The organism is Staphylococcus hsinchuensis, from assembly GCF_038789205.1.
Taxonomy (GTDB): Bacteria; Bacillota; Bacilli; order Staphylococcales; family Staphylococcaceae; genus Staphylococcus; species Staphylococcus hsinchuensis.
The window spans coordinates 632,977-863,662 of record NZ_CP128355.1 but is presented as its reverse complement, the minus strand read 5'-3'; the positions used below and the strand labels follow the sequence as shown (position 1 = coordinate 863,662).

Below are 230,686 nucleotides of genomic sequence, written 5' to 3'. Positions count from 1 at the left end.
GTCTCTCCACATTTCTCTTGAAGAAATGCGATAGGCACCTGAGCCAAATATCGCATGTTGTTCGCTCATGTCACTCGTAACGACGGTAATATGTCGCGTATGTTTCTCGTACAAGTCATATACATAACGTTCGATATAACTATCAGCTGTTTCTTTTTCTTTCGTGAATATAACCTTCACACCATGATACGTATATTCTGAATGGGCCCCAGCTTGTTCATAAGCATCAAAGACACATACAACTTCATCTGCTATGACTGCACTGTAGTTAGCAATCGCTGTGAGGAGTTGTTCTCTCGCTTCTTCAAGATTCTCTTTAGACAGTTGACTCAACTCTGAAGATTGACCAATCATGTTATAGCCATCAATGATTAAGTGGCGTTCTTTCATGAGTCTGCTCCAATCTCATTGCGCTTACGATAGACCTCATACATCATAAGACTTGCTGCCACAGAGGCATTTAAACTATTAACATGTCCAATCATTGGAATCTTAATGTGGAAATCACATTTATCTTTAACGAGACGACTCATTCCTTGGCCCTCACTGCCAATGACAATCGCAAGTGGCATACCTGCATCAAGCTCTCTATAATCAGTAGCATTATCCGCTTCTGTACCAGCGACCCAGTACCCGTGGTCTTTTAAAGTGTCTATCGTTTGAGCCAAATTCGTTACACGTACTACCGGTACATGTTCTATCGCACCTGTCGAAGCTTTAACAACCGTTTGAGTTAATGCGACCGAACGTCTCTTAGGGATAATCACGCCATCCACACCTGATGCGTCAGCCGTTCTTAAAATAGATCCTAAATTATGTGGATCCTCTAACCCATCTAATATTAATACTGTAGATAATTTATCCTTATTTTTCTGGGTTTCGATAAACTCATCAAAATCAGCGTAATCATAAGGTGCAATATAAGCTGCAATACCTTGATGGGGTGCATCTGATAAGTTATCTAACTTTGATTTTGGTACGTTTTGGACAATGATATTTTCATTTTTCGCTTTTTTCAAAATGTCATTAATCTGGCCTTTTTTAATGCTGTCTTGAATTAAAATTTTATTGATTGTATGCCCCGTGACAATTGCTTCCTTAACGGCATGACGACCGACAATTATAATATCTTCCACAGTATCACTTCCTTTCATTTACATATTGAACGATTGTTTCTAATAAAGCATTTAGGCGCTCTTGTTGCCCTTCTAAATATAAAAATCCGATAACCGCTTCAAGCCCTGAACTCTTTCTATAAGTTTGAATGTCGGTGTTCTTAGCTTTCGTATAACTTTTTGCGTTTCTGCCACGTCTAACAATATCAAGTTCATGTTCTTTAAACCATTCCGCCTCTAACAGTTGTTCTAATGTCTGAGCTTGACTCTTCGCTGAAACATAACGTTTCGCTTCTTGATGTAATCGGTTAGGTTTCGCTTGTAATTTAGTAACAATATAGGCTCTCACATGTTGATCTAAAACGGCATCTCCCATATAGGCTAAAGTCAATGGGTTAAGAAGTTTAATGTCCATATTAGCCACGTTTAAACCTCACGCCTTGAGGTGTATCTTCTAGAATAATATTTTGCTCTTTTAACTCATCACGAATAACATCTGCACGTTCAAAGTCTTTACGCTTTCTCGCATCTTCGCGTTCTTCGATAAGTGCTTCAATCTGCTCATCTAATAACACATCATTTTCTTTGCCTTTAAGAGGGACGCCTAATACGTCGCTGAAGATTTGATACACTTCTTTAAAACGATTAATGACACGCGTAGATGTTGTATTTTCTAATACGTATTTATTCGCTAATTTCGCTAAGTCGAACCATGCAGTGATTGCATTTGCAGTGTTAAAGTCGTCATCCATCACAGTTTCAAATTGCTGAAGTATTTGATCGATGGACTCAATATATTCCTCTTGATTTTCAATATCTGTCGCAATTTCTTCACGTTCTTCAATCGCTTTATAACTATTTCTAACACGTTCTAAACCACTCTTAGCCGCATCTACCAATTCCATATTATAATTAATAGGACTGCGATAATGAACACTAATCATAAAGAATCGTAATACATCTGGGTCTATTTCTTTAATAATGTCATGAACTAAAACAAAGTTGCCTAATGATTTACTCATTTTCTCATTATCGATGTTGATGAAACCATTGTGCATCCAATAGTTAGCAAATGGGGCATGGTTATGTGCTTCTGATTGAGCTATTTCATTTTCATGGTGAGGGAATTGTAAGTCCGTTCCACCTGCATGGATATCGATCGTAGCACCCAGTTCATGGTACGCCATTACCGAACATTCAATATGCCAACCGGGTCTACCTTGACCGAATGGGCTGTCCCAACTAATTTCGCCTTCTTTCGCTTTCTTCCATAGCGTAAAGTCTAAGGCGTCTTCTTTTTGTTCACCTTGCTCGATGCGAGCGCCTACCTTTAAATCATTTAATGACTGATGACTTAACTTACCATAATCATCAAATTTACGCGTTCTAAAGTAAACATCACCACCGCTTTCATACGCATAACCTTCATCGACTAATTCCTTGATAAATTTAATGATTTCATCCATATGATCCATTACACGAGGGTTGGATGTTGCTTTTTTCACATTAAGCGCACCGACATCTTCGTAAAATGCTTTAATATAACGGTCAGCAATCGTATTTACTGATTCGTTCAATTCCTTTGAACGCTTAATCAATTTATCGTCAACGTCTGTAAAGTTTGATACGTAATTCACTTCATAACCTTTATATTCAAAATATCTGCGGACAACATCATAATTAATAGCTGGCCTAGCATTACCAATATGAATATAGTTGTAAACTGTTGGACCACAGACGTACATATTCACTTTACCTTGTTCCATTGGTTTAAATGGTTCTTTTTGTCGTGTTAACGTATTATATAATGTAATCATCTTGTATCTCTCCGTTTCTTGTTTTCTCCAATTGTCTTTCCAGGTGTTTGAGTTGTTCGTAAATTGGATCTGGTAAGTTTCGATGATCAAATGTTTTACCTATACGTTTGCCATCTTGTTTCACAATGTGGCCTGGAATTCCGACAACAGTTGAATAATTGGGAACTGATTTTAATACTACTGAATTAGCTCCGATATTAACATTTGAATCAATTTTAATATTACCTAATATTTTCGCCCCTGCTGCAATGAGTACATTATCCCCAATATCAGGATGACGTTTACCCTTTTCTTTACCTGTACCACCTAATGTAACACCTTGATAAATCGTCACATTGTCTCCGATATTACAAGTTTCACCGATGACGACCCCCATGCCGTGATCGATAAATAATCGTTTACCTATTTTTGCGCCAGGATGTATCTCAATCCCTGTAAAGAAACGAGATATCTGTGAAATGAGTCTTGCCATCACAAATTTCTTCTTTTTATATAACTCATGTGCGATTAAATGACTCCAAACTGCATGTAATCCTGCATATGAAGTAATAACTTCAAATGTTGTACGTGCCGCCGGGTCTTGCTCAAACACCATGTTCACATCGTCTTTGATTCTTTTTAAAAATTTAAACACGGACAATCCCCCTTTTTATAAAAAAAGCACCTCTAACTCACTTGTTAGAGGCGCTTTCGCACGGTTCCACTCTTATTTCAAAATAAGTCTTCACCACATGCTACGTATACATGTAGTTCAAACTTAAATTACACTCATCAACATTATTTAACTTTATAAACAAAGGTGCATTCAGCAATGTTAGTGATGTGCTCGCAGCAACCGCACACTCTCTTTACACTAGGCATTACATACTATTCCTCTGTATTTCAATTTAATCATAAGTGGTATAGTGTTATTTTTCAAGTTCTAAATATGCACTTATTTCACATATTGTTGTAAACGTGACAACACTTTTTCTTTACCTAATACTTCGATTGTATTTGGTAATTCTGGACCATGCTTTTGACCAGTTACTGCAACACGGATTGGCATGAATAATTGCTTACCTTTAATGCCTGTTTCCTTTTGTACTGCTTTGATTTCTTTTTTAATTTCTGCAGCTTCAAATGGTTCTAAAGCTTCTAATTTACTATATAGATGTGTCATTAATTCTGGCACTTGTTCACCGTTTAATACTTCTTGTTCATCGTCTCCTAATGTTTGATCGTCGCGGAAGAATAATTCAGATAAAGGTACGATTTCTCCAGCATAACTCATTTCTTTTTGATAAAGTGCAACAAGTTTACGACCCCAGTCTAGGTCTTCTTCTGAAGGTTCAGCTGGTAACAACTCAGCTTTAATTAAATGAGGTAATGCTAATTCAAATACTGTTTCAGTATCTTTTTGTTTCATATATTGGTTGTTAACCCATGCTAATTTTTGTTTATCGAAAAATGCTGGCGATTTAGAAAGACGTTTTTCGTCGAATATTTTAATAAATTCTTCTTTAGAATAGATTTCATCTTCGCCTTCTGGTGACCAACCAAGGAGTGTAATAAAGTTAAATAATGCTTCTGGTAAGTAACCTAAATCGCGATATTGTTCAATGAATTGAAGGATTTGACCATCACGTTTACTTAACTTTTTACGTTCTTCGTTAACAATTAATGACATGTGAGCAAATCTCGGTACTTCCCAACCAAATGTTTCGTAAATCATCATTTGTTTTGGTGTATTTGAAATATGGTCATCACCACGAATAACATCGGTAATTTCCATATAGTGATCATCGATTGCTACGGCAAAGTTATACGTAGGGACGCCGTCTTTTTTAACAATGACCCAGTCACCAATATTATCTGAATCGAATGAAATTTCACCTTTAACCATATCTTCAAATTTATAAGTTTTATCTTGAGGCACACGGAAACGGATTGATGGTTTACGACCTTCCGCTTCAAATTGTTGACGTTCTTCTTCAGTTAAATGTGCGTGCTTTCCACCATAACGAGGCATTTCGCCACGTGCGATTTGTTCTTGACGTTCCTCTTCTAATTCATCTTCTGTCATATAGCATTTATATGCTTTATCTTCGTCTAATAATTGTTGAATTAATGGATTATAAATTTCTGCACGTTCTGACTGACGATAAGGGCCATATCCTTTATCTTTATCTACAGATTCATCCCATTCGATACCTAACCATTTTAAATTTTCAAATTGTGAAGATTCACCATCTTCTAAATTACGTTTACTGTCTGTATCTTCAATTCTGATTACGAAATCTCCATCATAGTGTTTTGCGAATAAATAGTTAAATAATGCAGTTCTAGCATTACCAATATGCAAGTATCCAGTTGGACTTGGGGCATATCTAACTCTTACACGATCGCTCATTCTGTTCACTCCTGTTTAAAAATTTATTAATTAATATATAGATGTCATCTTTATCATATCATTTAAAAAATAGACATCACCAAAAATATACTTAGTCAATCTCATAAAGTAGCAATTAAGCCTTTTTTACATTGACTTTAGTAGTTATTTCCTCGCCTAATAATCATACCACAGCCTGCCATTTTTTAAAGTGCCATAAAGCACTCCTCTTTAATTCATTGGGTATATTAATCGGTTATGTTTCAAAATACACCTTTAAAATTTATTTATCTATTGTAGCATTTTCAACAAGGAGATGATAATACCGCAGTTGTTATCGATTTTGAAACGGTGACACATATTTAACTATTGCGTCATTTTAGCAAAGATAATTCGACCTGAAGAAGACTGTAATAAACTAATAACTTCAACTTCTACTTGTTCTCCGACGTATTTTTTAGCATGATCTACGACAACCATCGTGCCATCATCTAAATAACCAACTGCCTGACCGGCCTCTTTACCTATTTTAGTTAATAATAAAGTAAAGCAATCACCTTGGTGTACATTCGGTTTAATCGCTTCTGATAAATCGTTAACGTTCAAAGCTCTTATCCCTTGCACGTGGCATACTTTATTAAGATTAAAGTCTGTAGTAATAATATGTGCTTTGTATTGTTTCGCAAGTTTGATAAGCATTGCATCAATATCGCTATGCGTAGAAGTTGGATGTATCACTTGTGTTGGATAATCAATGTCATATAACTCATTCAGCAAATCTAAACCACGCTGACCCTTTTCTCGCTTCACACTATCTTTAGAATCCGCTATTACTTGTAGCTCATTAATCACTCCTTGAGGAATGAAAAGCACCCCATCGATGAAACCACATTCGATGATATCTAAGATACGCCCATCAATAATTGCACTCGTATCTAGAATCTTAGGAACTGCATGGCTCGCATTTGTAGACATAGAACGCGCCATTTTTTCAGGTAAAAATAACAACATTTCATCTCGTTTACGTAACCCAAATTCAAAACCAAAATAACCTAATATAATCGTTACAATAATGGGTACAAAATGATTTAATACATGATTGCCTATTATTTGGAAGATGAATGAAATCATTACTGAAATGAGTAAGCCAATCATTAAACCAATCGTTGCAAATAAAATTTCTACTGCACTTTGACGCATTATCTTACGTTCTAAATCTTTTAAAGTAAATGTCACTTTTCTTATAAACCATCCGAAAATTAAAAAGAATAATGCAATCCCTATCAGTGCATTACAATAACTGTTTTTTAAAAAAGTGTAGTGACGTAAACCAAAGTCAGATGCAATTTCAGGGATTAAATAAACTCCTAAACTTGCCCCTAATATGAAATAACAAAGTATAACGATGATTTTTAATGTTTTCATTGTCACCCTCCCTTCTCATCTTTTATTAATAAATAATGTCTGAATGCTTTAATTTTACTTTTTGAATAACTTAACGCCTATGTATTATGACATATCGTTCCGTTTTACGTGTTACGTGCAATTATTTTGAAATTGCATATTTTAAAGCATCATGAACATTTTCCACTCCTATAACTTTAATATCTTCTGGGAACTGCCAGCCACCGATATTCGTCTTTGGAATAATGACTCTCTTGAAACCTAATTTAGCCGCTTCTTGCACACGTTGTTCAATACGTGACACACGGCGAACTTCTCCTGTTAAACCTACTTCACCGATGTAACAATCTAGCCCATCGACTGCTTTATCTTTGAAGCTTGAGGCTGTAGCTACAATAATACTTAAATCTACTGCAGGTTCGGTCAGTCTAACCCCACCAGCAACTTTAATATATGCATCTTGTTGTTGTAATAAATAATTTTCTTTCTTCTCCAAGACGGCCATCAATAAACTCAATCGATTATGATCAATGCCTGTAGCCATACGTCTCGGGTTGTTAAATGTCGTAGGAGTAACTAACGCTTGAACTTCTATGAGTAGCGGTCTCGTACCTTCCATCGTAGAGACGATTGTAGATCCAGGTACATTCGTTGACCGTTCTTCTAAGAACATTTCAGAAGGATTTTTGACTCCTTTCAAACCGCTTTGTTTCATCTCGAAAATACCCATCTCATTTGTTGAACCAAAACGGTTCTTAACTGCTCTTAATATACGATAAGCATGGTGCTCATCACCTTCAAAGTAGAGTACGGTATCAACCATATGTTCTAACAACCTTGGGCCAGCAATTTGTCCTTCCTTCGTCACGTGTCCAACGATAAATGTTGCAATATTCATTTGTTTTGCAATGTTCATTAGGCTTTGGGTACTTTCTCTCACTTGAGAAACTGAACCTGGTGCTGAACTGATTTCCGGATGAAAGATTGTTTGGATTGAATCGACCACGAGTAAATCCGGTTTCGTTTGTTTCACAGTTTCATGAATAATTTCCAAATCCGTCTCTGCAAAAACATTTAGATTGCTTGAGTTTTCTTCTAATCTCTGTGCTCTCAATTTTGTCTGGCTTAATGATTCCTCACCCGTAATGTATAACACATTATGAGATTGAGAAAGTGCTGCACAGACTTGTAAAAGTAAAGTAGACTTCCCTATACCAGGATCTCCACCTATTAACACAAGAGAGCCATTTACAATACCGCCACCAAGTACTCGGTTGAATTCTTCCGATTTACTCAATATACGTGGCGTCGTTTCTTGCTGTATATCATTTAACTTTTGTACTTTAGCTGTGTTTTCACGACTACGCACGCCATGTTTTGGACTAGATCTCGCCTTTTGTTCTACTATTTCTTCCATTTGGTTCCATGCGCCACAGTTAGGACATTTACCCATCCATTTCGGTGACTGGTAACCACATGCCATACATTCAAAAATTACTTTTTTCTTGGCCAAAACTGCACCTCCATCTTTAATAAGAACAAATCTATTTTAAACCTCATACAGAGTTAAAACAAATTAAAATACATTATTCTTTTTTATTGGTGTTTATAAATCACTTATTTTATTATAACCACAATTAAATCGGTCATCCTTTCCATGAAATTTTCACAAAATAAAAAGAATCTGAGACAAAAATAGATGTCTCAGATTCTTTGTTAACGAGTGGGAATACGAAATCTCTATTATAAAATTCGCTTTCTGTCCCACTCCTTATCGTTTATTTGTGTGTGAAGCTATTTAGATTCAGAAGTTGCTTTATCTTGATCTTCAGTTTCTGTACGTTCTTGAATGTCATATTTAAATTCTTCTCCATCGTAATCAATTTGAACGTCTTTACCTTCAATTTGATTACCGTCTAAGATGAGTTCACTTAAATTATCTTCTACTGTTTTTTGGATTGCACGAATTAATGGGCGCGCACCGTATTCTGGGTCATAACCTTCTTCTGCAATTTTTTCTTTCGCAGCGTCGGTTACTTTAATGTTGATGTCTTGTTCGTGAAGACGACTTGTTAATCTGTTTACCATCATCGTAACAATTTCTTTCAATTCATCTTTTGATAGTTTGTGGAATACGATAATGTCATCTACACGGTTTAAGAATTCTGGACGGAACGCATTTTTCAATTCTTTCAACATTGTCTTACGGATTGTTTCATAGTCTTCACCTTCAGCTGCGCCACCAAATCCTGCAAATCGTTGGTCTTGTAATTCTTGTGCACCAACGTTAGAAGTCATAATAATCACTGTGTTACGGAAGTCAACTTGACGACCTTTCGTATCTGTTAAATGACCATCATCTAATACTTGTAATAGGATGTTGAATACATCTGGGTGTGCTTTTTCTATTTCATCAAATAAGATTACAGAATATGGTTTACGTCTAACTTTTTCAGTTAATTGGCCACCATCATCATGACCTACATAGCCTGGAGGGGCTCCGACTAAACGACTGACAGCGTGTTTTTCCATGAATTCACTCATATCAACACGAATCATGGCATCATCTTCACCAAACATAGATTCAGCTAATGCACGTGCGAGTTCAGTCTTACCTACACCAGTTGGGCCAAGGAAGATGAAACTACCGATTGGTTTTTTAGGATCTTTCAATCCAGCTCTTGCACGTCTAACGGCTTTACTGATTGAAGTTACCGCATCTTTTTGTCCGATAACTCTGTTGTGTAGTGTATTTTCTAAGTTTAATAAACGATCTGATTCAGTTTCATTGATTTTTGTTAATGGAATACCTGTCCATCCAGCGATAACTTCACCGATGTCTTCTTCAGATAATGCTGTGTTATCACCGTTTTGAGTATTTTTCCAATTGTTTTTAGATTCTTCGTATTGTTTTTCTAATTTTGTTTGTTTATCTCTTAAGTTAGCTGCATTTTCGAATTCTTGAGCATGTACAGCAGCATCTTTTTCATTTTTAACTTGCTCAATTTCTTGTTCAATTTCTTTTAAGTTTGGTGGTGTTGTATGATTTTTCAATCTTACTTTAGAGCTTGCTTCGTCAATTAAGTCGATTGCTTTGTCTGGTAAGAATCTATCTGATACATAACGGTCGCTGAGTTTAGCAGCTGAAATAAGTGCTTGATCTGAGATGTTAATACGGTGGTGTGCTTCATAGCGATCACGTAACCCTTTTAAGATTTCAATTGTATCTTCAACTGTAGGTTCATCAACTTGAACAGATTGGAAACGACGTTCAAGTGCTGCATCTTTTTCAATATTTTTACGATATTCATCTAAAGTTGTCGCACCGATACATTGTAGTTCACCACGTGCTAATGCTGGTTTCAAGATGTTTGAAGCATCGATTGCACCTTCAGCACCGCCAGCACCTACTAATGTGTGTAATTCGTCAATGAATAATATGACGTTACCTGCTTGATGGATTTCTTCCATAACTTTTTTCAAGCGTTCTTCAAATTCACCACGATATTTCGTACCTGCAACAACCGTACCCATATCAAGAGACATCACGCGTTTATCTTTTAATGTTTCTGGCACTTCGTTGTTAACAATTGCTTGAGCTAAACCTTCTGCAATTGCTGTTTTACCAACACCAGGTTCACCAATTAATACTGGGTTATTTTTAGTACGACGACTTAATACTTCGATTACACGAGTGATTTCTTTATCACGACCGATGACTGGATCTAATGTGCCATCTTTAGCGATAACAGTTAAGTCACGTGCAAGTCCATCTAATGTTGGTGTGTTGTTTGATTTGTTTGCTTGCGCATTTTTTGTATTCATTTCAGGACTGCCTAGTGCTTTTACAACTTGTGCACGGGCTTTCGTAATGTTTAAGTCTAAGTTTGCAAATACACGTGCAGCGACACCTTCATTTTCACGAATAAGACCAAGTAAAATATGCTCAGTTCCTACGAAATTGTGATGCAATTTACGTGCTTCATCCATTGATAATTCAATAACCTTTTTCGCACGAGGTGTGTAATGTAGCGCACCCATTTGCTCTTGGCCATGACCGATAAGTTTTTCAACTTCTTCGATGACCTTTGCTTCCGTAATATCAAATGACTCTAGCACTTTAGCTGCAATACCTTCTGGCTCTTTCATAAGTCCTAAGAGTAAATGTTCTGTTCCTATATTTGAATGATTTAATCTAATTGCCTCTTCTTGGGCGTGTGCTAATACACGTTGTGCACGCTCTGTTAATCTACCAAATAACATAATAGCATGACCTCCTAATTTATATGTTCTCTCAATATTTGCGCTCTAATTTCATTTACTGATCTATCATCTTCATCATCTAATAAGAATGGTGTTTGCATCGCGATCATCATTTCATTAAATTTAAAGTGCTCTAATTCTAAATAACCTAAATCAATACCAAGCTTTACATCGCTCAGTCTTAATGAGGCCTCTTCCATATTCATCAGTCTACTATACTTTAAAATACCTAACGAACGATATACTCGATCTAGCGTTTCACTATGATTGTGCTCATTAAGCTGATCCCTTATTTGAAGTTCTTCGTTGATAATCTGTTGCACAACTTCGTTTAAACTCTCGATAATATGATCTTCGGTGTTACCTAAAGTAAGCTGGTTAGATATTTGATATATATGACCGTAGACTTGCGAACCTTCTCCGTAAATACCTCTAATTGTAAAACCAAATCGGCTGATTGTTTGAGCAATGCGATTCATCCGGTTCATAATCGATAATCCAGGTAAGTGCACCATGACACTCGCCCTCATACCTGTCCCAATATTTGTAGGACAAGTCGTTAAATAACCGAGATTTTCATCAAAGCTAATATCTAATGCTTTATCTAATTTGTCGTCAATTTCTGATGCTTTCTCATACAAACTATGCAGTGATAAATCATTTCCCATTGCTTGTATGCGAATATGATCTTCTTCATTTACCATGACACTTAACGATTCATCCTCATTCGCTAACAATGCAGAAGCCGGTTGTTTAATTAACTCTGGGCTTATTAAATGTTTCGCCACAAGTTTATATTTACTCTGTTGGTCCATCATATCTAATCGTTGAATAGACATTTCTGGAAGTGCATCCTGTACTTCGTTTATCACTCGAAATCCTGCCTCTTCTGATGGAAACATCAACGGATGAACATGATTATTTAAATTTCTAGCTAGTCTAATTCTTGATGACATAACGACTGGCACTTCAGCTACATTACGCATCCATTCACTCATATATGCATTAATTTCACTGTTGTTCATCACGATTCACCTCGCTGTCCGCCTTCAAAGCTTTGATTTCATCACGAACAATTGCAGCTTCTTCGAAATTTTGTTCTTCTATGAGTTTGTCTAAATATGACGATTTTTCTTCTATTTTCTTTTTAAGTGCTAACTTTTTATATGAAGACTGAGGTGTTTTGCCGACGTGTTCAACTTGTCCGCCTTGCACGCGTCTAACAATATCGATAATGTCGTCTTTGAAAGTTCCAAAGCAATCCGCACAACCGAATTTACCGACGTGTGCAATATCTTTGAGGGTCATACCGCACGTAGGACAACGTTTCTCTTCTTTAAATGCAATGTTATCAAACTCTAAGCCGTGTTTTGCTGCTAAGTGCTGTAAGATTTGTTTAATGACGAAAGTATCTTCAATATCATCGTTACCTTGCATTTGCTGATCGTTCGACCAAACATTATCACTTTGTGCACATGTCGGACAAAGCCATTTTTCTTCTAATCCATCTACGCCTTTAAAAGCAACTTTATATTCAGCTTCGTTTGAATGACAATTTTCACAGAGCACGTCACATCACCTCACTTTAATAATAACTAATCACGTGTAGCAAACGTTTAAGAATATTAGCTCGAATAATATCTCGAGCCATCACATCCATGTTTAATGTTTCTCTGTCTATTACAGCTCTGATCATCTTAGCTTCTCTTTCATTGATGTAATGGTTGTCTAATAAACCATCAATAATATAGTATCCTTGTTGTTGAGAAATAGATGGTCCGATCAATTGTAATAAGTGATTAATATAACCTTTTACGTCTCTATTTTCTATCTTCGTGATGCGGATATAACCGCCTCCACCACGTTTACTTTCTATTTCATAACCGTGTTCGTTCGTAAAACGAGTCTTGATCACATAGTTTAGCTGCGAGGGTACACAATCAAAGCGTTGCGCAATATGTGCACGTTGAATTTCAACTACATCTTCATTTGCGTCCTCAAATAATTTCTTAATGTATTGTTCTATGATGTCGGACATGTTATGCATGTTCATCACCTCTTTTGACCATCTTTGACTATATTATATGACCAACTTTGACCTTTTTCAACCAATTTGATTTAAAAATTTTAAAATACTCATGTTAGTAAACTCTGTTTTATTGTATGATATAAGATAAGAAAATTTAAAAGGGACTGAAATTATTATGCATATTATCATAGGATTAATTGGGATTGCAGTATTTTTAGGCTTGGCCTATTTATTTAGTTCTGACAGAAAGAACATTCGATGGAAGTATGTCGGAATATTACTCTTAATACAACTTGTATTTGCTTTCATATTATTAAAAACAAAGTTCGGTATTACAGTTATCGGAGCGATATCAAATGGCTTTAACTATTTACTATTAAAGGCAGCTGAAGGTGTAAAATTCGTGTTCGGTGGTTTCGAATATGTCGATCCGAAGAACCCACCATTCTTCTTTAATGTATTACTACCTATCGTATTTATTTCAGCGTTAATTGGTATCTTACAATACACAAAAATTTTACCTTTAATCATTAACTTCTTAGGTTTAATCATTTCAAAAATTAATGGTATGGGTCGTCTAGAATCATACAATGCGGTTGCTGCAGCTATATTGGGACAATCAGAAGTATTCATTTCATTAAAGAATGAGTTAGCTCACATTTCTAAACAAAGACTCTATACGTTAACTGCGTCTGCGATGTCTACAGTTTCAGCTTCGATCATCGGTGCATACTTTACGTTGATTGAACCACGATACGTAGTTACAGCTGTAGTATTAAATTTATTTGGCGGTTTTATCATCGCATCTATCATCAATCCATACACAGTTGATGAAAAAGAAGATAAATTGATTTTAGAGAAAAGTGAAACAAAGAAACAATCTTTCTTCGAAGTATTAGGGGAATACATCTTAGACGGATTTAAAGTTGCAGTCATTGTCGGGGCAATGTTAATTGGTTATATTGCAATCATTGCATTGCTCAATGGTGTCGTGAGCGCCATCTTCACTGGCGTATCTGGTGGACATATTACATGGGACTTCCAAACATTAATTGGTTTTGTCTTTGCGCCGTTTGCATTCTTAGTCGGCGTACCATGGGATGATGCCGTTCAAGCAGGTTCAATCATGGCAACTAAATTACTTTCAAACGAATTCGTAGCAATGGAAAGCTTGAGAAAGGCGAAAGATATGAGCGACCATGCGGTTGGTGTTATTTCAGTATTCGTTGTATCATTCGCAAACTTTAGTTCAATTGGAATTATTTCTGGTGCGATTAAATCTCTAAATAGTGAAAAAGGAGATATGGTTGCACGTTTTGGATTAAAATTATTATTCGGTGCGACACTCGTATCATTTATCTCAGCAGCTATAGCAGGATTCTTCATTTAATAAAAAAGTGGTTCATCGCATATTTGCGACGAACCACTTTTTATTATTTTAATGGGATTTATATTATTTTTCTTGTTTAGCTACAATTTCATCTATGAAATATTGAGTAATTCTAAAATCATCTGTTAATTCAGGATGGAAAGAAACACCCAAATATTTACCTTCTTGTACTGCTACAATTTTATTTGAGATTTCACTAAGAATTTGAGCCTCGCCATGAACTTCTGTGATATGGGGTGCACGAATAAACACGCCTTCGATATCTTGAGCCACACCTTTAACATCTAATTCACTTTCAAAGCTATCTACTTGTCTACCGAAAGAATTTCTCTCAACAGTAATATCTAATTTATTGAGATAACCTTCTTCGCCAACTATATCTTTAGATAGTACAATTAAACCTGCACATGTCCCAAACATTGGAAGCTCAGATTGTTGTAAGGCTTCTTTAAAGCCATATAAATTCATTAAGCGACGTAAAGTAGTAGATTCACCACCAGGTATGATTAAGCCATCTATATCGTTTAACTGCTCTGTTCTTTTAACAGAGATACCTTCATGTCCACTTAATTCAATATGGCGTATATGTTCTCGAACAGCACCTTGAAGTGCTAATACACCTATCTTCATCTTACCAACCACGCTCTTGCATACGTTCTTCTAATGACAATTCATTAATGTCTAACCCTTTCATAGCAGTACCTAAATCTTTTGCTAAACGGCCTATTAATTCATAGTCTTGATAATGTGTTGTAGCTTGAACAATCGCTTTGGCGAATTTTTCAGGATCATCTGATTTAAAGATACCTGAACCAACGAACACACCATCAGCGCCTAATTCCATCATTAATGCAGCATCTTGAGGTGTTGCTACACCGCCCGCAGCAAAGTTAACTACTGGTAAGCGACCATGATCTTTAATATCTTTTAATACTTCATAAGGTGCACCAATATTTTTAGCCTCAGTCATAATTTCATCATCATTCATTACTGTTAAACGACTTACTTCAGCATTAACTTGTCTCATATGTCTTACTGCTTCAACGATATTACCTGTACCTGGCTCACCTTTCGTACGTAACATCGCTGCACCTTCACCAATACGTCGTGCAGCTTCCCCTAAGTTACGGCAACCACATACAAATGGTACAGTAAAGTTATCTTTACGTAAGTGGTATTCTTCATCTGCAGGTGTAAGTACTTCAGATTCATCGATATAGTCAACACCCATAGATTCTAATACTCTCGCTTCAGTAATATGACCAATACGACCTTTAGCCATGACTGGTATAGAAACTGCATTCATAACCTCTTCAATAATATTTGGGTTAGCCATACGTGCTACACCACCAGCTGCTCTAATATCAGATGGTACACGCTCTAAAGCCATCACTGCAACTGCGCCAGCTTCTTCAGCGATTTTAGCTTGTTCTGCATTTACGACGTCCATAATTACGCCGCCTTTTTGCATTTCAGCCATACCTCTTTTAACTCTTTCTGATCCAGTCATTTTACTCATAAATTATTACCCCTTTACTAAGTTGATTAAATTCATTTTAAAAGATAAACTGGTATTTAAAAAGGGACAATTCCGAATTAATTTAAGGGGTCAGTTATATGGTAAAATCACATCTCTATATCAAATTGTATGAAGATTTAAAACAACAAATTATTGAAGGTCAATATCAATCTGGAGATAAATTCCCGTCAAAACGTGCATTAAGTCAGCACCTTTCAGTGAGTAACACTACGATTGAGCACGCTTACCAATATCTATTAGATGAAGGTTATATTTACTCGAAACCACGTTCAGGTTACTTCGTCTCAGATATCGAGAATTTACCACTTATACACAGAACAGGATCACCTGTAGAATATGATGAAGATTCAAAAACGATTCAAAATGATGTTACAACTCATTATGATTACGCATTTAATTTAAGAGAAATAGATACGGAATATTTTCCAAACCAACAATTTAGAAAGTACGCACGTGACACTTTTGAAGATAATGCAGTGAATCTATTACAATATACGCACCCTAAAGGGGAGTGGAAGTTACGCCAAGAAATCGCACATTATCTGTTTTATAGTAGAGGGGTTACATGTCGACCAGAACAAATTATTGTTGGATCATCTACTGAACAGCTCATTTATTTACTAACCGATATATTAGCAGAAACAGACTACATTATTGAGAATCCAAGTTACCCACCTATCAAAAATGTACTGGATAAAAAAGAAATCTTCTATGCGCAATTCCCAGTAAACAAGACAGGTATGGATTTAAAAAACTTAAAAACCTCAAACTATCATGTTGCATATGTGACACCATCCCACCAATTTCCAACTGGATATGTCATGAATCTCAAAAAAAGAACCCAATTAATTCATTGGGCTCAACAACGAACTGATCGCTACATCATTGAAGATGATTACGATTCAGAATTTAGATATTTTGGGAAACCTATTCCTGCTTTACAAAGTTTAGACACGAAAGACAAAGTGATTTATATCAGTTCATTTTCAAAATCACTGTTCCCTAGTTGCAGAATCGCATATTTAGTCCTACCCGATAAATTAGTGGATAAATTCGATCATATGCATAATAAACCATCAAATACAGTGCCTACACACATGCAACATATCGTAGCAAAATTCATGGCTTCTGGAAGTTTTGAACGGCATTTAAATAAAATGCGTAAAGTATATAAAGCCAAACTTCAATATATTATTGATGCGCTAGAACCCTATCATAAACAGTTGAAGATTGATGACGCACTTGCGGGCATGCATTTCACTTTAACTGTAAAAAATAAATTAACAACAGAACAATGTTTAGCACGTGCAAAAGATAACCACTTAAAAATCATTCCTTATAGTATGTATGATGATACAATCACTGAAACCAAATTTATTTTAGGATTTGGAGGCATTCCATTTTCAAAAATTAAAGATCACACCGACGCTTTAATCAAATCCTTAACCGTTTAGACTCACTTGTCCAAGGCAACTTGGGCTTAGTGAGTCTTATGCAAGTGTGGAAGCACTTGCGTACCTATCATTCATCAGCTTCAAACGCTTTTAAAGCACTACTTGTTTTTTCAATACTTAGTAGTGCTTACGTAAGTGGTTAACCCACTTACGAATCCTTTTTAACCAGGGACAATGCAAGTTAGAAGTTAAGCTCCTTTTGTGCCTGCGGCACTGATTAGCGCCGTTTGGATATAAAAAAAGAGACCTTTCGGTCTCTTGGGTTATTGCCTGGCAACGTCCTACTCTTGCGGAACGTAAGTCGGCTACCATCGACGCTAAGGAGAATCTTCCTGATTACGAAGGCAAGCGCTCGCATCTTTCCTCATTTTCGTTCTTTCCTTATTCACTTACCTCTTGTAAGCTCTTTGCGTCTTTCTCTCAATTCGTCAGCTTCAAACGCTTTCTTCTATCAGGGACAATGCAAGGTTAGAAGTTAAGCTCTTTTTGTGCCTGCGGCACTGATTAGCGCCTTTTTTCATATAAAAAAAGAGACCTTTCGGTCTCTTTCTTGGGTTATTGCCTGGCAACGTCCTACTCTTGCGGAACGTAAGTCCGACTACCATCGGCGCTAAGGAGCTTAACTTCTGTGTTCGGCATGGGAACAGGTGTGACCTCCTTGCCATTGTCACCAGACAATGCAATGTATGAAATTATACATTCAAAACTAGATAATAAGTAAAATGAATGAAACCAAACAAAACGTTTAAAAATTGATTAAGTCTTCGATCGATTAGTATTCGTCAGCTCCACGTATCGCTACGCTTCCACCTCGAACCTATTAACCTCATCATCTTTGAGGGATCTTATAACCGAAGTTGGGAAATCTCATCTTGAGGGGGGCTTCATGCTTAGATGCTTTCAGCACTTATCCCGTCCATACATAGCTACCCAGCGATGCCGTTGGCACGACAACTGGTACACCAGAGGTATGTCCATCCCGGTCCTCTCGTACTAAGGACAGCTCCTCTCAAATTTCCTACGCCCACGACGGATAGGGACCGAACTGTCTCACGACGTTCTGAACCCAGCTCGCGTACCGCTTTAATGGGCGAACAGCCCAACCCTTGGGACCGACTACAGCCCCAGGATGCGATGAGCCGACATCGAGGTGCCAAACCTCCCCGTCGATGTGAACTCTTGGGGGAGATAAGCCTGTTATCCCCGGGGTAGCTTTTATCCGTTGAGCGATGGCCCTTCCATGCGGAACCACCGGATCACTAAGTCCGTCTTTCGACCCTGCTCGACTTGTAGGTCTCGCAGTCAAGCTTCCTTATGCCTTTACACTCTATGAATGATTTCCAACCATTCTGAGGAAACCTTTGAGCGCCTCCGTTACTCTTTAGGAGGCGACCGCCCCAGTCAAACTGCCCATCTGACACTGTCTCCCACCATGATTAATGGTGCGGGTTAGAAATCCAACACAGCAAGGGTAGTATCCCACCAACGCCTCCACGTAAGCTAGCGCTCACGTTTCTAAGGCTCCTACCTATCCTGTACAAGCTGTGCCGAATTTCAATATCAGACTACAGTAAAGCTCCACGGGGTCTTTCCGTCCTGTCGCGGGTAACCTGCATCTTCACAGGTACTATGATTTCACCGAGTCTCTCGTTGAGACAGTGCCCAAATCGTTACGCCTTTCGTGCGGGTCGGAACTTACCCGACAAGGAATTTCGCTACCTTAGGACCGTTATAGTTACGGCCGCCGTTTACTGGGGCTTCGATTCGTGGCTTCGCAGAAGCTAACCACTCCTCTTAACCTTCCAGCACCGGGCAGGCGTCAGCCCCTATACATCACCTTACGGTTTAGCAGAGACCTGTGTTTTTGATAAACAGTCGCTTGGGCCTATTCACTGCGGCTCTCCTGGGCTTGCACCCTAAAGAGCACCCCTTCTCCCGAAGTTACGGGGTCATTTTGCCGAGTTCCTTAACGAGAGTTCGCTCGCTCACCTTAGAATTCTCATCTTGACTACCTGTGTCGGTTTGCGGTACGGGCACCAGTATTCTAGCTAGAGACTTTTCTTGGCAGTGTGAAATCAGCGACTCGAGGAAACAATTTCCTCTCCCCATCACAACTTGACCTTATGAGTGTCGGATTTGCCTAACACTCAGTCTTATTGTTTGGACGTGCACTCCAACAGCACGCTTCGCCTATCCTACTGCGTCCTCCCATCGCTTAAAACGAATCATGGTGGTACAGGAATATCAACCTGTTATCCATCGCCTACGCCTGTCGGCCTCAGCTTAGGACCCGACTAACCCAGAGCGGACGAGCCTTCCTCTGGAAACCTTAGTCAATCGGTGGACGGGATTCTCACCCGTCTTTCGCTACTCACACCGGCATTCTCACTTCTAAGCGCTCCACATGTCCTTGCGATCATGCTTCAACGCCCTTAGAACGCTCTCCTACCATTGTCCTACGGACAATCCACAGCTTCGGTAATATGTTTAGCCCCGGTACATTTTCGGCGCAGTGTCACTCGACTAGTGAGCTATTACGCACTCTTTAAATGATGGCTGCTTCTAAGCCAACATCCTAGTTGTCTGGGCAACGCCACATCCTTTTCCACTTAACATATATTTTGGGACCTTAGCTGGTGGTCTGGGCTGTTTCCCTTTCGAACACGGATCTTATCACTCGCGTTCTGACTCCCAAGTTAAATTGATTGGCATTCGGAGTTTGTCTGAATTCGGTAACCCGAGAAGAGCCCCTCGTCCAAACAGTGCTCTACCTCCAATAATCATCACTTGAGGCTAGCCCTAAAGCTATTTCGGAGAGAACCAGCTATCTCCAGGTTCGATTGGAATTTCTCCGCTACCCACAACTCATCCGCTCACTTTTCAACGTAAGTCGGTTCGGCCCTCCATTCAGTGTTACCTGAACTTCAGCCTGGTCATGGGTAGATCACCTGGTTTCGGGTCTACGACCAAATACTCAACGCCCTATTCAGACTCGCTTTCGCTACGGCTCCACATTTGCTGCTTAACCTTGCATCAGATCGTAACTCGCCGGTTCATTCTACAAAAGGCACGCCATCACCCATAAACGGGCTCTGACTACTTGTAAGCACACGGTTTCAAGTTCTATTTCACTCCCCTTCCGGGGTACTTTTCACCTTTCCCTCACGGTACTGGTTCACTATCGGTCACTAGAGAGTATTTAGCCTTAGGAGATGGTCCTCCCAGATTCCGACGGAATTACACGTGCTCCGTCGTACTCAGGATCCACTCAAGAGTGAATAGATTTTCGACTACAGGATTATTACCTTCTCTGATGTAACTTTCCAGTTACTTCGTCTAATCTATTCTTTTCTAACTCCGTAGAGAGTGTCCTACAACCCCAATAAGCAAGCTCATTGGTTTGGGCTCTTCCCGTTTCGCTCGCCGCTACTCAGGGAATCGATTTTTCTTTCTCTTCCTGCGGGTACTAAGATGTTTCAGTTCTCCGCGTCTACCTTCGGATATGCTATGTATTCACATATCGATAACACGACATAACTCGTGTTGGGTTTCCCCATTCGGAAATCTCTGGATCACAGCTTACTTACAGCTCCCCAAAGCATATCGTCGTTAGTAACGTCCTTCATCGGCTTCTAGTGCCAAGGCATTCACCGTGCGCCCTTAATAACTTAATCTATGTTTTTAGTCAAAAGACTAAAAAGCAAACGTTATTAATCTGTGAGTGTTCTTTCGAACACTAGCGATTATTTTTGAATTCAAGCGTATACACGCTATTCACTCGGTTTTGCTTGGTAAAATCATTATTTTACTTATTTATCTAGTTTTCAATGTACAAAATGGTGGGCCTAAGTGGACTCGAACCACCGACCTCACGCTTATCAGGCGTGCGCTCTAACCAGCTGAGCTATAGGCCCATTTCTATAATATTTTAAATACTCTGATGAGCATTCAAAACTGAATACAATATGTCAATGTTATTCCGTTTCATCTTCGTAGAAGATGTTCCGAATATATCCTTAGAAAGGAGGTGATCCAGCCGCACCTTCCGATACGGCTACCTTGTTACGACTTCACCCCAATCATTTGTCCCACCTTCGACGGCTAGCTCCAAAGGTTACTCCACCGGCTTCGGGTGTTACAAACTCTCGTGGTGTGACGGGCGGTGTGTACAAGACCCGGGAACGTATTCACCGTAGCATGCTGATCTACGATTACTAGCGATTCCAGCTTCATGTAGTCGAGTTGCAGACTACAATCCGAACTGAGAACAACTTTATGGGATTTGCTTGACCTCGCGGTTTAGCTGCCCTTTGTATTGTCCATTGTAGCACGTGTGTAGCCCAAATCATAAGGGGCATGATGATTTGACGTCATCCCCACCTTCCTCCGGTTTGTCACCGGCAGTCAGCCTAGAGTGCCCAACTTAATGATGGCAACTAAGCTTAAGGGTTGCGCTCGTTGCGGGACTTAACCCAACATCTCACGACACGAGCTGACGACAACCATGCACCACCTGTCACTTTGTCCCCCGAAGGGGAAAACTCTATCTCTAGAGCGATCAAAGGATGTCAAGATTTGGTAAGGTTCTTCGCGTTGCTTCGAATTAAACCACATGCTCCACCGCTTGTGCGGGTCCCCGTCAATTCCTTTGAGTTTCAACCTTGCGGTCGTACTCCCCAGGCGGAGTGCTTAATGCGTTAGCTGCAGCACTAAGGGGCGGAAACCCCCTAACACTTAGCACTCATCGTTTACAGCGTGGACTACCAGGGTATCTAATCCTGTTTGATCCCCACGCTTTCGCACATCAGCGTCAGTTGCAGACCAGAAAGTCGCCTTCGCCACTGGTGTTCCTCCATATCTCTGCGCATTTCACCGCTACACATGGAATTCCACTTTCCTCTTCTGCACTCAAGTTTTCCAGTTTCCAATGACCATCCACGGTTGAGCCGTGGGCTTTCACATCAGACTTAAAAAACCGCCTACGCGCGCTTTACGCCCAATAATTCCGGATAACGCTTGCCACCTACGTATTACCGCGGCTGCTGGCACGTAGTTAGCCGTGGCTTTCTGATTAGGTACCGTCAAGACGCGCACAGTTACTTACGCATTTGTTCTTCCCTAATAACAGAGCTTTACGATCCGAAGACCTTCATCACTCACGCGGCGTTGCTCCGTCAGGCTTTCGCCCATTGCGGAAGATTCCCTACTGCTGCCTCCCGTAGGAGTCTGGACCGTGTCTCAGTTCCAGTGTGACCGATCACCCTCTCAGGTCGGCTACGTATCGTTGCCTTGGTAAGCCGTTACCTTACCAACTAGCTAATACGGCGCGGGTCCATCCATAAGTGATAGCAAGGCCATCTTTCACTTTAGAACCATGCGGTTCTAAATATTATCCGGCATTAGCCCCGGTTTCCCGGAGTTATTCCAGTCTTATGGGTAGGTTACCCACGTGATACTCACCCGTCCGCCGCTAACGTCAAAGGAGCAAGCTCCTTATCTGTTCGCTCGACTTGCATGTATTAGGCACGCCGCCAGCGTTCATCCTGAGCCAGGATCAAACTCTCCATAAAAATTTATGATGTTTGATTAGCTCATAATACTAAATGTGTTTTTTCAACACTTGTTAACAACTTTAAGTTGTTGTGTTTTCGGAATTAACGTTGACATATTGTCATTCAGTTTTCAATGTTCATTTCTTTCAATCACAAAAATTAATTCTACAGGTTTTTAATGAAAAAGTCAACCATTATATCGAATTAATTTAAAATCTCCATAAAAAAACGACCTAAAGGTCTATATGGATTTGCCTGGCAACGTCCTACTCTTGCGGAACGTAAGTCCGACTACCATCGGCGCTAAGGAGCTTAACTTCTGTGTTCGGCATGGGAACAGGTGTGACCTCCTTGCCATTGTCACCAGACAATGCAATGTATGAAATTATACATTCAAAACTAGATAATAAGTAAAATGAATGAAACCAAACAAAACGTTTAAAAATTGATTAAGTCTTCGATCGATTAGTATTCGTCAGCTCCACGTATCGCTACGCTTCCACCTCGAACCTATTAACCTCATCATCTTTGAGGGATCTTATAACCGAAGTTGGGAAATCTCATCTTGAGGGGGGCTTCATGCTTAGATGCTTTCAGCACTTATCCCGTCCATACATAGCTACCCAGCGATGCCGTTGGCACGACAACTGGTACACCAGAGGTATGTCCATCCCGGTCCTCTCGTACTAAGGACAGCTCCTCTCAAATTTCCTACGCCCACGACGGATAGGGACCGAACTGTCTCACGACGTTCTGAACCCAGCTCGCGTACCGCTTTAATGGGCGAACAGCCCAACCCTTGGGACCGACTACAGCCCCAGGATGCGATGAGCCGACATCGAGGTGCCAAACCTCCCCGTCGATGTGAACTCTTGGGGGAGATAAGCCTGTTATCCCCGGGGTAGCTTTTATCCGTTGAGCGATGGCCCTTCCATGCGGAACCACCGGATCACTAAGTCCGTCTTTCGACCCTGCTCGACTTGTAGGTCTCGCAGTCAAGCTTCCTTATGCCTTTACACTCTATGAATGATTTCCAACCATTCTGAGGAAACCTTTGAGCGCCTCCGTTACTCTTTAGGAGGCGACCGCCCCAGTCAAACTGCCCATCTGACACTGTCTCCCACCATGATTAATGGTGCGGGTTAGAAATCCAACACAGCAAGGGTAGTATCCCACCAACGCCTCCACGTAAGCTAGCGCTCACGTTTCTAAGGCTCCTACCTATCCTGTACAAGCTGTGCCGAATTTCAATATCAGACTACAGTAAAGCTCCACGGGGTCTTTCCGTCCTGTCGCGGGTAACCTGCATCTTCACAGGTACTATGATTTCACCGAGTCTCTCGTTGAGACAGTGCCCAAATCGTTACGCCTTTCGTGCGGGTCGGAACTTACCCGACAAGGAATTTCGCTACCTTAGGACCGTTATAGTTACGGCCGCCGTTTACTGGGGCTTCGATTCGTGGCTTCGCAGAAGCTAACCACTCCTCTTAACCTTCCAGCACCGGGCAGGCGTCAGCCCCTATACATCACCTTACGGTTTAGCAGAGACCTGTGTTTTTGATAAACAGTCGCTTGGGCCTATTCACTGCGGCTCTCCTGGGCTTGCACCCTAAAGAGCACCCCTTCTCCCGAAGTTACGGGGTCATTTTGCCGAGTTCCTTAACGAGAGTTCGCTCGCTCACCTTAGAATTCTCATCTTGACTACCTGTGTCGGTTTGCGGTACGGGCACCAGTATTCTAGCTAGAGACTTTTCTTGGCAGTGTGAAATCAGCGACTCGAGGAAACAATTTCCTCTCCCCATCACAACTTGACCTTATGAGTGTCGGATTTGCCTAACACTCAGTCTTATTGTTTGGACGTGCACTCCAACAGCACGCTTCGCCTATCCTACTGCGTCCTCCCATCGCTTAAAACGAATCATGGTGGTACAGGAATATCAACCTGTTATCCATCGCCTACGCCTGTCGGCCTCAGCTTAGGACCCGACTAACCCAGAGCGGACGAGCCTTCCTCTGGAAACCTTAGTCAATCGGTGGACGGGATTCTCACCCGTCTTTCGCTACTCACACCGGCATTCTCACTTCTAAGCGCTCCACATGTCCTTGCGATCATGCTTCAACGCCCTTAGAACGCTCTCCTACCATTGTCCTACGGACAATCCACAGCTTCGGTAATATGTTTAGCCCCGGTACATTTTCGGCGCAGTGTCACTCGACTAGTGAGCTATTACGCACTCTTTAAATGATGGCTGCTTCTAAGCCAACATCCTAGTTGTCTGGGCAACGCCACATCCTTTTCCACTTAACATATATTTTGGGACCTTAGCTGGTGGTCTGGGCTGTTTCCCTTTCGAACACGGATCTTATCACTCGCGTTCTGACTCCCAAGTTAAATTGATTGGCATTCGGAGTTTGTCTGAATTCGGTAACCCGAGAAGAGCCCCTCGTCCAAACAGTGCTCTACCTCCAATAATCATCACTTGAGGCTAGCCCTAAAGCTATTTCGGAGAGAACCAGCTATCTCCAGGTTCGATTGGAATTTCTCCGCTACCCACAACTCATCCGCTCACTTTTCAACGTAAGTCGGTTCGGCCCTCCATTCAGTGTTACCTGAACTTCAGCCTGGTCATGGGTAGATCACCTGGTTTCGGGTCTACGACCAAATACTCAACGCCCTATTCAGACTCGCTTTCGCTACGGCTCCACATTTGCTGCTTAACCTTGCATCAGATCGTAACTCGCCGGTTCATTCTACAAAAGGCACGCCATCACCCATAAACGGGCTCTGACTACTTGTAAGCACACGGTTTCAAGTTCTATTTCACTCCCCTTCCGGGGTACTTTTCACCTTTCCCTCACGGTACTGGTTCACTATCGGTCACTAGAGAGTATTTAGCCTTAGGAGATGGTCCTCCCAGATTCCGACGGAATTACACGTGCTCCGTCGTACTCAGGATCCACTCAAGAGTGAATAGATTTTCGACTACAGGATTATTACCTTCTCTGATGTAACTTTCCAGTTACTTCGTCTAATCTATTCTTTTCTAACTCCGTAGAGAGTGTCCTACAACCCCAATAAGCAAGCTCATTGGTTTGGGCTCTTCCCGTTTCGCTCGCCGCTACTCAGGGAATCGATTTTTCTTTCTCTTCCTGCGGGTACTAAGATGTTTCAGTTCTCCGCGTCTACCTTCGGATATGCTATGTATTCACATATCGATAACACGACATAACTCGTGTTGGGTTTCCCCATTCGGAAATCTCTGGATCACAGCTTACTTACAGCTCCCCAAAGCATATCGTCGTTAGTAACGTCCTTCATCGGCTTCTAGTGCCAAGGCATTCACCGTGCGCCCTTAATAACTTAATCTATGTTTTTAGTCAAAAGACTAAAAAGCAAACGTTATTAATCTGTGAGTGTTCTTTCGAACACTAGCGATTATTTTTGAATTCAAGCGTATACACGCTATTCACTCGGTTTTGCTTGGTAAAATCATTATTTTACTTATTTATCTAGTTTTCAATGTACAATCATTTGTTGAATACTCTGATGAGCATTCAAAACTGAATACAATATGTCAATGTTATTCCGTTTCATCTTCGTAGAAGATGTTCCGAATATATCCTTAGAAAGGAGGTGATCCAGCCGCACCTTCCGATACGGCTACCTTGTTACGACTTCACCCCAATCATTTGTCCCACCTTCGACGGCTAGCTCCAAAGGTTACTCCACCGGCTTCGGGTGTTACAAACTCTCGTGGTGTGACGGGCGGTGTGTACAAGACCCGGGAACGTATTCACCGTAGCATGCTGATCTACGATTACTAGCGATTCCAGCTTCATGTAGTCGAGTTGCAGACTACAATCCGAACTGAGAACAACTTTATGGGATTTGCTTGACCTCGCGGTTTAGCTGCCCTTTGTATTGTCCATTGTAGCACGTGTGTAGCCCAAATCATAAGGGGCATGATGATTTGACGTCATCCCCACCTTCCTCCGGTTTGTCACCGGCAGTCAGCCTAGAGTGCCCAACTTAATGATGGCAACTAGGCTTAAGGGTTGCGCTCGTTGCGGGACTTAACCCAACATCTCACGACACGAGCTGACGACAACCATGCACCACCTGTCACTTTGTCCCCCGAAGGGGAAAACTCTATCTCTAGAGCGATCAAAGGATGTCAAGATTTGGTAAGGTTCTTCGCGTTGCTTCGAATTAAACCACATGCTCCACCGCTTGTGCGGGTCCCCGTCAATTCCTTTGAGTTTCAACCTTGCGGTCGTACTCCCCAGGCGGAGTGCTTAATGCGTTAGCTGCAGCACTAAGGGGCGGAAACCCCCTAACACTTAGCACTCATCGTTTACAGCGTGGACTACCAGGGTATCTAATCCTGTTTGATCCCCACGCTTTCGCACATCAGCGTCAGTTGCAGACCAGAAAGTCGCCTTCGCCACTGGTGTTCCTCCATATCTCTGCGCATTTCACCGCTACACATGGAATTCCACTTTCCTCTTCTGCACTCAAGTTTTCCAGTTTCCAATGACCATCCACGGTTGAGCCGTGGGCTTTCACATCAGACTTAAAAAACCGCCTACGCGCGCTTTACGCCCAATAATTCCGGATAACGCTTGCCACCTACGTATTACCGCGGCTGCTGGCACGTAGTTAGCCGTGGCTTTCTGATTAGGTACCGTCAAGACGCGCACAGTTACTTACGCATTTGTTCTTCCCTAATAACAGAGCTTTACGATCCGAAGACCTTCATCACTCACGCGGCGTTGCTCCGTCAGGCTTTCGCCCATTGCGGAAGATTCCCTACTGCTGCCTCCCGTAGGAGTCTGGACCGTGTCTCAGTTCCAGTGTGGCCGATCACCCTCTCAGGTCGGCTACGTATCGTTGCCTTGGTAAGCCGTTACCTTACCAACTAGCTAATACGGCGCGGGTCCATCCATAAGTGATAGCAAGGCCATCTTTCACTTTAGAACCATGCGGTTCTAAATATTATCCGGCATTAGCCCCGGTTTCCCGGAGTTATTCCAGTCTTATGGGTAGGTTACCCACGTGATACTCACCCGTCCGCCGCTAACGTCAAAGGAGCAAGCTCCTTATCTGTTCGCTCGACTTGCATGTATTAGGCACGCCGCCAGCGTTCATCCTGAGCCAGGATCAAACTCTCCATAAAAATTTATGATGTTTGATTAGCTCATAATACTAAATGTGTTTTTTCAACACTTGTTAACAACTTTAAGTTGTTGTGTTTTCGGAATTAACGTTGACATATTGTCATTCAGTTTTCAATGTTCATTTGATATTTCAAAAATGGTGGAGACTAGCGGGATCGAACCGCTGACCTCCTGCGTGCAAAGCAGGCGCTCTCCCAGCTGAGCTAAGCCCCCATTATTTAAAGAGTCGGGAAGACAGGATTCGAACCTGCGACCCCTTGGTCCCAAACCAAGTGCTCTACCAAGCTGAGCTACTTCCCGTATATAATTAAAGGGTTCTATTTAAATGGCGCGCCCGATAGGAGTCGAACCCATAACCTCTTGATCCGTAGTCAAGCACTCTATCCAGTTGAGCTACGGGCGCAATATTAAAAGATGGTGCCGAGGACCGGAATCGAACCGGTACGGTGATCTCTCACCGCAGGATTTTAAGTCCTGTGCGTCTGCCAGTTCCGCCACCCCGGCAAAATAATGGAGCAGAAGACGGGATTCGAACCCGCGACCCCAACCTTGGCAAGGTTGTATTCTACCGCTGAACTACTTCTGCTTAATGAAACTGTATGAGCCATAGAGGATTCGAACCTCTGACCCTCTGATTAAAAGTCAGATGCTCTACCAACTGAGCTAATGGCTCAAAACATGGTGCCGGCCAGAGGACTTGAACCCCCAACCTACTGATTACAAGTCAGTTGCTCTACCAGTTGAGCTAGGCCGGCTAAAATATTTAAATGGTGGAGGATGACGGGTTCGAACCGCCGACCCCCTGCTTGTAAGGCAGATGCTCTCCCAGCTGAGCTAATCCTCCAATTTAAGTTAATGCCTGGCAACGTCCTACTCTTGCGGAACGTAAGTCCGACTACCATCGGCGCTAAGGAGCTTAACTTCTGTGTTCGGTATGGGAACAGGTGTGACCTCCTTGCCATTGTCACCAGACAATTAACTTACTTTATACATACTACACTGTTTAATTAACGTTTGCAACAGTTAATTTTACACTTTTTTAAAATTTCTTTTACAGTATATTTACAGTGTTATTATTTTTTCACGTCCTGTTTTTGACGACTTTTTTATATTACTTCATTTTTCTCTATGCGTCAACACTTTTTTAAATATTTTCTAAGATAATCAAAAGACAATTGCTACTTTACAATAATAGTTTGTAAAATTTCTATCTCTTTACATTCAATTCAAAAAGTATTTGACATCTAATTAAAAAGATTTCGTAATCACTTAATTATCTTTAGATAATTAATCGTCTGTTTTTAAGGCTTTAAAAAATATCATAACAAAACATGGACAACTTCACAATAGTAAAAGTTGCCCATGTTCAAATTCTTTAAATTTAATTGTTTATACTTAATTATTTTTGTCTCATGTATGGGAATAATAGTACATCTCTGATTGATGCTGAATCAGTTAATAACATAACAAGACGATCGATACCGATACCTAAACCACCAGTTGGAGGCATACCGTACTCTAATGCTTCAATGTAATCTTCATCCATATCATGCGCTTCGTCATTACCTTGTTCTTTTTCTTCTAATTGGCTTTCAAATCTTTCTCTTTGATCAATTGGGTCATTAAGTTCTGTAAATGCGTTACCATGTTCTCTACCAACAATGAATAATTCAAAACGGTCTGTAAATCGTGGGTCTTCTTCATTTTTCTTCGCTAATGGAGAAATTTCGATTGGGTGACCATATACAAATGTCGGTTGAATTAACGTTTCTTCTACTTTTTGTTCGAAGAATTCATTTAAGATATGACCATATTTCATGTTGTCAGTAATTTCGATGCCATGTTCTTTGGCAAGAGCTTTAGCTTCTTCATCGCTCTTAACTTCATAGAAATCTACACCAGTTGCTTCTTTCACTGCATCTACCATATGCACGCGTTTCCAACTAGATTCTAAGTCTACTTCTACTTCACCGTATGTTAATTTAGCTGTACCACGTACTTGGTTAGAAATATGTCTAATAAGGTTTTCTGTTAAATCCATGATATCTTCGTAATCGGCGTATGCTTCATATAATTCAATCATTGTAAATTCAGGATTGTGGCGTGTAGATACACCTTCGTTACGGAATACACGTCCAATTTCATATACTTTTTCCAATCCACCAACAATTAAACGTTTTAAATGTAATTCGATTGCGATTCTCATGTATAAAGTAGCGTCTAATGCATTATGATGCGTTACGAACGGTCTTGCTGCTGCACCACCTGCGATTTGGTGCATCATAGGCGTTTCTACTTCTAAGAATCCGTTTTGATTTAGATAGTTACGCATTTCTTGTAGGATTTTACTTCTATTAATAAACGTTTGTGTACTATCTTGATTTGTAATTAAATCTAGGTAACGTTGACGATAGCGTTGTTCTACGTCTTGTAGACCATGGAATTTATCTGGTAATGGGCGTAGTGATTTAGTTAGTAACGTGAATGATTTAGCTTTTACAGAAAGCTCACCCGTGTTTGTTTTAAACATTACACCTTCAATGCCGACGATATCTCCTAAATCAGCAGCTTTCCATAACTCAAATTGTTCTTCTCCAACTTGGTCTTTTCTTACATAAATTTGAATTTGTCCTGACAAATCTTGTACGTGAGCAAATCCAGCTTTCCCTTTACCACGTTTTGTCATTAAACGACCAGCGATACTTACTTGGCTCTCATCTTCTTTTTCTTTCAATTCTTCTTTTGAAAATTGATCCCAATCTTCGTGTAATGGAGCCGCCATTGATGATCTATCGAACTTTTTACCGAACGGGTCAATCCCTAAATCGTAAAGTTCTTGTAATTTTTGACGACGGACTTGCATTTGGTCATTCATTTCTTCTGACATATTTGCCTCTCCTTTATGCTTTTTGGTCTATTTTTTGAGATTTCCATTTGGAAATTTTTTAAAATCTCTAGCATGTGTTGCTTCGCACTTCATGGTTAATGCTATTCTCACTTTAAAATTATCTCTTACACTTTCAAAGTATCCTGAAGCATATTTCCACACTTCAGTTGCGACAACTCTCTCACTTATTAATTCTACTAGACGGCGAGAATGTAATAAAGCAATTTATACTTTTTGTGCTGAAAACACCTCAATAATTACATTTGTGAGTTATTCGATTTCTTTCGCACTCTCCAATCACAATTGCCACCACGCCTTATGTCATCTACTATTATTCCGAACAGGAATCCTTAAACGTCACTCTGATACTGCTTAACAGTATCGTCAGTTTTCACTAGTTGACTAATCTTTTTGTGTGATTGTGGCTCAATCACGTCAGATGCTATATCATTTAAAGGTATAAGAACAAACGCGCGTTCCAACATACGTGGATGTGGAATGATTAAATCATCTTGTTCTACAGTGAGATTACCATAAATTAATATATCAACATCTAGTGTTCTAGGTCCCCATCGTATATCTCTCACACGATGCAGTTGTTGTTCTGTATCGAGACAAGCCTTCAATAAGTCTGAAGGCGGCAACACTGTTTGAACCTCTATGCATTGATTTAAAAATTGTGGTTGGTCGGTATAGCCAACCGGATCTGTTTCATAGATTGGCGATGTTTGTGCAACTTGTATCCCTTCTTTATTATCTAAAATACGAATGGCTTCTTCAAGTTGTGTTTCACGATCACCAATATTACTTCCTAAACCTAAATATGCATTAACCATTAGTGATTCACCCTCACTATTTCAACACCTACGCCTTTGTAATGTCCAGGTATCGGTGGATTTGTTTTAGTGATGCTTACTTTTGTTTCCATTACACGATTATAGTGTGAATTTATACGTTTTGCAATACGTTCAGCAAGATGCTCTAGCAATTGCACAGGTTTGCCTTCCATAATTTCTTTAACGTGTTCATATACTTCACCGTAATTCACTGTATCATTAACATCGTCTGTCTCCCCTGCTGTAGATAAGTCCAGTTTCATAGCCACATCTACGCTGAAGATTTGCCCTATTTCATTTTCAGCAGGAAGAACCCCATGATAACCATAAAAATCCATACCATTAAGAAAGATTGTGTCGTTCATTTTCATTCTCCTTTAATATATCCATACTTTCAGCTATACGTGCATTCAATTGTACATTATGAACGCGAACACCTTGCACACCTTTCATAATCCCGTATGCCGTTGTTGCTGCTGTAGCTTCATCTCGCTCCTTAGCAGGTAAATCTTCATGCATGATGGTTTTTATAAAGCGTTTACGACTGGTCGCTAAGAGGACAGGATATTCTGTAGCAACTAGTTCATCAAGTCGCTTCATTACTTCATTCTCTTCCTCTCTAGACTTAGCAAAACCAATCCCCGGATCTATCCAAACATGTTCTTTTGGAATACCTTTCATTTCAGCTCTATGCGCTTGTTTTAATAAATAAACTAACATTTCTTCAACAACTGGTTCATCCCGTGTTCCATCTCCATTATGCATCAGTACAATCTCGCCTTTATATTTGGCAACTACATCAAATATACGTTCATCAAATAGGCCTGCCCATTGGTCATTTATCATCGTAACGCCTTGTTCCATCGCCGCTTCAGCAACTTCGCTACGAAATGTATCAACAGATAACTGGACGTCAAATTTCGACAGAGCTTTAACAATAGGCATTACACGGTCTAACTCTTCTTCTAAACTCACTTCAGAGTGTCCGGGACGTGTAGATACACCTCCGATATCGATGATGTCTACGCCTTCTTTAATCATCTCTTCAGCACGTTTAACTGCATGTTCAATTGTTTGATACTGTCCACCATCAGAAAACGAATCTGGTGTTACGTTTAGAATACCCATTATTTTTGTATGTGTCATAGTCGGTCGTCTTCCTTTCACTTTCAGGACTTATTATTTATACACTTACATTCTATAATAACGTTAAATAATATTTTTTTCAGTATGTATGAACCATTTTCCTAAGTCACCAGTAGTTATTTAAAATAATAAAAACCGATCACACAACTATTTGTGTGACCGGCTTCAATATATAATGATTAATCATCAAAAGAATATAGCGGTGTTGATAGGTAACGTTCACCATTACTTGGTAATACAGTAACAACTGTTTTACCTTTACCTAATTGTTTAGCTTTTTCAAGCGCTGCGTAAATTGCTGCACCAGATGAAATACCACCAAGGATACCTTCTGCTTTAGCTACTTTACGCGCCATTTCCATCGCTGTTTCATTTCCAACTTTGATAATTTCGTTATAAATGTTTGTGTTTAATGTGTCAGGAACGAAACCTGCACCAAGACCTTGTAATTTATGAGGACCTGCTTCTCCACTACTTAATACTGGAGAATCTTCAGGCTCAATTGCGATAATGTCGATATCTGGATATTTTTCTTTTAACACTTTACCTGCACCAGTTAAAGTACCACCAGTACCAACACCTGCTAAGAATGCATCAATTGTTTTACCTTCAAATTGTTCAACGAGTTCAGGGCCAGTTGTTAATTCGTGCACGCGAGGGTTTGCTTGGTTTTCGAATTGTTGAGGTTCGAAATAACCGTGCTCTTCTTTTAATTCTTTGGCTTTTTTAATCGCACCTTTCATCGCTTCTGAACCTGGTGTTAACACGACTTGAGCACCATAAGCTTTCAATAAGTTTCTTCTTTCTTGACTCATTGTTTCTGGCATTGTGAATACAGCATTATATCCTTTCGCTGCACATACAAATGCAAGTCCAATACCTGTGTTACCACTTGTTGGTTCTACAATCGTATCACCTGGTTTAATCTTTCCTGATTTTTCAGCGTCTTCAATCATAGCTAATGCAATACGATCTTTAACTGAACCGCCTGGATTTTGATATTCAAGTTTTACGTATACGTCTGCTGCATCTTCATCTACAACATTATTTAACTTAACGACTGGTGTTTCTCCAATGATTTCTACAATATTATTTACTGGTTTTTTAGTCATGTATATTACCCCTTTTCAAAAAAGTGTTAAAACCTAGTTCTCTAATCGGATATACTTTGTATTTTATCAGATTTTTCTGTAAATACAACTATGACCACTTATATTTTAAATATCTCGTTTAAAAATAAGCTCAATTAAATTATTTCATGCTTTGCAGTAATTCTTCAAGTTCTTCTTCTGAGTAGTGATATTTACTGCGACAGAAATGACATTCAGCTTCTGCGCCATGGTCTACTTCAATCATATTTTGGATTTCTGCTTCACCTAATCCTTTAATCGCTGTTAAGAATTTCTCATGGCCACAATTACATTCAAATTGTGCTGGCATCTCTTCAAGAATTTGAACATTGTCTTTTCCTAATACTTCATACAAAATTTCCTCAGGCGTTAACCCTTGATCAATTAATTTAGAGACTGGCGTCATATTAGTGATAGATTCTTCTAATTGACGGATTGTTTCATCTTCTGCACCAGGCATAACTTGTATAATAAAGCCGCCTGCAGCTTTTATCGTATTATCAGGATTTACTAGGACCCCGAGACCAACTGATGATGGAACTTGTTCACTTTTTGCAAAATAGTAAGTGAAATCATCGCCTAATTCACCTGAAACTAATTCACTTGAACCCGAAAAGTAATCTTTCATTCCAACATCTTTAATGACAGTAAGCGCCCCTTGTGTCCCTACAGCGCGACTAACGTCTAATTTACCAACACTATTTAATGGAAAGTGTGTTTGAGGGTTAGTCACATAACCACGTACGTTACCTTGTGCATCGGCATCTGCAGTGATCTTACCAATCGGGCCGCCACCTTCTACGGTTACTGTTAATTTTTGATCACCACTTAACATCGCTCCCATCATGACAGTAGCAGTCATTGTTCTACCTATTGCGGCAGATGCTGTTGGCCAAGTGTAATGCTTTGTTTGTGCTTCTTGCACAGTATTTGTTGTTAACGCACTATATGCTCTGATTTGTCCACCATAAGCAAGTGCTTTAATCATATAATCATTTGCCATCACTTATAACTCCTTTATCCTTTCATTCATTTAACGCATTTTTTGCTAACAATGTTTATGCTTTATTTTACTTTTTAACTGTTAAAATTGCTAAGCATTTGTTTTAGCATAGCAAAAATAAACAACCCCTTACTACTGATATTCAGTAATAAGGGGTTGATTGAAAGCATTAGTCTCTATTGCTTGGATCGTTTGGATCACTTGGGTTGCTCGGTTTATCAATGTTTGGAGCTTGTTCGTGACCAGTGTCCTCACTTGGTTCTGAACTTGAATCATCGTCTTGAGAACGATCTTGATCATCATTACGGTAACCTGGTTGTTTTTTACCTAATTCAGATTGTTCTCTGCGAACATCTTCATATGACTTACCATATTTACCATCTTCAAATTCAGTGTCGTCTTTACTTACAACTTCTGCTGAATCGTAATCTACATCTGGTAACACGCCATCGTTGAATAATGATTTAATTTGTTCAGCAACCAATGTTTCTTCTTTAAGTAATGCTTCAGCAATTAATAGTAATTGTTGTTTATGTTCTAACAAGATATTCTTACAACGTTCATATTGTTCTTTAACGATACGTTGTACTTCTTTGTCAATTTCATATGCAATTTGACCTGAGTAATCAGGGTCGTCTTGCATGTCTTTACCTAAGAATACTTGACCACTGCCACCGCTTGAGAATTGAAGAGGTCCAAGTTTCTTACTCATACCATATTCAGTAACCATTTGACGTGCAATTTTAGTCGCACGTTCGAAGTCATTTGAAGCACCTGTTGATACTTCGTTAAAGTTAATGTCTTCTGAAACTCGACCACCTAATAGACCACAGATTTTATCGAGTAACTCTGGTTCTGTCATTAAGAAACGGTCTTGTTTAGGTAACATCATCGCATAGCCACCAGCTTGGCCACGAGGTACAATCGTTACTTTGTGTACGACTTCTGCTTCATCAAGTACCATACCAATAATTGTATGTCCTGCTTCGTGGTGTGCCACGATGTTACGTTCTTTATCAGAAATAACACGTGATTTTTTAGCTGGACCTGCGATAACTCTGTCTGTCGCTTCTTCTATATCACGCATGTCGATTTTCTTTTTACCTTCACGTACTGCAACTAATGATGCTTCGTTAAGTAGGTTTTCTAAATCTGCACCTGAGAAACCAGGCGTTCTTTGTGAAATTGCTTTAAGGTCAACTGTTTCATCAAGTGGTTTATTTCTTGAATGAACATGAAGAATAGCTTCACGACCTTTAACATCAGGTCTGCCGACTTGAATTTGTCTATCAAAACGACCTGGACGTAATAAAGCTGGGTCGAGAATATCTGGTCTGTTTGTAGCAGCAATCATAATGATGCCTTCATTTTCACCAAAGCCATCCATTTCAACAAGAAGTTGGTTAAGCGTTTGTTCACGTTCATCGTGACCGCCACCAACACCTGCGCCACGTTGACGACCAACTGCATCAATCTCATCAATAAAGATGATACATGGTGCGTTTTTCTTGGCATTTTCGAATAAGTCACGTACACGGCTCGCACCGACACCCACAAACATCTCAACAAAGTCTGAACCACTGATTGAGAAGAATGGTGTACCAGCTTCACCTGCAACTGCACGTGCTAATAACGTCTTACCTGTACCTGGTGGGCCGACTAATAGCACACCTTTAGGTATTCTAGAGCCCATCTGTTTAAATTGCTTATTATCTTTTAAGAAATCGACTATTTCTACGAGTTCTTGTTTTTCTTCATCTGCACCAGCAACATCTGAGAAGCGAACGCGTTTTTTCTGGCTATCGTACATCTTCGCTTTGGATTTACCAAAGTTCATCATACGGCCACCACCGCCGCCACCGCCTTGAGCTTGGCTTAAGAAGAAAATAAATAATAAAGCGATAACTAAGACTGGGATAAGTGATGTTAGAATACTAACAAATACACTTTGTTTTTCTTCCTCTTTAACTGTAAAATCTAATCCATTTTGACTACGTGCTTTATCAGTTATTTTTTCAAGTTCTTTATCATTATTATATAAAATGGTTGAAGAGTAATCTTCACCTTTTTTCGTTTCACCACTTACCATATATACGTTTTGTTCTGGTTGGATTTTAAGTGATTTTAATTCACCTTTATCTAACTGCTTAACAAATTGCTTATATGTAAGTTGTTTCGGCATATTTCCATTACCGTTTAACCATGAAAATAAGCCAAATATAATAACACCAATGATTGCGATAACTAGCACATTACGAAAGGCCTTCTGCATGCATTGTTTCCTCCTACTTCAATAATAAAACTAACAAAAATTGTAACACAAATCGCCTTGAATAGGCTAGTATTTCAACTTTTGTATTTAAGTTACAATTCTCTATAAATTTTAAAATAGAGTTATTTAAATTTCCTACTACATAAGTTTCATGTCTTAAAACTATTGTCTACAATTTCCCAAAAACATCAACTATATCCCAATTCGCTTAATTACGACTAATGGTATACTATTCTATCATCAATTTATATATAATTAAACATAAGCGATTTACTAAATATCACAAAGTAATGACACTTTGTAAAATAAGTTATTTAGAATATATTTCTGGTTTCAATGTACCAATATAAGGTAGGTTTCGATAATTTTCCTTGTAGTCTAAACCATATCCTACTACGAATTCGTCTGGGATTTTCTTACCTACATATTTCGCTTCAATATCTGCTTTACGACGATTTGGTTTATCTAATAGTGTTACAATTTCAATTGAATTGACACGTCTTGATTGTAATAATTCAGTAATAGACTTCAATGTCGTACCTGTTTCTAAGATATCTTCAATAATTAATACATCTTTGTTTTCAATAGAAGAACCTAAGTCTTTAAGGATTTGTACTTCACCTGTAGACTCAGTACCTCCGTGATAACTAGACACATCCATGAAATCTATTGATAAATGTGTGTTGATGCGCTTAATTAAATCAGCCATGAACATTACAGAACCTTTTAAAATACCTACACAAACAAGTGGCTTACCGTCATAATCTGTTGTTAGTTGCTCTCCTAATTCTTTACAAATCTGTTCAATTTCTTCTTCTGACAACAAAATCTCTTTTAAATCGTCTTGCATTTTATTCCTCTCCCATTTTTAATATTTTTATATGTTGATTAAATTGCTGTGATAAAAATAAGATGCCTACTGCTAATATTTCATCGTTCGAACCTACGACTATCGGCATTTCATCACGCTCTTGTTGCACAATCTTCTCATCAATCAATAACCTGCTTACTTTCTTATGACCATGCGCACCGTTCAGTTGAAATTTATCACCATTGTTTCTCGTACGGATTGTAATGGGAAATTGTTGTTTCGAAATTGTATGATTAACTACAATTTGGTACGCACCAAAAATGTATGTACCTGGCTGATTGACGCTTATAGGATTAAGTTTCGTTACATCATTTGCCATTATGGCCAATTTATCATAAGCAACTTGAATAATCCATTTATCTGTAGTGTGTAATGTGCATTGAGCGATATTGGACGAAATTTGTTCGAACCATGCTTTATATGTTTTTTCGGGAATTGCATCACCCAATTGAAACTCCCGTAAAATTTCATCTAACACTGTCATTTTAACGGAATGTGATAATTCTACAAAATCTTTTCTTGAAATTTTAATATTTTTACCGTTGAAGTCAACTTCATTTTTAATAAACTGGTGTGCTTCGTTTTTTAACTTTTCACGTTGTTCATCATGCCAGTCTTTCAGTTTTAACAAATGATGTCTCGACAAATGGTCATTAGACTCAATCTCAGGTAAGATGCGATTACGAATATCATTTCTTACGTATTGATTATCTAAATTAGATTGATCTTCGAAATATGTAATTTTATGTGCGGATTGATATTGTCGAATTTCAGATTTTGTAGTGTTTAATAAAGGTCGGCACAATTGATAACCTGACCGAGAACTTATATACGACATACCTAAACTACTGCGTGTAGAACGGCCTGTGAACAATCTATAAAATATCGTCTCAATTTGATCATCTAAGTGATGTGCAGTAATTAAAACGTCGGCTTCAAGTTTCTGCATCATCTTATCAAACCATTGGTAACGTGATGTTCTTGCTTGATTCTCGATGCTAATTCCTTGTTGCACCACTTCAGATAAATCTAAATCATGTGTATAAAGGGGGATGTGATGCTGGTCACAGTATTGTTCAATAAATAAAGCTTCTTTCTCAGATTGTGGTCGAAGATGATGATTGACGTGTAAACAAGTGAGCGATGCATACGTGTCTTTTAATTCAGTTTGTAGACAATGGAGTAATGTCATACTATCTATTCCTGTAGAAACCGCGAGCACAAGATGCTGGTGATGATTCCAACCTGTACTATTTACTTGCAATCATGACACCTCCTAAAGATTGTATGAAAAACGCTATCGAACTAGCAATAACCACAAAAAAAGAGACTGTTTCAACAAAAGCAAACAGTCTGCGGTTGCGACATATAGCCTCGTCTTAAAATCTATCTTGAGTTATACCTCAACAATACAGTTATTTCCTTTGAAACAGCCTATTATTTAACTAAGTTATAATTAACGTCTCGCACCTTTACCGCCGCGTCTTGATTCAGTTTGGCGTTTGATAGAAGTAAGTTTATCTTCACTATCTTTCAAGAAATTTGTTAGTTTCTTTTCAAAATCTTCACCTTTTGGTTGAGCTTGTTTTTGGTGTGATTTGTTTTGTGGTCTACGTGGTCGATCTTTTGCCTTTTTAATTGATAAGCTGATTTTCCCATCTTCTGCAATTGAAAGTACTTTTACTTCAACTTCATCACCAACAGACAAGTGATCTTCTACGTTTTCTACGTAATTATCGGCAACCTCACTTATGTGAACTAAGCCACTTTTCCCTTCAGGAAGTTCGACGAATGCGCCAAACTTTTTAATTCCAGTGACCTTACCTTTAAGTTTGTTTCCTACTTCGATTGACATATTGTAAATAAATCCTCCCGATTCGTTTCGATTTTAACCTTATTATATGCCTGTTTTGACAATTTAACAATGGTATATTGCTTCAAAAAATTAAATTTTCTTATTTATCGTCTTTGGACGCTTTCTTTTCAGATTGTGATTTTTCGCCTGGTAATTTAAATACGACTTCGCCATCTTTACTTAAATAATACTCATCACGCGCCACTTTTTCTACGTAACTTTTGTCGTTCAAATTATTTAATTTTTCTTTTAAGGCAAGTTCTTCATTTTGTTGTTTCTCGTATTTATGCTCTTTTTGTTGACGTTCTACCGAGGCTTGTTCGTTACTTTGTTTCTGTGTGACAAGCATACAGCATAATATTATGATTATTGCGAGTAAGATACCACCAAACACAGTGATACGCCGGCGTACAACCCGTTTTCTCGTCTGCATTTTTTGCTTTTTCTTATTTTCATCTGACGTATACGTATTGCCGATATTTTCTATTTTTTTACTCACTTGCTTGTCACCTCCTTTAATTAATTTTCTGATACCTTTTCTTCTTTGATTAGTTCGTACATACCTTTTGCATTTTCTTTTGTAGCATGTTCACTTAAACCAGTGACTTTAATCGTAATAACCTTTTGTCCAAAGCGGATCACTAACTCGTCCGATTCTTGAACGTCGGTTCCTGCTTTGGCTACGTTACCATTCACTGTAATGCGACCTTGATCGCTGATTTCTTTTGCCAATGTACGACGTTTTACTAATCTAGATACTTTAAGATATTTATCTAGTCGCATGTTTCATGACCTCCTCGTTCTAATTTGCGCTTCAATTCTGTTTCGTTTAAGGGCATATTTTTTGTTTCATCATACAACTTCAAGAAATGCTCTGCAAATACTTTCTCAAACTTCACACGCTCTACCTTTCCTTCTTTAGCTTTAGCTGTCGACCAAATATTTTCCAAGTCTTCCATGTTCTGCGCATCAGCTTCTCCGAAAATGTGAGGATGACGTCGTATCATTTTATCTGAAAAGCTATGGATGATTTCGTTGATATCAAAATAGCCTTCTTTTTTACCGATACTTGCATGTAATAAAACTTGTAGTAGCACATCACCTAGTTCTTCAATCATATGCCAATCATCTTCGTTATCAATAGCTTCAAATAGTTCAAATGTCTCTTCTAACAAATAACGTTTCAATGATTCATGTGTCTGTACTTTATCCCACGGACATCCGGTCTCGTCATCAACTAAGCGATCCATAATAGAGGCAGCATAATAAAAATCACTGTAGTAATCTTTTTCTGATTGCGCTTTAGGGACAAAGACACTTGTAAGATTGTTAAATACACTATCATCACGATCTAACTCATATAAAGGGAGTTGTATCAATTGACTACCACTGTGGTGTGCACCACTTACAATGTAGACCTCATGTTCGTCATTAAATCTTTCCATGAGTGTAACCTTTAAATCTCCAGCAACTAAATGACTATATACTTGGGTGATTAATGTATGATTTCGAATGTTGATTTGGTCTTCATGAATATTGGTCGCATCTAACAGTGCAAACCCATCATTCGGATCTACCTTTACCGCTTCAAACACATCATCTATGAAACTTTTCCCACCTAGTACTTTAACTTCAACATCACTATGTTGCTTAGCATATAATTCTAATTTAGTCGTGGTAGTTTCAGCAACACGCGGATGTCCAGGTACTGTGTAGATAACGTCTTCTTTATGGGCAGCTTCAATTAATTGCGTCACAATATTTTCATATACTGCTTCAAAATCCTCATGTGCTTCATATACTTCATCAAAACTTTGAAACTTCAGGCCTTCTGACTGCAATGATTCAACAACCGGATGATCTAAAGTTCTTGTATACAGATGCGTATGTTGTGTTAAAAATTTATAAATACCTAGAGGTAAATCATCCAGGCTATGATTTCCTAATCCTACAATTGTAATTTGGTGTGGCATTATTGTCTCCCTTTCTTCAACTCATAAAGCTTGTCACCGAGTGGTAAGTGTTTTAATTCGTCATTTTTTAATAGAGATAATTTTACGATAGCAAACACGACTACGAGTACGCCAACAATGGCAGCGATTAGCAATTCAATTAAACCACCTAAACGCCCCGTAGCTGGAATAATAAATAACATAACTTGAACAGCTATTGTTAACAAGGCCATGATACCTATCAGTTTAGCGACAAATAGAGCAATATCTTGGAATTGATAGATTTTCACTACTGAAACATGTAATATCGTTACGAAAATCACTAAAGATAAGACGGTACTCATACTGCCACCTAGCATCTCGATATATGGAATGAGAGCGACGTTTAAGATTGTTTTAGCTATGATACTGATGGCCAAGGCGATAAAAATAGGACGAATACGTTCGCGCACTTGGAGTAATGCAATATCTAACATAATTAATGATACACAAATTACCGTCAACATATAAACTGATAACGTAACTGTTAAACTATCATGCTTGAAGAACACAGCGTTCATCACCGGTAGTAGGTTGATTAAACCGATGCCTGCAGCGACACTAAATGTCACTGTAATCTTTAAAGAAGTATTCGCATAGTGATTGGCTAGATGCGATTCGCCTGATTTAATTGCTTCCGTTAATAAAGGAATCAATACAAAACAAAATGTGGTAGTTACTATAAGCCCCATTTGAATAAAGGAAGCACCTCTATCATATACGCCTTTCTGTGCCATAGCTTGATGTAAATCTAACCCTGAAAACTTTAGCGCATGTATTACTGTAAAACTATCCACAACTTGCCATAAAATGACTATCAACTGACTGACTGCAAAAATCACGACGGCTAATAAAAATTTACGCCCTTCAATTGATGTTTGTTTAGAATACATAGTTATCTTGAAAGGCTTTCGCAACATAAGAAATAATGTTGAAGCCAGAAAGCCAATCGCAGAACCTGTAATGGCCACCGTGCCTGCCGTATAAACAGTCCAATGTTGCGACATGAAGCCTATTATTGCGCCCATAATGATAGCTACGCGAACGAATTGTTCTATAACCTGGGAAATAGCTGGGGTATTCATGGCATGCTGAGACTGATAATACCCTCGATACACACCGAGCAACCCGACGAGTAAGAAACTGAAACTCGCTGCACGTAACATCGGAGTCAACTGAATATCTCCCATTAACATCGCAATCCACTTAGCAGCCAAGAGTACAATGATAAAGAAACAAACTCCGACTAGCTGTAATCTCACAACAAGTTTCGAATAACGGTCATGTTGTGTGTCCGATGCAAATGTCTGGGTTACCGCACTTGGTATGGCATTCATCGATAGAATCACTCCAAGTGCCACAATTGGGTAGATTTGTTGGTAGGCATATAGCCCCGCATCACCTAATATGTTTTGATAAGGAACCCGGTATAATGCACTCAAAACTTTGACTATAACGAGTGCTATGGTTAAAACAATAACCCCATTGAATGCGGGCGTTTCTTGTGATTTAGACTTCATCAGCTATAACCATGCTTTCTTCTAAACTTTTCGCAAGGAATTTCAAGTTATCTAACCATTTGCCTGACTTATTTAACGTCACTTTCATTTTACCATCTTGGACCCCAACTTTCATTGATCGAACAAGGGGTTGTGTTTGTTTAAATAACGCTTCACCGTTAACTTCTTGAGTACCTTTTTCTGATAGGTAAATTTCGATTTGTTTACCTTTGTCTTTTATCAATGTCACTCCTGCATGTAATGCGTGAACTTTCACTTCCATCATATCGAGTAAACGTTCAACTTCAGGAGGATATTCATTAAAGCGATCAATAAGTTCGTCTTTGATATCCATCAACTGGTCAAGCGATTCAATCTTACGCAGTTTCTTGTAAATTTCTATCTTCGCTTGTTCATTTTGAATATATTGAGCTGGTAGATAAGCATCGATATTCAGCTCTATTTCCACTTCAAGTGCATCGTCTTGTTCTGGTGTAATACCTCGTTTTTCGTTTACTGCTTCTTCAAGCATTTGAGAGTATAAATCGAAGCCGACTGAATCAATAAATCCGTGTTGTTGTTTACCTAATAGATTACCTGCACCTCGAATATTTAAATCTCGCATCGCAATCTTAAAGCCTGAACCAAGTTCTGTGAATTCTTTGATTGCTTGTAAACGTTCTTCTGCAGTTTCTGTTAGCACTTTATTCATTGGATGTAAGAAATATGCATAACCGATACGACTCGAACGTCCTACACGACCTCTTAGTTGATATAGCTGACTTAGTCCAAAGCGGTCGGCATTTTCAATAATAAGTGTATTTGCATTTGGTACATCCACGCCTGTTTCGATAATCGTAGTCGTCACTAAAATATCAAATTCATGGTTGATAAACCCAAGCATTGTTTCCTCTAAATCTCGTTCAGTCATTTGACCGTGAGCTACTGCGATGCTAGCATCAGGCATCAACATTTGTAACTGTTCACGTTTCTCATATATTGATTGAACTTGATTGTATAGATAGAACACTTGACCATCTCGTGATAATTCTCTTTCTAATGATTCTTTGATAAAGTTGCTATTTTGTTCTAGTACGTAAGTTTGCACCGGGAATCTATTTTCTGGAGGTGTTTCAATTACTGATAAATCTCGTACACCTAGCATACTCATATGCAACGTACGTGGTATCGGTGTGGCTGTAAGTGTTAAGACATCTACGTTAGTCTTTAATGCTTTAATACGTTCTTTGTGACGGACGCCAAAGCGTTGTTCTTCGTCTACAATTAACAAGCCTAGATCTTTATATTTAATGTCTTTACCTAATAATTTATGTGTACCTACGATGATATCTACTTCGCCAGATTTTAATCGTTCTTTCGTTTCTTTGACCTCTTTCGGTGTCTTAAATCGACTGATTAATTGCACATCAATAGGAAAGTCTTGCATACGTTCTATTAAAGTTTCGTAATGTTGTTGCGCTAAAATCGTCGTCGGTACTAGAAACGCTACTTGTTTTCCTTCCATTACTGCTTTAAATGCAGCTCTTACCGCAACTTCAGTCTTACCGTAACCCACGTCACCACATAATAAGCGGTCCATCGGTTTTTGTTGTTCCATGTCACCTTTAATTTCTAAGATTGATTTATCTTGGTCTGGAGTGAGTTCATATGGGAAATCCAGCTCAAAGTCATTTTGCTCAGCTGTGTCTGGTCCGTATTTATAACCAACTGACATTTCACGTTCTTTATATAATGCAATAAGTTCGTCAGCGATATCTTCAACACTTTGTTGTACTTTCGCTTTTGTCTTCTTCCATTCACTACCGCCTAGCTTATTCAGCCTAGGTGATTTATCTTCTGAGGCTACATATTTTTGAACTTGATCCATTTGATCTACAGGTACAAATAATTGGTCTGTACCTTTATACTGCAACTTAATGTAATCTTTATGTACGCCACCAACTTCTAACGTTTCTACACCTAAATAGCGTCCGACACCATGATGTACGTGAACGACATAATCTCCAACCTTAAGGTCTTGATAAGACTTGATTTTTTCTGCGTTCGTTAACGTTTTTTGACGTTTTGGTTTTTTCTTCTGCTTAGATTTAAAAAGTTCTCGTTCAGTCACGACTACTAGTTGCATATAAGGGAGTTCAAAACCTTCAGATAAACTACCTTCCACGATAATAGCACTACCTTCAGGGTTTTGATCCCCAACTGTATCAACGAATGTCGGTATGTGCATTTCATTCAACATTGATTGGATTCGTTCTTTCTTGAGTTCTGTCTCCGCTAGTACAACAACTGTATAATCATTTTGTACGAAGCGCTGGAATTCTGAGCGCATAATATCATATTGGCCATAAAATTGTTGAACCGGCTTACATGAAAATTTAATTATTTCATCTAATTGGACGGACATCGTAGCTGTAAAGAGTGTGAAATACGTTACAGGACGGTCTTTTATTAATGTTTCGAAACCATCATATTGTAAAAAACTTTGCCCAATAAAGCCTTTACCACTTTCAATTAGGTTTTGGATAAATTCATCTACTTCTGTAGTTAAAGTTGATTCTGTTTCTTTAACTCTGTTATATTCATCCACCGCAATAATCGCATCATCGTTAAAATAATCCATGATTGTAGCAGGTTGATCATACATAAAAACAATTAAACGACGTAACACTTGGTGGTCAAACATATCTGATTCAAACAGTTGGAAGCTTTCATACGTTTCTTTTAAATCATTACGTACTGATTTATCAATTTTCGGACGTGTCGTCTCATACGCTTCTTTTAAATACTTTTTAGTGCGTGCTATCACTTCATCCGTAATAATATAATCGATTGCAGTTGTTATATTAACTTGTTCAATATTTTGTTCTGAACGTTGTGTCTCAACATCGAATTGACGAATAGAATCCACTTCTGTATCAAATAGTTCAATTCTAACTGGATCTCCGATGAGAGGGTATATATCTATAATCCCCCCGCGTAATGAGAATTCTCCGATATGAGAGACTACGCTTTCTCTTCGATAGCCCATACTTACTAACTTATTTAATAATTCGTCAACGTCAATATCATCTCCAAGTGATAAAGTGAGTTGATGTGATTTCCAAATATCTACAGGGGTTAACCATTTCTTGAACCCGTTTAACGGTACGATAAACAACCCTCTCATTCCTTGAGCCAGTGCAGTTAAAGTACGTACACGTTCGCTCATAAATTGAGGGCTTTGTGTGGAAAATTCTTCCGTCATTATGTCTTGCATTGGATATTTATAAATTTGATCGTTGTCTACGTATTGTTGAATGTCGCTTTCTAATTTGTCGGCTTGATACATATTATTTGTAACAACTAATAATTGCTCTGAACTGTTTAAATACTTTTCAGAAAGTATTGTTGCTTTCGCCGAAGAAGATAAGCCACTTACCAATACGTTCTTATGGCCGAATACTTGATCTAGTTCTTGATAACGATTATCTTCGTTTATTAATTCTGTAATTATTGATTTCAATTGACTTCACCATTATATTCATTCATCACACGATCAAATCTAGAACTTTCGATATAAGCCTCGACCGCGCGGACTGAATGTTCTTTTACTTTATCCATTGTTTTCATTTCTTCTTTCGAAAATTTCTGCAATACATAATCGGCTATAGACATACCATTAGATGGACGATCAACGCCTATTCTTATACGTTTAAAGCGATCAGTGCCTAATACTTGGATGATGGATTTCATGCCATTGTGACCGCCTGCACTACCTTTCTGTCTTAAACGAATTTCACCTTGTGGTAAATCAAGATCATCATATAACACAATTAAATCTTCCACATCTATATCATAATATTTCATAAGTGGGCCTACAGCCTCACCTGATAAATTCATCATTGTAAGTGGTTCAATAAACATAACTTTTTCATTACCGATACGTTCTATTGTATACGCACCTTTGAATTTTTGTTTATCTAATGTAAAACGGTGTTGGTCTAACATATAATCGATAACTTCAAATCCGATATTATGTCTCGTTTGTTCGAAACGTTTACCTACGTTACCTAGGCCTACGATACATTTCATTATGTAACCTCCAATTGTTGTTATCTATATTAAAAATTGTACTGAAATTAATCTGTACAAACGATTTATATCAATCACTATAATAACATAAAAAAGCACCTGCTTAACGTATTAAGCAGAGTGCTTTTATTAAATAGTATATCCTTATCAATACGACTACTATTTTAATCATATTAGGCCAAAATGCTCATATGTTTCTTTGGCGTAGATGAGCATTTTAACAGTTATCAAAACTTCCTAATATCTCTAAATTATTCTTCGTTTTCTTTATCTTCGTTGTCGTCTTCTTTGTCTTCACCAACAACTTCAGGTTCTTCAGTTTCTGATTCGCCTTCCATTGCTTCTACTTCTTCTTCTGAAGGTTCGTCAGTTGGTGGTACAACCGTTACTACTGAGTCAGTAGGTTCGTTTTCGATAGTGTAGTCACCATCTGCTTTAAGATCTTCAACAGAAATACTATCGTTGATTTCTAATTCGCTGATATCAACTTCGATTGATTCAGGGATGTGATCTGGTGTAGCTGTGATTTCTAAGTCGAATAATGGTTGTTCAACAACGCCGCCTTCTTTAGCACCTACAGCTTCACCTACTAAGTGTACTGGTACTTCTACAGTACGTTCTTCAGTCATATTGATTGCTAAGAAGTCAATATGAGTGATTTGGTTTTTAAGTGGGTCGAATTGGTAATCAGATACCATTACTTTGATGTTTTTTGAACCTACGCCTAGTTCGATAACACCATTACGACCTACTTCACGGATTACTTTGATAAATTCTACTTCGTCAACTTTAACTGAAGTATTTTTAGTACCGTAACCATAAACTACAGCAGGTACTTTACCAATGTTTCTTAACGCTTTTAATTCTGAGCGTGTTTGTTTACCTTGACGAATAATTGACTTTAATGAAGCCATATTCATTTCCACCTTTCATATTTGCTCTCAAATAAGAGCCCCTCACTTGCCCATCAACATATTGTTGCTTGCAAGTGTTTATTTGTCCGTAAAATCACGAACGAAACCATTATACACAGGTGTAACGGATTAGTCAAATAACACACTAACTGATTCACGTTCATATACACGGATAATAGCTTGTGAGATTAAGCCTGCTACTGATAATTCTTTAGTGTTTTCCGGCTTGCGATCTTCGTCTAATTGAATTGAATTTGTTACTACTAATTCTTTGATAGCTGAATTTTCGATACGTTCTTTAGCTGGACCTGAAAGTACTGGGTGAGTACAACAAGCATATACATCTTTTGCGCCTTTGTCTTTCAATGCTTGAGCCGCTAAAGTAATCGTACCCGCAGTATCGATAATATCATCAATGATAATTGCCGTTCTGCCTTGAATTTCACCAATGATGTTCATTACTTCTGCAACATTTGGTTTAGGTCTACGTTTATCGATTATAGCGATTGGTGTTTTAAGAATGTCGGCTAATTTACGTGCTCTAGTAACCCCACCATGGTCTGGTGATACAACCACACATTCCTCAGGGTCGATATCTGTACCATTTTGGAAATATTCAGCTAAGATAGGTACTCCCATTAAATGGTCGATTGGAATATCGAAGAAACCTTGGATTTGTGGTGCGTGTAAATCTAATGCAATCATGCGATCCGCGCCAGCTTTTTCAAAAAGGTTAGCTACTAATTTAGCTGTGATAGGTTCACGGCTGCGTGCTTTTCTATCTTGACGCGCATAACCATAATAAGGCACTACAATGTTAATGTTTGCAGCTGATGCACGTTTACAAGCATCAATCATGATTAATAATTCCATTAAATGGACATTTACAGGATTAGATGTTGGTTGGATGATAAACACATCACAACCACGGATACTTTCTTCTATATTTATTTGAATTTCACCATCACTAAAGCGCTTAACTGAACATTTACCTAATTCAATTCCTACATGGTCTGCTACTTCTTGGGCTAACGGTTCATTACCTTTCAAAGAAAATATTTTCAAAGCAGAATTCTTATACTCATTGTTTAACATTTATAGTCCTCCAATTAATTCATTCAATTCATTCTATTAATATTTACAAGCTATTTATCAAAATATCCTTTTTTCGTCGTCTGTCTATTACGTGCGATTGCAAAGCTATTGTGTGGTACGTCATCGGTGATGGTTGATCCTGCAGCTGTAAATGATCCATCGCCTAAATTTACAGGGGCAACAAGGTTTGAATTACAACCTATAAATGAGTCACTACCGATTACAGTCTTGAATTTGTTCTTACCATCATAGTTTACTGTTATTGAACCACAGCCGATGTTTGTTCGCTCGCCAATTTCAGCATCGCCGATATAACTTAAATGAGGAACCTTAGCACCTGCTTTAATTTCTGATTTTTTAATTTCTACAAAGTTACCAACTTTAACTTTATGTCCTAAGTTCGCACCTGGGCGTAATTGAGCAAATGGTCCAATCTTCACATCATCATCAACAACTGCTTCATTAATCATAGATTGTTTAATAATGACATTATTGCCAATGCGACTATTCGTAATTTCTGTATATTGACCAACTTCGACTTCACTACCAATTTGTGTGTCACCTGCAAGTTTCACACCTGGTTCTATCGTTGTATCTTCACCTATCGTAACGTCAACATCGATGTAAGTCGATGCAGGATCAACGATTGTAACACCATTTCTCATATGTGATTCATTGATTCTCTGTCTAAACACGCGTGCTGCTTCACTTAGCATTACACGGTCATTTACACCCATAATTTCTTCAAAATCATTTGTATGGTGTATTTCTACAATTCCCTGTTCCTCTAAAATTAATGATAGCACTTCTGGTAAATAGTACTCATTTTGCGCATTATCGTTGCTCACATGTTGAAGTTTTTCAAATAATACTTGGTTATCAAATGCAAAAATACCTGAGCTTATTTCACTAATTTGTTGTTCTTCTACAGTAGCATCTTTCTGTTCTACTATTTTTACTAATCGATCATTCGCATCACGCACGATGCGTCCGTAACCCTTTGGATCTGGAGCAGTAGCAGAAAGTACTGTTGCTTGTGCTTCTTTCTCTTCATGGTGATCAACTAATGATTTCAACGTTTCTGGCGTAATAAGCGGCGTATCACCACAAACCACTAATGTCGTCCCTTGTTGATCCTCTAAATGTTCGCTTGCCATATTAACAGCATGCGCTGTACCTAGTTGTTGTTCTTGAAAGCTATAAAGTGACATGTCTCCTAAAGTTTCTTTGACACTTTCTGCGCCATGCCCAACGATTGTTACAAGTTGTCCAACACCTGATTCACTTACGCTTTTAACCACGTGTTCAATCATGGACTTACCTGCAACTTCATGTAGTACTTTGTATTTCTTTGATTTCATACGCGTACCCTTACCCGCTGCGAGTACTATTGCATGTCTTTGCATGTATGCTAACCCTCCATTAAAATATACACTTCTATATTATTATAATTTAACGCAACTGCCACTTTCAAGGCTGAAAGGCTTATTATTAATTAATGTAAACATATTGTTATGATTTATTTAATTTCAAAATCACAGAATTGTCATCATTCATTCAAAAATATTTATTAGGTAACAATAGAAGTAATCTAGATAAAATGTTGTATTTTAGCCATTAGTAATACTCATATTTTAAAAATTAAATCTATATAGCGTAACTTTGTCTTAATGTAAATTTTGTAAATCATTCAAATTGTCACCTTTACAAAAAATTAAACATTTCAATTATTACAATGTTTTACTAGAATAATGAATTGCTATTTTATAATTTCTTGCATACTCTATTAAACCGTAAAAAAGAGTCTGAGACAAAAATAGGTGTCTCAGACTCGTTATCAATTTGGCAGTAGATGTCTGAATTGAAAATGCGCTTAGAACAAGCTTTTTTCAATCCTAGTCATCCTCGCCAGGGTGGGACTACGAAATCTCTATTAGAAAATTCGATTTCTGTCCCTCTCCCAAATATATATCAGTTGTGTTTACACACAGTATTTTATTTTAACTATTAATTAAGCTTCTTCTTCTGAATCTTGTTCAGTTGTTTCTGATTCTTCAGATGATTGCGCGTTTTTATCTGGACTCACTTCATCCGTTTCGTCATAAACTTTCATGACTGCATCTTGAATTTCTTGTCTCATTTCTGAGTTGATTGGATGTGCGATATCGCGGAATTCACCATCTGGTGTGCGTTTACTTGGCATAGCCACAAATAAACCTGTGTTGCCTTCAATCACGCGTAAATCATGTACAACGAATGATTCGTCTAAAGTTATTGACACAAGAGCTTTCATTCTGCCATCTGTTTGTATTTTTCTAAGTCTTACATCTGTCACTTTCATGTAGTGAGCCCCCCTAGTATCTATCTCTTTGTTAGAAGCTTAACAAGTTTATTAAAAATTATAAATCCTTACTTGACTTGTGCTATGAGTTCTATCTTCACCTTAACATCTTTAGGTAATCTAGCGACCTCAACGCAACTTCTCGCTGGTTGATTGTCAGTGAAATATTCACCATAAACTTCATTGATATCTTTAAATTCATTCATATCATTTATGAAAATCGTTGATTTAACAACTGAATTTAAATCTGCACCAGCTTCATCAAGTACAACTTTTAAATTTTCAAGCACTTGTTTAGTCTGTTCTCTTACATCATCACTGACAATCTCACCATCTGTATTTAATGGAATTTGTCCTGATGTAAATACTAGACCATTAACTTCAGTTGCATGTGAATAAGGCCCTAATGCTTCAGGCGCCTTTGTTGTATTTATAACGTTCATGCTGTCGTATCGCTCCTTTTATGAAAATTTAGTTAAACTGTTGCCTTTTTCCACTTTAAATTCCTGATTGTATTCATCTACATCAGATAATCTAACTAAGGAAGTATAATCTTCAATTAATCTTTGCTTTACTTCTTTTGATTCTACTAATACAGATACCCCTTTTACCTGCGCTTTAAACTCATTCATTAAATTCATCACACCGTTGATTGAGCCTCCCGCACGCATGAAATCGTCGACTACAAGCACATTAGAGTGTTCAGGTAACGTACGTTTTGAAAGTACCATTGTCTCAATTTTACGGGAAGAACCAGAGACATAATTGATGGAAACTGTTGAACCTTCAGTAACTTTATTATCTTTACGAATTACTACAACAGGTAAGTTCAATACATTCGCTACTGCGTTTGCTAAAGAAATCCCTTTCGTCGCAATGGTTACAATTGCGTCTAACTCTTCATCCATATATAAAGTAGCAATCAACTTACCGACACGGTTCAATAGCGTTGGATTTCCCATTATATCTGATAAAAACAAATAGCCACCAGGAAGTAAACGATCTCTCTCTTGCAGATGTTCAATAATATCGTCAATTACTTCACTGGCTTCAGCTTTACTCATTTGCGGTTTGTAAGTGACACCACCACTTGCGCCGGCAGTCGTTATCACTGTACCGAGTTGTTCTTTCTGGAATGTAGTCTTAATTATTTGTACATCCTCACTTATGGACGATTTCGCTTGTTTAAACTTTTGCACAAAGAATGTAAGTGGTATCAATTTATTCGGATTATTCATTAAATGCTGTGTCATGAAAACAATTCGTTCACTTCTTTTATAACGCATCTTATCCTTCCCTTCTCCTATCCTAGTAATCTTACGATATATACTTCTTTACAACAGCCGTTAACTGCATTATAAACGTGTTTTGCTTGTCGTTCTTTTTGTGTGAGTCCATAAACAGTTGGTCCACTTCCACTCATCACTGCGCCGTCAGCACCATTTTCTAACATATTACTTTTGATTTTTAAAATTTCAGGGCACACTTTACTTGAAATGGGTTCTAATCGATTTGAAAGACTTTCGCATAACAATTCATAATCTCCTGCTTCTATAGCTGATTTACATTTATTTGTATACACATTATGTGAGACAGACAAATCTAACTTTTTAAAAATGTCAGGGGAAGAAATCCCGATATCAGGTTTCGCTACTACGACCCAAGCACTCGGTGGTTTGTTGAGAAATTCAATTTTTTCACCTTTTCCACCACATAGCGCCGTTTTTCCTAATATACAAAACGGGATATCTGTACCTATTGTCAAACCTAATTCACATAATTCTTCGAGTGGTCTATTCAACTTAAATAGTCGATTCATACCTCTCATCGTCGCCGCAGCATCTGTTGAACCACCTGCAAGACCTGCTGATACAGGAATATTCTTATCAATCGAAATTGTAACGCCTTGCTTTAACTGATAGTGTTCTTTCATCAACTGTGCAGCTTTGTATGCTAAGTTATCGCTATTCGAGGGTACGTAATTTTGTTCTACTTCTACAACAATCTTATCATCTCGTCGTTGTTCAAGTGTCAGACGATCATTTAAGTCGATTGTTGTCATAATCATTTCAACTTCATGAAAACCATCATCTCGTTTAAAGAGTGCGTCTAATGTAAGATTTATTTTCGCTGGTGCAGTTTCATAGATCATTTCGCCACCCTCTTTCCGTTTCGATATGGTAATACAAAGATTTTAACATATAGTTAACTTATGTTTCGCTATGAAAAAGTACAATATTTATATTCTTTAGTGATTAAAGACTGATTGTTATCCTAGAAAATGTCATACTCATTTCATTATTTTATAATATTCATTGAGTTTAATAAAATTATAGCACCTGGACATATTCCTTTAAATTCCCGCATACGTTATCTGGTTAATATTGTAATTTTATTGGTTAAAAAAATGTGATAAAGACTATAAATAAACATAAAAATAGCCCTTCACAAAATTCTATTAGAAGAACCTTTATGAAGGGCAATTAAAGTAAAATGAATGATACTTTAAATTTATCGATAAAATATAACTTGAGTATTGATAAGAGTCTGCTTATAATCAAGCATCTTTCTTATATAAGTTTACTGTGCAATGACCTCTTGGTGTTTATCTTCTTCGAATGAGACTTGTACGTTCTCAGTTAATACATCAGTATATGTATAAGATACGCGTTCGAAGTTATACTTTTCCTGATCTAGTTCAACAATGAAAACAGAAGGATATGTTTCTCTTAACACTCCAGTACGTTCGATTGTTTTCTTACGTCCACCATTCGCTTTCAGTACAATACGGTTTCCTAATTGACAATCAAGACTATTTTTGATGTCCCCAATTGATTTTGGCATATTGCTCCACCTCGCTACAAATTGTATAATAACACAAATTGAGCGATTTTGTCAAATAAAATTTCAATTTTAGCAAGGTGTAGCGCTGTTGTCAATGATTTAAAGTTCCAATTCTGGGAATTTTTTCAATTCATTATAAAGATGTGCAAATTCTTGTATTGAAAGCGTTTCTCCGCGTCGTCTTGGATCGATGCCACTTGTATCTAACCAGTTTTTAATAATATCTTTTTTAGCTTTTCCATCCATAAATAAACTTTGATAATTGTTACTTATCGTTTTTCTACGTTGACTAAATGCTGCTTTCGTCATTTTGAAAAAGGCCTTCTCATCATCAACTTCAACTTGTGGTTGCTCTCTTTCCATTAATTTAACGACAATAGAGTCCACATTAGGTGGTGGGAGAAATACAGACTTTGGCACATTTAATACTTTACTCGTATCAGTATAGTATTGAGCCACAATAGAAAGTGAACCATATGCCTTTGTTCCAACTTGTGCGTTGAGTCTTTCGCCGACTTCTTTTTGCATCATTACAACATAACCATCAATAGGGAGGGGCTGTTGCATTAAATTTAATAAAATAGGTGTTGTGATATAGTATGGCAAATTTGCTACAACCATAATCTTATCGCAATCACTAAGATTTTCAGTCACATGATGTGCAATATCAGCCTTTAATATATCTTCATTGATTACCGTAACATTATTAAATTCTGATAATGTGTCGCCTAATACCGGTATTAAACGTTGATCTATTTCGAAGGCAATGACTTTTTTAGCCTTTTTCGCCATCTGTTGCGTCAGTGAACCCATGCCTGGACCTACTTCAATAATACCTGTAGTTTCATCGATATCACTAGCATCAATTATCTTATTTATTATATTTACATCTACTAAAAAGTTTTGACCTAAACTCTTTTTAAAGTTAAAACCGTGTTTTTGTAATAGTGCTTTTGTACGTGTAGGTGTAGCAATATCACCATTGACCATTATTCGTCACTCCCTTTATTATCACTTAACGCTGCTCTGACATCCGCTTCTGTATAGCCAAAAGCATTTAATTTATTTATCAATTGTTTACCGTTTGAATGTCCAATATGTAATTTCCGTCCTAAGATTTCTCTTTTTCTGCGTGCATCTTTTCCTATGATTAAACCTAAATCAATTAGCACGTCTTTGCTAATAGATTCATGCCCTTCTTCAAATGGTGTACTGACATTTATTAATGCCTCTCTAATGTCTTCTAAACGTGCATGTTCTACACCGATTTTACCACGTTTATTTTTTGCCTTTTCTCGATCTAAATAGGCATGTTTCACGCCTGGAATGTGCTTTTGGATTGTATTTCTAATCTTATCACCCGGGAAATCTGGGTCAGTTAAGACGATGATTCCTCGTGTTTCATAGCCGTTTTCAATCACTTGTAACGTTTCTTGATTTATTGCACTTCCATTTGTTTCAATCGTATCACATTCGACAGCTCTTTTAACACGTTGCGTATCGTCTCGTCCTTCCACTACAATAAATTCGTTAATTTTCATGTATAAATAGGTTCACCTTTCGTCACATTAATTTATGTATATCTTTCGCTAATAAAATCTTTATTTAAAACGACATAGAAAAAGATGTCGGTAGCTAATATGGTTATTACATAGTATACACTAAAAGTTATCTAACCATAATAAGACCGACATCCTATTTTATGCAAATTTATAATTTGAATAAGCGTTCTGCATTTTCAGTTGTTTGGCGACAAACTTCTGCATAATCCATTTCTCGTAATTCCGCTATTTTTTCTGCAACGAGTGTAACACGTTCAGGTTCATTACGTTTTCCTCTATAAGGATGAGGTGATAGAAATGGTGCATCCGTTTCTACAAGTAAACGGTCCATTGGCACGTGTTGTGCTACTTCTTTCGGTTGCTTAGCATTTTTGAAAGTTACTGGACCGCCTAAAGAGATGTAGAAGTTTAACTTATTAATCACTTCATCTGCAATTTCAGGTGAAGCACTAAAGCTATGCATAATTCCGCTAATTTCTTCAGCATGTTCTTCTTTTAAAATATCTACGCAATCTTGTGTTGCCTCTCTGTTATGAATAATAATCGGTAAATTCACACGTTTAGCTAAAGCGATTTGCTTTCTAAATACGTCCTGTTGAACATCTTTCGGTGATTTATCCCAGTGATAATCCAAACCTGTTTCTCCGATACCGATAATCTTAGGATGTTGCGCCAATTTTTCGATCCATTCTAGACGTTCTTCGGTACAATCAATCGCATCTACCGGATGCCATCCGATAATACCATAGATAAATTCATATTGATCGATGAGTTCCATTGTACGTTCAACTGTCGGTGTATCAAAACCAACCACAAACATACGGTCTACACCATTGTCTCTTGCACGTTCAATAACTTCCTCTAAATCTTCATCATATTGATCTGCGTTTAAATGAACATGTGTATCGATTAGCATATATTATCGCTCCTTTAGCTATTATTACTTAATCACTGCGCCGTTCGGAATCGCATTTGGTAAGCTTACTAACGTGAGTACACCGTCTTTTTCAGCTGATAAAATCATACCTTCTGAAAGACGACCCATCAATTTAGCTGGTTTAAGATTTGTGACAACTGCTACCTTTTTCCCGATAATATCTTCTGGTTGATAGAATTTCGCAATACCTGAAATGATTTGACGTTGTTCACTGTCTAAGTCAACTTGGATTTTTAATAATTTATCCGATTTCTTCACTTTCTCAGCATCTGTGATTGTTGCCGCTTTAATTTCTACTTTTTCAAAATCTTTAAAGTCAATTTGGTCTTTGCTAGGAACTTCTTCTTGTTGTTCAGTTGACTCTTCAGATTTAGGCGGTTGCATAGATTCTTTAATATATGCAACTTCCGCTTCAGTATCCAATCTTGGGAAAATTGGTTGTGGTTTGCTAATTACCGTAATCGGCTCTGTTAATGCACCATATTGTTCTAAACTGCTAAGTTCATATAATTTAGGTGAATTAATATTCAATTGTTCAAAGATTTGCTTAGGTGCGTGAGTTAAGAACGGTTGTAATAACACAGCTGCAAATCTTATATTTTCAACTAAGTGTGCCATCACATTACCGAGCATTTCTTTCTGACTTTCATCTTTAGCTAATACCCAAGGTGTCGTTTCATCAATATATTTATTTGTACGACTAATTAATTTCCAAACTGTAGATAAAGCGACTGAGAATTGTAATTCTTCCATGTTTTCATGGAATGTTTTAGCCGTATCTAATGCTAATTGTTCCATATCTTCATCTAATTCATGCTTCGGTCCTTGATATGCAGGTAATTCACCATCGAAGTATTTATTAATCATTGAAATTGTACGGTTAACTAGGTTACCTAAATCGTTCGCTAAATCATAGTTTGTACGCTCAACGAATCCTTCTGGTGTAAATACGCCATCAGAACCGAATGGTAACTCTCTCATTAAGTAGTAACGTGTAGCATCTAAACCATAACGGTCGATTAAAACGTTTGGATCCACCACGTTTCCTTTAGATTTACTCATCTTACCATCTTTCATTAAAATCCAACCATGGGCGAAGACCTTTTTAGGTAATGGTAAGTCTAAAGCCATTAATAAGATCGGCCAAATTATAGAATGGAAACGCACAATTTCTTTCGCCATAATATGCATGTCCGCTGGCCAATATTTCTTGAATAGTTGGTCGTCATCAGATAAATAACCTAGTGATGAAATGTAGTTTACTAAAGCATCAATCCAAACATAAACGACATGTTTAGGATTAGACTTAACGTGAATACCCCAGTTGAATGAAGTACGTGATACTGCTAAGTCTTCTAAACCTGGTTTAATGAAGTTATTAATCATTTCATTTTTACGAGATGGCGGTTGAATGAAATCTGGATGTTCATCGTAGAACTCTAATAAACGATCTGTATATTTAGACAGATTAAAGAAGTAACTTTCTTCTTTAACTAATTCTACTTCATGACCTGAGTCAGGACTTTTACCTCCAACGATTTCACCATTTTCATATTCTGGATCAACGAGTTGTGTTTCTGTGTAATACGTCTCATCAGGTACTGAATACCAACCTTCATATTCACCTAGGTAGATATCTCCTTGCGCAAGTAGACGTTCAAATATTTGTTGTACAACCTCTTTATGACGTGATTCTGTTGTACGAATAAAATCATCATGTGAGATTTCAAGCTTTTCCCATAACTGTTTAATGCCTGCAATCATTTCATCTAAATATTCTATTTCTGATTTACCGTTTTTAATCGCTTTTTCTTGAATTTTTTGTCCGTGTTCATCCGTACCTGTTAAATAGCGGACATCATAGCCTTGCATTCTTTTGTAACGTGCAATTACATCACCAGCAGTAGTTGTGTATGCATGACCTATATGCAAGTTACCACTTGGGTAATAAATTGGTGTAGTGATATAAAATGTTTCTTTCGCCATCAACGTTCCTCCTAAAATCTTATACTTTAAATTTATCTAACTTTATTTTTATTTTCAACGAAACTGAGCAATCAGGCATTTTACACTTACACATATCATTATGTAGTGACCTGGATCCGTTTCTAATTTAATATTTATAAGTGTTCAACTTATAATTTCCATCTTTTTTACATTACCATAAATCAACCTTATTATGGGCTACTCACTCTTATTTTTCATCATTCTTATGATTTTTTTATTTTACTTCATGGTATATATCATAAACTTCACTTGTTTTCATTTGTCGTTGTTCCGCAACTTGTTTAATGGCTGCTTTCGGTTTCATGTCTTGTTCAATAAAATAATTTACATGTTGTTGTATAGTCATATCTTCAAACCAGCTCGTATCTGCTTCTGCAATAGCACCATTAATTAATATAACGAACTCGCCTTTAGTTGGAATAGTACCATCATCTAATAACGAAAGTATATCGCGGATCGGGCCAGTTTCTATTTGTTCAAACTTTTTAGTTAATTCTCGCCCAATGGCAATTTTTCTTGTTGCATCAACTTTTTGAATCGCTTTTAATGTATCTTTTACACGGAAGGGTGATTCATAAATAATAATTGTACTATCTTGATACATGCGTTGTTCAAGAACTTCTAGTTTTTGTTTTTCTTTTCGTGGCAGAAACCCTATAAATGTATATACAAATGAAGTTAGACCACTCGCCATTAAAGCAGTTAACCCCGCATTTGGACCTGGCACTGTCTCAACTCTAATGTCATGCGCACGAGCAGCGACGACGAGTTCGTATCCTGGATCACTGATTAACGGCAATCCGGCATCGGACACGAGTGCAACATCATTTGAAGATTGTAACAGGTCGATTAAATATTCGGTTTGATTCTCTTTATTGTGTTCATGATACGACTTTAACGGTGTATCGATATCGTAATGAGCGCAAAGTTTTTTTGTGACTCTCGTGTCTTCACAGGCGATATAATCAACCGTCTTCAAAGTATCGACAGCTCTATAAGTTATGTCAGCTAAATTACCGATAGGTGTACCAACTAAATACAATGTTGCCATCGTTATCCCTCACTTATAAGTTTTAATTTTTCTTTACGTGAATATCTTTTAATTTCAATTTCACGTTTGAGTGCTTCAGATTTTGTACCATACATTTCCTGATAAACTAACTCTACCGGGCGTCTTGTTTTTGTATATTTGGCCCCTTTGCCCTCGTTATGTTTCATTATACGTTGTGACACATCTTTAGCATACCCAGTATACAAACTATTATCGTTACATCTAACGATATAGATATAATGTTCATCCATAATAAATTTCACTCATTTCTTTTGAATACGCGCCATCTTCGTTATAAATATAAAATGGAGGTTGTATTTCTAAACCTTGGCTACCACCTTTTCGACCTTCAACTACAATGGTTTGTGCTGCTCTATTATGTTTACTATATATAAAGTACAATTTTTTCGGTTCGATTTGATAATACCTCATGCTCGATAAGACATCCATCAGACGTTCCGCACGATGCACCATGACTAAACGACCACCTTGTTTAAGTAAATGTCTCGCTGCAAAACAACAATCTTCTAAAGTACATGCTATTTCATGACGCGCAATTTTATGTGCATGTTTCTGATGTTGGTGCTGTTGGTTCACTTTAAAGTACGGTGGATTACAAGTCACCAAGCTAAATTCTGACGGGTTGAAATGTTTATGTGCTTCTTTTAAATCGAGTTGAAGCATCTCAATCTGTGTCGATAATTGATTGTATGTAATAGACCGCTTAGCCATATCAACGAGAGGTGGTTGAATTTCAACACCAACAATTTTATTTTGTCCTTTATCAGACAATAATAATGGAATGACACCGTTCCCTGAACATAAATCTAGTATTTTATCCTGTTTTCTAACGTGTGTGAAATGTGCTAATAACAACGCATCTGTTGAAAATGAAAACACGTCATCATTTTGTACAATTCGTAAGTTTTCTTTAATTAAATAATCTAACCTTTCACCTTCATGCAACATTTCATTTTTAACCCCCAAAAAAGGATGAGATATTGGCGATACTTCACCTTTAAGCCTATCGCTTCTTCTCATCCTTTCACTTTAACTATCATTTCTTTGTGCAGTGCTTGCTATTCACTTAATACTTCTAAGCAGAATAAACAATCATCGCCTTTTCTATGTTTACCGAATAATTCACCATTACAAATATGAAATCCTTCTTTATATAGCATCGCTAAGTTTTCTTTGCTTCGAAGTGGTTTTTTACGTTGTGTTTTAGTATTATTTTCAACTTTTTTAGGCTTTTCTTCTTTATCGATTAATGTTTTTAAATTTTCATTTTCCACTTGCAAGGCGACGTTTTCTTCGACCATTTGAACTGTGAGATGCTTTAATTCTGATAAATCATTATTAAGTTGACTCATATTCTCTTCAAGTCTCGCAAGCTTTTCAAATATTTCACTTCGATTCAATCTCGTCATGGCCTCCTAATTTAATGTCTCTAATTCTTCCATTTTATATTCGAATGGTTGTTCAAATCCATCCACTTTAATTTGCATGGAAATGTCTAATATATTGAGTCCGATGACTTTACCGTTTCCTTCTGGGGTTGCAACTACCTCTCCTACATCAGGTAATTGTGCACGTGCTTCTTCATAATAGTCATTTTCATATTTTAAACAACACATTAAACGACCACATGCACCTGAGATTTTCGTAGGATTCAGTGATAGGTTTTGGTCCTTAGCCATTTTGATAGACACTGGTTCAAAATCACCCAAGAAAGTTGAACAACATAATGAACGACCACAAGGACCGATGCCACCTAATAATTTCGCTTCATCTCGAACGCCAATTTGCCTTAATTCTATACGTGTTTTTAACTTTTGAGCTAAAGTTTTAACAAGTTTACGGAAATCAACACGATCGTCTGAGGTAAAGTTAAAAATCACTTTGGATTTATCTAATGTATACTCACAATTCACAAGGCGCATATCTAGTCCTTGCGCTTTAACTGTTTGTTTACATAATTTCAAAGCGTCCTCAGCGTCTTGATCATTCTGTTCATGTTGATGTTGATCTTCTTCTGTCGCCTTTCTGACGATTTCTTTCAACGGTAATGTGACATCTTCATCTGCTACATTTAAAGGTTCGTATTTTACACGGCCCATTTCTAATCCTCGTTTCGATTCGACGACAACCCATGTACCTTTAGTCAAATCAAAGCCTGTAGGTGAATAATATTCCATTTTTCCCGTTTTTGGAAAGGTAATACCAACAACATTTTGCATTTTAACTCACCCCTTTTATTACAATTTGTTCAAACACAAGTGTTGGATTAACATTTTGACTTAGCTTTTTATGCGCTTCAGTAATCTGGTCAAATAAAGCTACAATTTGATTGTAAGTTAACTTATCCTTATATGAAACAATATCTTGACTTAATTCTTGATATAATAAATCTTCTGTCATGCCTACCTTAGCATGTAACACATCTTCAAAGAAACCATTCACAGCTGCTAATGTTAATAATTGCAGACGTCTATTTTTCGCTTGCTTCAACAATTCTACAATTGTAATTAGCGCCATAGACCTATTCGTCAACAATAAATGGCACCATTTTAAAGTGACCTTTCGCAATGCAGTGATATCAGCCTCTTCATTCAAGGCTTGTGCTGTTTCAATTTGTGTTGTATATGTACTTAAAAATTCGGCCACAGGTTTCGACATATCATGTTCTTCTAAACGTTCTATGAAATATGATTTATCTTTCGGTTTAAAATAAACATGCTGACATCTCGAATGTATCGTATTTAAGATTTGTTCCGGTTTCGTAGATAATAAAATCGCGATTGTGTTTTCAGGTGGTTCTTCTAAAAACTTTAATATACTGTTTTCCCCTTGTATCGTTAACTTCTCAAAAGATTCGATAATATAAACTTTATATTGACCTTCAATGGGAAGTTGATTCATATGATGCACGAGTTGTTCAACTTGGTCTTTTTTGATTGTCGTCTCTTCTGTCGCTACATATCTAAAGTCCGGATGATTTAATGTATCCACTTTTAACTGACATTGTGCATCTTGATCACATAAAATGAGTTTCGCAAAGTTCATCGCGACTTGTTGCATCGTTTGACCGTCGTCTCCTTCAAATAAATAAGCATGAGACAATTTATCAGATCGATAAGCATTTGTCAGACTTTCTAGTTCATCCCTCATTAAGTTACTCCTTTATATAAAAAGGTTGCTTCTACATAGTACACTCCAGTATATATTTTAAAAAGAACATTTACATCCCAATCCGAAAAATATACTTTGGAGTTCACTATATATAGCAACCATGACTAAAATTAAAATTGATGGAAAGCTTCAACTGGCATTACGAATACCGTTGCCCCTCCAACTTCTACTTCAACAGGATAAGGTATATAAGAATCTGCGCTGCCGCCCATAGGTGTTATAGGCGAAACAAGTTGTTCTCTATTTCCACATGTATCATCAATGACTTTCAACATTTCATCTACTCGATCATCTTCAACACCTGATAAGAAAGTTGTGTTCCCAGCTCTTAAAAATCCACCCGTTGTTGCTAACTTAGTGGCTCTGAAATTATTTTTCACTAATTTATCTGAAAGTTCTTGGCTGTCCTGATCTTGGACAATTGCAATTATCATTTTCATAATTAACACCTCTTAATAATAATTATATCATAATTCATCTAAGTACTTTTTTAATTTATGATATGTATCTTCTACCACTTCTTCGATAGATCTATCCGCATTTATAATGATAAAGCGTTCAGGTTCATTATGAATAATTTTTTTATAACCTTCAACAACTTTTTCATGGAATTGAATGTCTTCTTGATCTAATCGATTTTGATTACGTTGATTTTTCAATATACGTTGGCGTCCAACCTCTGCACTGATATCAAGGTAAACAGTGATATTTGGATACAATCCATTTATCGCAAATTCATTGACGGCTTTCACTTCTTCTAAACCTATACCCCTTGCATAACCTTGATAAGCTAATGAACTATCAATATAACGATCACAGAGTACAACTTTCCCATCATTTAACGCTGGAATGACTTTGCTGACGAGATGTTCACGTCTTGAGCCTGCAAATAACAAAGCTTCTGTACGTTCGTCCATTTCGTCGCCCTCCAACAAAATTTCACGAATCTTTTCACCCGTCACGACACCACCAGGTTCTCTTGTTGTTACAATTTCATAGGTAGCTTCTAATTTTTCAGCAATTTGTCTTAACACTGTCGTTTTTCCTGAACCTTCTGGACCTTCAAACGTAATAAATGCAGTCATTTAGAGTCATCCTTAATTTTTATTTTATGGCCATATAATCCTTCTATTTTTAAGTTCTGATTATGCCAATTGTGCAACAATTTTACCATAGAATTAGAGATTTTTTCACCCTTAAACATTAAAGGGATTCCAGGTGGATAAGGTACGATATGCGTAGCTAATATTTCATTCTCAGCTTGATCTATATCAATTTCTTTCACATCATTAATATCACCCGGGTAATACTTGCTGCTTTCCGTATTGTAGATGATTCTTTGTTCATCTAATGGTGCCCTTTCTTGAATTTTTAATTGTTTAATTCGCTCTAATAATAACTCAAATGGATAATTATCGTTATCATGCCACAGTGGCAAAACGAATAACACTTGATATTCGTCTGCTAGCTCAGTATAAATTTGTAATGATTCAAATTGTTCCTGTAACTCAAACCCTTGATACCCATCGCATTGAATAATTAATTTTAATGGGTCATCCACTTCAACAACCTTGAATTGCTTAGACGATAATGCATTAATGAGTTGTTGCCTTTTATTAAAAAATTCAGCACTCTTATAATTATTATAAAATTGATGCGCTAATTCTAAACTACTCATAACGAGATATGAAGGACTCGATGTTTGGAAATACGATAAATATTTAATGACACGTTCTCTCACTGGCGCCTCTTTATGTATAAAAATAACTGACCCCATCGTCAAAGCAGGTAAAGTTTTATGATAGGACTGTACCACATAATCAGCTCCTGCCTGCATGGCTGAATGTGGAAAACCTTCTAAATCGAAATGAGCGCCATGTGCCTCATCTACTAAAACGGGTACATCATGTGCATGCAATGTTTGAACTGCATTAGCAATATTAACGCACTCGCCGTAATAATTTGGATATGTTAATATAGCTAACTTCGTTTCATTGAGTTGATGATGTAACGTTTCAAGTCGGGGTCCAATATATTGTTTCGTTTCATTACTCATAGTCATTTCAAACAGGTGGCATGGTTGTTGTGTTAAATCCACTGCATGAAACACAGATTTATGCGCATTGCGTACGACGCCATAACGTCCGGTTTCATCTTTATAACTTTGAATCACTGATAAAATACCCGAAGTCGTGCCATTCACTAAATAAAATGCATCATAGTTCGGGTGTTTATGAATCGTTTCCATACTTTCTAGCAACACATCTTCCGGATGATGCAAATCATCTAACCCAGTAATTTCAGTCATATCCATTGTGAAATCCAACTGATTTAAATTACCGATTGTCATATTTTTATGTCCTGGCACATGTAGTGAGATTGGTTTTGTATGATGTAGCGCTTTTAATTGATTTACTAATGGTAATCCCATCATCATTCTCCACTTCTTTTTATAAAATTAACGTAAATGTAGTTGTAATGTGTTTCATTTTAACATACATGGAATTTTCCTTGTTAAAACAGTGACATTATAGGAGTTATATTATTTTGTTCCTTCGGTACTGAAATTTTTTGTGCAAATAAAAAAGAGACCTTTCGGTCTCTTGAGTTATTGCCTGGCAACGTCCTACTCTTGCGGAACGTAAGTCGGCTACCATCGACGCTAAGGAGAACCTTCCTGATTACGAAGGCAAGCGCTCGCATCTTTCCTCATTTTTGTTCTTTCCTTATTCGCTTACCTCTTGTAAGCTCTTTGCGTCTTTCACTCAATTCGTCAGCTTCAAACGCTTTTAAATCAGGGACAATGCAAGCTTAGAAATTAAGCTCCTTTTGTGCCTGCGGCACTGATTAGCGCCTTTTTTCATATAAAAAAAGAGACCTTTCGGTCTCTTTGGGTTATTGCCTGGCAACGTCCTACTCTTGCGGAACGTAAGTCCGACTACCATCGGCGCTAAGGAGCTTAACTTCTGTGTTCGGCATGGGAACAGGTGTGACCTCCTTGCCATTGTCACCAGACAATGCAATGTATGAAATTATACATTCAAAACTAGATAATAAGTAAAATGAATGAAACCAAACAAAACGTTTAAAAATTGATTAAGTCTTCGATCGATTAGTATTCGTCAGCTCCACGTATCGCTATGCTTCCACCTCGAACCTATTAACCTCATCATCTTTGAGGGATCTTATAACCGAAGTTGGGAAATCTCATCTTGAGGGGGGCTTCATGCTTAGATGCTTTCAGCACTTATCCCGTCCATACATAGCTACCCAGCGATGCCGTTGGCACGACAACTGGTACACCAGAGGTATGTCCATCCCGGTCCTCTCGTACTAAGGACAGCTCCTCTCAAATTTCCTACGCCCACGACGGATAGGGACCGAACTGTCTCACGACGTTCTGAACCCAGCTCGCGTACCGCTTTAATGGGCGAACAGCCCAACCCTTGGGACCGACTACAGCCCCAGGATGCGATGAGCCGACATCGAGGTGCCAAACCTCCCCGTCGATGTGAACTCTTGGGGGAGATAAGCCTGTTATCCCCGGGGTAGCTTTTATCCGTTGAGCGATGGCCCTTCCATGGGGAACCACCGGATCACTAAGTCCGTCTTTCGACCCTGCTCGACTTGTAGGTCTCGCAGTCAAGCTTCCTTATGCCTTTACACTCTATGAATGATTTCCAACCATTCTGAGGAAACCTTTGAGCGCCTCCGTTACTCTTTAGGAGGCGACCGCCCCAGTCAAACTGCCCATCTGACACTGTCTCCCACCATGATTAATGGTGCGGGTTAGAAATCCAACACAGCAAGGGTAGTATCCCACCAACGCCTCCACGTAAGCTAGCGCTCACGTTTCTAAGGCTCCTACCTATCCTGTACAAGCTGTGCCGAATTTCAATATCAGACTACAGTAAAGCTCCACGGGGTCTTTCCGTCCTGTCGCGGGTAACCTGCATCTTCACAGGTACTATGATTTCACCGAGTCTCTCGTTGAGACAGTGCCCAAATCGTTACGCCTTTCGTGCGGGTCGGAACTTACCCGACAAGGAATTTCGCTACCTTAGGACCGTTATAGTTACGGCCGCCGTTTACTGGGGCTTCGATTCGTGGCTTCGCAGAAGCTAACCACTCCTCTTAACCTTCCAGCACCGGGCAGGCGTCAGCCCCTATACATCACCTTACGGTTTAGCAGAGACCTGTGTTTTTGATAAACAGTCGCTTGGGCCTATTCACTGCGGCTCTCCTGGGCTTGCACCCTAAAGAGCACCCCTTCTCCCGAAGTTACGGGGTCATTTTGCCGAGTTCCTTAACGAGAGTTCGCTCGCTCACCTTAGAATTCTCATCTTGACTACCTGTGTCGGTTTGCGGTACGGGCACCAGTATTCTAGCTAGAGACTTTTCTTGGCAGTGTGAAATCAGCGACTCGAGGAAACAATTTCCTCTCCCCATCACAACTTGACCTTATGAGTTTCGGATTTGCCTAACACTCAGTCTTATTGTTTGGACGTGCACTCCAACAGCACGCTTCGCCTATCCTACTGCGTCCTCCCATCGCTTAAAACGAATCATGGTGGTACAGGAATATCAACCTGTTATCCATCGCCTACGCCTGTCGGCCTCAGCTTAGGACCCGACTAACCCAGAGCGGACGAGCCTTCCTCTGGAAACCTTAGTCAATCGGTGGACGGGATTCTCACCCGTCTTTCGCTACTCACACCGGCATTCTCACTTCTAAGCGCTCCACATGTCCTTGCGATCATGCTTCAACGCCCTTAGAACGCTCTCCTACCATTGTCCTACGGACAATCCACAGCTTCGGTAATATGTTTAGCCCCGGTACATTTTCGGCGCAGTGTCACTCGACTAGTGAGCTATTACGCACTCTTTAAATGATGGCTGCTTCTAAGCCAACATCCTAGTTGTCTGGGCAACGCCACATCCTTTTCCACTTAACATATATTTTGGGACCTTAGCTGGTGGTCTGGGCTGTTTCCCTTTCGAACACGGATCTTATCACTCGCGTTCTGACTCCCAAGTTAAATTGATTGGCATTCGGAGTTTGTCTGAATTCGGTAACCCGAGAAGGGCCCCTCGTCCAAACAGTGCTCTACCTCCAATAATCATCACTTGAGGCTAGCCCTAAAGCTATTTCGGAGAGAACCAGCTATCTCCAGGTTCGATTGGAATTTCTCCGCTACCCACAACTCATCCGCTCACTTTTCAACGTAAGTCGGTTCGGCCCTCCATTCAGTGTTACCTGAACTTCAGCCTGGTCATGGGTAGATCACCTGGTTTCGGGTCTACGACCAAATACTCAACGCCCTATTCAGACTCGCTTTCGCTACGGCTCCACATTTGCTACTTAACCTTGCATCAGATCGTAACTCGCCGGTTCATTCTACAAAAGGCACGCCATCACCCATTAACGGGCTCTGACTACTTGTAAGCACACGGTTTCAAGTTCTATTTCACTCCCCTTCCGGGGTACTTTTCACCTTTCCCTCACGGTACTGGTTCACTATCGGTCACTAGAGAGTATTTAGCCTTAGGAGATGGTCCTCCCAGATTCCGACGGAATTACACGTGCTCCGTCGTACTCAGGATCCACTCAAGAGTGAACAGATTTTCGACTACAGGATTATTACCTTCTCTGATGTAACTTTCCAGTTACTTCGTCTAATCTATTCTTTTCTAACTCCGTAGAGAGTGTCCTACAACCCCAATAAGCAAGCTCATTGGTTTGGGCTCTTCCCGTTTCGCTCGCCGCTACTCAGGGAATCGATTTTTCTTTCTCTTCCTGCGGGTACTAAGATGTTTCAGTTCTCCGCGTCTACCTTCGGATATGCTATGTATTCACATATCGATAACACGACATAACTCGTGTTGGGTTTCCCCATTCGGAAACCTCTGGATCACAGCTTACTTACAGCTCCCCAAAGCATATCGTCGTTAGTAACGTCCTTCATCGGCTTCTAGTGCCAAGGCATTCACCGTGCGCCCTTAATAACTTAATCTATGTTTTTAGTCAAAAGACTAAAAAGCAAACGTTATTAATCTGTGAGTGTTCTTTCGAACACTAGCGATTATTTTTGAATTCAAGCGTATACACGCTATTCACTCGGTTTTGCTTGGTAAAATCATTATTTTACTTATTTATCTAGTTTTCAATGTACAATCATTTGTTGAATACTCTGATGAGCATTCAAAACTGAATACAATATGTCAATGTTATTCCGTTATCATCTTCGTAGAAGATGTTCCGAATATATCCTTAGAAAGGAGGTGATCCAGCCGCACCTTCCGATACGGCTACCTTGTTACGACTTCACCCCAATCATTTGTCCCACCTTCGACGGCTAGCTCCAAAGGTTACTCCACCGGCTTCGGGTGTTACAAACTCTCGTGGTGTGACGGGCGGTGTGTACAAGACCCGGGAACGTATTCACCGTAGCATGCTGATCTACGATTACTAGCGATTCCAGCTTCATGTAGTCGAGTTGCAGACTACAATCCGAACTGAGAACAACTTTATGGGATTTGCTTGACCTCGCGGTTTAGCTGCCCTTTGTATTGTCCATTGTAGCACGTGTGTAGCCCAAATCATAAGGGGCATGATGATTTGACGTCATCCCCACCTTCCTCCGGTTTGTCACCGGCAGTCAGCCTAGAGTGCCCAACTTAATGATGGCAACTAAGCTTAAGGGTTGCGCTCGTTGCGGGACTTAACCCAACATCTCACGACACGAGCTGACGACAACCATGCACCACCTGTCACTTTGTCCCCCGAAGGGGAAAACTCTATCTCTAGAGCGATCAAAGGATGTCAAGATTTGGTAAGGTTCTTCGCGTTGCTTCGAATTAAACCACATGCTCCACCGCTTGTGCGGGTCCCCGTCAATTCCTTTGAGTTTCAACCTTGCGGTCGTACTCCCCAGGCGGAGTGCTTAATGCGTTAGCTGCAGCACTAAGGGGCGGAAACCCCCTAACACTTAGCACTCATCGTTTACAGCGTGGACTACCAGGGTATCTAATCCTGTTTGATCCCCACGCTTTCGCACATCAGCGTCAGTTGCAGACCAGAAAGTCGCCTTCGCCACTGGTGTTCCTCCATATCTCTGCGCATTTCACCGCTACACATGGAATTCCACTTTCCTCTTCTGCACTCAAGTTTTCCAGTTTCCAATGACCATCCACGGTTGAGCCGTGGGCTTTCACATCAGACTTAAAAAACCGCCTACGCGCGCTTTACGCCCAATAATTCCGGATAACGCTTGCCACCTACGTATTACCGCGGCTGCTGGCACGTAGTTAGCCGTGGCTTTCTGATTAGGTACCGTCAAGACGCGCACAGTTACTTACGCATTTGTTCTTCCCTAATAACAGAGCTTTACGATCCGAAGACCTTCATCACTCACGCGGCGTTGCTCCGTCAGGCTTTCGCCCATTGCGGAAGATTCCCTACTGCTGCCTCCCGTAGGAGTCTGGACCGTGTCTCAGTTCCAGTGTGGCCGATCACCCTCTCAGGTCGGCTACGTATCGTTGCCTTGGTAAGCCGTTACCTTACCAACTAGCTAATACGGCGCGGGTCCATCCATAAGTGATAGCAAGGCCATCTTTCACTTTAGAACCATGCGGTTCTAAATATTATCCGGCATTAGCCCCGGTTTCCCGGAGTTATTCCAGTCTTATGGGTAGGTTACCCACGTGATACTCACCCGTCCGCCGCTAACGTCAAAGGAGCAAGCTCCTTATCTGTTCGCTCGACTTGCATGTATTAGGCACGCCGCCAGCGTTCATCCTGAGCCAGGATCAAACTCTCCATAAAAATTTATGATGTTTGATTAGCTCATAATACTAAATGTGTTTCTTCAACACTTGTTAAATCAACAATAAATTGTTGTTTTTCGGAATTAACGTTGACATATTGTCATTCAGTTTTCAATGTTCATTTGTTTCAATCACAATAATTAATTCTACACGTTTTGACTTTCGAAGTCAAGAACTTTTTAAAATTAATTATTTTAATGTTTCAAGTAATCTTTGTTGTTTGTGTCGTTTGTTTCGTCCGACAAGTAAATACTATACACGCTTATCAAACCTTTAACAACACTAAAAATTACACTTTTTTAACAATGGTTTTGCTGTGAATTCTCAATACACAAACTATAAAAAGTTCCCTTTAAAAATAGTTCGTTTTAAGTGTCAAAAACACCCAATTTCATTAAACAAACCCTCAATATAACTCCAGAAACGAAACATTAATATTTTTTACATTTTCTTAAATTTTTTCAAAAAAATTGAGCTACTGTCTTAAAAGTAGCTCAAATTGTAGATATTCTCTTAATATACCTTGTTAATTACATTTCTGTTCTACCCATAATTGCTTTAGATAAAGTGACTTCATCTGCATATTCTAAATCTCCGCCGACTGATAATCCTTGCGCTAATCGCGTCACAGTTATACCTATTGGTTTCACTAACCTAGATATATACATCGCAGTAGACTCACCTTCTAAGTTTGGATTCATTGCGAGGATAAGTTCTTTAACTTCTTCATCTTTCAAACGATTTACGAGCGATGGAATGTTAATATCTTCAGGGCCAATACCATCCATTGGAGAGATTGAGCCATGTAACACGTGATATAGTCCTTTATATTCTTTCATTTTTTCCATAGCAATGACATCTTTATCATCCTCGACTACACAGATGACTGAACGATCTCTTCCTTTATCTTGGCAAATGTAACATGGGTCTTGTTCTGTAATATGACCACATTCACTACAATAGGTAAGTTCTCTTTTTACATCCACTAAGGCTTTGGCAAATTGTACAACATCGTCTTCTTTCATATCTAATACATGAAACGCCAGACGTTGAGCTGTCTTTGGCCCAATGCCTGGCAATTTCATGAAACTGTCAATCAGTTTGGATATTGGTTCTGGATAATGCATTGGATCACATTCCAGGGATGTTTAAGCCTTGAGTGTGTTTACCTAAACGTTCTTGTGTTAATTCGTCTGCTTTGTTTAATGCTTCGTTTGTAGCAGCAATAACTAGATCTTGTAGCATTTCGATGTCGTCAGGATCAACCGCTTCTTCTTTGATCTCTACATCTAAGATTTCTTTATGACCAGAAACTGTTACAGTGACCATACCGCCACCAGCAGTCCCTTGAACTTTTTCATCTTTTAATTTTTCTTGTTCTTCTCCCATTTTCTTTTGCATTTTCTGCATTTGTTTCATCATTTGTTGCATATTTCCGCCACCGCGCATAAAAAATCCTCCTATTTCATTAACTTTATTTTATAAATGAACTTTTGTTTTATTATACATGGCTTTTTTACCATTGTCATGTATCATTCTTTATCAATCACGTTCACAGTACTTTCCCCGAACAAGTCTTTCGCTTTCTGAACCACATCGACTTCACTTTGTGCATCAGTATTTGAGTCATCTGTCTGGACTTGACTGTCATTACTTGATGCCGCAGGGTTTTCTGAGTTTGTACTGTTTTTTCTATTTTGCAGATATTCTGATCTCACTCTCATCCATTGATCTGCTGGAACTCCGACTACTTTCACTTTGTTATCAATGATGCTACAGACGACATCTTCTATATTTTTTCTCTTTTCATCATCTTTATTAACGATCTCACAATGAATCTCTTCATCAAATTTAATTAATACGTGAGTTTCGCTCGCAGCTACCGGCTCTGAATTTTGTAAAAGGCTAACCAAGGATTTCTTATCACTATTTTTAGCATGATCTATCACTTCGCCCCAATGATCTTTCAAGATTTTAATATCATCTTTATTGGCTTTGTCTAATACTTTGGCAATTTGTTGCATTGAAAATGCATTTTTAGACTGGCCGCTTCTGTTTGAAGGACGCTTTGGTGGTTGTGAAGTGTTATTTGTTGTAACACCTTGTGCTTTCAATGTCTTTAATTCATTTTCCAGTTGTTCCATACGATGTAATAAAGCATCGTTACTCGGCTCTGCTGCTACACTCGTTGTTGCTACAGTTTCCACCTCTTGTGGTTTGTGCTTAATCATTTCTGCTAGTTTAACTAATAATACTTCAAAGTGTACACCTTGATTTACACTGAAACGGATAGATACCAAAGTATCGTTAATAATATCAATCATTTTATATAGCGTATCAAGGTCAAAGTGCATAAGCGCATCTAAACTGGTTTCTGAGTTTGAAGTTTTATTCATTATCGTATCGCGTACGAAGTAAATCATATCATTAATTAAACGATTCACTTCTTTACCTTCTGCCACAAATTGATGATATGTTGCAAATGCTGATTTAACATCGCCCTCAACGATTTCTTTAAACAAATCATTCAAAGCACTTTCATCAACGCTGCCTGTTACATTGAGCGCATCTTGTAGCGTGAGGTGTTCATCGCCAAATGCTATAGCCTGATCCATAATACTTAGCGCATCACGCATCCCGCCTTCAGAAGCTTTGGCAATAAATCTCAGTGCTTCCTCATCATAATCAATCTCTTGTTCGTCGGCCACATACTTCAATCGTCCAACGATTTCTTCATAACCAATTGCCTTGAAATCAAAGCGTTGCGCTCTCGATATGATTGTAGGAGGTATTTTGTGTGGTTCCGTCGTTGCTAAAATGAAAATCGCATGTGCAGGTGGTTCTTCTAACGTCTTAAGCAATGCGTTGAACGCACCTGTCGTTAACATATGGACCTCGTCGATAATATATACTTTGAACTTAGATTCACTAGGTGCATATTTTACTTTATCTCGTATATTTCTTATTTCATCTACACCATTATTACTCGCAGCATCAATTTCGATGACGTCTGAATTTGTCCCCTGAGTAATTCCTTTACAAATCGCGCATTCATTACAAGGCTCACCGTCTGTATGTTCCAGACAGTTAATCGCTTTTGCAAAGATTTTTGCAATACTCGTCTTACCAGTTCCACGTGGACCACTGACAATATATGCGTGAGATTGTTTACCTTTCGAAATTGCATTTCGCAATGTCTTCGTTACATGCTCCTGCCCTACTACATCCTCAAAGCTTTGTGGTCGGAACATTCGATATAAAGCTTGATATTTCACTTTGGCACCTCCAATTGCATTCGACGTCTATTATAGCATTGTCGATAACCCTTTGAATATTATTTAAAAGAATCTGGGTAAATGATTTTACCGTGTGGACGATCGTCTAATTGTTCATATAAAAATTTCACCATTACGTATTTCGATGGCACGTCAAAGGTGCTATATATATCGTATTTTGCAGCTTCTTTATAGCCAAGTGGTTCATAATAGTCTGGGTCGCCTTGCACTACAATTGTTGTATATTCTAGAGATTTAACACGATCTTCAACTGCATTGACTAATGCTTTCCCTAAACCTTTACCTCTATAATCAGGGAGCACAGATAAAGGCGCAAGCGCAAGGGCAATATATTCTTTAGCATCATTAACAATTGTTATTTCTGACAACATGACATGTCCAATCACATCGCCGTCTTCGTTTTTGGCAACGACTTCTAACTCATAATTGTATTCGGGAGCTTCTCTTAACTTTACTACTAAATCATGTTCGTCATGGTTTGACATTTCCACATCTTCGAACGCTTTTTTAATGGCATCCAAACTTAAATCGTAATCATTTTCAGTGATAGAACTTAAATAAACTTGCATGTATACCGCCACCTTATACTTTATTTGTTAAAGCTAACATGAGGGTGAGAGTCCGTGACCACGTTTAAGATATTTTATTATGGTGCCCCTTATTCATAATCTTTTCAGAAAATGTCCCTATAAGCTAAGGTAACTATATATCAATACGTTGCATATCAATTAAACGACGTACGAATATTTAGTTATGTCGTCTCGAGCTCTTACCACTTTGTTATAGTTTATTATAAAAAAAGAGTGACCGCTAATCAAAGCTTAGTCACTCCATATATATTAAAATTATTATTTGTAGACATAAAAAATGCGTGCACCTTTGCTTCGAGTGCGTCTCATAAACGTAACCGAAGTCGTTAGCTAAATTCCGGCTACCCTACGGCACATATGAGGATCCACTTAATGCTGCTTCCGTCAGGACCTGACATGGTTCATGGGTTCATATTGCATAGGACCGAAATCTTCAAACACTACGTGCTTCGGGCAGCTTCACAAAAACGCAGCCTCAGCAAAGGAATTAAGTCTCGCATAAGCGGATTTCGAGTTCAGGGAACCGCTACCTCCCCACCTAGCACGTCAAACTATATCATACTATATGAGTTTGACCTTTGGCAAGGATAAGATTTGATAAAGTGTGTCAAAAATATCACAAAAGGAATATGACAGTGTTGAGCCCCGTTATTTCTTTTTATAACGTCTTGAAAAATCATTAAATTTGAATTCAGTTGCGATATGTTTAGAAATATTATATTGGAAACGCGTCGTATCTTCAAGATGCACAATACCTCTTACAGTTGCTACGTAGGGTACATCATAATCTTCGAATATGTCATATTCTAATTGATCAAACGGTTCGAACGTTATAGACTTCTTCGAATAACTAATTTCTAAATGCAATACTTGTTCGATATAATGATACAAAGAATCTTGAGCAATAGTCTCATTTAAATCAGGAACGATGGATGCATCTAGATAATCTTCATCGATAATTTTAACTTTGCCATTAATCTTCCGAACACGTATGACGTGCCATAGCCAAGTTGATTGTTTAAGGTTCAGCGCCTTTTTAACGACAGGTATTTCACTCGCTTGAATCTTTTCCAATAGTTTTACTTCAGTTTCATGTTGCAACCCTAACGTCTGTTGCACTTCTTTAAAACTAATCAGATCCGCAAATGGAAATTCGGTGATATTCTGGTAAATCACAATTGACCCTTTACCTCGAATCTTTTGAATCATGCCTTCACTTACGAGCAAGTTTAAAGCTTTACGTACGGTTTCACGCGAAGACTGATAAGTTTGGACTAATTCATTTTCCGATGGTAGTTGTTCACCGTATTTCAATTTTGTATTTAAAATATCTGATCGTAAGGCTTCATAGATTGTCATAAATTTTCTTTGCGTCATGTAAACTCACTCTCTATTATCGAAATCTTTAAACTCGCTTAATTACAATCGAACCAAAGCCACTAATCTTGCCATCTATCAATTCACCATTGGACACCATTATTTCACCTTCAACAGTTAAATCTTCAGGAAGACACACTCGTTTTTGGGAGAAATTCGCAATTACTGTCCATGTTTCTTCATTATAATGGCGGTTATAAATGAATAACTGTTCGTGTCCAATATAAAGCGGTTCAATACTACCGTAAGTAATAATATCATATTCGTGTCGTAGTTGGATTAATCGGCGATAAGTGTATAAAACGGATTGTTTATCATTTATTGCGGCCTCTACATTGATAGAAGCTACATTGTCAGGCACATCAATCCATGGCGTCCCTGAAGTAAAGTCTCCGTTTGTTTCATTTGACCACTGCATAGGTGTTCTTGAATTGTCTCGGGATTTTTGATCCAATATTTCGAGTATCGTTGCTGCGTCATAGCCTTTTCGTTTCATTTCGGCAAAAGCATTCGTTGATTCAACATCTCGGTATTGATCAATCGAATTGAAATGCGGATTTGTCATCCCTATTTCTTCACCTTGGTAAATATAAGGTGTGCCTTGTAACATGTGCAATACAGTCGCTAACATTTTAGCACTTTGTTCACGTAAAGCTTCTGTTGCATCGCTTCCGAAACGTGATACCACACGTGGTTGATCATGGTTACACCAGAATATTGCATTCCATCCGCCACCTTGGTGTATACCCAACTGCCATTCCATCAAGATATGTTTTAATTTTTGAAAGTCTAACTGACCCTTTGTCCATTTTTCCCCATTAACGTAATCCACTTTTAGATGATGGAAGTTAAAGACACTACTTAGTTCTTGGCGTTCAGGATTAGAATATTTAATACAATCCTCAATCGTCGTTGATGACATTTCTCCTACAGTCATCATCTCTTTATCACCAAAGGTATGACGATTCATCTCATGTAAATATTCATGAACGCGTGGTCCATCTGTGTAAAACTCTTTTCCAATCTTATTCGAATCTTTAAATTCATCTTTCGAAACTAAGTTAATGACATCAAAACGGAATCCGTCGACACCGAAGTCAATCCAGTAATTGATGATATCGTATAAGGCACGACGAACTTCTGTATTGTCCCAGTTTAAATCTGCTTGAGTTACATCAAATAAATGTAGATAATATTCGTCAGTTACAGGATCATATTGCCAAGCATTACCTCCAAACTTAGACTCCCAGTTCGTTGGAGGTTGGCCATCTTTAGACTTTCTGAAGAAGTAATAATCGCGATAAGGACTCTCCTTATTCTCATATGCACTTTTAAACCATTCGTGTTCTGTCGAAGTATGATTAATCACGATATCTAACATTACTTTCAAGTTACGTTTGTGCGACTCATCAATCAGGGTTTCAAGATCTTCTTTCGTGCCAAATTGTTCATTTATTTTAAAGTAATTACTAATATCATAACCGTTATCATTCATAGGAGATTCGTATACGGGTGTTAACCAAATATAATCCACCCCTAAAAATGCTAAATAATCCAACTTCTCAATAATTCCTTGCAAATCGCCTTGTCCATTACCTGTCGTATCGTTAAATGACTTAGGATAGATTTGATAGACTACTGATTTTCTCCAGTCATGTTGAGACATAACGCTACCACCTTTAGAATTGAATATTTTTATACATAATAGAAAGCGTGTATACCTATTATTTATCTTCTACTAACTCTTTCGTCTCTTCTTTACTAAATCGTGATAAGAATATTGTTAATAAGAACGGTACAACAATCGCAATAATGATACTAATACCGTAAACTAGCCAGTATTCTTTTTTAATAGAGATAATCGCTGGAACCCCACCGACACCTACATTACCAAGTACACCATTTGCACCGATTAAAGCACCTAATACACATGATGTAATGATTGATGCGATAAATGGATATTTTAATGGTAAGTTCACACCGAACATCGCAGGTTCCGTAACACCTAAGAAACCTGAAATACCAGAAGTGACTGCTAAACCTTGTTCTTTAACCATTTTGCGTTTTTTATAAATATACCATGCACCAAATGCTGCTGAACCTTGACAAATATTAGAAATTGCAAGTATTGGCCATAAGTAAGTACCTTTAAGTTCACTACCCATCAATTGGAAATCTACTGCTAAGAACATATGGTGTAGACCTGTAATAACTAATGGTGCATATAATAATCCATATAAGGCACCGCCTAACCATCCGGCATGTTCAAAAATATAAGTTACACAGTTGGTAATACCTGTTCCAATAGCTAGTGCAATCGGGCCAATCACAATAAATGCTAAAAATCCTGTAATCAACAGTGCGATTGGGCCAACGACGAGCATTTTAATCGAATCATGCACGATTTTGTTTAAACCTTTTTCGATTTTCGCTAAGACATATGTCGCTAGTAATATCGGTAACACTTGGCCTTGGTAATTTAATTGTTTAACTTCTAAACCAAATAGGTTCCACGTTGGAATATGCCCTTTCCCTAAATCATACTGCGAAACAAGTTGAGGGTTCATCAATACTAACCCAAGTACTAAACCTAATATAGGGTTACCACCAAATACACGCATACTACTCCAACCCACTAGAGCCGGTAAGAATATGAAGGCCGTATTCGCAATCACGTTAATAATATCAGATATATCTGCTAATTGCGGTACTTGTTTAATGAGAGGTTGGTCCCCAAACAACCCTTTCATCGTAAGTAAATTGTTGATCCCCATCAACAAACCAGCTGTTACAATCGCCGGCAAGATCGGTATGAAGATATCCCCTAATAATTTAATCAAACGTTGAATTGGATTCCCTTTCTTTGCAGCTGCAGATTTCGCATCATCTTTAGATGACTCACTGACACCCGCCTCTTTAATAAATTGGTCGTAAACTTCATCGACCGTCCCTGGACCAATTACAATTTGATATTGGTTATCCGCTTTAAATTGTCCTTTGACTAAATCGTTGTCGTTAAGTCTATCTTTATCTACTTTACTATCATCGTTCAACACTAATCGCAAACGTGTCACACAGTGTGTTGCGGTATCTAGATTTTCTTTACCGCCGATTGCGTCCAACATGTCCTGTACGTCTTTCTTTTTTACAGCCATGATCTTCCACTCCCTTTTCTTTGACATCACAGAAATTATAACTTGTCTAGACAAGTTATGTAAAGGCTTTCATAAATATATTTATTTTTCTAAAAAATCATTCTTCCTAGATATCATTTCTAGAGGCATAAAAAATAAGCATTCAGTCGTAACTGAATGCTTGCAAATCTATTTATTAGTCTTGGTATTAAATATAATGGCGGAGGAAGAGGGATTCGAACCCCCGCGGGCCGTTAAGCCCCTGTCGGTTTTCAAGACCGATCCCTTCAGCCGGACTTGGGTATTCCTCCAAAAAGAACACAATAAATATATTATTATAGCTTTTTGGAAAAGTCAATAAATTATTTATGAGACAGGGGTTTTTTCTTGTAAATAAGTGTTTACAGCGTCTGCAACAGCTCTCCCCTCTTGTATCGCCCATACAACTAAACTTTGTCCACGTCGCGCATCTCCAGCTGCAAAGACGTGAGGTTGATTCGTTCTAAAGTCTTTATTATCCGCTACAATTTTATTGCGTTCAGTTTGAATATCAAATGCATGTGGCACTGTCGTTTCTGTTCCTACAAAACCAATCGATAATAATACTAAGTCTGCCGGCCAATGTCTTTCTGTACCATCCACGACAACCATGCCATCTTCAGTTTCCTCAAGGATTTGTGTATAAACACCTTTCACGCGACCAATTTCATCCACATCATAACGCATCGTTTGTACACCATATGCACGCGGTTCAAATCCAAATCTCGCTTCATATTCTTTATGGGCATAATCCATTTTAAATACAGGCATGGATAAAGGCCAATAAGTATTTTCTTCGAATTCAATCGCTTCGGGTTGTTTCGTATATTTATTAAATTGCACGATTGATTTACAATTTTCACGTAAAGCAGTTGCCACACAGTCAGCTCCTGTGTCTCCTGCTCCAATGACGATGACATTCTTATCTTTAGCGGTAATCTCAGCCTCACTAATTTCACCATTTAACAACTGTGTTTGTTCAGTCAGATAATTCATCGCAAAGTGAATGCCAAAGCCCATACGTCCTTCTAATGGTAAATCTCTCGCATTTTGAGAACCCGTACATAAAATAATCGCATCATGGCGTTGTTCTAATTCTTCACGGCTCATGTCTACTCCTATTTCTGTATCAGTTATAAAGTCGATCCCAGACTGCTCCATGATATTAATACGTCGACGAACAACGTCTTTATCCAACTTCATATTAGGAATACCGTACATGAGTAAACCACCCGCTTCATGTGCGCGTTCATACACTGTTACGTGATATCCTAATTTATTGAGTTCATCGGCAGCCGTTAAACCTGCTGGGCCACTTCCAACAATCGCCACAGATTCATTTTTACGTTTATCCGGTATTGTAGGTTGTACCCAGTCATTGTCATAGGCCTCATCAATAATTGTACGCTCAATCCCTTTAATCGCCACCGACTCTCTATTTATCTTCATTACGCAAGACTGTTCGCATGGCGCAGGGCATACACGACCTGTGAATTCTGGAAAGTTATTCGTCTCACTTAGGCGTTCATAGGCATTCTTAAAGTCATGTCGATAAACTAAATCATTCCATTCTGGGATGTAGTTACCAATCGGACAACCGATTGTTTCTTTACCAGCTGGTTGTCCTGTTTGGCAAAATGGCGTGCCACAATCCATACAACGCGCCCCTTGTTGTGCCGCGTCTTCTTTCGTAAACCTCTGTTGAAAAGGTTCGTGATTTGCAATGCGATCTACAAGTGAAAGTTCATCAAGTTGTTGTTTCTCATAATTCATAAATCCTTTGAATTCTCCCATAACAATGACGCCCCTTTCTCATTTTAATAAACTGCACTCAATTGCTTCGTACTTTCTAACTGCTTGCGATCATCGTTGAATGCATTCAACAATGCTTCATCTAAATTTTTTGATTGTTGCTTTTGTAGCTCTATTTTTTGCATCATTAATTTGTAATCTTTCGGTATGACTTTGACTACATATTTAGAAACATTTTCAAAGTCTGATAAAATACGTTTAGCTTTCGTGCTACCTGTATAGTGAACGTGTTGTTCTAACATCGATTTCAATACGTTAAATTCTTCTTCCACTTCCACTCGTTCAAAATCTAACGTCGATAGCTGATTGACTTCAATAAATTGTTGAATATCTGTAGGGAAAATATAAGCCACACCGCCACTCATACCTTGACCAAAGTTTTTGCCAACATCACCAAGCACGACAACTCGTCCGCCAGTCATATATTCGAGTCCGTGGTCACCAATACCTTCAACCACTGCTTCAACACCACTATTTCGTATGCAGAATCGTTCTCCAGCTCTACCATTAATATAAGCTGCACCTTGTGAAGCACCATAGAAACATACGTTACCTACGATAATTTCTTCTTCACGTGAAACATTCGGTGCTTTGACGATAACTTTGCCTCCGGAGAGACCTTTACCGACATAGTCGTTTGCATCTCCTGTATGATGTAGCGTTAACCCGCTTGGAATATAAGCTGCTAAACTTTGACCTGCATGGCCAGTCGTCGTCACACTTATCGTATCTTCCGGTAAGCCTTGTGCGCCGTGCGCTCGTGTAATTGCACTACCAGTAATGACACCAACATCTCGTTGCTCATTTCTGATTTGATATTCGCCCTGATAAGACTGACCTTGTTCAATCGCTTGTTGTGCATCTTCATAGAGTTGCGTTAGATCAAAGCCACGTTGCAAGTGATGATTTTGTTGAATAGAGTTAAATCGTTCTCCTTCGTAACTAAATAATAGTGCTTCAACATTTAACGTCTCTGATTTTGCTTGTGGTGTGGATGATTTATATTTACGTTGCAATAAATCTGTACGCCCAACGAGTTCGTCGACTGATTTTAAACCGAGTTCTGCCAATATTTCTCTGAGTTCTTCTGCTACAAAATGCATAAAATTCACAATATGATCCGCTTTACCTCTAAACAATGCTCGGAGGTCTTGGTTTTGTGTTGCAATACCAACTGGACATGTGTCTTTATGGCAAACACGCATCATCACGCAACCTAAAACAACTAACGGTGCAGTAGCGAAACCAAATTCTTCAGCACCTAAAGCACATGCATATGCTACGTCTTTACCAGTAAGTAATTTACCGTCAGTTTCAACTTTAACTCTTGAGCGTAAACCGTTGAGCATCAACGTTTGCTGCGTTTCAGCCAAACCGATTTCCCAAGGTACACCTGCGTGTTGAATACTTGTCTTAGGTGACGCACCTGTTCCTCCGTCGTAGCCACTGATGACAATTTTATCAGCGTAAGCTTTTGCGACACCTGCAGCAATTGTACCAACACCTGTTTTAGACACTAATTTCACCGTGATGTTTGCATCTTGGTTCGCATTTTTTAAATCATGGATGAGTTGGGCAAGGTCTTCAATTGAGTAAATATCGTGATGTGGCAGTGGTGAAATCAAACCTATACCGGGAGTGGAACCTCTAACTTCTGCAATCCATGGGTAGACCTTTGTACCCGGGAGTTGTCCACCTTCTCCTGGTTTAGCCCCTTGCGCAACTTTAATTTGAATTTCTTTTGCATGTTGTAAATAATCACTCGTAACGCCAAAACGTCCAGATGCCACCTGTTTAATTGCACTTGAATGGTTACGACCTTGTTCATCTATCTTATATCGTTCAGGGTTCTCTCCACCTTCTCCGCTATTACTCTTACCACCCATGCGATTCATTGCCTCAGCTAACGTTTGATGTGCCTCTTCGGAAATTGAACCATAACTCATCGCACCCGTATTGAAACGTTGCACGATTGCACTCGCTGGTTCAACTTCACTAATATCTATAGATTGTTGGCGTTTAAATTCCATTAAATGACGGATGTGATCCGTACGCTTATCATTTACTTCTTGTGAAAATTGTTTAAATTTATCGTAATCATTTGTACGGCACGCCTGTTGCAATAACTGAATTGTCATAGGATTAAATGCATGATATTGACCTTGCTTACGCCATTGGAATGTACTACCTGATTCAATATAGTCACTCTTAGGTGTTTGGCGTGATTTATTTTCCTGATCAATCATCTCAAGTGAAATACCAGAGATCTTCGACTGTGTACCAGTGAAATAGCGTTCTACTACTTCTTCGGATAAACCTACCGCTTCGAAAATTTGCGCCCCTTGATAACTTTGTACGGTAGAGATCCCCATCTTCGCCATCACTTTAATAACCCCTTCAGATAGCGTTTCAGTATATGTTTGAACATTTTCAGCAATGTCACCTGTTAAACGCTCATTTAATACAAGTTGTTCAACCGTACGTTGTGCTAAATAAGGTACGACCGCATTCGCACCATAACCAAGTAAGCAAGCGATGTGATGTACTTCTCTAGCCTCTCCAGATAGTGCCACGATACTTGTATGCATACGTAAATCTTCTCTAATTAATAATTGATGTATATGACTTATTGCTAATAACATCGGCATAGCATAACTAGATTCAGATGTTAATAAGCGATCATCGAGCACAATGATTTCGCAACCTTTATTTACTGCGTCTATCGCTGAATCCCCTAATTTGTCTAGCGCCGTTTCTAAGTCATCTTTGTACAATGTAGATAAATGTTGGACCGAGAATGGACTACTTTCAATAACGTCCAATTGGCTTTCTGTTAATACTGGACGCTCGAGTTGAATTCTGTTTAAAACATTTTGTTCTGGTGTTAATAAATTTCCTTCCCCACCTAAATATGACAACTCACTCGTGACGATTTTTTCACGGTACGCATCTATCGGCGGATTCGTAACTTGCGCAAACAATTGTTTAAAGTAATTGAATAACGTTTCGTCTTGTTCATTTAAGACTGCAATTGGCACATCATACCCCATCGCACCAATTGGATCCTTTTTCTTTTCAACTAATTCTACTAAGTATTTCTCCATTTCTTCTTTTGTATAGACGAATTGCTTTTGCAAACGTGTCAAAGTAGCTTCATCCCATTGATTACTTTGATACGAAACTTGATTTAACTTTAAGTCAATTGTATATTCGTCCAACCAATTTGCGTAAGGACGCTCCTCCGCAATACGAGATTTAAGTGTATTGTTATCTACCACTTTCTGTTCATTAAAATCGACTAATAGTAATTTACCAGGGTTGAGTTGCCCTTTATATGCGACTTCCTCTTCCGGAACGTCAATCACACCTACTTCCGATGAAAATACAATAAAGTTATCTTTAGTAATGGTATAACGACCTGGTCTTAAGCCGTTTCTATCAGTAAGGGCGCCAATTTTATCACCATTACAAAATGAAATCATCGTTGGTCCATCCCAAGGCTCCATTAAATAACTATAAAACTCATAAAAAGCGCGCACATTTTTATCATTTGCCTTGTTATAAACCCAAGGTTCAGGAATCATTAACATCGCTGCTCTTTCAGGTTCCATTGCTAATGATAGAAACTCCAAGGCATTATCAACAATAGCTGAATCACTACCGTCTTCATCTATCACTTCTGTTATTTTATCTTTATCCTCACCAAAGATTGTATCTATTAAGCGGGCTTGACGGGCACGCATCCAATTCACATTACCTTTAATCGTGTTAATTTCACCGTTATGCATCAACAAACGATTAGGGTGTGCACGTTTCCAACTCGGAAAGGTATTCGTACTAAAACGTGAATGTACGAGTCCGAGTTTCGAAACATAATCTGAGTGGTTTAAATCTAAATAAAATGATTTAATTTGATCAGAACGGAGCCAACCTTTATAGACAATCGTACGGTGAGACAAGCTTGTGAAATATAATTCTAAATCGTGCTGTTTCGCATAATATTCAATTTGCTTACGCGCTAAATATAACTTTCTTTCCACTTGGTTAACATCGTTTAAAGCGACGAACACTTGTTGAATGAATGGCATAGTTTCTGCAACGTGCGGAGCGATCGCGCTAGTATCTAAAGGTACTTCACGATAACCTAATACGCGTAATTCTTCTTTTTCGAAATATGCATTAAACTGTGTTTCATGTTGAGAGCCTGCGATTTGATCTTTCGAGAAAAACATACCGACCGCATATTTGCCCTCTTGTGGTAAATCGATGTCTGTATGCTTTTCAAAAAATGTATAAGGCACCTCAGTCATAATTCCGGCACCATCTCCAGTAACGCCATCTGCACCGATACCGCCTCGATGATCTAGTCTACGTAACATTTCTAATGATTTTTCAATTATGTTATGTGATCGTTTATTGTCCATATTTGCGTAAAAACCTATTCCACACGCATCATGTTCTTCACGACTGTCATATAAGCCTATCTTTCTATTAGCTTCGCACATGATGTTCACCTCTTTTACGAATTTTCAGAATTTTTAATAATTAAACTATATCGGAGTTGATTCATCTGTTCAATATATAAAATAGATGATATTATTCTAATTATTAGAACGATCAGAAATTTAAGGTGTGAGTTTAGATGGAAATTAAACAATTAAAGTATTTTATCGAAGTGGCTAAAAAGGAGCATTTATCCGATGCAGCACTAGAATTAGACGTTGCCCAGTCAGCAGTGAGTCGCCAAATCTCTCAATTAGAGCGAGAATTACAAGTGACATTATTTAAACGGTCAGGTCGTAATATTTACCTTATTGATGAAGGAAAGCAATTACTCACACATGCCACACAAATGTTAGACCAATTTGATACAACTGTGCGTTTATTTCGTGAACAATCTCAAGCGAATCATTACAAAATTCGCATCGGTTATATCGACAGTTATATTTCGCAAGTACTTACACTATTGATTCAAACTTTCGAACACGTGAGCACTTCCATCGTTGAACCTATGCATATGAATGAGGATGAAATTATCGATGCACTGATGACAGATAAAATAGATATCGCCTTCACCCATTTAGACAACGAAATTAAAAATCTACCTGGCTTGGACATTCGCCCATTATTTGAAGCGTACTATCATATTTACGTCCCTAAATCCGACCCTTTAACAATGGCGACCAATCCGCCATTAATACAATTGGCTGATCAATCAATCTATGCACTTTATCCATTACCTCATTCGATTAAGCAGAAGTTGGCACGCATAGTAAAGTCGCCTATTCATACTATTACATCACCACAGTTAGCAACTTATTTATTGAATCAACAACGCGGATACATCATTACTGCTTCTTATCATTCACTCAATAAAAATGAAGGAGATTGGACAGAAATTTCACTAGCGCATACTGAACTAAAACAAACAGTTTGTAGCGTCGTACGAAAAGATAACAATAAGCAAGATATTCAATTAATGCTATCTACAATTAAACAATTAATGAACCAGGAAAAATCGTTTCATTAACTAAATATTGTATAAATTTTTGATATTTATTGAAAAAAGGGCGTATAATCATACTGTTAATTAAAGGAGGACTGAAAATAATGATGTCTATCAAACAGTGGGTAAAACGTCCTTTCAATATCTTTATCATTTTATTTTGTTTGATATTCCTAGGTTTATTTATTTTTACCCTTATGAACGACCAATTCTATCGAACGCCAATTGGTCAAATCACACACGTTGAACCTCATAAAAGTGAAACGACAACAGATGAACATCATAATAAAGATATAAAACACCAAGATACGTTAACTGTAAAAATATTGAATGGTCAATTTAAAGGAAAATCTACCAATGTTGACAATAAATACGTCGCCTCACAAGCAGATAGCGAAGCATTCTCTAAAGGTAATAAAGTATTATTACATGTCGATCATAAACTTAAAGACGCATACATCACTGAGAAGAAACGTGACAGCCTCGTCGTTGTGGTTACAGGCATATTCTTACTTACACTCTTATGTGTAGGACGCAAAATTGGATTACAATCTATACTTTCATTAATTATCAATACAGCTATCGTTATTTTGGCGATATATATTCACGAAATATCACCACAAATTAACTTATTCGCATTGATGACAGCAGGTGTAGTGTTATCGACAATCATCACCTTATTACTCGTGACAGGTGTACAGTGGCGAACCTTTATAACGATATTAAGTACCTTACTTGGTACATTTGTTTCAATTGGGATTACCCACCTGGTCATCCAGTTAACTGGTGGAAGCGGCTTGAAGTTTGAAACGATGAGCTTTCTAACTTTACCGCCAAAAGAAATCTTCCTTTCATCCGTACTGATCGGTTCACTCGGAGCCGTTATGGATGTTGCCATTACCATTTCAAGTGGTATGTACGAAATATTACGACGTACCCCTGACATCTCGATGACACGATGGGCGCTTGCTGGACGTAATATTGGCCAAGATATCATGGGCACTATGACGAACATCTTGCTCTTTTCTTACTTATCCGGAGCACTACCAATGATTTTAGTCTATTTAAAAAATGCTAATACTGTGACGTATACTATTTCAATGAATTGGTCATTAGAAATTGCTCGAGCGCTCTCTGGAGGTATCGGCATTGTCCTTACTATTCCGATTACCATTGTGTTAATGCAACTTTGGTTTAAAATGCGAGGTGTGAAACAATGAGTGTAATTACAATATTAGGACTTATCCTATTTATATTAATGATTATTTTTGGTGGAAAAAAAGGTCTCATTTCGTATTTAACGTTATTTTTAAATTTCGTGATATTGTTAATCACGATTATCATCATCATGTTTGGTGCACCAATATATGTGGTAACCTTTTTATTCTGTATTGTGATCGCTGCCTGTAATTTATTTGTGCTGAACAGTTATAACACAAAGACGAAAGCAGCATTCTATGCAACGTTACTGACGACTTTAGTACTTATATTCGGTATTTATTTATCTGTTGCTATCGGTCACTTACAAGGCTTTACAACGGAACAACAAGACGAAACATATATTTTCTCAATGAATATTGGTATCGATATGGTTAAATTCATGGTCTTTACTGTAGTGCTAGCAGTGATAGCAGCCGTCATTGATTTAGCCATCACGATTAGCTCTCCTATGTACGAGTTAAGCGAGACGAACCCTAATTTAAGTAGTAAAGCATTATTCCAATCAGGTCTACGTGTAGGTAGAGAAATATTGGCAACCTCAGCAAATACGATATATTTGGCCTATTTCGGAGGCCAGTTAACCTTATTTTTCTGGTTCTTTAAATTGAATTATTCATTTGGACATATTATTAATTCAAAGATTTTTGCACAAGAATTCATTTCAATTCTTCTCGGAGGTATCGCGGTAGCTATCAGTATTCCTATCACTGCTTGGTTGACTGCTTATTTAATTAAGAAACAACAATCTACACATTCTCAAAAACAATAAATACAATTTTCATATAGATACGGTTTGCCACGTTTAATTTGACGACAAACCGTATTTTTTTATTTCTCACTATTTAACTTTTGACTTAAGGGCGACTCCAATGGATTATGATATGCATTTTCACCATGAACGAGCACATCAAATCCTTGTTGTTCTTCCATTTCATCCGCTTCTAAATTACAGAATATTGCGATAATTTTAGCTATCATCAATGTCATTGCTGCACTAAACAAGATTGTCATAATGACTGCGACCAATTGTACTGTTACGGGTAGTATACCACCGCCATGTATCAGCCCGTCCGTAATACCTTCATTTATTTTGTGCGATTGAAAGACTCCCGTTAAGATAGCACCAACTACCCCACCAATCCCATGTATACCAAAGGCGTCTAACGCATCATTATAACGTAACTTTACCTTTATATAATTAATAGCAAAGAAACAACTCACACCACCGATTAGAGCAATAACGATTGCGCTCATATAATCAACATATCCTGCAGCTGGTGTAATCGCAACAAGTCCGGATAACATACCTGATAGCATACCGATAAGGCTCATCTTTTTAGTCATGCAATATTCAATGAATCCCCAACCAAAAGCACCTGCACTTGCTGCGAGCACCGTATTTACAAATGTCACCATTGCAATGTGATTAAAGGTTAATGCACTTCCTACATTAAAACCATACCATCCAAACCAAACAAATATACCACCTAACAACGTAATAATTAGATTATGTGGCGGTCTTTTATCAAAGTTTTTTCCTGCACCAATTAAAATTGCAAGAACAAGACCAGATACCCCCGATGTAATATGGACTACCGTTCCACCAGCAAAATCAATGGCACCAAGTCGATGTATCCAACCACCACCCCAAACCCAGTGAGCTACTGGACTATAAACTACGATAACCCATAAAAATACAAAAATAATGTACGGTATAAATCTCATTTTTTCAGCAACTGAACCTGATAAAATTGATACTGCTATCGTACAAAACATAAGTTGAAACAGCATATATAATGCAAAGGGAATATGAGGTGATAAACCTTCATGTGTACTGAAACCAACGTGCTGCAAACCGATATAATCGAAATCACCTATCAATATATTGCCCGTACTAAAACTCATACTAAATCCAACTAGTAGCCATGCAAATGTGACTATAACGATTGCAACCATACTTTGCATCACTGTATTCAACACATTTTTCGATTGCACCAACCCTCCATAGAATAAACTCAATCCTGGCGTCATTAACCAAACAAGCAACGTACATAGAAACAAAAATAATGTATCATTCATATTCATTTGACTCACTCCTTTGAAAAACATCATACTGGCACTGTTTTTCAAAAGCAAAAATGCGTCACAAAACATAACAAAATATGTTATGTTTCATGACGCAAGTCTTAATTATTTGATTGGTTGTTTCATCACATAAACAGGTCGGCCTTCTAATTCATCCTCACCGACATATTGATAATAACATCGCTCATAAAGCTTTTGAGCACCAATATTATTATCATTAACCGTTAAGTAAATTTCATCTATTTTAGGCATTTGGTCAGATATAAATTGAGATAGACATTGCATCGCGATATTGCCATAGCCTTTGCCACGGTATCGATTATCTATAGAAAAAGATCTAAAGAATACGGCATTCGGATTCTCAGTATATGGTGCGACACCACCATCTGTATGCAATGTAAAGAATCCGATACATTGGTCCTCGCTATTAAATACAAGTGTTGGATAACGTGAAGGATCTTCTTGTGCAAGTTTAATGTTATCTATCGGTGTCTTCGTAAAATTACGATCTTCGTCCGTAATGGCAATATTCTTAACCGTTTCCCAATCATCCTGTTCATAAAATTTAAAAGATACACTTTGATCTTCTTGTTCTTTCTCATTTAATTTACGATGCGCTATCCACTCTAAAACTGCAGGTGCAATTAACTGTTCATCTGCTTTATTAACCCATTTCAAATCTGTAATCTCTTCGGCAGGTTCAACCTTTGACCAATCAATCGTCTCTGTGGTCTTAAAGCAATTCAACTCTGTCAATGTATCTTTTTGAGGATACGCAGGACCTACGACTGTTCCAATGTAGTGGAATGAAGTTTTCGGAAGATCAAGTTGCAGTTCTTCTTTGACTTCACGTTGTAGCGCTTGAATATAGCTTTCACCTTTATCAATCTTTCCACCCGGGAAATAATATTTCTGTCTATTTCTCGCTTGTACAAGCAATAGCTGATCATTTTGTTCTACAATTAAACAAACACATTTAATCATGTTTCTCCCACCAACCTTTGTCACGTATATTGGGAGTGGCACAGAAATCGAATTTTTAATAAAGATTTCGTAGTCCCACCCCGGCGAGGATGACTAGGATTGAAAAAAGCTTGTTATAAGCGCATTTTCAATTCAGACATCTACTGCCAAGTTGATAAAGAATCTGAGAAACCTATTTTTGTCTCAGACTCCATATTCGTTATTATATTATATATTAACGACAACCGACCACATATATTTAGTCATGTAAAACAAATTGTAGTATGATACATTTGAAACCATTTAAATATACAAATTAATGGAGGTATACAACATGGCTACAAAAACAAAACTTTCAGGTATTACTTCAATTACAAATAGTGCAAGTACAGTATTAGATATCTATAATTCAAATACAAATTACAAAGATAAAAATTTAGTGAAATTAAGCATTGTTTTATCAACAATCGGTGTCATTGATGATTTACTCGTTGCTTTCCAATCTCCGAAAAAGATTAAAAAAGTGTTCTCACTACTATTACTGAGTGTGACACTCGTGCGCAACGTGATGCAACTGAAACTATTAAAATTAAAAGAAACTGAACAAAGTGAATAAATCTATTTCACCCAAAAATAAAAACGCTTAGGTTATGATGGATGTGACCACATAACCTAAGCGTTTAATTTTTATATTAATTCACTTATTAGTGAATATATTGATAATAGCTAACTTGTGATGCAGGAATTGTTCTGTAAGTAACAATCCCCGGTGCAGCACTGTAATTCATTTCTGAAACAGTGATACTACCGTCAGAATGAACAGATTCTACAAAAGCTACGTGTCCGTAATAACCTGAATCACTTTGTAAGATAGAACCTACAGTCGCTTTATAATTTACAGTATAACCATCTGCTGCTGCAGCTGTATCCCAGTTATTAGCATTCCACCAGTAAGTACTGATACCTTTCCCAATTTGAGCTCTTCTATTAAAGGCATGATATGTACATTGTCCCCATGTATATAAATTCGAGTGATGGAAAATAGGTGTATTGTAACTACTACTTGAACTTGTTGAAGTTGAACCACTTCCACTTGTAGACGTAGTACCAGAAACCTTTAATTTCTGTCCAGGATAAATATTGAAGCTTGTTAAGTTATTTAAGCTCATAATTTTTTGATATGTAGTGCCATATTTTGCAGCAATTCCTGATAAAGTATCCCCTGACTGAACTGTATATGTCGTACCAGTTGATGTGCTGCTCGTACTTGTTGAAGTACTTGTACTCGTTGTTCCAGAAACTTTCAATGTTTGATTTGGAAAAATCACATTTGAAGATAGGTTATTTAATGACTTAAGTTTCGAAACTGAAATGTTAAACTTATTCGCTATTGACCAAAGTGAATCGCCGCTCTTTACTGTATAAGTCGTTGATGCCTCTGCATGAGTTGATGCAACTGCTGCTACCGCACTTGTCCCAATAACAGTTGCAATGATTTTTTTACGCACAATGTAAACCTCCCAATATTTTTTTGCATCTTGCGCTCGTTAACACTTAAACATTATACACTTCCAATTGCTAATTTAATATATAATTTTTATGACATTCTGATTACATTAACAAATATATAGAATAATTACATAATAGGGAGGCAAGTAAGCGTTTACTTTTCGAAAGGTTTTATTTTAATATTGGATATACCGAAATCATTTTGTAATATTTTCTTATATTCACTTTGGTTTATAGATTTCTTCATTTTTTGACCGTAGATGTTATACATCAACTGTTGGTTGAACAGCGTAATTCGACCAAATGTTTTCGCTTTACTGACGAGTAACTGTTGTACAAAAAGTGACTCTGAATCATATTGATTGAAATAAATACCTTCAGAGAAATGTGCTATCTCTTTAGTTTCATCAATTACTTTATATTGTGTTTGCCACTCATCTGATTGAAACTTCTGTAATTCATATTGATGTGCTTCAGTTTGTTGTATCCGAAACTGACCCGTAACATCATTAACAACTGTACCTTCAATAGGTAACGCGACGGTCGGAACATCAGCGTATCCAACGTCGACAATATACTTCCCACTATCCAACTTTACAATCAATGCCATATGACTGCCTTCTTTTGCCCAGGCATCCCCATTAGCAACTGTACCAGCAACGATGTATACCTCAAATCCCTTACTTTTTAAATAATTATGGAAAAAGTGATTTTGTTCGTAACAATATCCTCCGCGATGTTGGTCGACAATTTTTTCTAGCATCGCTTCATCATTTAAAGCAATCGGTTCCCCATTTTGAACATTAATATTTTCAAAAGGTACATGCATCACATATTGATGTATGTAATGATTCAACGTTTCCAAATCTGTTTGATGATATAAATCATTTTCAATTTTTAAATAGTGCTCTAATTTTGTAAAATCCACCTCAGTCATCCTCTCTTTATAAATTAGTGTTTTCACTTTAACAGAGATTACTTGAATACGAAATAAAATAAGAGGTTAAGACCAACTACGTATGAATACGAGAATACTGCATGATTCTCCGCGACGTAGCGTCTTAACCTCTGAATAATGTCATTGATTATTTAGTTGTTATCTTTAATCTAATGATTGTGTTGCAATTGCTTTGCTGCCTTGTTTTAAGCGAATATTAGCGCCACTTAAGTCATCACTTACTTTAGCTGTAAGCGTTAAAGTAGCTGTTCCATTATCATCTGTTTTCACTGATTGTTTAGCACTGTAACCAGGGTTGCCAAATGTCGAACCGTCATTAGAAAAACTACCAATTTGTTGGCCGCCATCTTTATATATACCGACTGATAAATCATTTACTGTTGTATTCTTTTCAAAGCCACTTAATTTAACTGTAACTTTAAATGGTTCATTAGGTTGAACATCTTGTGGTAACACAAATGAAGCATCACCACTTGTTGATGGAGCATCATTCGTACCACCATTATCTGAATCGCCTGATCCTCCGTTATCACTTGTATTGTCACCACCAGATTGTTGTTCGCTGCCATAACTTCCTGGTTTAAATGTTGAACGATCATACCATTTATACCCTTCTTCTGGTTGTGACCAAGGTTCTTTTTGAGGTTCTGTTGAATTTTCAGGTTGTTCAAAATCTAATAGCGGTGTTTTTTCATCTAACTTTACACCACTGTCTTTAATAGATGTAGCGTCATCTGATTTACCAAACCACTCTGTGATATTTTTTAATAATTGGCCGTTATCTTGTTCTTTAAATCCATCATATGTTTTCTTTGAACTTCCATTGTCTTCACGTTTGTATTTTGGTGAACTGTCTTCAACCATCGAAGAATCACCGACAAATGCTGCTTTCCCTTTACCTAACTTAGAAACTGCAACATACGGCCCTTCTTTCTTTCCGCCGCCATTATAAATACCTTGATCAACTGCGTGAGACCATTTTTGACTAGAAGATAAATTCTCAGGCGCATAGACGATACCTTTTGCTTTTTCAGGATCAGTGATTGCTAAAGTTGAACCTGAATGCATAGAAACTGAGTTCACACCTTTAGTAATTCCAAAGCTATTCTCACTCGATTCAATATTTTGTGTATTTAAGTCACCTAATGCATTGTAACGGAATTTAACACCGAAATTTTGAGATAACCAATCTGAGCTTTGAACCCCTTGCATTGCCTTTGAGTTTTTCTCTCCGCTACTCATATCTTTTGTCATATCATTATATGCACCACGACGATAACCATTCATCGCTTCTGATGAATCAATACGATTTAAATTTCTGTCAGCATTATAATGATCAGAAATGAAAATCACGTTACCTCCATTTTTAACGTAATTCACTAAAGCTTGTTGTTCAGTTGCTTTAAAAGGAATATTAGCTTCAGGTATTACAAGTGTTTTCGCCCCACTTAATGAGTCTTCGTTAATATTTGCTTGTCCATCAAGTTCTTTCACTTGGTAACCTTGTGATTTCATAGAATCCGCGTAATCTGAAAAACCACCATCAATAACCCAGTCAGCAGCTCCTGCAGTTTGTCCATGAGAGTTATCGAATAAAATCGTTTGTTGACCTGATGTTGCTTCTGATTGTTCAGCTGTCGTTGCTTGTGCAGAATGAACTGTCGTTACGATAAACATTGACGCTAAAAGTGTTGAACCTAAAACTTTAACTATTTTCATTTATATAAAGTCCCCTTTTAAAAAATATGTATCATCTAAAGAGTATAATATAATTTATATAGATATGAATTGACTTAACTCAAACTTAACAAAATCTTAGTACTGAGTATTAATTACTTTGTATAAATAATAATCCTTTTAAATTAATCTAAAAGAACAAGTTAGTATTCTTTCATTAAATAACTGTTTTCAAATGATGAATTCATTTGTATTTAATTTTTTCGAAACTTTAGACAGTTTTGCATTCGATAATGTATTTTTTTAAAATTTTGGTTCACTTAAGCACTTATTTTAATGAGTTAGTTCATTTTTTTCTTTTGTTGTAAAAAGTAAGATATAGTGAAATTAACTTATTAAGAGAGGTGAATAACATGACTGCAATCATCGATATCATCAAAACAATCATCGGTCTTATCAAAGGCGACAAATAATTTCAATTTATAATATACAGGTTGGTGAAACTTCACCAGCCTTTTTTTATTTGTAAAATTGTTTTAACTTAAAATTTTCCCGTGATGTTCATGCGACTTATACATAAATAAATTTTTATTTAATATTCTATATCGTACTAATTATCAATTTTCATTAATAGACACTTTTTGACTCTTGGTCGTACCTATTTATTTTTTTCTCATCATTTAAGCATGATTTTTAATGACTTAGGGGATATTTAACAAGATATAAGCACGATATATTATATTGGAGTTAACAAATTAAGAGAGGTGAGTAACATGACTGCAATCATCGATATCATCAAAACAATCATCGGTCTTATCAAAGGCGACAAATAATTCTTATTAAACTGAAAAATCTTGAGATACTTAACTCTCAATTTATAATAAAGTGACGATTTCTAATTTGATATTAGAAATCGTCACTTTTTTTATGCTTTTTTACCCCCTGAGTATAAACCGCACTTAAATATTTAAACATTAATTAATTTTTGAATCCATTAAAAAATATACAGTTTCGCATGCGAATTCGTTTCTTAATTTAAAAAATAAACATATAGGTATCTATTTTAATGAATTAGGAAAAAATAAACTCAAAAATGAAAAAACATATTATAGTTTAATTAACAAATTAAGTGAGGTGAATAACATGAGCTTAATCTTCGATATCATCAAAAAAATCATCGGTCTTTTCACAGGTAAATAATAACTATAGCCAAACGAACAAAGAGTCTGAGACAAAAATAGGTGTCTCAGACTCTTTATCAATTTGGCAGTAGATGACTGAATTGAAAATGCGCTTAGAACAAGCTTTTTTCAATTCTAGTCATCCTTGACGGGGTGGGACAACGAAATCTCTATTAGCAAATTCGATTTCTGTCCCGCTCCCTTATTTTAATTATTTAGGTTGTTCTCCATAACGTTTACCATAGCTTTCCATTAAATCAATAATCGATAATAAATCTTTGCCTTTATCAGTTAAACTATAAACGACTTTAGGTGGCACTTCTGGATAAACTGTACGTTTAATTATTCCATCTTTTTCTAATTCACGTAATTGCTTCGTTAAAGACCCTTGGGAAATATCAGATAAAAACTTCTTAATATGATTATAACGACGGTTTTTCTCTTTTAAATACCAAATTATAAGATTTTTATATCGACCTGACAGTACATTTTGAGTATAAGCAATGCCATAAATATCGCGATGTTCTTCAATAACTTCTTGATCAAAGCCATAATTACATATTTTAACCATTTAAATCCTCCATTTCACAAAGGTACGAAAATTGATATTTATGTTTTATTCATTTAACAACAATACACGAATATGTAGGATAATCCGAAAAATTTGTTTTAACTAATAAGTCATTAAACGTAGTTAAACTTCACGTCTAAAGTGATATATATAAAGAGTCTGAGACAAAAATAAGTGTCTCAGACTCTTTTTGAAATAGTTATTAAATTAAATAAATTGAACAATAAATATAACAATAATAACGATAGGTAGTACGAATTTTACTAAATAATACCATGGTAAGAATAACTTAAATCGATTATTACCAAAGTGTTCTTTCAGTTCATTTTTATTTAATAAATGACCAACAACAAGTGTTGTACCTAATGCTCCTAAAGGCATTAAAATATTAGAAACTAAAAAGTCCATATTATCAAAAATAGTACCTGCTCCAAATTTAATACCACTCAAACTACTAAATGATAATGTTGCTGGAATACTGATAATAAACACTAAAATACTTGCCCAAAAAGCTACTGGTTTACGTTTCGTATTATCATTTTTAGTGAAGTTCGATACATTTAATTCTAATAATGAAATAGATGACGTTAATGCTGCAAATAAGAACAAGATTAGAAAGATTAAATAGAACCCGGAACCGAATGCCATTTGATCAAATACTTTCGGTAATACTTTAAATAACAAGCCTGGCCCTTCTGTCGGTTTATATCCAAATGATTTAATTGCAGGGAATATCGCTAAACCGGCCAGCACTGAAACTAAAATATTCATGAGTACGATAGAAACTGCTGATGTTTTAATCGGCATATCTTTTGAAGCGTAACTTGCGTAAGTAATCATTCCAGTTGTCCCTAAAGATAATGTGAAAAATGATTGCCCCAATGCAAATAGCACGCCTTCCATCGATACATCTTCAAGTCGAGGTTGTAATATATATTTCAAACCTTCGATTGAACCATCAAGTGTTAAAGATTTAACAACGATAATGATTAAAAAGATAAATAGCAACGGAATCATAAATTTAGATGCTTTTTCAAGGCCTTTTTCTACGCCTAACATTACGATAAGCATCGTTAATAATATAAACACACCTTGGCCAATTAACGTTAACACCGGACTACCAATAATCGACTCAAACTGAATTTCTCCAAGTTTCGTCTGATTAAATGACAATATTTGTGCTGCTACATTAAAAATGTAAATGATAATCCAGCCGCCGATAACACTGTAAAAGCCGAACAATACAAATACTGCTAAATTACCGTTCCAACCTATTATATTTAACCATTTCTTTTGTGTTAGTTTACTATATATTTTAGTCGTATACGTCTGTCCCATTTTTCCGACTGTAAATTCCATAATTAATAATGGCAGTCCTACAAAAATTGTAAATATGAGGAACATTAATAAAAATGCGCCGCCCCCATATATACCTGCCATATAAGGAAACTTCCACATCGCACCTAAACCAATTGCAGAACCAGCACTTGCTAGAATGAAACCTGTCGAGGTTTTCCATTGCGATTGTTTATCCATAGTTTTTCATTCCTTTATTTTAACTTTATTGCGTTAAAGCGTTTATGTAATATAGCATTTACTATATCATTTTTAGTGTATTCTCTCAATAGGAATTTAACTTTTATACGAAAAAAGCTAAATCCTGAACTGCTTATATAAAAGTGAAAACACCGGATAAATAACCCGTCTTCACTCAATTTCTAGTAAAATATGTCTGATTTATGACCAGATTAAAGAGTTAATACTTTAAATATTATAAATTATCTGAAAAATTATTGAAATAAATTATCTTTTATGTTAAAGTTCGTTATGTTTTCTTAGAACAAACTCCCTTAAAATTGAGGTATTGGAAATGAATAAACTTATTATTATCTCAGGTCTTATGCTATTTTCATTTTTCTTTGGTGCCGGAAATTTAATCTTTCCGCCGATGTTAGGTTATACAGCACAAGGAAATATGTGGCTTGCAATGTCAGGTTTCGCCATTACGGGTATACTTTTACCATACATTACCGTAATTGTCGTTGCATATATGAATAGCGGTGTTGAGAGTATCGGTAACAAAGTACATCCAGTCTTTGGTACGATATTTGCGGTCTGTATCTATTTATCTATTGGTGCACTCTATGGTATACCGCGTGCAGCAAACGTCGCTTATGAAATTGGTACAAACCATGTGTTACCTGTACATAACCATTTCACGCTTATCGTATTTTCAGCGATATTTTTCCTAATTGTATATTTTATCGCTTTATACCCAAACCGTATCGTGGATAATCTCGGTAAATATTTAACACCTTTACTCATCATTATCATTGCAGTCCTTTGTATCCTTGTAATTATCCATCCTGAAGGCTCAATCGGTGAACCTACAGGTAAATATACAAAGGCACCAGTCGTGCCAGGTATATTAGAAGGTTATTTCACAATGGATTTAGTTGCGGCGTTAGCCTTTTCAGTCGTTATTGTACAAATGTTTAAAATTAAAGGCATTACAGATCAGAAAACACTTGTAACGAACGTGATTAAATCTGGGTTTATTTCAGCTATGTTACTACTCATTACTTATTTCGCACTCGCTTACGTAGGTGCCACAACGGATAAACCTGGTCTAAAAGATGGTACCGACATCTTAACGTTTAATTCATTACGTGTCTTTGGCTCTTACGGAAACTTAGTATTTGGCATTATTATTATTTTAGCTTGTTTAACAACATGTGTAGGTTTAGTAAATGCATGTTCTGCCTTTGCAATGAAAAAGTTACCAAAGATTTCTTATAAAATGTTTGTCCTAATCTTTACACTAGTAGGATTCTTAGTTTCTACACTCGGTTTAGATTTAATCTTACAAATTGCAGTACCATTACTTACATTTATTTATCCAACATCTATTGTGCTCGTACTGATTTCATTGGTAAGTATTTTCATACCGTATGAATTGAAATTTGCATTTATCTTACCAGCATGTGTAACGTTATTCATTTCAATTTTACAAATCATTTCTGATTTCAAAATATTAAAACCTGTAACGGCACTTTATCAGTCATTGCCATTATCGAGTATACAACTGGCTTGGCTCATACCATTTATCATATTGTTAATTATTGGTATAATTGTCGATTATTTCCTGAGAAATAGAAAATTAGCATAGTTCAAACAGAACCTTATAATATATAAAATAATGAAATCCTCTTACAATGATGAATGTAAGAGGATTTTACGCTTTCGCAGTTAAAAATAGCCACTCCGTTTGAGCTTGTGTTATATTTTTATTAATAATAAATAGAGAAGGATGGGAATCATGACTGAATTTAACTCATTTATTGAATCTATCGAAAAGCCTGAAGACCAAGAAACGATGCGTGACATATTTAACTGGATGGACGAAAACTTTCCTAAACTTGAAACAACAGTAAAATGGAACCAACCCATGTACACAGATCACGGCACTTTCATCATTGCATTCAGTAAAGCTAAAAAGCACTTCTCAGTCGCTCCAGAAGCCAAGACCATGAAACAGTTTAGCGAGCGTATTGAACAAGCTGGTTACGCACAAACACCTAATTTATTCAAAATACAATGGACTCAAGAAATAAACTTCGAACTGCTTAAGGACATTATTACTTACAACATAGAAGATAAAAAAGACTGCTCTACTTTTTGGAGAAAATAAGAAACTGGAAATAACAATCAAATCACATAATGAACAACCATACCAACTTTAAATAATATTTAATAAAAGGCCGCAATTGAATTGTCTCAATTGTGGCTTAATCTTTTTATAATCTTCAATGTCTGCATCTATACATCTAAGTGATCTTCGAAAAATGCTATGATTTCTTGCTCAACCGCTTCACGACCTGAACCATGCGTCATTAAATGTTTTGAATCGGTAAATCCATTTAAATATTTCGTATCATGGTTAATGTGATCATGAATATAATGTGCACTCGTACGATAATCTGGGTCGTCTTGCAAACCATAATTAATTGTAATGGGTGCAGTGATTCTATCTAAGTGATTCATAATATCTTCAACCATTAATTGAAACTTATTGAGTTCATCATTATATGTCTCAATCGAGTCTAATTGCTTAGAAATTTGTGTATCATCTAACCCTACGACTTGCCCCATGCGTTGACAATAGTTGTTTAATCGATGCGCTAATCCTGCATCGCTTTTCTTATAAGGTGTAGACATAATCGCAATTGCTTCAATATCTTCTTTTTCAGCCAGCTTTAACGACAATAATCCTCCTAAAGAAACACCGCAAACACTTACTTTATTATATCCTTGTTCAGTTAAATATCGATAAGCCGTTAATGCATCTTGCCACCAATCGTCCGTCCCATATTTCATAAATTGGTCTAACATTAAACCATGACCTTTATATGCAGGAACGTAACATGTAAATCCAGCTTTATGTAATTTCGTAGCGAGTAACTTGACGTCTCTCACTGTACCTGTAAATGAGTGCAACAAGATAATTGCATGTTCAGATGATTTATTTTCTAAAAAAATTGAATCTGGTTGTTTTACATTAATCATTTTTACCACTCCGTCTAAAATTAACATTCCTATTATTTCCAATTGTACAATAAAAATCCTCTCAAAATAATAAATGAAGATTATTATCTCGAAAGGATTGACTCTCTACTTTAAATCTATATTAAGTACTTTGTTTAGCACTAAAGAACTGTAGCTCATAAATTGATTTTTCATTAAATGTATTAAAGCTATCGAGCTTACCATTTAAGTGTAGCTCTTGTACTTTACGACTTACATTGTGCTTATAAAAAATCTTAATGTGTAAATCAGTTTCATTCGCATTTGAACGAATTGTATTATCAAGTTCTTTAAATACATCTCTATTTATTGGTAATAAATACCCTTCTTTACTAGGTAAAATATTAACATATTTTTCCTGTAGTACATTGTTATTACCGAGGTAGATTTGTACCTTAATCTCTTTTGCTGCACCGCCGCCAAGGTTGTACATCTTCAAGAAATCTTGGTCAGTATTTTCTTCATTTGCATTGCCTGTGTTTCTTAGTTGCAACCCTTCTTCATCTTTAATAATTAATATTTGGTTAAAGCTTAAAGCTGGGATAAAACTTATTCTCATTTGATATAACTGAATACTTACTGAGACAAAGTAAAATAGTGCCATGATAAAGGTTCCTATTGAACCTATAGCTGAAATAATACTTATAATAATAAAAACCTCCAATTTTCAATTTATTCATATCTTATATAACTTTTACATTTTTTCTATGACTAAAACATATTTAATTAAATTTATCATTAAAGTGAACTTTTTTATTAAATTCCACTACATGTTTTTATCAAATATAAACAGGGAACTGACAAATAGTTATCCGAAATTTTAATACTTTTACATCTTTTGCATTTGTAATCTTTTTAAATTTCGTACTTTTTTCTAATATTATTCTAAGGGATTAGGAGTAGCTTATGTTTAAATCTAATGCTTTATCACGTTATCTTTCTATCCCTGCCAAATTAATCTTAGCGTCAGGGCTTATTATCATCATGATCTTACTTATCTCATATAAACCGATCTTTGCAAGTGATGAGTACGACTCAATGACTGACCTCATGGAAGATACTAAAGAAGGTGAAGATTGGGTTATTTTCAAAAATGTTACCGGTAGCGATACTCTCATTGCGGCAATTCATGGTGGGAATATAGAAGCCGGAACTACTGAATTAGCCAAATTGACTGCAAATTTAGGGACTTATAATTATTATACGTTTAAAGGTATAAGAAGAACGAACAATGATGAACTGCATGTAACTTCTACGAATTATAATGAACCTACTTTAGAAGAAATGCAGGAAAAAGTATCCAACTCCGTCATGATTCACGGGGCCCACGGTAATGAACCTGTAGTATATTTAGGCGGTAAGGATAGCGATTTAAGAGAAGAAATTGGCGATAATCTAGAAGACAAAGGCTTCAATGTAGAAGAAACTCCTGATTATTTAGAAGGCCGTTCCGATGACAATATTGCAAATAAAAATGGTAAAAAAGCCGGTGTTCAACTCGAACTAACGACCGCCTTACGTCAATCATTTTTCAAAAATGATGATCTCTCCGCATTCAATAGAGAAAACGCAGATAACTGGACTGGAGAGATGCATGACTTTGCTGAAGCAATTCATGAAGCCGTCCATTAACCTTAATTGTCTCGTATTAAATGTCTACCTCACGAAGGCGACAAAGAATAATATAACATTTGACAATACAAGATACAATGATTGTTTAATAAAACCCCAATATGCTATTCGTTTAATAGCATATCGGGGTTATTTTATATAAATATACAGTTATCTCATCTATTCATCTTCCACTACTCTGTCTTTAGCTGCACCTAAACCGAAGATCATAAAACATATTGCCATCAATAATAGCGTACAAATACTAGTTACCCAAGAGCCTGAAACATCATATAAATAACCTATTAGAAATGGGCCTAATGCAGCAATCAAATATCCCACTGATTGCCCAAATCCTGATAATTTAATACTACCTAGATGTGTACGTGACCTTAATGAAAAGAAAACCATACTCAAACTAAATCCTGCTCCCATCGCTAATCCTGAAATAATCATTCCTAACACAAGCAAGACGATAGAATGAGTGAAGAATAAGCTAAACCCTACGATAAACAAAGCACTAATGATTAATATCATGAGACGTTGGTCTTTTATTTTAGAAGCAATAATTGGAAAAACAATTGTCATCGGAACTTGTGCAAATTGATTCATCATCAACAAATAACCCGATAGTGACGGAGAAAGTCCTCGACTCATTAGAATTGAAGGTACCCATGTAACAACACTATAGAAAATCATAGATTGAAATCCCATCATCAAAGCTAGTAGCCAAGCAACTTTAGAATTAACAACCTTTACTGATCCAGTAGCTGTATTTGTCTGTGATTTATCTTCGTGTGAAGAAAGCTTCTCGAGGTTTACATTTTCACGTAATTTGAATATCCATAATACAAATGCTATTACTGCGAAGACGACCCAAAATACCAATGAGAGTCTATAACCTAATTGCGACATTGAAGCTAGTGGTACGCTGAGTCCTCCACCTAATCCTGCAGTAAAGTTCATTGTGCCACTATAAAGGCTTGTCATTATGCCAATATGTAAAGGAAAAGCCCATTTCACAAAGCTTGGTAAGACAACGTTACCGATAGCTATCGCAACTCCTAAAATCAAGGTGCCTATTAAAAAGAGCTCAACGCCACCAACTACTCGCAAACATAATCCAATCATTAACGTAATCATCGCATAAAATATCGTTTTAGACATTGTAAATCGAGCGGTTAACTTCGAAACTAACGGCGACGTTATTGCAAACATCAATAGCGGAATCGTAGTTAACATGCCCGCTACTTTATGATTCAGATGTAACGATGACTTGATTTCATCTATTACTGGCCCGACTGCTGTGAGAGGCGCTCTTAATGTAGAAGCAAAAAGTATAATTGCTAAGACGAGTAACCAGTTACGTTTATTTCTGATAATAGTTTCAGCTTCTTTCATCTTTATCTCTCCTCTACAATGTCGGTGTTTATACTATGAGTTCTACTTTTAAAATCAATTATATTTAGTTTAACATTTAAAACATTAGTATGTTGGATATGCATATGAGTGAGAGTAGTTTTAACTTTTTAAAAACTTTAATAGCCATTTTAATAAAACGTTCGAAAAAATGGTTTGCCAAGCTAACTAAAAAGGATTAAAATAATTTATTGTGATCAATTAAGAGAGGAGATGTATACGGTGACAGGTCATAAGTTGTCTACCAAAAAAAGAAATACAATTATTTTAGTCATGCTTAGCAGTGCATTTGTAGCTATGCTTAACCAAACACTACTCAACACTGCTTTACCGGCCATTATTTCAGGATTGAAGATTTCTGAAACGACTGCACAATGGCTCATAACAGGATTTATGCTCGTTAACGGAATCATGGTACCTTTAACAGCATACTTAATGGATAAATACCACACGAAACCACTCTACATCTTCTCCATGAGTATGTTCTTATTAGGTTCAATCATCGCAGCGCTAGCCCCCTCATTTGGACTATTGATGTTTGCCCGTGTAATACAGGCAATTGGCGGCAGGGGTACTCTTACCTCTTATGCAATTCACGGTTTTCACGCTATTTCCAGCTGAAAAACGCGGATTTGCAATGGGTCTCACAGGTATTGTTGCACAATCAGCACCTGCGATTGGCCCTACTTTAACAGGTTTACTAATTGATGCATTTAGTTGGAGAGTGCCGTTCATTGTTGTAGCTGTTATCGCATTAATTGCCTTTATTATTGGAAGTATCTTTGTAGAAAGTAATAACGAAACAAAAGATACAACGTTAGACAAACCTTCTGTAATTTTTTCAACTCTAGGATTTGGCTTAATGCTTTACGCATTTAGTAGCGCTGGTAATCTTGGTTTCTCATCACCGATTGTTATCATCGCTTTAGTACTAGGTCTCATCATCGTTGCAGTCTTTGTGACACGTCAAATCAAACTCGACAATCCATTATTGAACATGCGCGTATTTTCAAATAAAACATTTACTTTAGCGGCATTCGGTTCAATGATTCTCTTTATAGGCATCGTCGGCCCTGCATTATTAATTCCAATGTACGTTCAAACTGGTCTAGGATTAACTGCTATATTATCAGGACTCGTAATCCTACCAGGCGCAGTTGTTAATGCCTTTATGTCAGTTTATACCGGGAAAATTTATGACAAGTACGGTCTGAAAGTGTTAGCCGTACCTGGTTTCATTTTATTAATTATCATGACAATATTACATTGTTTCTTAACAGTGGATACACCTTATTGGTACGTCGTTGTTATTTATGCGATTAGAATGTTTGCTGTAGCGCTTATCATCATGCCTTTAAATACAATTGGGGTAAATGCTTTAGAACCTCAAAACATTTCACACGGTACTGCCATTATTAACTCATTAAGAATTATTGCAGGTGCAATTGGTACAGCAATTATGATTACAATCATGGCAATCGTAAGAAAGAACTACACAGCACAAACACATTCAGGTGAAACGAAACATCAAATGATGCAACACGCTACCGTTATTGGCGTCGATACTGCATTCTTCTTTACGACGATACTATTAGTCGTAGGCTTTATACTCACGCTTATGATTAATACAAAACAACAAAAGACTGCATCTAACACTAAATAATGAATATAGAAAAAGACGAGCCTGATGGCTCGTCTTTTCTTATGTATGCAGAATACTACTGAACTCTTAGTAAACTATATAACTATACGTTTTAAGCATAATTGATAATAGTTAATAGGTATTTGTTATACATAGAATTGTCACTTACACTTTTTATATCAAGTAATTATGATATAGGAGTGTTTGAACATGAAAAATAGTAAGGTGATTATCCTTATTTTAACAATTGGTGTTTTTGGAATATTGAATACTGAAATGGGATTTATTGGGCTAATACCTGAAATTGCAAAACACTTTAATGTTAGTACTTCAACTGCAGGGTGGCTCGTTTCTGCATTCGCTATTGGCATTGCAATTTCTGGACCAATTTTACCCTTGCTAATGTCAAAGTTTGAAAGAAAGAAAGTGATGGTGCTCGTACTTACAATCTTCGTAATAAGTAATATAATTTCCGTGTTTACGACAAGCTTTGCGGTGCTCTTAATAGCACGCATCATTCCTGCTATATTCCATCCGGTTTATACTGCATTAGCGTTTTCAGTAGCAGCAAATACTGTAGAGGAAAAAGAGGCACCTAAAGCTGTATCGCGTGTCTTTATTGGAGTCTCAGCTGGAATGGTCGTAGGTGTGCCTATCGTTAACTTTTTAGCCAGCCATTTCAATTTACAAATCGCGCTCGCTTTCTTTGCGGTAATTAATGTGATTGTGTTAGTTTTAACGATTCTGTTTGTTCCTACTATGCAACCAAATGAAACTCAAAGTTATAGCACTCAACTAAGTGTATTAAAGCGACCTTTAACTTGGATTTCTATTATAGCCGCATTAGTATTTAATGGCGCCGTATTTGGTGTTTACAGTTATTTAACTGATTATTTAAATACAGTGACAAATATGAGCGGTAACCTTGTTGCGATTACTTTATTTTTATATGGAATTTCAAATATCGGTGGAAATATTTTAGCTGGAAAATTATTAACGATAATACCGAAGAAAACAATGTTGTGTCTTCCATTTGGCTTAATTATAGTTTATGTTTTGATGTTTAGTTTCGGTTCATTCCTCGTACCGATGCTAATTATTACAGTCTTATGGGGATTATTAGCAGGACTCAATACTAACATTACTCAATTTATGGTTACAGATGCTGCGCCTGATGCTCCTGACCTATCCAACGGTATTTTCTTATCATCTGTAAATGTTGGTACAACTTTAGGCACATTTATTGGTGGTTTGTTTATCACAACACTCGGTTCAAACTTCGTCGTATGTGTGGGGATTATCGCAAGCGTATTAAATATCTTATTAATTATTATACGACATAAACATTCACAAACACCTATCATATCGAATTAACAGCAAATAAAAAAGACGAGCCTGTTGGCTCGTCTTTTCTTATAAGTTATTATTTTTTAACAACGTTAGCTGCTTGAGGACCGCGGTCGCCTTCAACAACTTCAAATTCAACTTCTTGGCCTTCTTCTAATGATTTGTAGCCTTCTTGAGCGATAGCTGAAAAATGTACGAATACGTCATTTCCACCGTCAACTTCAATAAAACCAAAACCTTTTTCTGCATTAAACCATTTAACTGTACCGTTATTCATAATAAACTCCTTTATGTGTGCTTTTGCACGAAATATTTGTAATTTGTCTTAAAAAATCAAAAGGAGTAAATTCAAATAGAATAAAACTTCAAATCAATTTCACGAACTTAATTACTTGATATCCATTGTAACCTTTAATTAGACATTTGTATACCATAAATTTTAAAAACAAACATGCACATGTGACATTTTTGTTAGTGCATAGCCATAAATGTCACATAGAATTGTAGAGCAGTACCCTAACAAAGTATTAAGCTATAGTTAGTTATTAATTAGGAGGTATAACATGAATAAAAACATAATTATTACAATAAGTTCTATCGTCGTGGTACTCGCATTAATTGTTGGCGGATTATTTGGTTGGAAAGCATATGCAGAAAGTCATACAGATAACCGAACTGCAGTTGATTATGGAACATTAAACCCTTTAGTACAAAGTAAAGACTACTACGTAAAAACACAAAAGCCTACAAAAAAGGAAACAACAGACACTAAGCATTCAGATGACAAATTTACAACCTATACTTATAAACAAAAAAGTGCGAATAAAGATGGGAAAGTCAAAAAAATAAAATTTACAGTTACCAATAAAAAATTAAAAACAAATCACTACCTAAAAGTCACTCAAAAATTAGGCCAAACTCAAACATATAAAGAAGTCCCAAAAGATAAAGTTCCGAAAAAAGCATTAGAAAAAATTGATAAGTAAGTTAAATAATCAAGTAAAGTAGTATAATAAACTGTATTTGAAGTCCAGGCTTAAAAAGATAAATGACTATTACGTATTATTCTGAAATTAAATAAGGGAGGTATAACATGAATAAAAACAAAAAGGTTACAATAATTACAATAAGTTCTATCGTCGTAGCACTTGCATTAATTGTTGGCGGATTATTTGGTTGGAAAGCATATGCAGAAAGTCATACAGATAACGAGAGAATAGTTACTTACGGAAATTTAAATCCATTAGTACCAACCAAAGAATATTATGTAAAGACTAAAAAACCAGGCAAACCTCAAAAAGATAAGAACACACATGTAAAAGCTATTTACAATCAATATGGCGCAGATAAAAATGGTGACCGGAAATTTATTCACTATAACCCTTATGGTAAAAAACGATTAAAAACAGGACATTATTTAAAAATCAAAGTAAAACTAGATCGAACAAAAACGTACGAAGAAGTCCCAAAAGATAAAGTTCCGAAAAAAGCATTAGAAAAAATTGATTAAAATAAATATTCCCCTTGAGTTTAACTACTCAAGGGGATTTTTCGCTATAAAAACTCAACATTCTTGTTGAGAAGCTAGGAAGTATAGACAGGTTGGATGAACAATTAATATTAACGACCTTTATGTTTTTGTTTTGCTTTATGTCTTTTTATTTGTCTCTTACACGTTTTATAAGCTTCTTGCCTCGCTTTACGCTTTTTACGACTTTCTTTTTTATTTAACTCTTGTTCTTGTTTCAAAGCTTGTTGCGCTTTCGTCATGTTTTTTGGTGTTTGTTGTTCTTTAGCTACCTGTCTTTGTAATCGTTTAGGGTTTACTTTTTGCTTTTTTATTTTTGTAGGTACTAGCGTACTCGTTTTATCTAATAAAATAAGCAGTTGATTATCAATAAACTGCAGTATTTGTTCATCATTAGGTTCTTGTCCAAAAGTATATTTCACAAATTTAGATTTGCTTCGACTTTGATACTCAACAATACCTACAAAAAACTGACCATCATGAAATACATTAAGTTCCATGTTGCCCCTCCTCTATTTTACTTGGAAATGAGGGACGACCCGAGGAGGAAGGTTACTGACAATTTTCCTAAATTGCATTGGGACTACCAACCCAATTGTGTTTTTACATTTCCTAAGATTATTCTATCTTATTTATAGTTTGATGAAAAGGTAATTTCTAGTGTAAGTAATCCTGTTACTTTAATGCTCGCAATCCTTTATCTGTAAATTCCATGTGTGGCTTCTCTTCTTTATAATATTTCAACCTATCTTTTAATGATCCTGTATGTAATTCAAGTTTATGACCATCTGGATCAGTAAAATAAACCGATTTTTTATCCTTAATATTTCTATCTCTGCCATCTAAAATATTAACGTGATTTTGTTTTAACCACTCATACCACTCTTCAAATTCATCTTCTTCTATAGTAAATGCAAGATGCGTATAAGAAAATTGTATTTCATTTCTAGGAATATCTTTCTCTTCATTTAAAGCTAACCATACTCCCCCAAGGATAAAGTATGCTGTTTTACCACCAGAAACTAATAAATCACCTTGCAACACTTTTTTGTAAAATTGTATAGAATGAGACAAATCAGAAACCGAGTAAGTTATATGATTAATTGATTGAATCAACTTTTACTCCTCCTAAAATTATTTACAATTATCTACCCTTTTCACTGCTTATATATTGAAAAATTCTTCGTAATGCAAGTGACCTTGTTGTATTATATTTATCTTTATAATTCAATAACTATCATTTATAAATCTCATAATTATCGATATCTATTCATCTTCAGTCTATAATACTTATTGTAAGTTATATTAAATATAATTTTTTATAAATCGCTAAACTATCAATTATCTGAACAAATGGATTAAAAAAGCAGAAATCACACTGACTATAAACCTAGTAAGATACTGATATAACAAGGATGCAACTATATAGTTACATAATGCAACTACTAGATCCTACTTTTAATTTTATTTGTAAATTACATTTATTAATAAGGAGGAGAGTATATGAAATTTCATAGTAAATTAAAAGAAGAAAGAAAAAAACTCAATTTATCTCAAGATGATTTAGCTCAAAAATTAAACATAAGCAGACAATCTATTTCAAAATGGGAACGCGAAAAAGGATACCCCAATATCGAAACACTTATAGAATTAAGCGAAATATTTAATATTACAATTGATGAATTACTGAAAGGAGATGATTTTTTGAAAGATAAATTAATTGAAGACAGTAAAAAACTTAAACATCCAATATTATTTAATATTGGTGAACTTATTGGTTTGATGGGGTTAATTTTATTAATAACAACCTTCGTCCTTAAAGCTATTTCACTTATGACCATACATGAAGTCCTCCCTTACCTTCAAGGATCGCTACCAGTTACAATTGCTATTATTTTAATGTTAATCAGTTGGGGCACGTATGAACTATTTGGTAAAACTTATAAATAAACTTGATTCAATTCTATAATTCATATTTCTCTCTTTCTGTAAATATACAAAAACCCCTTAAGCTCATGCTTAAGGGGTTACCTCATTCTATCTTATTATTCCCATTCTATTGTACTTGGTGGTTTTGAAGTGACATCGTACACAACGCGGTTGACGTGGTCGACTTCGTTAACGATTCGGCTTGAAATCTTTTGTAAGACATCCCAATCGATGCGTGCAAAGTCACTTGTCATACCATCTATTGATGTTACTGCACGGATGCCGACTGTATGATCATACGTACGGTAGTCACCCATCACACCTACAGATTGGATACCTGGTAATACAGTGAAGTATTGCCAAATATCACGTTCTAGTCCCTCTTCACGAATCACTTCTCTTAAAATTGCATCTGATTCACGTACAATTTCTAGTTTATCTTCTGTAATTTCACCTAATACACGGATTCCTAAACCAGGTCCTGGGAACGGTTGTCTCCATACGAGATGTTCAGGAATACCTAATTCAATACCTAGTTCACGAACTTCGTCTTTAAATAAAGTATTGATTGGTTCGATTAATTGGAATTCCATATCCTCAGGTAAGCCACCTACATTGTGGTGTGACTTAATTGTTTGTGCTGTTTTTGTACCTGATTCGATAACATCAGTATATAGTGTACCTTGTGCTAAGAAATCTACGCCTTTAAGTTTTGATGCTTCGTCATCAAATACATACACGAACTCATTTCCGATAATTTTACGTTTTTGTTCTGGATCTGACACGCCTTCTAATTTATTCATGAAACGTTCTTGAGCGTTGACACGAATGATGTTCATGTTAAAGCCTTCACCAAATTGTTCCATGACCATGTCGCCTTCACCTTTACGTAACAATCCATGATCAACAAAGATACATGTCAGTTGATCCCCAATAGCTTTGTGTAATAATACCGCAACTACTGAAGAGTCAACACCACCACTCATGGCACATAGTACACGACGATCGCCAACTTGCTCACGTATCTTTTCAATTTCAATTTCGATGAAGTTCTCCATTGACCATTCGCCCGTACATTCACAAACACGACGCACGAAATTTCTCAATAAATCATTACCGAATTCCGTATGTCTTACTTCTGGATGGAATTGCACGCCGTAAATACGACGAGATTTATCTTCAATTGCTGCGTAATTTGTGCTAGGGCTATCTGCAATCACTTCGAAACCTTCAGGTATTTCGATGACTTTGTCCGAGTGACTCATCCATACGTTTTGCTCCTCAGGTAATCCGAAGAATAGTTCGTCAGTCTTCGCATTAATCTTCGCTTTACCGTATTCACGTTGTTCGGCACGTTCAACTTTACCACCTAGTAATTTCGTCGTAAGCTGCATACCATAACAAATGCCTAAGATTGGAATACCTAAGTTATAAATTTCTGGATCTATTGAAAATGAATTTTCTTCATAAACTGAGTTCGGTCCACCTGAAAGGATAATACCTTTTGGATTTAAGCGTTTGATTTCATCAATACTAATTTCATGATCATGTAACTCACTATATACGCCCATTTCACGTATACGTCGTGTAATTAATTGGTTGTATTGGCTACCAAAGTCTAAAACAAGAATCAGTTCTTGTGCTTTCGCCATTTCCATAACTGTAAATCTCCTTTAATTTAGAATGAATAGTTTGGTGATTCTTTAGTAATTTGGACATCGTGTGGATGACTTTCTGCTAATCCAGCTGGTCCCATACGTGTAAATTGTGCTTCTTCTCTTAATGCTTCTAAATTTCTAGAGCCTGTATAACCCATTCCTGAGCGAACACCGCCCATTAATTGATAAATAGTATCTTGTAGCACACCTTTATATGCAATACGGCCTTCAATACCTTCAGGAACGAATTTTTTAGGGGCTTTATCTTCTTGGAAATAACGATCGTTTGAACCACTTTCCATAGCACCAAGTGATCCCATACCACGGTAAACTTTATATTGTCTACCTTGGAATATTTCAGTAGCGCCTGGACTTTCTTCTGTACCTGCAAGTAAACTACCTAACATTACAGCATGTCCGCCTGCTGCTAAGGCTTTGATGATATCTCCTGAGAATTTAATACCACCATCAGCGATAATTGCTTTACCATGTTTACGTGCTTCTGTCGCACAATCATATACCGCAGTGATTTGTGGTACACCTACACCTGCTACGACACGTGTTGTACAAATTGAACCTGGTCCAATACCAACTTTAACAACATCAGCGCCCGCTTCGAATAACGCTTTAGTACCTTCGCTTGTGGCAACGTTACCTGCTATAACTGTCACTTGTGGGAATTTCTCTTTAATATGTTTAACTTGTTTGATAACACCTTGTGAGTGACCGTGTGCAGTATCAATAACTAACGCATCAACGCCCGCTTCAACTAATTTTTCGGCTCTGATATCTGTGTCTTTTGCGATACCAATTGCTGCTGCAACTAATAATCTACCTTGATCGTCTTTTGCTGAATGAGGGAATTCAAGCACTTTCTCAATATCTTTGATTGTGATTAATCCTTCTAAACGACCATTTTCAACAAGTGGTAGCTTTTCAATCTTATGATCTTGTAATAATGATTCGGCTTCTTTCAACGTTGTACCTACTGGAGCAGTCACTAAGTTCTCTTTAGTCATTACGTCTGAAATTTTAATTGAGAAGTCTTCAATAAATCTTAAGTCACGGTTTGTAATGATACCTACAAACTCTCTGCTGTCCATATCTTTTACAATTGGCACACCAGAAATACGATATTTACCCATGAGTGCTTCAGCTTCATAAACACTTTCTTCTGGCGTAAGGAAAAATGGATTAGTGATAACGCCATTCTCTGAACGTTTAACCTTTTGAACTTCATCAGCTTGGTCTTCAATGTTCATATTCTTATGAATAACACCTAAACCACCCTGTCTTGCCATTGCGATTGCCATTTTTGATTCAGTAACTGTATCCATACCTGCAGATAATACTGGTATGTTTAATTTCACTTTGTCTGAAAGTTGTACACTTAAATCCACTTCTTTAGGTAATACATCTGACTCTGCTGGCATAAGTAACACATCGTCAAACGTTAATGACTCTTTTTCGAATTTGTTTTCCCACATAACGTTTATAGCCTCCTATGATTTGTTTTAAGATTCACTCATAATATACAGCTGTTGTTGACACTTCTTATTAAATTCTGAAACTCAAAGTAACAAATCTTCATGCTCGTGTTTCAAATCAACGTACTATTTAGCCCTTTTACATTGAAATACTTAGATACTTTCATCATACCCGTTTAACACTTGGCGATACAACATTCTTGGACAAATTATTTTGAATTTAGAATTTAATATTACCTATTATTCTAACACCATATACGATTACCATGGCAAGCACTTTGAAGAGGAAAGTTGAAACATACGAAGATTTCGCTTTGAAAATGCAATAACGCAATTTCTTTGTTGACCGATTCAATATGTTTCTAACCTATCTTTAAATGCAATCCCGTAAAAATGATATAAAAAAATCCTCAAACTACTAGAGTTTCAGGACAATATGAGTGAGCATTCAATACATTTGAAATAAACTGCTAAAATAACCGTTGAACCTCATGAGATACAACACTAGTTATTTTAAAATTCCATATATTTCAAAGAAACAATTTAGAAGCTATCCAAAAAGAATCTTTAATCTTAATAGATATTAAAGTTGGATTCCAATAAAGTTATGGGTATTGTAATGATCACTCATAGTCATATCGTTTATGGCGACATGGTAGAAACTTCTAAAGCCGTATTCTTTAGATTATATGAGTTAGATAAATTATTTAATGATGATAGCAGACTTTAGCGTTATTTTCAACAGCGTGAACTTTAGATCATTACATTTTAATAAACCATTGAAATAGATCTCAATTGAAAGTTTGCAACACTAAAAGTTGATTTTATAGTTTTGAAAGCATTTACATCGAGATTGTCATCTAATTAAATCGGTTATATAATAAAGTTGTCATCGTTTTATCTACTATGAACAGGGTAAATATTAAATAAAGACAGTACATCGGACGGAGGGACACACTATGGAAGATTTAACAGTGGTAAACAGTAAAAAAGAAGTATTATCAACACTTAACGAAAAGCTTTCACAAGGCTATAAAGAATCTGAATTGTCTGTGCTAAGTAAAGAGAAACTTCACTTTGATGAACTTCATGATTCAGAAGTGAATTTAACAGCAACAAGTGGCTCATTCAGTGATAGAATCGCTCGCATTTTAACAGGTGAAGACGGCGAAGCAATGGTCTTATCTTATTATGATATTCCAGATGATGATAAAGAACGTTATAAACAAGCAATTCTAGACGGTAAATATATTGTGGCTACAAAAAAAGACGATACTTCTCATAAAGAAGTAGAAGATTATAATGCAGCTTATATCCATGAAAAACCTAAAGGCCATTATGCTTCAGAATCAAAAGGACCTAAGTCTTGAACAGATCCAGGCTTAACACCTTAATTCAATTAAGCCACCACACAAAGCTATAATTTTAATAAATTTTCAGAGGTTGAGACATTAGCGTGTTCTCGGCCTCTTTTTACTATATAATTATAAGCTAAAGATTTTTGAACATCGCAATAAATTATTTTTCATAATTTTTTTAATAATTATTTACGTATTAATAATTGAATATGTTACAATATAGCCAATTATTTCGGGGGTGTATGCATGGAATTTAAGATTGTTACTTCAATTGAAGATCCACTATTTGATTCAGCATTAGACTTATATGATGGTAAATTCGATATTTCGTTAAAAGAAAGTAAGCAAATTTTCAAGCAATCATTAAAAAATGAACACACAAAGGACGACTATATCTTCCTAGTAGGTATAGAAGAGGATAAACCTGTCAGTATTGCTACAGCACATTATGAGGCCACAACTAATTCTGCTTTTTTAATCTATTTGATTGCACTGGATGTACCGAATCATGATGAGATTATCACACAGACGTTAAATGAAATAGAAAGTGAAATTAATCAACTATCTAATCAACTTCATTCCCACGATGTAAACTTTATTATGATGGAAGTACCTAAAGAGCCAGATGAGATTTCTGAAGACTATATTCCATTTTTAGACCACCGTCGTCAATTCCTCTTTGAACACGGGTTTGAAAAACAAAATGAGTTAGAATATTTAGCCACTAGTTTAGAAGGATATCAAGACGGTATCCCAATGGATTTGTTTATTAAGTCTAGAATCGAACTCAGTAAAGATATCTTCGGCCCGAGTATTAAATCGAATTACATTTTAAAATATGTGTTTGCAAATAAGATATCTAGAAGTATCATTTACCCTCTACTTGAAGAGATGGGCTTGCGTAAATGATTGTTAAATCGACTTGAAATCACTATTCAAACAGGTTAAACTATCATAGAGGTAAGACTGACGCGTCACTGACCGAAGACAAACGTCAGTATACATATTTTTATAAATTAATTAATGAAAGGACTTATTTCTATGTTAACCAAAGAATTTGCGCAACGTGTGGAGCTAAGTGAAAAACAAGTCCGTAAAATCGTTCAACATTTAGAGGAACGCGGCTACCAACTTAGCAAGACCGAATACCGCGGCCGTGCAGCAACTGATTTCCAAGAGGAAGATATCGAATTATTCAAAGATATCGCAGAGAAAGTGAAACAAACAAATAGTTACGATTTGGCTTTTGAAGAGTTGGAAAAGGAAAAAGACTTTTTACAAGTGCTCGTTAAAGAAGAAGGTAGTCAATTACCAAGTGATCAACACGTAGGACAATTAGTTGAAGATTTACGTAACGAAATCAACAAAATGCGTGAAGAGCGTCAAATGTTAGGACAAATGATTACCCAAGTCCATCAACAACAAGCTGAATTACAAAAGATGCAAAATCAAATCACTTCTAAGTTAGACGCCAATACTGAGTCACTTAAAGCAATCCAATCCTCAACAGATAAGATTAAATCAACGCAAGATACAATTAAAGATTCACAGAAAGAACAAGTTGAATTTGCTAAGAAACAAGCTGAAACATCAAAAGAAGATAACAAAACGCAAGCAAATCCAAACAACGCATCTGGTCAATCTTCAGTGAATGCTCAAAGTGCTACTCAAAAGCAAGCACCACAACAACCAACAACACAAACTGCCAAAGAAGATTCACAATCTAAACAATCAACTCAAGCAAATACAGACAACAAAGAAATTACACAAGTTGGTGCACAACCACAATCAACAACTGCAACATCAAGCACTGACACAACAAAAGCAACGGCTAATCAAGCTTCTAAACAAACAGATGATCAATCAACTCAGCATTCTACAAATGCTACATCATCTGCAAAACCAAGTGAGGAACAAATGACACAACCAAGCCATAATACAACACAATCACAATCCTCACCACTTTCAAAAGAAGAACCTAAAGAAGAGCGCAAAGGATTTTTCGCACGTCTCTTCAACCTATAAAATGTTATAAGTTTATACATCAGACATGTTTCATCGATACTTTCGTTGAAACATGTCTTTTTTACCATTATTTAAATTTCAAGACTTCACGCATAGTACATTTATCAGATACTTTCAATCATTCACTTTCTATTCATTTATAAATTAATTTCAAAAATAACCTTGATTAAAATAAAATTTAGGATTATCCTTAGTAGATGTATCGGAATTAAAGGGTATTCCAAACTCTATATATAGAAAGTGTAGGTCCTGTTTATGTTATTCACAATTATTAACATCATTGTATTTATCGCATTGCTTACTGGGTTGTTCGCCATGGCCAAAAAGCATGTCTCCTTCCCTAAACGTGTATTTAGCGCTTTAGGTGTAGGTATTGTTTTTGGAATTATTTTACATTTACTTTATGGCGTTGACTCGAACGTTACTAAACAAACGACGGATTGGTTTAGTATCGTTGGTGATGGTTATGTCGCTCTATTACAAATGATTGTAATGCCATTAATATTTATTTCGATTGTATCTGCGTTTACAAAAATTCAAATTGGTGAAAAGTTCGCAAAAATTGGAATGTATATCTTTATATTTTTAATTGGAACGGTGACTATAGCCGCAATAATCGGAATCATCTCTTCCTTAGCCTTTGGTTTAGACGCATCAAGCATTGATTTAGGTCATGCGGAAAGTGCTAGAGGTCATGAAATTGCAGATAAAGCTAAGGATATGACTGCGCATACGTTACCACAACAAATTCTAGAATTATTACCAAGCAATCCATTCTTAGATTTCACTGGTCAACGTACAACTTCAACAATCGCAGTTGTCATCTTTGCAGCATTTATCGGATTCGCATTTTTACGTGTTATGCGCAAACAACCTGAAAGTGGTCATCTATTAAAACGTGGCATCGATGCCCTATACGATTTAGTTATGGCTATCGTAACTTTCGTCTTACGTTTAACACCGTACGGTATCTTAGCGATTATGACTACGACAATTGCGACAAGTGATTTTGGAGCCATTTGGACATTAGGTAAATTTGTAATTGCTTCTTATGTAGCACTTATTGCGATGTATATCATTCATTTAATCATTATTTCAATTCTCGGATTGAATCCGATAACTTACGTTAAGAAAACAGCTGAGGTACTATTATTCTCATTCACTTCACGTTCAAGCGCAGGATCATTACCGTTAAATGTACAAACTCAAAAAAATCGTTTAGGTGTTCCTGATGGCATCGCGAATTTCTCAGCTTCATTCGGTTTATCTATTGGTCAAAATGGTTGTGCAGGAATCTACCCTGCAATGTTAGCAATCATGGTTGCCCCTGCAGCTGGCTTTGATGTTAACTTACAATTCATCTTAACCGTAATAGGTGTTGTAATTATCAGTTCCTTCGGTGTAGCAGGTGTTGGTGGTGGTGCGACATTCGCTTCTATTCTCGTATTATCAACATTAAATTTACCAATTGCACTTGCTGGTGTGTTAATTTCTGTAGAACCACTCATTGATATGGGACGTACAGCACTAAACGTTAACGACTCAATGTTAGCAGGTACAGGCACTGCAAAACTCACTAAAAACTTAGATAAAGATTTATACGATTCTAAAGAATACAACGAACTTTCAACAAGTCATTAATAGTTGCATTACTTTAGGCCATTAAAAAGAGCCATACATCAATGTAAACATTGATGTATGGCTTATTTATTTGGGTTAAATTTAAATTTATATACCCTTTTACTGGCTTCAATTAAATTTCAGAATGAAACGGGCCCCACGGCAACGGTTCTTTACTATCAATCGGTACTGCATCAATCACTTTAGAAATATCATCAAACCATTTATAAAAAGCAGGATCTTTGTCGAGTTGTGCTTCTATACTATTTTTTCTCACATCATGAAGATACCATGTACGACTATCAACGACGCATTGCATTTGAGCATATGCAATACGCGGTTTGTTCGCACTATCATATACTTTATTGACGCGTGATACGAGCGTCGGTGCTTGATCGATTAAATCCTGTGAGATAGATTTCTTATAATCCAAATTATCTAAATCGGTCCACAATTTCAATTGGCCATTGATTTGAAAGAAAATATCTATTGATACATCATCAAATGAGAGCAATATAAAGATGCGATCTGCAGTATTTTCAACTGATTTATTAGTGCCATAAACTAACTTTTTCGCTGATTTTACCCAATATGCTTCAATTTCTTCAGTTGTCAATCCTCTGCTTGGGTTGTTCATTTCTTTCTCTTTTGGAAGTTCATTCGTCCTCCTCTTAAACAACTTATTAAACATGTTCAGATTAACCAACCCCTTTATTTATCAATTCACATAACGCTAACCTAACAGTTCAATGACTATCCCCTATATATAAACTTATCTAGCGTTTGATAAATCCGGCATTGTTTAAGTGATTTAACATGTCTAATCTCTGTTTAGAACTCATGAAATTAGATATTTGAGTAGACCATTTTTCAGTTCTTTGACCATTTGTACGTTGGTTATAATAGTCGCTAACAGTTTGGTCATACGATTCGATTGCTTTGCGTTGTTGTTCTTTGTCTGTATTGTATTGATCTAAATGAAATACATGGTCTAAAGGTAAACGTGGCTTCGGTGAGCCTGCTTCATCATCAGCAGGTACACCTAATGCCATACCGAATAGAGGGAAAGTATAATCTGGTAAATTTAAGACTTCCTTCACTCTTGCCACATCATTTCTAAGTGAGCCAAGATAGACGATACCATAACCCATATCTTCTGCAGTGGCTGCAATATTTTGTGCCACTAATGCTACATCGATACTACCTACTAATAAGCCTTCAGCCGATTCAAATGATGTCTCCATATTCTCTTCAGTATCTTCATTGATAATACTGTGTCTATAATAATCCAACACAAAAACAAGCAGATAACCATTATCTACGACATAAGGTTGGCCTGATACTTCTTGAAGATCCTCTTTTATCTTAGGGTCTCTTACACCTACAATTGAATAAGTTTGTAAGTAGCTTGATGTTGAAGCACTTTGTCCTGCTTCAACCATACGCTCAATATGATCATCAGGAACGGGTTCACTCTTAAATTTCCTTACTGAGTGATGCTTTTTCAATAAATTGTAAACATGATCAGTCATTTAATCATCTCCTTGCTAGATTCTTTATAGCATTATTTTAACAAAGTCATAGTGATAATACTTATTTTAGAGTTACCCTTTTCACTTTTAATTAAAAGGAGATTATTGAGAAAATTTGAAAGTTTGTAAAAGTTATTAAATGACAGTTCACTGTATTTATCTACAACCTATTTTTTATTTTAAATGAAATAAATAAAATGTTTCTTAATTTCAAATGCGTGGAAAAACAAATATATAATCAAGGAGGGGTATTATGACTAATAAGAAACAAGAACAATTAAATAAAGTCACTAAACAAAATGATAACGACGCAATGACTACGAATAATGGTGTTAAAGTAAATGAAGATGAAAACACGTTAACTGTTGGAGAACGTGGTCCTAGTTTATTAGAAGACTTTCACTTCAGAGAAAAAATCATGCATTTCGACCACGAACGTATTCCAGAGCGTATCGTTCATGCTAGAGGTTTCGGTGCGCACGGTGAATTCCAAGTATACGAAGACCTTTCAAAATACACTTCTGCAGATTTCTTAACAAACCCAGATAAGACAACACCAGTCTTTGTACGTTTTTCAACTGTACAAGGTTCAAAAGGTTCACCTGACACAGTACGTGACGTAAGAGGTTTCGCTACAAAATTCTACACAGATGAAGGTATATTCGATTTAGTAGGTAATGATATTCCTGTATTCTTCATTCAAGATGCTATTAAATTCCCTGACTTAATTCACGCAGTTAAACCAGAACCTCATAATGAAATGCCTCAAGGTGGTTCAGCTCATGATACTTTCTGGGATTTCTTCGCACAAAATCCAGAGTCAACTCATACTGCAGTTTGGGCAATGAGTGACCGTGGTATCCCTAAAAACTTCAGACAAGTTGAAGGTTTCGGTGTACACACTTTCCGTCTCGTAAACAGTGAAGGAAAATCTTATTTCGTTAAATTCCACTGGAAACCTGTACACGGTTTAGAATCATTCGTTTGGGATGAAGCACAAATCTTACATGGTAAAGATGTAGACTTCCATCGTAAAGACCTTTATGAATCAATCGAAAAAGGCGACTATCCAGAATGGGAATTAGGTTTACAAATCATTGAACCCGAACAAGAATTTGACTTCGACTTTGATATTCTAGATCCAACAAAAATTTGGCCAGAAGATCAAGTACCAGTAAAAATCGTTGGTAAAATGACATTAAACCAAAACGTTTCAAATGTCTTCGACGAAACTGAACAAGCTGCTTTCCATCCTGGTCACATTGTTCCTGGTATTGATTTCTCAAATGACCCATTATTACAAGGTCGTTTATTCTCATACACTGATACACAAATTTCTCGTCTTGGCGGTCCTAACTTCAACCAAATCCCTATCAACCGCCCGGTCAACGAAGTTCATAACAACCAACGCGATGCAATGCACCAAATGAACGTACACAAAGGTCAAGTCGCTTATCATAAAAATGCACTTAACAATAATGAGCCTCATACTTCTTCAAAAGAAGAAGGCGGCTATGAACACTATCAAGAAAAAGTAGAAGGACACAAAATCAGAAAACGTAGCGAAAGCTTTAAAGATTACTATAGCCAAGCTAAACTATACTTAAATAGTTTAACTCAACCTGAATTTGATCATACAGTAGATGGTTTCTCATTTGAACTTGGTATGTGTAAATCAATCATGGTTAAACAAAACGCTGTTAATCAATTAAACAAAGTAGATCGCGAACTTGCTGAACGCGTTGCTAATAACATTGGCGTTGAAGTTCCAGAAGAAAACGAAGAAGTTCAATCAGACGCTAAAGATAGCAAATTAACAATGGAAAAATTCGATATTCCATTACCTGGACATTCTGTTGCAGTATTAATCAACGATGATATTGATGAAGAAACATTAAAATCATATGCTCAAACATTCGTTGATAACAAATTAAACTATGCTTTCGTTGGTAAACAACCACGCAACATTTCAGAAGACTTCGGTATCACTGAAACATTCGATACAGCGCACCCAACGTTATTTGATAGTTTAATGGTATACGCTAATGGTCAAGATTTATTACCAGAAGTAGAAGAATTTGCAGAGCTTACGTACAAACACAACAAACCATTAGTTGTTAACGAAGAAGCAGCACAAAGATTACAAAATTCTAAACTTTCATTAAGTGCACCAGGCGTATTCGTTTCAAATGATCCAGCAACAATCGTAAATGCATTTGATAGAGCTAGATATTGGGATAGATAATATAGCCTTCCCTTTTGAAAGCATCTAACTATACCGTTCCGTATAAAATATAAAAATCTTCTCAATTAAGTTAATACAGTTGAGAACACAAAGACACATTTGATAAATAATTTAAAGTGATGCCACTTATCCTCAAGTTCAATATCAATGAGATTGATTAGCAACCGCGAGATTAAGTGGCATCTGCTTTAGCTTTTATGAAGTGGCACTTGAGCTTTTTAGATTGACGAAATCATAACTAAATGCAATAATAGATAACGAAAGATTAGAATTATTATAAATAAGTAATTATGATAATCTATATTATAATAATTCTAAATCAAAATTACTGAATTCTTAGGAGGATGTTTTTATGTCTTTAATTAATAAAGAAATTTTACCATTCACAGCAAATGCTTTTGATCCAAAGAAAGATGAGTTTTTCGAAATCTCAGATGAAAACTTAAAAGGTTCATGGAACGTTCTTTGCTTCTATCCAGCTGACTTCTCATTCGTATGTCCAACTGAATTAGAAGATTTACAAAATCAATACGACAAATTACAAGAATTAGGCGTAAACGTTTATTCAGTTTCTACTGATACTCATTTCGTACACAAAGCTTGGCACGATCATTCAGATGCTATCAGCAAAATTCAATACCCAATGATTGGTGACCCTTCTCAAACAATCACTCGTAACTTCGACGTATTAGATGAAGAAGACGGTCTTGCACAACGTGCTACATTCGTAATCGATCCAGATGGCGTTGTTCAAACTACTGAAATCAACGCAGGTGGCATTGGCCGTGACGCAAGTAACTTAGTAGACAAAATCAAAGCAGCACAATATGTACGTCAACACCCAGGCGAAGTTTGCCCAGCAAAATGGGAAGAAGGTTCAGAAACATTACAACCTGGTCTTGACTTAGTAGGTAAAATCTAAGGAGGCATTGATTTAAATGCTTGAAGCACAACTCAAATCACAATTAGAACAATTACTTCAACTTATGGAAGGTGACATTGTATTCAAAGCTAGCTACGGTTCAGATGATAAATCTAAAGAATTAAAGGAATTATTAGATGAAGTAGCGTCAATGTCATCACGCATCACTGTTGAAGAGGCAGACCTTAAACGTACACCAAGTTTCACAGTAGATAGACCTGATGAATCAAGTGGTATCACGTTTGCTGGTCTTCCGATGGGGCATGAATTCAACTCATTTGTACTCGCAATTCTACAAGTAAGTGGTCGTGCACCAAAAGAAGAGCAATCAGTCATTGATCAAATCAAAGCACTCGACCGTCCGCTACATTTTGAGACTTATATTAGTCTTACTTGTCAAAAATGCCCTGACGTTGTCCAAGCTTTAAATTTAATGAGTCTATTAAATCCAAATATCACTCATACAATGATTGATGGTGCTATTTTCAGAGAAGAATCTGAAGATATTATGGCTGTGCCTGCTATTTTCTTAGATGGTGAAGAATTTGGTAACGGTCGTATGACTGTTCAAGATATTTTATCTAGTTTAGGCAGCCAAGCTGACCCTGCAGAATTCGACAATAAAGACCCATATGATGTTTTAATTCTTGGTGGAGGACCAGCAAGTGGTAGTGCTGCTATTTACACTGCACGTAAAGGTTTGCGTACAGGTATCGTTGCTGACCGCATCGGTGGCCAAGTAAATGATACAGCAGCAATCGAAAACTTCATTACCGTTAAAGAAACAGATGGTCCTAAGTTTTCATCAGCTTTAGAAGATCACATCAATCACTATGATGTGGATATCATGACAGGTATTCGTGCTGACGGTATCGAAAAAGAGGACGATGGTATTACTGTAACGCTAGATAATGGCGCTCAATTACAAAGTAAAACTGTCATCATTTCAACAGGTGCACGTTGGCGTAAACTTGAAATACCTGGTGAGGACGAGCTAATCAATAAAGGTGTCGCATTCTGCCCGCACTGTGATGGTCCTTTATTTGAAAACAAAGATGTTGCTGTCGTTGGTGGCGGCAATTCAGGTGTCGAAGCTGCGATTGACTTAGCTGGTATCGTTAAAAACGTTACGTTATTAGAACGAAATCCAGAATTAAAAGCTGATAACGTATTACAAGAAAGATTAAATTCATTATCAAATGTAAAGGTTATTAAAAATGCTCAAACAACTGAAGTATTAGGTGAAGGTTCCGTAACTGGTCTACAATACCAAGACAAATCAACTGGAGAACTACATTCATTAGAATTAGAAGGTATTTTCGTACAAATCGGACTACTGCCTAACACTGAATGGTTAGATAACTATGTTGAGTTAAATGAGGCAAAAGAAATTATGATTGATCGTAAGAACGCAACAAGCGTGCCAGGCATTTTTGCGGCAGGCGATGTAACTGACGATCGCAACAAACAAATCATTATTTCAATGGGTGCAGGTGCTAATGCAGCACTTAATGCCTTTGATTATATTATCAGACATTAATACCTAAGAAGAATCACCCCCCTATCATATTAGAAATAAACACGTTTCAGAGTATACAACTACTTTGAAACGTGTTTTTTTGTTCAATATATTTTAAAACTCAATATTTACACTTTATTGCTTACGAATTCGAAGTAATTTGATATGATGTTCAAAACTTTGTCACTTGTTCATTTATAGCGCATTTAAATAGTTAGCTTGACGTGATACGCTTAGGTTATAATTTAAAAGAATAGAACTGTTGAATAACATTTTCAACTCAACATCACAAAGGAGCAATACGTTTTTATGAAGAAATTAATTATCCCCGCATTAACTATAGCATTTACTGTTACTCTTACAGCGTGCGGCAACCCTGGTGCGAATAAAGATGAACAACAACCTAACAATCACGAAGCACCTAAAAACGTTGATAAAGTAACTGAAAATAATATCTTCCATTCTACTAAAAAAGATAAAAAACTTAGCGAGCAAGAAATGAATAAAGCGATTTCTAAATACTTAGAAACGAACGCAGATATTTTAGATAATAAATATCAAATTCAATACAAGTTAGATAAACAATCTACTTCTGATAAGAAAATCACTGATGCTCAAGCTAAAAGATTATCGAAATTATCACACAATGCAATTAAAAATGACGTTCGCTTTAAAAAGTTTGTAAAAAATAACACATTACCAGAAGGTTATAAAGAAAATGTAGATCGCATTATTAAATATTTCACAGCACTTAATAGTACGATTGCAGATGCAGATCAAGAAATCGAAGAGTTAGACTATCAACCACAAAACAAACTCAATGTCGTGGACGTCTCTACAAAATACGCCGGTGACGTTAACGGCAAGCAACAAGACAAAATCAAAAAATTCCTTAAATCTAAAAATATTGACACGAAAGCAATTGATAAATAAATATAAGCGATAGATAAATTTGTTTATACATTGAATTAAAATTACAAAACGGTGACATTCCTTCGACACCGTAAATACGATAACCATCGTATTTAAGTACGTTATCTCAATTCATTTATCAAACTTTGTTTTGTATTTGTAAAAAACCTTACATGATTGTAAGGTTTTTTAATTTAACATATATTTTATCTGAAAATGACTTTTGTTATGCTAAACAGAAATCGTTAAGGACGTTTAGATAAAACAAAAAATAAATGAATAAGGAGGTTAGTGCTTTGATTATCACGATGTTATTAGGTGCCGTCACTGCTATTTGTATCGCATATAACATATTTGAAACCGAAGAAAAGTACGGTGTCGTCACATATAAAAAGATTATACTTAGTGTCACCTATGTAATAGCCGCGGTCATCGTGGGGAGTTTCATAGATAATATTCACTTTATATTTCAAGGATTTCATGAAACATTAAATAACAAATAAAAAAGATATTAATCTAAACTATAATCCCAATGTTTAGACTAATATCTTTCTCATACATATAAATAATTAATAATCTTTTTCCACCACGTATGGCACGCAATTGTCAACTTCACGGTCAATTGCTGTTTCTTGTTTATCATATCCTAAGTATACCATCATACATCTAATTACAACTTGGTGTGCAACGACTGCGATGGTTTCTAAAGAAGGGTCAACTTCTTTTTCGAAAAATTGTTTCACTCGGTTTAATACATCTGTGTAACTTTCCCCTTCAGGTGCCTTTTGAGTGAAACTATGTCTAAATGATTTATAATTCTCATCATTAAAATAAGCTGAATATGTTGGATTTTGCTTTAAGTCACTAACTAAAGTACCTTCGAACAACCCTAATGAGCGCTCTCTTAAAGTACTCGTTACTGTTGTAGGAATGGCTTTATCGAATATTGCACCGTACGTTTGCTTTGTTCTTGTTAAATCAGAAACATAAACACGGTCAATATCTTTTTGTTCAAATTCTTCTTTTAAAGCTTGGGCTGACTGAAGTCCTTTTTCAGTTAATTGAACATCCATTTGTCCACAAAAGTAGTCTTTCCCATGTTTTTTATCATAGTTGGATTGTGATTCTCCGTGACGAATTAAAAAAATCTTCATGAAATTCTCCTCATCTCTCTTAAAATATTTAGCTGTTATAAAATAATAAGAATTGTCAATATGCAGACACTACATAATAGTTTACACATATCTCTACCCCTATCATATCCAAGGTTTTACAAATGTTCAAATAAAGCAATCACACAATTTTGACAAGTTTGTGACAAACAGAGATTTACGGTGTTACTTTTCTCAAAAATTGCTGTTATATCGTCTTTTTTCACATTTTACAGTTGTTTAACGGCTCGTATATCAAGTTATCTTATACTGTTGTATTTTTTATAAATATACTTTTCAATATTAAGATGTAAATTATGACAATATTATAAAAGTTTGTTTAAAACAATACACAAATAGCTCGAATCATTTAAAATGGAGTGAAAAGGAGGAAATAAACTCAATGAATAAAAAAGTTGCATTACCTATTATTTTAGTACTGGCTATTATCGGGATTGTCTTCACATTAATGATGGTGTTCTCTAGTCAATCAAGTACATATTATGGTTATATGAAAGACAGTACAACTGCTGAAAAGGTTGTCAGCGAGAAAGATGGTCTCGTAACGAAAAATGTTAAAATAGAAAAAGAAGATGATTTCAAACCTAAAAAAGGTGATTTCGTTAAACTCGCTTCAAAAGATGAAGGTGAGAGTTTCTATAAAAAAGAAATCGTGAAACACGATGATATTCCTCACGGTTTAATGATGAAAATTCATAAAATGAAGATGTAACATAAAAAGCACTCGCGTAATCAATACGCCAGTGCTTTTTATTTAATTTAAGTTATCCTTGCCCTGCTCTTCTATCTTTGAGATATAAATAACCTTCGATCGCAAATACGACGATGAGTGAGAAACCGAAGAGTGGCATCAAAATCCCGAGTATTACAAGTATGATGAACAATGAAATAGACATCGGCTTTTTCACTCGTTTAGGGACTTTAACTTTACTACTTTTCATTCTCTTAATCCAAGAGTAAAAACCAAATCCTATTGCACATAACAATGCGATACATACAATTAAATTGATAATCTTATTCGCAATACCGAAGAGATGTCCCTCATGTAATGGGATGCCCCACGTAAACCACTTACCGATGATGCCGTACTCTTGATACTTCACTTGACCTAAGTTCTTTCCAGTATATTGATCTAAGTACAACGTCTTTTCATCGTATGGAGATACGTCTAACCCCGTTACACCTGTATTACTACTCTTCGTCAGTGTAAAGGCGCCTTCTGGTTTCGATGGGTAAACGATTGAATAAGGTTTAGACATACCATTCTGTTTAGCTGCTTTAACCACTTTATCAATGGAAATTTGTTTTTTGAAATCCGTTTTAGGTATTTCTCCAGTTCCATGATGGGCTGCATGTTTCGATTCAGGTTGCTTATTCTTTCTCGTTGCCCATGGTATTTCGTTAACATCTGATTTAGGAGGATTCACAGTGAGCTCAGACTGCCCTAATGTCCCAGAAGTACTTAGAATATTCGCAAGCTTGGCACCTGTAAAACCTGACCACGGTAATCCTGTAATCACTAAAATAAGCACCGGAATCGCAATAACCATCCCAATGAATGCATGTAATTTCTGGAATCTCAGTTGTTTTGCATTATTTTTTAATAATTTCTTCTTAAATAACATAAACAACCCTGACAATATCATAAATACAGTCCAACACGCTGTCAGTTCTACCAAATAATTAATAATCGTATTATTCGTATAAAGTGAACTATGTATACTTCTTACCACATTCGCATATGTATGTTTTGCATTTTGATCTGCTACAATTTGATGATTATCATCAATATATACATAGCGTTGATTACCTGCCATGTCATCGAGCGTTATTCGGCTATTATAAGGCTCAGACATAATACTCACCTTACTAATATAAAACCCTTCAAACTTATGCTCTACTTCCTCCACAGCGTCATCGAGCGATTGATAATGCTCTACCTTACTTTTGTCAAAAAACTCATGTTTATAAATATTATTTTCTACATCTTGGAAAAATAAAAAACCTATCCCTGATAACGTTAATGTTATCAGTAATGGTGCAATGAAAAATGCTGCATAAAAATGTAATCTTTGTAATGGATTAAAACTATTTTTCAAATTAAAATTCCACCTTTCTGTACATATTATAGGGGAAATCTTTAAAAAGTATGTAGACAATTTGTGACGACTGAATTTTTAAATAAAAATTTATTTTTATCTTATGAAAATGAATATGATTGGTCGGATATAAAAAACTGGTTTACAGATTAATTTCAATCTATAAACCAGTGTGGACACTTAATTGAATTTTAGTCTCTCATCATTTTGAATTGTTAAAGCTCTAAATAACTTTAACCTTTACTTAGTAATAAATTGATAGATAATGCTATAAGTACAGCACCTATCGTATAATCAAATATTGCTTTAACTTTTCTGCGCGTTAATAACTTCTTAATGTATTGGAAAATAAATACGCAAAATATAAACCAAGTTAAAATAACAGTTGTTGTAATTGCAGTCAACATTGTAAGTTTCGCTGTTGCGCCATCACCTGCAGAAACAAATTGAGGTAGAATACTTATGTAATATAATAATGCTTTCGGATTTAAACTCGTACTTAGAAACCCTTGTTGATAAGAAGTAAAGTACGATGTACGATCAGGCTTTAATTGAGTTTCAGATTCTGAAAAATCCATACTCTTACGTGCTGATAAAATACTTTTTAGACCTAAATAAATTAAATAACATGCACCTAAAATCTTAATCGCTAAAAATACGTAATACATTTTGGCTAAAATAAATACAATTCCGAAGATAACAAGTAAAGAATAACAAACGTGGCCTGTAGTTATACCTAATGCTGCCATAGCTCCATTCGCTTTACCAGAATGAATTGAATTTCTCATAACTACGAAGAAATCTGGACCAGGTACTAAAATAAGCATTAAAGTTATCGTGATAAATGTAATTACTTCTTCCATTTTTTCCACCTCCATCCTCATCTATGTTATCAACTTCCAAGAGCCTTCTCAATATGGGAGAGCCCAATATTTTAAATTCAATTTAATCTAAATTTTCTAAATATGACACCCAGTTATTCTGTAAAAATGATTAGCAGTTTTGTTGTAACTCATAATAAAAATTGCTATATTGTATTTGTAGTTTGTATAAACTACTCGTCTTTTATATTCATGAACATATTACTCTTTAGACGGTATTCTTTATCCGTTTTTCAGCCGCCAATATTATCATATTGGTGGCTATTTTTATTTTATAACCTCAAATTTTTCTTCAATTTATCACTTCTAATTTAGAATGATTTTTATATTTTAGCTGTTATCTCAAGTATCCAACTCACTATTTAGAATTATTATAAATTATTCGGAAAGTAAAAACCTTATTGCGGAGCGATTCGTAACCGTTTTCGTTAAAATGATGGACTTTAATTTAGGCAAACCCCTCCACATTTGATGAAATATAATGTATAATAAGAGTCAGATTAGAATTATTATAATCAATAAGACATGTAACTGACACACATTCTCAATTAGGTTAGAAATAAAATCAGTTGTATTCTTAAAAAAGGAGAGAAATTCAATGCAATTATTAGATTATAAAATGCAAAATGATGAATTAATCGCCACTGTAATGTCTGATAACAAACATTTATTTAAATATACTTTCGACGTAACTACCCCAGAATATGAGATTTTAGATGTCCTTGAAGAAATCAATGAACATGTTGATAATGGTCATCATCCATTAGGCTGCACAATATTAAAAAATTATGATTTCGAGGACGTGAACCATCATTCTTTACAATCCTAAATACACATACTGCAAACTAAGATGAGTTATCTGTTTTTAATCAAACAGTACGCTCATCTTTTTTAATTGTTTCACTTATACATATGTTAATCTAATTAATAAGACATAACTTAACGAAATCGACTACTTTATTAATTTTAAAAAAGGAGCAGATAGTATGTGGATTTTTGCAATATTGCTCATTGTTATTGGTATAGTTTTATTATCATTTAAAAAGACATTAACCAATAAAACAAAGACGAGCATAAAACAAAGTCTAATCAGTTTGGGCACGATTTGTTTAATTGTTGGCCTATTTTATTTAATCGGTTTAATTATAAAGTCTTTAATTTAATCCCTTTTTCTTATACTACGCCTGGATACTCGACAACTAAAACACATTTTTATTTAATTTAATAATATATTTATCACTCTCTTTTTATAAAGAATTCATCATTTTTTAATTTCTTAACACAACTGTAATTAAACTATTTAACACAGGTTGCCAGATATTTGATATAATCTTGTAGTCAATAAATTTAATATTTTGGAGAAAACAATGAATCATATATTTAAAAACGTTATTTATTATTTAACGATGCTAGTGATTGTAGGCATCATATTATCCGCTTTATATTTTTTGTATGTCTGGCGTAACGATCAACCAATTAACCACGATTATTATGAAAGCTTTAAAGACATGAAAGCTCATACGAAAGAGTACCGTGATTGGAAAATCAATACAACTTCTTCTAACAATAACGACATACTGATAACGGCAATTCACGGTGGCGGTATCGAACCGGGAAGTTCAGAATTAGCGAAACTTATCTCAAAAAAAGGTGACTTTAATCTTTACAGTTTTGAAGGTTTATTAAAGTCAGATAACCAAAAACTACACATCACGTCTACTACATTTGACGAACCCAAACTGATAAAGATGAGTAAAAAATCAAAAACAATTGTTTCCGTCCACGGCTTAGATGAAGATAAAAAGGTTGTATACATTGGTGGTCAAGACAAAGGATTGGCTAAGTCCATTAAAAATGCACTCGAGAAAAAAGGATTTAACGTTGAAGATAGCCCAAATTATGTAAATGGTGATTCTAAACACAACATTATTAATCAAAACGGATCAGGCTCTGGTGTACAATTAGAAATTTCAACAAAATATCGCCAACAGTTCTTCGAAAACAAAGATTTCTCACGTTCCACTAGAGAAAACGTTCATGATTACAATAAAACTATCTTTAAATTCGCAAATGCAGTTACTAAAGGGATTAAAGACAACAAAACACAACAGAAATCATCTCCATTCGATTTCTTTAAAAACTTATTTCAGTAGTAAATAAGTAAACAAATGCTTTTAAAGTTAAAAAGACACCACAGAAGTTAGACTCCCCTAACTTTTGTGGTGTTTTTTATATCATTAATCTTAATATTATTTTTTTAAAACACGTCTATAACTAACTAAAAATACTCCTAATACCATAGACACAACACCTGCGCCTAATGTAATAGATTGAGAGCCATGTTGGCCTTGCCCTGTTTCAGGTAATGTTTCTTTAGAATGATCACTTACTGTTTGTGTGTGTTGAGTTTGTGGGTAGAATGTTTTTTGTGGTGCATAGATTACATGATTATATTTATTAGCAATTCTTTGAGTTTCGTGATTAATAGTTCTTTCATATTCTTTAGGTTTCATAGTTGATAAAAGCGGCATTCTTTGTGTTAATTCATCCCATTCATTATTTGTCATCCCTTTAGGAGCTAATCCAGCATAAGGAGTTTGGCCTATACTATTGATATGTTGTGGGTAAAATGTTTTTTGTGGTGCATAAATTGTAGTTTCATAAATATTTGCAAATGTTTGAGTTTCTTTATTTAGTATTTTGTTATATTCTTCTTTTGATACTTCAGATCGTTTTGGCATCTTATCTTCAAAATATTTATATTGAGTATATGTCATTCCTGTAGGAGCGAATCCACCATAAGGGCTCTCTGATTGAGAAGTTTGTGAAGTATCTTTTTGTGGATAATACGTCTTTGTAGGTCCATAAATCACGTGATTATATTTATTAGCAATTCTTTGCGTCTCATGATCGCTAACTCTGTTATATTCTTTCGTTGTCAAAAGTGATAGTAAAGGCATTCTTTGTGTTAATTCATCCCATTCATTATTTGTCATTCCTTTAGGAGCTAATCCAGCATAAGGAGTTTGGCCTATACTATTGATATGTTGTGGGTAAAATGTTTTTTGTGGCGCATAAATTGTAGTTTCATAAAGACTAGCAAATGCTTGCGTTTCTTTATTTAGTATTTTGTTATATTCCTCTTTTGATACTTCAGATCGTTTTGGCATCTTATCTTCAAAAAACTTATATTGGTCATATGTCATTCCTGTAGGAGGAAAACCACCATAAGGGCGTTCTGATTGAGCTTTTTGCGAAGTTGTTGATTGTTGCGATTCATTTGATGTTACACTATTTGTTTCAGCTGCATCAACATTTTGTTGAATAGTAGTGAATGCTAACGTACTTGCTAAAAAAGAACCAGTTAAAAACATAGTTTTTTTCATTTTTATACCCCTTTATTAATATACTTTTTCTAATAAAAGCGTATCATACATATTAAGCAAAGCAATTACTATATAGATTTTTTACAATAATTTATATTTTTTACACTTAGTTAAACTTATAATATTATTTTTCATTCCCTCTTATTATTAGTTTAATTATTATTACCAATGATTTGAATAACTCAATTAGATACATTTCTATAGTATTTAATAAATTTCTTCAAACAAAAACTGATAGCGCCTTTAACAAGACACTATCAGTTGATTTAGAAAAAGTATTTAAGAATTTGACTGCACATATGACCCGATAAATAAGCCTGCGGGTATGCCTATAAGAGGTGTAAATATCATACTCAATAAAATTATAGATATAACCATTATTACAAAACTTTTTGATTTTAACTCCATTTTTAATAAATTCTCTTTGGTTTGTTGTATGTACTCTTTGATGCTCATTTCTTCACCTCTATTTTATATAAAATAATTAATCAAATTTATTTATTTCGTGTATAAACAATATTATATACCTTAGTTATTTTAATTTCAATATACTTTTATAACAGTTTTACCTAGCCTCCGAAATTTTATAACAATTATATGAGGAGGATTTATTTTTATAACTTCTGTAACTACATATTAAAAAACACCCCACAAGCAAATGCTTATAGGGTGTTCTATAGACCAATATATCTTATTGATCTTCTTTAACATATGGTAATAATGCCATGTGACGAGCACGTTTGATAGCTAAAGTTAACATACGTTGATATTTAGCTGAAGTACCAGTTACACGACGTGGTAAAATCTTACCGCGTTCTGAGATAAAACGTTTTAATAACTCAGTGTCTTTATAATCGATGTGTGTGATTCCGTTTGCTGTGAAGTAGCAAACTTTTTTACGGCGACGTCCGCCTCTTCTTGGTCCACCTGCCATGATTAACTGCCTCCCTTTTAAATTATTTTTCTATTACGTTCATATACATTATCGCTTTGATAATGTTTCATTTAATCTGCTTAATATTCTACAAACTACACATAAGTATTCATGTCTGTAGCTTAGAATGGTAAGTCATCATCACTAATATCAATCGGACCGTTTGCATTCGCAAATGGGTTGTCTGATTGATTATTTTGGTTAGATGAATTGTTATTGTTTTGATAAGAAGCATTTTGACCTGATTGTTGTCCGCCAAAGCCTTGTCCAAAGTCTTGGAAATTGTTGTTTCCATCTTGTGAATGGCGTTGGTTTTGATTTTTAGGTTCAAGGAATTGAACACTATCACAAACAACTTCAGTGACAAAAATACGACGACCTTCTTGATTTTCATAACTACGTGATTGGATGCGACCATCGACGCCTGCTAAACTACCTTTGAATAAATAGTTATTTACATTTTCTGCTTGCTTTCTAAAAACGACACAGTTAATGAAATCAGCTTCGCGTTCCCCTTGCGCATTTGTAAACGTACGATTTACCGCAAGGGTAAAAGTCGCAACACTCACGCCTGAGGGTGTTGTTCTATATTCTGGATCCTTTGTTAAACGACCGACTAAAACAACTCTATTTATCATAAAAATGACCCCCAATTACTATTTTCTTGTTTTATCTTCGTCTTCACGAATAACGATATAACGAAGAATATCGTCGTTGATCTTAGCTAAACGTTGGAATTCATCAGTAGCTTCATTGTCACTTGTTTGGATACGTACGATGTTGTAGTAACCTTCAGTGAAGTCTTCAATTTCATAAGCAAGACGGCGTTTACCCCAGTCTTTTTCTTCTAAAACTTCTGAACCGTGTGAAGCTAGGATGCCGTTGAAACGTTCAACTAATGCTTTTTTAGCATCTTCTTCCATATTTGGACGAACGATGTACATCACTTCATATGTTCTCATTTTATAATTGCACCTCCTTGTGGTCTATACGGCTCATCATCTCAATGTGATAAGCAAGGAATAATTTTCATTACTCACATCCAAGAATTATAGCATAGACCTTTACAATTTACAATGGATTTTCAAAACAGCAACTATTTTCCAGTTGTTTCATATGAAACACTGCAAATATTTAAATTTCGGCTCTCTCACACCGCGTTCTACCAGCATTAACCCCCATTAATATAGATAAAAATTTAAAATAACTTTAATTATTAAACTGAAAACAACATTATTTCAAATCGTATTTATTCTTTTTTACACTGTACTTGATAAAAAATTTGATTTCTTATAGGATACGAGTTAGGTGTATTGAACTAAATTTAATTTTACTCAAATACACCAAATACTTTCAAAATGATATATAAACAAAGGAGTAAGTAATGGTTTCTACTTTTAAGAAAAGCCTCGTCTCTATGAGTGTGTTATTCATATCATCTTTGACGATACATAATGCCAATGCCGCTGAAGAATCAACGAGTGAAAAAGGTACAATGGGATATGGTTACCAACAATATGTTAAAAAACATCCCGAAGCTAAGACAAAATCACCTCAACTTAAATCTGAAGCTGGTACAACAGCAAATGGTGACCGTGTGTTAGACATATCTGAATGGCAAGGCCAGCTCACTGCACAACAAGTCAAAGAATTAAAAGAAAACTATGACTTTATTATTATCCGTGCGCAATACGGTTCAGCAAAAGTTGATGCAGCACTTGCACATAACTCAGCTTTATTAGATCAATATGGTATGAAATTCGGTGTTTATTCTTATAGTATGTACACAAACCCGCAAGATGCACGTAACGAAGCACGTATCTTATATAACCGTGCACCTAAAGCAAGCTTCTACGTTAATGATTTCGAACAAAATAATGTCACAAGCGGTGGCGTAAACGAAAGTACTTCTGCTTGGTATGACGAAATGAAAGGTTTAGCTGGAGATAAAAAAGTCTTATTATATTCTTATGAAAACTTCATGCGTCAAAACCTTACACAAACAGTTAGTGATTATGATGGTTTCTGGTTAGCTAATTACAACCCAGATCGCCCAACACGTGAACATGTCTTATGGCAATACACAAGTAAATATCATTCACCAGAACTTAACCAAGATGTAGACGCTAACTACACTGGTCCAAACGTAAACACTGATTGGTTTACTTCTTAATAAAATATTATAAGCCCTTACAGAAATTATTTTCTGTAAGGGCTCTTTATTATATTCTACTTTAAACGTTAAATCTGAAATGAACGACGTCGCCATCTTTCATGATGTATTCTTTACCTTCTAAGCGTTGTTTACCCGCTTCTTTGGCTCCATTTTCACCATTATATTCAACGTAGTCATCATAGCTCGTTACTTCGGCACGAATAAATCCGCGTTCAAAGTCAGTATGGATGATTCCCGCACATTGTGGCGCAGTCATTCCTTTAATAAATGTCCATGCACGCACTTCTTCAACACCTGCTGTGAAGTATGTCGCTAAACCTAATAAATCGTAAGTTGTTTTGATTAAGCGATCTAAACCAGGTTCTTCAATGCCTAAATCTTCTAGGAACATTTCTTTATCTTCATCATCTAAAGTTGCGATTTCTTCTTCAATCTTCGCACTAATTACGATGACTTCTGAATCTTCTTTGCTTGCATATTCACGAATAGCTTTAACTTTGTCATTGTCTTCGTCATTAATTTCATCTTCGCCAACATTCGCAATGTATAACATTTCTTTAGAAGTTAATAAGTGGGCTTGGTTTACATATTTTTGGTCTTCTTCAGTAAACTCTAATCCTCTTACAGGCGTACCTTCCTCTAATGCTTCTTTAATTCTTGATAAAATGCGTTGCTCATTAATCGCATCTTTATCTTTTTGTCTCGCCATTTTTTCAATTTTAGGTAAACGTTTTTCTACAGATTCTAAATCAGCGAGTACTAATTCCATGTTGATAACTTCGATATCGTCGACTGGATCTACACGACCTGATACGTGTGTAACATTATCATCATCAAATGCACGTACTACTTGGCAAATCGCATCAACTTCACGGATATGTGATAAGAACTTGTTACCTAATCCTTCACCTTTTGATGCACCCTTTACAATACCTGCAATATCTGTAAATTCGAATGTTGTTGGTACTGTTTTCTTAGGTTCTACCATTTCTGTTAATACATTTAATCTATGATCTGGCACTTCTACAATGCCGACGTTCGGATCTATCGTCGCGAATGGATAGTTCGCAGCGAGCGCACCCGCTTTAGTGATTGCATTGAATAGCGTAGACTTACCTACGTTAGGTAAGCCGACAATACCTGCTGTTAAAGCCATTTAGTCATTCTCCTTATTATCAGTATCTTGTTGAGATACTATTATTTTTTTTAGTTTTTTATTGAAAGTTTGTCTCGGAAGCATGATGCTACGGTGACAATTTTCACATTTGATTCGGATATCTGCACCTAAACGAATAATCTTAAAGCGATTCGTCCCACAAGCGTGTTGCTTCTTCATCTCTACAATATCATTTAAACCGTATTCTGATGTAATGTCTCACACCTCCGAAGTGTATAGTATTAAGGTTGTTGATTGGAATCATATTGTAACATAACAGGTTGAGGTACCTTTACATCTTTCGCTTTAAATAGTTTGAGTATCTCTTTTCTTAAAATACGTCCAGCCGCGAAACCTTCTCCTGGAATCGTTTCAGCTGATATCGTTACAATCATTTCGTCACGCGTAATGCGACTGATACCAAGCACTTTAGGGTTTGAAATAAATAAATAATATTTCGAACGTAATGCTTCAAAATGTTCATTTAATACCTCTTCAACATAATCGATATCTTCACCGATTGAAACTGGAATTTCAACTAGTGCTTCCCCGTTTGTTACTGAATAGTTCGTAATCTCACCCATGCTACCATTCGGTAAAGTCGTTAATTCGCCGGTTACCGTTTTGATGCGTGTTGAGCGTAAACCGATTGATGTGACAGTACCTTCTGCCACAGTTGTCCCACCGCTATTTATTTTAACATAATCGCCAACGTCAAATTGATTTTCAAAAATGATAAAGAAACCAGTAATGACATCTTTAACGACCGTTTGTGCACCGAAACCGACTGCTAATCCTACAACTCCTGCACTGGCTATAATGCCTTCTACGCTGATACCAAATTTGCTAAGAATTGTAGTTAACACTATAAACCATACCACATATGATACGACATTTTGAATAAGTGATACTAATGTTTTTGAACGTTTTTTATTACCATTTCTACCTTTGTTTTGGATCTTGAAAAATTGTGCAATTGCTTTATTGACGAAAAACAATACGATCCAAGCAACAATGATATAAATGACTATCATAATTAAATTTGAAATTAATGTTTGATATGTTTCTGGTTTTGTTAAAGGTTCTATTAATGAATTTATGATGTTTTGAACTTGTTTCAAATTGTGTTTCCTCCTTCTCGTGCTGTTACATGATTATTTTATAATAAAGTATTTTACTATAAAATAAATCCAACTTCGGTTTTATCTTTGAAACAGGACCTATGACGATCTACAATTTTTGAAAACAAACTCAACCATTATGAATGTGTAACCTTTAATCCAATAATGATGCACATTAGTCATTCAATTGTTTAGCTAAATCATCTGTCAATTTAAATATCATCACACGTTCACCCGTTCTCGAACTTAAATCGGTGTGAAAACTTTTGACTTCAGCACCTGTAGTGGAATCAATGATATCGTATAATGCATCTAACCCGGATTCTACAAGTTTTGAACGTGTACATTTAATCGTTAATAAGCCTTCATTTGTTTCGCATACTTTGTATTCGGCTTGCGTTAAAATCCCTTGTAAATTGACGATAATCATGTCACGTACAATATCGGTCTTCACAGATAGGGAACCTCGCCCTAAGTAGTCTTTTTCCCATTGCGTGATCGCCTTACTAATCTCGGATTCATATGTACCTTTGGTCTTTTTCATTAGTCATACATCTCCTGTAAAACCTTAATTTAAAATAACTTCTTTGTGAAAATAGCCTGCTTCAAGCTAACGTTATCATTTTACCATTTTGTATTTCAATACGACATAGTGGAATGTACAATAATTTACAATTACACAAAATGCATGCATCTTATTTTTTGTAATAATAGCATATAAGAACTGAGTATTTTGCGAGACGCTTATATACAACCGTTATCGTGTCGAGACCGAAGTTCGACCCGCCCCCCTAGGTAAGCGAGCAAATATGCTTAAACATTGATATATAAGTTAAGCCCATCAAAGATTCTTTAATCTTTGATGGGCTTATTACTGCGCATTATATCTGTAGTATATTCATCGTTAAGGCCTATGCTCATCATTATGAAACTGAGTTAGCAGGCCAATCATGCCATTGTTTATTTTCATCAATACTTGCTAGTTGAATCCAACCATTTTTTAACTTTTGAGCAAATGCTTCATTTTCTTGTAGTAAACGTTTAACAAATGAATGAGGTGCTTCAACCACGATAAGCAACCTTATTGGGGCGTGATACATTTTATCGTCGCCTTTCATTACTGATTGCCAAGGCAGACCTGTCATTAAATCACTTGCATTACCTTGCATTACACCAATACCAGCAGTAATTGTTTGCGTTGTTTTACTACCACTACCGTAATAATGTGGTGCCACAGTTGAAGCGTAATATTGCAAGTTAATCCACTGTGCAACAGTTGCAGGACCTCCGATAATATTAGCCAGTAACGCACCATCTGAATCTTGCTCCCAATCATAGTTATGCAAGAATACGCGTCCTTGAAGATCTGTACCTTCAGTTAGACTACGTTGTCCAATAATAAATGCAGCATTCCTTGCAAGGCCCCATTCTGGTCTAATTTCACTCCAGTCATTTGCGAGACGGTTGGCCTCTTTAAGTGGATCTTTCTTTGTTATATGATGGTTCGGCAATTGTGCCAGTCGTTGCGTATTTGCACGCTTACTAATATCAGGTAAAGCTTGTTGAATTTGTTCAAATGCTGTTTGTGCTTGTTCTGTTAGATCTGGTAAATAAATCCATTCTAAATCGTCAACCGAAGTATGATGTTCAGCTGCCGCAAACACAGTACCTTCAGGAATCTCAATACCGTGGTCAACTAAACCTTTGCGAACTTCTGGTAAATTACACAATTGTGCCAGTACTTTCGCATTAAAGCCACTTGCCGCACCACCACAAGCACCACAATCTAAAGAGGCAGCATAGGGATTGTTTGCACTATGACTACCATGACCACACAGCACCACGAGTGGCGCAAAATCGTGTGTTAGATCCATCATTTTTAAAGTTTGTTGTGCATAATTAATCTGCTCTTGCTGAGTAAATCCAACTGGCAACTCATCATCGTGTTGATGAGGCTGATGCTCGAGTGTTAATGCCGTATCTTGTGGTTTACGTAGCCACCTTTTATAGAAATTTCTAATTAAAGTGCCAGTGCGTCCAGGTACAAAGCTACGTGATAACATTTGTAGCGTTAACCATGGACCGCTCAATTCTGGTAAGAGTAAGCTCGGTAAGACATTTTGTTTCATTTTCTTAAACGTATACGTGACCGACTCTAAAGTATGTTTACGTTGCTGAAAGAGGTGCGGTTGTTTTTCGTGTGTATATTCTTGAATACGATGTTGCGGTTCGTTCATCACGGGTAACGATGCATGTGTATGCGGTGCATCGAGTTCACACTTTTCAATAGGCAATCCAAAGAAACCTGCTATCCCAATCGTTTCGAATGGCCCAGCCGCTTCAATCTGGCGGCGAAATGGTTCTGAACGCACGTCGATACAGAAAGCGAGTTGCGCTTGAGGTGTGATGGTGCTCATAGATGATTGCTCTACTGAACGAGAAACTTCATCTGTAGTTTCAGGCTCCACTTGTGCTTGCAATTGTTGTTTGTACGTCATTTCCCAAGCTTCAAGCCATAGTTTACGGCGTTGATGGTCATCAAATTGAGCGCTGAACGCTAAATATTGTCGTTGCTGTGCTTCTGTAAGCTCGAACCATTGATCTATTGAGAAATTACTCCAGTTCACCCATTTTATAATCGCTTGCACGACCTCTGGTACCACTTGATTTGTATTGCGTTCTACAGGTAAATTAGGTGCTACAAATACCCATTCTAACCCTAAACGTAGTGCTAAATAATCCTCAATCAATTTGGACTCTTTATTATTATTTTGTTCTTGCCATAACATCATACCTGACCATCCGGGTAAGGCTAGGAGATGGTTTTCGAAATAGCCTTGAACTTTATCTTGAGGGACATCAAGTTGTGTGAGGGTCATCTTGATAACCTCTTGTGGATTATCAGATAACTGTTTAATACGGTCGCGCTGTTGTTTCGTCAACGCAGGATCGTGTTGTGCCAAATGTCGCCATGCATAGAATAACCCGCACTCGCGATTTGGCATTGTCCAGCCTGCTTGAGCATCATCCAAATACAATTTACACCATTTAATTACATGATAATCTACTATTTTATTGAGTGGTTGGCCGTTCTCGGCACGCAAATATTGGCTTACTAAAATCTTTTGTTGATACCTCATATGATGTGTTTCGTTCAAATCTGAACGTTTCTTTAATAAAGTTTCAATGTGTTGTTGGTCCTTTTGAGTTACTGACGGAGACTCTAACGTGATTGCTTTTCTAACGTATTGTTCCGCCTCATTTTTAGGAATTGTGAATTGCGCTTGTGCTAACCACTGCTCTGTTAAATCTTCAACAATTTCGGTATTAATTTCACCTTGTGCTTGAGCTTCTAACATGATTGCTGCTGAAGGATAAATATCAACGTTACGTGCATTCCATAACATCGTAGCCACTTCATCAAATCGTTGATGTTCTAAACCAGACCACGGATTACGTGCTGCAAATATTGAAATGGGAGATAAAGGGACGATGACATTTTTAGCTTCATCAATATAAGAATAGACTGTGTCCGTATTAAACTGATTTGTCTGTTTATCGCTTGTCGTTACTCCCATCTTAACGTCCTCCTCTAGCAATATATTTTTTAAGGTAGTTTGGATGGCGTTCAACTGCACTATTATGCGCTTCACCCAAATGTACGATTCTCATATAAATAATTGAAAATAATCTAGAATTACGATGACGTGCAACCCACATACTTATCGTACTACCTAATAATAAAATGATTGCAACAACCAATATTAAGAATAAAGGTGGTTCACCTTGTGCAAATGTTATCGTATGCAATGTTTCTGCGAAGAAGTGATGTATCAGTTCATATACTGCACCTACGATAATCATTGTGCCTAAACCTAATATACGACCTAATTTCCCTTCACCAAATGCCACAAGTTGTGTCCATGATAGAGAAAGCGACCATGCCAAGATTAAACCACTGACGATGCGGTAGCCTTCACTTGGTGCACTCAACCAGTAACTTAAACCAATTAATAACGCTAAGACACGACCTGCAACAATCCAGAAATATGACATTCTTTCATTTGCACGTCTTGGCACACTGAAATGACGCACTGCTGAACCTGATCTTAAAAAGAGCGTCGCTTTAAATATGCCATGTAAAATCAAATGTATGATTGCTGGTATATAAGCACCTAAGGCACACTGCACTAACATAAAGCCCATTTGTCCAATAGTTGAACCTACGAGTAGTCGCTTATAATCTACATGCACTAAACTAATACCTGCACCTATAACGACCGATACACTGGCTAATAACACTAAAATTACAGTTGCAATATCACTGCTAAACAATGGTGAAAATCGCGTTAACATAATCCCACCAGCGTTCACAATACCCGCATGCATAATCGCTGATACAGGTGTAGGAGCGGCCACGGATTCAATCAACCATCTTTGGAAAGGCCACTGTGCTGCCGGAACTAAAACAGCTATAACCATTAGTAAATGTATAATTAAACGCGTACCATCACCTATTCGATCTATGCTTTGTGGTGAATATATTGATTGATACGTCCAATGTCCTGTAGAGATACCTATCCATATCACTGCGATTAACAACGCTAACCAACCGATTAAGAATGATTTACCTGTTACAATCGCAGCGGCACGTGTTACTTTCCAAGCACTTTGTAAACCGATTAAAATCGTTAAACCTATCAGCGTTAGACCCCAGCAAAGAACCATGATACGAATATCACCTGTTAACCATGCTGTAGAGGCAAAGCTAGTCGTCAACGTAAACATTAAGAAATATTTACGGTAATGCATATCACCCGATAAATAACGAATACAGTAACGTTGAATAATTAATCCAACCATCAATACAAATGCTGCCATGAGCCACGCAAGCACATCAGAATAAAATAGCCCAACCGCTTCATTTTTATGTGCAAATATTAAACCGATAAATGTCATTAATGGTGGGAACGCCACTAACAGTACGTGCACACGTACATAACTCAGTGGAACACGTTTATTTAAAAAGACCACACCACTCAAAAGTGAAATGATCACGAATATGTAATTAATTATTAATAACACGCTTGGGTTAAGTGAACTAAACATTTCGTCATACCTCCTGACTTATACAACTTTTGATATTTGTAGTGTTAATGCATCTTTACAAAAAAACCGACAAACCATAATAAACCCGTAGCGATTTATTAGACTTGTCGGTTTCATTACAACGCATTGTTATCGAATGTTTTGCTTTGCTACCTTTATCTATATTGAAATATTATTTGTAAAATTGATTTAAACGATTTCATTATAATAGCCGAATGATCTCAATGTTCCTTATATGTTTGTCCGCTTTTTCAAGAATGCCAATCCGTTGATTAACAACTCGCTAAAGCTTTCACGCGAATAGGAAACGGTGCTCTCATTACCCTTGCTATTTTTATCCATTGTTACTAATTTATACTTATTATTCGTTTTTGTCAAGAATACCATCAATGTGTACTATGTATTAAACATTAATTGAGACGATGTGTTTTAAATTTGTGTTCTAATGAAAAATACGTCGGCGTATCCTTTTCAAGTAACGTTTGGCATAGTTGGACTTCAAACACTTCACTACTATCATATGGTTTAATATAGTACGTCTGATGCTTACAGTCTAAAACACACTGAAATTGTGTATAGTGCGTTTCACCGTTTTCCCTAATCGCGCCGTACGGAACACTGACATTATCCAACACTTTAAAGCATTGGTTGACATGTTGATTAATATCTCTGCCCTCTAATATTAAATGTTGTCGTAAATATGCCGCTCTTACAAAACGTTCAGATGATGTGAATCCTCCTGGCAAACCAAATGTGCCCCCAGCATTACCGAGTGCTTCAAAGTTTCGTTCACCAAATTGTTTTTGTTGATGTTGCAGAGGCGATAGATGTGTGTAGTTTTTCAAATTTTCATAATGCCATTCTAAATTAGGGCTATTCGTCAACACATGTACAGGATTCTCTTTCACTACTAACAAACCATTGTGGGGTTCAATTGTCACAGTTTCTCCTGTTTTATCTGTCACGATAAAGTGTAGCGGAGGTATATTATCTAATGCTTTATTACCGATAGCTACGATATTCACTTGAGCAATACTCTGTTTCAACGTGGCTATTGAGTTATTAAATCCAAGTAACCATAAGATAAATTCTTCTGGTCCTACGTTAAAGTACCCCTCTCTTGGGTTGGTAGTATAACTCGCAAGCCTACTAAAATAATGGTTAGAAATAGCCAAGCCCTGTTCATTTACGCCATCACTAAAGCGATATTGTCCGACCATCATAGCTGTTCCGACGAAACCATATTTCAGTTCCTGTTTCCCTGCTATTTCAAATTCGTAATTGTAACGCTTTGGGACAGCTATAGGAATGTTATTAGATTCAAACGCAAAATCCATCGTCCTTGCTAGATAATTATGTTGCAGTACAGACTGCACTGAAAATCCTGTACAGATACGAATTCCTCCTGTTCGTAAGCGATTTCATAACTAATTTGTAGTGTATCATATAATGAACGATCTCACATAACCTCATTATAAATAATGATCATTGTGTTGAAACCCAACTTAGGTGCCTTTTATTCAGATTACAACTGTCACTTTTATCACTTGAATAGTACTTTTACATTAATATGTGATAAAATTTAATTGACGGAAAATTCAGTCATATTATATTAATAATAATAAAGGGGGATTATAATATGCCTAAAAAGTTATTTAACATTGATTTAAACAAGAAAATGGATCAACAAGATCATCCAGGACACAACCGATGGCATCCAGATATTCCAGCAGCATTTTCAGTAGATCCTGGAGAATCATTCCGTATGGAGTGTTTAGATTGGACGGACGGACAAATTGGTAACAATGATGATGCAAGCGATATTAAGAACGTCAATTTAAACCGTGTTCACGTTTTAAGCGGACCTGTGCACGTTAATGGTGTTGAACCTGGCGATTTACTTGTAGTCGACATTTTAGATATTGGTACATTTGAAGATCACGCATGGGGCTTTAACGGTATTTTCGATAAGACAAACGGCGGTAGTTTCTTAGTTGATCACTATCCGAATGCTCAAAAATCTATCTGGGATTTCAACGGTATCTATGCGACAAGCCGTCACGTACCTGGCGTTGAATTCGCTGGTATTATTCACCCAGGGTTAATCGGTGTCGCACCTTCACAAGAAATGTTAGATGAATGGAATCGCCGTGAACGAGAATTAGTAGATACAGATCCAAATCGTGAACCAGTACTAGCAAATTTACCAGAAACAGATGCAGCAGTAGTTGGGAATCTTAAGGGGAAAGATTTCGAACGCGTAGCTAAAGAAGGTGCACGTACAGTTCCACCACGTGAAAACGGAGGTAACTGCGATATCAAGAACTTATCTAAAGGTTCTCGTGTGTACTTCCCAGTATTTGTAGACGGTGCCAAACTATCTGTCGGAGATTTACATTTCTCTCAAGGTGATGGCGAAATCACTTTCTGTGGTGGTATTGAAATGCCAGGTTGGATTGAACTACGTGTTAATGTCATTAAAAATGGTATGGAAAAATATAGCATTAAGAAAAACCCTGCATTCAAACCAGGCCCAGTTATGCCAAACTATACAGATTACATTGTCTTCGAAGGTATTTCAGTAAATGAATTTAACGGTAAACAAACATACTTAGATGCAAACACGGCTTATCGTAATGCTTGTTTAAACGCAATCGAATTCTTAAAGACACGTGGTTTCACTGGCGAACAAGCCTATATGTTATTAGGTTCTGCACCTGTTCAAGGTACAGTTGCGGGTATCGTTGATGTGCCAAATGCTTGTTGTACCCTAGCTATTCCACGTGAAATCTTCAATGCAGATATCTTACCTAACTTGGAGCCTGATGAGTAATGCCGCAGTACACATATGCATGTCCAAAATGCGATGAATTCACACTCAAACAGTCAATACACGATTCACACGAAACTGCATCATGCCCTACTTGTGGCTCTACGTCAAAACGTGTCTTCACAGCATTTCAAACGAACACAATGAATACTAATTTAAAAAAACGTATCGAACAAGGTCAAGAACCTAAAGTCGTTTCTAAAGATAAACTGCCTAAACAACCACGCAAGACACCTAAAGCACCGCGTCCATGGATGGCAGGCCACTAATAAGTTAAAACACCCTACAATACCTTACATGTTATGTAAGTCTGTAGGGTGTTTTGTATTGCAATAGATAAATAAATACATCAAAAAAAGCGAGGACCTTCAACGCGTCCTCGCTTTTAAGTGAAATACTGGTTATTTGAATTTTTGTTGTTCTGCATCTCTTAATTCTACGCGGCGTATTTTACCTGAGTTTGTCTTCGGTAAATCTTCGACAAATTCAATAGCTCTTGGGTATTTATAAGGTGCCACATCTTGTTTAACGAAGTTTTGTAATTCTTTCACTGTGTCTTCATTACCTTCTACATCATCTTGTAATATCACAAATGCTTTAACGATATTACCTCTAATTTCATGCGGACTCGCTACGACTGCACACTCTTTAACGTAAGGATGCTTAGTCAATGAGTCTTCAACTTCGAATGGTCCAATAGTATAACCTGAACTAATGATAATATCATCACGGCGTCCTTCGAACCAGAAATAGCCATCTTCGTCACGTTTTGCTAAATCACCTGTGATAAAGTAATCTCCCACTTTCGGTTCTTCAGTTCTTTCTGGATCTTTATAATAACCTTTAAATAATGCAGGTAAGTCTACCGGCACTGCAATATTACCGATTTCTCCAACAGGTGCAATTTCACCGTCATCATTTACGACAGTAACTTGACTACCTGGTATCGCTTTGCCCATTGAACCAGGTCGGCTTTCTGTATCCTTTAAGAAACCAATTAATAACGTACTTTCTGTTTGTCCATAACCATCTCTCACAGTTAAATCAAAGTTATCTTTAAATTTCTCTACTACTTCTCTATTGAGTGGTTCACCTGCAGATACTGCACTATGCAAATGTTCTAAATTATACTCAGTCAGCTGTGGTGATTTCGCCATAATACGATACTCAGTAGGTGTACAACAAAGTACATTGATTTGATAATCTTGTAGTAATTGTAAGTATTTTTCAGCTGCAAAACGACCATTAAATACAAATGCCGTCGCACCTGAACCTAATATAGAAAGTAACGGGCTCCACACCCACTTTTGCCAACCAGGGGCAGCAGTAGCCCAAACTAAATCGTCTTCCTTAATACTCAACCAATGTTCTGGTGCCATTTGCATATGTGCGTAACCCCAACCATGTGAATGGATTACTGCTTTCGGGTTACCCGTTGTCCCTGATGTATAGGAATACAATGCTACATCTTCACTGGAAGTGTCCGCAGTATCTAAATGAATATCTTGTGATTCCATTTCTTGATCTATTGCGTACCAATCTTCATGTTCCCCACCAACGATAAATTTCGTTAGCTCATTATATTGTTCTACACCTTCTAGCTCTTCAATACGTTCACTCATAATAACTGCGGCTTTGACTTCACCATGTGTGATTCTATATTGTAAATCCTTTGTGCGTAGCATTTCTGAACTTGGAATGATAACGATACCTAACTTTAATGCTGCAATATATATTTCATATGTTGCGATACTTCTAGGCATCATGATTAACATTTTGTCCCCTTTTGTTAAACCATGCTTTAAAAATACATGCCCAATTTGGTTCGCTCTCTCCATTAAATGACGATATGTAATGTCATAGCGTTGACCTTGCACATCTTCAAATATAATGGCTTTCTTCTCAGGCTGTTTGGCATATTGTTCAATCTCATTTACAATATTATATTTATCTGGTGCAATGAGGTCTCTTTTATTCATAAATTTACTCTCCTTACCTCGTACAACACTGTTTATATTTTAAAATCCCTAATTACGCTTTGTACGATTGTATAACAATTTAAACTTACTCTTACGATTTTACACCTAATTATTGTAACAAAAAAGCTACACGTGTTTACAATTTGTAGAATACGGAAATATTTATGTGTAACAACTTTTACAATTGAAGTAATTTTTCAATTTTTGAATTACTTCAAAATAACAGTATTTATGACACCTATCTATCCAATGATTAAAAAACAAAACGTATATAGACTTATCATTAACATATGACTCAAATCTAAACATATTACATATGAAATCAATCTTTAGATTACCCTACGACATCGTGTTATAGTATACAAGTATGCAAAATTATATATGAAAGAAGTGAGATAAATGCCTGAAGAAAATGCATTCCATGTGGAAAAGCGTGTGCCTTTATTTATCGTACTCTTGTCTGGTGCATTTATTACGATATTAAACCAGACATTGCTCGGTACAGCACTTCCACCTATTATGAAAGACCTTAAAGTATCAGAAAGTACTGTTCAATGGTTACAGTCGATATTTATGCTCGTCAACGGAATTATGATTCCTGTAACAGCTTATCTCATTGAACGATTCACCTCGAGACAGCTCTTTTTAACCGCAATGGGCGTATTTACTGCCGGCACATTACTCTGTGCAGTTGGCCCTGATTTCACATATTTATTCTTTGGACGCGTCTTACAAGCGGCCGGTGCTGGTATTATGATGCCACTCATGCAGACGATTCTTTTCTTACTATTCCCTGTAGAAAAAAGAGGTTCAGCAATGGGATTATTCGGACTCGTCATCGCATTTGCACCCGCAATTGGTCCAACACTATCCGGAATATTAGTAGAACATTTAACATGGAGAAGTGTTTTCTATGTCGTACTACCTATCGCTATTATTATTATTATCACTTCATTCTTTTTATTAAAAAATGTTACCGACACTACACGTCCGAAGTTAGACATACTATCGGTTTTCCTATCTACAATAGGATTTGGCGGTCTATTATATTGCTTTAGTATTGTTGGAGATGTCGGTTGGAATCACTTACAATTTATCGTTCCTTTAATTATTGGTGCGATTACTTTAGTTATTTTCATCCGTCGTCAGTTAAAACTCGAACACCCTATGCTCGAATTTAGAGTATTTAAGTACAATATTTACACACTCGGTACGATATTAAGTATGTTCGTATTTGGTATTTTAATTGCAACGAACATCATCTTACCTTTATATATGCAAAACATGTTACACTTCTCAGCTTTAGAATCAGGTTTAGTATTATTACCTGGTGCAGTACTAATGGGTATTATGAACCCAATCACTGGTCGCTTATTTGATAAGTTCGGTGGTAAATGGTTAGCGCGTATCGGCTTGTTAGTACTTGTGATGTCAACGATTCCTTTCACAATGCTTTCAACACACACGAGCTACACTTATTTAGCAGTAGGTAACGCGTTACGTATGTTATCCATTTCTATGGTTATGATGCCGATGACGACATTAGCAATTAACCAACTACCAAATAAACTCGTTCCACATGGTACAGCCGTTAACAATACCTTTAGACAGATGTCTGGTGCCATTGGTACAGCCGTATTCATTACATTAATGTCTGTCACAGCCATTCCAAAACAAGGACTTGAAGGTATGATCCACGGCGTTAATGTCACATTCACAGTCGCAACTGTCATTTCAGTCGTTGCGTTACTATTTTCTAAAAAGCTTAAAAATCCAAGCCAAACATCACGTAATACAATGTAATGTGGCTTGCGTATTAATATGAATCTAAATAAAACGCTGATTTCTACGATGAAAAGTAGAAATCAGCGTTTTTTCTCTAAGAAAAAGTCGTAAAATTTTTCATTAAAACCTATTATAACGAAGCATTTATCATCCGATTTAAGACAATATTACACCCTCTTAAATATATGTTATTCGACTGAATCTAGTGGTAATCGATTTAAGGCAATGTCACCTAACGATTTTGCGGCAACGATTAAGGCATCTTCATTTACTTCAAACTTAGGGTGATGGTTCATGTACGGATCTTTAACACCTACTGGCTTACATCCCACAACATAGAAACTGCCTGGAATTTCCTTTAAATAGTAAGCAAAGTCTTCTGAACCTGTAACAGGTGGCATTTCCATCAATTGTTGGAAATAGCTGCCTTGACTTTCAGATAAGATTTCAGCCACTTTATCTGTTTCTTTTGGGTGATTATACAGTACTGGATAGCCGAACATATAGTCTAAGTCATAATCAATGTCGAAGCCTACTGCCACGCTTTTAACTACTTTCTCAATTTCTTCATACATTTTTTGACCCACTTCATCATTTAAATATCGGGCAGTACCTTTAATCGTCACTGTATCTTGGATTACATTTGCTTTGCCTGGCGCATCAAATGAACCAATTGTCACTACGCCCATTTCTAATGGATCTATACGTCGTGAAACCACTGTTTGAACTGTGCTTACGAAATTCGCACCTGCAACAAGTGCATCATTCGTTTTATGAGGACTAGCAGCATGGCCTCCCACACCTTTAATCTTCAACGTAAACACTGAACTACCAGAAAATGCGTTGCCTTTATTATAAGCAATAATTTCTGGACCTACGACAGGTGCCACATGTAAACCATAAATTTCGGCAACATCATCTAATGCACCTGATTGCATAACTTGTTGCGCACCACCAGGCGGTTGTTCTTCAGCATGTTGATGTACAATTTTCACAGTACCTGGTAACTGCTCACGGATTTCGATTAACGCGTCTGCTAAAGTTAATAGTGACGCAGTATGTGCATCATGTCCACAAGCATGCATGACACCTTCATTTTCAGATTTAAAATCAAAATCTGTTTCTTCTTTAATTGGCAACGCATCAAAGTCAGCACGCAATCCAATTGTTTTACCTGGTAACTTACCTTCAATTTCAACGATTACAGCATGTCCACCTTCAACAGGTTGGGTCACGTTCACAGGCTTACCTTTATAATAATCTTTGATATATTGTGCAGTTTGTTCTTCTTCAAAAGATAACTCAGGATGTTGATGTAAATAACGGCGATGTTTAATCATTTCCTGTTCTTTACTTTCTAATTTTTCAAATAATATATCTTTTATATTCATATCACATACCTCTTTCATCACAATTATTATAATGGTACTTATATACTATATTAGATATTTAAATATATTAATTCAAACATAGAATAATAATTCCTAATATTTATTTGATCTGTTCAAATATATTATATTGAGTTAAATTCAAATACCATTTAACACAGTTGTGTTAGAATGTAAAATAACAATCAGTCATTGATACGCATTTCAAATGATCCATAAGGAGGCTTAAACTATGCCAAAATCGTATAATATCGGGGTAGAAGCAACGATTGATGTTATCGGAGGAAAGTGGAAACCGGTTATTTTATGTCACTTACAAAATAATGGATTAATGCGAACTTCTGAATTAAAACGTGCAATCCCTACGATTACTCAAAAAATGTTAACACAACAATTACGCGAATTAGAAAAAGACGGAATCATTAATCGTATTGTTTATAATGAAGTCCCTCCCAAAGTAGAATATGAATTGTCTCAATACGGCAAGTCGTTAAGTAACATACTCAGCGCTTTATGTTACTGGGGTGAATTTCATGTTGAAAAACTTTATAACCAAGGTGAAAACGTCTCCCTCATACGACAGGATCACGTCAATATTCCATAATTTTTGTACGAATTTATGACATAGTCAATCTAAAAGGTGAATCAATCTTTTGGATTGGCTTTTTTATATTAAAACTTCGTTTATAGCGAAGTCATAATGCATACTATCTCACAATTGGTACTCAAACTTGATAGCTAATGACTAAAAAAAGTTAAAACAAAAAATTTTACCGAAAAAAATTTACAATGCTACCTCAATTTATATAATAAAACCTCCTATAAAATTTACAAATCAATGCTTGATAATCCCTGTTATAACAGCGTTCATCATAGAATTAATTTATTTATTTTTTAAATCCTTTAAGAATATATACAAATTGTAAAAGAAAACGAAACAAAATTGACATAATTCATCAAATTTTCTTAACATTCATTAAATATAATTATGGTAAATTGTCATAACATGGAACAAGGAGGGCTAGAATGAAAACATTCCAATTATCAGACGCACAAGTCGAATCTTTAAATAAAGAACTGATGCATGTTAATACGAGTATCAATAATATCGCTGGTATCATTACAATAAACAACGATATACCATTTTCAGATATTGTAACAGGTATCAATCACGTTATGGCCCAACATGACGTTTATATGTATCGATTAACACAAGTCGGTTCAGAATATAGACAGTACATTGACGAATTTAAGGAACAAGAATTTGAATATATTGATTTTACAAACGACCCACAATCCTATGATTACTGGGTAGACAAACAAGTCCGTAAAAATATCTTCCGCATGGACCAACCTCTTTATGAATTTACCATCCTAACATTACCTGAAGGTCAAACAGCAATCTTCACATTACACCACCATATGATTTCAGATGCATGGAGCACGACACTATCTGGCAATGCATTGTTCGAATACTTCTTATATGGTGAACATAAGACAAATTCTTCTCATGGTTATTTAGAATCAATTGAAAATGAAATTGCATATAAAAACTCAAATAAATTCAACAAAGACAAACGTTTCTGGTCTAATAAAGTTGAGAACTTTAAATTTGCACCTTTATTCGAAAAGCATTCAAACTCAAACGCAGTGGCTGATAGAGTGAGTTTCCATTTATCAGAAACGACAACTCAAAGTATTTATACATTTTGCGAAAATAACGAAATCAGTTTAAATAATTTATTTTCATCGGCTATGATGCTTTTAAAATATATCAGAACAGGCTCTCCTCAAGTATCAACTGGTATTCTAATTCATAACAGAAATAAACAATTCGAAAAAACAACGATCGGTGACTATGCACGTGTCTTACCCATTATTATGGAAATTGACCCACAAGATGCATTACTTACACATTTAAGAACAGTTAAAAATGAGGCCTTCAAAGTGCTTAAACACCGTAAGTATCCTTTCAATTCATTACGTAAAGATACAAAGAGCACACAACCACTGTTTGATTGCACAGTCTCATTCCAGAAAAATCAATATAACCCGACTTTAATCCAAAAAGGATTTACAGATAAGTGGTTTAGTTCTTACGCACACCACATTCCGCTAGGTCTCAATGTAAGTAATAGAAACAGCCAAAATGACATAGCAATCGACTACAATTACCAAGTCGACTACTTAACAGAAGAAGATGTTGTTGCCGCACACCAAGACATTATGAACATCATCGGTGAAATTACAAATAGCCCTAACCAACGCATCAGTGCACTAGCAGCCATCGATTTATTTGCTAAATCATAATCATATACTTATTAAAAAAACGCTGACCTCATCTAATCATGAAGTCAGCGTTTGCTTTATTATAAATAACGTTTCACTACGAATTACATATCTGGTGTCTTCGCAGATGTACGTTTTCTTAAATCATATTCAATTTCTTCTAAACTACGGCCTCGCGTTTCTGGTAAGTATTTAATAACAAATAACATTGCTAAAATACCGATTACCGCGAAGATTAAGAAGACCCATTCTGTGCTAAGTGCACTATTTAAGATTGGGAATATTTGCGCAACAAGTAACGTACCGAAGTTCAGTACAAGTGTGGCAATACCTGTAGCTGCCCCACGTGCACGCATTGGGAACATTTCAGGTAACATTACCCAAAGAATTGGTCCCCAAGTTAAACCGAAGAATACGATAAATAATGATAAACAAATAATGATAATTACGGCAGATGATTTAATTCCCATTGTCCAAATCAGGATAGCCATAATTACTAATGATGCTACCATCCCAATATTCCCTGTCACTAATAGTTTCTTACGGCCAACTTTATCTGCAATAAATACTGCGATAATCGTAACTAATACATTGACTGTCCCAATACCCACTGTACCTAAGATTGATGTCGCTTCACCTAATCCAGCTTTACCAAATATCTTAGGCGCATAGAAGATAATCGCATTGATACCTACGATTTGTTGGAATAACGCAAACACACAACCAACAATTAACGTCGGACGTAACCACGGTGATTTCAACACAGACAATGTAGATTCTGAAACTTTCGAAATCTCACGCATTTCTTTAATTTCATGATCGATTTCTTTATCACTATTAAATGTAATCTTCATTACATCACGTGCTGCTTTCTCACTACGATGTTCTAGCAACCATCTTGGACTTTCAGGCATAAATGCAATACCAATTAATAAGATAACAGATGGTACTACAGCTAAACCTAGCATCCAACGCCAACCTTCAATATCTGTAAAGGCATAGTTGACTAAGAACGCAACTAAAATACCAATCGTGATCATCAATTGGTTTAAAGAGCCAAGTGAACCACGAAATTCTGTTGGTGCCATTTCTGATAAATAAACAGGTACTGTTGCCATTGAACCACCAACAGCTAAACCAATAACGAAACGTCCTAAAATAAGTACCGCTATATTTGGTGAAAATGCCATTAACAACGAACCTATTATATAAACTAATGCGATAATTAACACTAAACGTCTCCGACCAATTCTATCTGATAAAGGCCCACTACCACCAGCGCCGATGATTGCACCTACAACCATTGCTGATACAACCAAACCTTCAGTATATTGGTTGAGCGGAATATCTTTATCTATGAATAATAGCGCACCAGATATAACACCATTATCATAACCATACAATAGGCCTCCCAGTGCTCCCAAAATAAAAATTAAACTTTTATTTATTTTCAAGTTTTTACAACTCCTTTAAAATCCTTTATTAAATTATAATCCTAAAATGTAAGCGTTTCAATAAGTTTTTATATTTCTTTTTTATACATAAGAGGTAAAATGCATTTTCTAGTTTCAATATTCTAGATAAATTAATTTCCATTCATATTATATTGTTTTGTTATTACTATAGTTGTAAAAGTGGATATATTGTTTAATTTTTATCGGGAGGTTCAGTTGTTTGGAAACGTTTGTCACTATTTTGCATAAGATAGCATGCCTGTAACATCATATAAATAACGAATAAACTTGCTAAAGTATCTGTGAAATAATGTGCTTGTAAATAAATACGCGAAATCATTAAAGAAACGACGAGGCAAACGGCTATGATTTTTAACAATTTATTGCGCTTTAACAATAGGATGAAACTCACTAATATGCAGATACTCAATACATGCATACTCGGGAAGCTAAAGCCGTCAATATCAATATTCGGACGGGTACGTTGAATCACATACTTTAAAAATGTACCTATTGCAAAAATGCTAAAACACCACAGACCATACCACCAAAATAAAAATCTTCGATAAACAAATAACCCTACTAAAATAATTAATATGTATATCAAACAATTCACTGGTGAAAAAACATTCGAAATGATATGTAAATATTGAACTACAACTTCAGACTTCATATGTTCTCTCAAAGTTTGATAAACTGCACGGTCTAATCCCGTCGTTAACTGAAAATGAATGCATACCATCAGTAATAAAATACAAATCGCAGCAACTACCATTTTTATATAGTACTTCACAATCATCCCCCTTTCACATTCACCGCTTATGGTCGCTTACATTAGGGCAAAAAGGAGATTAAACTTAGAAACTCAAGTAAACCAAATTTCAATTGATAGCTCAATACTACTTTGGGTGGAGAAACCTTTTATCTTATTAAAAATTTTCGTAATTGTTTCGATTTACAAAATGTGTTATTTTATTGTTGTTAGATAAATACGAATGATTACGTTTTAAATGAATGTGAGGAATAAACTAAAGGAGTATTTATATGAATGAGGAAAAATTTAACGAGTTAGCACAAGCCTACGATAGCCCTAACAGAATTGAACTCGCACAAATTATTGCCAATGAAACAAATAAGCTCTTAGATACAACTCAATACGAGTCATTATTAGACTATGGTGGTGGTACCGGTTTAGTTACTTTATCAATCGATCACCATTTTAAATCAGTAATACTTATAGATTCATCTGAACAGATTGTGAACGTCTTTAAAGAGAAATACAAAGCTTTAGATAAAGACAATATGCAAGGATTCGTCGGAGATATTTTAACCGATTCAAACATAGCCACTGAAAAAGAACAATATGACGTCATATTTTTATCTTTAGTATTATTGCATAGTGGAGATTACCAGCAATTATTAAAGCAACTAGAACCACAATTAAAACAAAACGGCATGTTCATTATCGTTGATTTCGATAAAAATGATAAAGTCAGTCATCCCGCAGTCTATAATGGTTTCCACCAATCAGAGATCAAGCAAACCCTAGAAACAATTGGATTGAAAGATATTCATACTCACACGTTTTATCATGGCAAACAAATATTTATGAACCAAGACGCTAGCATGTTTATCGCTAGTGGATTGAAACGATAAATAAAATGATGATGCCGAATTATATTAAAAAACCACCCTTTTTCAGCGGGTGGTTAAGTGATATTTAATAAATTTTTTCCTTACTCCTCTTCCCCACCTTTTGCGCGGTTGATCACACGGTAAAGGGAATCTGCTACGGGTGGGAAGACTAATGATATTGAGAGAATCATTAATATAAATGGTAGCATTGCTATCGCAACGAGGATGCCTCCGACGCCCAACATAAAGTTCTTTCTCATTTGTGCCATGATTTGTTTCACCTCTTTTTACTCAAGATTTATTTTATACGTCATCGTTATATTTTTAATGATTGATACTAACTTATACCGAATTAACTTGATTATGGCACTTTCCTATATTTCTTTCAAATTTCTACCACACTACCGAATACTACAAAAAAGGAGTAGGACAGAAATCGAATTTTTAATAAAGCTTTCGTAGCCCCACCTTATTGACAAAGAGCCTGAAACAACATTTTTTGTCTCAGACTCTCCCCTGCCATTTGTGTTTTAAACGGCTATTTTACTTTATCACTGCTCGTAATTTCTCTTTCTCTTGATCTGATAAAAATGCATAACGAATCGCACGTTGATTAATTTCAACAATTTGCTTTAAGTCTATGAAATGATGGTCCAATAATAAATGATATTCTTCATTTAATGACGTCTGTGTCACTGTGCGATTATCCGTGTTAATGATAAAAGGGATGTCATGCTCTAACAAATATGGAAGATTTAATTGTGACAATTGTTGAATTGCGTTTGTCTGAATATTACTTTTTGGACAAATTTCTAGTAATACGTCTCGTTGCTTTACTTCTTGCAAGGCAGTTTCATCATCGTTAATCGCAACGCCATGACCGATACGACGAGCACCTAGTCTCATAGATTCCATTACATTATGTTTACAACCACATTCACCTGCATGCAATGTTAAGTTGAAACCTTGGTCTAAGCCATATTGTATCGTCGAAGAAATGGATTCGGGAGGAAAACCCGCTTCAGGTCCAGCAAAATCAATGCCACAAAGTGTTTTACTATCGATTTGATGTTCGGCAATTGCATCAAATAATTGTCGATTGACTTCACTTTCATGTTGGCGCATGGCACATACTAATATATTTACTTTAATATCAAACTGTTCGAGTGCTGCTTGTACACCTGATTCGACTGCTTCAAACGTATCTTGTACGGTTAATCCTTGCTCTGTATGTAATAAAGGTGCGAAACGGATTTCGATATATTTCACGTTATCTCGATTTGCTTGAGCTACTACATCGACAACTGCCCTTTTTAAACTATCGTAAGTTTGCAATACTTTCAAAATTTCATCGAAACATTGTAAATATTCATCTAAACTGTCGCATTTTTCGTTAACTAATAAATGCTGTTCGTTTAAAGCCACACCTTGCTCTTGAGCTAATTGTTTAATTAATTCTACGCTCACTGAACCATCTAAATGACAATGCAGTTCAACTTTCGAAATTTCTTCTAAACGTTTCTCCATCTTAATGACCTACCTCACTTGAAACATCTTTTATCATGACCGTTGTTAATATTCATTTTCTAAAAATTTTATTGACTTACTATAACATTTTGACAACGATTATTCTATATTCAACACCTTAAGTACTATTTTCGTCCTCTAAATAAAAGAAAAGAAGTGCTATCATAGCACTTCTTTTTATATAAAACCGGTGTTAACCATTTAATTATGCGTCGATATAGTGGTGTTGTTTAAGATAAGCAATAATTTGTTCTACCGCTTCATCGACACTCAACTGTTCCGTATCTACGACGATTTCTGCTTGAGTCGGTTCTTCATACGGTGCATCAATACCTGTGAACCCGCTAATTTCACCATTTCTCGCCTTTTTATACAGTCCTTTAGGGTCTCTCGCTTCACACGTTTCTAAACTACATTGCGTGTAAACTTCGATGAACTCTTGATCATCCAACAATGCTCTTACAGCATCGCGATCTTCCCGATATGGTGAAATAAACGCAGTCACCGTAATCATACCTGCGTCGACCATTAATTTACTCACTTCACCGATACGTCTAATATTTTCTTGGCGATCTTCTGGACTAAAGCCAAGATTTTTATTTAATCCATGTCGAACGTTATCTCCGTCTAAACGATACGTTTGCATACCTTGGTTGAATAGTGCTTGTTCTAACGCGACAGAGATTGTAGACTTCCCTGACCCTGATAGTCCAGTGAACCATATAACTGCACTTTTATGATTATTACGTTGTTGACGTTCTGTTTTTTTAACTTCTGAGTCATGCCAAGTAATATTTTCCGATTGAGCCATCGTGCCACTCCTTTTATTATGAATAATTAATGTGATTGTTGTTCAATTTTATTGTTCTTGCATGCCTTTGATTAATACTTCGGCAACTTCAGGTCTTGAAAATTCTTTCGGTAGTGATTCACCTTTTTTCAATTTCTCACGCACTTTCGTACCACTTAAATGTAAATGTGCAGAAGCATCATGTGGACATGTCTTAGCTGTCGCCATATTTTCACATGTTGTGCAGTAGAAAGCATGTTCAAATTTCAATATGCGAATGCCTAGTTCATCTTCATATTGACCAATGAGCTCTTGTGCTTCGTATGTACCGTAGTAATCGCCAACTCCAGCATGGTCTCTGCCGACGATAAAGTGTGTACAACCGTAGTTTTTACGTACTGTCGCATGTAAGATTGCTTCACGTGGTCCTGCATATCGCATTGCAGCTGGATAGATGACTAAGCGTGCTCTATCTTCTGGATAATAGTTTTTCAAGATAACTTGGTAGCTCTCCATACGGACAGATGCGGGAATATCGTCCGATTTTGTTTCACCTACTAACGGATTTAGCAATAAACCATCCACTGATTCCAGCGCAGCTTTTTGAATGTATTCGTGTGCACGGTGCACAGGATTACGTGTTTGGAAACCTACTACTGTCTTCCAACCTAAATCTTGGAACAATTGACGTGTTTCAACAGGGTCTAAATGGAAGTCTACGAATTCGTCGTGTTTTGGACGTTCTACTAAATGGATTGGACCTGCAAGATAAACGTTACCTTTTTCGTAAACCTTTTTTACACCTGGATGCGCGTCATCTGTCGTGCCGTAGACTAGTTTTGCTTCTTGCTCTTTGTCATAAGTGTATTTTTCTTCCAGATCGAGTACACCATAAAGTTGGTCGTCCTCACCGTACAATGCGACACGTGAGCCAATCGTTAATGCATCGGCTTGTGCTTCAATTACTGGTAATGTAATAGGAATGCTCCATACAAGTCCATTGCTTAAATGTAGATTTTCGACAACTTCTTTGTAGTCCGCTTGATTCATAAACCCTGTTAATGGACTGAACCCACCGATTGCGATGAGCTCTAAATCAGATAAACTCCAAGGATTTAATGTGATGGATGGAAATTCCTTTGCTTCAGCGATGAGTTGTTCTCTTTCAGAACCTTCTAATTGTCTATTGATTAATTGCCCACCGTGGGGTTCGATTGTCATTGTATGATTTGTCATGATTCACACTTCCTTTTCTAGAAATTTTAAAATGTTTCGCTTTATTTTTTACTTTTAGAAACGTGTAATGAATGGTGATGATTTTGTATAATTCCAAAAATTACTAATATAATCCAAGCAACGATAATGCCTACTTTTATTGTAGTTTCTGTGGAGTCAGAGAATTTCGCTATACTTAACAACGAATTACTGTTGGTAAAAATGATTAAGCCACCGACACATATCGCTAATATATTCATCGGTAAAACCTTTACTAACCAGGCAGCAATTGGCGCGGCTATCATGCCACCGATACTTAAGAAAATGACGAGTGCCCAGTTAATTTCGCTCCAACCTAAGAAAATAATGAATCCTAGTGAAGCTGATAAAGTGACGAAAAATTCACTCGCTGATACAGTTCCAATTGCATATCTTGGTTCTAACTTCTTCTGTGCTAATAAGAGTGGCGTGTTGACTGGACCCCAACCGCCACCTCCGATTGCATCTAAAAATCCTGCAATCGCACCTTGTGGAATAACTAAAAGTCGTTTTTTACTATTCACATCGATATCATCTTCAACTGCTTCGTTTCGTTTAATTAAAAATTGATATAAGATATAGAATCCCATCAATAATAGGAATATTGCTATTACGGGCTTGATTAGATCGCCCTTAATATGACTTAATAACGCAGCACCAAGAAAGGCTGCAATAGCTCCTGGTATTGCTAATTTAATGAGTGTGGGTTTATGCACATTTTCAAACTTCAAATGAGATGTACCTGAAACGGCGGTCGTTGCTATTTCTGAAAAATGAACGGTCGCTGAAACGATTGCAGGTGTTATCCCAAATGTAAGTAAAATAGAAGAGGAGGATGCACCAAAACCCATACCTAATGAACCATCAATCATTTGTGCAACAAAACCTGCCAGTGCAAATATCAATAGTTTTCTCATGTGTGGGCACCCCTTTCAATACGTTTAATTTATTGAATCTAACCATATTTTTATTTCTTTTTGCTTTTTTGTATCTAAATACGTTTCATCTAACAATGCTTTTAATATGTTTTGTTTTTCAGTTGATGAAAGTGAACTATTTTTCACTTTAGTCCTACATTCATATAAAAAGTCGACGTAACTTTCGTAAGAAGTAGGAAAGCGTTGCTCAAATTCTGATAATAGTTGTGACGTTAACCCTGGGCTCGCACCATTGGTTGTAATACTAATCGTTAAGTGCCCACGTCTTAATATATTTGGAACAATGACATTACCTTGACTTGCCTCTCCAGCCATATTGATTAATGCGTGTGGTGGTTTCACCTTTAAGATGTGCTGATTCGTTGCTTCATCGTTCGTTGCAACAATGATTAAATCAGCTTGTGCAATATCCTCTGAAGATTCAAACTTTTTTTGAATCCATTCAATCACCGAATCTTGATATAACTCATTTAAATTAGGTGTTAACTCAGGACTAATAATTCGAATATGCGATGTAAAATCTATGAATTTGTGAACTCTACGTTCGGCTACCTTTCCGCCACCGATTATGACTACATGTTTATTTTGCATATCAATCATCAAAGGCATTAGAGACATATTGTCACTCCTCATCATGAATTCAATTTCACTGTTTGGTCTATGTCATCAAATGTTTCTATCACTCGATCTCTTAAGGCAAGCTGTAAGTTTAAATGATGACCTAATCTCTCACACAAGATAATGTCGCTAGGTTCATCTTTATATCGTCCGGCCTCTGATATAATATGTTGGTCTAATATGCCGGTAAACCATAAATATGGCACGATAAAGATTTGAGAGGGTTGTTCATTAACAGCATCTTGTAGCTTACCTTCAAAGGCAGGACTACATGCTGCTAAATAGCAAACTTCAATATTGCTCATGTCTAACATGTCACAAAGTTGTTGCTGTATCTCAGTTAAATCGCGTTGTGTTTGGGGGTTACGACTGCCACGACCTACAATTAATATTTTGGCATCAGACTGTACCGTAGCTTGCGTTTCTTCAATGCGATCCTTTAAAATTTCTGTTAAACGCCGTTGTACCCCAAGTGGCTTACCGTAACTCACTGCAACGTTTGGAAAACGCTGTTGGTTCTCTTTAATTTCAGCTGGGATATCTTTAAAGTAATGACCTGCACTTAATAACAATACGGGTACAACTGAAATTTCTGTGGCACCTCGTTCAACTAAACGTTGAAACCCTTGTGATAAGGTAGGTTCTACGAGTTCTAAGAAACATGTTTCTTGTAATGGTACATCTACACGGGTTTTTACGGATTCTATAAAGGTCGTTGCTTCTGCAACAGCTTCTGGAACACGACTTCCGTGACTGACATATAAGACGCCGCGCATACTGACCCTCCTTTCTCAACAAAGCTTAATCGAACTCATTATTTTTATTCCTGCCGCTAAACTTTAAGTTAGTTTAGCTATAACTTCTTCAGTTGGCATTTCTTCAAACCAACTGATACGCTCTCTAAGTTTCACTACTTCTCCGACGACAATCATCGATGGGTTTGCTACATCTTTCGCAACTTCGACGATATTATCTAAAGTACCGACGACTGTTTTTTGTTTGTTTGAAGTACCGAGGTGGACGAGTGCGACTGGTGTATCACTAGCACGTCCATATCGGATCAATCGATCGCGAATCACTGGTAAATTTTTAACACCCATGTAAATACATAGTGTTTCAGGACCTAAAGCAAGATGCGTCCAATAGTCCGCTTCATTCACATCTTTATTAATCACCCCTGTCACAAATGCAACAGAAGAACTATAATCACGATGTGTCACTGGAATACCAGCATAAGCAGGTGCGGCAATGCCGGATGTAATGCCAGGCACCACTTCAAACGGGATATGATTTTGAGATAATATTTCAGCTTCTTCTCCGCCTCGGCCAAAGACGAAAGGGTCTCCACCTTTGAGGCGCGTAACGGTATAACCTTTCTTCGCCAAATTAACTAACACTTTATTTGTATCTTCCTGCGGTAACGAATGACGATTGGGGTCTTTCCCACAATACATATATTTCGCAGTAGGTGAGGCATATTCAAATAATGCTTTGTTGACTAAGCGATCATATAAAATAACATCTGCTTGTTCGATGGCTTTCATACCTTTAACGGTAATTAAATCAGGATCTCCAGGGCCTGCGCCTACTAAAAATACTTTGCCCATACTGTCACCACTTTCTATAATTATTAACTATGGAATACGCGACCATCTGTAACGGCCTCTACAATTCCTGCACGAACGACGAAATCACCGAAGTGTTCACCTTGTTCTCTTTCTTTCGCATATTGCGTTAAAATCGGTTGCAAGCTTTCTAATATTTCAGCTTCACCAATATTTTCTTTGTACATTTTGTTTAAGCGATCACCTGTAAAGCTACCTCCAAGATACATATTGTACTTACCAGGGCCTTTACCAATAAATGCAATTTCAGCTAACGCTGGTCTTGCACAACCGTTCGGACAACCTGTCATTCGGATAGTAATCTCTTCTTCATTAAGTCCTGCTTCATCGAGTAAATCTTCAATTTTATTAATCAATGACGGTAAATAACGCTCTGACTCTGCCATTGCTAATCCACATGTAGGGAAAGCAACACATGCCATTGAGTTTCTTCTAAGACCTGTATATTGTTCACCATCAGTGATGCCATACTCAGAAATAATTGCTTCGATGTCTGGTTTCTTCGATGGATCCACATTTGCGATAATTAAGTTCTGATTAGGTGTTAAACGGAAATCTCCTTCGTGTATTTCAGCAATTTGACGTAAAGCCGTTTTCAATTGGTAATCTTTTGTATCTTTGACACGACCATTTTGGATAAATAGTGTGAAATGCCATTTACCATTACCTTCTGTCCAACCTAAACGGTCACCGTTATGATCGAAATGGAATGGACGTGCTTCTTCTAATTCCCAACCTAAACGATTGTTCAATTCGTTTGTAATCCAGTCTTCACCAAGTCGATCAACAGTATATTTAAAGCGTGCATTGCTACGATTTTCACGATTACCATAATCACGTTGAATCGTTAAGATTTTTTCACAGACGTCCACAACTTGTTCTTTAGGGAAATAACCAATAAGACGGCCAAGTTGAGGATAAGTATCGTCATTACCATGTTTCATACCCATGCCGCCGCCAACTGTTACGTTGAAACCGACGAGCGCATCGTTTTCAATGATCGCGATTAAACCTATATCTTGTGAATACACATCAATATCGTTTGAAGGTGGAACAGCGATACCAATCTTAAATTTACGAGGTAAGTATGTCTTACCGTAAATTGGTTCCACTTCTTCTTCATCACTTGTATCTAAGACTTTGTCGCCATCTAACCAAATTTCGTGATAGGCTTGTGTCTTCGGTGATAGATGTTTACTGATGTCATGGGCATATTGATTAATTTCTGAATGAATGTCAGATTGATAAGGGTTTGGGTTACACATGACGTTACGGTTTACATCACCACATGCCGCAAGTGTGTCTAATAATGATTGGTTGATGTCTTTCATAGATTGTTTAAGATTGCGTTTTAAAATGCCATGGAATTGGAATGCTTGTCTCGTTGTTAATTTAATCGTTTGATTCGCATAATTATTTGAAATATCATCCATTGCAATCCATTGCTCAGGTGTTGCTGCACCACCTGGCGCTCTTACTCTAATCATGAAGCTATATGCAGGTTCTAATTTTTGTTTACGACGTTCATCTCTTAAATCTCGGTCATCTTGTTGATAACTACCATGGAACTTTAAGAGCTTTGTATCTGCTTGTGAGATAGATCCTGTAATCGGGTCAGCTAATCCTTCTTCGATTGTGCCACGTAGGTAATTACTATCATGTTTGATACGTTCTAACTCATCTAGTTTATCTAAAAAGTTTGTATACGTTTCAGACATCTCATCATCATTCCTTTCTGTTAATATACATCTCTTTGATAACGATTTTCTTTTCTCATTTCTGCTAAGTAGGCTTCAGCTTCCGTTTCAGACATATTACCTTCCGTTTGAAGCACATGTTGTATCGTTTGATGTACATCTTTCGCCATATATTTTTCATCGCCACAAACGTAAAGTGCTGCGCCATTGATTAACCACTGATAAAATGTTTCGCTGTTTTCTAATATGCGATGTTGGACATATACTTTTTCGTCACTATCCCTTGAAAATGCGATATCCATTTTTGTTAAGACATCATCTTTCAACCACGTTTGCCATTCAGTTTGGTATAAGAAATCTGTAGTGAAATGTTGCTCACCAAAGAATAACCACGTATGACCTGTCAGTCCTAGTTCTTCGCGTTCTTGAAGATATGATCTAAATGGTGCAACACCAGTACCTGGACCAATCATAATAACTGGTGTTTGTTCATCGAATGGGAACTTGAAATTCGGATTTTTCTTTAAATAAATTGGAATCGTATCGCCGGGTTCTATGCGTTCAGCAAGTTGTACCGAACAGACACCGTTACGTGCACGTTCATGTGCTTCGTATCTCACTGCCCCTACCGTAATATGTACTTCATCAGGGTTGGCTTTGTAACTGCTTGCGATTGAATATTCTCTCGGTGGTAACTTTCTTAAGAATCGGTGTAAATCTTGTGGCTGTAAATTGTTTGATGGAAAGTCTTGAATTAAATCAATCACATCTCTACCGTAGATATATTCTTGAATCCATTCATTGTCGTTTACTTTGTCATTAAGTTCACTGTTCTCAAATAATGGTGCTGCCTTTTGAAGTAATGGCTTTGTCAGTTTAGTAATTTCAAAATGTTCTTTTAATGCATTTTCTAGGACAAGCGTATCGCCATCTTCGTTGATTGTGACTTCTTGTTGACCGTCCCAACCTAATGTTTCAAGCAACAATGCTACAATTTCTGGATCATTTTGAGGTTTCACTACGACACAGTCACCCGGCTCGTATTCTTCACCATAATTATCTAACAAGAGTTCGATATGACGGACTTCTTTATTGGAACCACGTCCGTTTAAGTTAATATTTTCAAGTACTTCTGCTTCATATGGATTTGATTTTGAATAGCGTTGTTTTTGTGCTGATTGACCACTTTCAGTAGCTGTTACAGTTGGTTCAACGCCTGATTCATTAATCAACTTTTCGATATTCGCGTTCATCCATTTTTCAGCTGGATCGTCGTAATCGATATCGCAATCTTGTCTATCAACTAAGCGTTCGGCGCCAAGTTCTTCTAGTTTCGCATCGAAATCTTTACCTGTTTGGCAGAAGAATTCATATGACTCATCTCCAAGTGCCAACACAGAGAATCTCACGCCATCAAGCTTTGGCGCCTTTCGACCGTGAACGTATTCATGGAAGGTTAAAGCATTATCAGGTGGGTCACCTTCACCATGCGTTGCCGTGATAATAAATAAATCTTGTACTTTCTTTAAATCTCTCGCTTTGAAACCATCCATCGCGTTCAGTTTCACTGCGAATTCTTGTTCAACGAGTCGATCTGCAAACATTTCTGCTAAACCTTGTGCATTGCCGGTTTCTGAACCATATAGCACCGTAATTTCTCGCTTAGCTTGTGTTGGTGTGTCACTGTTGAGTACATTTTCAGCGACTTGTGGCGAAGCTGCTGCTGCATCGGTAGTCGCTGCTTGAGCTGCAACTTGTTGACCAGCAGTTAAGTAACCGCTAAGCCAGATGCGCTGCTCCGGGGTTAAATCTTTAAGCACTTGATTAAGTTGTGCTGCCTGTTCTTCGTTAAAAGGGCTGTTCGAGACTGATAAATTCACCGTTGTTTCACCTCATCAAATTCAAAATTGAAATGTATTTTAAATAATTTATATTGCCGATTGGAATACTAGGCTTTAATGTTAAAAAAATATTCCACTAAGGATTAGTCGTATGCAAACCACATTCTGTCTTGTTGGCATGCATCCATCTACCCGCTCTGGAATCGCTTGCATCTGCTACTGCTGAAGTACAAGGAATGCATCCAATACTTGGATAGTTATGGTCGTGTAATTCGTTGTAATGTAAATCATGTGATTTGATATAGTCCCACACGTCATCCCAAGACCAATGGATCAGTGGACAAACTTTAACTGATTTAAAACGTTCGTCTTTATTAATAAAGTTTGTGTTCTCACGACTTGGAGACTGTGCACGTCTTAAACCTGAAACCCATGCTGTAGCACCTGAAAGTACTTCTTCAAGTGGTTTAATCTTGCGAATGTAGCAGCACATGTTAGGATCGTTCTTCCATAAAGCTGGTTGGTACTCCTCCGCTTGTTCTTCTACCGTGAGTTCTGGCTTTTTCATCTTAATGTTAAGCTCTGGGTAACGTTGTTGCACTCGATCGATTAAATCATACGTTTCTTGGAAGTGTAGCCCTGTGTCAAGGAACACAATTTCTGCATTTGGTTTAACTTGATAGATTAAATCAAGTAAAATCATGGCCTCTGCTCCAAAACTGCAAGAATACACAATAGAATCACCATACGTATCATATGCCCATTTCACAACTTCGCGAGCACCTTTCGTATCGTCTGTGATATCTATTGAATCAAAAATAGTGTCATCAAAATTATCATAAGTAATTTGCTTTTCTGACATTGACGGGTCATCCCCTTTTCTAAAATATGCTCTATTTATTTATGAAATATTCTATTTTGCGAATTGTTTGAAAATAAATTATGTGTCATACTTTACGCACTGTAATATGCAATGTCAAGTGTATTATACCACGTCTCAAGCCCTCAAAACCGATTAAACTGATAAGGATAAAAATGTTTTCAGACTTTATATGACAGGCTTAAATCATATTTATATCTTTTCATTTTCAAAAAATTAAACAAATTATAAAAACCGACTCGTGATTGTCATATCAATGCTTAGACAATCTTTAAAGAATTTTTAAAATTTGTATAATTCAAGTTAAAATTTTTCCTTATAAAAATAAAAAGCGGGACAGAAATCTACATAGAGCAAATTTCAATGTCCCGCCAAGGTATATTATCGAATATATAAAGAGGTCGTTCTCCTTAACTAACTATAAATCGCGATGGTATTTTTCATTAAGTTGATGTATCAATCGTTTGAATTCTTCCTCTGAAGTAAACTCAAACGTGATTTGTCCTTTTTTATTTCGCGTCGCAATTGTTACATTCGATCCATATTGTTCTTTCAATTGACGTTCTTGTTGTTTAATAAATTTAGGTTTCACCGTAGCCTGATTTTTTGAGTTTGTCTCATTTTTTTTACCAAAATGTTCATTCACGTACTGTTCTAAGTAACGGACGCTCCAAGCCTCTTTTACTGCTTGTTGTGCTATACGTTTCATTTGATAATCATCTTTAACTGTTAGCAACGTTCTTCCATGGGCACCTGACAAACGACCATCTTTAATCATATTTGCGATGCTTATAGGTAAATGAAGGAGTCGCAACATATTAGCAATATATGGACGAGACTTACTGAGTCGTTTGGCTACTTGTTGTTGCGTCAGGTTAAGATCGTCCATGAGTTTACGGTAACCTTCCGCTTCTTCAATTGCATTTAAATCTTCACGTTGTAAATTTTCAATGATGGCTAACTCCATCATTTCTTCATCTGTTAATGTCTTAACGATAGCTGGTATTTGATCCAGTCCTGCCATTTGCGCTGCACGAAAGCGTCTTTCACCTACGACAATTGTATAGCCAACAATCGTCTTTCGTAACACAACAGGTTGAAGTATACCGTGATTTTTAATAGAACCTGCTAAATCTTCTAAGCGCTGTTCGTCAAACGTCTTACGCGGTTGGTATGGATTAGCTTTGATATCTTTAATTGCTATATTTTGAACTGTTTCATCATCATTTATAGGTAAAGGTTGCTCATCATTATTACCCAATATCATTCACCTGCTTTCACAATTATTTTTTATCAAATTAATACTTTGTTATCGCCATTATATCATTACGTCACTGGCAACACTGGTAGAGTTTAATTTTTTGTTTTATCAAAATTTTCAGATAAGTTGTTGACAAATGAAATAGAACTATGTAAGCTAAGTAATATCAAAATAGATCAACACAATCTTTAAACACAGTAATAAGGAAAGTAGAACTTAAACTACTGGCACAGAGAGTCTTCATTTGCTGAGAGAGGACACGGAAAGAAAGTTTGAAAATGGCCTTTGAGTGGTGATGCCAATATGAGGTGTCAACGGGTTCACCCGTTATAGTGATACAGTATTAACATTTTGTTAAATGGCGTACTGGAATCATACCATCATTTTAATTCGTTAATACTCATTTTATTGTTCTAAAGTGGGTTTTTATTTTGCGAATTTTTAATCGTTGACCCCAGTGGCGTTATTCTATTTAACAATTTAGCGTACTGGATAAGGTTGCTTTAGCGATAAAGTAACAAATTAAGGTGGTACCACGAAACGAGCTTTCGTCCTTTACATCCGATTTATTTCGGGTGCAAAGGACGGAAGCTTTTTTTATTTTCTAAAGGAGGTCTCAATGATGACAAAACATACTGAACTCGCACAAATTTCATTAACACATGACGATACAGGCGCAATTGCAAATCCGATTTATCTTTCAACAGCATTTCAACATCCAAAGTTAGGCGCATCCACTGGTTACGATTATACTCGTACGAAGAACCCAACTCGTACGGCCTTTGAAGAAGCTTTCGCACAGTTAGAACACGGCATTGCATCGTATGCAACATCTAGTGGTATGGCAGCGATTCAATTAATTTGTAACCTCTTCAAAGCTGGTGATGAAATTTTAGTTTCATTTGATTTATATGGCGGTACGTTCAGACTCTTTGATTTTTATGAGAAACAGTACGGTATCCAGTTCAAATATGTCGATTTCTTAGATTTCGATTCAGTCAAACAGCAACTCAACGACAATACGAAAGCATTATTCATTGAACCAATCTCCAATCCACAAATGATTGAAGTTGATGTTGAACCTTATTACGACTTAGCACACGAACATAATCTTTTAACAATCATTGACAATACTTTTTTAACACCGTACTTATCAACGCCGCTTGAAGAAGGCGCTGACATTGTATTGCATTCAGCGACAAAATATATTGGTGGTCATAATGATGTGCTCGCAGGAGTTGTTACTGTCAACGATGCGTACTTAGAACAACAGCTTTCCGAGTTACACAATATGATTGGTGCAACGCTATCACCGTTTGATAGTTATTTGTTACAACGTGGACTGAAAACACTGCACCTTAGAATGGATCGTGCTGAATATAACGCACAATTACTAGCTGAACGATGTAGAAGCTTAGATGCTATTGATGAAGTATTGTATTGCGGAAGTACTGGCATGTTAAGCATCCGTTTAAACAAAGCATTTCAAACGGATCAATTTCTAGAACATCTCAATGTATGCATCTTTGCTGAAAGTTTAGGGGGCACAGAAACATTTATCACCTTCCCTTATACACAAACCCACGTAGATATGCCAGATGCAGAGAAAGACAAACGTGGCATCGATCAACATTTACTCAGACTATCTATTGGCATTGAAGATTATAACGATATCGAGGCAGATATTTTACAGGCATTAGCAAAATCTAAGAAAGAAGTGATTACATGAGTTTATCTAAACAAACTGAAGTCATATTTGATACACGTAGAGGACACGATTATGATTCGGCAAACCCGCCTTTATATGATTCATCGACTTTCCATCAGAAACGATTAGGAGGCGATGCACCATACGATTACGCAAGAAGTGGAAATCCAAACCGAACTTTATTAGAAGAAAAGTTAGCCAAACTAGAAGGCGGCTCACACGCATTCGCCTTCTCATCAGGGATTGCAGCTATTTCAGCCGTACTACTCACGCTTAATGCAGGTGATCACGTAATTTTACCGGATGATGTGTATGGCGGTACGTTCAGATTAACTGAGCAGATCTTAACGCGTTTCGATATTCACTTTACAACGGTTGATGCAACGCAATTAACTAACATTGAAAAGGCCATTCAAGATAATACGAAACTCATCTATATCGAAACTCCGTCGAACCCTCTGTTTAAAATCACAGACATTCGCGGGGTTGCAAATATCGCACAACAGCACGATTTATATTTAGCAGTCGATAATACCTTTATGACACCACTAGGACAGTCACCTTTAGATTTAGGTGCAGATATCGTCGTCCATAGTGCCACAAAATTTATAGGTGGTCATAGTGACCTTATTGCAGGCGTTGCTATAACAAATAACAGTGAAATCGCAGACGCACTGTATCTCATACAAAATGGTACTGGCAATGCCCTATCAGCACAAGATAGTTGGACTTTAGCTAAACATTTAAAAACACTACCTATAAGATACAAACAATCAGTTGCAAATGCACAACAGCTTTATTCATTTTTAGCACAACGTCCTGAAATAGCCGAAATTTATTACCCAGGAAATAGCGACTTACATTTAGCACAAGCGCATCATGGTGGCGCTGTATTAGGATTTCGGTTAGCGGATGAAAGTAAAGCACAAGCTTTCGTGGACGCTTTAACATTACCGCTCGTATCTGTCAGTTTAGGCGGTGTTGAAACTATATTGTCTCATCCAGCCACGATGTCACATGCAGCAATACCAGAAGATGTACGTCAAGCGCGTAACATTACCTTTGGTTTATTTAGATTAAGTGTCGGATTAGAAAATCCTGACGAATTAATTGCAGATTTAAATTACGCACTAAAGGAGGCTTTCAATGAATCCATTACTAAGCAAATTACACAACAACCTACTCGTCGCTGATGGTGCAGTTGGAACCATCTTATACTCAGAAGGCATCGATACTTGCCCAGAAGCTTATAACTTAACGCACCCTGAGAAGATAGAACGTATTCACCGCTCCTATATAGAAGCTGGTGCAGATATTATCCAAACAAACACGTATGGTGCCAACTTTGAAAAGTTAAAACCCTTCGGACTAGAACATAAAGTTAAAGACATACACCAAGCGGCTGTGCGAATAGCCAAACGTGCTGCGAACGATCAAACCTTTATTTTAGGAACGATTGGCGGCTTTAGAGGAATAAAACAAGAAGACCTGGAACTATCTTCTATTCTTTATCATAGCGGTATTCAAATCGATACATTAGTAGAATCCGGTGTCGACGGTCTACTGTTTGAAACGTATTATGATTTAGATGAACTCACCCAAGTTATTCAAGAAACAAAGCGTAAATATCCTGAACTACCACTCATTGCTCAATTTACAGCGCTCAATACGAACTATCTTAGAGATGGTACACCGATTAACAAAGCATTAAAGCAAATTATCGCAAGCGGTGCTAATGTTGTTGGACTGAATTGTCATCATGGTCCACATCATATGCAGGAATCATTTTCCCATATTGAACTACCGGAAAATGCGTACTTATCATGTTATCCAAATGCGAGTTTGCTTGACCTTGAAAATAGTGAATTTAAATATAGTGATAATGCAGCTTATTTCGGTGAAGTTGCTAAGCAAATTGTCGATGAAGGTGTACGAATAATTGGTGGATGTTGTGGTACAACACCAGAACATATTCAACATATCAAGTCAGCCGTTAAAGATTTAACACCGATTACTCAGAAAAATGTCATTCCCTTTGAAAAACATAGTAATCGTACAAATCACACACAACCAAATCACAATTTAACAGATAAAGTGAAGTCACGCCCAACGATTATCGTAGAGCTAGATACCCCTAAACATTTAGATACAGATAAATTTTTCAGAAATATCAGACAATTAGATGAGGCTGATATCGATGCAGTGACTTTAGCCGATAATTCACTGGCCACTGTACGCATTAGTAATATCGCGGCTGCAAGTATTATTAAACAACAATACGACATCGAACCTCTCGTACACATTACGTGTCGAGACCGGAACCTCATCGGCTTACAATCTCATTTACTTGGTTTATCCTTGCTCGGCGTAAATGAAATATTGACGATTACAGGCGATCCAGCCAAAGTTGGCAATTTACCCGGTGCTTCAAATGTTTATGATGTAAATTCCAAAGGTTTAACCGAAATCGCTTTACGCTTTAACCAAGGTATTAATACTGACGGAGATGCGCTGAAGGTCCATACGAACTTCAACATCGCAGGGGCTTTTGACCCTAATGTGAGAAAGCTTGACGGTGCCGTTAGACGACTCGAGAGAAAGAGCGAAAGTGGCATGCACTATTTCCTCACACAACCCGTTTACTCCAAAGCGAAAATCAAAGAAGTATATGAAGCAACGAAACACCTTGATACCCCCCTATTCATCGGTATCATGCCGATAACGAGTTATAAAAATGCATTATTTTTACACAATGAAGTCCCTGGCATCAAACTTTCTGAAGAAGTGTTACAAAAATTTGAAGCTGTAAAGGATGATAAAGCGAAGACAAAAGAACTAAGTATGCGCATTTCTAAAGATTTAATCGATACAGTACATGAATATTTCAACGGTTTATACTTAATTACCCCCTTCCAAAGTGTCGAATACACACTTGAGCTAGCGAATTATTCGAAGCAAATTACAACAAACACAAATAAACAGGAGGCAATACTATGACAATTAAAACATCAAACTTAGGATTCCCAAGATTAGGTAGAAAAAGAGAATGGAAAAAAGCAATCGAAAGCTATTGGTCAAATAAGATTGACCGCGACACATTACACCAACAACTTAAAGATTTGCACAAAGAAAACTTATTATTACAAAAAAATTATCATTTAGATAGTATTCCGGTAGGAGACTTCTCCCTGTATGACCATATATTAGATACATCATTGTTGTTCAACATCATACCTGAACGTTTCCAAGGACGTCCAGTTAATGACGACCTTTTATTTGATATTGCACGCGGTAATAAAGAACACGTAGCAAGTGCTTTAATTAAATGGTTTAACACGAACTACCATTATATCGTGCCAGAATGGGATGCAGCTGAACCTAAATTAAATCATAATATCTTATTAGAAAGATTACAGTATGCACAGTCCTTAAACGTCAATGCCCACCCTGTCATCGTTGGACCTGTCACTTTCGTTAAATTATCTAAAGGTGGTAATCAATCATTCGAAGAGAAAGTTGAAACGTTACTGCCTTTATATAAAGAAGTCTTACAATCATTCGTCGATGCTGGCGTCGAGTATATCCAAATAGATGAACCGGTATTAGTTGAGGATGATAGTGAACAATATGAAACTATCACTCAACAAGCCTACGAATACTTTGCACAAGTTGGTTTAGGTCAATCAATAGTGATTCAAACTTACTTCGAACGCGTAAACTTAAAGTTTCTCAACCGTTTGCCAGTTAAAGGATATGGATTGGATTTTGTTCACGATCACGGCAACAATTTATCACAAATTGAAGCAGGTGATTTAGACAAAGATAAATCATTATACGCAGGCATCATCGATGGACGTAATGTGTGGGCTAGTGACATTGAAGCTAAGAAAAATCTTATCGAAACATTATCTAATTATACAGATGATCTTGTTATTCAACCGTCTTCGTCACTATTACACGTACCTGTTTCACTAGATGACGAATCGTTAGACGAAGATATCGCTGAAGGGTTAAGTTTCGCAACTGAAAAGTTAGATGAACTCGATGCATTGCGCCGTCTGTTCAATGACAAAGATGATGAGAAATTTAATCAATTCAAAGCACGTTATGAACGTTTCCAACAACAGTCATTTAAAAATCTTGAATATGACTTTGACAGCGTGCCTACCTCAAGACAATCTGATTTCCAACAACGTAAAGTCGCACAACAACTGCGTCTTAATTTACCTGATTTACCTACAACAACAATCGGTTCTTTCCCGCAATCTCGTGAAGTTCGTAAGCAACGTGCAGACTGGAAAAATAACCGCATTTCAGATCAGGCGTATCAAACGTTTTTAGAACAAGAAATCGCTCGCTGGATTAACATACAAGAAGATATCGGTTTAGATGTATTTGTCCACGGTGAATTCGAACGTAACGACATGGTCGAATTCTTTGGTGAAAAACTTCAAGGTTTCTTAGTTACAAAATATGGCTGGGTACAATCATATGGGTCACGCGCTGTGAAACCACCTATTATTTATGGAGATGTTAAATGGACTGAACCTATCACAGTCAAAGAAACGACCTACGCTCAAAGTTTAACTGATAAACCTGTAAAAGGTATGCTCACAGGTCCTGTAACTATTTTAAATTGGTCATTCGAACGTGTTGATTTACCACGTGAAACTGTACAAGATCAAATCGCTCTCGCTATCAACGAGGAAGTCCTAGCTTTAGAATCAGCGGGTATTCAAATTATCCAAGTTGATGAGCCTGCATTAAGAGAAGGTTTACCATTACGTTCTGAATACCATAAAGATTATCTCGATAAAGCCGTACGTTCCTTTAAACTTTCAACTTCGTCCGTGGATGATGCTACACAAATTCATACGCATATGTGTTATTCTCAATTTGGTCAGATTATCCATGCGATTTATGATTTAGATGCCGATGTCATTTCAATCGAGACATCACGAAGTCATGGCGATCTCATCAAAGATTTTGAAGATATAACATATGATTTAGGTATTGGACTTGGCGTATACGATATTCACAGTCCGCGTATTCCAACTGAAGAGGAAATTACAACTGCGATTAACCGCGCTTTACAGCAAATCGATCGCTCACTGTTCTGGGTAAATCCTGACTGCGGATTGAAGACACGTAAAGAAGAAGAAGTTCAACAAGCATTAACGGTACTCGTTAATTCAGTTAATAAATTAAGAAAATCGCATTCTAAAGCAGTTTAATTAGAAGTTATTAAATATAGTAAATTGAAGGTGATATCATGAGCTATCCTTTATGGCAACAACTAGAACAACTGAAAGCATCAACATGGGTCGATTTAACACATACATTCAATGAAGACATTCCATGTTTTAGTGAGTTTGAACGCGCTAAGGTTTCTACATTATTTAATGTAGCTGACGATGGATTTTACGTTCAAAATTGGAATATCGTTACACAATATGGTACACACATCGATGCACCCATCCATTTCGTTGAAAATAAACGCTATTTAAACGAATTAGATTTAAAAGAACTTGTCTTACCATTAATTGTAATAGATTTTTCAAAAGAAGTAGCTGACAATGCTGATTTCATCGTCACAACTGAACATATCAAAGCTTGGGAACAACAACACGGTGAAATTGAACCTGGTACATTCGTCGCATTACGTACAGATTGGTCAAAACGTTGGCCAGATGCAGAACAATTTGAAAACAAAGACAGCGAAGGTAATCTTCACTTACCAGGTTGGGGATTAGATGCATTAAAATATTTACTCGAAGAACGTCATATTAAGGCAATTGGTCATGAAACCTTTGATACTGACGCTTCCGTTGATGTTGCTAAAAATGGTGATATCGTAGGTGAACGTTATGTGCTTGCTCAAGACACTTTCCAAGTTGAATTACTTACGAATTTAGACCAACTCCCTACGCGCGGAGCAATCATTTATACAATAAGTGCAAAGCCAGACAAAGCACCTGGCTTCCCTGTACGTGCTTTTGCGATAAAACCTAATGAATAAAATTATGGAAAGCCACATCCTACATTATAGGATGTGGCTTTTTTATAAATATGGAGGGCGTATCTATTTAAGATACGGAGAATGTTTAATTAACCTTATCGAATGATTTTGGATAAAAGTTAACTTTAAATTCATCAAATGGTGCAACGCGCATAAAGACTTTGCCGACCATCTTATCTTTCGAAACTAACCCTAAATCACGTCTACTATCATTACTCACAGCACGATTATCCCCTAATACTAAATATTTATCTTTAGGGATAGTACGTTTGCCGTGCGAATGTTGAATATCAGAAACATCGAAGTCTTCTGTTAAACGCGGACTAACATTCACTCTCTTATTATATTTTAAATATGGTTCCTTGACGTATTTACCATTTATGTATAATTTATCTTTTTTATAACTTACTTTATCTCCTGGTTTACCAATTAATCTTTTAATATAATCTCTTTTTGCATCTGCGTGGAAAATAACTACATCACCACGATTCCATCGATTTAAAGGTTTGGCAGTTTTATTTACTAATAGCTCATCGTTGTCTTCAAAGGTAGGATACATCGATTCACCTTGAACAGTATATCTTGTTAATAAAAACGTGCTCACGACCCACGCTAACAATAAACCGATTACGATAGCGATAAGCCATTCCAAAACACTTTTCCTCATGTTTAATTTCCTCCACACATTTATTTTTTCAACAATTTTACTTTACCATAAATAAATTAATCTTGTGTTAAGATAAAAAAATACTCGAGCGTGGAACTGAAACCGAATTTTCTAAGAGATTTCGTAGTCCCACTAAATGACAAAGAAGCTGAGACAACTATTTTTGTCCCAGCCTCAAGTATTTATAAATGATAAAGTATATATTTGAGCTTTCCTTAATTTCTCACGTATTCAAAGATACCTGCTGCACCCATGCCGCCACCGATACACATCGTCACCATGCCGTATTTCGATTCAGGTCGTCGTTTCATTTCAGATAATAACTTCCCAACTAACATCGCACCTGTCGCTCCTAATGGATGGCCTAAAGCGATGGCACCTCCATTAACATTTGTCTTATCCATGTCTAAACCTGTCTCTCTGATTGCTGCGATGGTTTGTGCAGCAAAAGCTTCGTTTAATTCTATTAAATCAATATCTTCAAGTTCTAATTCAGTTGATTCTAACACTTCAGGAATTGCATATGCTGGTCCAATACCCATTAATTTAGGTTCAACGCCCACTGCTTTATAACCTACGAATCGTGCAATTGGCGTGACGCCAAGTTCGTTAACCTTTTCGCCTGACATTACGACTACAAAGCCTGCACCATCTGTTAAAGGGGCCGAGGAGCCTGCCGTCACTGTCCCGTCAGCCTTAAACACAGTCGGTAATTTTGCTAAGTCATCCGTATTTGTATTAGGTCTCAACGTTTCATCTTCCATAAAAGGCACCTTATTTACAACAGGTCCTTCTTCATCATAAGTGATTTGATTAATATCGATCGGGATAATTTCTTCCTTAAACTTACCAACCTGTTGTGCATCGTAAGCACGTTTATGACTTTGCACTGCATATTGGTCTTGATCTTCACGCGATACATGATATGTTTCTGCAACCATTTCTGCCGTTAATCCCATCGGATAAGAAACACCTATATCATTATCTTGTAATAACGGGTTGTTAGTCGGTTCGTTTCCTCCCATTGGCACGGCACTCATGAGTTCTACTCCACCAGCAACAATGATATCCGCTTCATTTGCATTAATTTGGTTAGCTGCATGTGCAATCGTTTGTAAACCAGATGAACAATAACGGTTAACTGTTTGACCTGGTACTTCATTTGGTAAACCAGCTAATAATGCGATCGTTCTTGCTATATTTTGACCTTGTAAACCTTCTGGAAATGCATTCCCAACAATAACATCTTCCACCATCGAAGGCTCAAATGTGCCTCCTACTTTATCTAATACACCTTTTAATACTTTAGCGGCAACTTCATCCGGTCGTTCGTGAATCATTGCACCTTTACCCTGTTTCCCTATTCCAGCTGCTGAACGTCCATAAGCAACAATATATGCATCTCTCATGTGACCTCACCCTTTCTTGATTTTATATGCTTTACTTAATTACGTAACGGTTTCCCTTTTTCTAACATGTGCGAAATACGATCATAGGTTTTTTTATTTTTTAGCAGTTCGATAAATCTTTCTTTTTCCATTTTTTGTAAATAACGTTGATCGATAAATGTATTTCTCGGGATATCGCCGCCGGATAACACTTCCGCAATTTTCAATGTAATTTCGTAGTCATAATCACTAATAAAGTGTCCCACACGCTGTGCATCTATTTGACCTTCAACCAACGCTTTAAAGTCGCGACCTAAACCAATATATCGTTGTTTAGGTTGAGGAATGTAATTCGTTTCAGCTTCAAATAACGCACGTTTTAATGCAATTTCAACACGTTTTTCCGAATTGAAAATAATTGTGTCGGTATTTCTTAAATAGCCGTATTTTTGCGCTTCATAAGCATTCGTTGATACTTTGGCTAATCCGACGTTCATTAACACTTTCTGCATCTGAGTTTGTTTTTCGTCATTTTTATGCGTTGTACGTAGAGTACGATCTGTAAGTTCGGCTAGACCGCCACCAGCTGGTAAGAGACCCACGCCTGTTTCAACAAGTCCGATGTATGTCTCGCTTGCTGCTACTACAAACGGTGAGTGGAGGACAAGCTCACATCCGCCACCAAGCGCTTTGCCATGTACTGCAGTAACAATTGGTTTCAATGCATATTTCAATCTACTGAAACTGTAGTGTAATTTCTCAATAGATGCACCAACTAAATCATCTACACGTCCTTCTTCATGGGCTTTTTTCATTAATATTAAATTCGCACCTACACTGAAATTATGTCCTCCTGCATAAATGACCATGCTGTTATAGTCTTCATTTTCTAGACGATCAATAGCCTCAACAAGATCATCTACAAAGCCATCTGAAATCACATTATTTTTACTTTTTAATTTCAATAGCAGTTGTTGTTGATACGTTACAGAGAGGTTTGAATCTTCTTTATTCCACAATTCACGGTCGATGTAAGCATCAACAGGCGTAATTCGTTCAATCGTTTCTCCTTCTTGGTAAAATGGTTCATTGCGTTGTTCAATCCACTCTGGTAATTCTCCAAGTTCTGCTTTCATACGTTGTTTCACTCTGTCGAAGCCCATTAAATCCCAAAGTTGGAATGGCCCTTGTTTCCAATTGAAGCCCCATACGATTGCTCTGTCTATATCTTTAAAGTCCTTAGCTGCCTTAGGGACGTTAATCGCTGAATAATAGAAGTTATTTCGCAGCGTTTCCCATAAGAACAATCCGGCTTTATCTTCTGCTTTGAAAATAATATCTAAATTCGCAGCCAAGTCTTTACTAAACTGCTGCAAGATTTCATATTGTGGTGGCTGTGGTGCTACGTAATCATTTTTATCATAATCAAATACGAGGCGTTGTTTATCTACCTTTTTATAAAATCCTTGTTTCGTTTTCTTACCGAGTGCCCCGTTGTTATATAATTTCTGAGCCACTTTCGTCTCATGGAAATACGGTTGCTCAGCAGGATCTTGTTGCAATCCATTAATCACGGCATTGGCAATGTCTAAACCGACTAAATCGGATAATCCGTAAGTTCCCATGCGTGGTCGTCCAATGCTACGACCTGTTAAGGCATCGGTATCTGTAATAGAGAAACCTTGTTCTTCAGCACGGTACATAATGTCATTCATCGTTTGAGTTCCGACACGATTTGCTACAAACCCTGGCACGTCATTTGCAATAACTACGCCTTTACCAAGGACTTCCTCTGCAAATGTTTGCACACGTGCTACAACATCAGAAACTGTTTCATCAGTCGGGATGATTTCGACTAACTTCATAATGCGTGGTGGATTAAAGAAATGCATTCCGAAGAATCGTTCCTTCTCCTTACCATCGAACACCTTAGCAATTGATGCAATTGGAATACCTGATGTATTAGTCGCAAAGAGTGCATCGTCTTGTGCTACCTTTTGCACTTGTTGCCAAATTTGATGTTTAATGTCGAGCTCTTCTTTTACCGCTTCAATATAGATGTCACTATCCCTCGTATTTTTAAGGTCATCATTAAAGTTTCCGTAAGATAGATTTGAAGCATTTGATACATCGAAGAGTAATGGACGTTTTGCATTGGTGATTGTCTCATAGGCTGTTCTAGAAATTTTATTCGGGTCATTTTCATCTATTACAATATCTAATAACTTTACTTTCACACCGGCATTAACGAGCAGTGCTGCGATCTGACTACCCATTGCGCCTGCACCTAATACTGTCGCTTTTCTAATTGTCATATGAATCCCTCCAAATTGATCTGTTCTCGAGTGAACTATTGTGCGTGCATTGTTAAATGAAGGCCGAATTTCCTGTGAGTGCTCTACCAATGACCAGTGCGTTAATTTCATGTGTGCCTTCGTACGTGTATACTGCCTCGGCATCTGCAAAGAACCTTGCAATGTCGTACTCTCCCGCTAAAATACCATTACCACCCGTTATACCTCGGCCCATGGCAACAGATTCTCTCAAGCGTAAAGCGTTCATCATTTTGGCTGTTGAAGTTGCAACTTCATCATATTCACCTTTCGCTTGCATGCGTGCAAGTTGTGCACAAGTAGCCATCGCTTGTGCTAAATTACCTTGCATCATGGCTAGCTTTTCTTGAATAAGTTGATACTTGCTAATCTCTTTGCCGAATTGTTTACGCTTTGTCACATAATCTTTCGTAGCACGTAGCGCGCCTGCCATACCACCTGTCGCCATGTAAGCTACACCTGCACGTGTGGAATAGAGTACTCTCGCAATATCTTTGAAGCTATTTATATTTTGTAATCGTTTTTCTTCAGTGACGACGACGTTGTTGAGTTTAATGTTTGTATTCGGTACGATACGTAGTGCAATTTTATGTTGCAATACATCAATCTCTACCCCTTCTTGACTCGGTTCTATAACAAAACATCTTGGTTTTTTCGTTTCTGAGTCAACAGCAAACACTGGAATAACGTCTGCTACATTTGCACCACCGATCCATTTTTTAGCACCGTTAATGACCCAATGGTCCCCTTCTTTCGTAGCTACAGTTTCAAGACCTCCTGCAACATCAGAGCCGTGATCAGGTTCTGTCAATGCGAAACATGTACGTAACTCATGTGATTGTAATTTCGGTACATAGTAAGCCACTTGTTCCTTACTTCCACCAAATAAAAATGTATTATGTCCTAACCCTTGGTGAACGCCTAACAGTGTAGCTAACGAAATATCGAATTTAGCTATCGTATAGGACATGAAAAACTGGAATAACTGACTCGGTGTACGTGCCTCTTCTCGTCCTTCAAACAGCAACGGGTTGTTGAAATAATTGAATTTACCTAATTCTTTAAAGTAATCTTCTGGTTCCGTCGCATTGACCCAATGATTATTAATCGAATCACGATACTTACTTTCTAAAAAATCATTGATTTGCTTGAGTAGCTTAACTTCACCCTCTGTTAAATCTTTCGCTACGCTTAAAATATCTTCCGGATACAATTCTTGTATCATAGCTTCTTTAGTAGTCATATTAACAACCTCCATCTATTGGTTAGTTATGTGATTGTGAGTAAGTCAAAAGATAACCTCCTCGCATAATGATAACGCTTACATTTTACTGTAAAAATTTTTATCGTTATTGAATTTCTTTAAGCTAACTCATCTTGCTGTTGATGTTCATCGCGAGCTTTTTTATTCATGAACTCTTGTAGTAATAGTTTGTCAGGTTTCGATGTAGAGTTCAGTGGCATATGCGTCACTTTCAAATACATTCTAGGGATTTTATAACCGGCAACCTTCTCTCTCATAAAGGAATCTAATTTCTCTTCATAATCAGGATCTTCTTGTGTCAATACTACCGCTGCTGATACAGACTCACCGTATTTTGGACTGTCATAACTGAGTACGACACACTGAGCAACGAGCGGATGTTCTGCCAATGCTGTTTCTACTTCAGACGGCAATACATTTTCCCCGCCAGTGATAATTAATTCTTTCTTTCTATCCACGATATAGACATCTCCATCTTCATCGACTCTAGCTAAATCACCTGTTAAAAAGTATCCATCACTAAATACCTCTGCTGTTTCCTTTGGTTTGTTCCAATAACCAGGCGTGACATTTTTACCTCGCACTGCTAATTCGCCAATTTCACCAACTTCTACATCTTCATAACTTTCATTTAAGACACGAACATCTACAAACATGACGGGCTTTCCGATACTGCCTGGTTTTTTCTTACTATTTTCAGGCGTATTAACCATGACGAGCGGTGCCTCAGTTAAGCCATAACCCGTAATCAAGTTATAACCCATATCCATAAATTTTTTCTGAACACTTGGTAGTGGTGCAGAACCACCTTGAATAAGATAATCTATATCTTGTAATAAATCTGGTTTAAAGTTATCCGCTACGAGCATGGCATAATACATTGTCGGAATCATAATCATATAGTTCGGTTTATATTGAGCTACTAAATCATTTAGAGTTTCACCGTTAAAATAGCGTTGAATAATGATAGTACCCCCAGCCATTAATAAAGGTAACGTTAAATCGTTAAATCCGAGCACGTGGAACATCGGTGTAGACAATATTGTCGTGAAATCTGAATTCACCTTGTACGTCAGTAACGTGTTCATCGGGTTATTCACTAACGAATCATATGAAAACATGACGCCCTTAGGCAGACCCGTCGTGCCACTCGTATACATCAAAGCGGCTAAATCATCACCGTTCATATCAACTGCTTTAAATGGTTTATGGTTTGAAGGATTTACTATCGCATCATATTGTGTAGAATCCACATCCATGTGTAACACGTCATCTGCAATCCCTTGTAAACTAGAAAGATGTTTTTGTGCATAAAAGATTAATTTCACCTTTGAATCTTCTATGACGCTTTCGATTTCTCTCGATTTCAAACGCCAATTAATCGGTAAGTAAACTGCCCCCGTTTTAATAGACGCAAATAATAAATCTAATATCGCTACATCATTCGGTGCAAAGATACCAACAACATCCCCGCGTTGAACGCCTTGGTCTTTCAGATGATGCGCCAAGTTATCTGCACGTGCATTTAATTCTTGAAAAGACCATTCTGTACCTTTCATCGGATCAATGACTGCTGGCTTAACTTCATCATAATCTGCTCTTGTTTTAATCCAATCGTAGTTCATGTTCCTCTCCCCCTTAGTTAAGTACGCTTATGCGACTTTATAACATCTGCTAAACCTCCCCACTGTTGGTTAAAAATTGCTACATTTATCTCACGTAAATATTCAGAAATAATTGGTTTAAACGACATATTGGCGAGTACATCTCGTTCAAGATCTATACCTGGTGCGATTTCAATTAGCATTAAACCTTCAGGCGTTAACTCAAACACAGCGCGCTCCGTAACAAAGTAAGCTTTCTGTCCTAACGTTGCTGCATAACTCGCATTGAAATCTATATTATCAACGGCATCGACAAACTTTTGCGTATGTCCTTGTGCAACAACTTCGATTTCGCCGTTATCGTAATGAAGTTTGCCACCCACTGTCATCGCTCCTGAAAAGACAATTGTCTTTACAGTCTGACTGATATCAATAAAGCCACCACAGCCATTCATCTTATCCCCAAATTTAGAAACATTTACATTTCCATGTTGATCGATTTGTGCAAAGCTTAAAAATGCAATATCTAAACCATCATTGTTGATGAAATCCCAAGTTTGATCATGTCTCATACGTGCGTCTAGATTATAATTCATTCCGAAATATGCCCTGCTACCAATCATGCCACCAAATACACCCGTATCAATATTGAGTTGCACTAAATCATGTGCAGACTCTTCAACGAGTAAATTCGATAATTCATTATTAATACCAAAACCAATGCTAACTACATCATCCTTCTGTAATAATTGTGCAGCTCGGCGTAAAATAACTTTACGCGTATTAAATTCTAGATAGGGCTCACGCATTTCAGTAATTTGATGGTGTCCAGCTAATGCAGGATCATAATACGTTTGGATTGCTTGTCTATGGTATTTAGAATCTTGATTCACTACCACGTAATCAACTAATTCTCCTGGAATAAAGACATCTCTAGGGCTATACTGTCCATGTGGCACAATTTCTTTTACTTGCACAATAACTTTACCTTTATTTCTATGCGTCGCTGCTGCAACACTATAACCTTCTCCTAGATGTGATTCGTGATGCATAAAGATATTACCTTTCGTATCCGCATACGTCCCTCTCAGTAAAGCAACATCAACCTCTGGAAAATGATACTTCAAATAAAGTTCTCCTTCGATTTCGACGCGTGTTACCAAATCTTCAGTTGTATTTGAATTGACTTTGCCACCTGAATGTTCCGGATCCACCGTTGTGTGTAGACCAATTTTAGTAATAGTGCCAGGTGAATTCGGTGTCTGTGACCGATAATGTGTAGCGATAACCCCTTGGGGTAAATAATATGCTTCAATATCGCCATTACGCATTGCTTCAATCGTCGCTGGTGACCCTGTAATGATACTTGTAATCAAACGTTTCACCATACCACGTTTAACAAAATCATCTAAATCATAACCGTCTCCTCTAAAATCACTAATATCATTACCTAATAAAAATGTTAGTTCCCGGGGTGTACTATTATGATCAAATTGTTCTACGATTGCTTTGAATAGCGCCATTGGCATATTCCCAGAAGATAAAGCTGCCATCGAGATCACATCACCTGTATTAATCAAATTTGTAAGTTGTGACGACGAAATAACTTTCATACAGGCCTCTCCTATCTCTATAAATTTCTATTGTTTATGGATATGGGTGTTTCATTACCTCCTTTGGCAACATAAATGTAAGCCCTTACATGTAATATAACATTAATTTTGTGAATATTACAAAAATTAAGAATATTTTAATTAAAAAACACTTTGTGAAAAAGAATTTCCTTTATCTTCTCACAAAGTGTTACTTAATTTTTGTTACGATTCCACTTGTACTTTACCTTTTTTATATTTGACATGCGCACCCTTTTGAATCGCTTGATAATCTTTTTTATTTACAACGATAACGTGGTCTTTATGGTGCTTATCTTCGATTGTAATCGTATACAGTTTGTCTTTAGGACCCATATTTTTCTTTAAAATTTGTTTCTGCTTTTGAGATGATAACCCTTGATTGCTCATGATTAACCAGTAGAACAAATAATTATTGTAGTACATCGACGCTTTACGTTGATCTTGCATTGAAGCTACGGAGAAATTCGACATCGTATGGGGTCTTGCCAACGAATTCGTTTTACTCATTTTACTACGGCTACTCGCTTGTTTAGATGATAAACTACGAGCACTATTCATACTTGCACTGACACTCGTACGAGCAGCGCTGGAACTTGAAGCACCACGCGCACTAGAACCTGATGATGCAGCACTACTTGAAGCACCGCCCGAACTACCAGAGCTACCACCTGAAGAGCCAGCCGCTTCAGTCGTCGTTGTCATCATAGCCAACATGAGGCATATCGTTAAAGTAAAGAAGCCAATTTTCTTAATCATCCTTACCGACTGCTCCTTTATCTTTCACTTTTCCTTCAATTTCGCTGTCATCATATGTCATATAAGGTGTTCTATAAACATGATATTTCTTTCCATCTTTAACAACATAAGGTGATTGGTCTTTATCTTTCAATATATGTTCGTAAACTTTATCGCCAGCTGCAGTATATGTATGCGTTTTATCACCTTTATCTTTATAACCAATTTCCACTCTAGGATAATCCGCGTCACCATTTGATAACTGTTCAAAGTAAACTAACTCATGCTTATGTTTCTTAGCCGCTTTCTTATCAGGTTTCTTCTCATCGCCATCACCGTCACAACCAGTGACTAACACCGCTCCAATTAATAAAGTTGTTGCAATAACTTTTGATTTCATAATAATCCTCCTTTTTATATAACATCGTAACAAACTTTTATTTATTTTTTGTTAAAATTCGGAAGATTTAAGTTATTTTTAAGGTTATAGGGAACAGATTAAAAAGTTTATGAATAATACTTCAAGTGATTAACTGATTTCTTCTATGTGAGGTTCGACTAATCGCCATAGTTCTTCACTTAATTCGTCTATTGAACAAGGTTTAGCATTTTCAATCCACCATACAATGACACCAACTAACGCTGAACCTAAAAACTGTGTAGCAATTGCATTTGTATTCTGACGTAATTGGATATTAGAGATAAATTTATTTGAAAGCGTCTGTCTTAATACGTTTAAATCTGATTTTTGTGTTAACCGTTTAAAAATATCATATTGTCGATCAATCACATGCAGTATTTCTCTGATGCTTTCTTTCCCATTATCTCTTTCATATACAAAGTGGCTACACGCTTCAATCGCATCAGTCATAATGTATTCTATCGCTTGATCCAAAATGTCGTATTTATCAATAAAGTTTAAATAGATAGTCCCTCGATTAATATTAGCTGCATCCGCTATATCTTTCATTGAGATTTTAGCGACATCTTTCTTTTGCATCAGTTTTATAAAATGATCTATTATCAGTTGTCGTGATTTTTCCTTTCGTCTATCCATAAAGCACCTCTTTTTATCAACAAATTTTGTATTTTGTAGATTAAACATCAACAGGCTATTTTTGTTTATTGAGTTTAACTTTTTCTGATGATAACTTCAAGATATCAAACAACTGTTCATTAACGATAAAGGAGCATAATTATGAATATACTTATTTTTGGTGCTGGTGTACAAGGACAACATCTCGCACACGCATTAAATAAACCTGAAAATAACATTACGATTTTTGCACGGGGTAAGACTTACGAAAGGCTAAAAAATAGAGGTATTGTTCTACACCATTATTTACAAAGAAAAGACACAGTAGATGAATTTAATTATATTGAGGAATTAAAAGAAAGCGATGCCTACGATATTATATTTGTAACGATGAAATATTCACATTATTACTCAATTATACCTACATTAGCCAACAATATTTCACAAAACATCGTATTTGTAGGAAATAACTCTAATCCAAGAAAACTGCGTCAGACGATACTTGAACAAACACAAATCCCTAAAAATATTGCTTTCGGTTTCTCTATATCTGGTGGTATAAGAGAGGACAATGTAACAAATATACTCCGTTTTAACGCTGGAGAACTAAAGGTTAGTTATCTCGATGGGGGGCCTTCCATTTCGTGATAAACTCAACCAAGTGTTTAGCAATTTACCAATAAAATTAACTTATACTTCAAATTTTGAAAGTTGGCTCATGTCCCACGCGGCAATGGTCACACCTATGAATATGGGTATATTTTTGAAGGATCAGTATAAAGGCAATCAATCTGTACTGATAAACGATGTGATTCGTGCTACAAACGAACTACACATGCTATTAGAACATAGCGGTTATCAAATCATACCACGGTCACAAAAGATACTATTTAAAAACTTTAAATTTCTAGCTCGTCCACTACTCAAACTTTCAATTAATATGAACTTACTCAGCCAAATACCGAATGCGAGTGGATTCACAGAACTTGAAGCCATTTATGATGATATGAAAGCACTTAATAAACATACAGCTTTAACAACGCCTAAATTGGATAAATTGATGAAACAACTGCAAGCCACCTTTAAATAAACCATCTTACATTATAGTTTATTTATCTTTATGTGGTTTATTATTTTTAGTGAATGTATGTATTAAAACCCAAATCAATATGTAACTTATCGCTAACACGAGTAATATAAAATTATGATTATCTATGATAGAAACTAGAAAGAAAGAGAACATTGAAATTAATATAACCAAGTCTAGCAACTTATTTTCCATTCGTTACCCTCCATTATTTAGTATAAAGACGCAACAATCATAAGTAGGGATTGTTTTAACTTATTGAAAAAAATTTAACGCAATTGTTTATTTTATATTATCATTTATTATCAACTACTTAATAATATCATGAGTTTTCTAAATTTTTATAGATATATGCTAGCGCTCTTGTGTATACTTTGGTAAAGGAGTGGTGCATATGTTTAAAACTCACGTTACTGACAATATCAGTTTAAAGATTTTAGAAGAAAATGACGCCCAAACTTTATTTAATATGGTGGATCAATCAAGAGATTATTTAGGAGAATGGCTACCTTTTGTAGCATTTACAAACACTAAAGACGACACGTTACAGTTTATTCATTCAAGCTTACAGCAATTTGTTAAAAATGACGGTTTCCATTGTGGCATTTGGTATAACAATCAACTCGTTGGTGTCATTGGTTTACACTATATCGATTGGGTTAATCAAAGAACCTCAATTGGTTATTACTTAGCTAAAAATGCTCAAAAACAAGGCATTATGACAACATGTACACAGTTTCTTATCGATCATTGTTTTAATGATTTAAATTTAAATCGAATTGAAATTCGAACTTCTGTTGAAAATTATAAATGTCAAAAAATACCTCAAAAATTAGGTTTTACTCATGAAAGCACACTAAGGCAAGATGAAAACTCAACGGTAAATTTTGTGACAGTCATGTCTTCAGTTTATTGAAATCTGAATATGATTCAAAGTCATAACTAATATTAAAAACCTCCACTTTATTTAAAAAGTTGGAGGTTTTCTTAGGTTTTAAATTGAAGTAATAAGTTTAAAATAGCAACGAAATCAACGCAATAATAGCTAAACCGCCCTGTTTCCAAATGATATTTTTATCACTTGTTATAGCACCGTATATTGCAACGAGGATAATATAAATTAAGATAGCCGCTACAAATCCTTTCGCATGCGCTACAAAAAAAGTACCGTATAATAGCAATAACCCGATTAAACCATTATAGACACCTTGATTCTTCAATAACACATTCACATTCTCATCTTTAAGTTTTTCAGTAGACATATTAAAGACGCGACCCGTATTCTCTGACGTCGTCGCAAAGGTTTGTAAATACATAATATAGAAAAATTCCAACGCTACCAATACAGTTAATATGATAGAAACAATATTCAATCCCGACACTCCCTGTGAAAGCTTTCGATTTATATATTTTACAACTTAATTGTGATTAATACAATATCGTTTGAAAGATGAGATTAAACTTCTTTCATTCCCGGGAGCATTTATTTTATTTCCCTTGCTGTTTCATAGCTTGTGCAACGCCTTGTTCTAAATCATGTTCACTATTCTCCAGTTCTTTCACTATCTGACTACGGTCTCTTTCTGAACGACTTTGACTCAATTTATAAGCTGCAGCAATTTCAGTCACTTTTAATTCGAATCCGACAATACCTTTAATTTGTTTACGTGTTTGATCTGACATATTATCCCACGTCGCACCATTATCACGATGACCTTCGTATCTATCTAACAACTTGATAAGTTCTTTCTCTAAATCTTGTTCAGTTAATATTCGACTACGACCAGAAACTTGAATACTTTGATAATTCCACGTCGGTACATCTTCTTTTTCATACCATGTTGAAGAGATGTAGCTATGCGGCCCTTGGAAGATGACTAACACATCGTCCGCTTCTTCTAACGTTTGCCACTGCGTATTACCCTTTGCAAAGTGACCAGAAATATAAATCTCGTCTCCTATATCTGTTACATTCACTGGCATATGCGTCGCCACTGGTTTACCTTCTTGATTTACAGATACGATTGTGACAAACGCATGGTTTTTCATAAACTGTTTCATTTCTTGAATATCATGCATTTCATACTGTTTTGGTATATACATCACTATTCCCCCTTTAATGGTTTAACCATAATATGATCTATTTGGCGTTCATCTCCCATCATAAATGCGTGTGCGTCAACGGTTTGAAAGCCTAACTTTTTATAAAACTGTATCGCGTTGTCATTCTTCTCCCATACACCTAACCAAATATTGTCACATTGTTTATCTTGTGCAACTTGTAAAGCCAAATTAAACAATGCCTTACCTAAACCTGCTTTTTGAAAATCTTTCAAAATATAAATACGCTCAATCTCCAAACTATTTGATGCAACATCTTCAGTTTGGGCATCTAACGTATTAAGTTTCAGATATCCTGCTAATTGCCCCTCATGCTCAATAAAATAAAAATAAGAATGCGGGCAGTCTAATTCTTTCAATAACTTCTCTTCTGTAAAAGCAGTTGCTAAGTAATTATCTATATTTTCCTTTTTATTCTGAGCACGGAATGTTTCATCAAACGTACGATAACTTATTTGTTGCAGTTGTTTTAAATCTGCTTGCGTCACTTCTCTAATCATATCAATGCACATCCTTTAATAATGTCGTTTATTGCCTTTTTTAACTAAATGCCAATCTTCAGAAATATTATTATTCACACGTTTCAACATTGCTGATAATGTTTCAATTTCTTCTTTAGTAAATCCTTCAAGTGCCACCGAATTAGAATGTTCATTTTCTCGTATGATAAATGGATAGATTGATTTTCCTTTTTCTGTAACATACAGCAATTTATTTTTCTTATTCGTTGCGTCCGCTTGTTTGTATATAAAGCCATTTTTCTCTAAATTACGAATTGCTCTTGAGGCGGTCGTACGATCAATCTTCACTAATTCCGCTAATTTCTCCTGTATAATGCCTGGATTTTCATAAATTCTTACTAAATAAACAAACTGGCCTTTAGCTAAGTCTATTTCTTTAAATTCAATATTGCTAATAGACTCTAATGCTCTCGCAATAACCCCAATATCTCTTAATATATCTTTCAATGAAATCTCACCTCTTTTTGTTGCATTTGCAACATAATTTTACTATAAAAAAATACAAAAAGAAACACCCATCTTTCGACAGGTGTTCAAGGTAATTTACTTTTCTTTTTTGAGACTACTTTTAATGAGGTAGAATCCGTAAAAAATAATACCGGCTATAAACCATAGTAAAGTATAGAACTTCGCTTGACCGCTTAATCCCCAAAATATAGCAAAGACACAAATCAGTATTAAAACTGGCGTAATCGGATAAAATGGTAACTTAAATGACGGCTCTGGTAAATCTTTACCTTCACGACGACGTAAGCTGAAGAGTCCTATAACAACGAACATAAATGCTACAAGTGTTCCTGCAGACATCAATTGAGCTAAAAATCCAAACGGGAACACTGAACCGATAATCACTGCAATGATTGTTAATACAATAAGAGCTCTATTCGGTAAGTTCTTCTTATTAAGGGTACCGATCCATTTTGGTAACAAGCCATCACGACCGAACGAATAAAGTAAACGAGAACCTGCTAACATCATTCCTATTAATGCAGTGAACATACCTAGCACTGATACAGCTTGCACAATAACCGAAATAACACCGTGACCACTTTCACGTAAAGCCCATCCAACTGGCTCTGCATTATCTTTATAAGCTGTATAATCGAACATACCAACTAATACGAGTGAAACAATGATAAATAAAGTTACACCTATAATCAGTGAGCCTAGTATACCTAATGGCATCGTCTTCTGTGGATTAATCGCTTCACCAGAACTGGCTGCTATTGAATCAAACCCTATGTAGGAAATAAAGATGACTGAACTCCCTGCATAGATGCCTTGCCAACCGCCAAATGCACCTGCTTCAGTCATTTTGTATTCTGGAATAAATGGCACATAATGTCCGACATTAACAACGCTTAACCCAACAACGACAAATAACAAAATCGCTAATATCTTTAATACAACCAGCGTATTTTGAACACGCGCCGTTTCAGAAGCCCCTCTAGATAACAACAGTGCTGTAATAACGATGACAATGGCTGCAATGATATCAACAATACCGCCATTGGTACCCAATGAATTCGATAAACTGTTTGGTAACTTAATATCAAATGGGTTTAACAATCCACGCAAATTCGCGGAAAATCCAGAGGCGACAAATGCTACGGCGATAAGGTATTCGGCAATTAATGCCCAACCTACGAGCCAGCCAAAGAATTCACCGAACAATATACTAATCCAAGTGTAAGCCGAACCAGCAAATGGCATAACCGTTGCCATTTCAGCATAAACAAACGCGATAAGTGCGGCTACAATCGCTGATACAAGAAACGATAAACTGACTGATGGGCCTGTATGATCTGCCGCTACGACACCCGGTAAAGTAAATATTGCTGTCGATACGATTGTCCCTACGCCAAGTGCTAAGAAATCTCTAACTCGAAGCGTCCTTTCTAGATGTGCATCTTTATTTTGAAACAGAGACACATCTGGTCTTTGAAACATTCTTTTTAAAATATTCATATTTTCTCCTCAATCTTATAAAATCCTTGTTCTCAAGTATAATCAATTTTATAAATGATGTATAGAGCTTTTTTCTTTTAATTAACTTATATAAATTAAATACGTTGTTTTATACCTTTACCTTAGTGGGATATATGCACTTTCTCGTAATATTTATCTCAATTATTTATTTTCACTATCTTTTATAATATTCTGTCTAATCGCTAGTTTGTGCGCAATTTTCGGAGCAGTCCAAATGACAGGCAACATAATTAACGAAATAGGTACAGCTGTCACGATAATAAATGACTGAATCGCACTAATACTACCTTCACCGATATTGATGAGGATGATTGAAATCACTGCCATTATCACAACCCAGAACAAACGGATAATCTTCGGAGGATCGCCTTCACCTGTTACAGACATTGAAATAGAATAGGACATCGTATCTGCTGTCGTAATAACAAAGATTAACGTTAGTAAGAGCAATGCGACGACTAACACCACACCTAAAGGTAAATGAGTAGCAATGGAAATCACGGCTGCAGGTAGTCCATTGTCATTTAACGGATTACTGATGGTCCCACTTTTCTTAATCTCGTAAAATAATCCACTACCACCTAAGATAGTAAACCAAATGTGCGAAACAACTGCTGCCACGATAGATACAAGTATAAATATTTCACGAATTGTACGACCTCGAGAAATACGAGCAACAAGCATACCCATGAGTGGTCCATAACCGATAAACCAACCGAAGAAGAACAACATCCATGTGCCAGCCCATTTGTCATCTCCTCTAAACGTTCCTATTTCTAAAAATTTCGTCAGATAGACACCATAGGAAGAAATAAATGTATCAACAATAAATCTTCCTAGGCCAATTAGCACTATAAATACTGCAACTGCAATTGCTAACCAAACGTTCACTTTACTTAAAAATTGAATTCCTTTTTCAATTCCTGTCATTGCTGAGATAGACACGATAATCATCAACCCAACGACAGATAATATTTGCGTTACAATATTATCAGGAATTCCAAAAATGCTATGTAGCCAATAACTAAACTGAAAACCGAAAAATCCAATTGTGCCGATTGTACCTGCAACAGCACCAATAATACAAAATACATCTATAAGCGAACCCACTTTATTATTTTCGATTTTCTGACCAAATATTGGAAATAACAATGTTCGTGGTCGCATTTTCAAACCTTTATTATAATGTGCATACATGATAATGATTCCGCTGACCGCACCATAAATAGCCCAAGCCGTATAACCCCAAGAGGTAAAGCTTTGTGCCATAGCAGCCGGTATTGCTGCTTTACTTTTATTATCAATACCTGATCCCATCGTCGGCGGTACATCAATAAAGTAATACATCGGTTCAGCCGCAGCCCAGAAAATCGCTCCAGCTCCAAGTCCAGACGTAATAACAATCGCTGCCCACTTAAAATAACTCATTTCTGGTTGAGATACATTGCCTAATCTCACACGACCATAACGAGAAAATGCTAAAAACAGTCCTACTGCAAACGTCACAAGTAACAACACTTGCCAAAATGCACCAAAATAACTAATAGATAGTTTAAATCCTTGATTAACTACATCCGATGTTTCTTTAGTGAACACAATTGACATGATTACAAATAATACAAGTAGCCCTCCACTTATTAAAAATACGGGCCAATCTAATTTTGATTTCCAATTTGAATTTTTAATGTTAATTTACCTCTCTCTTAAACCTTGCTCTCAAGGTCTTTTCTTTATATTCTGTTCTAAATAACCCACGTTCTTGTAAAATCGGTATCACTTTATCGATAAAATTTTCAAACATATCTGGATATGTAGGTGGCATTAATATAAAGCCATCGCATGCACCCGCTTCAAACCATTGCTGCATCGTATCTGCAACCATCACAGGATCTCCTACAATCGTTTTATGTCCCATCCAAGTATTAACCCTCTGCAATAACTCACGTAACGTAAGATGTTCTGTTTCAATCACGTGACGAATCGCTTCATATCGAGCTTTAGATCCTACTTTGACAGTTAAATCTTCATACGGTGGTAAAGATGGGATTGGTTCATCCATCTGCCATTGCGAAATATCCTGACCAATACTGCGTTCAATTTGTAATAATTTATCTTCGTTATCGACAAATTGATCCAGTTCATTTACTTTTTCCTGTGCTTCTTCAACAGTATCCGAAACATATACTGTTAACCCTGGTAAAATAAGTGGCTTATCTTTTGGGTCACGATACTTCTGAGTTCGTTCAGTTAAATCTTTAGAAAATGCTTTGGCATCACTTTGATTCCATGCGATTGAAAAGATAACGTCGACTTGCTTAGCAGCGAGCTCTCTCCCTGGGATAGAAGTACCAGCTTGGCATAACAACGGATACACTTGAGGACTTGCAGGCATATTGAGCGGCCCATTTATTTGAAAGTATTTACCATTGTGATTTATTTCTTCTAGAAATTGTGCATCTATGCCCTGACCAGTATCTCTATTATGAATTAATGCCCTTGGATTAAAAGAAGTCCATAATTTCTTTAACACGGTGACAAATTCTTCTGCTCGTTCATATCTTTCTTGTAGTGGCGGTAATTGCGCCATCGAATGATTTTGACCTTCAACATCCATTTGCGAAGTCACAATATTCATACCAGCCCGACCATGACTAATGTGATCCAAACTTCCTAAAAGTCGTGCGACATTATACGGATCATAAAATGTGGTAGAAACTGTCCCTATTAAACCAATATATTGCGTGTGTTGTGAAATTGCAGTAAGTGTTGTTAAAGGCTCTAAAAAATACGAAAGATGTCCAGTACTTTCTCCTGATACATATTGTCCATCTGCTAAAAATATCGCATCAAGACAACCTCGTTCTGCCATTTGAGCAATTTCAATTTGATATTCTATATCTCCAATTCTTTCAATTGGAGAATCAGTTAATCTCCAAGATGCTTGATGTAATCCAGTACTATAAATAAGTGAAGCTAAATGCATTTGTGTTCCCATAACTACCCCCATGCTTGATCACCAAATAAAAACTTATTTATAGTCTAACAAAACTAAGATATAAATAAAGATTTATTTAAAGACTTTTTATTTTTTGAATGAATTTTCTCAAAATAATGTGACCTCGAATGTTATTACTAATAAAATGCAATATGAAACTCCCTCCACTAGCAGTATTTTAAATAACTACTAGGAAGGGAGTCTTATTTTTTATTAATTTGAGGGGTGTTTTTTATTAGGGTGTTAAAATGTCTATAAATCTTCTTTAGTAACGGATCTAGGGACAATTATCCGTTAAAGTTCTATATTTCCCGGGTTAAGTTCGAACAGACTTAACCGTAGCGATTTTAAAAATATATGGAGAATGAACTTGAGTCTATATTTCACTTTATGACTTTTGAATTATAACGCTTAAAACTTACCACCAACCGTTAGCTTCACGGAATTCAATGGCCGCTTCGATAGAACCATAACGTTCTTTAGCGTAATTAATCATACCTTTTGTTTGTGTTTCTACTGAACCAGTTCCCCAAGATTCCTTGGTTTGACCTAACCCTTTATATCCAGCTGAGTTTACTGCATCTGGGTCTCCACCTGATTCAGGTAAAACGATGCTTTCCCATAATTCTTTAGTACCACCTGCAGCGATAAATTGACTGTATACTGAATCTGAGCTATCGCTACTTGAATCAGTTGAATTTGATGAATCTGTAGAGTCTGAACTGTCACTGTTAGAATCTGAAGTGCTTGAACTACTTGTTGAATCTGATGATGTTGAATCACTGCTATCATCACTTGAATCAGATGATGACGTTGGAGAAGTGCTATCAATATCAGATGATGCATCGTCTGAAGATGACTGATCTTGTTGTGGTGCTGGAGTTGGGGTTACATTATTTTGCTTTTTATCATCTTTTTTATTTTCAAATTTTACATGTTTAGGTTGATGCTTATCTTGTTGATTTTGCTTAGCATGATAATTTTGATGTTCTGCTGATTGACCTCTTTGCTCACCTTGTTGTTGTGCAACTTGTTTTTGAGCTTGGCCTGGTGCACAATTATTTTGTTCAGCGTGTGCTGCGTTAGCACCTACACCAGTAGCACCTAATGAAATTGTTGCTATAGTAGTTAAAATTGTTTTTCTCATAATTAAAATCCTCCCAATACAGTTTTGCAAAAGCAAAGACTGTACTTTTAAAAATTTCTAATTAAATAATTAGATGATGTTGAATACTATACAGCAGATTTTAATTTCATAGGTTACAGCAAATTAATAAAACCGTCTCACAACGTGTTAAAATCAAGACAAAGTTTACAGTAGTATGCTAAAGCACACCTCTAATTGAAATATATTCTCAGTCTCAGTACCTACAAAATATTCTGAAAACTAACGCTCTCAAGGCCTTTTGTACTGTCACCATTTTGCAATCATTTAGTTACATTGCAATATGTTAGCAATAGAAATTACCTTCTTTACCTGATTTTTATGATAATAACGCATTGATTTGTAGGTAAAATGTCCTGTAAAACCTATATTTACGCTTTCATACGCAAAGTTATTGCTTGTATTGTCACACCAATAATAAGAACAACTACCATCATATAAATTAAAAATAGAACATTTGTAGTCGCTAATAATCCTCCCACACTTGCACCGATAGAACTTCCTAGATAGTTAATCGAACTATTTAAAGCTACCACCGATCCTCTATGGTCAGGATTATTTTGGATAAGAATATGCTGTTGCGGTGCTTGAGTAGCCCATCCCATTGCTCCCCATATTAAAAACGGAATGAAACAAATTACAGGTAAATTAATTAGCAAAGGAATTAACCCAATACTTAACGCAAGTACGACTAATATCATCAACATCAAAAGTCTTGTATTTTTATATTTATCAATAACAACACCGATACCCATACTGCCTATAAGACCACCAAGCCCCCAAACAGTTAAGAATATGGATATATGTTCACTCGATAAATAATAGTTAATAATATTGGAAAGATAAGTATACAAACCTAAACTCGCAACTGCAGCACATAAAGTTACAGAAACCACACGTAATACTTGAGGTTTAAAAAATAATGAAAATCTATCTTTCAAGTTGGGTGGAGCTGGTAATTTAAAATTCGGTAATAATAAATATATTAATATGAGGGAAACTATACTGATAAATACAATAACACCTATTGCAAATCTCCAATTAAAAAATGATGTTACTTGTAACCCTAAAGGAACACCTATTACGGTACCCACACTCATACCACCAACAATAAATGCTAGTGCTTTACCTTTATGTTTTTGATCAACTAAATAAGCACCTGAACTGACTGCCATAGGTGAAAAGAGACCTGCGCCCACACCTGCCAATCCTCTCGAAATAATATACATGGTATAATTTGGCGAAAACATTGTCATTAGATTTGCTAGACCAAATATAATCATTGCTAATATTAAGATATCTTTTACTTTAAACTTTGCTAATAATGTTGAAAAAATGGGTGCAGATAAAGCAAAGGAAAAAGTAAAAATAGATACACCCTGTCCAATTTGAGCACTGCTTTTGTTAAAACTCTTACTCATATCAGGCAACAATCCAGCGACAATATAGGCATCCATACCTAGAGCAAACATTCCTAATGCTAAAAACCATACTTTCTTCATACGATTCATCCTTACTACATAAATATTTAAGGCTTTCTTATTAACAACCTTGAAATTAGCGTAGTATGATAAAGTAGCATACGGAATAATAAATATATTAAGAGATGTATTAACCAAAAGTTAAAAGAGGGATTTCAATGAATCTAGAATATATTGAAAGTTTTATAGCGGTAGCCAAATTTCAGAGTTTAAATTTTGCTTCAGAACAATTGAATATCAGTACACCTGCTTTAAGTAAACGCATCAATCATATTGAAAACTATTTTAATTGCAAATTGTTTGAACGTACGCGTAAAGGCGTATTTCTTACTAGTAAAGGTGAAGTAGTACTTGAGAAATTAACTAAAATACAACTTGAGCTCACTGAATTAAAAAATTATACCGCTTCCCAAGGTTCATCTGTTTTACGTTTAGGCGTTTTACCCAGTTTCGCTATACGTTATCAACAATTACTCGAAAATAATGAGATAACTAAGCATTTAACGGTATTAGTAGAAAGCAATACTCAAAGTTTAAAGGAAAAACTCCATGATGGATTCATTGATGCTTTCATTGGTGATATATCATTCTTAACTGAAGAACCACTGTTTCATAAATCCTTATATCAAGAAAAGTATGTAGTGATGTATTCAGATAAAAAACAACTCACCGGTTCACCGTCAATTACTATTGAAGCATTACAATCAGAAAATTTACTATTATTAAACCCACCGTGTGATACAGCTACATTTATTCAAAACCAACTCCCTCATCAACATAAAAATATTAACTTTAAAAATGATTTTGAATCTTTAATTGCGAGCGTTAAAAATTCAAAAAACATAACGGTTTTCCCTGAATCTTTAAAAATGCGAACTACTCATATGAATCTGTTCTATAAAACATTAAGCAACTATGCACGAAATATAGGGATTGCTTCATACAATCAAGATACTGTGGAAAAATTAACCAAAATATTAAATATTTAGAACCAAAACAAGCAACAAAGCACCATACGTCGAGTGCCTTGTTGCTTGCTTTATGTTTATACCTTATTTTATTTTTCTTCTAATTCCTGATTCGCTTTAAACAGTTCATCTAAATTATTTGTTGTCATTGCACTGCCTTCATTTAATTCTTTAAAGTCGTTATATAAAGCTTTAAGTTCTTTATATGAAGATTTTGCTTGATCAGCCATTAATGAGTTTAAGAATAATTTAAATAACACAAATGAAGTGCCTTTAAAGTTTTTAAATAATTTTGCAGGGCCCGTTGTTGTAACTTGAAAGCCTTGATGTCTAATTAATTGATGTAATTCAATATAGGCTTTAATTGTTGATATTTAACCTCTAAAATATCATTATTTTGTTTTTGGAATTCCGAGTGTTATGATTGGATAAAATTAGACAATTATTATTAATGGAATAACCCGCAGTATATATAAAAGGAGTGAAGCGGATGGATTTTTATACTAGAGATTTAATGAAATCAGATATTGAAGATATTCATGAACTATATTCTTCACCAAAAGTGACACAATATCTAACTTGGGACATACAAAGTTACGAAGAAACAGAACAATTGATTGATACCATTTTAGAGAAATCTTCTGAATGGATTTACAATGTAATTGTAGATGCAGATACTGATAAAGTAATTGGTTCAATCGAACTTATACATGACAAAGCAAATAACAGTGCTGAATTAAGCTTTATTGTACATCCTGAATATTGGGATCACGGTATCGCTACGAGTATGTCACAAACAATCATTAAATATGGCTTCAAAGTATTAAAATTAAATCGAATTTGGAGCGCTATTGATGCAAGAAATGTAGCTGGAGGTATTGTGCTACAGAAAGCTAACATGAAACACGAAGCGGTTTTAAGACAAAATATACAACTTGATGAAGGATATAGAGACACACTCATCTTCAGTATTTTAAAAAGTGAATTCTAACGCATAAAAAGAACGCGACCAATAGCCGCGTTCTTTCTTTTTATATATTTGATAAGTAAATACTTATTAAAGCAATGATTATGATAGTGCCTACGAATCCTATAAAGCTAAGTGTAAATGTTAATTTATTTCTTCGTTCAGTTGATTGAACATTATTCGGATTTTCTCCATTCATATAAGCTACAATTTTATCATAAGTTTCAATATTATGATCTTTTTTAATTTTTTCCACTTTGAATGAAGCACACATTCCCACAATGAATAAAGCTACTATAAATAACATTCCTAAATTTCCAGAAGACATAATAGCTGGTCCTAGCAGTACTGCTCCCAATAAAAACGTTATTAACATCAAATACGTCCAAAATTTAAGATGAGATTGATTTAATTTCTTTTCCATGATTTCCAAATCTCCTTTAACCAAGTTATCTAAAGAAACATCAAATATAGAACTTAGTAAAAGTAAATTATGCACATCGGGATAACTTCTATCATTTTCCCAATTAGACACAGTTTGGCGAGAAATATACATTTTTTCGGCTAAATCCTCTTGTGATAAATTGTTTTTCTCTCGATACTTTTTAATTTGTGTGCCTAAGTTCATATTCTATGCCCCTTTAATTTGAATTTAATTTGAAAATCATACTTAGGCTATCAAACTTTGTTTACATTTGCACGATTTACATTGTCAAAATGCTTTTACATATGACTATAACAAGGTTTTAAGACATCCTTCATTCAAGGGAGGATTTAAATCACTTTGCTTCTAATACTCTATGTCGCTCTAAATTTGCCAGGTTGTTTTATCACATAATCGAGTTCGAATTGTACGCCTGATGTACGTTTTTTATACTGGTAAGCAAAATAGCCGATCCACATTAAAGTTAATATAAAGCCAAGTATATAACTGAGATTGAGATCTAAACCGAAACCTATTTTTTGACTCAAAATGTAAGTAAAGATATTCCAAGTCATAAATACGGCTGGAATGGCTGCCACCCAGAAATTCTTCTTAGCGATTAAGAGGTACATCGCCCCGACCCATAAGGCCACAACGGCTGTCGTTTGATTTGCCCATGAGAAATAACGCCATAATATCGTGAAATCTACTTGAGTTAATACAAAGCTAATAATAAACAACGGTGTTGCAACGACAACTCTATTTAACATGCTTTTTTGACTATAATTTAAATAATCTGCAATAATCATTCTTGCACTACGGAAAGAAGTATCCCCACTTGTGATCGGTAAAACGATTACACCTAGCACGGCAATCGTACCAAATACTGAACCAAGTAATAACGTAGAAGCCTTGCTTACAACTAACGCCGCTTCACCTTTAGCAAGAACCTCATTTAAACCATCATACCCATGGAATAAACTCATACCAGCTGCTGCCCAAATCATCGCAATGATACCTTCAGCAATCATCATACCGTAGAAGATAAAACGTGCGTTCTTCTCTTTTTTAGTAGTACGAGAAATGATCGGTGTTTGTGTAGCATGGAAACCAGATAAAGCACCACATGTAATAGTAAAGAATAATAATGGGAATATAGGTGCGCCATCTGGATGCATATTTTTAAAGCTAAGCTCGGGAATTGGTGCTCCAGTTTGAATTAGACGGAACCCTACACCTACCGCACTAATTAATAATAAAGCTCCAAATATTGGATAAATACGCCCAATGATTTTATCGATTGGTAAAATCGTAGATAAAATATAATATACGAAAATCACAAAGATAATAATCCCTAATGCCACTTTGCCATCAAATAAGTTATGTAATAACAATGCTGGGCTTGTTACGAATACTGTACCTGTCAATAACAATAATAAGATAGAGAAAATATTTACGAAGTGCTTCATCAATTTACCTAAAAATTTCCCGGCTAATTCAGGTAAATGTGCCCCTTTATTACGAATTGAAATCATCCCAGTCAAATAATCATGAACTGCTCCTGCAAAGATACAACCTACAACAATCCAAATAAAAGCGACTGGACCATACAATGCCCCCATAATTGGTCCAAATATCGGTCCTACCCCTGCAATATTCAATAATTGAATTAATGAATTAGATGATGTTTTCATCGGTAAATAATCGACATTATCTTGTTGGTCATATGCTGGTGTCGGTCTGTCATCTTTCGTACCGAACATGCGATCAATATACTTACCATATGTGAAATACCCCACGATGAGTAAAATAATAGATACGATAAAAGTAATCATATTTAAATCTCCCCTTTAAAATGTAAGCGTTTTCTTAATTTAATCACAATTTTAAAGTTTTCACAATATTGAAATTATTAAATTTGTATTAGATTGAAACATAAAAAACTCGTCAAATTCGAATAAATCCGAATCGACGAGTTTATATTACAGTACTATTTTTACAATTTAAGACTGTCCGACGTATTATCTTTTGTATAATTTTATCTTTATTTCATAATAGTCATCATACTCTTTTGCACGTTGTTCAACATTGACACCACTTTTTTCAATGGCTTCAATGCTTTTACCTACTTCTTCACGTGCAGCAGTTAAGTCCTTAGCAAATTCAAATTTCTGAGCTTTGACTTTTTCCGGGCCTACTTTTTGTTTTACACGTGCTTCTGTTTGTTTAACATTGAGATTTTGATTAATAATGATTTCTACAATCTGTTCTTGATCTTCTTTTTTTAAACTGAGTAAAGCGCGTGCATGACGTTCAGTGATTTTAGCTTCACGTAACCTTTGGATAACTTTAGGTGCTAATTTCAACAATCTCAATTTGTTTGCGATGAAACTTTGACTTTTACCTAGACTTTTAGCAAGTTCACTTTGCGTTGTATCACCGATATCTAGTAATTTTTTATATGCTTCTGCTTCTTCAACAACTGATAAGTTCTCGCGTTGAATATTTTCAATTAAAGCTACAACCGCTGTTTCTTCGTCATCTAAGAATCTAATAATCACATCAGCATAAGATTTGTTTAAATGCTGTAATGCTCTAAATCGACGTTCACCCGCTATAATCTCAAACATATCTTCTTCAATTGGACGAACGACAATGGGTTGTAATAAACCATGTTCTTCTATTGATTCTGCAAGTTCTTTAATCTTATTTGGCTCAAATACTTGTCTAGGTTGATAACGGTTTGGCACAATGCGTTCAATGTGAATAGATTCTACATTGTTATAATCTTCTTCAACATAGCCAGCAATGTCATCCTTATTTTTTAAACCAAATAATTTAGAAAAAGGTTTTTTCATTTTCAACACGCGCTCCCTCTAAATTAATCGTTTCACCATATCCTCACTATTTTAATAGTGGAGACTTATTTGGTGTGCCCGGTTTTCTTGGATATTTTTTTGGCGTGAGACTACGCTTATCAATCTTAATCATTTGTCTTTCACCAGCATCCTCTGGTAACTCATAAGACACTGTATCGTTTACTTTACCGCCGAATACACCTATACCGAAAGCTGCTTCTTCTAATTCTTCAGCGCCTTTAGATGATTTTAAGGCGATAAATTGCCCGCCTTTCTTTACTAATGGCAGACATAATTCACTCAATACTGAAAGTCTTGCCACTGCTCGTGCGGTAACTATATCATAAGACTCCCGGTAGTCTCCTTTACCAAATGTTTCTGCACGATCATGTATAAAATGTACATCATTTAAATCTAAAGCGTCCGCTAGTTGATTCAAGAACTGTATCCGTTTATTTAAAGAATCGACAATCGTTACCTTTAAATTTGGATAAATAATCTTTAACGGAATACTTGGAAAACCAGCACCAGCACCCACGTCACATATCGTTAGTGATTGCGTTAAATCGATGTCCGTATAAAAACTTGGTGCAATCGAATCATAAAAATGTTTCAAATACACTTCATGTTCTTCAGTAATACTTGTTAAGTTCATTTTTTCATTCCATTCGACAAGCATTTGATAATACGTTTGAAATTGTTGTTGTTGTTCTGAAGTTAATTCTATACCGTGCGTGCTTAATTGCTTAGTTAACCATTGTACAGACATTTAATTATTCACCCTTTGAATTTTACCTTGTTCTAAAAATACAAGTAAGATTGAGATGTCAGCCGGATTTACCCCAGAAATACGTGAAGCTTGTGCGATATTTAACGGTTTTACTTCTGCTAGTTTTTCACGTGCTTCTGTTGCTAGGCTATCGACTTGATCATAGTCCAAGTCTTCTGGAATTTTCTTTTCTTCCATGCGTTTTACTTTTTCAACTTGTTGTAATGATTTATTGATATAACCTTCGTATTTTGTTTGGATTTCTACTTGTTCAGCAACATCTGAAGGTAAATGTGGTTCTTCTTCTAAAATATCTAATATCACATCATATGTCATTTCTGGACGGCGTAATAGTTCTAACGCTAAAATACCGTCTTTCAAACGCGATCCACCTTGTGCTTCAATGATTTCTTGTACGCGATCTTTTGGTTTAATGCGAATACCTTGTAAACGTTCTTGTTCTGATTTTATCATTTTTCTCTTCTCATTAAAACGTTCATAACGTTCTTCAGAAATCAATCCAATTTCATGACCTAAATCAGTTAAACGTAAATCTGCATTGTCATGTCTTAATAATAAACGATACTCTGCTCTAGATGTTAATAAACGGTAAGGTTCATTTGTACCTTTAGTTACTAGGTCATCTATGAGCACACCGATATACGCATCTGAACGACTTAAGATAACTTCATCTTTACCTAGCACGCGTCCTGCTGCATTAATACCAGCCATAATACCTTGGCCAGCCGCTTCTTCATATCCGGAAGTTCCGTTAATTTGACCAGCTGTATATAAGTTTTTGATCTTTTTAGTTTCTAATGTAGGCCATAATTGCGTTGGAACAATTGCATCATATTCGATTGCATAGCCTGCGCGCATCATGTCCGCTTTTTCTAAACCTGGAATCGTTTCTAACATTTGACGTTGTACATGTTCAGGTAAACTTGTAGATAAACCTTGCACGTAAACTTCATTCGTATTACGTCCTTCAGGCTCAAGGAATAATTGATGACGTGGTTTATCATTGAAACGAACAAATTTATCTTCAATTGATGGGCAATATCTTGGACCAGTACCTTTTATCATACCTGAATACATTGCTGATAAATGTAAATTATCATCAATCACTTGATGCGTATCTCCATTTGTATAAGTTAACCAGCATGGTAATTGATCTAAAATATATTCAGTTGTTTCAAAACTGAATGCTCGACCAACATCATCACCAGGTTGGATTTCCGTCTTAGAGTAGTCTATTGTCTTAGCATTAACACGTGGTGGCGTACCAGTCTTGAAACGTACAACATCAAATCCTAAACTTCTTAAGTTATCTGCTAATGAAATAGATGGTAATTGGTGGTTTGGACCACTTGAGTATTTCATATTACCGAGGATGATTTCTCCACGTAAAAATGTACCTGTTGTAACAATAACAGTTTCTGACCAATACTCAGTACCAATGTTTGTACGAACACCTTTAATCACATCATCTTCAATGATTAAGTCGTCTACCATACCTTGCATAATATCTAAGTTATCTTCGTCTTCAATAACTTTTTTCATTTCTTGTTGATATAACACTTTATCTGCTTGCGCGCGTAATGCTCTAACTGCTGGGCCTTTACCCGTATTTAACATACGCATTTGAATATGCGTTTTGTCGATTGTTTTAGCCATTTGGCCACCTAGAGCATCAATTTCACGTACGACAATACCTTTTGCTGGTCCACCAACTGACGGGTTACAAGGCATAAATGCGATATTATCTAAGTTAATTGTTAACATCAACGTTTTAGCGCCGCATCTTGCAGATGCAAGACCAGCTTCAATCCCTGCGTGACCGGCTCCTATTACTATTACATCATATTTTTGAGCCATAATTTTTCCTCCTTTTTATTTACCTAAGCAAAATTGACTAAATAGTTGATCGATTAATTCCTCGCTCGCTGATTCTCCGATAATTTCGCCTAAAATTTCCCAAGTTCTCGTCAAATCAATTTGAACCATATCCATTGGCACACCTGATTCGGCTGCGTCAATTGCATCTTGTATACTATGTCTAGCTTGTTTAAGTAATGAAATGTGTCTTGAATTAGAAACGTAAGTCATATCTTGATTTTGGACATCTCCACTAAAGAATAAGTCTCTAATTTGTATTTCTAATTGATCAATACCTTCTTGTTTTAACATAGAAGTTTGAATCAATGGCATATCGCCTATCATTTCCTTAACTTCATCTATATCTAAATTTTGTTCTAAATCCATCTTATTGACAATAACAATGGCATCTTCGTTTTTAATTACTTCATATAATTTACGATCTTCTTCAGTTAAACCTTCATTATAATTAATTACAAATAAGATTAAATCCGCTTCACTTAATGCTTTACGGGAACGTTCCACACCGATACGTTCTACGATATCTTCAGTGTCACGAATTCCTGCTGTATCAACTAGTCTTAGCGGTACGCCTCGTACATTGACATATTCTTCTAATGTATCTCTTGTTGTCCCTGCAACTTCAGTTACAATCGCTTTATTATCTTGGATAAGATTGTTTAACATGGAAGACTTCCCGACGTTTGGTTTACCTACAATGACCGTTGATAAACCTTCACGCATTATTTTACCTTGTGTTCCTGTCTCTAGTAACTGATTTATTTCTTGTTTAATTTGATTAGACTGTTTTAGTAAAAATTCATTCGTCGCATCTTCCACATCATCATATTCTGGATAATCTATATTTACTTCAACTTGTGCAAGAATTTCGAGAATGGATTGTCGCTGTCGCTTAATCATGTCACTTAAACGACCTTCAATTTGGTTCATAGCAACTTTGGATGCACGATCCGTTTTAGAACGTATGAAATCCATGACTGCTTCAGCTTGTGATAAATCAATACGACCATTTAAGAATGCGCGTTTCGTATATTCACCAGGTTCAGCCATACGTGCACCGTGCGTCATCGTCAATTCTAATACCCTATTAATAGTTAAAATACCACCGTGGCAGTTTATTTCTACGATATCTTCTCGTGTGAATGTCTTGGGTGCTCTTAATACAGACACCATGACTTCTTCGACAACTTCATTCGATTCTGGGTCGATGATATGGCCATAATTAATCGTATGGGTTGCAACGTTTTCTAGACTTTCTTTACCTTTATACAATTTGTCTGCAATATTAACGGCCTCATTACCTGATAAGCGAACAATACCAATCGCCCCCTCACCCATCGGGGTAGAAATGCTCGTTATCGTATCTAAATCCATCATCATTCTCGCCTCCTTGCGTCAAAATAATCATTAAAATATTGTATATAAAATTACAGTTAAAAGCGAATAAATTGTTTGCAAAACATACCATGTTAGACTTAGGGTTGTCTGAGGTAAGACTGACGTAGGTCTAATAATACGCCTCCCCTACCCTATTTATATGCGTTTATTAAAAACCTTAGCTATTTTAAGGACATGTTCCAAACTTGATTGTATTTGAATCGTATTCATATCTTTTGCAGGTTGTCTAGCAATCACAATAATTTCAATTGGAATAATATCATTTTTATGAACTTTAAAGTTTTCACGAATTGCTCTTTTTATTTTATTGCGTACAACAGCATTTCCTAATTTTTTCGAAACACTAATACCTAATCTAAAATGTTCTAAATCTTTATTCGTTTTAGTATAAATAACAAATTGTCTATTTGCGACAGATTTCCCTCTTTTATAAATCATTTGGAAATCACTATTCTTTTTAATTCGATATGCTTTTTCCAACGAACATCACTCGCTTATCTCCATATTTACATTCTATTATAATGTAAATGTTGGTTCCTTCTATAGTAAATATCTTTCATTTAGGTCTGAAAATAAACAATCTTTATTAAAAAACTGGATTTTTACTGCTTTTCAAACCAAAAAAAAGACCACTGATGAGTCAGTGATCTTATGCTGATAAAACTTTACGGCCTTTACGACGACGACGCGCTAATACTTTACGGCCATTCTTAGTGCTCATGCGTTTTCTGAAACCATGCACCTTACTATGTTTACGTTTATTTGGTTGATAAGTACGTTTTACCATGTAAAAACACCTCCATCTTATTATTCGATTCTTTAACTATTATTATAGATAAATGCGTATACAAGTCTGCTTTTATTCTTGATTTAACTTCATTAATAATTAGTCACGATTCAAGCAACTACTACAATATAACAAAATCTATTTTATAAAGCAAGGTCATTTTTTCTAAAACTTTCACAAAACCACTGTAGCCATACGATTTTATCCCTATTTTTTTCAACAGCGAGCTTACATTTTCTAAGGAAGTATAAGTAATAATTATAGTATATACATTTTTCATGCATATACTATAAATTATTTCCCAACCGTACAAAAGCAATCATTTCTGATATACTACTAACTTCGGCTAAGTTATCCACTTATTCACAGATATTCTTCAAAATTTTGTGGATAAATATATTATTATACACAACTCTCCACATCGTTTAGGAACATATTCACAGTCATTTGACATCTATGAATGTTAAAAAGTATAATTGTGTGGATAAGTCGTATAATCACTGATACATATAGGGTCTATTATATTGGTTTATATACATATGCCTGTGTGTAACTTTAAAAAAATAACTATTTATCCACTGATTGTGTGTATCTTGTGGATAATTGTCAACAACATGTTATTTTTTCTATTCACACATGTGTGTACTGTGTATAACTTTTAAAATTTATTAAATATGGAGTTTGTTAATTATGTCAGAACAAGAAATATGGGAAAGAGTATTAAGTTTAGCTCAAGAAAAAGTAAGCTATCCGAGTTATCAAACCTTTCTAAAGGATACAAAGCTATATTCTTTAGAAAATGATGAAGCTATCGTTGTAATTGATGATCCATTTGTAGCCAACTGGTTGAAATCTCATTACGTAGAAATAATTCAAACCGCATTATACGAAGCAATCGGACACGAAATCATGCCTGTCTTTTACTCAGAAGATGAATTAGCAAGTATGAATTCAAAGGGCAACACATCTCCAGCACCACAACAAAAGGAAGAATCAGACAACAATGGTGTAGACGAAGCATCTGTAAGTGGCGATCAATTCAATACGCATAACACATTTGAAACGTTCGTTATCGGGCCTGGCAACAGATTCCCACATGCCGCGAGTTTAGCCGTTGCCGAGGCACCCGCCGAAGCATATAATCCACTATTCATTTATGGTGGCGTTGGACTTGGCAAGACACATTTAATGCATGCAATCGGTCATTACGTATTAGCTAATGATCCCAATGCCAAAGTAATTTACACCTCAAGTGAAAAGTTCACGAACGAATTCATCAAGTCAATACGAGATAATAAAACAGAACAATTTAGAGAAAAATACCGTAATATCGATGTTTTACTTATTGATGATATTCAATTTATTCAAAACAAAGAGCAAACCCAAGAAGAATTCTTCCATACATTCAATGAATTACACCAAGCGAATAAACAAATCGTTATTTCAAGTGACCGACCTCCAAAAGAAATAGCAAAGTTAGAAGATCGTTTACGTTCAAGATTCGAATGGGGCTTAATCGTTGATATTACGCCACCAGATTATGAAACAAGAATGGCAATTCTTCACAAAAAAATTGAAGAGGAAAACTTAAACATTCCTTCTGAAGCACTTAATTACATTGCAAATCAAATTCAATCAAACATTCGTGAATTAGAGGGTGCTTTAACACGTGTATTAGCATTTTCGAAGTTACAAGGACAACCTATCACAACAGAACTTACAGCCGCAGCTTTAAAAGATATTATCCAAGCACCTAAATCTAAGAAAATTACAATTCAAGATATACAAAAGATTGTCGGCCAGTTCTATAACGTGAAGATTGAAGATTTCAGTGCAAAGAAACGTACAAAATCTATCGCATATCCACGTCAAATTGCAATGCACTTATCTCGTGAGTTAACTGATTTCTCACTACCGAAGATTGGTGAAGAATTTGGTGGTCGTGATCATACAACTGTGATTCATGCACACGAAAAAATTGTCAAAGATATGCAAAATGATGCAACATTCAAACAAGAAGTTGAAAATTTAGAAAAAGAAATTAGAAATCAGTAAAAAACCTGTACTATAACAGATTAAATTACTGATTTTGAGGAATAGAAAAAAAGAAATAGTTTTTAACAATTGTGGATAATGTGAAAAAGTCATACACACTATAAACAGGTTATCCACAGCAAATAATAGTTGTCACTGTTGAATTTTATTGGGTTATCCCGTAATCCACAAGACCTACTACTATTACTACGAATTTAAAACCTATATAATTATATATAAACGACTGGAAGGAGTTTATTTAACGATGGAATTCACAATTAGAAGAGATTATTTTATTAATCAACTTAACGATACATTAAAAGCCATCTCACCAAGAACAACATTACCGATTTTAACTGGTATTAAATTAGATGCTAAAGACAACGAAGTGATACTTACTGGTTCTGATTCTGAAATCTCAATTGAAATCACTATACCAAAACAAGTAGACGGTGAAGATATTGTTGAAATTTCAGAAACTGGTTCAGTTGTACTTCCTGGTCGTTTCTTCGTAGATATTATTAAAAAATTACCAGGTAAAGATGTAAAACTTTCAACAAATGCACAGTTCCAAACACTTATCACATCAGGCCATTCTGAATTTAACTTAAGTGGTTTAGATCCAGATCAATATCCTTTACTACCACAAGTATCACGTGATGATGCAATTCAATTATCAGTAAAGGTATTAAAAAACGTGATTGCACAAACGAATTTCGCAGTGTCCACCTCAGAAACACGCCCAGTATTAACAGGGGTTAACTGGCTTATACAAGATAATGAATTAATATGCACTGCAACCGATTCACACCGCTTGGCTGTAAGAAAAGTTGAATTAGAAGATGAGACTGAAAATAAAAATGTCATCATTCCTGGTAAAGCTTTATCTGAATTAAATAAAATCATGTCAGATAGTGACGATGACATCGATATTTTCTTTGCTTCAAACCAAGTTTTATTCAGAGTAGGCAATGTAAACTTTATCTCTCGTTTACTAGAAGGTCATTATCCTGATACTTCACGCTTATTCCCAGAAAATTACGAGTTTAAGTTAGGAATCAATAACGGTGACTTCTATCATGCAATCGACCGTGCATCTTTATTAGCACGTGAAGGTGGTAATAACGTAATTAAGTTAAGTACAGGAAATGAGTTAGTGGAATTGTCTTCTACATCTCCAGAGATTGGTACTGTAAACGAGGAAGTTACTGCAAGTAATGTCGAAGGTGGCAACTTAAAGATTTCATTCAACTCAAAATATATGATGGACGCTTTAAAAGCAATCGATAATGATGACGTTGAAATTGAATTCTTCGGTACAATGAAACCATTTATCTTAAAACCAAAAGATGATGATTCAGTGACACAACTCATCTTACCAATCAGAACTTATTAATTTGAAATTGCCCATACTTAATCAATAAATTAATAACCAACTATAGGAGTGGGACAGAAATCGGATTTTCTAATAGAGATATCGTAGTCCCACCCGGCAATGATGACTAGGATTGAAAAAAGCTTGTTCTTAGCGCTTTTCAATTCAGACATCTACTACCAAATTGATAAAGAGTCTGAGACACCTATTTTTGTCTCAGGCTCATTTTTTATTAAAAATAATATGTAAAATTACATACCTTATTTAAATGCTACTGAGCGATTCACAGTGAGTCATAAATTAAAATGCATGGTATTATACCAAAATATATAAATTGAAGCCAAAATGACCCTTAAAACACGTTATATGATTCAAATAAGTTTGTAGATTATGGTTTTGATTATTTTACAATTGTTATATTTTTAAAGTTTTCAATTCACATTGCATTTTGAGTCGTTATTTTTCGACAGTATGAATTAAAACTACGTGTGTATTTTTGCTATAATGTAAGTAGTTAAAACAATATAAAACAGATATTGAGAGAATCCTTTAAATTTATGTAAATAAAGTTTAAAGTAAACGCTTTCTTTCCTGTATTTTGAATGAAATTTTTACTCAAAAAAGGTATAATATAGGAATGACCTAATAAAGAAACGGAGTGATTGATTTGGTTGAAGAAATCATCGTAGACGGAGACATTACATTAGGGCAATTTCTCAAGACAGAAGGTATTATCGAGTCTGGAGGACAAGCCAAATGGTTCTTACAAGACTTTGAAGTCTTTATCAATGATGAACGTGAAACGCGCAGAGGTAAGAAATTAAATCATCAAGATCACATAGATATACCAGAAGTTGGTTCGTTTTTGATTTTACATCAAGGTGAAGAATGAAACTTAACACACTCCATCTAGATAACTATCGAAACTATGAATCAATTACTTTAGATTGTCATCCAGAAGTAAATATTCTCATTGGTGAAAATGCTCAAGGTAAAACGAATCTCCTAGAATCTATTTATACGTTAGCGCTTGCGAAAAGCCACAGAACATCCAATGACAAGGAACTTATACGTTTTTCTAGTGATTATGCTAAAATAGAGAGTGAACTAAGTTATAGATATGGCGTTATGCCTCTAACGATGTATATAACCAAAAAAGGAAAGCAAGTTAAAATCAATCACTTAGAACAAAGTAGACTGACTCAATACATCGGCCACTTAAACGTCGTACTATTTGCACCCGAAGATTTAAATATAGTTAAAGGTTCGCCACAAATCAGACGAAAATTTATCGACATGGAACTCGGGCAAATTTCAGCAGTTTACTTAAATGATTTGTCACAGTATCAACGTATTCTCAAACAAAAGAATAACTATTTAAAGCAATTGCAATACGGCAATAAGACGGATAGCACGATGCTCGAAGTTTTAAACCAACAATTTGCTGAATACGCCTTGAAAGTGATGCAAAGAAGAGCGCATTTTATTAACGAACTAGAATCTCTAGCTAGACCTATCCATTCAGGCATTACAGACAATCGTGAAACATTAGTATTGAAATACATGCCAAGCATGAAGCTAGACTTTACTAACAAAACTGAGACGGAACGCTTGGAGGATGTCTTAACAATACTTAACGATAACAAGGAACGTGAAATGGATAGAGCAGTTTGTCTTTACGGTCCGCATAGAGATGACTTAGGTTTTAATATTAACGAAATGGATGCTCAAATTTATGGATCCCAAGGGCAACAACGGACGACAGCCTTATCGATTAAGCTTGCAGAAATTGAGCTTATGAATATCGAAGTTGGAGAATATCCGGTATTACTTTTAGATGACGTGCTCAGTGAGTTAGATAACTCGAGACAAACACACTTGTTAAGTACGATACAGCATAAAGTACAGACGTTCGTAACAACAACATCTGTGGATGGTATCGACCATGAAATTATGAAAAATGCAAAGCTATTTCAAATTAAACAAGGTGAAATTATTAAGTAACGAAAGTGAAGGTGGAAACATTGTCAGATGTGAACAACAGGGAAGATTATGGCGCTGGTCAAATTCAAGTATTAGAAGGCTTAGAAGCAGTAAGAAAACGACCAGGTATGTATATAGGTTCAACCTCAGAAAAAGGTTTACACCATTTAGTATGGGAAATTGTTGACAACAGTATTGATGAGGCACTTGCAGGCTACGCAGATGAAATCAACGTCGTGATTGAAAAAGATAATTGGATTAGAGTTACAGATAACGGACGAGGTATTCCAGTAGGTATCCAAGAGAAAATGGGTCGTCCAGCAGTGGAAGTTATCTTAACAGTACTTCACGCAGGCGGAAAGTTTGGCGGAGGCGGCTACAAAGTCTCTGGTGGTCTACACGGTGTAGGTTCTTCAGTAGTAAACGCACTGTCCGAAGACCTAGAAGTGTATGTACATAAAGATAAACAAATTTATCATCAAGCCTACAAAAAAGGCGTTCCACAATTCGACTTAAAGGTTATTGGTGAAACGAAAGAAGAAACTGGGACAGAAATTCGATTTAAAGCAGACCCTGAAATTTTCACTGAAACGACGGTTTATAATTATGAGATTTTACAACAACGTATTAGAGAATTAGCTTTCTTAAATAAAGGTGTAGCTATCCGTCTAAAAGACGAACGAGAAGAGGAAGTTCGTGAAGATGCGTATTATTACGAAGGCGGTATTAAATCATACGTAGAAATGCTTAATGAGAATAAAGAACCGTTACACGAGCAACCAATTTATGTACATGAATCTAAAGATGATGTAGAAGTTGAGATTGCCTTACAATATAACAATGGTTATGCTACAAACTTATTAACATACGCAAATAATATCCACACATATGAAGGAGGAACACACGAAGAAGGCTTTAAACGTTCACTTTCACGTGTACTTAATAGTTATGGCTTAAATAGTAAAATCATCAAAGAAGACAAAGAGAGATTATCGGGTGAAGATACACGAGAAGGTCTAACGGCAGTCGTCTCAATCAAGCATGGTGATCCACAATTCGAAGGACAAACAAAGACGAAACTTGGAAATTCAGAAGTACGACAAATTGTTGATAAGATTTTCTCAGAGCTATTTGAACGTTTCTTATATGAGAACCCACAAGTGGCACGTATCGTAGTGGAAAAAGGTATTATGGCATCTCGTGCACGAATCGCAGCTAAAAAAGCACGTGAAGTGACACGTCGTAAATCAGCATTAGAAATTTCAAGCTTACCAGGTAAACTTGCAGATTGCTCTAGTAAGGATCCAGAGCGCAGTGAAATCTTTATTGTCGAAGGTGACTCTGCCGGGGGGTCTACAAAATCAGGTCGTGACTCAGAAACGCAAGCGATTTTACCATTACGAGGTAAGATTCTAAATGTGGAAAAGGCACGTCTAGACAGAATCTTAAATAACAACGAAATCCGTTCTATGATTACAGCATTTGGTACGGGAATCGGTGGCGAATTTGATTTAAGCAAAGCACGTTACCACAAGATTGTTATTATGACTGATGCCGATGTCGACGGTGCACATATACGTACGTTATTACTCACATTCTTCTATCGCTTTATGAGACCGTTAATCGAAGCGGGTTATGTGTATATTGCACAGCCACCATTGTTTAAATTAACGCAAGGTAAACAAAAATATTATGTGTTTAATGAACGTGAATTAGAAAAATTAAAATCAGAATTAGACCCATCACCTAAATGGTCCATTTCACGTTACAAAGGTCTTGGTGAAATGAATGCAGATCAACTTTGGGAAACTACGATGAATCCAGAGAATCGTGCAATGCTACAAGTTTCATTGGAAGATGCAATTGATGCAGACCAAACATTCGAAATGTTAATGGGCGATATTGTAGAGAACCGTAGACAGTTTATTGAAGACAACGCAGTTTATGCAAATTTAGATTTCTAGAGCAATAAGCTGAATTTTTGAAGGAGGATATCTTGATGGCTGAATTACCTGAATCAAGAATTAATGAACGGAATATAACAAGTGAAATGCGTGAATCGTTTTTAGATTATGCGATGAGTGTTATTGTGTCTCGTGCATTACCAGATGTAAGAGATGGTATGAAACCAGTGCATCGACGTATTTTATATGGATTAAACGAACAAGGCATGACACCAGATAAACCTTATAAAAAATCAGCGCGTATCGTCGGGGATGTTATGGGTAAATACCACCCTCATGGTGACTCTTCAATATACGAGGCAATGGTTAGAATGGCACAGGATTTCAGCTATCGATATCCTTTAGTAGACGGTCAAGGTAACTTCGGTTCCATGGACGGCGATGGCGCAGCAGCAATGCGTTATACAGAAGCCCGTATGGCGAAGATGACGCTTGAAATGCTTAAAGATTTAAATAAAGATACGATTGACTTTATAGATAACTATGACGGTACAGAAAGAGAGCCGTCAGTCTTACCTTCTCGATTCCCTAACTTACTAGTAAATGGTGCTTCAGGGATTGCAGTTGGTATGGCGACGAATATCCCGCCTCATAATTTAACTGAGGTTATTAATGGCATAATTAGTTTAAGTTACAATCCAGATTTGACGATTGCTGAAATTATGGAAGATATTCAAGGCCCAGATTTCCCTACTGCAGGTATTATTTTAGGTAAGAGTGGTATTAGACGTGCTTATGAAACAGGTCGTGGTTCTGTTCAAATGCGTGCACGTGCTGAAATCGAAGAACGTGGCGGTGGTCGTCAACGTATCATCGTTTCTGAAGTACCTTATCAAGTCAATAAAGCACGTATGATTGAAAAAATTGCCGAACTTGTACGTGATAAGAAAATTGAAGGTATTACAGATTTACGAGATGAAACAAGTTTACGTACGGGTGTACGTGTTGTTATAGATATTAGAAAGGATGCTAATGCAAGCGTCGTTCTAAATAATTTATACAAACAAACACCATTACAAACATCATTCGGTGTAAACATGATCGCCTTAGTGAACGGCAGACCAAAACTAATCAACATTAAAGAAGCGTTAGAACAATATTTAGATCATCAAAAGGTCGTTGTCAGAAGACGTACAGAATATAATCTGAAAAAAGCACAAGACCGTGCACACATATTAGAAGGTTTAAGAGTCGCACTAGACCACATTGATGAAATCATTAGCATTATTCGTGAATCAGAAACAGATAAAGAGGCTATGACGCGTCTACAAGAAGGTTTCAAGTTATCTGAGCGCCAAGCTCAAGCAATTCTCGATATGCGTTTAAGACGTCTAACAGGTTTAGAGCGTGACAAGATTGAAGATGAATACAACAACTTGATTGAGTACATTAAAGAGTTACAAGCAATTCTTGCCGATGAAGAACGCTTACTTCAAATCGTAAGAGATGAGCTTATCGATGTTCGTGATCGCTTTGGCGATGAACGTCGCACTGAAATTCAATTAGGCGGTTTAGATAGTATTGAAGATGAAGATTTAATACCTGAAGAACAGATCGTCATTACATTAAGTCACAATAATTACATTAAACGATTACCAGTTTCTACATATAGAGCTCAAAATCGTGGCGGCCGTGGTGTCCAAGGTATGAATACGTTAGAAGAAGACTTTGTCAGTCAACTTGTAACGATGAGTACGCATGATAACGTCTTGTTCTTTACGAATAAAGGTCGCGTGTATAAACTTAAAGGTTATGAAGTGCCGGAACTCTCACGTCAGTCTAAAGGTATACCAATTATCAATGCGATAGAGCTAGATTCCGATGAAAAAATCAGTACGATGATTGCCGTGAAAGATTTAGAAAGTGAAGAAGATTACTTAATATTTGCGACACTTAAAGGACGTGTGAAACGTTCTGCATTAAGTAATTTCTCACACATCAATAAAAACGGTAAAATCGCAATTAGTTTCAAGAATGATGATGAGTTAATTGCGGTAAGACTTACTGATGGTAATGAAGATGTCTTAATCGGTACATCTCACGCTTCATTAATCCGTTTCTCAGAACAAACATTACGCCCACTTGGTCGTACGGCAGCGGGTGTGAAAGGTATCACGCTACGCGAAGGAGACGAAGTTGTCGGCTTAGATGTAGCACATGCTAGTAGCGATGATGAACTCCTTGTAGTAACTGAAAATGGTTACGGTAAACGTACACCAGTTAAAGATTACCGATTATCAAATCGTGGCGGTAAAGGTATCAAAACAGCAACAATTACTGAACGAAATGGTAATATCGTTTGTATTACTTCTGTAACTGGTGAAGAAGATTTAATGATTGTTACGAATTCAGGTGTAATCATCCGTATTGATGTGCAAGATATTTCACAAAATGGACGTAGCGCTCAAGGTGTTCGTCTCATCAAGCTAAGTGATGATCAGTTCGTTTCAACTGTAGCGAAAGTAAGTGAAGAAGAGAAAAAAGAAGAAGCCCTCGAAACATCCGAAGCAGAACAAGGCGAAGATGAAATATCAAATGAGAGCGAAACAATCGCTGATGATCAAACACCTGGTAATACAATTCATACTGAAACAGAAGATGAAAGTACTACTACAGACGATGCTAATTCAACAGAACGCCAAGAACTTAGACAAGACTTCATGGATCGTGTAAATGAAGATATTGAAAACGAAGATAACGATGAAAGTGATGAATAACAAATAGAAAAGCACGACCTTTCTTTATTAGAAAGGTCGTGCTTTTTCATATAATTTATCGAATTTGTATAGATTACATTAAAATTTAGTATGCCTACCGTCTATTTTGGACTGTGAATTTAACTTTCTAATGATTTCATCACATATGGAATTTCATTAATTAATCTTGAAGGTGGAACGACATACATTGAAGAAGATAATTCTTCGCCAATATAACTATGTGTATAAGTCGCACTTGTTACCGCTTCTTCAAAATTATCAAACTGTCCAATAAAGCTTGTGATCATACCAGCTAAAGTATCACCCATACCACCTGTAGCCATTGCAGGTGTACCTATAGGTAATTTGTAATCACTATTTTTAAAGTAAATTTCTGTGCCGTGCTTTTTAAGAATGACTGTAGAACCTAATTGATCAACCGCTTCACGATTGCGTTCATATGTTTGCTCATCTACAGGAATATTACTTAAACGCTCCCACTCTTTTGGATGCGGTGTAAAAATCACGTTACATGAAGGGATATCCGGTTTCAATTTACTAAATATAGTAATTGCATCCCCATCCACGATTAAAGTTTGATGTGGTTGGATATTTTGCAATAAGAAAGTAATTGCGTTGTTCCCTTTAAAGTCACAACCTAATCCAGGACCGATTAAGATACAATCTGTATGCTCAATCATCTTCGTTAACATCTTAGTATCATTGATATCTATAACCATTGCCTCAGGACAACGTGAATGAAGCGCTGCATGGTTAGTAGGATGTGTAGCTACAGTAATTAACCCACTTCCACTAAATACACATGCACGTGCTGCTAGCATAATTGCCCCACCTAAATTTACATTTCCACCGATTAAAAGAATCTTTCCGTAATCACCTTTGTGAGTTTCTTCATTACGTTTCGGTATGTTAACTGATGATAAAACTTCCACAATTGAAACCTCCCTTAAATAAATACTCATTTTTATAGTCGTGTCGTACGTGTTGAAAAAATAAATGAAGCATGAGCATTGCATATAATTCCACAACCAAACTTAAATCCTTATAGGAAAAGGTAATAAAGTGTGTGAAAACAATGTGCTCATCTCCATTGATAACAATACGGTCAAAACAACAATTTCTAAATACAATAGTGTATATTATACTTGGTTTGGCCGTAAGTCAATACTTTGATTCGTAAAGAATTTATAAAGTTACATTAACCTTTGTTAAGTTAAACTTTACCCTATTAAATCGGTAACTTAATAATACGTTACGGATATTGTTCAAAGTGTTGTTTCCATAAAAGTGTAAGCGTATACTTTTTATTAAACAAAGGATTTATTTAAAACAAAGGAGATGGAAGAATGGTATTACATTTAGATGGTGAATCATTAACAATTAATGAAATTAAGCATTTTTTAGAACATTCAGATACCGTTAGCATTGGAGATCTCACACTAGAACGAGTTAGAAAAAGCAGACAAATCGTTGAAGACATTATAGAAAAAAAACAAGTTATTTATGGTATTACGACTGGATTTGGATTGTTTAGCGATGTACGCATTGATGAAGGTGAATATAATCAGTTACAAACGAATTTAATTCGTTCACATTCATGTGGTATGGGCAAACCTTTCCCTAAAAACGTAGCATTGGTCATGATGGTATTACGACTTAATACATTAATCAAAGGGCATTCTGGTGCCTCAGAAGCTTTGATTGATCAATTACAATATTTTATTAATCATCGTATTATCCCAGTTATCCCTGAACAAGGTTCACTAGGAGCTTCTGGTGATTTAGCACCATTATCCCATTTAACATTAGCGTTAATTGGTGAAGGTGAAGTTTATTATGAAGATCAAAGATTAGACAGTCGGGATGTCTTAAAACGTTTAAATCGAGAACCACATGTGCTAAAAGCTAAAGAAGGTTTAGCGATGATTAATGGTACGCAGCCAATGACAGCACAAGGTATTATTAGTCATATTGAAGCGGAAAGTTTAGGGTTACAAGCAGAGTGGATTGCTTCATTAACACATCAAGCTTTAAATGGTATTACAGATGCTTATAATGAAAACGTTCATAAAGTAAGAAACCATCCAGAACAAATTGAAGTGGCAGCACGTATGAGAGACTGGTTAGAAGGTTCAGAACTTACGACAAAACAAGGTGATATAAGAGTACAAGATGCGTATACATTACGTTGTATCCCTCAAATTCATGGAGCGAGTTTCCAAGTCTTCAATTATGTAAAAGAAAAACTAGAATATGAAATGAACGCTGCGAACGATAATCCGCTTATCTTTGATAATGACAATGAAACATTAGTGATCTCAGGCGGTAATTTCCATGGTCAACCTGTCGCATTTGCTTTAGATTTCTTGAAAATAGGAACAAGTGAGTTGGCCAATGTTTCAGAACGACGTCTAGAACGTCTAGTAAACCCTCAATTAAACCAAGGATTACCAGCATTCTTAAGTCCACAACCAGGTTTACAAAGTGGTGCCATGATTATGCAATACGCTGCAGCAAGTCTCGTTTCAGAAAATAAAACACTTGCTCATCCAGCAAGTGTAGACTCTATTCCGTCTTCAGCCAATCAAGAAGATCATGTTTCTATGGGAACAATTGCTTCACGACATGGTTATCAAATAGTTGAAAACGCTCGTCGCGTTTTAGCAATTGAAACAATCATCGCGTTACAAGCAGTTGAACATAAAGATGTTAAAAAGTTATCACCAAAAACATATGAAAAATATAACCAATTACGAAAAATTGTTCCTTCCATAACAGAAGATCGTCAATTCCATAAAGATATTGAAGCAGTATCACAATATCTGCGAGAAGCAGCTTACAAAGAAACAGTATAATGCGTGTCATGCTTGAAATCACAAAATTGATTTGCTATATTTAATTTAAGTTAATAATAGTATTGTTCGTAGGCCAAGTAACATTAATTATTTGATTTCAGAGAGCTTGTGGTAAGTGTGAACAAGTAATCAATATTAATGCGAATCTACCTACTATATGAAAGAACAATCGGTTTTAACCGTTATTTTAGTGTGAGCGCAGTCTAAATTAGGCTGTTAAATAGGGTGGCAACGCGTAGACCACGTCCCTTGGGTAAGGGATGTGGTCTTTTTTATACGCGGAGTCCTCAAATTTATCTTCGAAAGGATGAAATTTTTATGTTGGATATTAAGTTATTCCGTAAGACACCAGATTTAGTTAAAGAGAAAGTTACTAAGCGAGGCATGGATGACAGTGTTGTTGATGACGTATTAAAGTTAGACGACCAACGCCGTGAATTGATAAGTAAAGCTGAAGAAATGAAAGCTGAACGTAATAAAGTGAGTGGTGAAATCGCTCAGAAAAAACGTAACAAAGAAAATGCTGATGATGCGATTGCTGCAATGCGTAACTTAGGCGATGACATCAAAGCTTTAGATGAACAATTAAATAAAGTAGATGCAGAACTAAACGATCAGTTATCTCGTATTCCTAACTTAATTCATGATGATGTTCCTGAAGGTGCATCAGATGAAGACAATGTAGAACTTAAACGTTGGGGCACACCACGTGAATTTGATTTCGAAGCTAAACCCCACTGGGATTTAGTGGAAGAATTGAAAATGGTAAATTTCGAAAGAGCTGCTAAAGTATCTGGAGCAAGATTTGTCTATTTAACTGGTGATGGTGCACAACTTGAACGTGCGTTAATGAACTACATGGTAACAAAACATACAACGCAACATGGTTATACTGAAATGATGGTACCTCAATTAGTGAATGCAGATTCTATGTACGGTACAGGTCAGTTACCTAAATTTGAAGAGGATTTATTCAAAGTTGAAAAAGAAGGTCTTTATACAATTCCTACAGCAGAAGTTCCTTTAACAAACTATTATCGTAACGAAATTATTGAGCCGGATGTCTTACCTGAGAAATTCACAGCACAATCTGCATGTTATCGTAGTGAAGCGGGTTCAGCAGGAAGAGATACAAGAGGTCTTATCCGTCTCCACCAATTTGATAAAGTTGAAATGGTTCGATTCGAAAAACCAGAAGATTCTTGGGATGCATTAGAAGAAATGACAACAAATGCTGAAGCGATATTAGAAGAACTTGGATTACCATACCGTCGTGTGATCTTATGTACAGGCGACATCGGATTCGGTTCAAGCAAAACATATGATTTAGAAGTTTGGTTACCAAGTTATAATGAATATAAAGAAATTAGTTCTTGTTCAAATATTACTGATTTCCAAGCACGTCGTTCAAATATCCGTTTCAAACGAGATACAAAAGCAAAACCAGAATTAGTGCATACACTAAACGGTAGTGGACTTGCAGTAGGTCGTACATTTGCGGCTATCGTTGAAAATTATCAAAATGAAGACGGATCAGTAACAATTCCAGAAGCACTTGTACCATTCATGGGTGGAAAAACAGAAATTCGTCCTTTTAAATAAATAAATTAGAAGAGATTATTTTTAAAATAAATAGTATTAGTTAATAACGAAATCGCTATTCATTTAAGGTAGAAGCGCATAAAAGCTTCTGCCTTTTTATTTTGATTAATGAAACTAAAAACCCTCTCCTTATAAGCTTTTCACATGAATTATTTAGTAGTAGGGGAGGGTAGGGGAGGTGTAAAAAGTCAAAAATATAGAAGGACGTCTAAAAATATTTTAAAAATTACAAATTCTTTAAAGAGTTGTTATTTCAACTTTTATAGACGAACGTTTGTCTTCGGTCACACAAACGGTATTCTAAAATAGGTGGGAGTTTTCTGAATTTTGTATTAGAATAGCAATACTTATTTTTTAAAAGGGAAGGCGGTGGAAAGTTGGCAGAACATCTTTCATTTAGGCAAGGCGTTAGGGAATGTATACCGACTTTATTAGGCTATGTAGGAATTGGTTTGTCATTTGGAATCGTCGCAACTTCTTCCGGTTTCCATTTAATAGAAATCATCTTACTCTCATTATTAGTTTATGCAGGATCCGCGCAATTTGTCATATGTTCGTTAGTCATTGCGGGAACGCCATTATATGCGATTGTTTTAACCACATTTATTATCAATTCCAGGATGTTCCTTTTAAGTCTGACATTAGCACCGAATTTTAAAAATTATGGCATTTTAAATCGTATCGGTCTGGCTTCATTAGTTACTGATGAAACATTTGGTGTAGCCATAACACCTCATGTGAAAGGGGAAAAGATAAACGATCGGTGGCTACATGGTTTAAATATTACAGCTTATACATTTTGGACAATAGCTTCGATAGCAGGTGCTTTGTTTGGTAAACAAATTAAAAATCCTGAGAGTTTTGGATTAGATTTCGCAATTATTGCGATGTTTATTTTTTTAGCTGTATCTCAATTTGAGACCATTTCACGTAAACGTATTTCAATTTATGTAAAACTTATCCTCTGTACAATTGTAATGATGTTTGGATTTAGTATGTTTGTTCCTACATATATTGCAATTCTTATTGCGTCTACGTTGGCAGCACTTTTAGGGGTGGTGTTGGATCGATGACCTCAACAACGCACATACTCATTATTATAGTTTTATGTGGTCTTGTTACTTGGTTAACACGCGTTATACCATTCGTTCTTATATCCAAAGTTGGTTTGTCAGAACGCATAGAAAAATGGCTTTCATTTATACCAATTACTTTATTTACAGCATTAGTTATTGATGGCGTGATAAAACAACATGAAAGTGGATTTGGTTATAGTTTAAATTTACCGTTTGTAATTACAGTCTTTCCAACGATAGTCGTTGCATTTTGGACACGTAGTTTAACGGTTACAATAATATTTGGCATGTTAATGACAGCATTGATAAGAATATTCATGTAAGGTAATACACATTTATTATTCAGAATATTACGATTTTAATTTGTAGAAAATAAAACTGAGGAGGCTAACAATGACGAATTATACAGTAGATACTTTAGAGTTAGGTTCATTTACTACTGAATCAGGTGAAACGATAAACAACTTAAAATTACGTTATGAACATGTGGGATATGCAGGGCAACCGTTAGTGTTAGTATGTCATGCTTTAACGGGTGATCATTTAACTTATGGCACGGATGCGGAGCCAGGTTGGTGGAGAGAGATTATTGATGGAGGTTATATGCCTGTACACGACTACCAGTTTCTGACATTTAACGTCATTGGAAGTCCTTATGGTTCTAGTTCTGCATTAAATGACCCTAATTTTCCTCAGAAACTAACTTTGAGAGACCTTGTACGAGCAATTGAAAAAGGTCTTGAGGCGTTAGGTTACAGTCGAATTAATATCGTGATTGGAGGTTCACTTGGCGGTATGCAAACACTTGAACTACTATATAATCGTCGTTTTGAGATAGATAAAGCAGTAATACTTGCTGCAACCGATAAGACTTCCTCCTACAGTAGAGCCTTTAATGAGATTGCTAGACAAGCGATACACCTAGATAATGAAGAGGGATTAAGTATAGCAAGACAACTAGGCTTCTTAACTTACCGTTCCTCTAAAAGCTATGACCAACGTTTCACACCTTCAGAAGTAGTTTCATATCAGCAACATCAAGGTAATAAGTTTAAAAATAACTTTGATGCCCAGTGCTATTTAACACTGCTGGACGTCTTAGATAGTCATGATATTGACCGTGGTAGAAATGACGTAAACGAAGTATTCGCGAATTTAAATACCAAGGTGATGACACTCGGATTTATTGATGATTTACTCTACCCAAATGATTTAGTACAAGCAATGGGAGAACGCTTTAAATATCACAAACATTGCTTTGTACCAGATAATGTAGGACATGATGGTTTTTTATTAAACTTCAACGATTGGGCACCAAATCTCTATCATTTTTTAAAGGTTTCAAAAATAAAGCGCAAATAAAATACTGAATTTATCCATCACGCATGAGCAACAAAAATGGAATATTGAACCTTAAAAACTGTTGATAAAGGAAATGAATTAATAATAAATAATAGAAACATTTTCTCAAACACGCTATCTATTAAAAATATAGCCAGTTAAATTGTGTAAAAGTTTTAAAGAGGTTAGAATGGTACGTATAGTTAAAAATAGTATAGGAGTGGCGAACTTGTTTTCTAAAATTTATCCAAAGGCAACTATACTGAGTATATTGGCGCTGTTAATAGTCGCTACAATTCTACATATATTGCCACCTTTGGGTCTCATATTAACCCTTTTTGCAACGATACCAGGAATTATTCTCTGGCATAAATCTGTAGAATCATATGGTATAGCTGCCGTGGCTACAGTCGTATTATCTACGTTGTTTGGTAATATCTTTGTATTGAGTTTCATGATAATTATCTTAATTATGAGCTTTGTTATAGGGCAATTGCTAAAAGAACGTACAACAAAAGAAAGAATTCTTTATATAACAACAACTTACATAAGTATGATCGTCTTAATTACGATTATGGTGTTACAATCACTTTCCCAATTACCTAAACTAATGAGCCTGATGAAACCAATTAAGCACCAAATCAAACAAATGATGGCAGAGAGCTCGGTTTCAGGTGATTTTAAAGGAATGTTTGACGAAAGCTTTCGTCAAATGACGGTTCAAATACCAAGTTATATCATTATCGCAATATTTATTTTCGTGTTGGTTAATTTATTAATTACGTTCCCATTACTACGTAAATTTAAAATCGCAACACCTATTTTCAAGCCATTATATGCATGGCAGATGAGCAAAACGTTACTTTACATATATTTAATTGTGTTGCTTTGTGTTATGTTTGCTAGCCAACAGGGTACTTTCCAAAGTGTCGTATTAAATATGGAAATTGTGTTATCATTATGTATGTATATTCAGGGTTTAAGTGTTATACATTATTTCGGAAAAGCGAAATCTTTACCGCTCGTAATTACAATTATGTTTATCGTTTTCGGTACGTTTATTAATCCATTTACACATATTGTAACTTTACTGGGTGTGATTGATTTATACATCAATTTAAAAGGTATCATTAAAAAATGATTAGAGGTGGAAAAATGAACCGTCAATCCACTAAAAAGGCATTGGTTTTACCATTTATTATTATGGTATTAACAGCAATTGCGTTAGTTGTGATCTGGTTTATATTTAATCAGCTCGTTGCTGGTATCGCATCAATTGCTTTAATACTTATAATAATTGGGACTTTATTTTTGGTAAGACAGGCTTTTCAAAGATTAGACAACTATGTTGACGATTTAAGTGGACGTGTTTCAGTAGGTAACAATCTCGCAATTAAAAATTTACCTATTGGAATGATCATTCTAGATGACAATGAAAATATTGAATGGATGAACAAATTCATGTCGGAAAGGGTCAACCGCAACGTAATTTCTGACCCGGTCAATGAAGTTTATCCAAACATTTTGAAACAATTAGAGAAAACACAAGAAATTGAAATCGAAGACAATGAACATCACTATCGCGTACAGTACGCAGAAAATGAAAAAGTATTATATTTCTTCGATATTTCTGAAGAAGTTCAAACAAACAAATTGTATGAGGATTCTAAACCAATTATCGCAACGTTATTTTTAGATAACTATGATGAAATAACGCAAAATATGAATGACACACAACGTTCGGAAATCAACTCTATGGTAACGCGTGTCATTAACAAATGGGCGACGGAACATGATGTTTACTTTAAACGTTATAGTTCAGACCAATTTGTAGCTTATTTAAATCAACGCATTTTAAACGAAATAGAAGATAATAACTTTGGAATCTTAGACCAATTAAGAGAGAAAAGTGTCGGTTATCGTGCCCAATTAACATTGAGTATCGGAATTGGTGAAGGATCAGAGAACTTAATCGATTTAGGTGAGTTATCACAATCAGGTCTAGATTTAGCACTTGGACGTGGTGGTGACCAAGTAGCGATTAAACATATGAATGGTAACGTACGTTTCTACGGCGGTAAGACTGACCCTATGGAAAAACGTACACGCGTAAGAGCACGTGTTATTTCACATGCACTGAAAGACATCTTAATGGAAGGTGACAAAGTCATCATCATGGGACATACACGTCCAGATTTAGATGCTATCGGTGCGGCTATCGGTGTTTCACGATTTGCCATGATGAATAACTTAGATGCATACATCGTATTAAATGATTCTGATATTGATCCGACGTTACGACGCGTTATGGATTCTGTAAATGAGAAACCAGAATTGAAAGAACGTTTTATTACATCAGATGAAGCGTGGGACATCATGACTTCCAAGACAACGTTAGTCGTAGTAGATACACACAAACCTGAAATGGTTATCGATGAAAATATTTTAAATAAAGCAAACCGTAAAGTTGTCATCGACCACCATAGACGTGGAGAAAGCTTTATTTCTAGTCCATTATTAATTTATATGGAACCTTATGCCAGCTCTACAGCTGAGTTAGTTACTGAATTATTAGAATATCAACCGACAGAACAACGTCTAACAAGACTTGAATCAACAGTGATGTTTGCAGGTATTATTGTCGATACACGTAACTTCACATTACGAACAGGTTCAAGAACGTTTGATGCGGCAAGTTATTTACGTGCCCACGGTGCTGATACGATATTAACGCAACATTTCTTAAAAGATGATATCGATACGTATATCAATCGTACGGAACTCATTCAAACTGTCGAACTACAAGAACATGGCGTGGCAATTGCACACGGTTCAGAAGAAAAGATTTATCATCCTGTCACAGTTGCACAAGCAGCGGATGAATTGTTAAGTTTAGACGGTGTAGAGGCATCGTATGTAGTCGCTAGAAGAGAAGATAATGTCGTTGGTATGTCTGCCCGCTCACTAGGTGCAGTCAACGTGCAGTTAACGATGGAAGCACTAGGCGGTGGTGGTCACTTAACCAATGCAGCGACGCAACTTAAAGACGTTTCGGTTGAAGAAGCAATCTCACAATTACAACAAGCAATTACAGAACAAATGAGTAGGAGTGAAACTAAATGAAAGTAATATTCACACAAGACGTTAAGGGAAAAGGTAAAAAAGGCGAAGTTAAAGACGTGCCTGTAGGTTATGCTAACAATTTCTTACTTAAGAAAAACTACGCAATCGAAGCGACACCAGGTAACTTAAAACAATTAGAACAACAAAATAAAGCAGCTGAAGCGGAAAGACAACAAGAAATTGAAGATGCTAAAAAATTAAAAGAACAATTAAGCGAACTTGAAGTTGAAGTTTCTGCAAAAACAGGTGAAG

Annotated in this window: 192 protein-coding genes, 10 tRNA genes, 10 rRNA genes, 1 other RNA gene, 4 pseudogenes, 1 riboswitch and 2 other annotated features (2 of these 220 running past the window's edge); of the genes and pseudogenes, 58 read left to right on the top strand and 159 right to left on the bottom strand. The window is 36.4% G+C overall.

Annotated features, from left to right (window positions below; translation table 11 throughout):
* The 12 genes from QQM35_RS04250 to QQM35_RS04195 all read right to left on the bottom strand — a co-directional run.
* A protein-coding gene (locus QQM35_RS04250; protein WP_251518571.1) for an NYN domain-containing protein crosses the window boundary here: on the bottom strand, positions 1–390 show its 5' portion. 132 nt of this gene lie to the left of the window's left edge; only the first 390 of its 522 coding nucleotides appear in the window; its start codon is at positions 388–390; its stop codon lies off the left edge, out of view.
* Positions 387–1,136, bottom strand: coding sequence for a 23S rRNA (guanosine(2251)-2'-O)-methyltransferase RlmB (gene rlmB, locus QQM35_RS04245; RefSeq protein WP_251518569.1), 750 nt, complete (start codon positions 1,134–1,136; stop codon positions 387–389). Before rlmB ends, QQM35_RS04250 begins: the two co-directional genes overlap by 4 nt.
* A 4-nt stretch (positions 1,137–1,140) precedes the next feature.
* Positions 1,141–1,530, bottom strand: coding sequence for a Mini-ribonuclease 3 (locus QQM35_RS04240; RefSeq protein WP_251519072.1), 390 nt, complete (start codon positions 1,528–1,530; stop codon positions 1,141–1,143).
* Position 1,531: 1 nt separating this feature from the next.
* Entirely contained in the window at positions 1,532–2,932 is a 1,401-nt protein-coding gene (gene cysS, locus QQM35_RS04235) for a cysteine--tRNA ligase (RefSeq protein WP_342610525.1), read from the bottom strand.
* A complete protein-coding gene (cysE, locus tag QQM35_RS04230) occupies positions 2,916–3,566 on the bottom strand; it encodes a serine O-acetyltransferase (protein ID WP_285813488.1) in 651 nt (216 codons plus the stop codon). Before cysE ends, cysS begins: the two co-directional genes overlap by 17 nt.
* 300 nt (positions 3,567–3,866) lie before the next feature.
* Positions 3,867–5,324: a glutamate--tRNA ligase gene (gene gltX, locus QQM35_RS04225; RefSeq protein ID WP_342610524.1), complete on the bottom strand. Its 1,458-nt coding sequence runs from the start codon at positions 5,322–5,324 to the stop codon at positions 3,867–3,869.
* A gap of 345 nt (positions 5,325–5,669) precedes the next feature.
* Positions 5,670–6,728 carry a PIN/TRAM domain-containing protein gene (locus QQM35_RS04220; RefSeq protein WP_251943453.1) on the bottom strand — a complete coding sequence of 353 codons (1,059 nt, stop codon included), beginning with the start codon at positions 6,726–6,728 and terminating at the stop codon, positions 5,670–5,672.
* A 121-nt stretch (positions 6,729–6,849) separates the two neighbouring features.
* On the bottom strand, positions 6,850–8,220 hold the full coding sequence (radA, locus tag QQM35_RS04215; RefSeq protein ID WP_342610523.1) for a DNA repair protein RadA: 1,371 nt from the start codon (positions 8,218–8,220) through the stop codon (positions 6,850–6,852).
* Between the two features lie 281 nt (positions 8,221–8,501).
* Positions 8,502–10,970, bottom strand: coding sequence for an ATP-dependent Clp protease ATP-binding subunit (locus tag QQM35_RS04210; RefSeq protein WP_251518561.1), 2,469 nt, complete (start codon positions 10,968–10,970; stop codon positions 8,502–8,504).
* A 14-nt stretch (positions 10,971–10,984) separates the two neighbouring features.
* Positions 10,985–11,995 carry a protein arginine kinase gene (locus QQM35_RS04205; RefSeq protein WP_251943457.1) on the bottom strand — a complete coding sequence of 337 codons (1,011 nt, stop codon included), beginning with the start codon at positions 11,993–11,995 and terminating at the stop codon, positions 10,985–10,987.
* Positions 11,982–12,539: a UvrB/UvrC motif-containing protein gene (locus QQM35_RS04200; RefSeq protein ID WP_251518557.1), complete on the bottom strand. Its 558-nt coding sequence runs from the start codon at positions 12,537–12,539 to the stop codon at positions 11,982–11,984. The genes QQM35_RS04205 and QQM35_RS04200 overlap by 14 nt, the downstream gene beginning before the upstream one ends.
* Before the next feature lie 16 nt (positions 12,540–12,555).
* Positions 12,556–13,017, bottom strand: coding sequence for a CtsR family transcriptional regulator (locus QQM35_RS04195; protein ID WP_251518555.1), 462 nt, complete (start codon positions 13,015–13,017; stop codon positions 12,556–12,558).
* 157 nt (positions 13,018–13,174) lie between these two features.
* Here QQM35_RS04195 and QQM35_RS04190 point away from each other — a divergent pair, with 157 nt between their 5' ends.
* Complete coding sequence (locus QQM35_RS04190; protein ID WP_251518553.1) at positions 13,175–14,389, top strand: NupC/NupG family nucleoside CNT transporter; 1,215 nt, start codon at positions 13,175–13,177, stop codon at positions 14,387–14,389.
* 63 nt (positions 14,390–14,452) lie between these two features.
* On the opposite strand, the gene pdxT is transcribed toward QQM35_RS04190, so the two are convergent.
* Entirely contained in the window at positions 14,453–15,019 is a 567-nt protein-coding gene (gene pdxT / locus QQM35_RS04185) for a pyridoxal 5'-phosphate synthase glutaminase subunit PdxT (protein ID WP_251518551.1), read from the bottom strand.
* A 1-nt stretch (position 15,020) separates the two neighbouring features.
* A complete protein-coding gene (gene pdxS, locus QQM35_RS04180; protein WP_251518542.1) occupies positions 15,021–15,908 on the bottom strand; it encodes a pyridoxal 5'-phosphate synthase lyase subunit PdxS in 888 nt (295 codons plus the stop codon).
* Between the two features lie 98 nt (positions 15,909–16,006).
* On the opposite strand from pdxS, the gene QQM35_RS04175 reads away from it, so the two are divergent.
* Positions 16,007–17,383 (top strand): PLP-dependent aminotransferase family protein, encoded by a 1,377-nt coding sequence (locus tag QQM35_RS04175; protein WP_251518540.1) that lies wholly within the window; start codon positions 16,007–16,009, stop codon positions 17,381–17,383.
* A gap of 560 nt (positions 17,384–17,943) precedes the next feature.
* Here QQM35_RS04175 and rrf (QQM35_RS04170) read toward each other — a convergent pair.
* The 67 genes from rrf (QQM35_RS04170) to gltB all read right to left on the bottom strand — a co-directional run bounded on the left by rrf (QQM35_RS04170) (position 17,944) and on the right by gltB (position 86,218).
* A 5S ribosomal RNA gene (rrf, locus tag QQM35_RS04170) occupies positions 17,944–18,058 on the bottom strand.
* Between the two features lie 77 nt (positions 18,059–18,135).
* Positions 18,136–21,057, bottom strand: a 23S ribosomal RNA gene (locus tag QQM35_RS04165).
* 163 nt (positions 21,058–21,220) lie between these two features.
* Positions 21,221–21,297: transfer RNA gene (locus tag QQM35_RS04160), tRNA-Ile, on the bottom strand.
* Between the two features lie 106 nt (positions 21,298–21,403).
* Positions 21,404–22,953 (bottom strand): 16S ribosomal RNA (locus QQM35_RS04155).
* A gap of 235 nt (positions 22,954–23,188) precedes the next feature.
* Positions 23,189–23,303, bottom strand: a 5S ribosomal RNA gene (gene rrf, locus QQM35_RS04150).
* 77 nt (positions 23,304–23,380) lie between these two features.
* Positions 23,381–26,302 (bottom strand): 23S ribosomal RNA (locus QQM35_RS04145).
* A 260-nt stretch (positions 26,303–26,562) separates the two neighbouring features.
* Positions 26,563–28,112: ribosomal RNA gene (locus QQM35_RS04140) — 16S ribosomal RNA — on the bottom strand.
* Positions 28,113–28,250: 138 nt separating this feature from the next.
* Positions 28,251–28,326, bottom strand: a tRNA-Ala gene (locus QQM35_RS04135).
* A 13-nt stretch (positions 28,327–28,339) separates the two neighbouring features.
* Positions 28,340–28,413: transfer RNA gene (locus QQM35_RS04130), tRNA-Pro, on the bottom strand.
* A 26-nt stretch (positions 28,414–28,439) separates the two neighbouring features.
* A tRNA-Arg gene (locus QQM35_RS04125) sits at positions 28,440–28,516 on the bottom strand.
* Positions 28,517–28,528: 12 nt separating this feature from the next.
* Positions 28,529–28,617: transfer RNA gene (locus tag QQM35_RS04120), tRNA-Leu, on the bottom strand.
* A 7-nt stretch (positions 28,618–28,624) separates the two neighbouring features.
* A tRNA-Gly gene (locus QQM35_RS04115) sits at positions 28,625–28,699 on the bottom strand.
* 14 nt (positions 28,700–28,713) lie between these two features.
* Positions 28,714–28,786 (bottom strand) — tRNA-Lys (locus QQM35_RS04110).
* Positions 28,787–28,792: 6 nt separating this feature from the next.
* Positions 28,793–28,868, bottom strand: a tRNA-Thr gene (locus QQM35_RS04105).
* Positions 28,869–28,881: 13 nt separating this feature from the next.
* Positions 28,882–28,957, bottom strand: a tRNA-Val gene (locus QQM35_RS04100).
* 13 nt (positions 28,958–28,970) lie between these two features.
* Positions 28,971–29,085 (bottom strand): 5S ribosomal RNA (gene rrf / locus QQM35_RS04095).
* Together the 16S, 23S and 5S rRNA genes with 9 tRNA genes alongside form the textbook arrangement of a ribosomal RNA operon.
* A gap of 427 nt (positions 29,086–29,512) precedes the next feature.
* Positions 29,513–31,000, bottom strand: coding sequence for a lysine--tRNA ligase (gene lysS / locus QQM35_RS04090; RefSeq protein WP_251943461.1), 1,488 nt, complete (start codon positions 30,998–31,000; stop codon positions 29,513–29,515).
* 350 nt (positions 31,001–31,350) lie between these two features.
* Positions 31,351–31,836, bottom strand: coding sequence for a 2-amino-4-hydroxy-6-hydroxymethyldihydropteridine diphosphokinase (gene folK, locus QQM35_RS04085; RefSeq protein ID WP_251520992.1), 486 nt, complete (start codon positions 31,834–31,836; stop codon positions 31,351–31,353).
* Positions 31,836–32,201: a dihydroneopterin aldolase gene (gene folB, locus QQM35_RS04080; RefSeq protein WP_251520994.1), complete on the bottom strand. Its 366-nt coding sequence runs from the start codon at positions 32,199–32,201 to the stop codon at positions 31,836–31,838. The genes folK and folB overlap by 1 nt, the downstream gene beginning before the upstream one ends.
* Positions 32,179–32,982 carry a dihydropteroate synthase gene (gene folP, locus QQM35_RS04075; RefSeq protein WP_251520998.1) on the bottom strand — a complete coding sequence of 268 codons (804 nt, stop codon included), beginning with the start codon at positions 32,980–32,982 and terminating at the stop codon, positions 32,179–32,181. The genes folB and folP overlap by 23 nt, the downstream gene beginning before the upstream one ends.
* Positions 32,983–33,161: 179 nt before the next feature.
* Positions 33,162–34,094 carry a cysteine synthase A gene (gene cysK, locus QQM35_RS04070; protein ID WP_342610522.1) on the bottom strand — a complete coding sequence of 311 codons (933 nt, stop codon included), beginning with the start codon at positions 34,092–34,094 and terminating at the stop codon, positions 33,162–33,164.
* A 139-nt stretch (positions 34,095–34,233) separates the two neighbouring features.
* A complete protein-coding gene (gene hslO / locus QQM35_RS04065; protein ID WP_251521004.1) occupies positions 34,234–35,115 on the bottom strand; it encodes an Hsp33 family molecular chaperone HslO in 882 nt (293 codons plus the stop codon).
* Between the two features lie 169 nt (positions 35,116–35,284).
* Positions 35,285–37,387, bottom strand: coding sequence for an ATP-dependent zinc metalloprotease FtsH (ftsH, locus tag QQM35_RS04060; RefSeq protein ID WP_251521007.1), 2,103 nt, complete (start codon positions 37,385–37,387; stop codon positions 35,285–35,287).
* Between the two features lie 310 nt (positions 37,388–37,697).
* Entirely contained in the window at positions 37,698–38,237 is a 540-nt protein-coding gene (gene hpt / locus QQM35_RS04055) for a hypoxanthine phosphoribosyltransferase (protein WP_251521010.1), read from the bottom strand.
* Position 38,238: 1 nt separating this feature from the next.
* Positions 38,239–39,522: a tRNA lysidine(34) synthetase TilS gene (tilS, locus tag QQM35_RS04050; protein ID WP_342610521.1), complete on the bottom strand. Its 1,284-nt coding sequence runs from the start codon at positions 39,520–39,522 to the stop codon at positions 38,239–38,241.
* A gap of 192 nt (positions 39,523–39,714) precedes the next feature.
* On the bottom strand, positions 39,715–40,113 hold the full coding sequence (locus tag QQM35_RS04045) for a S1 domain-containing RNA-binding protein (protein WP_251521016.1): 399 nt from the start codon (positions 40,111–40,113) through the stop codon (positions 39,715–39,717).
* Positions 40,114–40,213: 100 nt separating this feature from the next.
* Positions 40,214–40,612 (bottom strand): FtsB family cell division protein, encoded by a 399-nt coding sequence (locus QQM35_RS04040; protein ID WP_251943468.1) that lies wholly within the window; start codon positions 40,610–40,612, stop codon positions 40,214–40,216.
* 20 nt (positions 40,613–40,632) lie between these two features.
* On the bottom strand, positions 40,633–40,896 hold the full coding sequence (locus tag QQM35_RS04035; RefSeq protein ID WP_251521022.1) for an RNA-binding S4 domain-containing protein: 264 nt from the start codon (positions 40,894–40,896) through the stop codon (positions 40,633–40,635).
* Positions 40,887–42,086, bottom strand: coding sequence for a MazG nucleotide pyrophosphohydrolase domain-containing protein (locus tag QQM35_RS04030; protein WP_251521026.1), 1,200 nt, complete (start codon positions 42,084–42,086; stop codon positions 40,887–40,889). The genes QQM35_RS04035 and QQM35_RS04030 overlap by 10 nt, the downstream gene beginning before the upstream one ends.
* Entirely contained in the window at positions 42,086–43,624 is a 1,539-nt protein-coding gene (locus QQM35_RS04025) for a polysaccharide biosynthesis protein (RefSeq protein WP_251943472.1), read from the bottom strand. Before QQM35_RS04025 ends, QQM35_RS04030 begins: the two co-directional genes overlap by 1 nt.
* Positions 43,614–47,126 carry a transcription-repair coupling factor gene (gene mfd / locus QQM35_RS04020; protein ID WP_342610520.1) on the bottom strand — a complete coding sequence of 1,171 codons (3,513 nt, stop codon included), beginning with the start codon at positions 47,124–47,126 and terminating at the stop codon, positions 43,614–43,616. Before mfd ends, QQM35_RS04025 begins: the two co-directional genes overlap by 11 nt.
* Positions 47,123–47,695 (bottom strand): aminoacyl-tRNA hydrolase, encoded by a 573-nt coding sequence (pth, locus tag QQM35_RS04015; RefSeq protein WP_342610518.1) that lies wholly within the window; start codon positions 47,693–47,695, stop codon positions 47,123–47,125. Before pth ends, mfd begins: the two co-directional genes overlap by 4 nt.
* Before the next feature lie 251 nt (positions 47,696–47,946).
* Positions 47,947–48,609 carry a 50S ribosomal protein L25/general stress protein Ctc gene (locus tag QQM35_RS04010; protein ID WP_251521038.1) on the bottom strand — a complete coding sequence of 221 codons (663 nt, stop codon included), beginning with the start codon at positions 48,607–48,609 and terminating at the stop codon, positions 47,947–47,949.
* 129 nt (positions 48,610–48,738) lie between these two features.
* A complete protein-coding gene (locus QQM35_RS04005) occupies positions 48,739–49,704 on the bottom strand; it encodes a ribose-phosphate diphosphokinase (RefSeq protein ID WP_342610517.1) in 966 nt (321 codons plus the stop codon).
* 50 nt (positions 49,705–49,754) lie between these two features.
* Complete coding sequence (gene glmU, locus QQM35_RS04000) at positions 49,755–51,110, bottom strand: bifunctional UDP-N-acetylglucosamine diphosphorylase/glucosamine-1-phosphate N-acetyltransferase GlmU (RefSeq protein ID WP_251943476.1); 1,356 nt, start codon at positions 51,108–51,110, stop codon at positions 49,755–49,757.
* 605 nt (positions 51,111–51,715) lie between these two features.
* On the bottom strand, positions 51,716–52,045 hold the full coding sequence (spoVG, locus tag QQM35_RS03995) for a septation regulator SpoVG (protein ID WP_342610516.1): 330 nt from the start codon (positions 52,043–52,045) through the stop codon (positions 51,716–51,718).
* Positions 52,046–52,113: 68 nt separating this feature from the next.
* Positions 52,114–52,488, bottom strand: a complete 375-nt coding sequence (locus QQM35_RS03990) for a RidA family protein (RefSeq protein ID WP_251521073.1) — start codon at positions 52,486–52,488, stop codon at positions 52,114–52,116.
* An 18-nt stretch (positions 52,489–52,506) separates the two neighbouring features.
* Entirely contained in the window at positions 52,507–53,331 is an 825-nt protein-coding gene (gene purR / locus QQM35_RS03985; protein WP_251521076.1) for a pur operon repressor, read from the bottom strand.
* A gap of 17 nt (positions 53,332–53,348) precedes the next feature.
* On the bottom strand, positions 53,349–54,197 hold the full coding sequence (ispE, locus tag QQM35_RS03980) for a 4-(cytidine 5'-diphospho)-2-C-methyl-D-erythritol kinase (RefSeq protein ID WP_251521079.1): 849 nt from the start codon (positions 54,195–54,197) through the stop codon (positions 53,349–53,351).
* A 428-nt stretch (positions 54,198–54,625) separates the two neighbouring features.
* Positions 54,626–54,889, bottom strand: a complete 264-nt coding sequence (gene veg, locus QQM35_RS03975; protein WP_251521082.1) for a biofilm formation stimulator Veg — start codon at positions 54,887–54,889, stop codon at positions 54,626–54,628.
* A 99-nt stretch (positions 54,890–54,988) separates the two neighbouring features.
* Positions 54,989–55,882, bottom strand: coding sequence for a 16S rRNA (adenine(1518)-N(6)/adenine(1519)-N(6))-dimethyltransferase RsmA (gene rsmA / locus QQM35_RS03970; RefSeq protein ID WP_251521117.1), 894 nt, complete (start codon positions 55,880–55,882; stop codon positions 54,989–54,991).
* Positions 55,879–56,430, bottom strand: coding sequence for a ribonuclease M5 (gene rnmV, locus QQM35_RS03965; RefSeq protein ID WP_251521084.1), 552 nt, complete (start codon positions 56,428–56,430; stop codon positions 55,879–55,881). The genes rsmA and rnmV overlap by 4 nt, the downstream gene beginning before the upstream one ends.
* A gap of 169 nt (positions 56,431–56,599) precedes the next feature.
* Positions 56,600–57,367 (bottom strand): TatD family hydrolase, encoded by a 768-nt coding sequence (locus QQM35_RS03960; protein ID WP_251521087.1) that lies wholly within the window; start codon positions 57,365–57,367, stop codon positions 56,600–56,602.
* Positions 57,368–57,391: 24 nt separating this feature from the next.
* The gene (gene metG, locus QQM35_RS03955) at positions 57,392–59,374 is read right to left on the bottom strand and encodes a methionine--tRNA ligase (RefSeq protein WP_251943480.1); all 1,983 of its coding nucleotides are present in this window, start codon (positions 59,372–59,374) and stop codon (positions 57,392–57,394) included.
* 235 nt (positions 59,375–59,609) lie between these two features.
* Positions 59,610–60,446: a 16S rRNA (cytidine(1402)-2'-O)-methyltransferase gene (gene rsmI / locus QQM35_RS03950; protein WP_251521094.1), complete on the bottom strand. Its 837-nt coding sequence runs from the start codon at positions 60,444–60,446 to the stop codon at positions 59,610–59,612.
* Between the two features lie 2 nt (positions 60,447–60,448).
* Entirely contained in the window at positions 60,449–60,697 is a 249-nt protein-coding gene (locus QQM35_RS03945; RefSeq protein ID WP_251521097.1) for a GIY-YIG nuclease family protein, read from the bottom strand.
* Positions 60,690–61,415: a tRNA1(Val) (adenine(37)-N6)-methyltransferase gene (locus QQM35_RS03940; RefSeq protein WP_251521099.1), complete on the bottom strand. Its 726-nt coding sequence runs from the start codon at positions 61,413–61,415 to the stop codon at positions 60,690–60,692. The genes QQM35_RS03945 and QQM35_RS03940 overlap by 8 nt, the downstream gene beginning before the upstream one ends.
* A 110-nt stretch (positions 61,416–61,525) precedes the next feature.
* On the bottom strand, positions 61,526–61,867 hold the full coding sequence (gene yabA, locus QQM35_RS03935; RefSeq protein ID WP_251521102.1) for a DNA replication initiation control protein YabA: 342 nt from the start codon (positions 61,865–61,867) through the stop codon (positions 61,526–61,528).
* A gap of 15 nt (positions 61,868–61,882) precedes the next feature.
* The gene (locus QQM35_RS03930; protein ID WP_251521105.1) at positions 61,883–62,686 is read right to left on the bottom strand and encodes a PSP1 domain-containing protein; all 804 of its coding nucleotides are present in this window, start codon (positions 62,684–62,686) and stop codon (positions 61,883–61,885) included.
* A gap of 1 nt (position 62,687) precedes the next feature.
* Positions 62,688–63,617, bottom strand: a complete 930-nt coding sequence (locus tag QQM35_RS03925; RefSeq protein ID WP_251943485.1) for a DNA polymerase III subunit delta' — start codon at positions 63,615–63,617, stop codon at positions 62,688–62,690.
* Between the two features lie 131 nt (positions 63,618–63,748).
* Positions 63,749–64,078: a cyclic-di-AMP receptor gene (locus tag QQM35_RS03920; protein WP_251521111.1), complete on the bottom strand. Its 330-nt coding sequence runs from the start codon at positions 64,076–64,078 to the stop codon at positions 63,749–63,751.
* A 27-nt stretch (positions 64,079–64,105) separates the two neighbouring features.
* Entirely contained in the window at positions 64,106–64,723 is a 618-nt protein-coding gene (gene tmk, locus QQM35_RS03915; RefSeq protein ID WP_251943486.1) for a dTMP kinase, read from the bottom strand.
* Positions 64,720–66,069 (bottom strand): lysine decarboxylase, encoded by a 1,350-nt coding sequence (locus tag QQM35_RS03910; RefSeq protein WP_342610515.1) that lies wholly within the window; start codon positions 66,067–66,069, stop codon positions 64,720–64,722. Before QQM35_RS03910 ends, tmk begins: the two co-directional genes overlap by 4 nt.
* Before the next feature lie 469 nt (positions 66,070–66,538).
* Positions 66,539–66,653: ribosomal RNA gene (gene rrf / locus QQM35_RS03905) — 5S ribosomal RNA — on the bottom strand.
* Positions 66,654–66,730: 77 nt separating this feature from the next.
* Positions 66,731–69,652, bottom strand: a 23S ribosomal RNA gene (locus tag QQM35_RS03900).
* A gap of 261 nt (positions 69,653–69,913) precedes the next feature.
* Positions 69,914–71,463: ribosomal RNA gene (locus tag QQM35_RS03895) — 16S ribosomal RNA — on the bottom strand.
* Between the two features lie 532 nt (positions 71,464–71,995).
* Positions 71,996–72,592 (bottom strand): recombination mediator RecR, encoded by a 597-nt coding sequence (gene recR, locus QQM35_RS03890; protein ID WP_251521125.1) that lies wholly within the window; start codon positions 72,590–72,592, stop codon positions 71,996–71,998.
* A gap of 4 nt (positions 72,593–72,596) precedes the next feature.
* On the bottom strand, positions 72,597–72,914 hold the full coding sequence (locus QQM35_RS03885) for a YbaB/EbfC family nucleoid-associated protein (RefSeq protein WP_251521128.1): 318 nt from the start codon (positions 72,912–72,914) through the stop codon (positions 72,597–72,599).
* A gap of 83 nt (positions 72,915–72,997) precedes the next feature.
* Entirely contained in the window at positions 72,998–74,716 is a 1,719-nt protein-coding gene (gene dnaX, locus QQM35_RS03880; protein ID WP_425356341.1) for a DNA polymerase III subunit gamma/tau, read from the bottom strand.
* Between the two features lie 83 nt (positions 74,717–74,799).
* Positions 74,800–75,330: a GNAT family N-acetyltransferase gene (locus QQM35_RS03875; protein ID WP_251943492.1), complete on the bottom strand. Its 531-nt coding sequence runs from the start codon at positions 75,328–75,330 to the stop codon at positions 74,800–74,802.
* A gap of 300 nt (positions 75,331–75,630) precedes the next feature.
* Positions 75,631–75,898, bottom strand: an RNA gene (gene ffs, locus QQM35_RS03870) — signal recognition particle sRNA large type.
* Between the two features lie 101 nt (positions 75,899–75,999).
* Positions 76,000–76,728, bottom strand: a complete 729-nt coding sequence (gene treR, locus QQM35_RS03865; protein ID WP_251943494.1) for a trehalose operon repressor — start codon at positions 76,726–76,728, stop codon at positions 76,000–76,002.
* A 28-nt stretch (positions 76,729–76,756) separates the two neighbouring features.
* The gene (gene treC / locus QQM35_RS03860) at positions 76,757–78,394 is read right to left on the bottom strand and encodes an alpha,alpha-phosphotrehalase (protein WP_251943495.1); all 1,638 of its coding nucleotides are present in this window, start codon (positions 78,392–78,394) and stop codon (positions 76,757–76,759) included.
* A gap of 58 nt (positions 78,395–78,452) precedes the next feature.
* The gene (gene treP, locus QQM35_RS03855; RefSeq protein ID WP_342610513.1) at positions 78,453–79,883 is read right to left on the bottom strand and encodes a PTS system trehalose-specific EIIBC component; all 1,431 of its coding nucleotides are present in this window, start codon (positions 79,881–79,883) and stop codon (positions 78,453–78,455) included.
* Positions 79,884–80,080: 197 nt separating this feature from the next.
* A tRNA-Ser gene (locus QQM35_RS03850) sits at positions 80,081–80,173 on the bottom strand.
* A gap of 55 nt (positions 80,174–80,228) precedes the next feature.
* The gene (locus tag QQM35_RS03845) at positions 80,229–81,695 is read right to left on the bottom strand and encodes a glutamate synthase subunit beta (protein ID WP_342610511.1); all 1,467 of its coding nucleotides are present in this window, start codon (positions 81,693–81,695) and stop codon (positions 80,229–80,231) included.
* A 23-nt stretch (positions 81,696–81,718) separates the two neighbouring features.
* Entirely contained in the window at positions 81,719–86,218 is a 4,500-nt protein-coding gene (gltB, locus tag QQM35_RS03840) for a glutamate synthase large subunit (protein WP_342610510.1), read from the bottom strand.
* Positions 86,219–86,355: 137 nt separating this feature from the next.
* On the opposite strand from gltB, the gene gltC reads away from it, so the two are divergent.
* The 3 genes from gltC (at position 86,356) to QQM35_RS03825 (ending at position 89,209) form a co-directional block, all read left to right on the top strand.
* On the top strand, positions 86,356–87,243 hold the full coding sequence (gene gltC, locus QQM35_RS03835) for a glutamate biosynthesis transcriptional regulator GltC (protein ID WP_251943503.1): 888 nt from the start codon (positions 86,356–86,358) through the stop codon (positions 87,241–87,243).
* Positions 87,244–87,326: 83 nt separating this feature from the next.
* Positions 87,327–88,439: a YibE/F family protein gene (locus tag QQM35_RS03830; protein WP_342610583.1), complete on the top strand. Its 1,113-nt coding sequence runs from the start codon at positions 87,327–87,329 to the stop codon at positions 88,437–88,439.
* A complete protein-coding gene (locus tag QQM35_RS03825) occupies positions 88,436–89,209 on the top strand; it encodes a YibE/F family protein (RefSeq protein WP_251943505.1) in 774 nt (257 codons plus the stop codon). Before QQM35_RS03830 ends, QQM35_RS03825 begins: the two co-directional genes overlap by 4 nt.
* 59 nt (positions 89,210–89,268) lie before the next feature.
* Here QQM35_RS03825 and QQM35_RS03820 read toward each other — a convergent pair whose 3' ends face one another.
* From QQM35_RS03820 to QQM35_RS11440, 3 genes and pseudogenes are all read right to left on the bottom strand, one after another.
* A complete protein-coding gene (locus tag QQM35_RS03820) occupies positions 89,269–90,525 on the bottom strand; it encodes an ammonium transporter (protein ID WP_342610509.1) in 1,257 nt (418 codons plus the stop codon).
* A 105-nt stretch (positions 90,526–90,630) separates the two neighbouring features.
* Positions 90,631–91,062 (bottom strand): annotated as a pseudogene (locus tag QQM35_RS11445) (GNAT family N-acetyltransferase); the annotation flags it as partial.
* A gap of 81 nt (positions 91,063–91,143) precedes the next feature.
* Positions 91,144–91,509 (bottom strand): annotated as a pseudogene (locus QQM35_RS11440) (NUDIX hydrolase); the annotation flags it as partial.
* Positions 91,510–91,822: 313 nt separating this feature from the next.
* On the opposite strand from QQM35_RS11440, the gene QQM35_RS03810 reads away from it, so the two are divergent.
* Positions 91,823–92,104 (top strand): hypothetical protein, encoded by a 282-nt coding sequence (locus QQM35_RS03810; protein WP_251521171.1) that lies wholly within the window; start codon positions 91,823–91,825, stop codon positions 92,102–92,104.
* A gap of 88 nt (positions 92,105–92,192) precedes the next feature.
* Here the strand turns inward: QQM35_RS03810 and QQM35_RS03805 are convergent, their stop codons facing one another.
* The 5 genes from QQM35_RS03805 to QQM35_RS03785 form a co-directional block, all read right to left on the bottom strand.
* Positions 92,193–92,996 (bottom strand): LysM peptidoglycan-binding domain-containing protein, encoded by an 804-nt coding sequence (locus tag QQM35_RS03805; protein WP_251943511.1) that lies wholly within the window; start codon positions 92,994–92,996, stop codon positions 92,193–92,195.
* A gap of 155 nt (positions 92,997–93,151) precedes the next feature.
* Positions 93,152–93,934 (bottom strand): arylamine N-acetyltransferase family protein, encoded by a 783-nt coding sequence (locus tag QQM35_RS03800; protein ID WP_418129223.1) that lies wholly within the window; start codon positions 93,932–93,934, stop codon positions 93,152–93,154.
* A gap of 165 nt (positions 93,935–94,099) precedes the next feature.
* Entirely contained in the window at positions 94,100–95,674 is a 1,575-nt protein-coding gene (locus tag QQM35_RS03795; protein ID WP_251521179.1) for a GldG family protein, read from the bottom strand.
* 1,350 nt (positions 95,675–97,024) lie between these two features.
* Positions 97,025–97,384 carry a winged helix-turn-helix transcriptional regulator gene (locus QQM35_RS03790; protein WP_251521182.1) on the bottom strand — a complete coding sequence of 120 codons (360 nt, stop codon included), beginning with the start codon at positions 97,382–97,384 and terminating at the stop codon, positions 97,025–97,027.
* Between the two features lie 207 nt (positions 97,385–97,591).
* Positions 97,592–98,920 carry a sodium-dependent transporter gene (locus QQM35_RS03785; protein WP_251521185.1) on the bottom strand — a complete coding sequence of 443 codons (1,329 nt, stop codon included), beginning with the start codon at positions 98,918–98,920 and terminating at the stop codon, positions 97,592–97,594.
* 334 nt (positions 98,921–99,254) lie between these two features.
* Between QQM35_RS03785 and brnQ the strand changes: the two genes are divergently transcribed.
* Both brnQ and QQM35_RS03775 read left to right on the top strand, forming a co-directional pair.
* Positions 99,255–100,553, top strand: a complete 1,299-nt coding sequence (gene brnQ, locus QQM35_RS03780; RefSeq protein WP_251521187.1) for a branched-chain amino acid transport system II carrier protein — start codon at positions 99,255–99,257, stop codon at positions 100,551–100,553.
* Positions 100,554–100,703: 150 nt separating this feature from the next.
* Positions 100,704–101,075 carry an iron chaperone gene (locus tag QQM35_RS03775; protein ID WP_251521190.1) on the top strand — a complete coding sequence of 124 codons (372 nt, stop codon included), beginning with the start codon at positions 100,704–100,706 and terminating at the stop codon, positions 101,073–101,075.
* A gap of 128 nt (positions 101,076–101,203) precedes the next feature.
* On the opposite strand, the gene QQM35_RS03770 is transcribed toward QQM35_RS03775, so the two are convergent.
* Both QQM35_RS03770 and QQM35_RS03765 read right to left on the bottom strand, forming a co-directional pair.
* Positions 101,204–101,950, bottom strand: coding sequence for an alpha/beta hydrolase (locus QQM35_RS03770; protein WP_251521193.1), 747 nt, complete (start codon positions 101,948–101,950; stop codon positions 101,204–101,206).
* Between the two features lie 121 nt (positions 101,951–102,071).
* Complete coding sequence (locus tag QQM35_RS03765) at positions 102,072–102,617, bottom strand: hypothetical protein (RefSeq protein WP_251521920.1); 546 nt, start codon at positions 102,615–102,617, stop codon at positions 102,072–102,074.
* Positions 102,618–103,006: 389 nt separating this feature from the next.
* Here QQM35_RS03765 and QQM35_RS03760 point away from each other — a divergent pair, with 389 nt between their 5' ends.
* On the top strand, positions 103,007–103,600 hold the full coding sequence (locus tag QQM35_RS03760) for a poly-gamma-glutamate hydrolase family protein (protein ID WP_251521196.1): 594 nt from the start codon (positions 103,007–103,009) through the stop codon (positions 103,598–103,600).
* A gap of 159 nt (positions 103,601–103,759) precedes the next feature.
* Here the strand turns inward: QQM35_RS03760 and QQM35_RS03755 are convergent, their stop codons facing one another.
* Entirely contained in the window at positions 103,760–104,980 is a 1,221-nt protein-coding gene (locus tag QQM35_RS03755) for a CynX/NimT family MFS transporter (RefSeq protein ID WP_251521198.1), read from the bottom strand.
* A gap of 240 nt (positions 104,981–105,220) precedes the next feature.
* Between QQM35_RS03755 and QQM35_RS03750 the strand changes: the two are divergent.
* Positions 105,221–106,661, top strand: a pseudogene (locus QQM35_RS03750) (MDR family MFS transporter).
* Positions 106,662–106,850: 189 nt separating this feature from the next.
* Entirely contained in the window at positions 106,851–108,014 is a 1,164-nt protein-coding gene (locus tag QQM35_RS03745; protein WP_251521237.1) for an MFS transporter, read from the top strand.
* A 49-nt stretch (positions 108,015–108,063) separates the two neighbouring features.
* Here QQM35_RS03745 and cspD read toward each other — a convergent pair whose 3' ends face one another.
* Entirely contained in the window at positions 108,064–108,264 is a 201-nt protein-coding gene (gene cspD, locus QQM35_RS03740; RefSeq protein ID WP_251521251.1) for a cold-shock protein CspD, read from the bottom strand.
* 286 nt (positions 108,265–108,550) lie between these two features.
* Here cspD and QQM35_RS03735 point away from each other — a divergent pair, with 286 nt between their 5' ends.
* Positions 108,551–108,973, top strand: coding sequence for a YxeA family protein (locus QQM35_RS03735; protein WP_251521255.1), 423 nt, complete (start codon positions 108,551–108,553; stop codon positions 108,971–108,973).
* Positions 108,974–109,080: 107 nt separating this feature from the next.
* Positions 109,081–109,497 carry a DUF1093 domain-containing protein gene (locus QQM35_RS03730; RefSeq protein WP_251521258.1) on the top strand — a complete coding sequence of 139 codons (417 nt, stop codon included), beginning with the start codon at positions 109,081–109,083 and terminating at the stop codon, positions 109,495–109,497.
* A gap of 110 nt (positions 109,498–109,607) precedes the next feature.
* Here QQM35_RS03730 and QQM35_RS03725 read toward each other — a convergent pair whose 3' ends face one another.
* Together QQM35_RS03725 and fosB are read right to left on the bottom strand one after the other, a co-directional pair.
* Complete coding sequence (locus QQM35_RS03725; protein WP_251521261.1) at positions 109,608–110,015, bottom strand: YjdF family protein; 408 nt, start codon at positions 110,013–110,015, stop codon at positions 109,608–109,610.
* A 175-nt stretch (positions 110,016–110,190) separates the two neighbouring features.
* Positions 110,191–110,631 carry a FosB/FosD family fosfomycin resistance bacillithiol transferase gene (gene fosB, locus QQM35_RS03720; protein ID WP_251521264.1) on the bottom strand — a complete coding sequence of 147 codons (441 nt, stop codon included), beginning with the start codon at positions 110,629–110,631 and terminating at the stop codon, positions 110,191–110,193.
* 387 nt (positions 110,632–111,018) lie between these two features.
* On the opposite strand from fosB, the gene QQM35_RS03715 reads away from it, so the two are divergent.
* Complete coding sequence (locus tag QQM35_RS03715; protein WP_251521267.1) at positions 111,019–111,465, top strand: helix-turn-helix domain-containing protein; 447 nt, start codon at positions 111,019–111,021, stop codon at positions 111,463–111,465.
* Between the two features lie 95 nt (positions 111,466–111,560).
* Here QQM35_RS03715 and guaA read toward each other — a convergent pair whose 3' ends face one another.
* Entirely contained in the window at positions 111,561–113,102 is a 1,542-nt protein-coding gene (gene guaA, locus QQM35_RS03710) for a glutamine-hydrolyzing GMP synthase (protein WP_251521286.1), read from the bottom strand.
* Positions 113,103–113,122: 20 nt separating this feature from the next.
* Positions 113,123–114,589, bottom strand: a complete 1,467-nt coding sequence (gene guaB / locus QQM35_RS03705; RefSeq protein ID WP_251521289.1) for an IMP dehydrogenase — start codon at positions 114,587–114,589, stop codon at positions 113,123–113,125.
* 610 nt (positions 114,590–115,199) lie between these two features.
* A riboswitch (purine riboswitch) is annotated at positions 115,200–115,302 on the bottom strand.
* Between the two features lie 246 nt (positions 115,303–115,548).
* Between guaB and QQM35_RS03700 the strand changes: the two genes are divergently transcribed.
* The 4 genes from QQM35_RS03700 (at position 115,549) to QQM35_RS03685 (ending at position 119,613) form a co-directional block, all read left to right on the top strand.
* Positions 115,549–115,959 carry a general stress protein gene (locus QQM35_RS03700; protein WP_251521292.1) on the top strand — a complete coding sequence of 137 codons (411 nt, stop codon included), beginning with the start codon at positions 115,549–115,551 and terminating at the stop codon, positions 115,957–115,959.
* Positions 115,960–116,193: 234 nt separating this feature from the next.
* The gene (locus tag QQM35_RS03695; protein WP_251521294.1) at positions 116,194–116,856 is read left to right on the top strand and encodes a hypothetical protein; all 663 of its coding nucleotides are present in this window, start codon (positions 116,194–116,196) and stop codon (positions 116,854–116,856) included.
* Between the two features lie 132 nt (positions 116,857–116,988).
* Positions 116,989–117,972 (top strand): hypothetical protein, encoded by a 984-nt coding sequence (locus QQM35_RS03690; RefSeq protein WP_251521297.1) that lies wholly within the window; start codon positions 116,989–116,991, stop codon positions 117,970–117,972.
* A 249-nt stretch (positions 117,973–118,221) separates the two neighbouring features.
* A complete protein-coding gene (locus QQM35_RS03685) occupies positions 118,222–119,613 on the top strand; it encodes an L-cystine transporter (protein ID WP_425356340.1) in 1,392 nt (463 codons plus the stop codon).
* A gap of 112 nt (positions 119,614–119,725) precedes the next feature.
* Here the strand turns inward: QQM35_RS03685 and QQM35_RS03680 are convergent, their stop codons facing one another.
* Both QQM35_RS03680 and nfsA read right to left on the bottom strand, forming a co-directional pair.
* Positions 119,726–120,283: a hypothetical protein gene (locus tag QQM35_RS03680; protein ID WP_251521303.1), complete on the bottom strand. Its 558-nt coding sequence runs from the start codon at positions 120,281–120,283 to the stop codon at positions 119,726–119,728.
* 85 nt (positions 120,284–120,368) lie between these two features.
* Complete coding sequence (nfsA, locus tag QQM35_RS03675) at positions 120,369–121,124, bottom strand: oxygen-insensitive NADPH nitroreductase (protein WP_251521319.1); 756 nt, start codon at positions 121,122–121,124, stop codon at positions 120,369–120,371.
* A gap of 253 nt (positions 121,125–121,377) precedes the next feature.
* Here nfsA and QQM35_RS03670 point away from each other — a divergent pair, with 253 nt between their 5' ends.
* The 5 genes from QQM35_RS03670 (at position 121,378) to QQM35_RS03650 (ending at position 127,225) form a co-directional block, all read left to right on the top strand.
* On the top strand, positions 121,378–123,369 hold the full coding sequence (locus QQM35_RS03670) for a catalase (protein WP_251521322.1): 1,992 nt from the start codon (positions 121,378–121,380) through the stop codon (positions 123,367–123,369).
* 352 nt (positions 123,370–123,721) lie between these two features.
* Complete coding sequence (ahpC, locus tag QQM35_RS03665) at positions 123,722–124,291, top strand: alkyl hydroperoxide reductase subunit C (RefSeq protein ID WP_251521325.1); 570 nt, start codon at positions 123,722–123,724, stop codon at positions 124,289–124,291.
* A 16-nt stretch (positions 124,292–124,307) separates the two neighbouring features.
* Positions 124,308–125,831, top strand: a complete 1,524-nt coding sequence (ahpF, locus tag QQM35_RS03660) for an alkyl hydroperoxide reductase subunit F (RefSeq protein WP_342610506.1) — start codon at positions 124,308–124,310, stop codon at positions 125,829–125,831.
* 288 nt (positions 125,832–126,119) lie between these two features.
* On the top strand, positions 126,120–126,743 hold the full coding sequence (locus QQM35_RS03655) for an NDxxF motif lipoprotein (protein ID WP_251521330.1): 624 nt from the start codon (positions 126,120–126,122) through the stop codon (positions 126,741–126,743).
* 275 nt (positions 126,744–127,018) lie between these two features.
* A complete protein-coding gene (locus tag QQM35_RS03650) occupies positions 127,019–127,225 on the top strand; it encodes a hypothetical protein (RefSeq protein WP_251521333.1) in 207 nt (68 codons plus the stop codon).
* A 66-nt stretch (positions 127,226–127,291) separates the two neighbouring features.
* Here QQM35_RS03650 and QQM35_RS03645 read toward each other — a convergent pair whose 3' ends face one another.
* Positions 127,292–127,876 (bottom strand): histidine phosphatase family protein, encoded by a 585-nt coding sequence (locus QQM35_RS03645; protein ID WP_251521336.1) that lies wholly within the window; start codon positions 127,874–127,876, stop codon positions 127,292–127,294.
* Between the two features lie 400 nt (positions 127,877–128,276).
* Between QQM35_RS03645 and QQM35_RS03640 the strand changes: the two genes are divergently transcribed.
* A complete protein-coding gene (locus QQM35_RS03640) occupies positions 128,277–128,606 on the top strand; it encodes a DUF4889 domain-containing protein (protein WP_251521338.1) in 330 nt (109 codons plus the stop codon).
* A gap of 52 nt (positions 128,607–128,658) precedes the next feature.
* On the opposite strand, the gene QQM35_RS03635 is transcribed toward QQM35_RS03640, so the two are convergent.
* Positions 128,659–129,993, bottom strand: coding sequence for a PepSY-associated TM helix domain-containing protein (locus tag QQM35_RS03635; RefSeq protein ID WP_251521340.1), 1,335 nt, complete (start codon positions 129,991–129,993; stop codon positions 128,659–128,661).
* A gap of 233 nt (positions 129,994–130,226) precedes the next feature.
* The gene (locus QQM35_RS03630; RefSeq protein WP_251521348.1) at positions 130,227–130,856 is read right to left on the bottom strand and encodes a LysE family translocator; all 630 of its coding nucleotides are present in this window, start codon (positions 130,854–130,856) and stop codon (positions 130,227–130,229) included.
* A gap of 616 nt (positions 130,857–131,472) precedes the next feature.
* On the opposite strand from QQM35_RS03630, the gene QQM35_RS03625 reads away from it, so the two are divergent.
* The 3 genes from QQM35_RS03625 to QQM35_RS03615 all read left to right on the top strand — a co-directional run bounded on the left by QQM35_RS03625 (position 131,473) and on the right by QQM35_RS03615 (position 133,027).
* Complete coding sequence (locus QQM35_RS03625; protein WP_251521350.1) at positions 131,473–131,703, top strand: hypothetical protein; 231 nt, start codon at positions 131,473–131,475, stop codon at positions 131,701–131,703.
* Between the two features lie 157 nt (positions 131,704–131,860).
* Positions 131,861–132,037: a hypothetical protein gene (locus QQM35_RS03620; protein WP_251521352.1), complete on the top strand. Its 177-nt coding sequence runs from the start codon at positions 131,861–131,863 to the stop codon at positions 132,035–132,037.
* A 204-nt stretch (positions 132,038–132,241) separates the two neighbouring features.
* Positions 132,242–133,027, top strand: a complete 786-nt coding sequence (locus tag QQM35_RS03615; protein WP_251521354.1) for a poly-gamma-glutamate hydrolase family protein — start codon at positions 132,242–132,244, stop codon at positions 133,025–133,027.
* Between the two features lie 96 nt (positions 133,028–133,123).
* On the opposite strand, the gene QQM35_RS03610 is transcribed toward QQM35_RS03615, so the two are convergent.
* From QQM35_RS03610 to rpsF, 5 genes are all read right to left on the bottom strand, one after another.
* Positions 133,124–134,260: a hypothetical protein gene (locus tag QQM35_RS03610; RefSeq protein ID WP_251521356.1), complete on the bottom strand. Its 1,137-nt coding sequence runs from the start codon at positions 134,258–134,260 to the stop codon at positions 133,124–133,126.
* A 279-nt stretch (positions 134,261–134,539) separates the two neighbouring features.
* Entirely contained in the window at positions 134,540–134,716 is a 177-nt protein-coding gene (locus QQM35_RS03605) for a VraH family peptide resistance protein (protein ID WP_285813500.1), read from the bottom strand.
* A gap of 235 nt (positions 134,717–134,951) precedes the next feature.
* Entirely contained in the window at positions 134,952–135,194 is a 243-nt protein-coding gene (rpsR, locus tag QQM35_RS03600) for a 30S ribosomal protein S18 (RefSeq protein WP_251521358.1), read from the bottom strand.
* A 122-nt stretch (positions 135,195–135,316) separates the two neighbouring features.
* Entirely contained in the window at positions 135,317–135,832 is a 516-nt protein-coding gene (ssb, locus tag QQM35_RS03595; RefSeq protein WP_251521359.1) for a single-stranded DNA-binding protein, read from the bottom strand.
* 18 nt (positions 135,833–135,850) lie between these two features.
* Entirely contained in the window at positions 135,851–136,156 is a 306-nt protein-coding gene (gene rpsF, locus QQM35_RS03590; protein WP_251521361.1) for a 30S ribosomal protein S6, read from the bottom strand.
* Positions 136,157–136,578: 422 nt separating this feature from the next.
* On the opposite strand from rpsF, the gene QQM35_RS03585 reads away from it, so the two are divergent.
* Positions 136,579–137,367 (top strand): GH25 family lysozyme, encoded by a 789-nt coding sequence (locus QQM35_RS03585; protein ID WP_251521364.1) that lies wholly within the window; start codon positions 136,579–136,581, stop codon positions 137,365–137,367.
* A gap of 61 nt (positions 137,368–137,428) precedes the next feature.
* Here the strand turns inward: QQM35_RS03585 and ychF are convergent, their stop codons facing one another.
* The 7 genes from ychF to QQM35_RS03550 all read right to left on the bottom strand — a co-directional run bounded on the left by ychF (position 137,429) and on the right by QQM35_RS03550 (position 146,150).
* Positions 137,429–138,526 (bottom strand): redox-regulated ATPase YchF, encoded by a 1,098-nt coding sequence (gene ychF, locus QQM35_RS03580; RefSeq protein ID WP_251521377.1) that lies wholly within the window; start codon positions 138,524–138,526, stop codon positions 137,429–137,431.
* Positions 138,527–138,742 carry a DUF951 domain-containing protein gene (locus QQM35_RS03575; protein ID WP_251521925.1) on the bottom strand — a complete coding sequence of 72 codons (216 nt, stop codon included), beginning with the start codon at positions 138,740–138,742 and terminating at the stop codon, positions 138,527–138,529.
* A gap of 26 nt (positions 138,743–138,768) precedes the next feature.
* Positions 138,769–139,647, bottom strand: a complete 879-nt coding sequence (locus QQM35_RS03570) for a mechanosensitive ion channel family protein (protein WP_251521380.1) — start codon at positions 139,645–139,647, stop codon at positions 138,769–138,771.
* Between the two features lie 175 nt (positions 139,648–139,822).
* Positions 139,823–140,191, bottom strand: coding sequence for a DUF2294 domain-containing protein (locus QQM35_RS03565; RefSeq protein ID WP_251521383.1), 369 nt, complete (start codon positions 140,189–140,191; stop codon positions 139,823–139,825).
* A gap of 379 nt (positions 140,192–140,570) precedes the next feature.
* Positions 140,571–143,225, bottom strand: coding sequence for a DUF2309 domain-containing protein (locus tag QQM35_RS03560; RefSeq protein WP_251521386.1), 2,655 nt, complete (start codon positions 143,223–143,225; stop codon positions 140,571–140,573).
* 1 nt (position 143,226) lies between these two features.
* Positions 143,227–144,756, bottom strand: coding sequence for an NADH dehydrogenase subunit 5 (locus QQM35_RS03555; RefSeq protein WP_251521388.1), 1,530 nt, complete (start codon positions 144,754–144,756; stop codon positions 143,227–143,229).
* Positions 144,757–145,166: 410 nt separating this feature from the next.
* Positions 145,167–146,150, bottom strand: coding sequence for a choloylglycine hydrolase family protein (locus QQM35_RS03550; RefSeq protein ID WP_251521928.1), 984 nt, complete (start codon positions 146,148–146,150; stop codon positions 145,167–145,169).
* A gap of 245 nt (positions 146,151–146,395) precedes the next feature.
* Here QQM35_RS03550 and fmdA point away from each other — a divergent pair, with 245 nt between their 5' ends.
* Both fmdA and QQM35_RS03540 read left to right on the top strand, forming a co-directional pair.
* On the top strand, positions 146,396–147,589 hold the full coding sequence (fmdA, locus tag QQM35_RS03545) for a formamidase (RefSeq protein WP_251521391.1): 1,194 nt from the start codon (positions 146,396–146,398) through the stop codon (positions 147,587–147,589).
* The gene (locus QQM35_RS03540) at positions 147,589–147,855 is read left to right on the top strand and encodes an FmdB family zinc ribbon protein (RefSeq protein ID WP_251521394.1); all 267 of its coding nucleotides are present in this window, start codon (positions 147,589–147,591) and stop codon (positions 147,853–147,855) included. Before fmdA ends, QQM35_RS03540 begins: the two co-directional genes overlap by 1 nt.
* A 132-nt stretch (positions 147,856–147,987) precedes the next feature.
* On the opposite strand, the gene mbcS is transcribed toward QQM35_RS03540, so the two are convergent.
* Positions 147,988–149,565: an acyl-CoA synthetase MbcS gene (mbcS, locus tag QQM35_RS03535; protein WP_251521397.1), complete on the bottom strand. Its 1,578-nt coding sequence runs from the start codon at positions 149,563–149,565 to the stop codon at positions 147,988–147,990.
* Between the two features lie 399 nt (positions 149,566–149,964).
* Here mbcS and QQM35_RS03530 point away from each other — a divergent pair, with 399 nt between their 5' ends.
* Positions 149,965–151,368 (top strand): MDR family MFS transporter, encoded by a 1,404-nt coding sequence (locus QQM35_RS03530; RefSeq protein ID WP_251521400.1) that lies wholly within the window; start codon positions 149,965–149,967, stop codon positions 151,366–151,368.
* A gap of 170 nt (positions 151,369–151,538) precedes the next feature.
* Here QQM35_RS03530 and QQM35_RS03525 read toward each other — a convergent pair whose 3' ends face one another.
* Positions 151,539–152,741 carry a M20 metallopeptidase family protein gene (locus tag QQM35_RS03525; RefSeq protein ID WP_251521403.1) on the bottom strand — a complete coding sequence of 401 codons (1,203 nt, stop codon included), beginning with the start codon at positions 152,739–152,741 and terminating at the stop codon, positions 151,539–151,541.
* Positions 152,742–152,970: 229 nt separating this feature from the next.
* Here QQM35_RS03525 and QQM35_RS03520 point away from each other — a divergent pair, with 229 nt between their 5' ends.
* The gene (locus tag QQM35_RS03520; protein ID WP_251521406.1) at positions 152,971–153,342 is read left to right on the top strand and encodes a winged helix-turn-helix transcriptional regulator; all 372 of its coding nucleotides are present in this window, start codon (positions 152,971–152,973) and stop codon (positions 153,340–153,342) included.
* A 422-nt stretch (positions 153,343–153,764) separates the two neighbouring features.
* Positions 153,765–155,048 (top strand): condensation domain-containing protein, encoded by a 1,284-nt coding sequence (locus tag QQM35_RS03515; RefSeq protein ID WP_251521409.1) that lies wholly within the window; start codon positions 153,765–153,767, stop codon positions 155,046–155,048.
* 83 nt (positions 155,049–155,131) lie between these two features.
* On the opposite strand, the gene QQM35_RS03510 is transcribed toward QQM35_RS03515, so the two are convergent.
* Together QQM35_RS03510 and QQM35_RS03505 are read right to left on the bottom strand one after the other, a co-directional pair.
* Complete coding sequence (locus QQM35_RS03510) at positions 155,132–156,481, bottom strand: sugar porter family MFS transporter (protein WP_251521411.1); 1,350 nt, start codon at positions 156,479–156,481, stop codon at positions 155,132–155,134.
* Positions 156,482–156,674: 193 nt separating this feature from the next.
* Positions 156,675–157,274, bottom strand: a complete 600-nt coding sequence (locus QQM35_RS03505; protein ID WP_251521414.1) for a phosphatase PAP2 family protein — start codon at positions 157,272–157,274, stop codon at positions 156,675–156,677.
* Between the two features lie 251 nt (positions 157,275–157,525).
* Here QQM35_RS03505 and QQM35_RS03500 point away from each other — a divergent pair, with 251 nt between their 5' ends.
* Complete coding sequence (locus tag QQM35_RS03500) at positions 157,526–158,137, top strand: class I SAM-dependent methyltransferase (protein ID WP_342610503.1); 612 nt, start codon at positions 157,526–157,528, stop codon at positions 158,135–158,137.
* A gap of 80 nt (positions 158,138–158,217) precedes the next feature.
* On the opposite strand, the gene QQM35_RS03495 is transcribed toward QQM35_RS03500, so the two are convergent.
* From QQM35_RS03495 to QQM35_RS03440, 12 genes are all read right to left on the bottom strand, one after another.
* The gene (locus tag QQM35_RS03495; protein ID WP_251521420.1) at positions 158,218–158,385 is read right to left on the bottom strand and encodes a hypothetical protein; all 168 of its coding nucleotides are present in this window, start codon (positions 158,383–158,385) and stop codon (positions 158,218–158,220) included.
* Positions 158,386–158,659: 274 nt separating this feature from the next.
* Positions 158,660–159,643 (bottom strand): adenosine deaminase, encoded by a 984-nt coding sequence (gene add, locus QQM35_RS03490; RefSeq protein WP_342610502.1) that lies wholly within the window; start codon positions 159,641–159,643, stop codon positions 158,660–158,662.
* Between the two features lie 205 nt (positions 159,644–159,848).
* Positions 159,849–160,454: an adenylyl-sulfate kinase gene (gene cysC / locus QQM35_RS03485; RefSeq protein WP_251521423.1), complete on the bottom strand. Its 606-nt coding sequence runs from the start codon at positions 160,452–160,454 to the stop codon at positions 159,849–159,851.
* Positions 160,455–160,502: 48 nt separating this feature from the next.
* Positions 160,503–161,669: a sulfate adenylyltransferase gene (gene sat / locus QQM35_RS03480; protein ID WP_251521426.1), complete on the bottom strand. Its 1,167-nt coding sequence runs from the start codon at positions 161,667–161,669 to the stop codon at positions 160,503–160,505.
* Positions 161,670–161,710: 41 nt separating this feature from the next.
* Positions 161,711–162,604 carry a sulfite exporter TauE/SafE family protein gene (locus QQM35_RS03475; protein WP_251521429.1) on the bottom strand — a complete coding sequence of 298 codons (894 nt, stop codon included), beginning with the start codon at positions 162,602–162,604 and terminating at the stop codon, positions 161,711–161,713.
* A gap of 24 nt (positions 162,605–162,628) precedes the next feature.
* Positions 162,629–163,243, bottom strand: a complete 615-nt coding sequence (locus QQM35_RS03470) for an NAD(P)-binding protein (RefSeq protein WP_251521432.1) — start codon at positions 163,241–163,243, stop codon at positions 162,629–162,631.
* Between the two features lie 14 nt (positions 163,244–163,257).
* Positions 163,258–164,019, bottom strand: coding sequence for a sirohydrochlorin chelatase (locus QQM35_RS03465; protein WP_251521435.1), 762 nt, complete (start codon positions 164,017–164,019; stop codon positions 163,258–163,260).
* Positions 164,020–164,082: 63 nt separating this feature from the next.
* A complete protein-coding gene (gene cobA / locus QQM35_RS03460) occupies positions 164,083–164,850 on the bottom strand; it encodes a uroporphyrinogen-III C-methyltransferase (RefSeq protein WP_251521438.1) in 768 nt (255 codons plus the stop codon).
* Positions 164,851–164,873: 23 nt separating this feature from the next.
* Positions 164,874–166,586 (bottom strand): NADPH-dependent assimilatory sulfite reductase hemoprotein subunit, encoded by a 1,713-nt coding sequence (locus QQM35_RS03455; protein WP_251521441.1) that lies wholly within the window; start codon positions 166,584–166,586, stop codon positions 164,874–164,876.
* A 20-nt stretch (positions 166,587–166,606) separates the two neighbouring features.
* A complete protein-coding gene (locus QQM35_RS03450; protein ID WP_425356339.1) occupies positions 166,607–168,385 on the bottom strand; it encodes an assimilatory sulfite reductase (NADPH) flavoprotein subunit in 1,779 nt (592 codons plus the stop codon).
* A gap of 157 nt (positions 168,386–168,542) precedes the next feature.
* Positions 168,543–169,268: a phosphoadenylyl-sulfate reductase gene (locus tag QQM35_RS03445; RefSeq protein WP_251521448.1), complete on the bottom strand. Its 726-nt coding sequence runs from the start codon at positions 169,266–169,268 to the stop codon at positions 168,543–168,545.
* 436 nt (positions 169,269–169,704) lie between these two features.
* Positions 169,705–170,547 (bottom strand): ParB/RepB/Spo0J family partition protein, encoded by an 843-nt coding sequence (locus tag QQM35_RS03440; protein ID WP_285813501.1) that lies wholly within the window; start codon positions 170,545–170,547, stop codon positions 169,705–169,707.
* Positions 170,548–170,735: 188 nt separating this feature from the next.
* Positions 170,736–171,106: a binding site (T-box leader), on the top strand.
* A gap of 63 nt (positions 171,107–171,169) precedes the next feature.
* Between QQM35_RS03440 and QQM35_RS03435 the strand changes: the two genes are divergently transcribed.
* From QQM35_RS03435 to QQM35_RS03415, 5 genes are read left to right on the top strand one after another with little or no spacing between them, the layout of a single operon-like run.
* Complete coding sequence (locus QQM35_RS03435; RefSeq protein ID WP_251521931.1) at positions 171,170–172,276, top strand: PLP-dependent transferase; 1,107 nt, start codon at positions 171,170–171,172, stop codon at positions 172,274–172,276.
* Positions 172,273–173,448, top strand: coding sequence for a cystathionine beta-lyase MetC (metC, locus tag QQM35_RS03430; RefSeq protein WP_251521470.1), 1,176 nt, complete (start codon positions 172,273–172,275; stop codon positions 173,446–173,448). The genes QQM35_RS03435 and metC overlap by 4 nt, the downstream gene beginning before the upstream one ends.
* Entirely contained in the window at positions 173,402–175,252 is a 1,851-nt protein-coding gene (locus QQM35_RS03425) for a bifunctional homocysteine S-methyltransferase/methylenetetrahydrofolate reductase (RefSeq protein WP_251521473.1), read from the top strand. Before metC ends, QQM35_RS03425 begins: the two co-directional genes overlap by 47 nt.
* Positions 175,249–177,489, top strand: a complete 2,241-nt coding sequence (metE, locus tag QQM35_RS03420; RefSeq protein ID WP_251521476.1) for a 5-methyltetrahydropteroyltriglutamate--homocysteine S-methyltransferase — start codon at positions 175,249–175,251, stop codon at positions 177,487–177,489. Before QQM35_RS03425 ends, metE begins: the two co-directional genes overlap by 4 nt.
* 35 nt (positions 177,490–177,524) lie before the next feature.
* Positions 177,525–178,274, top strand: coding sequence for a cyclase family protein (locus tag QQM35_RS03415; protein WP_251521934.1), 750 nt, complete (start codon positions 177,525–177,527; stop codon positions 178,272–178,274).
* A gap of 85 nt (positions 178,275–178,359) precedes the next feature.
* Here QQM35_RS03415 and lepB read toward each other — a convergent pair whose 3' ends face one another.
* From lepB to QQM35_RS03370, 9 genes are all read right to left on the bottom strand, one after another.
* Entirely contained in the window at positions 178,360–178,941 is a 582-nt protein-coding gene (lepB, locus tag QQM35_RS03410) for a signal peptidase I (RefSeq protein ID WP_251521480.1), read from the bottom strand.
* A 215-nt stretch (positions 178,942–179,156) separates the two neighbouring features.
* Complete coding sequence (locus tag QQM35_RS03405) at positions 179,157–180,350, bottom strand: thiolase family protein (RefSeq protein WP_251521483.1); 1,194 nt, start codon at positions 180,348–180,350, stop codon at positions 179,157–179,159.
* 35 nt (positions 180,351–180,385) lie between these two features.
* Entirely contained in the window at positions 180,386–182,644 is a 2,259-nt protein-coding gene (locus QQM35_RS03400) for a 3-hydroxyacyl-CoA dehydrogenase/enoyl-CoA hydratase family protein (RefSeq protein ID WP_251521484.1), read from the bottom strand.
* 52 nt (positions 182,645–182,696) lie between these two features.
* Entirely contained in the window at positions 182,697–183,905 is a 1,209-nt protein-coding gene (locus QQM35_RS03395) for an acyl-CoA dehydrogenase family protein (RefSeq protein ID WP_251521487.1), read from the bottom strand.
* 119 nt (positions 183,906–184,024) lie between these two features.
* Positions 184,025–185,551 (bottom strand): class I adenylate-forming enzyme family protein, encoded by a 1,527-nt coding sequence (locus QQM35_RS03390; protein WP_251521490.1) that lies wholly within the window; start codon positions 185,549–185,551, stop codon positions 184,025–184,027.
* Positions 185,552–185,568: 17 nt separating this feature from the next.
* On the bottom strand, positions 185,569–187,143 hold the full coding sequence (locus QQM35_RS03385; RefSeq protein ID WP_251521493.1) for an acyl CoA:acetate/3-ketoacid CoA transferase: 1,575 nt from the start codon (positions 187,141–187,143) through the stop codon (positions 185,569–185,571).
* Positions 187,144–187,347: 204 nt separating this feature from the next.
* A complete protein-coding gene (locus tag QQM35_RS03380) occupies positions 187,348–187,920 on the bottom strand; it encodes a hypothetical protein (protein ID WP_251521496.1) in 573 nt (190 codons plus the stop codon).
* Positions 187,913–188,299: a hypothetical protein gene (locus tag QQM35_RS03375; protein ID WP_251521500.1), complete on the bottom strand. Its 387-nt coding sequence runs from the start codon at positions 188,297–188,299 to the stop codon at positions 187,913–187,915. Before QQM35_RS03375 ends, QQM35_RS03380 begins: the two co-directional genes overlap by 8 nt.
* A 129-nt stretch (positions 188,300–188,428) precedes the next feature.
* Positions 188,429–188,956, bottom strand: a complete 528-nt coding sequence (locus tag QQM35_RS03370) for a TetR/AcrR family transcriptional regulator (RefSeq protein WP_251521503.1) — start codon at positions 188,954–188,956, stop codon at positions 188,429–188,431.
* A 141-nt stretch (positions 188,957–189,097) separates the two neighbouring features.
* Here QQM35_RS03370 and QQM35_RS03365 point away from each other — a divergent pair, with 141 nt between their 5' ends.
* Together QQM35_RS03365 and QQM35_RS03360 are read left to right on the top strand one after the other, a co-directional pair.
* Positions 189,098–189,583: a ketopantoate reductase family protein gene (locus QQM35_RS03365; protein ID WP_251521506.1), complete on the top strand. Its 486-nt coding sequence runs from the start codon at positions 189,098–189,100 to the stop codon at positions 189,581–189,583.
* Positions 189,584–189,698: 115 nt separating this feature from the next.
* Positions 189,699–190,025 (top strand): hypothetical protein, encoded by a 327-nt coding sequence (locus tag QQM35_RS03360; RefSeq protein WP_251521508.1) that lies wholly within the window; start codon positions 189,699–189,701, stop codon positions 190,023–190,025.
* Positions 190,026–190,043: 18 nt separating this feature from the next.
* Here the strand turns inward: QQM35_RS03360 and QQM35_RS03355 are convergent, their stop codons facing one another.
* Positions 190,044–190,217, bottom strand: coding sequence for a hypothetical protein (locus QQM35_RS03355; RefSeq protein WP_251521511.1), 174 nt, complete (start codon positions 190,215–190,217; stop codon positions 190,044–190,046).
* A 199-nt stretch (positions 190,218–190,416) separates the two neighbouring features.
* Between QQM35_RS03355 and QQM35_RS03350 the strand changes: the two are divergent.
* Positions 190,417–190,964, top strand: a pseudogene (locus QQM35_RS03350) (GNAT family N-acetyltransferase).
* Positions 190,965–191,035: 71 nt separating this feature from the next.
* On the opposite strand, the gene QQM35_RS03345 reads toward QQM35_RS03350, so the two are convergent.
* From QQM35_RS03345 to QQM35_RS03305, 9 genes are all read right to left on the bottom strand, one after another.
* Entirely contained in the window at positions 191,036–191,395 is a 360-nt protein-coding gene (locus QQM35_RS03345) for a DUF1304 domain-containing protein (protein ID WP_251521514.1), read from the bottom strand.
* Positions 191,396–191,510: 115 nt separating this feature from the next.
* Positions 191,511–192,125, bottom strand: a complete 615-nt coding sequence (locus QQM35_RS03340) for an FMN-binding negative transcriptional regulator (RefSeq protein WP_251521517.1) — start codon at positions 192,123–192,125, stop codon at positions 191,511–191,513.
* 2 nt (positions 192,126–192,127) lie between these two features.
* Positions 192,128–192,643 (bottom strand): GNAT family N-acetyltransferase, encoded by a 516-nt coding sequence (locus tag QQM35_RS03335; RefSeq protein WP_285813502.1) that lies wholly within the window; start codon positions 192,641–192,643, stop codon positions 192,128–192,130.
* Between the two features lie 15 nt (positions 192,644–192,658).
* Positions 192,659–193,111 (bottom strand): MarR family winged helix-turn-helix transcriptional regulator, encoded by a 453-nt coding sequence (locus QQM35_RS03330; RefSeq protein WP_251521522.1) that lies wholly within the window; start codon positions 193,109–193,111, stop codon positions 192,659–192,661.
* Between the two features lie 96 nt (positions 193,112–193,207).
* A complete protein-coding gene (locus QQM35_RS03325; protein WP_251521527.1) occupies positions 193,208–194,632 on the bottom strand; it encodes an APC family permease in 1,425 nt (474 codons plus the stop codon).
* Between the two features lie 162 nt (positions 194,633–194,794).
* Positions 194,795–196,339, bottom strand: coding sequence for a BCCT family transporter (locus tag QQM35_RS03320; RefSeq protein WP_342610582.1), 1,545 nt, complete (start codon positions 196,337–196,339; stop codon positions 194,795–194,797).
* Position 196,340: 1 nt separating this feature from the next.
* On the bottom strand, positions 196,341–197,648 hold the full coding sequence (locus QQM35_RS03315; protein WP_342610501.1) for an NtaA/DmoA family FMN-dependent monooxygenase: 1,308 nt from the start codon (positions 197,646–197,648) through the stop codon (positions 196,341–196,343).
* A 418-nt stretch (positions 197,649–198,066) separates the two neighbouring features.
* Positions 198,067–198,795, bottom strand: coding sequence for a hypothetical protein (locus tag QQM35_RS03310; RefSeq protein WP_251521537.1), 729 nt, complete (start codon positions 198,793–198,795; stop codon positions 198,067–198,069).
* A gap of 389 nt (positions 198,796–199,184) precedes the next feature.
* The gene (locus QQM35_RS03305; protein WP_251521540.1) at positions 199,185–200,315 is read right to left on the bottom strand and encodes an MFS transporter; all 1,131 of its coding nucleotides are present in this window, start codon (positions 200,313–200,315) and stop codon (positions 199,185–199,187) included.
* 137 nt (positions 200,316–200,452) lie between these two features.
* Here QQM35_RS03305 and QQM35_RS03300 point away from each other — a divergent pair, with 137 nt between their 5' ends.
* Positions 200,453–201,283, top strand: a complete 831-nt coding sequence (locus QQM35_RS03300; protein ID WP_251521551.1) for a LysR family transcriptional regulator — start codon at positions 200,453–200,455, stop codon at positions 201,281–201,283.
* Positions 201,284–201,351: 68 nt separating this feature from the next.
* Here QQM35_RS03300 and QQM35_RS03295 read toward each other — a convergent pair whose 3' ends face one another.
* Positions 201,352–201,522, bottom strand: coding sequence for a hypothetical protein (locus QQM35_RS03295; RefSeq protein ID WP_251521598.1), 171 nt, complete (start codon positions 201,520–201,522; stop codon positions 201,352–201,354).
* A 230-nt stretch (positions 201,523–201,752) separates the two neighbouring features.
* On the opposite strand from QQM35_RS03295, the gene QQM35_RS03290 reads away from it, so the two are divergent.
* Positions 201,753–202,253, top strand: coding sequence for a GNAT family N-acetyltransferase (locus QQM35_RS03290; protein ID WP_251521601.1), 501 nt, complete (start codon positions 201,753–201,755; stop codon positions 202,251–202,253).
* Positions 202,254–202,293: 40 nt separating this feature from the next.
* Here the strand turns inward: QQM35_RS03290 and QQM35_RS03285 are convergent, their stop codons facing one another.
* The 8 genes from QQM35_RS03285 to rpmH all read right to left on the bottom strand — a co-directional run bounded on the left by QQM35_RS03285 (position 202,294) and on the right by rpmH (position 210,364).
* Positions 202,294–202,857, bottom strand: coding sequence for a helix-turn-helix domain-containing protein (locus tag QQM35_RS03285; RefSeq protein ID WP_251521604.1), 564 nt, complete (start codon positions 202,855–202,857; stop codon positions 202,294–202,296).
* Positions 202,858–203,027: 170 nt separating this feature from the next.
* Complete coding sequence (locus QQM35_RS03280) at positions 203,028–204,488, bottom strand: carbon starvation CstA family protein (RefSeq protein WP_251521606.1); 1,461 nt, start codon at positions 204,486–204,488, stop codon at positions 203,028–203,030.
* 186 nt (positions 204,489–204,674) lie between these two features.
* Positions 204,675–205,511, bottom strand: a complete 837-nt coding sequence (locus tag QQM35_RS03275; protein ID WP_251521610.1) for a ParB/RepB/Spo0J family partition protein — start codon at positions 205,509–205,511, stop codon at positions 204,675–204,677.
* A 46-nt stretch (positions 205,512–205,557) separates the two neighbouring features.
* Positions 205,558–206,280: a 16S rRNA (guanine(527)-N(7))-methyltransferase RsmG gene (rsmG, locus tag QQM35_RS03270; RefSeq protein ID WP_251521621.1), complete on the bottom strand. Its 723-nt coding sequence runs from the start codon at positions 206,278–206,280 to the stop codon at positions 205,558–205,560.
* Positions 206,281–208,158 carry a tRNA uridine-5-carboxymethylaminomethyl(34) synthesis enzyme MnmG gene (gene mnmG / locus QQM35_RS03265; RefSeq protein WP_251521623.1) on the bottom strand — a complete coding sequence of 626 codons (1,878 nt, stop codon included), beginning with the start codon at positions 208,156–208,158 and terminating at the stop codon, positions 206,281–206,283.
* 15 nt (positions 208,159–208,173) lie between these two features.
* Positions 208,174–209,553, bottom strand: a complete 1,380-nt coding sequence (mnmE, locus tag QQM35_RS03260; RefSeq protein WP_251521938.1) for a tRNA uridine-5-carboxymethylaminomethyl(34) synthesis GTPase MnmE — start codon at positions 209,551–209,553, stop codon at positions 208,174–208,176.
* Between the two features lie 159 nt (positions 209,554–209,712).
* A complete protein-coding gene (gene rnpA, locus QQM35_RS03255; protein ID WP_285813503.1) occupies positions 209,713–210,057 on the bottom strand; it encodes a ribonuclease P protein component in 345 nt (114 codons plus the stop codon).
* Positions 210,058–210,226: 169 nt separating this feature from the next.
* Positions 210,227–210,364 carry a 50S ribosomal protein L34 gene (rpmH, locus tag QQM35_RS03250; protein ID WP_000240855.1) on the bottom strand — a complete coding sequence of 46 codons (138 nt, stop codon included), beginning with the start codon at positions 210,362–210,364 and terminating at the stop codon, positions 210,227–210,229.
* Positions 210,365–211,054: 690 nt separating this feature from the next.
* Here rpmH and dnaA point away from each other — a divergent pair.
* The 6 genes from dnaA to gyrA all read left to right on the top strand — a co-directional run bounded on the left by dnaA (position 211,055) and on the right by gyrA (position 220,437).
* A complete protein-coding gene (gene dnaA / locus QQM35_RS03245) occupies positions 211,055–212,419 on the top strand; it encodes a chromosomal replication initiator protein DnaA (protein ID WP_251521626.1) in 1,365 nt (454 codons plus the stop codon).
* 244 nt (positions 212,420–212,663) lie between these two features.
* Positions 212,664–213,794, top strand: a complete 1,131-nt coding sequence (dnaN, locus tag QQM35_RS03240) for a DNA polymerase III subunit beta (RefSeq protein WP_251521628.1) — start codon at positions 212,664–212,666, stop codon at positions 213,792–213,794.
* A 637-nt stretch (positions 213,795–214,431) separates the two neighbouring features.
* Positions 214,432–214,665 (top strand): S4 domain-containing protein YaaA, encoded by a 234-nt coding sequence (yaaA, locus tag QQM35_RS03235; protein WP_251521630.1) that lies wholly within the window; start codon positions 214,432–214,434, stop codon positions 214,663–214,665.
* Complete coding sequence (gene recF, locus QQM35_RS03230) at positions 214,662–215,777, top strand: DNA replication/repair protein RecF (RefSeq protein ID WP_251521632.1); 1,116 nt, start codon at positions 214,662–214,664, stop codon at positions 215,775–215,777. Before yaaA ends, recF begins: the two co-directional genes overlap by 4 nt.
* An 11-nt stretch (positions 215,778–215,788) precedes the next feature.
* On the top strand, positions 215,789–217,720 hold the full coding sequence (gene gyrB / locus QQM35_RS03225; protein WP_418129335.1) for a DNA topoisomerase (ATP-hydrolyzing) subunit B: 1,932 nt from the start codon (positions 215,789–215,791) through the stop codon (positions 217,718–217,720).
* Between the two features lie 35 nt (positions 217,721–217,755).
* Entirely contained in the window at positions 217,756–220,437 is a 2,682-nt protein-coding gene (gene gyrA, locus QQM35_RS03220) for a DNA gyrase subunit A (protein WP_251521637.1), read from the top strand.
* A gap of 119 nt (positions 220,438–220,556) precedes the next feature.
* Here the strand turns inward: gyrA and QQM35_RS03215 are convergent, their stop codons facing one another.
* Entirely contained in the window at positions 220,557–221,369 is an 813-nt protein-coding gene (locus QQM35_RS03215) for an NAD(P)H-hydrate dehydratase (protein ID WP_251521639.1), read from the bottom strand.
* Positions 221,370–221,783: 414 nt separating this feature from the next.
* Between QQM35_RS03215 and hutH the strand changes: the two genes are divergently transcribed.
* From hutH to rplI, 8 genes are all read left to right on the top strand, one after another.
* On the top strand, positions 221,784–223,292 hold the full coding sequence (gene hutH, locus QQM35_RS03210) for a histidine ammonia-lyase (RefSeq protein ID WP_251521641.1): 1,509 nt from the start codon (positions 221,784–221,786) through the stop codon (positions 223,290–223,292).
* Positions 223,293–223,347: 55 nt separating this feature from the next.
* Positions 223,348–223,545 (top strand) — a binding site (T-box leader).
* Between the two features lie 65 nt (positions 223,546–223,610).
* A complete protein-coding gene (serS, locus tag QQM35_RS03205; protein WP_251521643.1) occupies positions 223,611–224,894 on the top strand; it encodes a serine--tRNA ligase in 1,284 nt (427 codons plus the stop codon).
* Positions 224,895–225,271: 377 nt separating this feature from the next.
* Positions 225,272–225,967: an AzlC family ABC transporter permease gene (locus tag QQM35_RS03200; protein ID WP_251521645.1), complete on the top strand. Its 696-nt coding sequence runs from the start codon at positions 225,272–225,274 to the stop codon at positions 225,965–225,967.
* A complete protein-coding gene (locus QQM35_RS03195; protein ID WP_251521647.1) occupies positions 225,964–226,293 on the top strand; it encodes an AzlD domain-containing protein in 330 nt (109 codons plus the stop codon). The genes QQM35_RS03200 and QQM35_RS03195 overlap by 4 nt, the downstream gene beginning before the upstream one ends.
* Positions 226,294–226,363: 70 nt before the next feature.
* Positions 226,364–227,332 carry a homoserine O-acetyltransferase MetX gene (metX, locus tag QQM35_RS03190; protein WP_251521649.1) on the top strand — a complete coding sequence of 323 codons (969 nt, stop codon included), beginning with the start codon at positions 226,364–226,366 and terminating at the stop codon, positions 227,330–227,332.
* A 193-nt stretch (positions 227,333–227,525) separates the two neighbouring features.
* Complete coding sequence (locus QQM35_RS03185; RefSeq protein WP_251521944.1) at positions 227,526–228,452, top strand: DUF2232 domain-containing protein; 927 nt, start codon at positions 227,526–227,528, stop codon at positions 228,450–228,452.
* A gap of 14 nt (positions 228,453–228,466) precedes the next feature.
* Positions 228,467–230,434 carry a DHH family phosphoesterase gene (locus QQM35_RS03180; RefSeq protein WP_251521651.1) on the top strand — a complete coding sequence of 656 codons (1,968 nt, stop codon included), beginning with the start codon at positions 228,467–228,469 and terminating at the stop codon, positions 230,432–230,434.
* Positions 230,431–230,686: the 5' portion of a 50S ribosomal protein L9 gene (gene rplI / locus QQM35_RS03175; protein ID WP_251521653.1), read on the top strand. 191 nt of this gene lie beyond the right edge of the window; only the first 256 of its 447 coding nucleotides appear in the window; its start codon is at positions 230,431–230,433; the stop codon falls past the right edge of the window. The genes QQM35_RS03180 and rplI overlap by 4 nt, the downstream gene beginning before the upstream one ends.

Excerpts from the sequence above, each read along its gene's own strand:
- QQM35_RS03525 (WP_251521403.1), bottom strand. The coding sequence starts at position 152,741 with ATGAATATAAAAGATATATTATTTGAAAAATTAGAAAGTAAAGAACAG.
- QQM35_RS04220 (WP_251943453.1), bottom strand. The coding sequence starts at position 6,728 with ATGAAAACATTAAAAATCATCGTTATACTTTGTTATTTCATATTAGGG.
- QQM35_RS03745 (WP_251521237.1), top strand. The coding sequence starts at position 106,851 with ATGAAAAATAGTAAGGTGATTATCCTTATTTTAACAATTGGTGTTTTT.
- folK (WP_251520992.1), bottom strand. The coding sequence starts at position 31,836 with ATGGTTAATGCATATTTAGGTTTAGGAAGTAATATTGGTGATCGTGAA.
- glmU (WP_251943476.1), bottom strand. The coding sequence starts at position 51,110 with ATGCAAAGACATGCAATAGTACTCGCAGCGGGTAAGGGTACGCGTATG.
- cysS (WP_342610525.1), bottom strand. The coding sequence starts at position 2,932 with ATGATTACATTATATAATACGTTAACACGACAAAAAGAACCATTTAAA.
- QQM35_RS03315 (WP_342610501.1), bottom strand. The coding sequence starts at position 197,648 with ATGGGAACACAAATGCATTTAGCTTCACTTATTTATAGTACTGGATTA.
- QQM35_RS03695 (WP_251521294.1), top strand. The coding sequence starts at position 116,194 with ATGGAATTTAAGATTGTTACTTCAATTGAAGATCCACTATTTGATTCA.
- ahpC (WP_251521325.1), top strand. The coding sequence starts at position 123,722 with ATGTCTTTAATTAATAAAGAAATTTTACCATTCACAGCAAATGCTTTT.
- QQM35_RS03275 (WP_251521610.1), bottom strand. The coding sequence starts at position 205,511 with ATGAAAAAACCTTTTTCTAAATTATTTGGTTTAAAAAATAAGGATGAC.
- rpmH (WP_000240855.1), bottom strand. The coding sequence starts at position 210,364 with ATGGTAAAACGTACTTATCAACCAAATAAACGTAAACATAGTAAGGTG.
- QQM35_RS03795 (WP_251521179.1), bottom strand. The coding sequence starts at position 95,674 with ATGAAAATAGTTAAAGTTTTAGGTTCAACACTTTTAGCGTCAATGTTT.
- QQM35_RS03400 (WP_251521484.1), bottom strand. The coding sequence starts at position 182,644 with ATGACAATTAGAAAAGCGACAGTATTAGGTGCAGGCGCAATGGGTAGT.
- gltC (WP_251943503.1), top strand. The coding sequence starts at position 86,356 with ATGGAAATTAAACAATTAAAGTATTTTATCGAAGTGGCTAAAAAGGAG.
- QQM35_RS03425 (WP_251521473.1), top strand. The coding sequence starts at position 173,402 with ATGAATCCATTACTAAGCAAATTACACAACAACCTACTCGTCGCTGAT.
- QQM35_RS03380 (WP_251521496.1), bottom strand. The coding sequence starts at position 187,920 with ATGATTAAGAAAATTGGCTTCTTTACTTTAACGATATGCCTCATGTTG.
- QQM35_RS03735 (WP_251521255.1), top strand. The coding sequence starts at position 108,551 with ATGAATAAAAACATAATTATTACAATAAGTTCTATCGTCGTGGTACTC.
- QQM35_RS03930 (WP_251521105.1), bottom strand. The coding sequence starts at position 62,686 with ATGCAAAATGTTGTTGGTATTACCTTTCCAAAAACGGGAAAAATGGAA.
- QQM35_RS03830 (WP_342610583.1), top strand. The coding sequence starts at position 87,327 with ATGTCTATCAAACAGTGGGTAAAACGTCCTTTCAATATCTTTATCATT.
- QQM35_RS03945 (WP_251521097.1), bottom strand. The coding sequence starts at position 60,697 with ATGGATGAACATTATATCTATATCGTTAGATGTAACGATAATAGTTTG.
- QQM35_RS03290 (WP_251521601.1), top strand. The coding sequence starts at position 201,753 with ATGGATTTTTATACTAGAGATTTAATGAAATCAGATATTGAAGATATT.
- QQM35_RS03385 (WP_251521493.1), bottom strand. The coding sequence starts at position 187,143 with ATGAAAGTTATTTCGTCGTCACAACTTACAAATTTGATTAATACAGGT.
- QQM35_RS03280 (WP_251521606.1), bottom strand. The coding sequence starts at position 204,488 with ATGATTACTTTTATCGTATCTATTATTTTACTCATCGTGGGGTATTTC.
- QQM35_RS03195 (WP_251521647.1), top strand. The coding sequence starts at position 225,964 with ATGACCTCAACAACGCACATACTCATTATTATAGTTTTATGTGGTCTT.
- QQM35_RS03820 (WP_342610509.1), bottom strand. The coding sequence starts at position 90,525 with ATGAATATGAATGATACATTATTTTTGTTTCTATGTACGTTGCTTGTT.
- ftsH (WP_251521007.1), bottom strand. The coding sequence starts at position 37,387 with ATGCAGAAGGCCTTTCGTAATGTGCTAGTTATCGCAATCATTGGTGTT.
- dnaN (WP_251521628.1), top strand. The coding sequence starts at position 212,664 with ATGGAATTCACAATTAGAAGAGATTATTTTATTAATCAACTTAACGAT.
- QQM35_RS03390 (WP_251521490.1), bottom strand. The coding sequence starts at position 185,551 with ATGAACTACGATTGGATTAAAACAAGAGCAGATTATGATGAAGTTAAG.
- QQM35_RS03810 (WP_251521171.1), top strand. The coding sequence starts at position 91,823 with ATGGCTACAAAAACAAAACTTTCAGGTATTACTTCAATTACAAATAGT.
- QQM35_RS03520 (WP_251521406.1), top strand. The coding sequence starts at position 152,971 with ATGCCAAAATCGTATAATATCGGGGTAGAAGCAACGATTGATGTTATC.
- sat (WP_251521426.1), bottom strand. The coding sequence starts at position 161,669 with ATGACAAATCATACAATGACAATCGAACCCCACGGTGGGCAATTAATC.
- guaB (WP_251521289.1), bottom strand. The coding sequence starts at position 114,589 with ATGTGGGAAAACAAATTCGAAAAAGAGTCATTAACGTTTGACGATGTG.
- rnmV (WP_251521084.1), bottom strand. The coding sequence starts at position 56,430 with ATGAAAATTAACGAATTTATTGTAGTGGAAGGACGAGACGATACGCAA.
- QQM35_RS03465 (WP_251521435.1), bottom strand. The coding sequence starts at position 164,019 with ATGCGCGGCGTCTTATATGTCAGTCACGGAAGTCGTGTTCCAGAAGCT.
- QQM35_RS03500 (WP_342610503.1), top strand. The coding sequence starts at position 157,526 with ATGAATGAGGAAAAATTTAACGAGTTAGCACAAGCCTACGATAGCCCT.
- spoVG (WP_342610516.1), bottom strand. The coding sequence starts at position 52,045 with ATGAAAGTGACAGATGTAAGACTTAGAAAAATACAAACAGATGGCAGA.
- QQM35_RS03365 (WP_251521506.1), top strand. The coding sequence starts at position 189,098 with ATGAATATACTTATTTTTGGTGCTGGTGTACAAGGACAACATCTCGCA.
- QQM35_RS03910 (WP_342610515.1), bottom strand. The coding sequence starts at position 66,069 with ATGGGATTACCATTAGTAAATCAATTAAAAGCGCTACATCATACAAAA.
- QQM35_RS03690 (WP_251521297.1), top strand. The coding sequence starts at position 116,989 with ATGTTAACCAAAGAATTTGCGCAACGTGTGGAGCTAAGTGAAAAACAA.
- QQM35_RS04240 (WP_251519072.1), bottom strand. The coding sequence starts at position 1,530 with ATGGACATTAAACTTCTTAACCCATTGACTTTAGCCTATATGGGAGAT.
- QQM35_RS03845 (WP_342610511.1), bottom strand. The coding sequence starts at position 81,695 with ATGGGAGAATTCAAAGGATTTATGAATTATGAGAAACAACAACTTGAT.
- gyrA (WP_251521637.1), top strand. The coding sequence starts at position 217,756 with ATGGCTGAATTACCTGAATCAAGAATTAATGAACGGAATATAACAAGT.
- mnmG (WP_251521623.1), bottom strand. The coding sequence starts at position 208,158 with ATGGCTCAAAAATATGATGTAATAGTAATAGGAGCCGGTCACGCAGGG.
- QQM35_RS03630 (WP_251521348.1), bottom strand. The coding sequence starts at position 130,856 with ATGGAAGAAGTAATTACATTTATCACGATAACTTTAATGCTTATTTTA.
- QQM35_RS04035 (WP_251521022.1), bottom strand. The coding sequence starts at position 40,896 with ATGCGACTAGATAAATATCTTAAAGTATCTAGATTAGTAAAACGTCGT.
- rsmI (WP_251521094.1), bottom strand. The coding sequence starts at position 60,446 with ATGGCAACATTGTATTTAGTTGGTACACCTATCGGTAATTTAGCTGAC.
- QQM35_RS03755 (WP_251521198.1), bottom strand. The coding sequence starts at position 104,980 with ATGAAAGAAGCTGAAACTATTATCAGAAATAAACGTAACTGGTTACTC.
- serS (WP_251521643.1), top strand. The coding sequence starts at position 223,611 with ATGTTGGATATTAAGTTATTCCGTAAGACACCAGATTTAGTTAAAGAG.
- QQM35_RS03940 (WP_251521099.1), bottom strand. The coding sequence starts at position 61,415 with ATGTTGCATGAAGGTGAAAGGTTAGATTATTTAATTAAAGAAAACTTA.
- lysS (WP_251943461.1), bottom strand. The coding sequence starts at position 31,000 with ATGTCAGAAGAAATGAATGACCAAATGCAAGTCCGTCGTCAAAAATTA.
- QQM35_RS03770 (WP_251521193.1), bottom strand. The coding sequence starts at position 101,950 with ATGATTAATGTAAAACAACCAGATTCAATTTTTTTAGAAAATAAATCA.
- QQM35_RS03180 (WP_251521651.1), top strand. The coding sequence starts at position 228,467 with ATGAACCGTCAATCCACTAAAAAGGCATTGGTTTTACCATTTATTATT.
- QQM35_RS03605 (WP_285813500.1), bottom strand. The coding sequence starts at position 134,716 with ATGAGCATCAAAGAGTACATACAACAAACCAAAGAGAATTTATTAAAA.
- mnmE (WP_251521938.1), bottom strand. The coding sequence starts at position 209,553 with ATGGATTTAGATACGATAACGAGCATTTCTACCCCGATGGGTGAGGGG.
- QQM35_RS04005 (WP_342610517.1), bottom strand. The coding sequence starts at position 49,704 with ATGTTAAACAATGAGTATAAGAATTCTGCTTTGAAAATATTTTCTTTG.
- QQM35_RS03585 (WP_251521364.1), top strand. The coding sequence starts at position 136,579 with ATGGTTTCTACTTTTAAGAAAAGCCTCGTCTCTATGAGTGTGTTATTC.
- treP (WP_342610513.1), bottom strand. The coding sequence starts at position 79,883 with ATGGCTGTAAAAAAGAAAGACGTACAGGACATGTTGGACGCAATCGGC.
- QQM35_RS03375 (WP_251521500.1), bottom strand. The coding sequence starts at position 188,299 with ATGAAATCAAAAGTTATTGCAACAACTTTATTAATTGGAGCGGTGTTA.
- guaA (WP_251521286.1), bottom strand. The coding sequence starts at position 113,102 with ATGGAAATGGCGAAAGCACAAGAACTGATTCTTGTTTTAGACTTTGGT.
- folP (WP_251520998.1), bottom strand. The coding sequence starts at position 32,982 with ATGACACATACAAAAATAATGGGTATTCTAAACGTAACACCAGATTCG.
- purR (WP_251521076.1), bottom strand. The coding sequence starts at position 53,331 with ATGCGTTATAAAAGAAGTGAACGAATTGTTTTCATGACACAGCATTTA.
- dnaA (WP_251521626.1), top strand. The coding sequence starts at position 211,055 with ATGTCAGAACAAGAAATATGGGAAAGAGTATTAAGTTTAGCTCAAGAA.
- QQM35_RS03925 (WP_251943485.1), bottom strand. The coding sequence starts at position 63,617 with ATGAGGGATGAACTAGAAAGTCTGACAAATGCTTATCGATCTGATAAA.
- QQM35_RS04175 (WP_251518540.1), top strand. The coding sequence starts at position 16,007 with ATGGTAAAATCACATCTCTATATCAAATTGTATGAAGATTTAAAACAA.
- QQM35_RS04045 (WP_251521016.1), bottom strand. The coding sequence starts at position 40,113 with ATGTCAATCGAAGTAGGAAACAAACTTAAAGGTAAGGTCACTGGAATT.
- QQM35_RS03355 (WP_251521511.1), bottom strand. The coding sequence starts at position 190,217 with ATGGAAAATAAGTTGCTAGACTTGGTTATATTAATTTCAATGTTCTCT.
- QQM35_RS03560 (WP_251521386.1), bottom strand. The coding sequence starts at position 143,225 with ATGGGAGTAACGACAAGCGATAAACAGACAAATCAGTTTAATACGGAC.
- QQM35_RS03730 (WP_251521258.1), top strand. The coding sequence starts at position 109,081 with ATGAATAAAAACAAAAAGGTTACAATAATTACAATAAGTTCTATCGTC.
- QQM35_RS03645 (WP_251521336.1), bottom strand. The coding sequence starts at position 127,876 with ATGAAGATTTTTTTAATTCGTCACGGAGAATCACAATCCAACTATGAT.
- QQM35_RS03455 (WP_251521441.1), bottom strand. The coding sequence starts at position 166,586 with ATGTCTGAAACGTATACAAACTTTTTAGATAAACTAGATGAGTTAGAA.
- QQM35_RS03435 (WP_251521931.1), top strand. The coding sequence starts at position 171,170 with ATGACAAAACATACTGAACTCGCACAAATTTCATTAACACATGACGAT.
- rsmG (WP_251521621.1), bottom strand. The coding sequence starts at position 206,280 with ATGTCTGTACAATGGTTAACTAAGCAATTAAGCACGCACGGTATAGAA.
- QQM35_RS03785 (WP_251521185.1), bottom strand. The coding sequence starts at position 98,920 with ATGGATAAACAATCGCAATGGAAAACCTCGACAGGTTTCATTCTAGCA.
- QQM35_RS03405 (WP_251521483.1), bottom strand. The coding sequence starts at position 180,350 with ATGAGAGATGCATATATTGTTGCTTATGGACGTTCAGCAGCTGGAATA.
- QQM35_RS03640 (WP_251521338.1), top strand. The coding sequence starts at position 128,277 with ATGAATAAAAAAGTTGCATTACCTATTATTTTAGTACTGGCTATTATC.
- tmk (WP_251943486.1), bottom strand. The coding sequence starts at position 64,723 with ATGACTGCATTTATTACGTTTGAAGGTCCAGAAGGTTCAGGAAAAACG.
- rpsR (WP_251521358.1), bottom strand. The coding sequence starts at position 135,194 with ATGGCAGGTGGACCAAGAAGAGGCGGACGTCGCCGTAAAAAAGTTTGC.
- QQM35_RS03725 (WP_251521261.1), bottom strand. The coding sequence starts at position 110,015 with ATGGAACTTAATGTATTTCATGATGGTCAGTTTTTTGTAGGTATTGTT.
- QQM35_RS03655 (WP_251521330.1), top strand. The coding sequence starts at position 126,120 with ATGAAGAAATTAATTATCCCCGCATTAACTATAGCATTTACTGTTACT.
- nfsA (WP_251521319.1), bottom strand. The coding sequence starts at position 121,124 with ATGACTGATCATGTTTACAATTTATTGAAAAAGCATCACTCAGTAAGG.
- QQM35_RS03875 (WP_251943492.1), bottom strand. The coding sequence starts at position 75,330 with ATGCAAGTTTATTTAAGTTCTATCACTGAAAATGATTACGATTTAAGT.
- QQM35_RS03610 (WP_251521356.1), bottom strand. The coding sequence starts at position 134,260 with ATGAAAAAAACTATGTTTTTAACTGGTTCTTTTTTAGCAAGTACGTTA.
- rpsF (WP_251521361.1), bottom strand. The coding sequence starts at position 136,156 with ATGAGAACATATGAAGTGATGTACATCGTTCGTCCAAATATGGAAGAA.
- brnQ (WP_251521187.1), top strand. The coding sequence starts at position 99,255 with ATGAATAAACTTATTATTATCTCAGGTCTTATGCTATTTTCATTTTTC.
- QQM35_RS03530 (WP_251521400.1), top strand. The coding sequence starts at position 149,965 with ATGCCTGAAGAAAATGCATTCCATGTGGAAAAGCGTGTGCCTTTATTT.
- cspD (WP_251521251.1), bottom strand. The coding sequence starts at position 108,264 with ATGAATAACGGTACAGTTAAATGGTTTAATGCAGAAAAAGGTTTTGGT.
- fmdA (WP_251521391.1), top strand. The coding sequence starts at position 146,396 with ATGCCTAAAAAGTTATTTAACATTGATTTAAACAAGAAAATGGATCAA.
- QQM35_RS03305 (WP_251521540.1), bottom strand. The coding sequence starts at position 200,315 with ATGAAGAAAGTATGGTTTTTAGCATTAGGAATGTTTGCTCTAGGTATG.
- QQM35_RS03340 (WP_251521517.1), bottom strand. The coding sequence starts at position 192,125 with ATGTATATACCAAAACAGTATGAAATGCATGATATTCAAGAAATGAAA.
- QQM35_RS04190 (WP_251518553.1), top strand. The coding sequence starts at position 13,175 with ATGCATATTATCATAGGATTAATTGGGATTGCAGTATTTTTAGGCTTG.
- QQM35_RS03445 (WP_251521448.1), bottom strand. The coding sequence starts at position 169,268 with ATGTCAGAAAAGCAAATTACTTATGATAATTTTGATGACACTATTTTT.
- QQM35_RS03825 (WP_251943505.1), top strand. The coding sequence starts at position 88,436 with ATGAGTGTAATTACAATATTAGGACTTATCCTATTTATATTAATGATT.
- QQM35_RS03495 (WP_251521420.1), bottom strand. The coding sequence starts at position 158,385 with ATGGCACAAATGAGAAAGAACTTTATGTTGGGCGTCGGAGGCATCCTC.
- QQM35_RS03960 (WP_251521087.1), bottom strand. The coding sequence starts at position 57,367 with ATGCTAATCGATACACATGTTCATTTAAACGCAGATCAATATGATGAA.
- QQM35_RS03395 (WP_251521487.1), bottom strand. The coding sequence starts at position 183,905 with ATGACTACTAAAGAAGCTATGATACAAGAATTGTATCCGGAAGATATT.
- metG (WP_251943480.1), bottom strand. The coding sequence starts at position 59,374 with ATGGCGAAAGAAACATTTTATATCACTACACCAATTTATTACCCAAGT.
- QQM35_RS03760 (WP_251521196.1), top strand. The coding sequence starts at position 103,007 with ATGACTGACCTCATGGAAGATACTAAAGAAGGTGAAGATTGGGTTATT.
- QQM35_RS04010 (WP_251521038.1), bottom strand. The coding sequence starts at position 48,609 with ATGGCTTCATTAAAGTCAATTATTCGTCAAGGTAAACAAACACGCTCA.
- ispE (WP_251521079.1), bottom strand. The coding sequence starts at position 54,197 with ATGATCTATGAAACTGCACCAGCGAAAATAAATCTTACATTAGACGCA.
- QQM35_RS03990 (WP_251521073.1), bottom strand. The coding sequence starts at position 52,488 with ATGAACGTTATAAATACAACAAAGGCGCCTGAAGCATTAGGGCCTTAT.
- folB (WP_251520994.1), bottom strand. The coding sequence starts at position 32,201 with ATGAACGACACAATCTTTCTTAATGGTATGGATTTTTATGGTTATCAT.
- QQM35_RS03625 (WP_251521350.1), top strand. The coding sequence starts at position 131,473 with ATGCAATTATTAGATTATAAAATGCAAAATGATGAATTAATCGCCACT.
- hpt (WP_251521010.1), bottom strand. The coding sequence starts at position 38,237 with ATGCAAGACGATTTAAAAGAGATTTTGTTGTCAGAAGAAGAAATTGAA.
- ychF (WP_251521377.1), bottom strand. The coding sequence starts at position 138,526 with ATGGCTTTAACAGCAGGTATTGTCGGCTTACCTAACGTAGGTAAGTCT.
- QQM35_RS03555 (WP_251521388.1), bottom strand. The coding sequence starts at position 144,756 with ATGTTTAGTTCACTTAACCCAAGCGTGTTATTAATAATTAATTACATA.
- QQM35_RS03475 (WP_251521429.1), bottom strand. The coding sequence starts at position 162,604 with ATGAGAAAACTATTGATATTTGCACTGGCAGGTTTTGTTGCACAAATG.
- dnaX (WP_425356341.1), bottom strand. The coding sequence starts at position 74,716 with ATGTTCCGACCACAAAGCTTTGAGGATGTAGTAGGGCAGGAGCATGTA.
- QQM35_RS03615 (WP_251521354.1), top strand. The coding sequence starts at position 132,242 with ATGAATCATATATTTAAAAACGTTATTTATTATTTAACGATGCTAGTG.
- recR (WP_251521125.1), bottom strand. The coding sequence starts at position 72,592 with ATGCATTATCCAGAACCAATATCCAAACTGATTGACAGTTTCATGAAA.
- hutH (WP_251521641.1), top strand. The coding sequence starts at position 221,784 with ATGGTATTACATTTAGATGGTGAATCATTAACAATTAATGAAATTAAG.
- veg (WP_251521082.1), bottom strand. The coding sequence starts at position 54,889 with ATGCCAAAATCAATTGGGGACATCAAAAATAGTCTTGATTGTCAATTA.
- QQM35_RS03885 (WP_251521128.1), bottom strand. The coding sequence starts at position 72,914 with ATGCGCGGTGGCGGAAATATGCAACAAATGATGAAACAAATGCAGAAA.
- QQM35_RS03790 (WP_251521182.1), bottom strand. The coding sequence starts at position 97,384 with ATGGTTAAAATATGTAATTATGGCTTTGATCAAGAAGTTATTGAAGAA.
- QQM35_RS03620 (WP_251521352.1), top strand. The coding sequence starts at position 131,861 with ATGTGGATTTTTGCAATATTGCTCATTGTTATTGGTATAGTTTTATTA.
- metE (WP_251521476.1), top strand. The coding sequence starts at position 175,249 with ATGACAATTAAAACATCAAACTTAGGATTCCCAAGATTAGGTAGAAAA.
- cysC (WP_251521423.1), bottom strand. The coding sequence starts at position 160,454 with ATGGCTCAATCGGAAAATATTACTTGGCATGACTCAGAAGTTAAAAAA.
- QQM35_RS03285 (WP_251521604.1), bottom strand. The coding sequence starts at position 202,857 with ATGAACTTAGGCACACAAATTAAAAAGTATCGAGAGAAAAACAATTTA.
- hslO (WP_251521004.1), bottom strand. The coding sequence starts at position 35,115 with ATGGCAAATGATTATATGATTAAAGCACTTGCTTATGGTGGACAAATC.
- lepB (WP_251521480.1), bottom strand. The coding sequence starts at position 178,941 with ATGAGGAAAAGTGTTTTGGAATGGCTTATCGCTATCGTAATCGGTTTA.
- QQM35_RS03335 (WP_285813502.1), bottom strand. The coding sequence starts at position 192,643 with ATGATTAGAGAAGTGACGCAAGCAGATTTAAAACAACTGCAACAAATA.
- QQM35_RS03540 (WP_251521394.1), top strand. The coding sequence starts at position 147,589 with ATGCCGCAGTACACATATGCATGTCCAAAATGCGATGAATTCACACTC.
- QQM35_RS03680 (WP_251521303.1), bottom strand. The coding sequence starts at position 120,283 with ATGTTTAATAAGTTGTTTAAGAGGAGGACGAATGAACTTCCAAAAGAG.
- pth (WP_342610518.1), bottom strand. The coding sequence starts at position 47,695 with ATGAAATGTATCGTAGGCCTAGGTAACGTAGGTAAACGTTTCGAACAA.
- mbcS (WP_251521397.1), bottom strand. The coding sequence starts at position 149,565 with ATGAATAAAAGAGACCTCATTGCACCAGATAAATATAATATTGTAAAT.
- QQM35_RS03800 (WP_418129223.1), bottom strand. The coding sequence starts at position 93,934 with ATGACTGAGGTGGATTTTACAAAATTAGAGCACTATTTAAAAATTGAA.
- cobA (WP_251521438.1), bottom strand. The coding sequence starts at position 164,850 with ATGGGCAAAGTATTTTTAGTAGGCGCAGGCCCTGGAGATCCTGATTTA.
- treC (WP_251943495.1), bottom strand. The coding sequence starts at position 78,394 with ATGTCTCAACATGACTGGAGAAAATCAGTAGTCTATCAAATCTATCCT.
- treR (WP_251943494.1), bottom strand. The coding sequence starts at position 76,728 with ATGACGCAAAGAAAATTTATGACAATCTATGAAGCCTTACGATCAGAT.
- gltB (WP_342610510.1), bottom strand. The coding sequence starts at position 86,218 with ATGTGCGAAGCTAATAGAAAGATAGGCTTATATGACAGTCGTGAAGAA.
- QQM35_RS03370 (WP_251521503.1), bottom strand. The coding sequence starts at position 188,956 with ATGGATAGACGAAAGGAAAAATCACGACAACTGATAATAGATCATTTT.
- QQM35_RS03715 (WP_251521267.1), top strand. The coding sequence starts at position 111,019 with ATGAAATTTCATAGTAAATTAAAAGAAGAAAGAAAAAAACTCAATTTA.
- QQM35_RS03300 (WP_251521551.1), top strand. The coding sequence starts at position 200,453 with ATGAATCTAGAATATATTGAAAGTTTTATAGCGGTAGCCAAATTTCAG.
- QQM35_RS03700 (WP_251521292.1), top strand. The coding sequence starts at position 115,549 with ATGGAAGATTTAACAGTGGTAAACAGTAAAAAAGAAGTATTATCAACA.
- cysK (WP_342610522.1), bottom strand. The coding sequence starts at position 34,094 with ATGACTAAAAAACCAGTAAATAATATTGTAGAAATCATTGGAGAAACA.
- metC (WP_251521470.1), top strand. The coding sequence starts at position 172,273 with ATGAGTTTATCTAAACAAACTGAAGTCATATTTGATACACGTAGAGGA.
- QQM35_RS04205 (WP_251943457.1), bottom strand. The coding sequence starts at position 11,995 with ATGAACAACAGTGAAATTAATGCATATATGAGTGAATGGATGCGTAAT.
- QQM35_RS03920 (WP_251521111.1), bottom strand. The coding sequence starts at position 64,078 with ATGAAAATGATAATTGCAATTGTCCAAGATCAGGACAGCCAAGAACTT.
- QQM35_RS04195 (WP_251518555.1), bottom strand. The coding sequence starts at position 13,017 with ATGCATAACATGTCCGACATCATAGAACAATACATTAAGAAATTATTT.
- add (WP_342610502.1), bottom strand. The coding sequence starts at position 159,643 with ATGGAGAAACGTTTAGAAGAAATTTCGAAAGTTGAACTGCATTGTCAT.
- ssb (WP_251521359.1), bottom strand. The coding sequence starts at position 135,832 with ATGATAAATAGAGTTGTTTTAGTCGGTCGTTTAACAAAGGATCCAGAA.
- QQM35_RS04030 (WP_251521026.1), bottom strand. The coding sequence starts at position 42,086 with ATGCCACACCAAATTACAATTGTAGGATTAGGAAATCATAGCCTGGAT.
- recF (WP_251521632.1), top strand. The coding sequence starts at position 214,662 with ATGAAACTTAACACACTCCATCTAGATAACTATCGAAACTATGAATCA.
- pdxT (WP_251518551.1), bottom strand. The coding sequence starts at position 15,019 with ATGAAGATAGGTGTATTAGCACTTCAAGGTGCTGTTCGAGAACATATA.
- QQM35_RS03565 (WP_251521383.1), bottom strand. The coding sequence starts at position 140,191 with ATGAAAAAGACCAAAGGTACATATGAATCCGAGATTAGTAAGGCGATC.
- pdxS (WP_251518542.1), bottom strand. The coding sequence starts at position 15,908 with ATGAGTAAAATGACTGGATCAGAAAGAGTTAAAAGAGGTATGGCTGAA.
- metX (WP_251521649.1), top strand. The coding sequence starts at position 226,364 with ATGACGAATTATACAGTAGATACTTTAGAGTTAGGTTCATTTACTACT.
- QQM35_RS03515 (WP_251521409.1), top strand. The coding sequence starts at position 153,765 with ATGAAAACATTCCAATTATCAGACGCACAAGTCGAATCTTTAAATAAA.
- QQM35_RS03325 (WP_251521527.1), bottom strand. The coding sequence starts at position 194,632 with ATGAATATTTTAAAAAGAATGTTTCAAAGACCAGATGTGTCTCTGTTT.
- QQM35_RS04210 (WP_251518561.1), bottom strand. The coding sequence starts at position 10,970 with ATGTTATTTGGTAGATTAACAGAGCGTGCACAACGTGTATTAGCACAC.
- QQM35_RS03310 (WP_251521537.1), bottom strand. The coding sequence starts at position 198,795 with ATGAGAAAAACAATTTTAACTACTATAGCAACAATTTCATTAGGTGCT.
- gltX (WP_342610524.1), bottom strand. The coding sequence starts at position 5,324 with ATGAGCGATCGTGTAAGAGTTAGATATGCCCCAAGTCCAACTGGATAC.
- QQM35_RS03470 (WP_251521432.1), bottom strand. The coding sequence starts at position 163,243 with ATGTCTCTAATGCCTTTGATGATTGATATGCAAAATAAACATGTAGTC.
- QQM35_RS04025 (WP_251943472.1), bottom strand. The coding sequence starts at position 43,624 with ATGAAGTCTAAATCACAAGAAACGCCCGCATTCAATGGGGTTATTGTT.
- ahpF (WP_342610506.1), top strand. The coding sequence starts at position 124,308 with ATGCTTGAAGCACAACTCAAATCACAATTAGAACAATTACTTCAACTT.
- QQM35_RS03670 (WP_251521322.1), top strand. The coding sequence starts at position 121,378 with ATGACTAATAAGAAACAAGAACAATTAAATAAAGTCACTAAACAAAAT.
- QQM35_RS03775 (WP_251521190.1), top strand. The coding sequence starts at position 100,704 with ATGACTGAATTTAACTCATTTATTGAATCTATCGAAAAGCCTGAAGAC.